General features: G+C 73.3%; 185 protein-coding genes, 5 pseudogenes and 4 CRISPR repeat arrays (2 of these 194 running past the window's edge). Of the genes and pseudogenes, 93 read left to right on the top strand and 97 right to left on the bottom strand.

Annotated elements, in window-relative coordinates; genetic code table 11:
- On the bottom strand, positions 1-426 hold the 5' portion of the coding sequence (locus IF129_RS02810) for a DUF5701 family protein (RefSeq protein ID WP_191207779.1). It extends 258 nt beyond the left edge of the window; the window shows 426 of its 684 coding nt (coding positions 1-426); its start codon is at positions 424-426; its stop codon lies off the left edge, out of view.
- A 108-nt stretch (positions 427-534) separates the two neighbouring features.
- Between IF129_RS02810 and IF129_RS02805 the strand changes: the two genes are divergently transcribed.
- Positions 535-1,191 (top strand): TetR/AcrR family transcriptional regulator, encoded by a 657-nt coding sequence (locus IF129_RS02805; protein WP_191207778.1) that lies wholly within the window; start codon positions 535-537, stop codon positions 1,189-1,191.
- A 7-nt stretch (positions 1,192-1,198) separates the two neighbouring features.
- Here the strand turns inward: IF129_RS02805 and IF129_RS02800 are convergent, their stop codons facing one another.
- Both IF129_RS02800 and IF129_RS02795 read right to left on the bottom strand, forming a co-directional pair.
- Positions 1,199-1,696 carry a cupin domain-containing protein gene (locus IF129_RS02800; RefSeq protein ID WP_191207777.1) on the bottom strand — a complete coding sequence of 166 codons (498 nt, stop codon included), beginning with the start codon at positions 1,694-1,696 and terminating at the stop codon, positions 1,199-1,201.
- 93 nt (positions 1,697-1,789) lie between these two features.
- Entirely contained in the window at positions 1,790-2,593 is an 804-nt protein-coding gene (locus tag IF129_RS02795) for an SDR family oxidoreductase (protein WP_191207776.1), read from the bottom strand.
- Between the two features lie 106 nt (positions 2,594-2,699).
- On the opposite strand from IF129_RS02795, the gene IF129_RS02790 reads away from it, so the two are divergent.
- The 4 genes from IF129_RS02790 (at position 2,700) to IF129_RS02775 (ending at position 8,058) form a co-directional block, all read left to right on the top strand.
- Complete coding sequence (locus IF129_RS02790; protein WP_191207775.1) at positions 2,700-4,334, top strand: alkaline phosphatase D family protein; 1,635 nt, start codon at positions 2,700-2,702, stop codon at positions 4,332-4,334.
- A 166-nt stretch (positions 4,335-4,500) separates the two neighbouring features.
- Positions 4,501-5,874, top strand: coding sequence for a multidrug effflux MFS transporter (locus tag IF129_RS02785; protein ID WP_191207774.1), 1,374 nt, complete (start codon positions 4,501-4,503; stop codon positions 5,872-5,874).
- Entirely contained in the window at positions 5,856-6,935 is a 1,080-nt protein-coding gene (locus tag IF129_RS02780; RefSeq protein WP_318153508.1) for a serine hydrolase domain-containing protein, read from the top strand. The genes IF129_RS02785 and IF129_RS02780 overlap by 19 nt, the downstream gene beginning before the upstream one ends.
- Positions 6,936-7,017: 82 nt before the next feature.
- Positions 7,018-8,058, top strand: a complete 1,041-nt coding sequence (locus tag IF129_RS02775) for a small ribosomal subunit Rsm22 family protein (protein WP_191207772.1) — start codon at positions 7,018-7,020, stop codon at positions 8,056-8,058.
- A gap of 99 nt (positions 8,059-8,157) precedes the next feature.
- On the opposite strand, the gene ddaH is transcribed toward IF129_RS02775, so the two are convergent.
- Both ddaH and IF129_RS02765 read right to left on the bottom strand, forming a co-directional pair.
- Positions 8,158-8,967, bottom strand: a complete 810-nt coding sequence (gene ddaH / locus IF129_RS02770; RefSeq protein WP_345602219.1) for a dimethylargininase — start codon at positions 8,965-8,967, stop codon at positions 8,158-8,160.
- Between the two features lie 84 nt (positions 8,968-9,051).
- Complete coding sequence (locus IF129_RS02765; RefSeq protein ID WP_191207771.1) at positions 9,052-9,228, bottom strand: DUF6243 family protein; 177 nt, start codon at positions 9,226-9,228, stop codon at positions 9,052-9,054.
- Between the two features lie 150 nt (positions 9,229-9,378).
- Between IF129_RS02765 and IF129_RS02760 the strand changes: the two genes are divergently transcribed.
- The gene (locus IF129_RS02760) at positions 9,379-9,990 is read left to right on the top strand and encodes a TetR/AcrR family transcriptional regulator (protein WP_191207770.1); all 612 of its coding nucleotides are present in this window, start codon (positions 9,379-9,381) and stop codon (positions 9,988-9,990) included.
- A gap of 118 nt (positions 9,991-10,108) precedes the next feature.
- The gene (locus IF129_RS02755; protein ID WP_191207769.1) at positions 10,109-10,852 is read left to right on the top strand and encodes a bifunctional DNA primase/polymerase; all 744 of its coding nucleotides are present in this window, start codon (positions 10,109-10,111) and stop codon (positions 10,850-10,852) included.
- 12 nt (positions 10,853-10,864) lie between these two features.
- Here the strand turns inward: IF129_RS02755 and IF129_RS02750 are convergent, their stop codons facing one another.
- From IF129_RS02750 to map, 3 genes are all read right to left on the bottom strand, one after another.
- Positions 10,865-11,887 (bottom strand): TerC family protein, encoded by a 1,023-nt coding sequence (locus IF129_RS02750; protein WP_191207768.1) that lies wholly within the window; start codon positions 11,885-11,887, stop codon positions 10,865-10,867.
- A 130-nt stretch (positions 11,888-12,017) separates the two neighbouring features.
- The gene (locus IF129_RS02745) at positions 12,018-12,998 is read right to left on the bottom strand and encodes a hypothetical protein (RefSeq protein ID WP_191207767.1); all 981 of its coding nucleotides are present in this window, start codon (positions 12,996-12,998) and stop codon (positions 12,018-12,020) included.
- A 114-nt stretch (positions 12,999-13,112) separates the two neighbouring features.
- Positions 13,113-13,970 carry a type I methionyl aminopeptidase gene (map, locus tag IF129_RS02740; protein WP_191207766.1) on the bottom strand — a complete coding sequence of 286 codons (858 nt, stop codon included), beginning with the start codon at positions 13,968-13,970 and terminating at the stop codon, positions 13,113-13,115.
- A gap of 75 nt (positions 13,971-14,045) precedes the next feature.
- Between map and IF129_RS02735 the strand changes: the two genes are divergently transcribed.
- Complete coding sequence (locus IF129_RS02735) at positions 14,046-14,309, top strand: hypothetical protein (RefSeq protein ID WP_191207765.1); 264 nt, start codon at positions 14,046-14,048, stop codon at positions 14,307-14,309.
- 18 nt (positions 14,310-14,327) lie between these two features.
- Here the strand turns inward: IF129_RS02735 and IF129_RS02730 are convergent, their stop codons facing one another.
- Positions 14,328-15,599 carry an MFS transporter gene (locus tag IF129_RS02730; protein WP_318153506.1) on the bottom strand — a complete coding sequence of 424 codons (1,272 nt, stop codon included), beginning with the start codon at positions 15,597-15,599 and terminating at the stop codon, positions 14,328-14,330.
- A 112-nt stretch (positions 15,600-15,711) separates the two neighbouring features.
- Here IF129_RS02730 and npdG point away from each other — a divergent pair, with 112 nt between their 5' ends.
- Genes npdG through IF129_RS02715 form a run of 3 tightly spaced genes read left to right on the top strand, consistent with a single transcriptional unit; the run spans position 15,712 to position 20,077 of the window.
- Positions 15,712-16,401 carry an NADPH-dependent F420 reductase gene (npdG, locus tag IF129_RS02725; RefSeq protein WP_191207763.1) on the top strand — a complete coding sequence of 230 codons (690 nt, stop codon included), beginning with the start codon at positions 15,712-15,714 and terminating at the stop codon, positions 16,399-16,401.
- Positions 16,402-16,452: 51 nt separating this feature from the next.
- Positions 16,453-16,671, top strand: coding sequence for a hypothetical protein (locus tag IF129_RS02720; RefSeq protein ID WP_381480250.1), 219 nt, complete (start codon positions 16,453-16,455; stop codon positions 16,669-16,671).
- A gap of 46 nt (positions 16,672-16,717) precedes the next feature.
- Entirely contained in the window at positions 16,718-20,077 is a 3,360-nt protein-coding gene (locus IF129_RS02715; protein WP_318153505.1) for a BTAD domain-containing putative transcriptional regulator, read from the top strand.
- 57 nt (positions 20,078-20,134) lie between these two features.
- On the opposite strand, the gene IF129_RS02710 is transcribed toward IF129_RS02715, so the two are convergent.
- The 3 genes from IF129_RS02710 to panB all read right to left on the bottom strand — a co-directional run bounded on the left by IF129_RS02710 (position 20,135) and on the right by panB (position 23,013).
- Positions 20,135-20,968 carry an ABC transporter permease gene (locus tag IF129_RS02710; protein WP_191207761.1) on the bottom strand — a complete coding sequence of 278 codons (834 nt, stop codon included), beginning with the start codon at positions 20,966-20,968 and terminating at the stop codon, positions 20,135-20,137.
- Complete coding sequence (locus tag IF129_RS02705) at positions 20,965-21,975, bottom strand: ATP-binding cassette domain-containing protein (protein ID WP_191207760.1); 1,011 nt, start codon at positions 21,973-21,975, stop codon at positions 20,965-20,967. Before IF129_RS02705 ends, IF129_RS02710 begins: the two co-directional genes overlap by 4 nt.
- A 174-nt stretch (positions 21,976-22,149) precedes the next feature.
- On the bottom strand, positions 22,150-23,013 hold the full coding sequence (panB, locus tag IF129_RS02700; RefSeq protein WP_191207759.1) for a 3-methyl-2-oxobutanoate hydroxymethyltransferase: 864 nt from the start codon (positions 23,011-23,013) through the stop codon (positions 22,150-22,152).
- 414 nt (positions 23,014-23,427) lie between these two features.
- On the opposite strand from panB, the gene IF129_RS02695 reads away from it, so the two are divergent.
- Both IF129_RS02695 and IF129_RS02690 read left to right on the top strand, forming a co-directional pair.
- Positions 23,428-24,465: an endonuclease/exonuclease/phosphatase family protein gene (locus IF129_RS02695; RefSeq protein WP_191207758.1), complete on the top strand. Its 1,038-nt coding sequence runs from the start codon at positions 23,428-23,430 to the stop codon at positions 24,463-24,465.
- A 107-nt stretch (positions 24,466-24,572) separates the two neighbouring features.
- Positions 24,573-25,787: an MFS transporter gene (locus IF129_RS02690; RefSeq protein WP_191207757.1), complete on the top strand. Its 1,215-nt coding sequence runs from the start codon at positions 24,573-24,575 to the stop codon at positions 25,785-25,787.
- Positions 25,788-25,801: 14 nt separating this feature from the next.
- Here the strand turns inward: IF129_RS02690 and IF129_RS02685 are convergent, their stop codons facing one another.
- Together IF129_RS02685 and IF129_RS02680 are read right to left on the bottom strand one after the other, a co-directional pair.
- Positions 25,802-27,568 (bottom strand): NAD+ synthase, encoded by a 1,767-nt coding sequence (locus tag IF129_RS02685; RefSeq protein WP_191207756.1) that lies wholly within the window; start codon positions 27,566-27,568, stop codon positions 25,802-25,804.
- Positions 27,569-27,637: 69 nt separating this feature from the next.
- Positions 27,638-29,032, bottom strand: coding sequence for an FAD-binding oxidoreductase (locus IF129_RS02680; RefSeq protein WP_191208239.1), 1,395 nt, complete (start codon positions 29,030-29,032; stop codon positions 27,638-27,640).
- Between the two features lie 283 nt (positions 29,033-29,315).
- Here IF129_RS02680 and glnA (IF129_RS02675) point away from each other — a divergent pair, with 283 nt between their 5' ends.
- A complete protein-coding gene (glnA, locus tag IF129_RS02675; RefSeq protein ID WP_191207755.1) occupies positions 29,316-30,677 on the top strand; it encodes a type I glutamate--ammonia ligase in 1,362 nt (453 codons plus the stop codon).
- A gap of 14 nt (positions 30,678-30,691) precedes the next feature.
- Positions 30,692-33,763 carry a bifunctional [glutamine synthetase] adenylyltransferase/[glutamine synthetase]-adenylyl-L-tyrosine phosphorylase gene (locus IF129_RS02670; protein ID WP_191207754.1) on the top strand — a complete coding sequence of 1,024 codons (3,072 nt, stop codon included), beginning with the start codon at positions 30,692-30,694 and terminating at the stop codon, positions 33,761-33,763.
- Here the strand turns inward: IF129_RS02670 and IF129_RS02665 are convergent.
- The 3 genes from IF129_RS02665 to IF129_RS02655 form a co-directional block, all read right to left on the bottom strand.
- The gene (locus IF129_RS02665; protein WP_191207753.1) at positions 33,733-34,830 is read right to left on the bottom strand and encodes a phosphatase PAP2 family protein; all 1,098 of its coding nucleotides are present in this window, start codon (positions 34,828-34,830) and stop codon (positions 33,733-33,735) included. The genes IF129_RS02670 and IF129_RS02665 overlap by 31 nt on opposite strands.
- A 100-nt stretch (positions 34,831-34,930) precedes the next feature.
- On the bottom strand, positions 34,931-35,968 hold the full coding sequence (locus IF129_RS02660; protein ID WP_191207752.1) for a LacI family DNA-binding transcriptional regulator: 1,038 nt from the start codon (positions 35,966-35,968) through the stop codon (positions 34,931-34,933).
- Positions 35,969-36,051: 83 nt separating this feature from the next.
- The gene (locus IF129_RS02655) at positions 36,052-37,350 is read right to left on the bottom strand and encodes an extracellular solute-binding protein (protein ID WP_191207751.1); all 1,299 of its coding nucleotides are present in this window, start codon (positions 37,348-37,350) and stop codon (positions 36,052-36,054) included.
- A 228-nt stretch (positions 37,351-37,578) separates the two neighbouring features.
- Here IF129_RS02655 and IF129_RS02650 point away from each other — a divergent pair, with 228 nt between their 5' ends.
- The 6 genes from IF129_RS02650 to IF129_RS02625 all read left to right on the top strand — a co-directional run bounded on the left by IF129_RS02650 (position 37,579) and on the right by IF129_RS02625 (position 44,743).
- Complete coding sequence (locus IF129_RS02650; protein ID WP_191207750.1) at positions 37,579-38,862, top strand: extracellular solute-binding protein; 1,284 nt, start codon at positions 37,579-37,581, stop codon at positions 38,860-38,862.
- A gap of 50 nt (positions 38,863-38,912) precedes the next feature.
- Positions 38,913-39,926 (top strand): carbohydrate ABC transporter permease, encoded by a 1,014-nt coding sequence (locus tag IF129_RS02645; RefSeq protein ID WP_191207749.1) that lies wholly within the window; start codon positions 38,913-38,915, stop codon positions 39,924-39,926.
- A gap of 5 nt (positions 39,927-39,931) precedes the next feature.
- Complete coding sequence (locus tag IF129_RS02640) at positions 39,932-40,870, top strand: sugar ABC transporter permease (protein WP_191208238.1); 939 nt, start codon at positions 39,932-39,934, stop codon at positions 40,868-40,870.
- Positions 40,871-40,928: 58 nt separating this feature from the next.
- The gene (locus IF129_RS02635; protein ID WP_191207748.1) at positions 40,929-42,548 is read left to right on the top strand and encodes a glycoside hydrolase family 13 protein; all 1,620 of its coding nucleotides are present in this window, start codon (positions 40,929-40,931) and stop codon (positions 42,546-42,548) included.
- The gene (locus IF129_RS02630) at positions 42,545-43,573 is read left to right on the top strand and encodes a LacI family DNA-binding transcriptional regulator (RefSeq protein WP_191207747.1); all 1,029 of its coding nucleotides are present in this window, start codon (positions 42,545-42,547) and stop codon (positions 43,571-43,573) included. Before IF129_RS02635 ends, IF129_RS02630 begins: the two co-directional genes overlap by 4 nt.
- Before the next feature lie 156 nt (positions 43,574-43,729).
- Positions 43,730-44,743 carry a helix-turn-helix domain-containing protein gene (locus IF129_RS02625; RefSeq protein WP_191207746.1) on the top strand — a complete coding sequence of 338 codons (1,014 nt, stop codon included), beginning with the start codon at positions 43,730-43,732 and terminating at the stop codon, positions 44,741-44,743.
- Between the two features lie 69 nt (positions 44,744-44,812).
- Here IF129_RS02625 and IF129_RS26105 read toward each other — a convergent pair whose 3' ends face one another.
- Both IF129_RS26105 and IF129_RS27045 read right to left on the bottom strand, forming a co-directional pair.
- Entirely contained in the window at positions 44,813-45,394 is a 582-nt protein-coding gene (locus IF129_RS26105) for a peptidoglycan-binding protein (RefSeq protein ID WP_398848371.1), read from the bottom strand.
- Positions 45,395-45,451: 57 nt separating this feature from the next.
- Positions 45,452-45,709: pseudogene (locus IF129_RS27045) on the bottom strand (peptidoglycan-binding domain-containing protein); the annotation flags it as partial.
- 532 nt (positions 45,710-46,241) lie between these two features.
- Here IF129_RS27045 and IF129_RS26860 point away from each other — a divergent pair.
- From IF129_RS26860 to IF129_RS02600, 4 genes are all read left to right on the top strand, one after another.
- Positions 46,242-48,425, top strand: coding sequence for a D-Ala-D-Ala carboxypeptidase family metallohydrolase (locus IF129_RS26860; protein ID WP_318153503.1), 2,184 nt, complete (start codon positions 46,242-46,244; stop codon positions 48,423-48,425).
- Positions 48,426-48,487: 62 nt separating this feature from the next.
- On the top strand, positions 48,488-52,132 hold the full coding sequence (locus tag IF129_RS26855; protein ID WP_191207744.1) for a LamG domain-containing protein: 3,645 nt from the start codon (positions 48,488-48,490) through the stop codon (positions 52,130-52,132).
- Positions 52,133-52,278: 146 nt separating this feature from the next.
- Positions 52,279-59,196 (top strand): RHS repeat-associated core domain-containing protein, encoded by a 6,918-nt coding sequence (locus IF129_RS02605; protein WP_191207743.1) that lies wholly within the window; start codon positions 52,279-52,281, stop codon positions 59,194-59,196.
- Positions 59,197-59,211: 15 nt separating this feature from the next.
- A complete protein-coding gene (locus IF129_RS02600; RefSeq protein ID WP_191207742.1) occupies positions 59,212-59,832 on the top strand; it encodes a hypothetical protein in 621 nt (206 codons plus the stop codon).
- A gap of 77 nt (positions 59,833-59,909) precedes the next feature.
- Here IF129_RS02600 and IF129_RS02595 read toward each other — a convergent pair whose 3' ends face one another.
- Entirely contained in the window at positions 59,910-60,887 is a 978-nt protein-coding gene (locus IF129_RS02595) for a fibronectin type III domain-containing protein (protein WP_318153502.1), read from the bottom strand.
- A gap of 232 nt (positions 60,888-61,119) precedes the next feature.
- On the opposite strand from IF129_RS02595, the gene IF129_RS02590 reads away from it, so the two are divergent.
- Genes IF129_RS02590 through IF129_RS02580 form a run of 3 tightly spaced genes read left to right on the top strand, consistent with a single transcriptional unit; the run spans position 61,120 to position 65,552 of the window.
- A complete protein-coding gene (locus IF129_RS02590; RefSeq protein ID WP_191207740.1) occupies positions 61,120-63,060 on the top strand; it encodes an ABC transporter ATP-binding protein in 1,941 nt (646 codons plus the stop codon).
- Between the two features lie 4 nt (positions 63,061-63,064).
- Positions 63,065-64,807, top strand: a complete 1,743-nt coding sequence (locus IF129_RS02585) for an ABC transporter ATP-binding protein (RefSeq protein ID WP_191207739.1) — start codon at positions 63,065-63,067, stop codon at positions 64,805-64,807.
- A 28-nt stretch (positions 64,808-64,835) separates the two neighbouring features.
- Entirely contained in the window at positions 64,836-65,552 is a 717-nt protein-coding gene (locus IF129_RS02580) for a TetR/AcrR family transcriptional regulator (protein WP_224754212.1), read from the top strand.
- Positions 65,553-65,580: 28 nt separating this feature from the next.
- On the opposite strand, the gene IF129_RS02575 is transcribed toward IF129_RS02580, so the two are convergent.
- The 4 genes from IF129_RS02575 to IF129_RS02560 all read right to left on the bottom strand — a co-directional run bounded on the left by IF129_RS02575 (position 65,581) and on the right by IF129_RS02560 (position 70,480).
- The gene (locus IF129_RS02575; RefSeq protein ID WP_191207738.1) at positions 65,581-66,237 is read right to left on the bottom strand and encodes a LuxR C-terminal-related transcriptional regulator; all 657 of its coding nucleotides are present in this window, start codon (positions 66,235-66,237) and stop codon (positions 65,581-65,583) included.
- A 218-nt stretch (positions 66,238-66,455) separates the two neighbouring features.
- A complete protein-coding gene (locus IF129_RS02570; RefSeq protein WP_191207737.1) occupies positions 66,456-66,950 on the bottom strand; it encodes a hypothetical protein in 495 nt (164 codons plus the stop codon).
- 416 nt (positions 66,951-67,366) lie between these two features.
- Positions 67,367-69,010 carry a phosphoglucomutase (alpha-D-glucose-1,6-bisphosphate-dependent) gene (gene pgm / locus IF129_RS02565; protein ID WP_191207736.1) on the bottom strand — a complete coding sequence of 548 codons (1,644 nt, stop codon included), beginning with the start codon at positions 69,008-69,010 and terminating at the stop codon, positions 67,367-67,369.
- Between the two features lie 186 nt (positions 69,011-69,196).
- On the bottom strand, positions 69,197-70,480 hold the full coding sequence (locus IF129_RS02560) for a M64 family metallopeptidase (RefSeq protein WP_191207735.1): 1,284 nt from the start codon (positions 70,478-70,480) through the stop codon (positions 69,197-69,199).
- A 470-nt stretch (positions 70,481-70,950) separates the two neighbouring features.
- Between IF129_RS02560 and IF129_RS02555 the strand changes: the two genes are divergently transcribed.
- The 5 genes from IF129_RS02555 (at position 70,951) to IF129_RS02535 (ending at position 76,398) form a co-directional block, all read left to right on the top strand.
- Positions 70,951-71,937, top strand: coding sequence for an aspartyl/asparaginyl beta-hydroxylase domain-containing protein (locus IF129_RS02555; protein ID WP_318153501.1), 987 nt, complete (start codon positions 70,951-70,953; stop codon positions 71,935-71,937).
- Between the two features lie 330 nt (positions 71,938-72,267).
- Complete coding sequence (locus IF129_RS02550) at positions 72,268-73,422, top strand: cytochrome P450 (protein ID WP_191207733.1); 1,155 nt, start codon at positions 72,268-72,270, stop codon at positions 73,420-73,422.
- Positions 73,419-74,108, top strand: coding sequence for a class I SAM-dependent methyltransferase (locus IF129_RS02545; RefSeq protein WP_318153500.1), 690 nt, complete (start codon positions 73,419-73,421; stop codon positions 74,106-74,108). Before IF129_RS02550 ends, IF129_RS02545 begins: the two co-directional genes overlap by 4 nt.
- A gap of 95 nt (positions 74,109-74,203) precedes the next feature.
- Positions 74,204-75,766 carry a prenyltransferase/squalene oxidase repeat-containing protein gene (locus tag IF129_RS02540; protein WP_191207732.1) on the top strand — a complete coding sequence of 521 codons (1,563 nt, stop codon included), beginning with the start codon at positions 74,204-74,206 and terminating at the stop codon, positions 75,764-75,766.
- Entirely contained in the window at positions 75,760-76,398 is a 639-nt protein-coding gene (locus IF129_RS02535) for an HAD family hydrolase (RefSeq protein WP_191207731.1), read from the top strand. The genes IF129_RS02540 and IF129_RS02535 overlap by 7 nt, the downstream gene beginning before the upstream one ends.
- 27 nt (positions 76,399-76,425) lie before the next feature.
- Here the strand turns inward: IF129_RS02535 and IF129_RS02530 are convergent, their stop codons facing one another.
- Entirely contained in the window at positions 76,426-77,685 is a 1,260-nt protein-coding gene (locus IF129_RS02530; protein ID WP_224754211.1) for an MFS transporter, read from the bottom strand.
- 109 nt (positions 77,686-77,794) lie between these two features.
- Here IF129_RS02530 and IF129_RS02525 point away from each other — a divergent pair, with 109 nt between their 5' ends.
- Positions 77,795-78,823, top strand: coding sequence for an ArsR/SmtB family transcription factor (locus IF129_RS02525; RefSeq protein ID WP_191207729.1), 1,029 nt, complete (start codon positions 77,795-77,797; stop codon positions 78,821-78,823).
- A 64-nt stretch (positions 78,824-78,887) separates the two neighbouring features.
- Here IF129_RS02525 and IF129_RS02520 read toward each other — a convergent pair whose 3' ends face one another.
- Positions 78,888-80,354 carry a helix-turn-helix domain-containing protein gene (locus IF129_RS02520; RefSeq protein ID WP_191207728.1) on the bottom strand — a complete coding sequence of 489 codons (1,467 nt, stop codon included), beginning with the start codon at positions 80,352-80,354 and terminating at the stop codon, positions 78,888-78,890.
- Between the two features lie 148 nt (positions 80,355-80,502).
- Between IF129_RS02520 and IF129_RS26660 the strand changes: the two genes are divergently transcribed.
- Positions 80,503-81,297: an ANTAR domain-containing protein gene (locus IF129_RS26660; protein ID WP_191207727.1), complete on the top strand. Its 795-nt coding sequence runs from the start codon at positions 80,503-80,505 to the stop codon at positions 81,295-81,297.
- Positions 81,298-81,441: 144 nt separating this feature from the next.
- On the opposite strand, the gene IF129_RS02510 is transcribed toward IF129_RS26660, so the two are convergent.
- Both IF129_RS02510 and IF129_RS02505 read right to left on the bottom strand, forming a co-directional pair.
- Entirely contained in the window at positions 81,442-82,284 is an 843-nt protein-coding gene (locus IF129_RS02510) for a dioxygenase family protein (protein WP_191207726.1), read from the bottom strand.
- 39 nt (positions 82,285-82,323) lie between these two features.
- The gene (locus IF129_RS02505; RefSeq protein ID WP_191207725.1) at positions 82,324-83,202 is read right to left on the bottom strand and encodes a helix-turn-helix transcriptional regulator; all 879 of its coding nucleotides are present in this window, start codon (positions 83,200-83,202) and stop codon (positions 82,324-82,326) included.
- A gap of 259 nt (positions 83,203-83,461) precedes the next feature.
- Between IF129_RS02505 and IF129_RS02500 the strand changes: the two genes are divergently transcribed.
- Positions 83,462-84,127, top strand: a complete 666-nt coding sequence (locus IF129_RS02500) for an adenosylcobinamide amidohydrolase (protein ID WP_191207724.1) — start codon at positions 83,462-83,464, stop codon at positions 84,125-84,127.
- A 40-nt stretch (positions 84,128-84,167) separates the two neighbouring features.
- On the opposite strand, the gene IF129_RS02495 is transcribed toward IF129_RS02500, so the two are convergent.
- Together IF129_RS02495 and IF129_RS27145 are read right to left on the bottom strand one after the other, a co-directional pair.
- Complete coding sequence (locus IF129_RS02495) at positions 84,168-84,614, bottom strand: hypothetical protein (protein WP_191207723.1); 447 nt, start codon at positions 84,612-84,614, stop codon at positions 84,168-84,170.
- On the bottom strand, positions 84,611-84,841 hold the full coding sequence (locus tag IF129_RS27145) for a DUF7848 domain-containing protein (RefSeq protein ID WP_450162837.1): 231 nt from the start codon (positions 84,839-84,841) through the stop codon (positions 84,611-84,613). Before IF129_RS27145 ends, IF129_RS02495 begins: the two co-directional genes overlap by 4 nt.
- A gap of 439 nt (positions 84,842-85,280) precedes the next feature.
- On the opposite strand from IF129_RS27145, the gene IF129_RS02490 reads away from it, so the two are divergent.
- From IF129_RS02490 to IF129_RS02475, 4 genes are all read left to right on the top strand, one after another.
- Positions 85,281-86,102, top strand: a complete 822-nt coding sequence (locus IF129_RS02490; RefSeq protein WP_191207722.1) for a helix-turn-helix domain-containing protein — start codon at positions 85,281-85,283, stop codon at positions 86,100-86,102.
- Positions 86,099-86,308 carry a DUF397 domain-containing protein gene (locus IF129_RS02485; protein ID WP_191207721.1) on the top strand — a complete coding sequence of 70 codons (210 nt, stop codon included), beginning with the start codon at positions 86,099-86,101 and terminating at the stop codon, positions 86,306-86,308. Before IF129_RS02490 ends, IF129_RS02485 begins: the two co-directional genes overlap by 4 nt.
- Before the next feature lie 19 nt (positions 86,309-86,327).
- Positions 86,328-86,549 carry a DUF397 domain-containing protein gene (locus tag IF129_RS02480; protein WP_191207720.1) on the top strand — a complete coding sequence of 74 codons (222 nt, stop codon included), beginning with the start codon at positions 86,328-86,330 and terminating at the stop codon, positions 86,547-86,549.
- 493 nt (positions 86,550-87,042) lie between these two features.
- Positions 87,043-88,140, top strand: a complete 1,098-nt coding sequence (locus tag IF129_RS02475; RefSeq protein ID WP_191207719.1) for an RICIN domain-containing protein — start codon at positions 87,043-87,045, stop codon at positions 88,138-88,140.
- Positions 88,141-88,220: 80 nt separating this feature from the next.
- Positions 88,221-88,737: direct repeats of the CRISPR family, unit length 29 nt; unit sequence GGGACCATCCCCGCGCGTGCGGGGAGCAG.
- Between the two features lie 494 nt (positions 88,738-89,231).
- Here IF129_RS02475 and IF129_RS02470 read toward each other — a convergent pair.
- The 3 genes from IF129_RS02470 to IF129_RS02460 all read right to left on the bottom strand — a co-directional run bounded on the left by IF129_RS02470 (position 89,232) and on the right by IF129_RS02460 (position 91,759).
- Complete coding sequence (locus IF129_RS02470; protein ID WP_191207718.1) at positions 89,232-89,759, bottom strand: hypothetical protein; 528 nt, start codon at positions 89,757-89,759, stop codon at positions 89,232-89,234.
- A 62-nt stretch (positions 89,760-89,821) separates the two neighbouring features.
- A complete protein-coding gene (locus IF129_RS02465; RefSeq protein ID WP_191207717.1) occupies positions 89,822-90,730 on the bottom strand; it encodes a hypothetical protein in 909 nt (302 codons plus the stop codon).
- 81 nt (positions 90,731-90,811) lie between these two features.
- Positions 90,812-91,759: an ArsR/SmtB family transcription factor gene (locus tag IF129_RS02460; RefSeq protein ID WP_191207716.1), complete on the bottom strand. Its 948-nt coding sequence runs from the start codon at positions 91,757-91,759 to the stop codon at positions 90,812-90,814.
- Positions 91,760-91,953: 194 nt separating this feature from the next.
- Positions 91,954-92,531: direct repeats of the CRISPR family, unit length 29 nt; unit sequence GGGACCATCCCCGCGCGTGCGGGGAGCAG.
- Between the two features lie 523 nt (positions 92,532-93,054).
- Between IF129_RS02460 and IF129_RS02455 the strand changes: the two genes are divergently transcribed.
- Together IF129_RS02455 and IF129_RS26655 are read left to right on the top strand one after the other, a co-directional pair.
- Positions 93,055-93,942: an antibiotic ABC transporter ATP-binding protein gene (locus tag IF129_RS02455; protein ID WP_318153499.1), complete on the top strand. Its 888-nt coding sequence runs from the start codon at positions 93,055-93,057 to the stop codon at positions 93,940-93,942.
- Positions 93,943-93,986: 44 nt separating this feature from the next.
- Complete coding sequence (locus tag IF129_RS26655; RefSeq protein WP_191207714.1) at positions 93,987-97,976, top strand: caspase family protein; 3,990 nt, start codon at positions 93,987-93,989, stop codon at positions 97,974-97,976.
- Between the two features lie 54 nt (positions 97,977-98,030).
- On the opposite strand, the pseudogene IF129_RS27140 reads toward IF129_RS26655, so the two are convergent.
- Both IF129_RS27140 and IF129_RS27135 read right to left on the bottom strand, forming a co-directional pair.
- Positions 98,031-98,327 (bottom strand): annotated as a pseudogene (locus IF129_RS27140) (hypothetical protein); the annotation flags it as partial.
- Between the two features lie 14 nt (positions 98,328-98,341).
- A pseudogene (locus IF129_RS27135) lies at positions 98,342-98,536 on the bottom strand (transposase); the annotation flags it as partial.
- A gap of 326 nt (positions 98,537-98,862) precedes the next feature.
- Here IF129_RS27135 and IF129_RS02440 point away from each other — a divergent pair.
- Positions 98,863-99,048 carry a hypothetical protein gene (locus IF129_RS02440; RefSeq protein WP_191207712.1) on the top strand — a complete coding sequence of 62 codons (186 nt, stop codon included), beginning with the start codon at positions 98,863-98,865 and terminating at the stop codon, positions 99,046-99,048.
- Between the two features lie 43 nt (positions 99,049-99,091).
- On the opposite strand, the gene IF129_RS02435 is transcribed toward IF129_RS02440, so the two are convergent.
- On the bottom strand, positions 99,092-99,586 hold the full coding sequence (locus IF129_RS02435; RefSeq protein ID WP_191207711.1) for a hypothetical protein: 495 nt from the start codon (positions 99,584-99,586) through the stop codon (positions 99,092-99,094).
- A 378-nt stretch (positions 99,587-99,964) separates the two neighbouring features.
- On the opposite strand from IF129_RS02435, the gene IF129_RS02430 reads away from it, so the two are divergent.
- From IF129_RS02430 to IF129_RS02345, 18 genes are all read left to right on the top strand, one after another.
- Positions 99,965-100,801: a hypothetical protein gene (locus IF129_RS02430; protein ID WP_191207710.1), complete on the top strand. Its 837-nt coding sequence runs from the start codon at positions 99,965-99,967 to the stop codon at positions 100,799-100,801.
- Positions 100,783-101,919 carry a cyclophane-forming radical SAM/SPASM peptide maturase GrrM/OscB gene (gene grrM / locus IF129_RS02425; RefSeq protein ID WP_191207709.1) on the top strand — a complete coding sequence of 379 codons (1,137 nt, stop codon included), beginning with the start codon at positions 100,783-100,785 and terminating at the stop codon, positions 101,917-101,919. The genes IF129_RS02430 and grrM overlap by 19 nt, the downstream gene beginning before the upstream one ends.
- Positions 101,916-103,397 (top strand): asparagine synthase-related protein, encoded by a 1,482-nt coding sequence (locus IF129_RS02420; protein WP_191207708.1) that lies wholly within the window; start codon positions 101,916-101,918, stop codon positions 103,395-103,397. The genes grrM and IF129_RS02420 overlap by 4 nt, the downstream gene beginning before the upstream one ends.
- Positions 103,394-104,149 carry a hypothetical protein gene (locus IF129_RS02415; RefSeq protein WP_191207707.1) on the top strand — a complete coding sequence of 252 codons (756 nt, stop codon included), beginning with the start codon at positions 103,394-103,396 and terminating at the stop codon, positions 104,147-104,149. The genes IF129_RS02420 and IF129_RS02415 overlap by 4 nt, the downstream gene beginning before the upstream one ends.
- 3 nt (positions 104,150-104,152) lie before the next feature.
- Entirely contained in the window at positions 104,153-105,787 is a 1,635-nt protein-coding gene (locus tag IF129_RS02410) for a glycosyltransferase family 4 protein (RefSeq protein WP_191207706.1), read from the top strand.
- Between the two features lie 482 nt (positions 105,788-106,269).
- Positions 106,270-107,275: a CRISPR direct-repeat array (repeat unit 29 nt; unit sequence GGGACCATCCCCGCGCGTGCGGGGAGCAG).
- A 285-nt stretch (positions 107,276-107,560) separates the two neighbouring features.
- Positions 107,561-110,455 carry a CRISPR-associated helicase Cas3' gene (gene cas3, locus IF129_RS02405; RefSeq protein ID WP_425579815.1) on the top strand — a complete coding sequence of 965 codons (2,895 nt, stop codon included), beginning with the start codon at positions 107,561-107,563 and terminating at the stop codon, positions 110,453-110,455.
- Positions 110,448-112,133 (top strand): type I-E CRISPR-associated protein Cse1/CasA, encoded by a 1,686-nt coding sequence (gene casA / locus IF129_RS02400; RefSeq protein WP_191207705.1) that lies wholly within the window; start codon positions 110,448-110,450, stop codon positions 112,131-112,133. Before cas3 ends, casA begins: the two co-directional genes overlap by 8 nt.
- Before the next feature lie 11 nt (positions 112,134-112,144).
- Positions 112,145-112,807, top strand: a complete 663-nt coding sequence (casB, locus tag IF129_RS02395) for a type I-E CRISPR-associated protein Cse2/CasB (protein ID WP_191207704.1) — start codon at positions 112,145-112,147, stop codon at positions 112,805-112,807.
- Positions 112,808-112,835: 28 nt separating this feature from the next.
- Positions 112,836-114,029 (top strand): type I-E CRISPR-associated protein Cas7/Cse4/CasC, encoded by a 1,194-nt coding sequence (cas7e, locus tag IF129_RS02390; RefSeq protein ID WP_191207703.1) that lies wholly within the window; start codon positions 112,836-112,838, stop codon positions 114,027-114,029.
- The gene (gene cas5e, locus IF129_RS02385) at positions 114,026-114,742 is read left to right on the top strand and encodes a type I-E CRISPR-associated protein Cas5/CasD (RefSeq protein ID WP_191207702.1); all 717 of its coding nucleotides are present in this window, start codon (positions 114,026-114,028) and stop codon (positions 114,740-114,742) included. Before cas7e ends, cas5e begins: the two co-directional genes overlap by 4 nt.
- Positions 114,742-115,533: a type I-E CRISPR-associated protein Cas6/Cse3/CasE gene (cas6e, locus tag IF129_RS02380; protein WP_191207701.1), complete on the top strand. Its 792-nt coding sequence runs from the start codon at positions 114,742-114,744 to the stop codon at positions 115,531-115,533. The genes cas5e and cas6e overlap by 1 nt, the downstream gene beginning before the upstream one ends.
- 4 nt (positions 115,534-115,537) lie before the next feature.
- Positions 115,538-116,512 carry a type I-E CRISPR-associated endonuclease Cas1e gene (gene cas1e, locus IF129_RS02375; RefSeq protein ID WP_191207700.1) on the top strand — a complete coding sequence of 325 codons (975 nt, stop codon included), beginning with the start codon at positions 115,538-115,540 and terminating at the stop codon, positions 116,510-116,512.
- Positions 116,509-116,865, top strand: a complete 357-nt coding sequence (gene cas2e, locus IF129_RS02370; protein ID WP_191207699.1) for a type I-E CRISPR-associated endoribonuclease Cas2e — start codon at positions 116,509-116,511, stop codon at positions 116,863-116,865. The genes cas1e and cas2e overlap by 4 nt, the downstream gene beginning before the upstream one ends.
- An 89-nt stretch (positions 116,866-116,954) precedes the next feature.
- Positions 116,955-117,898: a CRISPR direct-repeat array (repeat unit 29 nt; unit sequence CTGCTCCCCGCGCACGCGGGGATGGTCCC).
- 322 nt (positions 117,899-118,220) lie between these two features.
- Positions 118,221-120,047, top strand: coding sequence for a glycoside hydrolase family 15 protein (locus IF129_RS02365; RefSeq protein WP_191207698.1), 1,827 nt, complete (start codon positions 118,221-118,223; stop codon positions 120,045-120,047).
- 397 nt (positions 120,048-120,444) lie between these two features.
- Positions 120,445-122,154: a carbohydrate-binding module family 20 domain-containing protein gene (locus tag IF129_RS02360; RefSeq protein WP_191207697.1), complete on the top strand. Its 1,710-nt coding sequence runs from the start codon at positions 120,445-120,447 to the stop codon at positions 122,152-122,154.
- Positions 122,155-122,405: 251 nt separating this feature from the next.
- Positions 122,406-127,715 (top strand): pullulanase-type alpha-1,6-glucosidase, encoded by a 5,310-nt coding sequence (pulA, locus tag IF129_RS02355; RefSeq protein WP_191208234.1) that lies wholly within the window; start codon positions 122,406-122,408, stop codon positions 127,713-127,715.
- Between the two features lie 122 nt (positions 127,716-127,837).
- Entirely contained in the window at positions 127,838-129,835 is a 1,998-nt protein-coding gene (locus IF129_RS02350) for a hypothetical protein (protein ID WP_224754207.1), read from the top strand.
- A gap of 233 nt (positions 129,836-130,068) precedes the next feature.
- Positions 130,069-131,085, top strand: coding sequence for a LysR family transcriptional regulator (locus tag IF129_RS02345; RefSeq protein WP_191207696.1), 1,017 nt, complete (start codon positions 130,069-130,071; stop codon positions 131,083-131,085).
- Here IF129_RS02345 and IF129_RS02340 read toward each other — a convergent pair.
- Positions 131,068-132,069 (bottom strand): LysR family transcriptional regulator, encoded by a 1,002-nt coding sequence (locus IF129_RS02340; RefSeq protein WP_191207695.1) that lies wholly within the window; start codon positions 132,067-132,069, stop codon positions 131,068-131,070. The genes IF129_RS02345 and IF129_RS02340 overlap by 18 nt on opposite strands.
- 133 nt (positions 132,070-132,202) lie before the next feature.
- Between IF129_RS02340 and IF129_RS02335 the strand changes: the two genes are divergently transcribed.
- Entirely contained in the window at positions 132,203-133,186 is a 984-nt protein-coding gene (locus IF129_RS02335; RefSeq protein ID WP_191207694.1) for a trypsin-like serine protease, read from the top strand.
- 563 nt (positions 133,187-133,749) lie between these two features.
- Here the strand turns inward: IF129_RS02335 and IF129_RS02330 are convergent.
- On the bottom strand, positions 133,750-134,346 hold the full coding sequence (locus tag IF129_RS02330) for a PadR family transcriptional regulator (RefSeq protein ID WP_191207693.1): 597 nt from the start codon (positions 134,344-134,346) through the stop codon (positions 133,750-133,752).
- Between the two features lie 171 nt (positions 134,347-134,517).
- Between IF129_RS02330 and IF129_RS02325 the strand changes: the two genes are divergently transcribed.
- Together IF129_RS02325 and IF129_RS02320 are read left to right on the top strand one after the other, a co-directional pair.
- Positions 134,518-134,907, top strand: a complete 390-nt coding sequence (locus IF129_RS02325; RefSeq protein ID WP_191208232.1) for a nuclear transport factor 2 family protein — start codon at positions 134,518-134,520, stop codon at positions 134,905-134,907.
- Between the two features lie 63 nt (positions 134,908-134,970).
- A complete protein-coding gene (locus IF129_RS02320; protein WP_191207692.1) occupies positions 134,971-135,090 on the top strand; it encodes a VOC family protein in 120 nt (39 codons plus the stop codon).
- A 24-nt stretch (positions 135,091-135,114) separates the two neighbouring features.
- On the opposite strand, the gene IF129_RS02315 is transcribed toward IF129_RS02320, so the two are convergent.
- From IF129_RS02315 to IF129_RS02265, 11 genes are all read right to left on the bottom strand, one after another.
- Positions 135,115-135,639 carry a COG4315 family predicted lipoprotein gene (locus tag IF129_RS02315; protein ID WP_191207691.1) on the bottom strand — a complete coding sequence of 175 codons (525 nt, stop codon included), beginning with the start codon at positions 135,637-135,639 and terminating at the stop codon, positions 135,115-135,117.
- 162 nt (positions 135,640-135,801) lie between these two features.
- A complete protein-coding gene (locus tag IF129_RS02310) occupies positions 135,802-136,491 on the bottom strand; it encodes a TetR/AcrR family transcriptional regulator (protein WP_191207690.1) in 690 nt (229 codons plus the stop codon).
- Between the two features lie 74 nt (positions 136,492-136,565).
- Positions 136,566-137,540 carry a ribose-phosphate diphosphokinase gene (locus tag IF129_RS02305; protein WP_191207689.1) on the bottom strand — a complete coding sequence of 325 codons (975 nt, stop codon included), beginning with the start codon at positions 137,538-137,540 and terminating at the stop codon, positions 136,566-136,568.
- A gap of 44 nt (positions 137,541-137,584) precedes the next feature.
- Positions 137,585-138,670 (bottom strand): alkene reductase, encoded by a 1,086-nt coding sequence (locus IF129_RS02300; protein WP_191207688.1) that lies wholly within the window; start codon positions 138,668-138,670, stop codon positions 137,585-137,587.
- Positions 138,671-138,717: 47 nt separating this feature from the next.
- Positions 138,718-139,671 carry a pseudouridine-5'-phosphate glycosidase gene (locus IF129_RS02295; protein ID WP_191207687.1) on the bottom strand — a complete coding sequence of 318 codons (954 nt, stop codon included), beginning with the start codon at positions 139,669-139,671 and terminating at the stop codon, positions 138,718-138,720.
- A gap of 11 nt (positions 139,672-139,682) precedes the next feature.
- Positions 139,683-139,913, bottom strand: a complete 231-nt coding sequence (locus IF129_RS02290; RefSeq protein ID WP_191207686.1) for a tautomerase family protein — start codon at positions 139,911-139,913, stop codon at positions 139,683-139,685.
- A 95-nt stretch (positions 139,914-140,008) separates the two neighbouring features.
- Positions 140,009-143,863, bottom strand: coding sequence for a non-ribosomal peptide synthetase family protein (locus tag IF129_RS02285; protein WP_191207685.1), 3,855 nt, complete (start codon positions 143,861-143,863; stop codon positions 140,009-140,011).
- Positions 143,829-144,890, bottom strand: coding sequence for an EamA family transporter (locus IF129_RS02280; RefSeq protein ID WP_191207684.1), 1,062 nt, complete (start codon positions 144,888-144,890; stop codon positions 143,829-143,831). Before IF129_RS02280 ends, IF129_RS02285 begins: the two co-directional genes overlap by 35 nt.
- Complete coding sequence (gene upp / locus IF129_RS02275) at positions 144,887-145,549, bottom strand: uracil phosphoribosyltransferase (protein WP_191207683.1); 663 nt, start codon at positions 145,547-145,549, stop codon at positions 144,887-144,889. Before upp ends, IF129_RS02280 begins: the two co-directional genes overlap by 4 nt.
- A gap of 86 nt (positions 145,550-145,635) precedes the next feature.
- Positions 145,636-146,319 (bottom strand): phosphoribosylanthranilate isomerase, encoded by a 684-nt coding sequence (locus IF129_RS02270; RefSeq protein ID WP_318153498.1) that lies wholly within the window; start codon positions 146,317-146,319, stop codon positions 145,636-145,638.
- Positions 146,320-146,483: 164 nt separating this feature from the next.
- Entirely contained in the window at positions 146,484-147,134 is a 651-nt protein-coding gene (locus IF129_RS02265) for a nitroreductase family protein (protein ID WP_191207682.1), read from the bottom strand.
- 196 nt (positions 147,135-147,330) lie between these two features.
- Between IF129_RS02265 and IF129_RS02260 the strand changes: the two genes are divergently transcribed.
- On the top strand, positions 147,331-147,861 hold the full coding sequence (locus tag IF129_RS02260) for a hypothetical protein (protein WP_191207681.1): 531 nt from the start codon (positions 147,331-147,333) through the stop codon (positions 147,859-147,861).
- 185 nt (positions 147,862-148,046) lie between these two features.
- Here the strand turns inward: IF129_RS02260 and IF129_RS02255 are convergent, their stop codons facing one another.
- Complete coding sequence (locus IF129_RS02255; protein WP_318153497.1) at positions 148,047-149,996, bottom strand: hypothetical protein; 1,950 nt, start codon at positions 149,994-149,996, stop codon at positions 148,047-148,049.
- Between the two features lie 263 nt (positions 149,997-150,259).
- Entirely contained in the window at positions 150,260-151,279 is a 1,020-nt protein-coding gene (gene glnII, locus IF129_RS02250) for a glutamine synthetase (RefSeq protein WP_191207680.1), read from the bottom strand.
- 198 nt (positions 151,280-151,477) lie between these two features.
- Here glnII and IF129_RS02245 point away from each other — a divergent pair, with 198 nt between their 5' ends.
- A complete protein-coding gene (locus IF129_RS02245; RefSeq protein ID WP_191207679.1) occupies positions 151,478-151,864 on the top strand; it encodes a 5-carboxymethyl-2-hydroxymuconate Delta-isomerase in 387 nt (128 codons plus the stop codon).
- A complete protein-coding gene (locus IF129_RS02240) occupies positions 151,861-152,739 on the top strand; it encodes a Gfo/Idh/MocA family protein (RefSeq protein WP_191207678.1) in 879 nt (292 codons plus the stop codon). The genes IF129_RS02245 and IF129_RS02240 overlap by 4 nt, the downstream gene beginning before the upstream one ends.
- A gap of 42 nt (positions 152,740-152,781) precedes the next feature.
- Here the strand turns inward: IF129_RS02240 and IF129_RS02235 are convergent, their stop codons facing one another.
- Both IF129_RS02235 and IF129_RS02230 read right to left on the bottom strand, forming a co-directional pair.
- Positions 152,782-153,849 carry a S66 family peptidase gene (locus IF129_RS02235; protein WP_191207677.1) on the bottom strand — a complete coding sequence of 356 codons (1,068 nt, stop codon included), beginning with the start codon at positions 153,847-153,849 and terminating at the stop codon, positions 152,782-152,784.
- Between the two features lie 94 nt (positions 153,850-153,943).
- Entirely contained in the window at positions 153,944-155,509 is a 1,566-nt protein-coding gene (locus tag IF129_RS02230) for a regulator (RefSeq protein WP_191207676.1), read from the bottom strand.
- A 299-nt stretch (positions 155,510-155,808) separates the two neighbouring features.
- Here IF129_RS02230 and lipB point away from each other — a divergent pair, with 299 nt between their 5' ends.
- The 4 genes from lipB (at position 155,809) to IF129_RS02210 (ending at position 158,837) form a co-directional block, all read left to right on the top strand.
- A complete protein-coding gene (lipB, locus tag IF129_RS02225; RefSeq protein ID WP_191207675.1) occupies positions 155,809-156,600 on the top strand; it encodes a lipoyl(octanoyl) transferase LipB in 792 nt (263 codons plus the stop codon).
- 137 nt (positions 156,601-156,737) lie between these two features.
- A complete protein-coding gene (lipA, locus tag IF129_RS02220) occupies positions 156,738-157,682 on the top strand; it encodes a lipoyl synthase (protein WP_191207674.1) in 945 nt (314 codons plus the stop codon).
- 221 nt (positions 157,683-157,903) lie between these two features.
- On the top strand, positions 157,904-158,128 hold the full coding sequence (locus IF129_RS02215; RefSeq protein ID WP_191207673.1) for an SCO2195 family GlnR-regulated protein: 225 nt from the start codon (positions 157,904-157,906) through the stop codon (positions 158,126-158,128).
- Positions 158,129-158,138: 10 nt separating this feature from the next.
- Entirely contained in the window at positions 158,139-158,837 is a 699-nt protein-coding gene (locus tag IF129_RS02210; RefSeq protein WP_191207672.1) for a DUF4191 domain-containing protein, read from the top strand.
- A gap of 116 nt (positions 158,838-158,953) precedes the next feature.
- Here the strand turns inward: IF129_RS02210 and IF129_RS02205 are convergent, their stop codons facing one another.
- Positions 158,954-159,424 (bottom strand): RDD family protein, encoded by a 471-nt coding sequence (locus tag IF129_RS02205; RefSeq protein WP_191207671.1) that lies wholly within the window; start codon positions 159,422-159,424, stop codon positions 158,954-158,956.
- Between the two features lie 256 nt (positions 159,425-159,680).
- Here IF129_RS02205 and glnA (IF129_RS02200) point away from each other — a divergent pair, with 256 nt between their 5' ends.
- Positions 159,681-161,096 carry a type I glutamate--ammonia ligase gene (glnA, locus tag IF129_RS02200; RefSeq protein ID WP_191207670.1) on the top strand — a complete coding sequence of 472 codons (1,416 nt, stop codon included), beginning with the start codon at positions 159,681-159,683 and terminating at the stop codon, positions 161,094-161,096.
- Between the two features lie 242 nt (positions 161,097-161,338).
- Here glnA (IF129_RS02200) and IF129_RS02195 read toward each other — a convergent pair.
- Positions 161,339-162,230, bottom strand: a pseudogene (locus IF129_RS02195) (IS5 family transposase).
- A 36-nt stretch (positions 162,231-162,266) separates the two neighbouring features.
- On the opposite strand from IF129_RS02195, the gene IF129_RS02190 reads away from it, so the two are divergent.
- Positions 162,267-162,896 carry a class I SAM-dependent methyltransferase gene (locus tag IF129_RS02190; protein ID WP_191207669.1) on the top strand — a complete coding sequence of 210 codons (630 nt, stop codon included), beginning with the start codon at positions 162,267-162,269 and terminating at the stop codon, positions 162,894-162,896.
- A gap of 850 nt (positions 162,897-163,746) precedes the next feature.
- On the opposite strand, the gene IF129_RS02185 is transcribed toward IF129_RS02190, so the two are convergent.
- The 4 genes and pseudogenes from IF129_RS02185 to IF129_RS02170 all read right to left on the bottom strand — a co-directional run bounded on the left by IF129_RS02185 (position 163,747) and on the right by IF129_RS02170 (position 166,951).
- Positions 163,747-164,277, bottom strand: a complete 531-nt coding sequence (locus tag IF129_RS02185) for an NUDIX domain-containing protein (RefSeq protein WP_191207668.1) — start codon at positions 164,275-164,277, stop codon at positions 163,747-163,749.
- 1 nt (position 164,278) lies between these two features.
- Positions 164,279-164,912, bottom strand: a pseudogene (locus IF129_RS02180) (tetratricopeptide repeat protein); the annotation flags it as partial.
- A gap of 3 nt (positions 164,913-164,915) precedes the next feature.
- Complete coding sequence (locus IF129_RS02175) at positions 164,916-165,749, bottom strand: cupin-like domain-containing protein (protein ID WP_191207667.1); 834 nt, start codon at positions 165,747-165,749, stop codon at positions 164,916-164,918.
- Positions 165,750-166,420: 671 nt separating this feature from the next.
- Positions 166,421-166,951 carry a TerD family protein gene (locus IF129_RS02170; RefSeq protein ID WP_191207666.1) on the bottom strand — a complete coding sequence of 177 codons (531 nt, stop codon included), beginning with the start codon at positions 166,949-166,951 and terminating at the stop codon, positions 166,421-166,423.
- A 364-nt stretch (positions 166,952-167,315) separates the two neighbouring features.
- On the opposite strand from IF129_RS02170, the gene helR reads away from it, so the two are divergent.
- Positions 167,316-169,475 carry an RNA polymerase recycling motor ATPase HelR gene (gene helR, locus IF129_RS02165; protein WP_191207665.1) on the top strand — a complete coding sequence of 720 codons (2,160 nt, stop codon included), beginning with the start codon at positions 167,316-167,318 and terminating at the stop codon, positions 169,473-169,475.
- Positions 169,476-169,537: 62 nt separating this feature from the next.
- Positions 169,538-170,734, top strand: coding sequence for a cation:proton antiporter (locus IF129_RS02160; RefSeq protein ID WP_191207664.1), 1,197 nt, complete (start codon positions 169,538-169,540; stop codon positions 170,732-170,734).
- A gap of 73 nt (positions 170,735-170,807) precedes the next feature.
- Here the strand turns inward: IF129_RS02160 and IF129_RS02155 are convergent, their stop codons facing one another.
- Genes IF129_RS02155 through IF129_RS02145 form a run of 3 tightly spaced genes read right to left on the bottom strand, consistent with a single transcriptional unit; the run spans position 170,808 to position 174,309 of the window.
- A complete protein-coding gene (locus IF129_RS02155) occupies positions 170,808-172,580 on the bottom strand; it encodes a choline/carnitine O-acyltransferase (protein WP_224754205.1) in 1,773 nt (590 codons plus the stop codon).
- A complete protein-coding gene (locus IF129_RS02150) occupies positions 172,577-173,401 on the bottom strand; it encodes a class I SAM-dependent methyltransferase (protein WP_191207663.1) in 825 nt (274 codons plus the stop codon). The genes IF129_RS02155 and IF129_RS02150 overlap by 4 nt, the downstream gene beginning before the upstream one ends.
- 29 nt (positions 173,402-173,430) lie before the next feature.
- Positions 173,431-174,309 carry a HalD/BesD family halogenase gene (locus tag IF129_RS02145; protein ID WP_191207662.1) on the bottom strand — a complete coding sequence of 293 codons (879 nt, stop codon included), beginning with the start codon at positions 174,307-174,309 and terminating at the stop codon, positions 173,431-173,433.
- Positions 174,310-174,596: 287 nt separating this feature from the next.
- Here IF129_RS02145 and IF129_RS02140 point away from each other — a divergent pair, with 287 nt between their 5' ends.
- The 3 genes from IF129_RS02140 (at position 174,597) to IF129_RS02130 (ending at position 176,946) form a co-directional block, all read left to right on the top strand.
- Positions 174,597-175,595: a sigma-70 family RNA polymerase sigma factor gene (locus IF129_RS02140; RefSeq protein WP_224754204.1), complete on the top strand. Its 999-nt coding sequence runs from the start codon at positions 174,597-174,599 to the stop codon at positions 175,593-175,595.
- A 58-nt stretch (positions 175,596-175,653) separates the two neighbouring features.
- On the top strand, positions 175,654-176,028 hold the full coding sequence (locus IF129_RS02135; RefSeq protein WP_191207660.1) for a hypothetical protein: 375 nt from the start codon (positions 175,654-175,656) through the stop codon (positions 176,026-176,028).
- A gap of 153 nt (positions 176,029-176,181) precedes the next feature.
- A complete protein-coding gene (locus tag IF129_RS02130) occupies positions 176,182-176,946 on the top strand; it encodes an alpha/beta fold hydrolase (RefSeq protein WP_191207659.1) in 765 nt (254 codons plus the stop codon).
- A 32-nt stretch (positions 176,947-176,978) separates the two neighbouring features.
- Here IF129_RS02130 and IF129_RS02125 read toward each other — a convergent pair whose 3' ends face one another.
- Genes IF129_RS02125 through IF129_RS02115 form a run of 3 tightly spaced genes read right to left on the bottom strand, consistent with a single transcriptional unit; the run spans position 176,979 to position 180,398 of the window.
- Entirely contained in the window at positions 176,979-177,722 is a 744-nt protein-coding gene (locus IF129_RS02125; protein WP_191207658.1) for a succinate dehydrogenase/fumarate reductase iron-sulfur subunit, read from the bottom strand.
- Positions 177,719-179,692: a fumarate reductase/succinate dehydrogenase flavoprotein subunit gene (locus IF129_RS02120; RefSeq protein WP_191207657.1), complete on the bottom strand. Its 1,974-nt coding sequence runs from the start codon at positions 179,690-179,692 to the stop codon at positions 177,719-177,721. The genes IF129_RS02125 and IF129_RS02120 overlap by 4 nt, the downstream gene beginning before the upstream one ends.
- A gap of 1 nt (position 179,693) precedes the next feature.
- Positions 179,694-180,398, bottom strand: a complete 705-nt coding sequence (locus tag IF129_RS02115) for a succinate dehydrogenase cytochrome b subunit (protein WP_191207656.1) — start codon at positions 180,396-180,398, stop codon at positions 179,694-179,696.
- Positions 180,399-180,493: 95 nt separating this feature from the next.
- Here IF129_RS02115 and IF129_RS02110 point away from each other — a divergent pair, with 95 nt between their 5' ends.
- The gene (locus IF129_RS02110) at positions 180,494-181,435 is read left to right on the top strand and encodes a LysR family transcriptional regulator (RefSeq protein WP_191207655.1); all 942 of its coding nucleotides are present in this window, start codon (positions 180,494-180,496) and stop codon (positions 181,433-181,435) included.
- On the opposite strand, the gene IF129_RS02105 is transcribed toward IF129_RS02110, so the two are convergent.
- Both IF129_RS02105 and IF129_RS02100 read right to left on the bottom strand, forming a co-directional pair.
- On the bottom strand, positions 181,368-182,090 hold the full coding sequence (locus tag IF129_RS02105) for a CPBP family intramembrane glutamic endopeptidase (RefSeq protein ID WP_191207654.1): 723 nt from the start codon (positions 182,088-182,090) through the stop codon (positions 181,368-181,370). The two genes, IF129_RS02110 and IF129_RS02105, sit on opposite strands and share 68 nt — an antisense overlap.
- Before the next feature lie 184 nt (positions 182,091-182,274).
- On the bottom strand, positions 182,275-182,718 hold the full coding sequence (locus IF129_RS02100) for an SPW repeat protein (protein WP_191207653.1): 444 nt from the start codon (positions 182,716-182,718) through the stop codon (positions 182,275-182,277).
- Positions 182,719-182,880: 162 nt separating this feature from the next.
- On the opposite strand from IF129_RS02100, the gene IF129_RS02095 reads away from it, so the two are divergent.
- On the top strand, positions 182,881-183,246 hold the full coding sequence (locus IF129_RS02095; protein ID WP_191207652.1) for an ArsC/Spx/MgsR family protein: 366 nt from the start codon (positions 182,881-182,883) through the stop codon (positions 183,244-183,246).
- 12 nt (positions 183,247-183,258) lie between these two features.
- On the opposite strand, the gene IF129_RS02090 is transcribed toward IF129_RS02095, so the two are convergent.
- The 13 genes from IF129_RS02090 to IF129_RS02030 all read right to left on the bottom strand — a co-directional run bounded on the left by IF129_RS02090 (position 183,259) and on the right by IF129_RS02030 (position 197,258).
- Complete coding sequence (locus IF129_RS02090) at positions 183,259-184,374, bottom strand: YeiH family protein (RefSeq protein ID WP_191207651.1); 1,116 nt, start codon at positions 184,372-184,374, stop codon at positions 183,259-183,261.
- The gene (locus IF129_RS02085) at positions 184,374-184,949 is read right to left on the bottom strand and encodes a cysteine dioxygenase family protein (protein WP_191207650.1); all 576 of its coding nucleotides are present in this window, start codon (positions 184,947-184,949) and stop codon (positions 184,374-184,376) included. Before IF129_RS02085 ends, IF129_RS02090 begins: the two co-directional genes overlap by 1 nt.
- 86 nt (positions 184,950-185,035) lie before the next feature.
- A complete protein-coding gene (locus IF129_RS02080; protein ID WP_191207649.1) occupies positions 185,036-185,941 on the bottom strand; it encodes a LysR family transcriptional regulator in 906 nt (301 codons plus the stop codon).
- 80 nt (positions 185,942-186,021) lie between these two features.
- Positions 186,022-187,548, bottom strand: a complete 1,527-nt coding sequence (locus IF129_RS02075) for an ABC transporter ATP-binding protein (protein WP_191207648.1) — start codon at positions 187,546-187,548, stop codon at positions 186,022-186,024.
- The gene (locus IF129_RS02070) at positions 187,545-188,330 is read right to left on the bottom strand and encodes an ABC transporter permease subunit (RefSeq protein WP_191207647.1); all 786 of its coding nucleotides are present in this window, start codon (positions 188,328-188,330) and stop codon (positions 187,545-187,547) included. The genes IF129_RS02075 and IF129_RS02070 overlap by 4 nt, the downstream gene beginning before the upstream one ends.
- Positions 188,327-189,280: an ABC transporter permease gene (locus IF129_RS02065; RefSeq protein ID WP_191207646.1), complete on the bottom strand. Its 954-nt coding sequence runs from the start codon at positions 189,278-189,280 to the stop codon at positions 188,327-188,329. The genes IF129_RS02070 and IF129_RS02065 overlap by 4 nt, the downstream gene beginning before the upstream one ends.
- Complete coding sequence (locus tag IF129_RS02060; protein ID WP_191207645.1) at positions 189,277-190,881, bottom strand: ABC transporter substrate-binding protein; 1,605 nt, start codon at positions 190,879-190,881, stop codon at positions 189,277-189,279. The genes IF129_RS02065 and IF129_RS02060 overlap by 4 nt, the downstream gene beginning before the upstream one ends.
- A 65-nt stretch (positions 190,882-190,946) precedes the next feature.
- The gene (locus IF129_RS02055) at positions 190,947-191,750 is read right to left on the bottom strand and encodes a class I SAM-dependent methyltransferase (RefSeq protein WP_191207644.1); all 804 of its coding nucleotides are present in this window, start codon (positions 191,748-191,750) and stop codon (positions 190,947-190,949) included.
- 10 nt (positions 191,751-191,760) lie between these two features.
- Positions 191,761-193,020 (bottom strand): MFS transporter, encoded by a 1,260-nt coding sequence (locus tag IF129_RS02050; protein WP_191207643.1) that lies wholly within the window; start codon positions 193,018-193,020, stop codon positions 191,761-191,763.
- Complete coding sequence (locus IF129_RS02045; RefSeq protein WP_191207642.1) at positions 193,017-194,078, bottom strand: mandelate racemase/muconate lactonizing enzyme family protein; 1,062 nt, start codon at positions 194,076-194,078, stop codon at positions 193,017-193,019. Before IF129_RS02045 ends, IF129_RS02050 begins: the two co-directional genes overlap by 4 nt.
- Positions 194,075-195,172: a PLP-dependent cysteine synthase family protein gene (locus tag IF129_RS02040; protein WP_191207641.1), complete on the bottom strand. Its 1,098-nt coding sequence runs from the start codon at positions 195,170-195,172 to the stop codon at positions 194,075-194,077. The genes IF129_RS02045 and IF129_RS02040 overlap by 4 nt, the downstream gene beginning before the upstream one ends.
- Positions 195,169-196,005 (bottom strand): Rossmann-like domain-containing protein, encoded by an 837-nt coding sequence (locus IF129_RS02035; RefSeq protein WP_191207640.1) that lies wholly within the window; start codon positions 196,003-196,005, stop codon positions 195,169-195,171. Before IF129_RS02035 ends, IF129_RS02040 begins: the two co-directional genes overlap by 4 nt.
- Complete coding sequence (locus tag IF129_RS02030; RefSeq protein ID WP_191207639.1) at positions 196,002-197,258, bottom strand: ATP-grasp domain-containing protein; 1,257 nt, start codon at positions 197,256-197,258, stop codon at positions 196,002-196,004. The genes IF129_RS02035 and IF129_RS02030 overlap by 4 nt, the downstream gene beginning before the upstream one ends.
- Before the next feature lie 184 nt (positions 197,259-197,442).
- On the opposite strand from IF129_RS02030, the gene IF129_RS02025 reads away from it, so the two are divergent.
- Positions 197,443-197,997 (top strand): GNAT family N-acetyltransferase, encoded by a 555-nt coding sequence (locus tag IF129_RS02025; RefSeq protein ID WP_191207638.1) that lies wholly within the window; start codon positions 197,443-197,445, stop codon positions 197,995-197,997.
- An 86-nt stretch (positions 197,998-198,083) separates the two neighbouring features.
- Here the strand turns inward: IF129_RS02025 and IF129_RS02020 are convergent, their stop codons facing one another.
- From IF129_RS02020 to IF129_RS02010, 3 genes are all read right to left on the bottom strand, one after another.
- A complete protein-coding gene (locus tag IF129_RS02020) occupies positions 198,084-199,115 on the bottom strand; it encodes a phosphatidylinositol-specific phospholipase C domain-containing protein (protein WP_191208228.1) in 1,032 nt (343 codons plus the stop codon).
- Positions 199,116-199,259: 144 nt separating this feature from the next.
- On the bottom strand, positions 199,260-200,762 hold the full coding sequence (locus tag IF129_RS02015) for an FAD-dependent oxidoreductase (protein WP_191208227.1): 1,503 nt from the start codon (positions 200,760-200,762) through the stop codon (positions 199,260-199,262).
- 73 nt (positions 200,763-200,835) lie between these two features.
- The gene (locus IF129_RS02010) at positions 200,836-201,357 is read right to left on the bottom strand and encodes a DUF4240 domain-containing protein (RefSeq protein WP_191208226.1); all 522 of its coding nucleotides are present in this window, start codon (positions 201,355-201,357) and stop codon (positions 200,836-200,838) included.
- 155 nt (positions 201,358-201,512) lie between these two features.
- Here IF129_RS02010 and IF129_RS02005 point away from each other — a divergent pair, with 155 nt between their 5' ends.
- On the top strand, positions 201,513-202,511 hold the full coding sequence (locus tag IF129_RS02005; RefSeq protein ID WP_191207637.1) for an SDR family oxidoreductase: 999 nt from the start codon (positions 201,513-201,515) through the stop codon (positions 202,509-202,511).
- On the opposite strand, the gene IF129_RS02000 is transcribed toward IF129_RS02005, so the two are convergent.
- Positions 202,512-203,558, bottom strand: coding sequence for a helix-turn-helix transcriptional regulator (locus tag IF129_RS02000; protein ID WP_191207636.1), 1,047 nt, complete (start codon positions 203,556-203,558; stop codon positions 202,512-202,514).
- 140 nt (positions 203,559-203,698) lie between these two features.
- On the opposite strand from IF129_RS02000, the gene IF129_RS01995 reads away from it, so the two are divergent.
- On the top strand, positions 203,699-205,219 hold the full coding sequence (locus tag IF129_RS01995; protein WP_191207635.1) for a sodium-dependent transporter: 1,521 nt from the start codon (positions 203,699-203,701) through the stop codon (positions 205,217-205,219).
- Entirely contained in the window at positions 205,219-205,356 is a 138-nt protein-coding gene (locus tag IF129_RS01990; protein ID WP_191207634.1) for a methionine/alanine import family NSS transporter small subunit, read from the top strand. Before IF129_RS01995 ends, IF129_RS01990 begins: the two co-directional genes overlap by 1 nt.
- 56 nt (positions 205,357-205,412) lie before the next feature.
- Here IF129_RS01990 and aceE read toward each other — a convergent pair whose 3' ends face one another.
- Entirely contained in the window at positions 205,413-208,109 is a 2,697-nt protein-coding gene (aceE, locus tag IF129_RS01985) for a pyruvate dehydrogenase (acetyl-transferring), homodimeric type (RefSeq protein WP_191207633.1), read from the bottom strand.
- Between the two features lie 269 nt (positions 208,110-208,378).
- Here aceE and IF129_RS01980 point away from each other — a divergent pair, with 269 nt between their 5' ends.
- From IF129_RS01980 to IF129_RS01970, 3 genes are all read left to right on the top strand, one after another.
- The gene (locus IF129_RS01980) at positions 208,379-208,804 is read left to right on the top strand and encodes a helix-turn-helix domain-containing protein (RefSeq protein ID WP_191207632.1); all 426 of its coding nucleotides are present in this window, start codon (positions 208,379-208,381) and stop codon (positions 208,802-208,804) included.
- 5 nt (positions 208,805-208,809) lie between these two features.
- On the top strand, positions 208,810-209,226 hold the full coding sequence (locus IF129_RS01975; RefSeq protein WP_191207631.1) for a VOC family protein: 417 nt from the start codon (positions 208,810-208,812) through the stop codon (positions 209,224-209,226).
- Positions 209,227-209,440: 214 nt separating this feature from the next.
- On the top strand, positions 209,441-211,834 hold the full coding sequence (locus IF129_RS01970; protein WP_191207630.1) for an ATP-binding cassette domain-containing protein: 2,394 nt from the start codon (positions 209,441-209,443) through the stop codon (positions 211,832-211,834).
- A gap of 29 nt (positions 211,835-211,863) precedes the next feature.
- Here IF129_RS01970 and IF129_RS01965 read toward each other — a convergent pair whose 3' ends face one another.
- Positions 211,864-212,502 carry a GntR family transcriptional regulator gene (locus tag IF129_RS01965; protein WP_191207629.1) on the bottom strand — a complete coding sequence of 213 codons (639 nt, stop codon included), beginning with the start codon at positions 212,500-212,502 and terminating at the stop codon, positions 211,864-211,866.
- Between the two features lie 103 nt (positions 212,503-212,605).
- On the opposite strand from IF129_RS01965, the gene IF129_RS01960 reads away from it, so the two are divergent.
- Positions 212,606-213,130 carry a GNAT family N-acetyltransferase gene (locus IF129_RS01960; protein ID WP_318153495.1) on the top strand — a complete coding sequence of 175 codons (525 nt, stop codon included), beginning with the start codon at positions 212,606-212,608 and terminating at the stop codon, positions 213,128-213,130.
- Entirely contained in the window at positions 213,127-213,885 is a 759-nt protein-coding gene (locus tag IF129_RS01955) for a sulfite exporter TauE/SafE family protein (protein WP_191207627.1), read from the top strand. The genes IF129_RS01960 and IF129_RS01955 overlap by 4 nt, the downstream gene beginning before the upstream one ends.
- Positions 213,886-213,891: 6 nt before the next feature.
- Here IF129_RS01955 and IF129_RS01950 read toward each other — a convergent pair whose 3' ends face one another.
- Both IF129_RS01950 and IF129_RS01945 read right to left on the bottom strand, forming a co-directional pair.
- A complete protein-coding gene (locus tag IF129_RS01950) occupies positions 213,892-214,836 on the bottom strand; it encodes a helix-turn-helix domain-containing protein (protein WP_191207626.1) in 945 nt (314 codons plus the stop codon).
- A gap of 88 nt (positions 214,837-214,924) precedes the next feature.
- Positions 214,925-216,127, bottom strand: coding sequence for a S1 family peptidase (locus IF129_RS01945; RefSeq protein ID WP_224754201.1), 1,203 nt, complete (start codon positions 216,125-216,127; stop codon positions 214,925-214,927).
- Between the two features lie 464 nt (positions 216,128-216,591).
- Here IF129_RS01945 and IF129_RS01940 point away from each other — a divergent pair, with 464 nt between their 5' ends.
- Complete coding sequence (locus IF129_RS01940) at positions 216,592-217,584, top strand: alpha/beta fold hydrolase (RefSeq protein WP_191207625.1); 993 nt, start codon at positions 216,592-216,594, stop codon at positions 217,582-217,584.
- Between the two features lie 60 nt (positions 217,585-217,644).
- Here the strand turns inward: IF129_RS01940 and sucB are convergent, their stop codons facing one another.
- The 4 genes from sucB to IF129_RS01920 form a co-directional block, all read right to left on the bottom strand.
- Positions 217,645-219,417: a 2-oxoglutarate dehydrogenase, E2 component, dihydrolipoamide succinyltransferase gene (sucB, locus tag IF129_RS01935; RefSeq protein WP_191207624.1), complete on the bottom strand. Its 1,773-nt coding sequence runs from the start codon at positions 219,415-219,417 to the stop codon at positions 217,645-217,647.
- A 51-nt stretch (positions 219,418-219,468) separates the two neighbouring features.
- Positions 219,469-220,857 carry a dihydrolipoyl dehydrogenase gene (lpdA, locus tag IF129_RS01930; RefSeq protein WP_191207623.1) on the bottom strand — a complete coding sequence of 463 codons (1,389 nt, stop codon included), beginning with the start codon at positions 220,855-220,857 and terminating at the stop codon, positions 219,469-219,471.
- A 422-nt stretch (positions 220,858-221,279) separates the two neighbouring features.
- Positions 221,280-222,896, bottom strand: coding sequence for a leucyl aminopeptidase (locus IF129_RS01925; RefSeq protein WP_191207622.1), 1,617 nt, complete (start codon positions 222,894-222,896; stop codon positions 221,280-221,282).
- A 147-nt stretch (positions 222,897-223,043) separates the two neighbouring features.
- Positions 223,044-223,853, bottom strand: a complete 810-nt coding sequence (locus tag IF129_RS01920) for an adenosylcobinamide-GDP ribazoletransferase (protein WP_191207621.1) — start codon at positions 223,851-223,853, stop codon at positions 223,044-223,046.
- 43 nt (positions 223,854-223,896) lie between these two features.
- On the opposite strand from IF129_RS01920, the gene IF129_RS01915 reads away from it, so the two are divergent.
- Positions 223,897-224,637 carry a hypothetical protein gene (locus IF129_RS01915; protein ID WP_191207620.1) on the top strand — a complete coding sequence of 247 codons (741 nt, stop codon included), beginning with the start codon at positions 223,897-223,899 and terminating at the stop codon, positions 224,635-224,637.
- Positions 224,638-224,681: 44 nt separating this feature from the next.
- On the opposite strand, the gene cobT is transcribed toward IF129_RS01915, so the two are convergent.
- Together cobT and IF129_RS01905 are read right to left on the bottom strand one after the other, a co-directional pair.
- Positions 224,682-225,791: a nicotinate-nucleotide--dimethylbenzimidazole phosphoribosyltransferase gene (cobT, locus tag IF129_RS01910; protein ID WP_191207619.1), complete on the bottom strand. Its 1,110-nt coding sequence runs from the start codon at positions 225,789-225,791 to the stop codon at positions 224,682-224,684.
- Positions 225,792-225,845: 54 nt separating this feature from the next.
- Positions 225,846-227,051, bottom strand: a complete 1,206-nt coding sequence (locus IF129_RS01905) for a bifunctional adenosylcobinamide kinase/adenosylcobinamide-phosphate guanylyltransferase (RefSeq protein ID WP_191207618.1) — start codon at positions 227,049-227,051, stop codon at positions 225,846-225,848.
- Positions 227,052-227,203: 152 nt separating this feature from the next.
- Here IF129_RS01905 and IF129_RS01900 point away from each other — a divergent pair, with 152 nt between their 5' ends.
- A complete protein-coding gene (locus IF129_RS01900; RefSeq protein ID WP_191207617.1) occupies positions 227,204-227,413 on the top strand; it encodes a hypothetical protein in 210 nt (69 codons plus the stop codon).
- A 51-nt stretch (positions 227,414-227,464) separates the two neighbouring features.
- Here IF129_RS01900 and IF129_RS01895 read toward each other — a convergent pair whose 3' ends face one another.
- The 3 genes from IF129_RS01895 to IF129_RS01885 all read right to left on the bottom strand — a co-directional run bounded on the left by IF129_RS01895 (position 227,465) and on the right by IF129_RS01885 (position 229,857).
- Positions 227,465-228,580: a S1C family serine protease gene (locus tag IF129_RS01895; protein WP_191207616.1), complete on the bottom strand. Its 1,116-nt coding sequence runs from the start codon at positions 228,578-228,580 to the stop codon at positions 227,465-227,467.
- 178 nt (positions 228,581-228,758) lie between these two features.
- Complete coding sequence (gene pspAA / locus IF129_RS01890) at positions 228,759-229,040, bottom strand: PspA-associated protein PspAA (RefSeq protein WP_191207615.1); 282 nt, start codon at positions 229,038-229,040, stop codon at positions 228,759-228,761.
- 31 nt (positions 229,041-229,071) lie between these two features.
- Entirely contained in the window at positions 229,072-229,857 is a 786-nt protein-coding gene (locus IF129_RS01885; protein WP_191208224.1) for a PspA/IM30 family protein, read from the bottom strand.
- A gap of 295 nt (positions 229,858-230,152) precedes the next feature.
- Here IF129_RS01885 and IF129_RS01880 point away from each other — a divergent pair, with 295 nt between their 5' ends.
- Positions 230,153-230,686, top strand: the 5' portion of a protein-coding gene (locus IF129_RS01880; RefSeq protein ID WP_318153492.1) for a DUF3043 domain-containing protein. It continues 66 nt past the right edge of the window; only the first 534 of its 600 coding nucleotides appear in the window; its start codon is at positions 230,153-230,155; its stop codon lies beyond the right edge, outside the window.

Here is a 230,686-nt window from a genome sequence, read left to right as displayed (position 1 = left end):
CACCCAGTGGATGCCTTCAGTGAGCAGCAGCGGGGTGCGGTGGTGCTCGGTCAGGGCGGGGAGGGCCTCCTCCGGGCTCCAGTTGGCCAGGTGGTCGCCCCGGTCGACGCCGCTGACGAGGTACAGGGGGCTCTCGGGCAGGTTGATCCCGCTGGGCGTGAAGCGGTCGACGTCGGGCATGTCGGTCACGACGAAGCCGGGCTTGCCGCTGTGGCGCAGCAGGGGCGCGAGGACGGAGGCGGGCGCGCGCTCGGGGTGGACGGCCAGCAGGGTGCCCCCTCCGCCGTCCGCGTGCCGTTCGGCGAAGGCGCGGACTTCCGCGGCGGGGAGCGCGGCGCGGGTGTGGACGCCCAGGGCGATCAGGTGGTCCGCCTGGGTGCGCAGGGGCGGCAGGGGGGTCGGGGTGGCGGTCCGCGGGTCGGGCAACGGGGGCTCCTCCAGATATGCCGCTCACGTAAATTTACGTCGAGTGTAAAAATAGCTCCGTCCCTTAGGGGTGTCAACGTAAATTTACTACCGGTGTAAGATTCGCCCATGAGTGACGACAGTGCGGGCACGTCGCCTCGGCCGACCGGACTGCGGGAGGCCAAGAAGCAGGAGACCCGGCAGCACATCTCCGACCAGGCCACCCGGCTCTTCCTCGCCCAGGGGTTCGACGCCACGACGATCGCCGAGATCGCCGACGCCGCCCGCGTCTCCAAGAAGACGGTCACCAACTACTTCGCGCGCAAGGAGGACCTGGCCCTCGACCGGCAGGACGCCTTCGTCGCGACCCTGGCCTCGGCCGTCGCGGCGCGCAGGCCCGGGGAGTCGGCGCTGGGCGCGTTGCGCCGCGCCTTCGAGGGGTCCCTGGCCGCGCACGATCCGGTCACGGGCTTCACGGGGGCGGAGTTCGCCCGCATGGCCGCCGAGAGCCCCACTCTCACGCACTGCGTGCGGGGCCTGCACGACCGCAGGGAGGAGGCGCTGGCCGAGGCGCTGGCCGAAGCCGGCGGGGCGCCGGGTGGCGACGCCACCGCCCGCACCGTCGCGGGACTGCTCGGCGCCGTGCACCGCGTCCTCTTCGGGCGCATCCAGCACCTCACTCTCGCGGGGTACGCGGCGTGGGAGATCGAGCGGCTCGTCGCGCCCGAGGGGGCCCGCGCCTTCGACCTGCTCGAACCGTCCCTCGGGCGGCTCTACGTCGCCTGAGCCGGGCTCATCCGGCCTCGGGCAGGGCGGTGCCGCACCGGGCGCAGAAGCGGGCGTCGGTCTCGGCGGCCGGACGGCCGCACGCGTCGCACAGCAGGTGGTGCAGGCACGGCGGTTCGCCGCCCTCGCTCCGTGTCCGGACGGTGAGGCCGGAGCGCCGCCGGTGGGTCGTGAGGTACGTCAGCCCGTCCTCGTCCGCCGCCAGCGAGCGCCGGGCGCCGCGCGGCAGCCAGACGACCGAGCCCGCCCGGAGCCGCTGCGCCACGCCGTCGAGCTCCAGTCGGCCGCTGCCGCCGGTGACGTAGAGGATCACGTCCACCTCGGGTTCGACGGACGCGCCGACCCGGCTGCCGGGCGGCAGCCGTACGAGGTTCGCGTCGAGTTGGCGGCCCGGCCGGTCGAGTCGCCACACGGCGCCGCCGCGATGGTCGGGCACGGCGCGCAGGGCGTCCGTCGACCGGACCTGCACGCCCGGTGCCGTGCTCCGTGGTGCGTCGTCGTGCATGGGCTCTCCGCGATGAAAGGGCGGTCGTGGGCGCGCGGCAGCCTGCCGCGGGCCCCGGGGCGGCCTCCATTGTCCGCCAGTCGCGCGGGAGGTTCAGCCGCGGCCGATGTAGGGCATGGTCGTGGCGAGGACGGTGGCGAACTGGATGTTGGCCTCCAGCGGCAGTTCGGCCATGTGCAGGACGGTCCGGGCGACGTCGGCGGCGTCCATGGTCGGTTCGGCGGCCGTCGTGCCGTCGGCCTGGAGGATGCCGGTGCGCATGCGGGCCGTGAGCTCGGTGGCCGCGTTGCCGACGTCGATCTGGCCGCAGGCGATGCGGTGCGGTCGCCCGTCCAGGGACAGCGACTTCGTGAGTCCCGTCACGGCGTGCTTGGTCGTGGTGTAGGCGAGGGAGTGCGGGCGCGGGGCGTGGGCCGAGACGGACCCGTTGTTGACGATGCGGCCGCCCTGCGGCGTCTGGTCCTTCATGGCGCGGAAGGCCGCGCGGGCGCACAGGAAGGCGCCGGTGAGGTTGACGTCGACGACGGACTGCCAGTCGGCGTACGTGAGTTCGTCGGGCGGCACGGCGGGGCCGAAGGTGCCGGCGTTGTTGAACAGCAGGTCCACGCGGCCGAAGCGGTCGAGGGCGGTGGCGAACAGCGCGGTCACGGAGTCGGGGTCGGTGACGTCCGTGGGCGCGGCGGCGACGCGCCCGGCGGCGTCGGGGGTGAGCAGCGCGGCGGTGCTCTCCAGCGCGGCGGGCCGGCGTCCGGCCAGGGTGACCGACCAGCCCGCCTCGGCCAGGGCGAGGGCCACGGCGCGGCCGATGCCGGAGCCCGCACCCGTCACCACGGCGCTGCGCGGCCGTGCGGCGGCGGCCTCCCGCGCTTCGTTCAACGTTTTGTTGATGTCCGTCATGTCCGCAGCGTACGCGAGCCGGATGGTGCCCGACGTCAACCGATGGCCATGTGCTTGTCGCGTACGTGCCAACGGTGCGCCGCTCCGATCCGCTGCACTGCTCCGCATGACGCACTCAGGGAGCGCAGACAGCGAACTCCGTGCCGCAGCCCGCCACGTGGGCCGCCGCCGGTTTCTGACGGTGACCGGCGCGGCCGCCGCCCTCGCCTTCGCCACCAACCTTCCGGACACCGCGCGGGCCGCCACCGACCTGCGCGAGGCGAAGTTCCCCCGGGACCCCTTCACCCTCGGCATCGCCTCCGGCGACCCCCTGCCCGGGTCCGTCGTGCTGTGGACCCGGCTGGCCCCGGACCCCTTCGAGCCCGACAGCGGGATGCCCGCGCGGCCCGTCCCCGTGCACTGGGAGATGGCGTACGACGCGCGGTTCCGCCGCATTGCCCGGCGCGGCACCGCCGTCGCCCACCCCGAGTACCACCACGCCGTGCACGTCGAGCCCCACGGGCTGCGGGCGGGCACCGACTACTACTTCCGCTTCCGCGCGGGAGCCCACCTCAGCCCCGTCGGCCGTACCCGCACCGCCCCGGCGCCGGGCACCGGTCCGGACGCGCTGCGCTTCGCCCTCGCCGCCTGCCAGCGCTACGACCAGGGCTACTGGACCGCCTACCGGCACCTGGCGGCCGAGGAGGACCTCGACGCCGTCATCCACCTCGGCGACTACCTGTACGAGTACGCCGTGGGCGCCGCCGCCGGCGCGCGCGGGTACACCGGCGACCGGCGGCTGCCCGACCACTTCGCCCGGGAGACCGTCACCCTGGAGGACTACCGGCTGCGGTACTCCCTCTACAAGCGCGACGAGGACCTCCGGGCCGCCCACGCCGCCGCGCCCTGGATCGTCACCTGGGACGACCACGAGACGGAGAACAACTACGCCGGGGACATCCCCGAGAACAGCGTGCCGCCCGAGGAGTTCCTCGTGCGCCGGGCCGCCGCCTACCGCGCGTACTGGGAGAACATGCCGCTGCGCCGGCCGCAGCGCCCCCACGGCCCCGACCTCACCCTCTACCGGCGGCTGCGGTTCGGGCGGCTCGCCCAGCTCGACGTCCTCGACACCCGGCAGTACCGCGACGACCAGGCCAACGGGGACGGCTGGAAGGTCCCCACGCCCGCGTCGCAGGACCCCGCGCGCCAGCTCCTCGGAGCCACCCAGGAGCGCTGGCTGGCCGACGGCTGGCGCGCCTCCGACGCCACCTGGAACGTCCTGGCCCAGCAGGTCGTCTTCGCCCGCCGCCGCAACCGCGTCGAGGGCCCCTGGCCGCTGTCCATGGACTCCTGGGACGGCTACCCCGGCGCCCGCGAGCGGGTGCTGCGCGCCGCCGGGTCGGCGCGCCTGCGCAACCTCGCGGTGCTCACCGGCGACGTCCACGTGCACTACGGCCTGGACATCAAGCGGGACTTCGACGACCCGTCGTCCCGCACGGTCGGCGTCGAGGTGGTCACCACGTCCGTCTCCAGCGGCGGCGACGGCCGGGAGCGGCCCGCCAACTGGGAGACGCTCATGGCCGCCAACCCGCACCTGCGGTTCTACGACGGGCGCCGCGGCTACACCCTGCTCACCCTCGACGAGCGTCAACTGCGCGCCGACTACCGCACGGTGTCGCACGTGACGACGCCCGGCGCGCCCGTGACGACGGCCGCGTCGTTCGTCTCGGCGGCGGGCGACCCGGGGCTGCGCCCCGCCTGACGCCGGTTCGGCGCTCGTCCCGGCCACCCCGCGCGCGGGGTGACCGGGACGCCGGGAGAACGCGACGTCCGGGCCCGGTGTGATCGGTCGCATGCCCCGGACGGCTGGGGTCGGGGCGGTGCGCCTGGGAGAATGTGTGCGCCGTCAACAAAACCTGGAGAGGTGCATGTCCGACCCCGGCCCGTGCAGTCCGGCCGCCCCGCCGTCCGTCGCCCCCGCGACGACCCCCTCCGTCCCTCCCGCCACCTCCGCGACGGACGCCTCCGGGCGGCCCGTCGTCCCCGCGCAGGCCGCCCCCGCGCGCGCCGGAGCGGTCCCCAAGGAGCCGCAGCTCACCCGCGCCCAGCGGGCGGGGCTGCTGCTCACGCTGGTCCTCGGCAGCCTCACCGCCCTGCCCGCCCTCACCATGGACCTCTACCTGCCGGCGCTCCCGCAGGTGGCCGACGCCCTGGGCACCGAGGCGGCCCAGGCCCAGCTGACCCTCACCACCTGCCTGCTGGGCCTGGCCCTCGGCCAGATCGTCGTCGGCCCGATGAGCGACCAGTTCGGGCGCCGCAGGCCGCTGCTGGTCGGCATGGCCTGCTACGTCGCCGCGAGCGCCGCCTGCGCCCTCGCGTCGGGCGTCGAGATGCTCACGGTCTTCCGGCTGGTGCAGGGCCTCACCGGCGCGGCGGGCATCGTCATCGCCCGCGCCGTCGTCCGCGACCTGTTCGACGGCCTGGCCATGGCCCGGTTCTTCTCCACCCTCATGCTGATCTCCGGTGCCGCCCCCGTCCTGGCCCCCGTCCTCGGCGGCCAGCTGCTGCGGGTCACCGACTGGCGCGGCACGTTCGTCGCGCTGGCCGCCGTCGGCCTGGTGCTGACCCTCGTCACCGCGCGGTACCTCCCGGAGACGCTCGCCCCCGCCGACCGGCACCGGGGCGGGCTGCCCACCGCGCTGCGCGCCATGCGCGGGCTGCTCGCCGACCGCGCGTTCGTGGGCTACCTCATCGCCGGCTCGCTCGGTTTCGCCGCGCTGTTCGCGTACATCGCGGCCTCGCCGTTCGTCGTCCAGGAGATCTACGGGGCCTCCCCGCAGACGTTCAGCCTGCTGTTCATGGTGAACTCCATCGGTCTGATCTCGCTCGGCCAGCTCAACGGCAAGGTCCTCGTGGGCCGCTGCGACCTGGACCGGGTCCTGCTCGTCGGGCTCGGTATCACCGGCGCGGCCGCCGTCGCCCTGCTGCTGATGACCTCCGGCGTGTTCGGGGAGCCGGGCCTGATCGGCGTCGCGGCGGGACTGTTCGTCCTGATGTCCGGCATGGGCCTGGTCCTGCCCAACGCCAACTCGCAGGGGCTCATGCGGGCCGGGCACGCGGCCGGCTCCGCCTCCGCCCTGCTGGGCACGACGCCGTTCCTCGTCGGCGCCGTCGCCTCGCCGCTCGTCGGCATCGCGGGGGAGCACACGGCGGTGCCGATGGCCGTCGTGCAGGTGGCGGCCCTGGCCCTGGCCACCGCCGGTTTCGTGGGGATGTGCCGCCCGTGGCGCCGCCGGGGCTGACGCCCGGCTCCGCGCGGCAGGCCGGTCTGGACGCCGGTGAACTGGCCGCCCTGGTGCGCCACGTGGACGCCCTGCCGTCCCGTGGCTGGTGCGGGGCGGCCGTGGTGGCGGCCGGGCGCGGCCCGTACCTCGCGGTGGAGCACGCGACGGGATGGGCCCTGCGCTGGGACGCCGCCGGGACGCCCGCCGCCGCCCCGCTGCCCGCCCGCGTGGACACCCCGTTCGACCTGGCCTCCCTCACCAAGCTCGTCACCGCCGTCGTCGCCGTGCGGCGGATGGAGCTCGGCGCCTTCCGCCTGGACGACCCCGTGGCCGCGCACGTCCCCGAGTTCGGCGCGGCGGGCAAGGACCGCGTCACCGTGCGGCAGCTCCTCACCCACACCTCCGGCCTGCGCCCCGAGCTGCCGTTCCACGAGGGGCACGGGTGGGAGCTGCTGTGGGCGGAGCCGCCCACCGCCACCGGCCCCTGCTACTCCGACCTCAACCTCCTCGCCCTCCAGGCCGTGCTGGAACGCACCGCGGGCCGCACGCTCGACGTCCTCGTCCGCGAGCACGTGAGCGGCCCGCTCGGTCTGCCCGGGCTGCGGTACGGGCCGGTCGCCGGGGCCGCCGCCACGGAGGACCAGCGGCGGCCGGTGGCCAAGTCCGACCGGGGGCTGCTGCGCGGCGTCGTCCACGACGAGAACGCCCACGCGCTCGGCGGCGTCGCCGGGCACGCCGGCCTCTTCGCCACCGCCCGCGACCTGGCGGTCCTGTGCCGCGCGCTGCTGGCCGGAGGCACGCTCGGCGGCGTCCGGCTGCTCGCGCCGGAGTCGGTGGCCCTGCTGCTGGACGCGCCCGGCCTGGGGTTCGCCGTCGACCAGCCCTGGTTCATGGGCGAGCTGGCCGGGCGGGGCGCCGCCGGACACACCGGCTTCACCGGCACGAGCCTGGTGCTGGACCGGGCGACGGACACCTTCCTCGTCCTCCTCGCGACCACCGTCCACCCGCTCCGGCCCGCGCGCCCGGACAGCACGCCCCGCGCCACCGCCGCCACCCACCTGGCCCGCGCGGTGCGCTGACCCGACGCGGACGGTCGCGGTGAGCCGGGCCCCGGCGGCGACCGGTGCGCCGCCCGCCGCCCGTCCGGCCTACCCTGGCACCGTGCACGAGCAGAACCTCCGCGCCGCCCTGGACGCCCTCCTGGACGGCCTGCCGCCCCGGGAGGCCACGGCGGCCGTCGAACGGCTCATCGCCAGCTACCGGGGCGCCACCCAGACCCACGCCCCGGTCCTGCGCGACGCCGTCGACGCCGCCGCCTACGCCGCCTACCGGATGCCCGCGACCTACGGCGCCGCCTCGGCGGCGCTCGCGGCGCTGGCCGCCCGGCTGCCGGGGTGGTCCCCGGCCACCCACACCGACCTGGGCGGCGGGACGGGCGCCGCGACCTGGGCCGTCGCCGGGACGTGGCCGCAGGGCTGCGCGAGCACGGTGCTGGACTGGGCCGAACCGGCCCTGGCCCTGGGCGCGGAGCTGGCCCGCGCCGCGCTGCCGGACGTGAGCTGGCGGCGGGCCCGGCTGGCGGGCGGGGAGGAGCCGCCGCCGGCGGACCTCGTCACCGTCTCCTACGTCCTCGGGGAGCTGACGGAGGCGGACCGGGCCGAGGTCGTCGCGGCGGCGGCGCGCTCCGGCCGGGCGGTCGTCCTCGTGGAGCCGGGCACCCCGGAGGGCTACCTGCGCGTCCGCGCCGCCCGCGACGACCTCCTCGCGGCGGGGCTGACGGTCCTCGCGCCCTGCCCGCACGACGCCCGGTGCCCCGTCGAGCCCGGCCGCGACTGGTGCCACTTCGCCGCCCGCGTCAGCCGCTCGTCCCTGCACCGCAGGGTCAAGGGCGCGACGCTGCCCTACGAGGACGAGAAGTACAGCTACGTGGCCGCCGTCCGCCCGGAGCTCACGCTGTCGAGGGAGGCGCCGTCAGGGGACGCGCCGTCAGGGGACGTGCCGCCGGGGGACGTGCCGCCGGGGGAGGCGGTGGCGTCCCGCGTCGTGCGCAGGCCGCAGATCCGCAAGGGCCAGGTCCTGCTGGACCTGTGCACGCCCGAGGGGGAGCTGACGCGCACCACGGTCACCAAGCGCCACCGCGACGCCTACCGGCGGGCCCGCGACACCGACTGGGGCGATCCCTGGCCCGCGTCGGAGGACTGAGCGGGGGCCGCACGCGGAGGCCCGGCGCCGGACGGCGCGCCGGGCCCCGGTGGGTGCGGAGGTGGTGCCGCCGTCAGGCCGGCGGCGGTACCGCGTCCGTCAGGCCCGTAGTTCGGCGGTGCAGCACTTGACGCTGCCGCCGCCCTTGAGCAGCTCGGTCAGGTCGACGGGGACGGGCTCGTAGCCGCGCTCGCGCAGCGGGTCGAAGAGCCCGGTGGCGGCCTGGGGCAGCAGGACGTGGTGGCCGTCGCTCACCGCGTTGAGGCCCAGGGCCAGCGCGTCGGCCTCCGAGGCCAGGATCGCGTCGGGGAAGAGCCCCGCGAGGACGGCCCGGCTGCCGGGTGAGAACGCGGGCGGGTAGTACATCACCTCGCTGTCGGAGCCGTCGTCCAGCACGCACAGCGCGGTGTCCAGGTGGTAGTAGCGCGGGTCGACCAGGTCGAGGCCGATGACCGGGCGGCCGAAGAACTCCTGCGCCTCCGGGTGGGAGAGCGGGCTGCTGCGGAACCCGCGCCCGGCGAGCAGCCAGGACGCGGTCACGGCGAAGTCGCCCTCGCCCTCGTTGACGTGGTCCGGCTCGCGGATCTCCCCGAAGCCGTGGGCCCGGTACCACGCGCGGTGGGCGGCGGCCTCCGCCACCCGCTCGGGGTGGGCGAACCGGGCGCCGAGCACCCGTCCGTCGACGACGGTGGCGCCGTTGGCGGCGTAGACCATGTCGGGCAGTCCCGGGTCGGGCGCCAGTTCCTCGACGGTGTGGCCGAGGGCCCGGTAGCGGTCCCGCAGGACCTCCCACTGCGCGACGGCGAGCGGGAGGTCCACGGGCTTGCCGGGGTCCATCCAGGGGTTGATGGAGTACGTGACACGGAAGTGTGCCGGTGGGCACATCAGGTAGCGCCGGGCTGCGTACAAGGGAGCTCCTCACGGGGTCGCCGTGGACTGGTGACCACATGGTCCACCGTGGGGAACGAGAACGCATTGATCCTTCCGGATGATTTACCCGCGTCCCTCCCGCAGTCTGCGTACCAGCTCCCGCCGGGCGGCCATGACGTCCTGGGGGCCGCCCCGCCCGGCGCCCGCGCCTTTGCCTCCGGCGCCCGAGAGCGCCTTGCGGGACAGGTGGTTCCGGCGGCCTCCGACGCCGAGCAGGTCCTTGCCGCGTGCAGAGCTCATGGGGCGACTCCTTCCTTCGGGTGCGTTCGTCGCCGCGTGGCCGCGCCACCGGTCCGGGGAGGGCCGGTGCGGCGACCCGTCCACCATGCAACGAGACGGTTCGTCTCGTCAAGACGGTTCGTCTCGTCTTTGGGCTGCTACCGTGCCCCCATGCCCCGGACACCCGCCCGCACCCCCGACGCCGGCCGCCGCAGCGAACGGTCCCGGCGCGCCATCCTCGACGCCAGCCTGGCCCTCGTCGGCGAGGTCGGCTACCACAGGCTGACCATCGAGGCCATCGCCGCCCGGGCCGGCGTCGGCAAGCAGACCATCTACCGCTGGTGGCCCTCCAAGGCCGCCGTCCTGCTCGACGCCTTCACCGCCCGCACCGAGGACCCGGAGTACGCGGCGGGCCTGCCCGACACCGGGGACCTCGCCGCCGATCTCAAGCTCGTCCTGCGCGCGACCGTCGACGAGTTCGACGACCCCGCCTTCGAGGCGCCCTACCGGGCCCTGGCCGTGGCCGGCGCCCTGGACCCGGACCTCTCCCGGCAGTTCACCGAGCGCCTGAACGAACCCGGGCTGGCGGCCTACCGGGACCGGCTCCGCTCCGCCCGGGAGGCCGGCCAGATCGCCCCCGGCACCGACCTCGACGTCGCCGTCGAGCTGCTGACCGGGCCCTTCTTCGCCCGCTGGCTCTCCCGCTCCGGCGGCCTCACCCACGCCTTCACCGACGCCCTGGTCGACACCGTCCTGGCCGGTCTGCGCCCCCGCGACTCCTGACCGCGCCGAGGGGGCACCGGGCCGGATTCCCGGACATGGCCCCACGTTCCGTATCCTCGGAGGATTCAGCGGACCATCAGGACGCGATGCGGGCGCCCCGGGCAGCGAGGGAGAGCGGATGGAACGGGAAGGCCGGGAAGGCAGGGTCTCCTGGTGGCTGCGGCGCCGGGCGCGCAACGCCGTCACGCGGGCGGAGCAGGAGGCGCGGGCGCGGGAGGACCTGCTGCTCGCGGCCGCCGCCGCCGGATTCCCGCTCGCCCTGGCCGCCCACCCCGAGGGGTACGGCTGCTCCTGCGAGCGCATCGGCTGCCCCACCCCGGCCCGGCACCCGCTGTCCTTCGCCTGGCGGACCCAGGCGAGCAGCGACCCGGACACCGTCCTGGGCTGGGCCCGCAGCCGCCCGGAGGCCAACTTCGTCACGGCCACCGGCATCGTCCACGACGTGCTCGACGTGCCCTACGAACCCGGTCTCGCCGCCCTGGAGCGGCTGGAGAGCGAGGGCGTGGAGACGGGACCGGTGGCCGTCCTCGGCGAGGAGCGGCTGCTCTTCTTCACCACCACCCGCACCCCCGACGACGAGGACGAGTGGTGGCCCTGCGAGCTGGACTGCCACCCGGAGACGATGGACGAGCACCCCGGCCTGCGCTGGCACTGCCGGGGCAGCTACGTCCTCGTCCCCCCGGCCCGGCTGCCGGGCGTCCACCGGCCGGAGGTCGCGTGGGTGCGGGCGCCGGAGCGCCCGCTGCCCGACCCCCTGTCGCTGCTGGAGGCCCTGACCGACGCGTGCGCCGCCTACGCGGGCTCCGACGCGGCCCAGGACCACCCGGACTTCCACGGCTCCGCCGCCTGGCCCGCCCGCTGACCGGCGGCGCCGTCAGCGGGCGCCGTCCTCCCGCTCGGACGCGGCGGCCTTCGGGGGGTGGGCGCGCAGCGAGCCGGCGTGCGCCGTGGCCGTCGGGTCGCGCCGGGTCTTCAGCAGGCTGGCCACGGTGACGACCGCCAGCACCCCGCCGATCACGATGAGGCTGAGCGGCGTGGAGATCTCGGGGACGCTCTCGCTGAGGTCGACGTGCGCCCAGTGCAGGATGAGCTTGACGCCGATGAAGGCGAGGATCAGGGCCAGTCCGGCCGAGAGGTAGACCAGCCGGTCCAGCAGGCCCTTGACGAGGAAGAACAGCGCGCGCAGACCGAGCAGGGCGAAGGCGTTCGCGGCGAAGACGATGTAGGGCTCCTGCGTGACGCCGAACACCGCCGGGATGGAGTCGAGCGCGAAGAGCAGGTCGATGCTGCCGATGGCGAGCAGGACGATGAACAGCGGGGTGACCATCCGGCGCCCCTCGACGCGCGTGGTGAGCCGGCCGCCCACGTAGTCGGGGGTGATCGGCAGGAACCGGCGGGCGGCCCTGACCATGACGTTGTCGTCGACGTCCGGGTCCTCGTCGCGGTGCCGGAACAACTGGACGGCCGTGTAGATCAGCAACAGCCCGAACAGCAGGAACATGAACGAGAACAGCGCCAGCAGGGTCGCGCCGAGTGCGATGAAGACCGCCCGCATGGCGAGGGCCAGCACGATGCCGAAGGTGAGCACCTTGTGCTGGTGCTCCTCCGGAACGGCGAAGGTCGTCATGATGATGACGAAGACGAACAGGTTGTCGACCGACAGGCTCTTCTCGACGATGTACCCGGCGAAGTACTCGGTGCCGAAGTCCCCGCCGTACCGCAGGGCGAACCAGACCCCGAAGGCCACGGCGACCAGCACGTAGAACACCGACCACGCGGTGGCCTCGCCGAAGCCGACCCGGTGCGGGCGCGCCGCGGCCAGGATCAGGTCCACGGCGAGGAGCACCAGGATCAGGCCGACGGTGACCGTCCAGGTGAGTGTGCTGATGTCCAGCACCGGTCCTCCCTTTTCCTTCGATGAGCGGAACGCTGATCCTGGTACCCCGGCGCGGCGGCGCCAAGCGGGCTCGCTGCGGTGCGCCCCCCCCGTCGCCCCGTGGCCCGTCGTCCCGGCCGCGCGGACGGCCTCAGGCGCCCTCGGCGGAGACCAGCGCGGACCGCTGCCCCAGGAAGTCGACGCGCGCCCCGGGGAGCGGCTCCTCGGGCACGGTGACGAGCTGCTGGTAGAGGTAGGACTGCGTGAGCGACCGCTTCGCCTCCCCCTTGAGCAGCGGCTCCACCAGCGGGTCGACGGTCGGCGTGTAGCCGTCGGCCACCGTCTGCTTGGTGTGCTGGTGCACGGTGAAGAACACCACCGCGCCGCCGCCCTCGGTGTACAGGCCCGTCACCGGGTACCGCTCGGGATCGGCGGGGCTGTCGTCCCACTCGTTGCGGGCGGCCGGACGGTTCGCCGCCTCGGCCCGCGTCTCGCGCCGCTCGGTCGTCGACGGCCCGGGCGCGAAGACCGCGCCCTTTCCGGTCCGCAGGAAGTCCGTGTACTTCTCGCCGAGCTCGGCGGGCTGCACGAACAGGTCGTCCTCCGCGTCCGCCCGCAGCGGCTCGGCGTAGCCGTCCTCGTCCCGTGCGAACGCGGGGACGTCCTCGGGGGCCAGCACCGTGAGGTAGGACGCCTTCCAGTCGGCGTCGACACCGCCGCGCGAGAACATGACCAGCCAGTGCGCCTCGGTGTCACCGACCCGGCCGGGCGCGGAGGCCAGGAAGTACTTGGGCCAGCCCGCCTGCCGGGGGATGTGGAACTCGGCCTCACCCAGCTCCAGCGGCTCGAACTCCGCGTCGCCCTCGGGGCTCACGGCCTTCCGCGCGGTCAGCGAGGCCCGCTCCATGTCGCCGAGGGAGCCGCTCTGGACGGTGGTGGCCAGGTCGGCGTCGAACGCGGCGTGCGCCTCGTTCGTCACCCGGACGTAGCGCTCCAGCGCCTTCCCGGCCTCGGCCTCCGTCGTCGCCGCGACGATCGCCGTCTCGCCGTGGACCGTCATGCAGCCGGTCAGTCCCGCCACCATGCCCGCCAGCGCCGCCGTGACCGCCGCCGCACGCACCCACGCCCTCATGCCCGTGCCCTCCCCGAGACCCCGGCTTCCGTCGGTTCCGTCCGCCGCACGGCGGCACCCTACCCGTCCGTCGCTCCCGCGCCGGGCGGGGGCGGCCCTGCCACGGGGCGCGGCTCAGGGCAGCGTCAGGATCTCCGCGCCCGTCGGCGTCACGACGAGGGTGTGCTCGAACTGCGCGGTGCGCCTGCGGTCCTTGGTGACGACCGTCCAGCCGTCCTCCCACATGTCCCACTCGTGGGTGCCGAGCGTCAGCATCGGCTCGATGGTGAACGTCATGCCGGGCTGCATCACGGTCGTCGCCCGGGGGTCGTCGTAGTGCGGGATGATCAGCCCGGAGTGGAACGCGCTGTTGATGCCGTGGCCGGTGAAGTCGCGCACGACGCCGTAGCCGAACCGCTGGGCGTAGGACTCGATGACGCGGCCGATGATGTTGATCTGCCGGCCCGGACGCACGGCCTTGATCGCCCGGTTCAGGGCCTCCTCGGTGCGTTCGACCAGGAGCCGCGAGACCTCGTCGACCTCTCCGCACAGGTAGGTCCGGTTGTTGTCGCCGTGCACCCCGCCGATGTAGGCGGTCACGTCCAGGTTGACGATGTCGCCGTCGCGCAGCACGGTCGAGTCGGGGATGCCGTGGCAGATGACCTCGTTGACCGACGTGCACAGCGACTTGGGGAAGGCCCGGTAGCCCAGCGTCGAGGGGTAGGCGCCGTGGTCGCACAGGTAGGTGTGCACGACCTCGTCCAGCGCGTCCGTCGTGACGCCCGGCGCGATGTGCTCCGCCGCCGCCTCCAGGGCGCCGGCCGCGATGCGTCCGGCCACCCGCATGCGCTCGATCGTTTCGGCGTCCTGCACCTCCGGCCCGGTGTACGGCGTCGGCGCCTCCTTGCCCACGTACTCGGGGCGCGCGATGGAGGCCGGGACGACACGCCTCGGGGACAGGGTGCCGGGAACGAGCAGAGACTGGCTGGACATGGGGGCGAGTCTAGGGGTTTCGTCCGGGCGGTGACCGACGTGGTGGGGCGGGCGCGGGTGGGGCAGCATGCCGGTATGGCTCTCTTCAAGCGCAGGACCCCGGGCAAACCGGGCGAATGGTACTACTGCCTCAAGCACGGCACGGTCGAGGAAGGCCCGCAGTGCGGTGCCGCCGACCGCTTCGGCCCCTATCCCAGCCGGACGGAGGCCGCCCACGCGATGGACACGGCGCGGGAGCGGAACGAGGAGTGGCGCACCGACCCCGCCTGGAACGACGACCCCGACGACGACCCCGACGACGGCCCCGATGACGGCCCCGACGCCCGTCCCGGCCGCTGACGCCCCGACGCCCCGCCGTCACGCCCCCGCGGCCCGCTCCTCCCGGACGGCCCGGGCGTACCGGTCGGTCCTGGCGTCGTAGCCCAGCAGCCTCGGCAGGCACAGCACGAGCAGGCCCACCGCCCCGACGCACAACAGCCCGCCCGCCCACACCGAGGCGCGCACCGACGTCAGGTCCGCCATCGTGCCCGCCCGTACCTGCCCGAGCTGCGGCCCCCCGGCGTACGACAGCAGCTCGATGCCCGCCAGCCGTCCGCGCAGCGCGTCCGGGACGGACTGGTCCCACAGCGTGTGCCGGAAGACGCCGCTGACCATGTCGAAGCCCCCCGCGACGGCGAGCAGCAGCAGGACCGGCCACAGCAGACCGGAGCCCGCAGCCCAGCCGGCCCCGGCGGTGGCGGCCCCCGTGCCCAGCGCCGCCCAGACCACCGCGCGCCCGTGCCGGTGCACCCGCGCCGTCCAGCCGCTGGTCAGACTGACGACGGCCGAGCCGGCCGGCAGGGCCGCGTACATCAGCCCGAGGGCCCACGTCGCTCCGAGATCCTCGGCGAGGAACGGGAAGAGCGCCATCGGGAAGGCGAAGAACGTCACGGCCAGGTCGACGAGGTAGGTGCCGAGCAGCTCCTTGCGCCGCCACGCGTACCCGGCGCCCTCGGCGATGCCGCGCGGCGAGACCCGCCGGGCGCCCGGCCGCGCCGGGGACGGGGAGAGCCGCCGGGCCAGGAGCAGGGCGAGGCCGCAGCCCAGCAGGTTCACCGCGTAGGCCGTGCCGATGTCGGCCCACGCCACGACCAGCCCGGCCAGCGACGGGCCGAGCACCGCTCCGAGCTGCCAGCGCAGCGCGCTCCACGCGGCTGCGGCCGACAGCTGGCCGTGCGCGACGACGCGGGGCACCAGCGCGCTCATGGCGGGCTGCTGGAGGCCCGTCAGCGCGCTGGAGAGCGCCGCCGCCGCGTACAGCGGCCACACCAGCGGCACCGGCAGCACCGCGTTGACGACGAGCAGCCCCGCCACGCAGGCCAGCCCCGCCTCCGCCCACAGGACGAGCCGCCGCTGGTCGACGGCGTCGGCCAGCGCGCCGCCGACCAGCCCGAACAGGGCGAGCGGCACGAGCTGGACGACGCCGATGAGGCCGACGGCCAGCGGCGACCCGGTGAGCTGGGCGAGCTGGAAGGGCAGGGTGACGGCGGTGAAGCCCCTGCCCAGGGTGGCGACGGCACCGGCCCACCACAGGGCCCGGAAGTCGGGCGACGTGCGCCAGGGGGCGAGGTCGGGCAGGAGGGCGGGCACGACCGGCCATGTTCGCGCCCGGCAGCGGCGTCCGGCAACCGGATTACGGCGCGGCCCGGCGGGCCCCGGGGGGTTCGCCGTCCCGCCGCACCGGGCCTGGCAGGATCGGGGCATGACTGCACCTGCACCCAAGAAGGACCCGTGGGACCTCCCGGACGTCAGCGGGCTCACCGTCGGCGTGCTCGGGGGCACCGGAGACCAAGGACGCGGCCTGGCCTACCGGCTGGCGAAGGCCGGGCAGAAGGTGGTGATCGGCTCCCGCGCGGCCGACCGCGCCCGCGGTGCGGCCGAGGAGATCGGGCACGGCGTCGAGGGCGCCGACAACGCCGAGTGCGCCCGGCGCGGTGACGTGGTGATCGTGGCCGTCCCCTGGGACGGCCACGCGGCGACCCTGGAGGGCCTGCGCGAGGAGCTGGCCGGGAAGCTCGTCGTGGACTGCGTCAATCCGCTGGGCTTCGACAAGAAGGGCGCCTACGCACTCGTGCCCGAGGAGGGCAGCGCCGCCGAGCAGGCCGCCGCACTGCTGCCGGACTCCCGGGTGACGGCCGCGTTCCACCACCTGTCGGCCGTGCTGCTGCGCGACCCGGCGATCGAGCGGATCGAGACGGACGTCATGGTGCTCGGCGAGGTCCGCGCGGACTGCGAGATCGTGCAGGCCCTGGCCGGCCGCGTCCCCGGCATGCGCGGCGTCTTCGCCGGCCGGCTGCGCAACGCCCACCAGGTCGAGTCCCTGGTGGCGAACCTGATCTCCGTCAACCGCCGCTACAAGGCCCACGCGGGCCTGCGCCTCACCGACCTCTGACGGCCCGGGGGCATGGGGGACAATGGGAGCCGTAGGCGCAAGACCGACCGCGTGAACCTGGAGCCCCACCCCATGCCCCGCATCGCCCTGTACGCCGTGCTCGTCTGTGTGCTCACCACGGTGGCCGCGGTGCTGTCGTTCGTCAACGGCAGCTTCCTCGGGGTGGTGTGGCTCCTGATGGCCGGCGTCTCCTCCAACATGGCCTACTTCTACTGGCGCAAGGCCCGCATGGACCGCGAGGCGGCGGGTGAGCGCCCCCGGGACGCCTGAGGGCCCGGGGTGCGCGGTGCCGCGCTCCGGAGGGGACAATGGCGCCGTGTATCGGTACGGGGTTCTGGGCGCGGTACGGGTCGAGCGGGACGACGGGTCCGCCGTCGCGGTGGGCGGGTCCCGGCTGCGGGCGCTGCTGACGGCACTGGCCGTCCGCCCCGGGCACGTCGTCGGGCTGCCGGCGCTCACCGGCGCGGTGTGGCCCGGGGGCGACGCCCCGGCCGACCCGCAGGCCGCGTTGCAGGCTCTGGTCGGGCGGCTGCGCCGCACGCTCGGCCGGGACGCCGTCGAGCTGGCGGACGGCGGGTACCGGCTGGCCGCCCGCCCCGACGACGTCGACCTCCACCGTTTCGAGCGGCTGACCGCGCAGGGGATCGCCGCGCTGGACGCCGGCCGTCCGGTCGCCGCCGTGTCCGTGCTGGACGAGGCGCTGGCGCTGTGGCGCGGCCCCGCCCTGGCCGACCTGTCCGACGCGGCCGACCGGACGGGTGTCGACCCGGCGGCCCGCCGCGCCGAGGCCCGCCGCACGGAGGCGCGCCGGGCGCGCGCCGAAGCCGTCCTGGCGACGGGCGGGGCCGCGCAGGCGCTGCCGGAGCTGGCGCAGCTGTGCGCGGAGCACCCCCTGGACGAACGGTCCCAGCTCCTGCGGCTGCGGGCGCTGCGCGACGCGGGGCGTCCGGCGGAGGCGCTGGCCGACTACGAGGGGGTCCGCGCGCGGCTGGCCGCGCGGCTGGGGACCGACCCCGGCCCCGGGCTGCGGGCCCTGCACGCCGAGCTCCTCACCCGGACGACCGCCCCGACCGCCCCGCCTCCCGAGCCGCCCGCCGCCCCGGCGTTCCCGCCGGGGAGTCTGCGGCCCCGGCTGACCTCGTTCGTCGGCCGTGAGGAGGAGCTGGCCGCCCTGCGCGCCGAGCTGCCCCGCCACCGCCTGGTGACCCTGCTGGGGACCGGCGGCTGCGGCAAGACCCGGCTGGCGCAGGAGGCGGCCGACGCCCTGGCCGACCACTACCCCGACGGCGTCCGGCTCGCGGAGCTGGCCTCCGTCCGCGACCCCGCGACGGTGCCGGAGGCCGTGCTGACCGCACTCGGCGGGCGCGAGACGGTGCTCGGGACCTCCGAGAGCCTGCGCGCGGCCACCCGCGCCGGGGCTCCGGCCGCCGACCCGCTCGACCGGCTGGCCGAGCACTGCGCGCCGCGTCGCATGCTCCTGCTCCTGGACAACTGCGAGCACGTGATCGACGCCGCCGCCCGACTCGCCGAGCGGCTCGCCCTCTCCTGCCCGCACGTCACGGTGCTGGCCACGAGCCGGGAGCCGCTGGGGGTGGGAGGTGAGTCGGTGGTCGTCGTCGACCCGCTGCCGCAGGCCATGGCCCTGCGCCTGCTCCAGGACCGGGGCGCGGCGACGCGCGCCGGCTTCTCCACCGCCGAGGACCCGACGGCCTGCGCCGACCTGTGCCGAAGGCTGGACGGCCTGCCGCTGGCCATCGAGCTGGCGGCGGCCCGGCTGCGTTCCCTGACCCCGCGCCAGCTCGTGGACCGGCTGGGGGACCGGTTCCGGCTGCTGACCGGCGGGAGCCGCACCGCCCTGCCCCGGCAGCAGACGCTGCGCGCCGTCGTGGACTGGTCGTGGGACCTGCTGGACGGGCCCGAGCGCGCCGTCCTGCGCCGTCTCGCCGTGTGCTCGGGCGGCTGCGCACCGGAGCAGGCCGAGGAGGTGTGCGCGGGGGCGGGCGTGGCCGCCCGCGACGTCGTCCCGCTCCTCGGCTCCCTCGTCGACAAGTCGCTGGTCGTCGCGGACACCACGCCGGACGGGATGCGGTACCGGCTGCTGGAGACGGTCGCCGAGTACGCCGCCGAGCGGCTCGACGAGGCGGGGGAGGGGGCGGACACCCGTCGGCGCCACCTGGCGGCGTACCGCGAACTCGCCCGCACCACCGAGCCGTTGCTCCGCGGTCCCGGTCAGCGGGCGCACCTGGAGCGGCTGGAGCGCGACCACGACAACCTCCGCGCCGCGCTGCGCCGGGCGGTCGACGCCGGGGAGGAGCACGAGGCGCTCGGCCTCCTGCACGGGTTGCAGTGGTTCTGGACCCTGCGCGGCCACACCCGGGACGTCACCACCTGGTCCCGGGAGGTCTGCGGCCTCTTCCCCGACCCGTTCGCGCCTCCCGCCGAACCGGCCGTGCCGGTGTCCGGGCGGGCCACGGCCGTCCCCCCGCCCCTGCCGCCCGACCGGCTCGCCGAGGCCCGGCGCGGTGCGTGGCTCCTCCAGTTGTGCAGCGGCGAACCCGACATGGACCTGCTGTCGGACCCCGCCTACCGGGCCCGGCTGCGCGAGATCACCCGCGTCTACCGGCCCGGCCTGCCGCAGACCTGCCACCCGCCCGGCTACGCCTGGCTGTACGCGCTGATCCTCCTGAGCGAGGGCGAGCTGCTGTTCGGGGCCCTGGACGCCGCGGTCGACGCCGCCCGGGCCGGCGGGGAGGAGTGGGACCTGGCGTTCGCGCTGCACATGCGCACCCGGTTCGCGCTGGAACGTCCCCCCGCCCTGGAGCAGGCGGCCCGCGACGCCGAGGAGGCCCTGGCGATCTTCACCCGGCTCCAGGACGCGTGGGGGGTCGCACAGGCCCTCTCCGGCCACGGGGAGATCGACGAGCGCCGGGGCGACCTCGCGGCGGCGGCCGGGAACTACGAGGCGGCCGTCGCCCTCGCGGAGAAACTGGGCGCCCACAGCGAGGTCCCCCTCCTGCGCGCCCGGCTGGCGGGCGTCCACCTGGAGGCCGACGGGGACCCGGAGCTGGTCGGCCGCGTCCTGCGGGAGGCGTTGCGGGACGGCGAGGGGCAGAGCGAGGACGTGGTCGTCTTCGCCCGGGTGCTGCTGACCATGTGGCACGGGCGGTACGGCCGGACGCGCGAGGCCCGCGAGCAGTTGGACGTCCTGCGGACCCGTTTCCACGAGGGCTCGCCGCCGATGTTCCGGGGCATGATCGACGGGATAGCGGCCTGGCTGCACGTGCTGGAGGGCGCGCACGGGCAGGCCCTCGTCCTGCTGCGGGAGGCCCTCGCCCGCACCGCCGAGGACCGCGTCACCCAGTTGGTCGCCCCGCACCTGACGACGACGCAGCTGGCCACCGCCGCCGAGGCGCTGGCGGGGGCCGGCCGGGCCGAGGACGCCGCACGGGTGCTGGGCGCCTTCGACGCCCGCGACCTGCCGCTGGGCGCGGGCACGCGCAACGTGCGGGACTGCCGGGAACGTGCCGAGACCGCCGTCCGCCCGGTGCTCGGGGACGCCGCGTACGCCCGCGCCCACACCGACGGCGCCCGCCTCGCCCCCGCCGACGTCGCCGTGCTGTGCGCCCCGCGCGACCGGGTGCCCGCCCCGGCCGCGCACCCGCCCCGGCAGACGTGAACCGGCCGGGGCGGGCGTGCGCCCGCCCCGGCCGGCGCGGCCCCCGGGCGCGGGCGCTCAGGTGCGACGGCGGAAGGTGCGCACGGCCAGCGGGGCCGTGACGGCGGTGAGTCCCACGGCCCAGACGAGCGTCCACAGCACGGGCTGTGCCACCGGCCCCTGACCGATCATCAGTCCCCGGGCGGCGTCGGCGGCGTGGGAGAGCGGGTTGACGGAGGCGAACGCCTCCAGCCAGCCCGGCATCGTCTCGACCGGCACGAAGATCGACGACCCGAACTGCAACGGCATCAGTGCCAGGAACGAGGCGCCCTGGATGGCCTGCGCGCTCTTCAGCAGCAGCCCGAGCAGCATGAAGATCCACAGCAGCGAGGTGCCGAACAGCGCGGTCAGCGCGACGGCCGCGCCCAGCTCGGCCCAGCGGCCGTCGACGTCCATTCCGACGGCGAGCCCCACCAGGAGCAGCACGGCGAACGCCACGAGCATGCGCCCCAGCTCGACGACGACCTTCGCCACCAGCACCGAGGAGCGGGCGATGGGCAGGGCCCGGAACCGGTCCATCACGCCGGTGCGCAGGTCCTCGTTGAGGCCGGTGCCGACGGCCATGGCGATGCCGATGCTCGTCATCGCCATCATGCCGGGCATCAGGTAGTCGGTGTAGCGGTCCCGGTCGCCGTCGGCACCGATCGCGCCGCCGAAGACGTACACGAACAGCAGCGTGAAGACGATGGGCATGAGCAGGGCGTCCATCATCGACTGCGGGTCGCCCTTGGCCTGGAGGGCCTGTCGGCGCACCAGGGCGCCGACGTGCCGCAGGTGGTCGCGCGGCGTGGGGGCGCCCACGTCGCGCACGGGGGCCGGGGCGGGGGAGCGGGTCGCGGTCGCGGTGGTCATGCGGCGGCCTCCTCGGTGGCGGGTGCGGTGGTGTCGGCGGGGGCGGTCCGCTCACCGGTGAGGGCGAGGAACACCTCGTCCAGGCTGGGCAGGTGGGTGCCGACGCCGGCCAGCGCGAAGCCGCGCTCGGCGAGCAGGCGGACGACGTCGGTCAGGTGCGCGTCGCTCACGACGGGCACGTGCACCACGCCCTCGGCCACGTCGGCGCGGGGCGCGGCCGGACCGGCGGCCCGCGACTGGGCGAGGGCGCCCAGCAGCCGGTGCAGTTCGCCGGGATCGGCGGGACGGATCTCCAGGGTGCGTCCGCCGACCCGGGCCTTGAGGCCGTCCACCGTGCCCTCGGCGATGACCCTGCCCCGGTCCACGACGGTCAGCGCGCCGGCCAGGTGCTCGGCCTCCTCCATGTACTGGGTGGTCAGCAGGACGGTCGTGCCCTCGCGGGTCAGCCGGCGGACCTCCGCCCACACCTCGTTGCGGGTGCGCGGGTCGAGCCCGGTGGTCGGCTCGTCCAGGAAGAGGACCCGCGGGCGGCCGATCATGGACGCCGCCAGGTCCAGGCGGCGGCGCATGCCGCCCGAGTAGGTGCGCGGGGGGCGGTGGGCCGCCTCCGTCAGGGAGAACCGCTCCAGCAGCGCGTCGGCGCGGGATCGGGCGTCCGCGCGGGAGAGGTCCAGGAGCCGGCCGATGAGGTAGAGGTTCTCCCAGCCGGAGATCTTCTCGTCCACGGAGGCGTACTGCCCGGTCAGCCCGATCGCCCGGCGCAGCGACGCGGGCTGCCGGACGACGTCGAGCCCGGCGACGCTCGCGCGGCCGGCGTCCGGCACGAGGAGTGTGGCCAGGCAGCGCACGAGCGTCGTCTTGCCCGCGCCGTTCGGGCCGAGCACGCCGTGCACCGTGCCCTCCGCCACGGCGAGGTCCACCCCGTCCAGGGCCCGGGTCTCCCCGAAGTGCTTGACCAGGCCGTGGACGTCCACGGCGAGGTCGCTTCCGTTCGTTGTGCGCGTCATGCCGACGACGGTGCCAGCCGCCGCCGACGTCCTACCGACATCCGCCGGTCGCCGCCGACGCCCCGCCGACATCCGCCGCCGCCGCCGACGCGCCGCCGGACCGGGCACGCCACGGCCCGTCGGCGGGCTGGGGGATGGGCCGGGCCGACGGGCCGCGCGGTGTGCCGGGAGAGGTCAGTGGAAGGTGTGCTCCTCCTGCGGGAAGGCGCCCTCCGCGACATCGTCGGCGAACGCCTTCGCGGCGTCGCCGAGGGCCGCGCGCAGCTGCGCGTACTGCTTGACGAAGCGCGGCACCCGGCCGCCGGTGAGGCCCGCCATGTCGGTCCACACCAGCACCTGGGCGTCGCAGGCGCCGCCGGCGCCGATGCCGATGGTGGGGACGTGCAGGGAGCGGGTCACCTCGGCGGCCAGCTCGGCCGGGACCATCTCCAGGACGACGGCGAAGGCGCCGGCGTCCTGCGCGGCCTTGGCGTCGCGCAGCAACCGGTGCGCGTCCTCGTCGCCCCGGCCCTGGACCCGGTAGCCCATGGTGTTCACGGACTGCGGGGTCAGCCCGAGGTGCGACATGACGGGGATGCCGGCGGAGACCAGCAGCTCCGTCTGGGCCAGCGAGCGCTCGCCGCCCTCCAGCTTCACCGCGCCGACGCCGGCGTCCTTGACGAGCCGGGTCGCGCTGCGCAGCGCCTGGGTGGGGCCCTCCTGGTACGAGCCGAACGGCAGGTCGCCGACGACCAGGGCGCGGCGCGTGCCGCGCACGACGGCGGCGGAGAGCATCGCCATCTGGTCCAGCGTGACCGGGACCGTGGTGTCGTAGCCGAGGTGGCAGTTCCCCGCCGAGTCCCCCACGAGGAGGACGGGGATGCCCGACTCGTCAAAGACGGAGGCGGTCACCGCGTCGTAGGCGGTGAGCATCGCCCACTTCTCGCCGCGCTCCTTGGCTGCGGCGAGGTCGCGGACGGTGATGCGCCGGTTCTGGGCCGTACCGTACAGACTCTTCACGGCCTGGCTGCTGTCGGCAGCCGTGTGGGCATGCGTCATGGCATGGGCTCCTGGGGTGTCGTCTCGAAGCGCCCTGACGGCGTCTCCGGATCGCTGTCCATGGTGGCACCCCGGGCGGCTTCGGGGGAAGGGGAGCGGGGCCCGCGTCACACCGGGCCGCAGGTGGCCCGGCGGCGCGGCCGGGTGCGCCGCCAGGCTGTCGCCTCGTGCCCGGGAGCCGTCGAACGGAAGCGCCGCGGTCCGCCTCCGGACCACCGGCGGCCCGCCGTGAGTCGCCTCACCTGGCAGGAAGCGGAACTGAGGGGATGTACGGGATCGTCCTTCCCGCAGTACGGTCGGCCGCGCTCGACCGTACGGGAGTTCCCCTCGGAAGGCCGTGCCCGCCACGGGTTCGTGCTTCGATGACCAGGGGGGGCTCGAGCGGGACTGGACCACCGGCAGTGAGGAACACGCATGGCACGGGCGTACACGGTGCACACGGACGCGGCCGCGGGCGACGAGGAGTCGACCGCCGAACGCCCCGGCGCCGCGGACGGCCGCACCGGCCGGGGCTGGCGTGCTCCCGGGATCTGGCGTCGCGGCATCGTCCTCGCCGTCCTCGCCGTGCTGCTCGGCGCCACCATGGCCCTGCACGCCCGGGTGCCGAACGCGGTCGGCAACCTGGGCAGCCTCGTGGAGACGTTCCTGCCGTGGTTCGGCCTCGGCGTCCCGGTGCTGCTGGTGGGCGCCCTGCTGCGGCGCTCGATGACGGCGCTGGCCGCGTTGCTCGTGCCCGTCGTGGTGTGGGCGGGACTGTTCGGCGGGCTGCTGACGACCAAGGCGGCCGAGGGCGGTGACCTCACGGTCCTCACCCACAACGTCGACGCGGGCAACGCGGACCCGCGCGGCACGGCGGAGGCGCTGGCGGAGTCGGGGGCGGACGTCGTCGCGCTGGAGGAACTGCCCACGCGCTCGACCGAGGTGTACGAGCAGGCCCTGGCCGAGGAGTACCCGCACCGTGCGGTGCTGGGCACCATCGGGGTGTGGAGCAGGTTCCCGCTGCGGGACACGGCTCCCGTCGACATCAAGATCGGCTGGACGCGGGCCCTGCGGACGACGGTGGTCACCCCGCAGGGGCCGGTCGCGGTCTTCGCGGCGCACCTGCCGTCGGTCCGGGTGAAGCTCGACGCCGGTTTCACGGCGGGGCAGCGTGACGACGCGGCCGACCAGCTGGGCCGGGCCATCGCCGACGAGCCGCTGGCGGACGTCGTCCTGCTCGGCGACCTCAACGGCACGATGAACGACCGGGCCCTGGCGTCGGTCACCGCGCAGATGCGCTCCACCCAGGGTGCCGCCGGGGACGGCTTCGGCTTCTCCTGGCCCGCGTCGTTCCCGATGGCGCGGATCGACCAGATCATGGTGCGCGGACTGGAGCCCGTCTCGTCCTGGACGCTGCCCGCGACCGGGAGCGACCACCTGCCGGTGGCCGCGTCGCTCACCCTGTCCGACTGAGGGAGCCCCGGCGGTTTCGTGGTGGCGGCACGGCCGTGCGAGGCTTTGTTCCGGCTAGGAACATAACCTGCCTCCCGACGCCCCGACCGAACCCGAAAGGCCCCCGCATGCCCCTCGCTGTGCTCGCCCTGGCGATCGGCGCCTTCGGCATCGGCATGACCGAGTTCGTGATGATGGGCCTGCTCCCCGACGTCGCCGAGGACCTGGGGACCTCCGTCCCCACCGCCGGGCACCTCGTCTCGGCGTACGCCGTCGGCGTCGTCGTCGGCGCCCCGCTCCTGACGGCGGTCGGCGCCCGGGTGCCGCGCCGCCGCATGCTCGTCGCCCTCATGGCCCTGTTCACCGTGGGGAACCTGGCCTCCGTGCTCGCCCCCGGCTTCGGCACCCTCCTGGCCGGACGACTGCTCGCCGGGCTGCCGCACGGCGCCTTCTTCGGCGTCGGCGCCGTGGTCGCCGCCCGGCTCGTCGCCCCGGACCGGCGGGCCCGCGCCGTCGCCGCGATGTTCCTCGGCCTGACCGTGGCCAACGTCGTCGGCGTCCCCGCCGGGACCGCCCTCGGCCAGCACTTCGGCTGGCGGGCGACCTTCCTCGTCGTCACCGCCGTCGGCGTCGTGGCCATGGCCGCCCTGGCGGCGCTCGTGCCCCGGCTGCCCCGGGAGCCCGGCGCAGGACTGGGCGGCGAACTGCGCGCGCTCGCCGACCGCCAGGTGGTGCTCGGGCTGCTCACCGCCGTCTTCGGCTTCGCGGGCGTCTTCGCCGTCTACAGCTACCTCGCCTCGACGGTCACCGAGGTGACCGGCCTGGCCCAGTCCTCGGTGACGCTCGTCCTCGCCCTCTTCGGGATCGGCATGACGCTCGGCGCCCTCGTCGCCGGGCCGCTCACCGACCGGGCCCTGCGGCCCACGCTCTACGGCTCCCTGGCCGCGCTGGCCCTCGTCCTGCTCGCCTTCCACTTCACGGCCCACGTCCGGTGGGCGGCCCTGGTCACCGTGGTGCTCATCGGCGCCGTGGGCTTCCTGACCACCACACCGCTCCAGTTGCTGGTGATGAACAAGGCGCGGGCGGCGCCCACGCTGGCCTCCGCCTCCAACCACTCGGCGTTCAACCTGGCCAACGCGGGCGGCGCCTGGCTCGGCGGCCTGGCCGTCTCGGCCGGCTGGGGCTGGACCTCGCCGTCCCTGGTGGGCGCCGGGCTGGCCGTGCTGGGCCTGGGGGTCGCCGTCGCCGCCGGACGGCTGGACCGCGATGGTGCCCCACCCCGGCCCGCCTCCCGCGTCGTCTCCCGGGGTGTCCGGCGCACCCGGGACCGCCTGCGCGTCTGAGCCGGGGCGGCGCGTCAGCCGCGCGGCCCGGCGGACTCGCGCCAGCGGTTGGTGATCGGCAGCCGGCGGTCCTTGCCGAAGCCCTTCGGTGAGATCTTCGTGCCCGGCGGGTACTGGCGGCGCTTGTACTCCGCCGTGTCCGTCATCCGCAGCACCCGGGTGACCAGCTCCGCGTCGAAGCCCCGGGCGACGATCTCCTCGGCTCCCAGGTCCCGGTCCACGTACAGCTCCAGAACGGCGTCGAGCACCTCGTATTCCGGCAGCGAGTCGGCGTCCACCTGGCCGGGCCGCAGCTCGGCGCTGGGCGGCTTGGTGATCGAGCTCTCCGGGATCGGCGGGGTCTCGCCGCGCTCGGCCGCCGAGCGGTTCCGCCAGCGCGCCAGCCGGAAGACGGTCGACTTGTAGACGTCCTTGATCGGCCCGTACGCCCCGACGGAGTCCCCGTACAGCGTCGAGTAGCCGCAGGCCAGCTCCGACTTGTTGCCCGGCGCGAGGACGATGTGCCCCTCCTGGTTGGACAGCCCCATCAGCAGCGTGCCGCGCAGCCTGGCCTGGAGGTTCTCCTCGGCCAGCCCGGTCAGCTCGGCCGACGCCATGTAGGCGTCGAACATCGGCTCGATGGACACCGTGCGGAAGTTCAGGCCCGTCAGCCGTGCCAGCTCCGCCGCGTCGTCCCGCGAGTGCTGCGAGGAGTACCGGGAGGGCATCGAGACGCCGTACACGTGCTCGGCGCCGACGGCGTCGCAGGCGATGGCCGCCGTCAGCGCGGAGTCGATGCCGCCGGAGAGGCCGATGAGCACCGAGCGGAAACCGTTCTTCGCGACGTACGCCCGCAGCCCCACCACCAGGGCCGTGTAGATCTCCTCCTCGTCCCCGAGCCGCTCGGCGACCTCGCCGCGCACCGTCGGAGCGTAGCCGGGCAGCGGGTCGGCCGACAGCGTCCGGTGCTCGACGCGCAGCCCGTCGTCCACCGTGCCCGAGGGGGGCTCCGGAGCCGCCGCCGGGAGGTCCAGGTCCAGCAGGACGCAGCCCTCGGCGAACTGCGGCGCCCGCGCCAGCACCTCCCCGTCCGCGCCGACGACCACCGAGTCACCGTCGAAGACCAGCTCGTCCTGCCCGCCGATCATCGCCAGGTACGCCGTCGTGCACCCCGCCTCCTGCGCGCGCTTGCGCACGAGGTCGAGGCGGGTGTCGTCCTTGTCCCGCTCGTAGGGCGAGGCGTTGACGGACAGCAGCAGCCCGGCACCCGCGCTGCGCGCCGCCGGGACCCGGCCGCCGTCCTGCCACAGGTCCTCGCAGATGGCCAGCGCGACGTCCACGCCGTGGACGCGCACGACCGGCAGGGTGTCGCCGGGCACGAAGTACCGGAACTCGTCGAACACGCCGTAGTTCGGCAGGTGGTGCTTGGCGAACGTCAGCGCCACCCCGCCCCGGTGCAGCACCGCCGCCGCGTTCCGCGGCGCACCGGCCGGCTGCCCGTAGCGGGCGCTGTGGTGCTCGGCGCGGTCCAGGTAGCCGACGACGACGGGCACCTCGCCCATCCCCTCCTCGGCCAGCCGTGCGGCCAGCGCGGAGACCGCCGCGCGGCTGGCGTCGACGAACGACGCGCGCAGCGCCAGGTCCTCGACGGGGTAGCCGGTCAGCATCATCTCGGGGAACGCGACGAGGTGCGCCCCCTGGTCCGCGGCGTGGCGCGTCCACTGCACGACCGCCTCGGCGTTGCGGGTGATGTCCCCGACGGTGGAGTCGATCTGGTTCAGGGCGAGTCGAATCTGAGGCACGACCCCCACATTACCGTCACTTTGACGCGATGTCTCCCGTGCGACCGCGGAGCCCCCGGGACCCCCGCGTCAGCTGCCGAACGTCGCCGGCTCGATGTTGTGGTTGAGCCGGAAGACGTTCTCCGGGTCGTAGCGCGCCTTGACCTCGGCCAGCCTGCGGTGGTTGTCCTCCCCCAGCCCGGCGACGACGCGGTCCTTCCCCTCCTCGCCGATGAAGTTGAGGTACACCGCCCCGCTCGCCCACGGCCGCACGTCCTCACGCACCGCGCGGGCCCACCGCCGGGACCGCTCGTCGTCGGCCGGGTCCTCCCACAGGCAGAAGGGGTGCACGGCCCACCGGGCGTGCCGCCACGGCAGGGGGTGGTCGGCGGTGCTGCGGCCGGCCGCCCCGCCCTGCGGGAACAGCGCGTGCTGGGTCGGCGAGGGGACGAGCATGTCGTCGGCCCGCGCGCAGTAGCGGTCCACGGCCTCGTCCGGGAGCGCGTCCAGGTGCTCGGCCGACCAGTAGTTCCGGTAGCCGGGCGGGTCGTCGAGCATGGACTCCAGGTCCGCGTCGGACATCTCCGCGACCATCCGCCCCTCCGGGCGCAGCCCGAGCAGCGGAGCCGCCGCCTCCCGGGCCGCCGCCTCGCGGCCGGTGTAGACGACCAGGACGGCGCACGCGAGCCGGTCCACGAGCCCGTCGGGGACGAACGGCTCCGGGGGCGCGGTGAGGTAGATGACCCCGCCGCAGACGTCGTCGGGCGCGGTCTCCATCAGGTCGCGGTAGGTGCGGACCACCTCCGGGCCCCGCTCCGGGCCCCACAGCAGCAGCATCACCGTCACCACCGGCAGCGGGTGCAGCCGCAGGGTGAAGGAGGTCGCCACCCCGAAGTTGCCGCCTCCGCCGTGCAGCGCCCAGAACAGCTCGGGGTGCTCGTCCTCGCTGGCCGTCAGCCGCTCCCCGTCGGCCGTCACCAGGTCCACCGACAGCAGGTTGTCGCTGGCCAGCCCGAACTTCCGGTCCAGCCAGCCGGTGCCGCCGCCCAGCAGGAAGCCGCCCACGCCCGTCGTGGAGACCCGGCCGCCCGTCGTCGCGAGGTCGTAGGGCTCGGCCGCCCGGTCCAGGTGCCCCATCGTCGCCCCGCCGCCGACGCGGGCGGTGCGGGCCCCGGGGTCGACGGTGACGTCGTGCATGGGCCGCAGGTCGATCACGAGTCCGCCGTCCACCAGCGCCTTGCCCGCCACGCCGTGCCCGCCGCCGCGTACCGCGATCCGCAGGCCGAGTCGCCGGCCGAAGCGGAGGGCCTCGGCGACGTCGGCCGGTGTCGCGCACCGGGCGATGAGCGCCGGACGGCGGTCGATCATGCCGTTGAACAGCGCTCTGGCCTCGTCGTACGGGGGGTCGTCGGGCACGAGCACGTCACCGGAGAGCGTCGTACGCAGGTCGTCCACGGCCGCGCCCGCCACCACGTCGAGAGCCATCGCTCTCATCTCCCGTCGTCCTCCCGGTCGACGACGAGCCCCGCCGCGACCGGAACGTTCGCTCACCTCCCAGCCTAGAACCGCGGGCCCGGGCGGCAAGCGGGCCACCCGCCCGACGCCCGACCCGTCCGGCCGGGCAGGTCGACCAAGATCGGGCCCGTGGCGCACAATGAGGGGCAGGCCCGGCGGAAACGTGGTGGAAACCGCGCGGTGGCATGCTCGAAGCGCGAATCCGGCCCTGCCCGTGCCGGCAGGGCGGCCTGACCAGCGAGGATGGGTGGATATGGACAAGCAGCAGGAATTCGTGCTCCGGACGCTCGAAGAACGGGACATCCGGTTCGTGCGGCTGTGGTTCACGGACGTGCTCGGCTTCCTGAAGTCCGTCGCCGTCGCCCCCGCCGAGCTGGAGCAGGCGTTCGACGAGGGCATCGGCTTCGACGGCTCCGCCATCGAGGGCTTCGCCCGCGTCTACGAGTCCGACATGATCGCCAAGCCGGCGCCGAGCACGTTCCAGATCCTGCCCTGGCGGGCCGAGGCGCCCGGCACCGCGCGCATGTTCTGCGACATCCTGATGCCCGACGGCTCCCCGTCCTACGCCGACCCCCGCTACGTCCTCAAGCGCATCCTCTCCCGCACCTCCGACCTCGGGTTCACCTTCTACACGCACCCCGAGATCGAGTTCTTCCTCCTCAAGAACAAGCCCGTCGACGGCTCCCGCCCCACCCCGGCGGACTCCTCCGGGTACTTCGACCACACCCCGCAGAACGTCGGCATGGACTTCCGCCGGCAGGCCATCACCATGCTGGAGTCGATGGGCATCTCGGTGGAGTTCTCCCACCACGAGGGCGCGCCCGGCCAGCAGGAGATCGACCTGCGCTACGCCGACGCCCTGGCCACCGCGGACAACATCATGACGTTCCGCCTGGTCATGAAGCAGGTCGCGCTGGAGCAGGGCGTGCAGGCGACGTTCATGCCGAAGCCGTTCTCGGAGTACCCCGGCTCGGGCATGCACACCCACCTCTCCCTCTTCGAGGGGGACCGCAACGCCTTCCACGAGTCGGGCGCCGAGTACCAGCTCTCCAAGGTGGGCCGGTCCTTCATCGCCGGACTGCTGCGGCACGCCGGGGAGATCTCGGCCGTCACCAACCAGTGGGTCAACAGCTACAAGCGCATCTGGGGCGGCACCCAGCGCACGGCCGGCGCCGGCGGCGAGGCGCCGTCCTACATCTGCTGGGGCCACAACAACCGCTCCGCCCTCATCCGGGTGCCGATGTACAAGCCCGGCAAGACCGGCTCGACCCGCATCGAGGTCCGCTCGCTGGACTCCGGCGCCAACCCCTATCTCGCCTACGCGGTGCTCCTGGCCGCCGGGCTCAAGGGCATCGAGGAGGGCTACGAACTGCCCGCCGGCGCCGAGGACGACGTGTGGGCGCTGTCGGACGCCGAGCGCCGCGCGCTCGGCATCAAGCCGCTTCCGCAGAACCTGGGCGAGGCCATCGACCTGATGGAGCAGAGCGAGCTGGTCGCCGAGACGCTCGGCGAGCACGTCTTCGACTTCTTCCTGCGCAACAAGCGCCAGGAGTGGGAGGAGTACCGCTCCGAGGTCACCGCCTTCGAACTGCGCAAGTCCCTGCCGGTCCTGTGAGCGGCGGACGTCCGGTGGGCGCGGGGGCGTCGACGGGGGCCGAGCGGCCGGCCGGGCCGGACGCGGGCGGGCGGCGCCGCAGCGCGTTCGGCCGCCTCCTGCGGTACGGCTTCACCGACCCGGCCGAGGCCGCCCGCCTCCTGGCCGCCCCCGAGCTGGCCCCGCACCGCGACAACACCGTGCTGCTCGACGGGCTCGGCGGGGCCGCCGACCCGGACCAGGCCCTGCGCGGACTGCTGCGGCTGATGGAGGCGCAGCGACTGTGCGGCGGCGAGGACGGCGGCCAGCGGCTGCTGGACACCGTCCTCGCCGCGAAGCCGCTGCGCGACCGGCTGCTCGGGGTGCTCGGAGCCTCCGAGGCCCTGGCCGACCACCTGGTCACCCACGCCACCGACTGGCAGTCCCTGGTCACCTGGGAGACGGCCGACCTGCACCCGGGCGTCGAGGAGTTCGAGGCCGCCCTGGAGGGCGCCGACACCCCCGACGCCCTGCGCGTCGCCTACCGCCGGGCCCTGCTGGGCATCGCCGCCCGCGACGTCTGCGGCACCAGCGACCTCGCCCGGACGGCCGCCGAGCTGGCCGACCTCGCGACCGCCACCCTCCGCGCGGCGCTGGCGATCGCCGAGGCCGCCGCCCCCGAGGACGCCGCCGCCTGCCGGCTGACCGTGATCGGCATGGGCAAGTGCGGCGGCCGGGAGCTGAACTACGTCTCGGACGTGGACGTCATCTTCGTCGCCGAGCTGCCGCAGGGCGCCCCCGAGGACGCCGACGAGCCGGGAGCGCTCCGGGCGGCGACGCGGCTCGCGGCACACCTGGTGCGGATCTGCGCCGACACCACGGCCGAGGGCACCATCTGGCCCGTGGACGCCAACCTCCGCCCGGAGGGCCGCAACGGCCCGCTCGTCCGCACCCTCGCCAGCCACCTGGCCTACTACCAGCGCTGGGCCAAGACCTGGGAGTTCCAGGCGCTGCTGAAGGCCCGCTTCGTGGCCGGCGACGCGGAGCTGGGCCGGGCGTACTGCGAGGCGGTCTCCCCCCTGGTGTGGCAGGCATCCGAGCGGGACAACTTCGTCACCGACGTCCAGCAGATGCGCCGCCGCGTGATCGCCGGCATCCCGGCCGCCCACGTCGAGCGGGAGCTGAAGCTGGGCCCCGGCGGGCTGCGCGACGTCGAGTTCGCCGTGCAGCTCCTCCAGCTCGTGCACGGCCGCAGCGACCCGGAGCTGCGCAGTCCGACCACCCTGGAGGCCCTGCGGGCGCTGGCCGCCGGGGGCTACGTCGGCCGCCGGGACGCCGCCGACCTCGACGCCGCCTACCGCTTCCTGCGCACCGTCGAGCACCACATCCAGCTGCACCGGATGCGGCGCACCCACCTCATGCCCGAGGACGACGCGGCCCTGCGCCGCCTGGGCCGGGTCCTGGGCTTCCGGGCCGAGCCGGTCACCGAGCTGCACCAGGCGTGGAAGCGGCACGCCGCCGCCGTGCGGCGGCTGCACGAGAAGCTCTTCTACCGCCCACTGCTGGACGCCGTCGCCCAGCTCGCGCCGGGCGAGACGCGGTTGCGGACGCAGGCCGCGCGGGAGCGCCTGGAGGCACTGGGCTACGCCGACCCGGCCGGGGCACTGCGGCACCTGGAGGCGCTGGCCTCCGGCGTCAGCCGCAAGTCCGCCATCCAGCGCACGCTGCTGCCCGTGCTGCTGGGCTGGTTCGCCGACTCCGCCGACCCGGACGCCGGGCTCCTCGGCTTCCGGCAGGTCTCCGACGCACTCGGCAAGACCCCCTGGTACCTGCGGCTGCTGCGCGACGAGGGGGCGGCCGCCGAGAACCTCGCCCGGGTGCTCTCCGCCGGACGGCTCGCCCCGGACCTGCTGATGCGGGCGCCCGAGGCCGTCGCCCTGCTGGGCAGCGCGGAGGAGCTGGCGCCGCGCGGCCGGGAGGCGCTCACGCAGGAGGTGCTGGCCGCCGTCGGGCGCGCGGACACCGCCGAGCAGGCCGTCGCCGCCGCGCGGGGGGTGCGCCGCCGGGAGCTGTTCCGGACGGCCGCCGCCGACATCATCGGCGCCTACGGCACCGAGGACTCCCCGGCCCACGTCGACCCGGCCCCGGCCGTCGACCGGGTCGGCCGCGCCGTCTCCGACCTCAACGCCGCCACCGTCGCCGGGGCCCTGCGCGCCGCGACGCGGGCCCGCTGGGGGGACACGCTGCCGACCCGGTTCGCCGTGATCGGCATGGGCCGCTTCGGCGGCCTGGAGCAGGGGTACGGCTCCGACGCCGACGTCGTCTTCGTGCACGAGCCCCGGGAGGGCGTCGGCGAGCGCGAGGCCGCCGAGGCCGCCCTGGCCGTGGCGGGTGAGATGCGGCGCCTCCTGCAGCTGCCCACCACCGATCCGCCGCTGCTCATCGACGCCGACCTGCGCCCCGAGGGCAAGTCCGGCCCGCTGGTGCGCAGCCTCGCCTCCTACGAGGCGTACTACCGGCGCTGGTCACTGGCGTGGGAGAGCCAGGCGCTGCTGCGCGCCGAGCCCGTCGCGGGCGACGCGGAGCTGGGCCGCCGCTTCGTCGCGCTGATCGACCCGCTGCGCTATCCGGAGGGCGGGCCGTCCGCCGAGGCGGTACGGGAGATCCGGCGGCTGAAGGCGCGCATGGAGTCCGAGCGGCTGCCGCGCGGCGCCGACCCGACGACCCACGCCAAGCTGGGGCGCGGCGGCCTGTCCGACGTCGAGTGGACGGTGCAGCTGATCCAGCTCCGGCACGCGCACGAGGTGCCCGACCTGCGGACGACCCGGACGCGCGACGCCCTGGCCGCCGCCCGCGCCGCCGACCTGCTGGACGGGGACGACGCCGACGTCCTGGACGAGGCGTGGCTGCTGGCCACCCGGGTGCGCAACGCGGTGATGCTCGTGCGCGGCCGGCCCGGCGACACCTTCCCGTCCGAGCCGCGCGAGCTGGCGGCCGTCGGCCGGTACCTGGGGTACGAGCCGGGGCACGTCGGGGAGCTGCTGGAGGACTACCGGCGCACGACGCGGCGCGCCCGGGCCGTCGTGGAGCGGCTGTTCTACGAGGACGAGGAGCGCGCGGGCGCCTGACCGCCCGGCCCCGGACGGACCGGGGCCGGGGCGGGCTCCTCCGGGCCCGGGCGCCCCCCGCTCCGCTCCGCGCGGACGGGGGCCTGCGGCACGGCGGCCGGGGGGACGTCCTGCCGCCGGTCGTCGGGGCCCGCCGGAACGGCCGGTTCCGACGCCGCCGGGGCGCTCGCGGGGACGGGGGCGCCGGCTTCGGGGCCCCGCGCCGGGAGGACGCCGCCGGCGTCGGGCCGACCGCGCCGCGCGGCCTGCGCGGGCAGCCGGTGCGGCAGCCGTCCGGACCACAGCCAGGCCACGGCGAACCCGAAGGCCAGGCACAGCAGGCCGCCCACCGCGTCCAGCCAGAAGTGGTTGGCGGTCGCGACGATCACCACGAGCGTCAGGACGGGGTAGAGGACGCCCAGCGCCTTCACCCACAGGGGCCGGGCGAGCAGCACGATGAGCACACCGCACCAGGCGGACCAGCCGATGTGCATCGAGGGCATCGCGGCGTACTGGTTGGAGACGTTGGCCATGTTGCCCGAGGCCATCGAACCCCAGGTGTCGTGCACGATGACCGTGTCGATGAAGTCACCGCCCGTCATGAGCCGGGGCGGTGCGAGCGGGTACAGATAGTAACCGAGCAGGGCGACGCCCGTCGTGGCGAACAGCGCGGTGCGGGCGGCCGCGTAGCGGCCGGGCTGGAACCGGTAGAGCCACACCAGTACACCGATCGTCACGACGAAGTGCAGGGTGGCGTAGTAGTAGTTCATCGAGACGATGAGCCACGTCACGCTGTTGATCGCGTGGTTCCAGCTCTCCTCGAAGGCCAGTCCGAGGCCGGACTCCAGGTCCCAGACCCAGTGCGCGTTCTTCATGGCGACCGTCTCGTGCTCGGGCACCGCGTTGCGGATCATCGAGTACACGAAGTAGCTGACGCCGATGAGGCCGAGCTCGACCCAGATGACCGGGCGCCGGGGGGAACGCCGTCCACGCGCCCACCGGGACCTCGACGACGCTCCGTTGTCAGCCAGCGGACTCGCCGTCGCCACCCCGTCGTCACCCTCGTGTCGCGTTGTCGGTACCCCCATGAGAGGTCAGTCTGCCAGACGGGCCGGTACCGCCGATCATCCTCCGGTCGGGTTCCGGCCGACCCCCGTCATCCGAGAGGTCTACACCGCTCCCAGTGTCTCAGCCCGTCCCCGCGCGCGCAGTCGCGGGCGCCGCCGCCGTGGAGCCGCGGACCACCAGTTCGGGCAGGAACACGAACTCCCCGTGCGGTGCGGGGGTGCCGCCGATCTCCTCCAGGAGCGCGCGGACGGCCGCCTGCCCCATGGCGTTGACCGGCTGCCGGATCGTCGTCAGCGGGGGATCGGTGAAGGCGATCAGCGGGGAGTCGTCGAAGCCGATGACGGAGACGTCGCCGGGCACGGTGAGCCCGTGCTGCCGGACGGCCCGGATCGCGCCGAGGGCCATCATGTCGCTGGCGCAGACCACGCCGGTGCAGCCCCGCTCCAGCAGCGCGCCCGTCGCCGCCTGCCCGCCCTCCAGTGTGTACAGCGAGTGCTGGACGAGCGCCTCGGCGTCCGGTCCGCTCAGCCCGAGCTGCTCCTCCACGGCGTGCAGGAAGCCCTCGATCTTGCGCTGGACGGGGACGAACCGGGCCGGGCCGAGCGCCAGCCCCACGCGTTCGTGGCCGAGCGAGACGAGGTGGGTGACCGCGAGCCGCATCGCCGCCCGGTCGTCGGGGGAGATGAACGCCGCCCGGACCTTCGGCGAGAAACCGTTGATCAGGACGTACGGGACGCCCTGGCCGCGCAGCTTCTCGTAGCGCTGCATGTCGGCCGTGGTGTCCGCGTGCAGCCCCGAGACGTAGATGATCCCCGCCACACCGCGTTCGACGAGCATCTCGGTCAGCTCGTCCTCGGTGGAGCCGCCGGGCGTCTGGGTGGCGAGGACCGGGGTGTAGCCCTGGCGGGTCAGCGCCTGGGCGATGACCTGCGCGAAGGCGGGGAATATGGGATTCTCCAGCTCCGGCGTGATCAGCCCGACGAGCCCGGCGCTGCGCTGCCGCAGCCGGGCCGGGCGCTCGTACCCCAGGAGGTCGAGCGCCGTCAGGACGGATTCGCGGGTGGCAGCGGCGACTCCCGGCTTGCCGTTCAGGACCCGGCTGACCGTCGCCTCGCTGACCCCCGCCTGGGCTGCGATGTCAGCTAGCCGTGCGGTCACAGCAACGGACTGTACCGGCCGGACCGCGTCGCGCGCACCGCCCCGTCCCGCCGGGGCGGGGGAGGCGCGGGCGGGGCGCGGGCTCAGCGGGCGACGGGCCAGTCCGGCAGGACGGAGGTGCTCCAGGTCTCGGCGGTCTCCGCGAGGGCCTCCTCGGGCGGCTGCGTGCCCCGCAGGATCGCCTCCCACCGGGGCTCGAACGTCGCGAGCAGCTCGGCGCCCTCGGGTACCGACAGCCGGGGCACGCAGGTGGTGCTGGCGAAGTAGAAGGAGTTGCGGATCGGGTCGGACAGCACCTGGCGGGTGTAGGCGGCCTTGCGCGTCGGCAGCAGGCTCAGCTTCAGCGCGAGCTCCTCCTGCTGCTCGGCGGCCGTCATGAAGCCGACGAACAGCCGCGCGGCCTCCGGGTGCTCCGTGCCGGCGGAGACGACGAGGTTGTGGCCGCCGGTGGGGGAGCCGCGCTCGCCCGTCGAGCCGGCCGGGACGGGCGCGATGCCCAGGTTCTCGCGGTCGTCGAAGGCCGCGCCCTCGAATATGCCGGTCGTCGCCCAGGGACCGTCGAAGATCATCGCGACCTCGCCGCGCTGGAAGGCCGACTGCATCGCCCCGTAGGCGTCCTCGGCCGGGGGCTTGCGGGCGGCGCCGGAGTCGACGAGGTCGGCGGCGGTGGAGGCGGCCCGCACGGAGGCGTCGTCCGCGACGGTGATGCGTGCCAGCTCCGGGTCGAGGAGGTCGGAGCCCTCGCCGTAGAGGAAGGGCAGCGCGTAGTACGGGTCGGTGTTGAGGGCGATGCCGTCGACACCCGTCGTCTCCTTGATCGTCAGCGCCGCGTCCCGCAGCGACTCCCAGGTGTCGGGGGGACGGGTGAGGCCCGCCTCGTCGAAGAGCTCCTTGTTGTACAGGAGCGCGAGGGGGTCGGTGACCTGGGGCGCGCCGTAGGTGCGTCCGTCGAAGGTGACCGAGGCCGTGGTGGTCTCCAGGAAGCCCTCCGGCTCCGGGACGGCCGCGGTGCCGGTGAGGTCGGCCAGCAGTCCGTCCTGCACGAATCCGGCCATCCAGCCGACGTCCGCCCGCAGCACGTCCGGCACCCCGCTCCCGTCCCGCACGGCGTCCCGGTACTGCTGCTGGGCCTCGAAGAAGTCGACGTTCACGTAGTCGACGTCGATCTTCGGGTGCTCCTTCTCGAACTCCGCGACGAGCCGGTGCACGGCGGGCGCCTCGGTCGGCCCCGAGGTGTCCCACCAGGTGACCGAGCCTGTGACGTCCGCCGGATCGCCGTCGTCCGCCGGCCCGCAGCCGGTCGCCGCGAGCGTCAGCGCCAGGGCCGTGACCCCCGCCGCGGCCGCCCGTGAGCGGATTCCGTGACCTCTTCGTCGCCTCATCGATATCTCCCCTTTGCCCGATCGCCCGCTGGGTCCGGAGGAACCTAGCAGCCCTGCAACTCCTTGCGTAAGTGGCTGAAACATGAGTTGCAGAAATTTGCCGCAAGGTCTTTCGGAAAGTTTTCGGCGCTGTTACGTTCCTGGTCAGCCCGGCGCCGCCGAGAGCGGCCGAGAGGAAGCGGTCAGGGCTCCCTCGCGCGGGCCCACCACCCTTGGAGGACTTTCATCATGCGGCGTGGCATAGGAACCACCGCACTCGTGGCGGCGCTGGCTCTTGCGGCAACGGCTTGCGGAAGCGGCGACGGCGGAAGCGGCGACGGCAGCGGGAGCGGCACCGGCTCGGGCGAGCTCTCGGGCACCGTCACCTTCTGGGACACCTCGAACGAGGCCGAGAAGGCCGTGTTCAAGGCGATCGCCGAGGACTTCGAGAAGAAGCACCCCAAGGTGGACGTCACGTACGTGAACATCGGCTTCGACGACGCCCAGAACAAGTTCAAGAACGCCGCCAACGCCGGCGAGGCGCCCGAGGTCATGAGAACCGAGGTCGCCTGGGTCTCGGACTTCGCCAGCCTCCAGCTCATCGAGCCGCTGGACGACGTCGTCGAGGACCAGGACGACTACCTGCCGCAGCCCTGGGGCTCGACCCAGTACGACGGCACCACCTACGCCCTGCCCCAGGTGACCGACACCCTCGCCCTCTTCTACAACAAGGCCCTGCTGGAGAAGGCGGGCGTCGAGGTGCCCACCTCCGTCGAGGAGTTGAAGGACTCGGCGGACGCCATCAAGGAGGAGGCCGGCGTCACGCCGCTCTACCTGCGCGGTGACGACTCCTACTGGTTCCTGCCCTACATCTACGGCGAGGGCGGCGACCTGGTGGACGCCGAGGCCAAGGAGGTGACGGTCGACGGCCCCGCCGGAGTCGCCGCCTTCGAGACCATCAAGGAGCTGCTCGACGAGGGCGTCGCCGAGACCGACCTCACCGACGGCTACGCCAACCAGGAGAAGGCCTTCAACAACGGCGACGTCGCCATGATGGTCAACGGCCCCTGGGCCATCGCCGGCACCCTCGCGGGCGACCAGTTCAAGGACGCCCCGGACAACCTCGGCGTCGCCCCCGTCCTGGCCGGCAGCGAGGGCCAGGGCGCCCCGCAGGGCGGCTGGAACCTGTCCGTCTACGCGGGCACCGACCCCGACAACATGGACGCGGCCAAGGAGTTCGCCAGGTACATGTCCTCCGCCGAGGTGCAGCAGCGCACCACCGAGGAGCTGAGCCTCCTGCCGACCCGCGGCTCCGTCTACGAGGAGGAGTCGGTCAAGGACAACCAGATGGTGCAGTTCTTCAAGCCGGCCGTCGACAAGGCCGTCCAGCGCGCCTGGATCCCCGAGGCCGCCTCCCTCTTCGATCCGCTGAACAAGGAACTGGCCAAGGTCGTCAAGGACGCGGCCACCCCGCAGGAGGCCGCCGACTCGACGGCCGACCAGTACCGCGACCTGCTCGAAGGCTGGAAGTAGGCGCCGGGCCGGGCCGGGTCGGGACGCAACGGAAGGGCTGACGAAGGACCATGGCTGTCGACACCGGTCAGCCGGTGACGGAGGCCGCGGGCGGTGGCACCACCGCCCGCGGCCCTCGGCGCGGGCACGACGAGAGGACACCGGGACGCATGCGGCGTGCGCTGTCCAAGCACTGGTACGCGTGGACGATGATCGCCCCGGTCGTCATCGTGATCGGCGTGATCATCGGATACCCGCTCGCGCGGGGCGTCTACCTCTCGATGACGAACGCCGACGAGCGCAACGTGGAGCGCACCATCGGCGCCCGCACGCTGGAGGCGACCTACGAGTTCGTCGGCTTCGACAACTACGTCGAGGTGCTGACGGGCGACGCGTTCTGGGGCCGGATGGGCTGGACGATCCTGTGGACGGTCTCCTGCGTCACCCTCACCTTCGCCATCGGCCTGGCCCTGGCCAACATGCTCAACCGCAAGGTCAGGGCCCGCGCGCTCTACCGCGTCCTGCTGATCCTGCCGTGGGGCGTGCCCGCCTTCGTCTCGATCTTCGCCTGGCGGCTCCTCTTCAACGACGACGGCGTCTTCAACGGCGTCCTGACCGGCGGCGGCGTCGAGGGCGTCACCTGGCTGGAGGACCCGACCTGGGCCAAGATCGCCGTCATCGCGGTGAACGTCTGGCTCGGCGTCCCCTTCATGCTCGTCGCCACCCTCGGCGCGCTCCAGTCCATCCCCGGCGAGCTGTACGAGGCCGCCGAGATGGACGGCGCCGGACCCTGGCAGCGGTTCACCAACATCACACTGCCCAGCATCCGCACGGTCAGTTCCACGGTGATCCTGCTGAGCACCATCTGGACGTTCAACATGTTCCCTGTGATCTTCCTGCTCACCCAGGGCGGGCCCTACGGCTCCTCCGAGATCCTCGTGACCGAGGCGTTCAACCTCGCCTTCGTCCGCAGCCCGCGGGACTTCGCCGGCTCCGCCACCTGGGGCGTGCTCATCCTGCTGATCCTCATGATCTTCGCGGTGTTCTACCGCCGTTCGCTCCGCAAGCAGGGAGAGGTGTGGTGACCGAGATGCCGAACCACGCGACCGACACGGGACCGGCGACTCCGGCCGAGGCCACGACGCCCGGCCGCGCCGTCCCCGCCACGCCGCCCCCGGGACCCGGGGGGAAGCGCGTCCGCAAGCGGGGCGAACGCGGCCCGCTCGCCTCGCTCGCCCTGCACCTGGGGCTGCTCGCCGCCGTCGTCGTCGCCGTCTTCCCGCCGTTCTGGCTGCTGGTGACGTCGTTCAAGCCGCGCAACGAGGCCTTCGGACTGGACCTGGTCAAGGACTTCACCACCGAGAACTACACGCACGTCCTGGGTGAGACGGCGTTCCTCACCTGGTTCGGCAACTCCGTGCTCGTCGTCGTGCTGACCGTCGCCTTGGGCGTGTTCATCGCCTCGACCACCGGCTACGCGCTCAGCCGCTTCAAGTTCCCCGGCATGCGACCGCTGCTGTGGACGCTGCTCATCACCCAGATGTTCCCGGTGGCCGTGCTGATCGTGCCGCTGTACAACCTGATGGCCAAGTTCCAGCTGCTCAACCAGCCCATCGGCCTGGTCATCACCTACCTCACGATCGCCGTGCCGTTCTGCGCCTGGATGATGAAGGGCTTCTTCGACACCATCCCGATCTCCATCGACGAGTCGGGGCGCGTGGACGGCCTGAGCCCGTTCGGCACGTTCTGGCGGCTCGTGATGCCGCTGGCCAAGCCCGGCATCGCCGTCACCGGCTTCTACAGCTTCGTCACCGCCTGGGCCGAGGTCGCCTACGCCTCCGCGTTCATGACCGGCGAGGACGAACTGACCCTCGCACGCGGCCTCCAGACCTTCGTCAACCAGTACACCCAGGACTGGGGCTCCATGACGGCCGCCGCCGTGCTCATCGCGGTGCCCGCCGCCCTCGTCTTCGGGTTCGCCCAGCGCTACCTGATCTCGGGCATGACCGCCGGCGCCGTCAAGTCCTGACGCGTCCGGTGCCCTCGACGCGCCTCACCCCCACCCGTTCACGACACCCAGGGATGACATGACCCAGCACCTCGCCGCACCTGAGACCGGCACGGCCGCCGACCGCGACCGCCGCCCCGGCTGGTGGCGCGACGCCGTCATCTACCAGGTCTATCCGCGCTCCTTCGCCGACGGCAACGGGGACGGCATGGGCGACCTGCCCGGCATCCGCCGTCGGCTGCCCCACCTCGCCGAACTCGGCGTCGACGCCGTCTGGCTGAGCCCCTTCTACGCCTCGCCGCAGGCCGACGCCGGCTACGACGTGGCCGACTACCGCGCCATCGACCCGATGTTCGGCGACCTGCACGACGCCGACGCGCTCATCCGCGACGCCCACACCCTCGGGCTGCGCGTCATCGTCGACCTCGTGCCCAACCACTCCTCCGACCAGCACGACTGGTTCCAGCGCGCCCTGCGCGAGGGCCCCGGCTCCCCGCTGCGCGACCGGTACCACTTCCGCCCCGGCAAGGGCGAGGACGGCGCACAGCCCCCCAACGACTGGGAGTCCATCTTCGGCGGGCCCGCCTGGACCCGCACGAAGAACCCCGACGGGACGCCCGGCGACTGGTACCTGCACCTCTTCGCCCCCGAGCAGCCCGACTTCGACTGGGACCACCCCGCCGTGCGCGACGAGTTCCGCTCGGTGCTGCGCTTCTGGCTGGACATGGGCGTCGACGGCTTCCGCATCGACGTCGCGCACGGCATGGTCAAGGCCCCCGGCCTGCCGGACATGGGCCACGGCGAGCAGCTCAGGCTGCTGGGCAACCAGGTGCTGCCCTTCTTCGACCAGGACGGCGTCCACGAGATCTACCGCTCCTGGCGGCTCATCCTGGAGGAGTACGGCGGCGACCGCATCGGCGTCGCCGAGGCCTGGACGCCCAGCGCCGACCGCACCGCGCTCTACCTGCGCCCCGACGAGCTCCACCAGGCGTTCAACTTCCACTACCTGAACGCCTCCTGGGACGTCGCGGAGCTGCGCGGCGTCATCGACGAGTCGCTGGACTCCCTGCGTCCCGTGGGCGCCGCCACCACCTGGGTGCTGTCCAACCACGACGTCGTGCGGCACCGCACCCGCCTGGGCGGCGGCCTCCCCCGCGCCCGCGCCGCGAGCCTGCTCATGCTGGCCCTGCCCGGCTCGGCCTACGTCTACCAGGGCGAGGAGCTGGGGCTGCCGGAGGTCACCGACCTGCCCGACGAGGTGCGCCAGGACCCGTCGTTCTTCAAGTCCAACGGCCAGGACGGCCTGCGCGACGGCTGCCGCGTCCCGATCCCGTGGACGCGCACCGGTCCCTCCCTCGGCTTCGGCGACGACGGCAGCTGGCTGCCCCAGCCCGCCGAGTGGGCCGCCCTCAGCGTCGAGGCCCAGACCGGCGACCCGGACTCCACCCTGGAGCTGTACCGCACGGCCCTGCGCATCCGCCGCGAGCACCCCGACCTCGGCGCGGGCGACGCCGTCACCTGGCTCGACGCCCCCGCCGGCGTCCTGGCCTTCCGGCGCGGCGCCTTCGTCTGCACGGTCAACACGACGACCGCGCCGGTGACGCTGGCCGAGATCCCCGGCCGCGTCCTGCTGGCCAGCGGCCCCTACGCCGACGACGGCGTCCTGCCGGGCGACACCACGCTGTGGTGGAGCGCATGAGTGTCATCGAGCCGGGCGCGGCCGTCGCGCCCGCCCGGCTCGCCGACATCGCGGCCCAGGCCCGGGTCAGCGAGGCGACGGTCAGCCGCGTCCTCAACGGCAAGGCGGGGGTGGCCCCGGCCACCCGCCAGCGGGTGCTGGCCGCGCTGGACGTCCTCGGCTACGAGCGGCCCGTGCGGCTGCGGCAGCGCAGCGCGGGCCTGGTCGGTCTCGTCATCCCGGAGCTGACCAACCCGATCTTCCCGGCCTTCGCCCAGGTCATCGAGCAGGCCCTGGCCGGGTACGGCTACACGCCGGTGCTCGGCACGCAGATGCCCGGCGGCGTCACCGAGGACGAACTCGTCGACCAGCTCGTCGAACGCGGCGTCACCGGCATCATCTTCATGTCCGGCCTGCACGCCGACCTCTCCGCCTCGCCCGACCGCTACGCGCGGCTCGCCGGGCGGGGCGTGCCGTTCGTCTGCATCAACGGGTACAACGAGCGCATCAAGGCGCCCTTCGTCTCCCCGGACGACGGCGCCGCCGCCCGCATGGCCGTGCGCCACCTGGCCGAACTCGGCCACCGGCGCGTCGGCCTGGCCGTCGGACCCACGCGTTTCGTTCCCTCGCTGCGCAAGACGGACGCCTTCACGGCCGCCGCCGCCGAGGCCGGCCTGCACGGCCGCGTCGAGCACACCCTCTTCACCGTCGAGGGCGGGCACGCGGCCGCCGGTGCCCTGCTGGAGGCGGGCTGCACCGGCATCGTCTGCGGCAGCGACATGATGGCCCTCGGCGCGGTGCGGGCCGCCCGCGAACGCGGCCTGGACGTCCCCGGCGAGGTGTCGGTGATCGGCTACGACGACTCGGAGCTGATCGCCTTCACCGACCCGCCGCTGACCACCGTCCGCCAGCCCGTCCGCGCGATGGCCCACGCGGCCGTGCAGTCGCTCCTGGAGGAGATCGGCGGGGACCCGGTGCCGCGCACCGAGTTCGTCTTCCAGCCCGAACTCGTCGTCCGCGCCTCCACCTCCCTCGCCCCCTCCTGACCCCGCCGCGCCCCGGCCCCCGGACCGCGGACCCCGTCCGACGTCCGGGGGTTGTTCGCCCGATCGCCCTCGTGGCTAGGATGAGACCTGTCTGACCAGTGGCTTGGCAGGCCGTTGCGATGGTGCTGTGCCGGGTGGGGACCGCGGAGGGGGATCATGGGCACGGAGCGCCGACGTGCGCGTACGGGGATACCGGAGCTGTCGGGAGAGCTGCGGAGACTACGCGGGGAGAGCGGTCTCACGCTCGCCGCGCTGGCCCGCCGCACCAGTTACAGCAAGTCCTCCTGGGAGCGCTACCTCAACGCCAAGGCATTGCCGCCCGAGCAGGCCGTCATCGCCTTCGCCCGCGCCACCGGCGCCAGTCCGCACGCGCTGCTGGCGCTGCGCGGTCTGGCGGAGCGGTCCGAGGAGGAGCCGGACACCGGGGAGGACGAGGCTCCGCAGGACGTCCGGGACGGGGAGCAGCCCGCGTCGGCCGACGACGTGGGCGGCGCTCCCGCGGACGCGTCACCCGACGAGGCGCCGCCGCCCGCCGACGTCCCGGAGCGGGACCACGTGGCGCGGACCGCGCCCCCGCCGGCGGCCACCGGCGTCACCGGTCCGATGGCCCGGCTGCGCCGACGACCCCGGGCCGTCCTGATCGCGGCCGTCGCCGGGGTCGCCGCCCTCAGTTTCACCGCCGGGCTGCTCCTGGGCCGGCTGCCCGGCGGCTCGGAGGCCACCGGCACGTCCGGGACGGTCGACGCGGTCGGGGCGATCGGCGCGTCCGAGGAGGGCAGCCCCCAACTGCCGGGCTGCACCGACTTCGAGTGCCGGGCGCAGGACCCGCAGCGGCTGGGCTGTCACATCGGCGTCTGGACGGCGGCCCTCACCGTCGTGGAGGGGGCGCACGTCGAACTGCGCTACAGCCCCGCCTGCCGCGCCGCCTGGTCCCGGGTCACCGAGGCCGAGGTCGGGGACGTCGCCCGGGTCGAGGGGGAGGACGGTGTCGCCCAGGAGCGGGCGATCCGGTACGACGGGGACACCTACTCACCGATGGTCGAGGCCCCCTTCCCCGGTGCGGTGCGGGCCTGCGCGCTGCTGCTGGACGGGCGGGAGGTCTGCACGGACCGGGGCGGGAACTCCCCGCTGCCGGTCGAGCCCGAGGACGAGTCCGTGCGCGACGGCTGATCCCGACCCGCCGTGCGGACGCCCCCCTCCGGCGTCCGCACGGCGGTCGAGCCCCGGCGGATCAGCGGATCAGCCGTGGTAGGTGGCGTCCCAGTGGCTGCCCTCACGGGCGTAGACGTCGCCGGTGCCCGCCCGGTACAGCGCCGCTCCGTCGGACCGCCGACCCAGGTAGGTGAAGGTGTTGGTGATGTAGGAGCTGACGCAGGAGTACGGCGCGAAGTCGATCTTGTAGCCGTTCCAGTGGCTGTAGGTGCCGCTCGCGTGGCCGGTCTCGGTGCCGCCCGTGATGTGCACCGAGCAGCCGCTCGCCCGCTTGAGCGCGATGACGCCCTCGGCGCTGGTGCGGCGCAGCTGGTCGAACGAGGTGCAGGTGCGGGTGTGGCGGTCCGAGCAGTTGCCCGAGGAGGACCAGGCGATTCCCGCCGAGGTGAACATCGAGGCGGCCTGGCTGTGCGTCAGCTTCTCGTCCGAGCCGCCGGAGCCGCCGCCCGAGACCAGGGCACGCCAGGTGTTCGGGCCGATGATCCCGTCCACGGACAGGCCCTCGGCGTTCTGGAAGTCCCGGGTGGCGGCGTCCGTGCCGGGGCCGAAGTCGCCGTCCACCGCGAGACCGTGGCCGTGGCTGTTGAGCAGGACCTGGGCCGCCTTCACGGCGCTGCCGTCGCTGCCGCCGGACACCGTGACGACCAGCTCGGGCCAGGTGGCCGGCCCGACGTACCCGTCGGCGGTGAGCCCCCGGGCGCTCTGGAACTCCTCGACCTTGGCCGTCGTGGCGGGGCCGAAGTCGCCGTCCGCCGTGGTGCCGTGGCCGTGCGCGGTGAGCAGGTGCTGGACGGCGGTCACGCGCGGGCCGCTGCTGCCGCCGCCGACCACGGGCCAGTCGGCGGCCTGCGCGGCGGGAGCGGAGAGCAACGTCGCGAGGACGGCGGTCAGTACCGCCGCGACGACGGCGGGGAGGCGTCTCATGCGCACTTCTTTCTCTGCGTTTTTTTCGAACGCCGCTCAGTCTCGACGACCCGCGCCCGAGCCCCGCCGTCCCCATGCCAACGCGGGAAATCGGGGGACGGAAACTTCCCTCCCCAGCCGCTGACCTGCGAAGACGATGCCCGGCGCGGGACGCGGCCGGGACGCGGGACGCCGTCGGCCGGGACACCGGCGAGTGGTCCGCCGCCGGGACGCGGGCAACGGCCGGTCGGGGGGCGCCCGATGGGCCGCCTGAGGGTCGTTCGACCGTCACCGCACCGTGAGAACCCCCTGTACGTTCCTCTCGCCGCGCCCACTCCTCGCCCTCCCCCCCCACGCGAACGACGTGGACCCGTGGTGCCACCCGCCCCGTCACCGGCCGATCGCGCCGGCTTCCCGCGGCCCCACGCGGCCCGAGGGGTGGACCGACCGCACTCATCCGCCTGCCCGCGCCCGGGCACGGTCCGGCGTGCGCGGGGCCCGCCCCCGTCCGCGACGGAACCGGCTCACCGAACCAGGGAGTTGCTGACCTTCCATGGCACACAGACCAGCCCCGAGCCGCAGGCTCGGACGGGCAGCGGCGGCGCTGCTGTCGGTGGTGGTCCTCGCGGTGGCCGTGCCGTCGGGCACCGCCGCGACCCCACCGGTCGCCCCCGCCGACGCCTGCTACACGTGGGACCGGACCCTGAGCCAGGGGATGACGGGGGAGGACGTCACCGAACTCCAGGTCCGCGTGGCGGGCTACCCGGGATACGGCAAGACCCTCACCGTCGACGGTGAGTTCGGCCCCGCGACCGAAGCGGCCGTCAGACGCTTCCAGGCCGCCTACGGGCTCGACGCGGACGGCATCGCCGGTGCGCAGACCTTCGCCCGGATCTACGACCTCCAGAGCGCCGACTGCTCCCCGGCGCACTTCACCTTCGACGAGCTCAACGGCTGCAACGCCGACTACAGCGGCGGTGCCGTCGCCGCCGCCGAGGCCCGCGAGAACACCCGGCGCGTCATGTGGAAGCTGGAGGCGCTGCGGCACGCCCTCGGCGACCAACCCGTCACCGTGACCGGCGGGTTCCGCTCCACGGCGTGCAACACCGACCAGGGCGGCGCCGCCGACAGCCGCCACCTGTACGGCGACGCGGCCGACCTGGCCGCCCAGCCGCACGCGCTGTGCACCCTGGCCGAGCAGGCCCGCCACCACGGCTTCACCGGCGTCGTCGGCCCCGAGGACGCCGCGGGGGACAGCGGGCACACCGCGCGCCTGCACCTCGACGGCCGGGCCGAACGCACCTGGTCCGCACCGGTCTGCGCCACCACGGACTTCGACGGCGACGGCGTGCAGGACACCGCGATCGCCGACCCGGAGGCCGAGGTCTCCGGCGCACAGGGCGCCGGGCTCGTCCGGATCGTGCACGGTGACGGAGCCACCGCCGAGCTCTCCCGCGCCACCCCGGGCGTCCCCGGGGGCGCGCGGCCGGGCGAGGGCTACGGCAGCGCGCTCGCGGTGTACGACGAGAACCAGGACGGCTACGACGACCTCGTGATCGGCGTCCCCCACGCGGACGTCGCGGGCCAGGCCGACGCCGGCGTCGTGCACGTCGTGTACGGCGGCGCCGACGGCCTGGGCTCGGGCGGGGCCGCGCGCGAGCTCGTCCAGGGCCAGGGCGGCGGCAGCATCGGCGCCTCGGGGGCCGAGGCGGGCGACTGGTTCGGCCACGCGCTCGCCGCCGGGGAGACCGCCCAGGGCGAGCCCTACCTGCTGATCGGCGTGCCGGGCGAGGACCTCGGCTCCGTGCGGGACGCCGGCTCCGTCCACTACCTGCGCGGCAACGTGAACGTGGCGGTGCACCAGGACAAGCCCGGCGTCGCCGGGGTCGTCGAGCCGGACGACCGGTTCGGCTACGCGGTGGCCGCGACCGGCCACCACCTCGCGATCGGCGCGCCCGGCGAGGCCATCGGGACGGCCGCGTTCTCCGGCGGCACGCAGGTCCTCAGCCACACGCTCAGCGGGCACGGCATCCCGACCCCGCTGACCGGTCTCGACCAGGACAGCGAGGGCGTCGGCGGCGTCGCCGAGCCCGGGGACCGCTTCGGGGCGGCGCTGGCGATGACCGCGTACCGGCCCGAGGGGGAGACCGGCCCGAGCCACTCGGTGATCGCCGTGGGAGTGCCCGGGGAGAACATCGCCGGGGCCGAAGCGGCGGGCCGGGTCGTGCTGCTGGAGGTCACGGCCTCCGGAGCCGTCTCGCAGCGCGGCGAGCTCAGCCAGGACGCCGCGGACGTCATCGGGGACAGCGAGGCGGGCGACCAGTTCGGCCAGCACCTGTCCCTGGTGAACCTCGCACCGCACGCCCCCGCGAACGCCGAGAGCGTGACGGTGGCGGTCGGCGTCCCCGGTGAGGACCTGGCGGGCATCCGGGACACCGGCGCCGTCCAGGTCTTCACCCTGGCCGGCACACCGGGCGCGACCGACCGGTGGATCCAGGCCGGCCGGATGGGGCTGCCGGGACCGTACGGCCTGCGGGAGTACGTCGGCTCCAGCCTGTCCGCCACGACCGGCCACCTTCACATCGCCACGCCCTACGGCGCGGCCGAGCGGCACGGCGTGCACGCCCTGCCGTGGGGCAACGTCCTCGCGGGCGGGAGCGAGGCGGCCGTCAGTTGGAAGCCCGGCGAGGGCGGTCTGCCCGCCGAGCGGCGGGCGTTCGGCGCGGTGGTGCGCTGATGACCGGCGGACACCCCCGAGACCCCCGAGACGACACCGCGACGACCCCGGGAAGCACCCCAGTGACCAGACAGCGCCCCACGGGCCGCCGGCGCGGGCGGTTCGGCTCCACGACGCGCACCGCGCTGACGGCCGCCACCGCCCTCGCCGTCCTCGGCACCGGCATGACCACGCTGCCCACCGGACCGCCCGCCGCCCCGACCGCGTCCGACTCGGCCTCGGCGGCCGAGCGCGAGGCCCGCGCCGAGGCGACGCGGAGCGGGGAACGCGTGCAGGTGACGGAGTTGAACGAGGAGCGCCGCACGGTCTTCGCCAACCCCGACGGCACCTTCACCGCCGTCGAGTACACCGAGCCCGTCCGGACGGTGCGGGACGGCGCCTGGGTCGACGTCGACGCGACGCTGACCCGGCGCGAGGACGGCGGCTGGTCGCCGAAGGCGTCCACCGTGGAACTGGAGTTCTCCGGCGGCGGCGACGGTCCGTTCGCCCGGATGCGTACGGCCGGACGGGAGTTCTCCCTCACGTGGCCCGGCGGGGAACTGCCCGAGCCGCGTGTCGAGGGGGACAGCGCCACCTACGAGGAGGTGCTGCCCGGCGTCGACCTCGTGGCCCGGGCCGAGACCGACGGCCTGGGGCACCTGCTCGTCGTCAAGTCCGCCGAGGCCGCCGCCCAGCCGGAGCTGAAGCGGATCGAGATGGGACTCGGCACCCGGGGGCTGAGCGTCGAGGAGGACGCGTCCGGTGCCCTGCGCGTGGTGGACTCCGCCGTCGGCGGCACCGTCTTCGAGGCCGGCGCGCCGGTGATGTGGGACGCCGCCGCGCCGCACGGCCCCGACACCACGACCGGTTCCGACGCCACCCCGGCGTCCGCCACCCCGGCGTCCGCCACCGTGACGCCGGCCTCCCTGCGGTCCGGCACCGACGACGCCGCCACCGACGCCGCCGCCGAGGACGCCGCCCTGCGCGGCCCCGGCGACGGCGGGCGGACGGCACCGGTGGACATCGAGGTCACCGACGAGGCGCTGGCCCTCGTCCCCGACCGGGACCTGCTCACCGGCGAGGACACCGTCTTCCCCGTCGTCATCGACCCCATCCAGAAGACCGTGAACCGCTCGGCCTGGACGAACGTGATGTCGGGCAAGCCGTCCGCGCAGAGCTGGAAGTACTCCGGCGACCAGGGCGTCGGCCGCTGCCCGACCAACTACAACCCGGTGGGCTGCAACGGGATCGGTGTGCGCCGGGCGCTGTTCACCCTGCCGGTGTCCGGCTTCCGGGGCAAGCAGATCCTGGGGGCCACCTTCTCGGCCCGCGTGGCCCACGTGTACTGGGCCGACGCGAAAGCCGAACCGATCCGCCTCTACCGGATCGGCGGGAAGAACTACAAGGTCACCTCGGGCAGCGACTGGTCCAACACCAAGGACGACTGGGCCGACTACCTCGCGACGGTGGACCGGAAGATCTCGCCGACGTCCTGCTCCAGCCAGGCCAACCTGCACTTCGAGGGCGGCGAGCTGACCACCGAGGTGCAGGCCGCCGCCGACGGCGACTGGTCCTCCCTCTCCCTCGGCCTGCGCACCACGGACGAGGGCCGCTACGAGGAGTGGAAACGCGTCTGCGGCAACGCCTACCTGTCCGTGCGGTACAACACTGCGCCCGAGCAGGTCGACCACACGCTGATGTCCTCCGACCCCGGCGGCGCCTGCGTCTGGGGCGCGGACCGGCCCTACGTCGAGCGGCCCCCCGTCCTGCGCGCCGAGGCCCGCGACCCCGACCACACCTCGTCCCGCACCGACAAGGTCAAGATGCGGTTCAAGGTGACCTGGCAGAACGCCTCGGGCGTCGATGAGACGTACACGTACGACACGCCGTACAAGGCCCCCAACCCCGGCACGACCTTCTCCCACGAGGTGCGGGAGACGATCCCGGAGAACACCGTCGTGTACTGGTCCGCACGGGCCTACGACGGCGACGCGTGGGGCCCGTGGAGCTACGACAGCACCCCGCAGCGCTGCGAGTTCGTCTACGACACCACCCGGCCCGGCGCACCCGACGTCGACTCCGAGCAGTACCCGGACGACGGGATCTGGCACCACGGCGTCGGCACGCCCGGCACCTTCACCTTCACCCCCAACCCCGACGACGCCGGCCCCGGCAGCGACGTCGTGGAGTACCGCTACGCCTTCGACGGCGAGCCCATGCAGGCCCTCGCCCCCGAACAGCCCGGCGGCCCGGCCTCGGTGACCCGCACCCCGCAGACGGCGGGTCGGCACTGGGTGACGGTGGAGGCGTACGACAAGGCGAACAACTCCAGCACCCGGGCGCAGCACGAGTTCCTCGTCACCGACGGCGAACCGGCCGCCGGGCAGTGGAACCTGGCCGACACCCCGGGCGCACCGGACGCACACGACGAGTCCGGCCGCCACCCGGCGACCGCCGGCGCGGGCGTCACCTTCGGGGTCCCGGGCCCCGGCAGCCACGCCGACTACGCCGCACGCCTGGACGGCACCGGCGACGCCTACCTGGACGCCGGGGACACCGTCGTCGACACCGCCGAGGGCTTCACCGTCAGCGCCTGGGTCCGCCCGGCCTCCCTCGACCGGGACATGACGGTCGTCAGCCAGGACGGCACCGGCGAACCCGGCTTCGTCCTCGGCTACGACGCGGCGGCCGGGAGCTGGACGTTCTCCACCCCCGTCTCCGACGTCGACTCCCTCGGCCGCTGGGAGGTCACCGCCGGCGTCACCCCCGTCGTGGACGCCTGGACGCTGCTGACCGGCGTCTACGACGCCCAGGCCACCGGCGGGCCCACGCTGCGGCTGTACGTGAACGAGCAGGCCCAGGGCAGCGCCACGCGGCACTCGCCCTGGACGTCCTACGGCCCGCTGCAGATCGGCCGCTCCCTGGACCGCACCGGCTACCGCGACCACTTCCACGGCGACCTGGCCGAGGTGCGGGCCTTCACCCGCGTCCTGCCCGCCGCGCAGGTGGCGGAGCTGATCACCGTCAAGGCCCAGCGCGCGGGCTACTGGATGCTGGACGACGCGGCCGACGGCACGTCAGCCAACGTCCACGACGGCGGTCAGCCGCTGGAACTGGCCGGGAACGCGGCGATCTACCGGCCCACCGACCCGCTCTTCGACGAGGCGGCGCTCGTCGGCGACGGGCACCTGGAGCTGGACGGCTCCGGAGGCCACGCGGCCACCGCCACCCCGCCCGTGGGCGGCGACGCCAGCTTCACCGTCGCCGTCCGGGCCCAGCCCACCACGCTGGACCCGCAGCGGTCCCAGACCGTCCTGTCGCTGCCGGGCGCCGCGGCCGACCGGTTCGCGGTGCGGTACCAGGCCACGACCGGCCAGTGGGAGCTGGAGGTGGCCGAGGAGGACACGGCCGCAGCGGCGACCGTGACCGTCACCGACGACCAGCAACTGCCCACCACCGGCGGCTCCGGCCACCACCTGGCCGTCGTCTACGACGCGTTCGCCAACGAACTGCGGCTCTACGTCCAGGGACAGCTCGCCGACACGGCCATCGCCACCGACACCACGCTGTGGCAGGCCACCGGCGGACTCCAGGTCGGCCGCTCCGCACACGACGGCGGCAGCGAGCACTTCGCGGGAGCCCTGGACGAGGTCCGGGTCTACGCGGGCGCCGCCGACCCCGTCGCCGTCCGGCACATGGCGTCCCTGACCGCCACGCCGGACCTCTGACGCGGCACGGGCGCCGCCGGGACCGGAAGCCACCGGTCCCGGCGCGCGCCCGCACCCGCGCCCTCGCCTCCGTACCGCCCCGCACCGGCAACCCAGGGAGTGGAGACCCAGTGAAGTCCCTCAGAGGACGCTTGCCCGACCGGCGCGTGCCACGCCGCGCGAAGGTCCCGATCGCCGTCGGGCTGAGCCTGGCCGTGGCCACCGGCCTCGTACAGTTCGTCGCCTTCGACGACACCGGCGACGGCCGACCCGACGTCCAGAGCTCCGGCGACCCCGCCGAGGGGAGGAACGCCGAGCCGAAGCCCCGCGCCTCCGACCCGGCGCGGGACGCCGCCGTCACGACCCTGGACGGCGCCGAGTGGCCGCGCGCCGAGAGCGCCACGGTGCCCGTCGGTGCGGAGCCCGGTTCCGGTGAGGCCACCGTGATCGGCGGCCTGCCCGTCACCGTCACGGCCGCCGACGCCGCCGCCACCGACCCCGCCCAGGTCACCGTCTCCTCGCTCGGCCGCGAACGCGCCGCCGAGACGGGCAGCGCGGCCCTGCTCAAGGTCGCCCGCGCCGACGGCGAGGCCGATCCGGCGTCCGTGGAACTGACTCTGGACTACGGCGAGTTCGCCGAAGCCTACGGCGGCGGCTACGGCGCCCGGCTGCGCCTCGTCGAGCTCCCCGAGTGCGCCACGCACGCCACCCCCGGCAGCGCGGAGTGCCCGGAGCTGCCCGAACCGCTGCCCACGCGCAACGACGTCGAGGACCACACCCTGACCGCCACCGTGGCGGCCCACGGCGCCCGGGACGGCCTCTCCACCCAGGCCGGGGAACCCGTGCGGCTGCTCGCCGTCAGCGCGGGCGACTCCTCCGCCCAGGGCGACTACAAGGCCACCAAGCTCTCGCCCTCGGCGGAGTGGTCGGTGGCCAAGTCCTCCGGCGGGTTCTCCTGGAGCTACCCGTTCCGGACGGTCCCGACGCCGGGCGGGCTGAAGCCGAGCATCGGGCTCAGCTACTCCTCGCAGGCCGTGGACGGCCAGACCTCGGTCACCAACAACCAGGGCTCCTGGATCGGCGAGGGCTTCTCCTTCGAGCCGGGCTACATCGAGCGCCGCTACAAGCCCTGCGCCGACGACGGGCACGACACCTCCGCCGAGCAGTGCTGGGCCTTCGACAACGCCACCATGATGCTCGACGGCGCCTCCGGCGAGCTGATCAAGGACGACGACACCGGCGAGTGGCACCTCACCGGTGAGAACGGCGCCCGGATCGAGAAGCTCACCGGCGCCTCCAACGGCGACGACAACGGTGAGCACTGGAAGGTCACCACCACCGACGGCACCGAGTACTACTTCGGGCTCAACCGCCGCCCCGGCTGGTCCTCCGGCGACGAGCAGACCCACTCCACCTGGACCACGCCCGTCTTCGGCGACGACTCCGGCGAGCCCTGCTACGACGCCACCTTCGCCGACGCCCACTGCCAGCAGGGCTGGCGCTGGAACCTGGACTACGTCAAGGACACCCACGGCAACGTGATGTCCTACCTGTACGGCAAGGAGACCAACCACTACGCGCTGAACGGCAAGACGGACGTCGACGGGACGGCCTACACCCGCGGCGGCTACCTCAAGCGCGTCGACTACGGGCAGCGCGACGGGAAGGTCTTCAGCACCGACCCCGCCGCCCGCGTCGTCTTCACCACCGCCGAACGCTGCCTGCCCACCAAGGACTTCGACTGCGCGGCGGGCAAGTTCACCGAGGCCAACGCCGCGCACTGGCCCGACACCCCCGTCGACCGGTACTGCAAGGCCGGCACGAAGTGCGACGTCAGCCAGGCCGCCGCCACCTTCTGGACGCGCAAGCGGCTCACCGGCATCACCACCCAGATGCACACCGGCGGCGGCTCCTACCAGGACGTGGACGCCTGGACGTTCACCCACCTGTTCACCGACAACGGCGACGACTCCAAGACGCTGTGGCTCTCGACGATCGACCACGAGGGCAAGGTCGGCGGCAGCGCCGAGCTGCCGGCCCTGGAGCTCCAGGGCGAACAGCTCGTCAACCGCGTGGACAAGAACGGCGACAACATCGCCCCCTTCCACCGCTTCCGCCTCAGCTCCGTCCTCACCGAGACCGGCACCCAGCTCGACGTCAACTACGCGCCCACCGAGTGCACCGCCGGCGCACTGCCCGAGCCCGGTGAGCAGACCAAGCGCTGCTACCCCGTGCGCTGGGCCCCGCCCGGCCACATCGACCCGATCACCGACTGGTTCCACAAGTACGTCGTCGCCGAGATCATCCAGACCGACCGCACCGGCGGCGCCCGCGACCTCGTCACCCGCTACGACTACCAGGGCCCGGCCGGCTGGCGGCACGGCGAGAAGGACGGCATCACCGACGAGGAGATGCTGACCTGGGACCAGTGGCAGGGCTACGGCAAGGTCACCGTCACCAGCGGCGACGGCCAGACCATGCCCACCCGGATCGACTACACCTTCCTCCAGGGCCTGGACGGCGACAAGAAGCCCGGCGGCGGCACCCGCACCGAAACCGTCACCGACTCCACCGGCACGAGCCACACCGGGCACAAGGAGTACACCGGCTTCGAACTGGAAGCGGCCACCTACGACGGCGACGCGGTCCTCGCCAAGACCATCAGCGAACCGTGGAAGCACGTCACCGCGACCCAGACCAAGCCCTGGAAGACGACGAAGGCCACCCTGGTCCGTCCGCGGACGTCGCGCGGCTTCAAGGCCCTCTCCGACGGCAGCTGGCGCGAGACGAAGTCCACGACGACGTTCGACACCTCCGTCCGCAGCGGCCGTGCGACCAGGATCGAGGAACTCGGCGACCTCTCCACGACCGAGGACGACACCTGCACCCGCCTGTGGTACGCGGACAACCCCGGCCGGAACATGTACGAGGTCCCCTCGCGCAGCGAGAAGGTGGCCGTCGCCTGCTCGGCCACCCCGGACCGCACGACGGACGTCCTCGCCGACGAGCGCACCGCCTACGACGGCGGCGCCTTCGGTGACGCCCCCACGAAGGGCGACCCCACCACCACCGAGCGGATGACGTCCCACGACGGCACCACCGCCACCTACCAGACCACCGGCACCACCGCCTACGACGCCTTCGGCCGCCCCACCTCCCAGACCGACGCGGGCGGCGCGACCACCACCACCGCCTACACCGACACGCACGGCCTCATCGCGAAGACCGAGGTCACCAACGCGCTCGGGCACGTCACCACCACCGACTACGCCCCCGCCTGGGGCCAGTCCCGTGGCCAGACCGACCCCAACGGGCAGCGCACCGACCTCGCGTACGACCCGCTCGGCCGCCTCGTCTCGGTGTGGATGCCGGACCGGGCCACGAGCCAGTCGCCGAGCATCAAGCACTCCTACGCCATCAGCCGGGACAAGCCCGTCGCCGTCAAGACCGAGAAGCTGGAGGTCGGCGGGACCTACGGCGTCGAGTACCAGCTCTACGACGGCCTCCTGCGCCCCCGGCAGAAGCAGACCGAGGGCCCGGGCGGCACCCGCATGGTCGCCGACACCCACTACGACGGCACCGGAAAGGTCTGGAAGACCACCGCCACCTACAACGCCGCAGGCGCGCCCTCGTCGGACCTGCTGCTCGTCTCCGACGGCGAGGTCGGCGCCCAGACGCTCTACACGTACGACGGCCTGGGTCGGCCCACGCGGCAGACGTTCGCCGTCGCCGGGGTGGAGCAGTGGAGCTCCACCACCGACTACGACGGCCAGTACACCCACGTCGACCCGCCCGAGGGCGGCGTGCCGACCACGACCGTCACCAACGCCGCGGGCCAGACCACCGAGGTGTGGCACTGGGACGGCCCCACCCCGAACCCCGGCGGCGGCGCCGGACCGGGCAACGGCTACGACACCACGGCCTACACCTTCACCCCGGCCGGGCGACTGGAGACCGTCACCGACTCCCAGGGCAACACCTGGCGCTACGCCTACGACCAGCTGGGCCGCCAGGTCGAGAACATCGACCCGGACGCGGGCACGTCCACGATGGTCTACGACGAGCTCGACCAGCTCATCTCGAGCACCGACGCCCGAGGCGAGAAGACCTCCACCGTCTACGACGCACTCGGCCGCCCCACCACCACCTGGCAGGGCGACCCGGAGACCGGCACCAAACTCACCGAGACCCGCTACGACCGCGAGGGCTGGCTCGGTAAGGTCTATGCCTCCCTGCGCTACGTCGAGGGTGGCAGTGAATACTTCGGCACCGTCGTCCAGTCCATGGACGACTACTACCGCCCGCTGAAGACCGCCTACCGGGTGCCCGACTCCGAAGGCGCCCTCGCGGGCGTCTACACCTTCACCCAGAGCTACAACCGCGACGGCACCCTCCAGAGCACCGGAATGCCCGCCGCCGGAGGACTGGGAGCGGAGTCCCTCGCCTACGACTACGACGAACTCCAGCGCGCCACCGGCCTGTCGGGCAACGACACGCCCTACGTCAAGGAGACGACGTACTCGCCCACCAGCCTGATCCAGCAGCTCGCCCTGACCATGGACAGCGGCGAGACGCTGTGGCAGACCTACGACTACGAGAAGGGCACCGACCGCCTCACCAGCTCGGTCCTCGACGCCTCCACGCAGCAGACCCCGCTCCGTTCGGCGGACTACTCCTACGACGCGGCGGGCAACATCCTGTCCATCGCGGACCGCGCGGGCGCCGCCCCCGACGTCCAGTGCTTCGCCTACGACACCGGCCGACGCCTCTCCGAGGCGTGGACCCCGGCGGCCGACGCGCAGACGGCCACCGGTTCCGGCACCGTCAGCGGCCAGCTGGCCGGCAGTAGCCCGTCCGCCTGTGACGCCGCCCCCGGCGCCGCACCCCTCGGCGGCCCGGCACCCTACTGGTCGTCCTACACGGTCGACTCCATCGGCAACCGCACCCAGGAGGTCCGGCACGACACCGGCCTCGACCCGGCCCAGGACACCACCCGCACCTACACCTACGGCGAGGGCGACGCCGGTCCCCACGCGGTCACCAAGGTCGTCGAGGACGGCCCCACGGTGGACCAGCAGTCCACCTACGTCTACGACGTGAACGGCAACACCACCCAGCGCGTCATCGGCGGCGACACCCAGACCCTGGAGTGGAACGCCGAGGGCAAGCTGACCAGGACCACCGAGGCGAGCGGCGACGAGGCGAGCTACGTCTACAACGCCGACGGCGACCGCGTCCTGCGGCGCGATGCCACGTCCACCACGCTCTACCTGCCCGGCATGGAGCTGCGGCTCGCCAACGGCTCGACCACGGTCAAGGCCACCCGGTACTACGCGTTCGCGGGCCAGACCATCGCCGTCCGCACCGACGACGGCACGCTCTCCTACCTCGCCGACGACCATCAGGGCACCGCCCAGCTGGCCGTCGACGCCGCGACCGGCCAGGTCTCCCAGCGCCGCTTCAACCCCTACGGCCAGGACCGGGGTTCCCCCACCGGCCAGTGGCCCGGGGAGAAGGGCTACGTCGGCGGCACGATCGACCGCCAGACCGGACTCACCCACATCGGAGCACGCCAGTACGACTCCGAACTGGGCAAGTTCATCTCGGTCGACCCGATCATCGACTACACCGACCCCGAGCAGATCAACGGCTACGCCTACGCCAACAACAGCCCGGTCACCAACTCCGACCCGTCGGGTCTGCTGTGGATCGGCATCGGCGGCGGCCACCCGGTGGCATCCGTCGACTACTGGAGGAACTACGGCGGCTCCAACGATTCCTCGGGGATTCCCGAAGCCAAGGCCGATGTCAGTCGGGCGCAGAACAACTACAACGCCGCCCGGCAGCAGACCGTCGACGCCGCCAAGGAACTCGTCGAGATCGCCAAGGACATCCTCGGCATCAACGCGGCGATGGACTGCTTCTCCAGCGGCGACCTGGCGGCCTGCGGCGAGACCGCGCTCAACATCGCCGGCACCTTCGTCGGCGGCCTGGCGGGCAAGATCCTCGCCAAGTACGGCGCACCCTGGCAGTGGGCGAAGGGCGCCCGCATGGTCAAGCGTGTCTGGGGTCTGCTGGGCGATCTCACCTCGGGTGTCAAGGGGATGTGGAAGCACTCCAAGACGCTCAGCAAGGCCAAGGACAAACTCGCCGCAGCCAAGAAGAAGGCGCGCAAGAACCGCTCGGAAGGAAGCGACGAGCCAGCAGGCGCGGACCGCCCGTCGAGAGCGGAGAGTCCGGACGGTCCGGATGGCGGTAGCTGCCTTATCAACAGCTTCGTCCCCGGCACCCGGGTCCTCATGGCCAGCGGAACCACGCAGCCGATCGAGGACGTGAAGCTGGGCGACAAGGTGATGGCCACCGACCCGGAGACGGGCGCGACCGAAGTTGAGACGGTCACGGCGGAGATCACCGGAACGGGAGCCAAGAACCTCGTCAAGGTCACCCTCGACCTCGACGGTGGCCAGGGCGAGGAGACGGCCTCCGTCACTGCGACAGACGGCCACCCGTTCTGGGTTCCCGAACTGGCGGCTTGGCTTGACGCCACCGACCTCCGAGCCGGTCAGCGGCTTCGCACCAGCGCGGGCACGCACGTCCAGATCGCCTCGGTTGAGCGCTGGACCCAGCAGGCCACGGTCCACAACCTCAGCGTCAGCGACCTTCACACGTACTACGCCCTGGCCGGGCCCCAGCCGGTTCTCGTCCACAACTGCAAACCCAACAAGTGGACGCCCGACGAGAACTACTCGCCGGATGCCATCGAGAATCGCAGAACCGAGTGGGCCCAGCAAGCACGTCTCACCAAGAAGCACGACAGACTTGCACGTGCTGTCGCCTCCGACCCGTCCTACCCGCAGCGCGTGACGAGTGCAGGGCCGGACTTCTGGCGGAACGAGGGAAACGTGCGCAACTGGAAAGACTGGAAGAACTCACCGATCTTTGACGGGGAGGCCATGGGTATGCCTGGCCAAACCCGTGTCATGGTCCACCATAAGAGAGGAGAGATAGCGTGGTTCCCGCTCGACAAGAACGGCGTGCACGACTACAACAATCCGGTCTTCTATAAGTACGCTCGACGCTGGTAACGGGAAGGGATTGGAGTGTACGGAAAGAGCGACGTGGCCTCGGAACTGGTCAAGGGACTGTCCGCCGCAGGGCTCGACCTCGTAGAGGTCGTGGGGGAAGTCGATGATCTCCTCCCCGCGCTGGTGGCGCGGTACGTGACCCAGCTCTTTCCTGAAGACGGGCGGCAGGACGTCCTTCTCCGCCACGGCACCCCCCATCTCACAGCGAGGTTGAATGAGGAATGGGAGCGCACTGCGGTCGCAAGCGGCCTGTTCGGCGACGGGAGGAGTGGCGAACGCACCTTTCTCGTGGGGATCGAGATGAAGGCCGGCACGGCGGACGAAGAGGACATCCCGGCGTACCGGTGGGCCCGCGTGACCCTTTCCGAGGGATGGGACATCGCCGGTGCCGGGTGCGCGTCGGGCGTGCTCGGCACCGGGCGGAACAATCCCACGTTCGCGATGGCCTCAGTGCGCGGGGACGTTCTCATGGTCGCCGGGTACTGGCAGGTGGGCGTCGGCTTCGCGGTGATCTCGCAGCCCGAACACGTCTCGAGGCTGCGAGATCACGCCCGGCGGATCGCGGCGTTCCCACATGTCGAGCCCGCCACGCGTGAATGGGCGGACAGGTGGCTGACCGCCCACCCTCAAAATTGACCGTCGGAGCAGCGATCTGCGGTTCGGTCAGCAGCGCGGAGACCCGCTCATGCGCCGCTGACCGAAGTCGCTGAACCCTATTCGTGGGGGTGCTTTTCCGCAGCCGTCGTGGCGGTGTGCGGCGGGGTGAAGGCGCCCCAGTGGCCGTCGGGGAGCTTGGCGCGGACCGTGACGGTGTGCCGGGTCCCCGGGGTGCCGTCGACGGGGAGTCGGTGGGTGACGCGTTCCTCGGCCTCGTCGGTGTCCCAGACGAGCGTCGCGGCGAACTCCCCGTCGAGGTGGATCTCGTACGTGGTGGCCCGCACTCCGGTGTCCGGCGGGGCCCAGGACAGCTCCAGGTGCTTCCCGTCGTCGGCCGCCTCCACCCGGAGGCCGGTCGGCGCGGTGTTCTCGCCGCCGCCGTCCCCCTTGTCGGTCGTGAGTGTGGCCGTGTCGCTGGTGGGGGAGAGGTTGCCCGCCGCGTCCTTGGCCCGGACGGTGAACCGGTAGGTCGTGCCGGGGCGCAGGCCGGTGATGAGGGTGGTGGTGGAGCCGTCGGTCACGCTGTGGATCGCGGTGCCGCCCTGGAGGACGTCGTAGGACGTCACGCCGGTGTCGTCGGACGCCTCCCGCCAGGTGAGCGTGGCCGCCCGGGAGCCGTCGGCCCGTGCCCGCAGGTCCTCCGGCCGCGTCGGGGGCTTCTCGTCCGGCTGGTCGGAGAGCGTCGTGACGGTGACCTCCCGGCTGAACGGTGAGAGGTTGCCGTCCCCGTCCTCGGCCCGGACGGTGAAGGTGTACGCGGAGGAGGGCCGCAGCCCGTCGACGTCCACCATGTACGTCTCGCCGGACACCTCCGCGACGCGCTCGCCGTCGCGGTGGACCTCGTAGGCGCTGACGTCCTCCCCGGCGTCCGCCCGGTTCCACATGACGTGCACGGACGTGGCCGTTCCGGCGTGGACGGTCAGACCGGACGGTGCCTCGGGGCCGTTCGCCCCCTCCTGCGCGCCGGCCGCGCACGCGGTCAGCGACAGCGTGGCGGCGAGTGTCAGGGCGGCCCAGGGGGCGATCCGTCGCACAGTGGCCTCCGCTCGCCGGTACGGGTCTGGACATCTATCGCACGGGTGACTCCCCCGGGCAAGACCCGTGCTGCCACAGCCGGTTGCATCCGGAAGCCACCCTCGCGGAACGCTGGTCCGCGTCGAGACTATTGGACAACGTCCAATTAGGTTAGCCTTGCCTTCGTTGAGTCGGTGGGGATGTTGGCGCGGGAAACGTCCGGCGCGCTCCGCCACGGAGGAGAGGACACGCATGACGCCGGACACCACCGGAGGCACGGCCACCGTGGAGGACACGGCAGCCGTCCGCGGCGCACCCGCCCAGCCGAGCGCCGGACCGCCGACGCCACGGGGCCGGGCGGAGGACGGCGCACCCACCGGCGCACAACCCACCGGGGACGGCGCGGCGCTGCGTCTGCTGATCGCTCCCGTTCGCGGTCGCCTCGTCGCGGGTGCGGTGTGCCAGGCGCTCGGTTCCGTGGCCGCGGTGATCCCCTACATCTGCATCGGCGAACTCGCCCTGGCCCTGCTGGACCCACCGGTGGACCGCCGGCGGGTGTGGGCGGTGGTCACCGTCGCGGCGCTGGCCCTGGTCGCGCGGTTCGTGCTGATCGGGGCGGCCGGCGCGATCAGCCACATCGCCGACGCCGATCTGAGCCACCACCTGCGCACCCGGCTGGCGGGGCACCTCGGCCGACTGCCGCTCGGTTGGTTCGGCCGACGTGCCAGCGGCCGGGTCAAGACCGCCGTGCAGGACGAGGTCTCCGCCCTGCACACCCTCGTGGCCCACGCGGCCAACGACTTCGCCGGTGCCGCCGTCACGCCCGTCGCGACCCTCGCCTACCTGTTCTGGGTGGACTGGCGGCTGGCCCTGGTCAGCATGGTGCCCCTGGTTCTCTTCGCTGCGGCGTACGCCCGGATCACCCAGGGCTACGGGGAGCAGATGCGGGGCTACGTGGGCGCGCTGGGCCGCATCAACGCCGCAGCGGTCGAGTTCGTCCGTGGGATCGCGGTGGTCAAGGCGTTCGGGCAGGGACGCCGGGCCCACGCCCGGTTCCTGCGGGAGGCGGACGCCTTCGCCGAGGCGTTCCACGACTGGACCAAGCCCATGCTGCGGCCGTTCGCACTCGCCATGGCCGCCGTGTCCGGCCCGACCATGCTGCTCGTACTGCTCGGTACGGGCATCGGGTTCGTCGAGGCGGGCTGGTGCGAGCCGGTTGATCTCGTGCCGTTCCTCGTCCTGGGCATCGGCCTGGCCGGACCTCTGCTGAACCTGGAGCACTCGGCGACCTCCCTGCAACTGGCGCGCGCCGCGGCCGGGAGCCTCGCGGGTCTGCTGAACACCCCGACGGTCCCTGAGCCCGGCACCCCGAGGAGCCCCGACGGGCACCGGGTGGAGCTGCGCGGGGTGACCTTCGGCTACGACGGCCGCACGCCGGTCCTGCGCGGCGTCGACGCCGTGCTCGAACCGGGCACGGTGACCGCGCTCGTCGGCGCGTCCGGGTCGGGGAAATCGACGCTGGCCGGGTTGCTGCCCCGATTCGCCGACCCGGACGCCGGGGCGGTGCTGATCGGTGGCGCCGACGTACGGGACATTCCGTCCGATGTGCTCTACGGGCAGGTCGGGTTCGTGCTCCAGGACGTCGGACTGCCCCGCGTGAGCCTGCACGACAACATCGCGCTCGCACGGCCCGGGGCCGACCGCGCGCAGGTCGTGGAAGCGGCGAGGGCCGCCCATGTCCATTCCGTGATCGAAGCCCTCCCACGGGGCTACGACTCGGTCTACGGCGAGGACGCCCACCTCTCCGGTGGGCAGGCGCAGCGCGTCACCATCGCCCGTGCCCTGCTCGCCGACACGCCCGTGCTGGTCCTGGACGAGGCCACCTCGTGGGCCGACCCCGAGTCGGAGGCGGCGATCCAGGACGCCCTGTCCCGGCTGGCCGTCGGACGCACGGTCCTGGTGATCGCGCACCGACTGTCCTCGATCACCGGCGTGGACCAGATCCTGGTCCTGGACGACGGACGGGTCGTCGAACGCGGCCGGCACGCCGAGCTGCTCGCGGCGGGCGGGCGCTACGCCCGGCTGTGGGCCGCCCGGTCGGTCGCCCTGCCCGCGACGGCGGATCCCGACCCGCTCCCGTCCCGCCCCCACGCCGCCGACCCCGGCCCCGACGCCACCGCCCCCAAGGAGTAACCCCGTGATCCGCGAACTCGGACGGCTGCTGGGGACGGAACACCGTCCGGCCTACCGCCTCTACCTCACCGCACTCGTCCTCTACGGCGTGTTGCAGGGCCTCGCCTATATCCTGCTCGTCCCGGTCCTGCGTGATCTCCTGCGCGGCGACGTGGCGGCCGCGACCCGCTGGTTCGGCGCCCTCGCGGCGGCCGTCGTGGCGAGTTGGCTGGTGTCCTACGCCGGCCAGCAGCTCGGCTTCCGGCTCGGCCACCTGCTCTCCCGCACCCTGCACCACCGGCTCGGGGACCACCTCGCCCAACTGCCGATCGGCTGGTTCGGCGGGGACCGCGTCGGCCGCGTCGGTCAACTGGCCAGCAAGGGCGTCGTCGACATCATGGGACTGCCCGCCCACCTCCTCCAGCCGCTGCTCTCCGCCGCCGTGACGCCGGTGACCGTGGTGACCGGGCTGCTCGTGCTCGACTGGCGGTTGGGGCTGTGCGCCCTCGCCGCGGTCCCCCTGGTGTTCGCGGTCTACCGGTGGGCGGCGGGCCGCGCCGCCACCGTCGACGAGGAACTGCACCACCGCAGCGCGGAGGCGGGCGACCGGATCGTGGAGTTCGCCCGACTCCAGCCCGTGCTGCGCGCCGCGGGCCGCACCGGCGACGGCTACGTCCAGCTCGCCGACGCCCTCTCCGCCCAGCACGCCGTGGGCCGTCGGCAGGTGCGCCGCGCCCTTCCGGCGCTGGGCGGGACGGCCCTCACGGTGCAGCTGGTCTTCACGGCGCTGCTCGTGGCCGGAGCGTCCCTGGCCCTGACCGAGCCGGACCGCATTCCCGAGCTCGTGGCCCTGCTCACGCTGCTCGCCCGCTTCGCCGAGCCGCTGGCCGCGTCGGCCGAGTACGGCGCGCAGATCCGTACGGCCCGCAACAGCCTGGCCCGCATCAACGAGGTCCTGGCCACGCCGCCGCTGCCGGAGCCCACGCGTCCGGCCGACCTGGACGGGTCGCGGGTCGAGGTGGACCGGCTCACCTTCTCCCACGTCGACGGCGGTCCCCCGGCCCTGCGGGAGATCACCTTCACCGCGGAGCCGGGCACCACCACGGCGATCGTCGGCCCGTCCGGCGCGGGCAAGACGACGCTGCTGTGGCTCCTGGCCCGCTTCCTGGACGCCGAGCCCGGCGCGGGCACCATCCGTGTGGGCGGCGCCGACCTGCGGGACCTGACCGGCGAGCAGCGGGCCGACCTGATCACCCCGGTGCTCCAGGACGTGTACCTCTTCGACGGCGGCATCGCCGACAACATCCGGCTCGCCCGCCCGGACGCCGACCCGGCCGAGGTGGTCGAGGCCGCCCGGCTGGCCCGGGTCGACGAGATCGTCGAGCGCCTGCCGGATGGTTGGGACACCCAGGTCGGCGAGGGCGGTTCGGCGCTCTCCGGCGGCGAGCGGCAGCGCGTCTCCCTCGCACGGGCCCTGCTCAAGAAGTCCCCGATCGTGCTGCTCGACGAGGCCACCGCCGCCGTCGACCCCGAGAACGAGGCCGCCATCACCGAGGCGCTCGCCTCGCTGGCCAGGACGCGCACGGTGCTGGTCGTCGCGCACCGGCTCACCACGGTCACCGGCGCGGACCAGATCCTCGTCCTGGATGGAGGACGGATCGTGGAGCGCGGCACGCACCCCGAGCTCGTGGCCGCCGACGGCCGGTACGCGGCCTTCTGGCACGGGCGGCGACGGGCCGGCGGCTGGCGCCTGCGGCCCGTCGGCTGACCGGCCGGGGTGTGAGACGGTGGCGGGCATGGCAGCGAGGCCCGGTGGACCGGGACGTGGAGAGCGGACCGTCCCCCCGAAGCGACGCAGACCGTCGATCACCCCTGACCGGGTGGTCGACGCCGCGCTGGAACTCACCCGGGAGCACGGGCTGGACGGCTGGACCATCCGTCAGCTGGCGACGGTGTTGGGCACCTGGCCCAACACCGTCGCCCACCACGTCGGGGACCGCGAGGATGTCGTCGCCGCCGTGGTGCAGCGCGTCGTGGCCACGATGCCGAACCCGTCGCCCGAGCTGGGCTGGCAGGAGTGGTTCCGGGAACTGCTCCTGTCCGGCCGGGACGTCATCGGCCGGTACCCGGGCGTCGCCCGTCGCCTGGCCCGGGACGGAGCGACCGTGCCCGCAGCCCTGCCGATCATGGACCGGGGCATCGGCCTGCTGGTGTCCGCCGGCTTCGGCGACCGAGCCCCCTTGGCCTACGGCGTCCTGCTGAACAGCGCCGTGCTGCTCATCGCGCTGGACGACGACCGCCGGCTCGTCGGACCCTCGGCGGGCGAGGCGGCGACCGCGCTGATGGAGATGGCGGCGCCCGCCGGGGCGGGAACCGGATGGGCCTCCCTGCAACCGTGGCTCCGGGCGTCGGCCACGGACTCCGGGGCCGTGGCCGACGCCCTCTACCGCTACACCATCGAGTCCGTGCTCGCCGGCCTCCAGGCGGACCTGGAAACCATGCGGCCGCACTGACGGGTTGACTGCGTCCGGGCACGCGCCTTCACAGGTCGTCCAGGGCGATCAGGCCGTCCTGGACGGCGCGCGCGACGAGGTGGGCCTTGGTGCGGGCCGGGCGCCCCGCGTCGCCGTACTTGTCGCGTATGCGGTCCAGGTAGGTGTTCACCGTCCGGACGGAGATCCCGAGGTCGGCGGCGACGGCCGACTTGGAGTCCGAGCGGAACCACGTCAGCAGGACGTCCCTCTCGCGCGGGGCGAGCTGCGGCCGGTCCGGTCGGTTGGCTCCGCCGAGGAGGGTGGCGAGGGCGGGGGAGGTGTAGCCGGTGCCCCGGGCCGCCGCGAGGGTGGCCGCCACCAGGTGCTGGGCACCCTCGGCCTTGGTGATCAGGGTGTGGGCGCCGAGGTCGAGGCAGGTGACCGCCGCCGTCCGGCTCTCGCCCGGGGCGTGGACGAGCACCCGACGCCCCTGGGCGACGAGCGTCCGCAGCTCCTCGTAGGCGCGGCGCCCCGGGGACAGGTGCAGGTCCAGCACGACGACGTCCGCATCCCGGCCCGGCCCGGCGAGCGCGGTGGCGAGGTCACGTCCCGTGGCGCACACCGTGATGGGCTCGCCGGAGGCGGCGTACCAGGCTTCGAGGCCCGCGAGGACGACGGGGTGGGCGTCGAGCAGGGCGACCCGCACCGTGCCCTTCGACGTCACGACGGGTCGTCACCTCACTGCTGCCGATCCTCGTTTCGGCCAACCTACCGCGACCGCGCGGACCGGGGGAGGGCCGGGCCGAGAGGGGTGGGAGTGTCCGACCCGGTGGCTACCGTTCAGCCATCTGCCGGCCGAACGCGAGTAGTCGGCCGGGTCGCCGCCCGGCGGGCGGTGCGCCGCGCCGTGGTGGCGGCGCGGCGCACGTCGGGCAGCGGGGGTCAGCCCACCAGGAGGTAGCTGGTGCCCCAGCCGGTCGGGTTGCAGTTGCCCCGGTAGCGCCGGTCGGTGTCGGTGTAGGAGAAGCCGGACGGGATGGTGCAGGCCCAGATCCCGGTGCGGGGTTCGGCCAGCAGGTAGCTGGTGCCGTAGTCGGTGGCGTTGCAGTTGCCCCGGTAGCGGCGGTCGGTGTCGGTGTAGGTGTAGCCGGACGGGACGGTGCACGCCCAGATGCCGTCGGCCGGGTCGACGACGTAGTAGCTGGTGCCCCAGCCGGAGGGGTTGCAGGTGCCCCGGAAGCGGCGGTCGGTGTCGCTGTAGGTCTTCCCGGACGGGACGGTGCACGCCCAGAATCCGGAGGCAGCCGTTGCGCTCTCCTGTGCCGACGGCGCGCTGGAGGGCGCGGCGGCTGCGGGCGCGGCGGCCAGGCCGCCGAGGGCGAGCGCTGCCGCGCCGGTCGCCGCGGTGATGGCCGTACGGATTCTCGATCGCTTCATGTGACGGACTCCTTGGGCAGGCGCAGCACGCGGCGGACCGGCCGGTCGGTGCGCCGTTCCTCCGCCGACTGCGACGGTCATCGGGCACCGGTCATGCTCACATCATGATCAGCGCCGGGCAACGGACTTCGGACCCCTGGCGTCGCACTCCGGTCAACTTCGGTGAAGGCGCGGTGTGGACGACCGGCGTCACGTGAAGAAGGAGTGAAACCGGAATATGCCTGCGGAACGAGCCGAACCGAGCCGTGCGTCCGGCCCCAGGGGGGGCACACGTCCCGGCGGTTCGGGGCCGCGAATCTGGCCGAAAAGGCGCGGTACCGCTCCGTGCCCTGTTGACCGGCGGACACCACCGCCGACCCCGTCCCGCCACCACGACGGCGGCGGAGGCGGTGGCCGGGGCGGTGGCCGGGTGGCGGTCAGCCGGTGGTCAGGGCGGTGGTGACGAGGGCGCGGGCCTCGTCCTGGACGCGGGCCAGGTGGTCTGGGCCGCGGAAGGACTCGGCGTACACCTTGTAGACGTCCTCGGTGCCCGAGGGCCGGGCGGCGAACCAGGCGTCGGCGGTGCACACCTTGATGCCGCCCAGGGGCGCGTCGTTGCCCGGCGCGTGGCTGAGGACGGAGGTGATCGGGTCGCCCGCGAGGGTGTCGGCGGTGACCTGGCCGGGGGACAGGCGACCGAGGGCCGCCTTCTGCTCGCGGGTCGCGGGGGCGTCGACGCGGGCGTAGGCCGGTGCGCCGAAGCGTTCGGTGAGGTCGACGTACTGCTCGCTGGGCGTGCGTCCGGTGACGGCGAGCATCTCGGCGGCCAGCAGGGCGAGGACGATGCCGTCCTTGTCGGTCGTCCACACCGAGCCGTCGCGGCGCAGGAACGAGGCGCCGGCCGACTCCTCGCCGCCGAAGCCGAGTGTGCCGGAGGCCAGGCCGTCCACGAACCACTTGAAGCCGACGGGGACTTCGACCAGCTCCCGGCCGAGGTCCGCCGCGACCCGGTCGATCATGCCGGAGGACACCAGCGTCTTGCCGACGCCCGCCCCGGCGGGCCAGCCCTCCCGGTGCCGGAAGAGGTAGGCGATGGCGGCGGCCAGGTAGTGGTTCGGGTTCATCAGGCCGCCGTCGGGGGTGACGATGCCGTGCCGGTCGGCGTCCGCGTCGTTGCCGGTCGCGATCTGGTAGGCGTCGCGCGCCGCGATCAGGGAGGCCATCGCGTGGGGGGAGGAGCAGTCCATGCGGATCTTCCCGTCCCAGTCCAGCGTCATGAAGCGCCAGGTGGGGTCGGTGTGCGGGTTGACGACGGTGAGGTCGAGCCGGTGCTCCTCCGCGATGCGGCCCCAGTAGGCGACCGAGGCGCCGCCGAGGGGGTCGGCGCCGATCCGCACGCCCGCCGCGCGGACGGCGTCCAGGTCGAGGACGGAGGGCAGGTCGCGCACGTAGGAGCCGAGGAAGTCGTACCGGCCGGTGGTCGGTGCGGCCAGCGCGCGGGCCAGGGGCAGCCGCCGCACCTCCTTCAGTCCGCCCGCGACGATCTCGTTCGCGCGCTCCTGAATCCAGCCGGTGGCCTGGGACCCGGCGGGCCCGCCGTGCGGCGGGTTGTACTTGAACCCGCCGTCGGAGGGCGGGTTGTGCGAGGGGGTGACGACGACGCCGTCCGCCCGTCCGGAGGCGCGGCCCCGATTGTGGGTGAGGACGGCGTGCGAGAGCGCCGGGGTGGGCGTGTACCCGTCGGCCTCGTCGACGAGCAGTGTCACGTCGTTGGCGGCGAACACCTCGGCCGCCGTGACGCGGGCCGGCTCGGACAGGGCGTGGGTGTCGGCGGCCAGGAACAGCGGCCCGTCGGTGCCCTGCCGGGCCCGGTACTCGCAGATGGCCTGGCTGGTGGCGGCGATGTGGTCCTCGTTGAACGAGCCGGTGAGGGCCGACCCCCGGTGCCCGGAGGTGCCGAAGGCGACGCGCTGCGCCGGGTCGGCCGGGTCGGGACGCACCGCGTAGTAGGCGGTCACGAGCCGGGCGACGTCGATCAGGTCCTCGGGCCGGGCCGGCCGTCCGGCGTGCTCGTCGGGCATCGGTCACTCCTCCGCGTCGTCGGGGGTGCGGCGCGTCCGTGGCGGTCCGCGCGGGGGCCGCGTCGGGCGTTCCCCGAGCATGATCCCCCCTCGTCCCGCCGCGCACCACGCCGCCCCGCGCCGGTCGGGCCCCGCGCGTGGCGTGCGCGGGGCCCGGGGCCGGGGGTGGCGGCGGGCCAGATCCCCTTAGGGGGTGTCGTAGCCGAGGGTGTAGGCGCCCGATCCCGAGGCGGCGCTCAGGCGGTAGGCGTAGTGGCCCCGGGCGCCGGTGTGCCGGAGGCTGCCGTCGGCGTCGCCGGTGGCGACCGTCCGCCAGGCCCGGCCGTCCCAGTGCAGGAGGGCGAGGGTGAAGCGGGCGCCGTCGGGGGCGTCCAGGCAGGCGCGGTGGGTGCCGGCTGCGGCGTGGAAGGAGCCGCCGCCGGGCTGGTGGGCCGAGCCCCCGGCGGGGAGGCTGCCGGTGCGGGTGTTCTCGTGGCCGGTGCAGGCCGTGCCGGGGCCGTCGCTGATCTCGGCGCTGATGGCGCGGTCCATGACGTCGAGGCCGACGAGGTTGAAGGGCTTGTTGATGTTGCGCATCAGCGAGTCCTGCGACGGCCGGTAGATGCCGTTCTCGTACTGGTGGCCGCCTTCGAAGGCGCCGATCACGCCGCCGTCCGGGGTGGAACGTCCGTGGTAGGCGGCCCACTTGGCGCCGTTCGGGTCGGTGGTGACGTTGGGCTCGGAGGGCTCGCCGCCGCTGTGGGTGGTGCCGGGCGTCCAGTACTCGTCGGCCAGGCCGCCGACGGAGTGGCCCAGTTCGTGGATGGCGATGCGCCCGGCCTGGTCGTTGCCGCCCGCGACGGTGGCCAGGCTCGGGTAGCCGGCACCGCCGTACTTGGTGGTGTTGCCGACGGCGAGGATCGCGTCGGCGTCGGGGGCCTGGGCGGCGTAGGACTGGGCCTTGGACTCGTTCAGGCACAGCAGCCGTTCGATGCCGCCGCAGAAGAAGTGCATGTCGAGCGCGGTGTCCCGGTAGACGCCGCGCCGCGGGTCGTGGTCGACGCCCGACTCGGCGGAGACGACGTTCACCAGCCAGACGTTGACGCCGTCGCGGTACCGGTCCCAGGGGGCGGTGGCCGCGATCTCGGCCCACTTCTCCTCCGCGTGGCGCCGCAGGGTGGCGGACTCGGCGGCGGTGTAGCCGTCGCCGACGATCACCATGTCGAACCGGCTCTCGGAGGGGCCGGTCTGGCGGATGGGCACCACCTCGGCGGCGGCTGCCGCCTCCCGGTCCCGGGCGCTCGGCGCCTGCTCGGGCTGCCGGGGTATCTCGACGCGGGTGATCGAGCCGTCGGGGGAGAACACCTCCCGCCACTCGGTGTGGGGCGGCGGACCGGCGTTCGCCGGGGTGGCGGGCAGGGCCGCGAGTCCGCAGCCGAACACGGCCGCGAGGGCGGTCAGGGACAGGAGCACGGGACGGCGTCGACGCATGGGCGTCTCCTCGTGGGGGTGGGTGCGGCGCCGGGCACGGCGGCTGGGCCGGGCGGGGCGCACGACGCTTAAGCGGGGGGTTAAGTACACGCGTGTGAGCAGTTAAGTTAACGCTCTGACGAGGCCCTGACAACCCGTCAAGGCGAACGCGAAGGGCGCGACCCCCATACCCCGGTATCACGCCAGGTGGGGTGACTTTCCGGCCTTTCGGCTCTTCTGCGCCTCTTCGCGGGGGCGCAAGTCCTCCCCGGCCGGACCTGCTGCGCCCCCGCGCGCGGCGGGGGGAGATGACGCAGCTCAGGAGCTGTGTCGGTCGCGCGCAGGACGGTTCGGATACCGGGAGAGGGCCAGCGTCTGCCACGCGAATAACAACATTCCGGGCAAAGGTCAAGACGGCATACCCACTTGCGCGTGGCATACCCGCCCATGAATGCTCCATCAGGTCCGGCGAACATCCGGAGGGGGAACACGTGAGCGTGTCGAACGACCCGATCGCAGACTTACCCGAAGCCGCGAAACTGCGGCAGACCTTCGACCCCGAACAGCTGCAAGCCGATGTGGACCGACTCGGCGCACGGACCTGGGGCACCCAGCGATCCCTGGTGGACGGGGACGGGTTGACCCCGTCCGAGCAGACCGACTGGCGTTGCCTCGCCCTGCGCGCCCCCGGTGGGGACCCCGACCGCACCGACCCGGGCGGCCCCGGCCTCCAGGGGTTCGCCGACACCCCGTGGGCCGCGCACGCGCCGTACCTCACCGAGGTCCTCGCGTCGCTGCCCGCCGAACTGCGCAGCGCCCGTCTGATGTCCCTGGCCCCGGGCGTCACCGTCCCCGAGCACCGCGACACCCCGACCGGCCTGCCGTACGGGTTCGTGCGGGTGCACGTGCCGATCCGCACCAACCCGGGCGCCGTCCTGACCATCGACGGAGTGCAGCACCGCTGGCAGCCCGGAACGTTGTGGTACGGGGACTTCAGCCGCCCGCACAGCGTCTCCAACACCGGGGAGCGGGCGCGGATCCACCTGGTGGTCGACTGCCTGGTCAGCCCCGAACTGTTCGCCCTGTTCCCCGAGGCGTTCCGCCGACGCGTCCCCGTGAGCGAGGTCGCCTTCAGCCGCCCCGAGGTTCCGCTCCAGGCGTTCGAACCGGCCGACTTCCGCTGTGAGGTCCCGGTACCTCCCTTCGCCCTGCGCCTGGACGACCAGGCCGCCGAATCAGCCGAACCGGACCTGCCCGCGCGCGTGATCGACGACGCGGGGACGCTCGTCCTCCAGATCACCGACGGCCCGGCCATCGCCCTCGTCCACGTCGGCGGCGGCGAGTTCCGCTTCCAGGGATGGACCGAGGAACGCGGGGTCCGGCTCGACCTCTTCGGGGACACCCCGCGCGTCGACTTCTTCACGCGCTGCGGACGCCGCAGACGGCACGTCGCCCGCAAGGCCGTACTCGCGCGCTGACGCCCCCGGCCGTCCCTGATCCCCACCCCGCTTCCCCCACCCGGTGCGCCAGGCCGTCCGCGCACCCCTCCGATCGCGTGGGAGACCCGCGCCGCCGAGCGCGGTGCCACCCGCGCCCACCCCCCACCGCCGCCCCCGGGCGGCCCGTCACGAGGAGGTCCACCATGCGCTACCTGCACTGAACACCCCGTCGGACGTAGCGGCCCCGGAGCCCCGAAGAGAGGGGGAGACGCCATGCGCTACCTCCACTGATCCACCAGTGGTCAGCGGGTGCCCCCGACGCAACCCGGGGGCACCCGCTGCCCGTCACGCACGGCAGAGAGGCACGTGATGCACCTGTTCCGCCCGCTGGACGACGCCACCATCCGCGACCCGCACCCCATGTACCACCGCCTGCGCTCGGCCGATCCGGTGCACTGGTACGAGCCGCTGGGCGCCTGGGTCGTCAGCGGATACGAGGACTGCCTGCTCGCGCTGCGCCGCACCGAGACGTTCTCCTCCGACCTGCGGGCGGCCGGTATCGACGTCCCGGACAACCTGCTCAGCATCCAGACCCTGGACCCGCCGGAGCACGGCGCCGTCCACCGCGTCCTCATGGACGCCTACCGCCACCAGGACTTCGCGGCGATCCGGGCCCGCCTGGAGGACCGGGCGGAGCGGCTGCTGCACGCACTGCGGGAGCGCGGCGGCGGCGAACTGGTCACGGACTACACCGCGCCGCTGGCCTTCACGGCCGTCGCCGAACTCTTCGGTGTGCCCGACGCCGACGAGAAGAACATCGTCGCCTGGTCGGAGGCCATCGTCGCGGCCATGGACTCCGGCCTCACCCCGGAGGCCGCCGCACCGGGCACCGCGGCCCGCGACCACCTCAGCGCCCAGATCTCCGACTGGCTCGACCAGCGCCCGCAGGGCGGACTGCTCGGCGACCTCCTCCGCGCACGGACCGACACGGGGATCTCCCGCGACATGATCCTCAACACCCTGCGCGCCACGCTGCACGCGGGCTACGCCCCCAGCAGCAGGTTCGTCGCGGCCTCCGTCCTCTCCCTGCTGCGCACTCCGGACCGGTGGCGGGAACTCCGCACCACCGGGGTGAGCGAGGCGGCGATCCGGGAACTGCTGCGCCACTCCGGCCCGGTGCAGGCGGTCTCCCGCGTCTGCGCCGCCGACCACGAACTCGGCGGCCGCACGATCCGGCGGGGGCAGGACGTCATCGTGCTCGTCGCCGCCGCCAACCGCGACCCCCGGCGGTTCCCCGACCCGGACGCCCTGGACTTCACCCGGGACCCGAACCACAACCTGGGCTTCGGGTGGGGCGCGCACGCCTGCGCCGGTGCGTCCCTGGCCCGCCTCACCTGCGCCGTGGCCCTGACCGCACTGCTGCGCCACGCCCCCGAGCTGCGCCTGGCCGGGGAGCCGGTCCACTGGCGCCACGCGACCCTGCGGGGGCTGCGGGAGCTTCCGGTGAGCGGGGTGCCCGCGTGAGCCCCCTGGGACGCGGCACCGCTTCCGACGGAGGCCCCGTCGCTCCGGACGGAAGCCCCGTCGGCCTCTACCGCGCCTTCCCGGCCGGCCGGGAACCGGAGGTCATCCACGGCGCCGTGCCACGCGGCGCCCCGATCCTCGAACTCGGCTGCGGCGCGGGCCGGATCACCCACGAGCTGACCGCACTCGGCCACCACGTGGTCGCGGTGGACCAGAGCGCCGCGATGCTGGCCCACGTCCGCACCGCGACCCGTGTGCACGCGGACATCGAGACACTGGCGCTGCCCGACCGCTTCCCCGCCGTGGTGCTCGCCGGATATCTGGTGAACACGATCGTCCCCGGCCAGCGGGACGCCTTCCTGGACACCTGCCACCGCCACGTCACCGACGACGGGCTCGTCCTCGTCCAGCGCACCTCGCCCACCTGGGCCGCCGCCCTGGAAGCCGGCCACACCGTGCGCTCCGGCCCGATGGTCGTCACCATCACCGAGGCCCGCCTCGAAGGCGGCGTGCTCCACGCGGCCCAGGAGTGCCGGCACGGCGACACCACCTGGACGCACGCCTGGACCGACGTCGTCCACGCCGACGAGGAGTTCGAGAAGATCGCCGAGGCCGCCGGATTCACCCTGGCCCGCTGGCTCGACCGGGACCGGGAATGGGCCGTCCTGCGCCCCCTGCCCCACTGAGCGCCCTCGCGCCGCACGCCTACGCCGCAGGATCGGGGATTGGTCGCGCGAACGGGTGGGAATGCCACCCGGAGACTCGTGGGGAGGGCGGAGATGTGCCGCACGTCGGTTCGCCGGTGACCGGCGCGTCGGCGCGCTCGGCCGGGCGCACGGACATCTCCGCGACGGCGGGACGCTGCCTGGACAGGGCGACGAGGTTCGCCGTCGACGGCCAGGGCGGGGACGGGGCCTGGCGTGTGCCGTCCGAGCCGCGCGTCCTGGAGAACGCCGTCGTCGCGTGTTCCCTGGCCGGGGTCCGGCACGCGCAGGCGGCCCGTGCGCGTGCCGTGCGCTGGCTGGCCCGGGCGCGGCCCCAGGAGCACGACCCCTTCACGCGGGCCGTGGACGAGTGGCTCGTCGCGGTGGTCGCCACCGGGGGCGGTGCCGCCTTCACGGACCTGGCCGCGAAGGACGGTCCGCAGGCCAGGCGCACCCTCTACCTGCACGCGCTCGCCTGCGCGGCGGCCTCGCCCGGGGCCGACGCGCGCCGCCTGCTCGACCAGGTCGCCCGGGCGCTGGCGGCGGGGGGCGGGGCGCGCCGCAAACCCTGGCAGCGGGCCCTGCTGCTGGCCTTCGACACCATCGCCCGCACCGCTCTCGGCCTACCGGTCCCGGTCGGCCACGTCGAGGAGTTCGAGCGGGCGCAGAGTCCGGACGGCTCCTTCTACGGCATGCCGCTGGTCACCGGCATGCTGCACCTCGCCCTGACCCGGGCGACCCCCGGGCACCGGGTGACCCTGCGGGCCCGCGAGAGCCTGCTGGCCGATCAGCGTCCGGACGGTACCTGGCGCTTCCTGGTCAGCGAGGTCTGGGACACCGGCCTGCTGGTCCGCTGCCTGCGCGGCGACCGCCACTTCGACCGCGCAGCCCTGCCCCCCGCCCTGGCCTTCCTCGCCCGGGCCCAGAACCCGGACGGCGGCTGGCCCTGCACGGCGGTGCTCGACTCGGACAACGACACCACCGGCAACACCCTCCTCGCGCTGGCCGGCACCCCGCAGGCCGGGCGGGTCCGCACGGCTGCCACCCGCTACGCGCGCCGCCACCAGACCCGCGACGGACTGTGGAACACCTGGCTCACGCACGACGACACCCCCGCTCCGGACGTCGTCGCCCACATGGTCGCCGGCATCGGGGCCGCCGCCCTGCCCGGCCTCGATCTCGCCCGGGCCCGTACCTGGCTCACCGCCCACGGTGCCGACGGGCACTGGCCCAGCGACTGGTACATCCCCCCGGCCTACGGCGCGGCCGAGATCAGCACCACCGCACACCCCCACGCCCCGCACCGCCCCACCGTCGACGCCCTCCTCGCCGCCCAGCGCGACGACGGCGGTTGGCCGCGCATCGACGGCGAACCGTACTCCAGTCCGACCGCCACCGGTCTGGCCCTCACCGCCCTGGCCACCCACGGCAGCAGCCTCCCGGACGTCGGTGGCGCCATCGGACAAGCCCTGCGCTTCCTCGTCGAGACCCAGACCGACGACGGCACCTGGACCGACCGGCCCGTCATGTCCGGCCCACGGCCCCTGCTGACGGCCACCGGCACCCAGATCCACGCCCTGGCGGCCCGCGGACTGCGCGACGCCCTGGCCCTCATACGTCAGGAGCACCCGCCGTGCTGACCGACCACGCCCCCGCCGGCCTCCGCGTCGGCCTCGTCCCCGCCCGGCGTCCGGCCGCCGCGATCTTCGACTTCGACGGCACCCTGGTCGACACCGGAACCCTCAACACCGACGCCGTCCGCGCCTCCTTCGACGACCTCGCCCTCACCGTCCCCGAACCCTGGCTGCGCCAGGCGCCGCTGGCCGACCTCGGCGCCCTGCGTGCACGCCTGCGCGCCGACCTGGGCCTGGACCTGCCGTGCACGGATCGGGAGTTCGTCGCCCGCACCCGCGCCCACTGGCTCACCGGCAGCGTCCGTGCGCGGCCCGTGCCGCCCGTGGCCGCCGCCGCCCGCCACCTGGCAGCCACCGTCCCCATCGCCGTCGCCTCGGCCAACGACGGCCAGGTCGTCCGCGCGGGCCTCGCCGCCGTGGGCCTGGCCGACGTCTTCAACGTCGTCGTCGCCCGCGAACACGTCGCCCACCTCAAGCCCGCCCCCGACGCCTACCTCCTGGCCGCCGCGCGGCTGCACACCGACCCCCACCGCTGCCTGGCCTTCGAGAACACCTGCGCCGGAGTGGCCGCCGCCCACGCGGCCGGCATGCCCGTCATCGACGTCCGCCAGGACACCTGGACGGTCCGGCATCCCTGAACTCCCGCAGGGACACGGTCGCGCGGGTCAGGAGCGCCCGGCGCCGCGACCGCGCAGCGACGCGCCGCACCAGGCCAGGGTCAGCAGGCCGAGGGAGCCCACGAGCACGATCACCACGTGCGGCGGCAGGAACTCCGCGACCGCGCCGGCGGCGGCGAACCCCAGCCCCTGAGTGATCATCAGCCCCGCCAGCGTGATGGTCAGCGCCCGGCCGCGCAGCGCCTCGGGCGTCGCGTCGATCACCCGCTGGTCCAGCCCCATCGCGTACGTGAAGCCCAGACCGCACACCGTCAGCAAGGCGACCGACGCCCACAGGCCGGGGCGGAACGCGAAACCGAGGAGGGGCACGAACATCAACGCGGCGGTCGGCAGCATCATCCGCACCCGGGTCCCCGCGCTCAGCAGGGTCCCCGCGAGCAGCTCGCCGACCACCGAACCCGCCGGCGCGGCGCACAGCAGCAGCCCCACCGCGGCCGAGCCGCCGCCCAGTTCGTCCGCGTACGGGGAGGCCAGGGCCTCGGGCGCGACGGCGAACGCCGGCGGCAGCCAGGTGAGCAGCAGCAGCGGACGGAGCCCGGGAACCGCCAGCACCTGCCGCACACCCGACAGGGAGGCGCGGGCCACCGAACCGCGCGCGTCGCCCTCCGGCTGCCGGGCCGGACGACGCCGCACCCCGAACCGCAGCAGCAGGACCGCCAGCCCGAACGTCACCGCCGCCGCCAGCAGGGCCTGCGAGGACGTCATCACCAGCAGCAGCAACCCGCCGACCGCGAAGCCGATGATCTGGGTGCTCTGCGAGACCAGCCGCAGCAGGGACCGGCCGAGCGCGTATCCGGAGCCGGACAGCAGATCCGGCAGACTCGCCGCACGGGCGCCCTGGAACACCGGCGCGACGGTGCCGAGCACCAGCAGCAGGGCGAGCAGGACGGGAATCGGCATCCCCGGCACCGCCATGACGCCGACCACCGCGCAACTGACCGCCTGGCAGACCACCATGACGTCCCGGGCGGGACGCCGGTCCGCCACCGCCGACAACAGGGTCGCCCCGAAGACGTAGGGGGCGAAGCCCAGCGCGAACGTCAACGAGGACAGCAGCGGCGACCGCGTCCGCTCGTAGACCATGATCGCGAGCGTGATCTGCGCGACGACGTTCCCCAGCGTCGCGATGACCTGTGCGAGGAAGACCATGCGGAACTCGCGCACCGCGAGGACCGACCGGTACGTCGCCGGCACGACGGGGGCGGGCGCGAGGGGAGCGGAGGCGGCGGGATCGCTCTGCTGAGACATGGGACGCAGCATCCTGACCACCCCGGTGCGGGTTCAATGGATTCGGACACAGCCGAAACCACCGGCCCCTCGCGGCCCGTGAGCCACCCGGAAGGAGGCGGGAGCGGTCATGGCGGTGCAGTTGCTCGTGGAGACGGCCGACCTCCTGAAGTGCCGCTTCGCGCGCTCCCCCCTGTGGGAGACCGTCGCCGCCGTACGCACCCTCGCCGACCCCCGCCGCCAGACCTACCACCAGCCCTGGCTGAGGAGACTGCGGCCCGAACTCGACGAGGAACAACTCGCCCCGCTGCTGGCCCTCCTGCCCCACGCCGGATACACACCGGACTTCCTCACCCCGCCCCCGGACGGCCCCCTCGCGGAGATCGAGGACGAACTCGCCCGGGTCGCGCGGACCCCCCTCACCCACGTGCGCCGGGAACTCCACCGCTGCCTGCACGGCCCCGAACGCGCCACGCCTCCCCTCCCCGACGTCGCCGAGCGCCTCCTCGCCGACCCCGCCCGCACCCTGGACGGGCTCGTCACGCTGATCCGCAGCTGCTGGAACTGGCTCATCGCCCCGCAGTGGCCCCAGCTCCGGGACCTGCTCGACGCGGACATCGCCGTCAGGTCCCGTCAGCTGGCCGAGGGCGGACTCCTGCGCACGCTCACCGACCTCCACCCCACCCTCACCTGGCACGAACTCGGCGCACTCCACATCGCCGCCCCCCACCGGGCCCGGCACCCCCTCGGCGGCCAGGGCCTCCTGCTCCTGCCGAGCGCCTTCGTGTGGCCGGCGCTCACGGTCGTCGTCGAAGCACCCTGGCAGCCGACCCTCATCTACCCCGCACGCGGCATCGGCGACCTCTGGCACGCCGCGCCCCACCCCCCGGCCCCGCGAAGTCTCCAGCGCCTCATCGGACGCACCCGCGCCACCGTGCTGACCAGCCTGCACCAGCCCGCCTCGACCAGCTCCCTGGCCCGCGACCTCGGCCTCAGCCCCGCCACCGTCTCCGAGCACCTCACCGCGCTCCACGACGCCGACCTCGTCACGCGCTACCGCGTGGGCCGCACCGTCTACTACGTCGCCTCCGCCCTGGGCACGGCACTGACCGGTCACCCGCCCACGCCACCGGCGCCACCGCCGGACCAGCACGGCTGACGCCGCCGACGGCAACCCGCCCCGGGGTCCGCCCAACCCGGGGTCCGCCCACCCCGGGGGCCGCTCAGAACGGACGGGCCGGGGCCGGGCCGAGAGTCGTCGTGCCGGGCGCGGAGCGGTGGCCGAGGCCGGTGCGGTACGCGTCCAGCGCCGCCTCCGCCCGGCCCGTGCGCCGCAGCAGGTCGCCCAGCAGCCGGCAGACGTCCGCCAGGTCCCCGGCCGCCCCCGCCCGCTCCAGCAGCCCCATCGCCGTGACGTAGTGCCGCTCGGCGGCCTCCACGTCGTCCCGCCCCTCCGCCACCAGGCCCAGCAGCCGGTGCGCGCCCGCCCCGTGCACGGCGCCGCGCTCCGGGCCGAGCCCCGACAGCAGCTCCCGCAGCAGGTCCTCGGCCTCCGCGTCCTTGCCCCGGCGGTGCAGCACGTCGGCCAGCTCCACACCCACCTGGTGCGCGAAGAGCGGGGCCCGCCGCGAGGCCAGCATGTCCCGCGCCGTGCGGTAGGCGTCCTCCGCCCGCGCCAGATCACCGGACTGCGCGAAGACGTACCCGCGCATCCAGTGGCAGTGCGCCAGCTCGGTGCGGATCTGCAACTGCTGGTAGGCGTCCGCCGCCTTCACCAGCGCCGCGTCGGCCTCCGCCGCCCGGCCCTCGGCGAGCAGCGTCCGCGCCACACCCCGGTGCATCTGCGCCACCAGCGCCGGATCGGACACCTCCGGGGCCAGCGCCAGCGCCAGCTCCGCCGCCTGCGCGGCCCGCGCGTGCGCCCCCAGGTCCATGTACGGCGCGATGATCGCCGTGTACAGCAGCACCAGCGCCTCCGGGTCGCGCAGCCCCGCCGCGTTCAGCTCGTCCAGCGCCGTCTCCAACAGATAGCAGGCGTAGCGCAGTTCACCGGCCAGCAGATGCGTCAGCGCCCGCCCGCGCAGCGCCGGGACGCGGCGCGGCAGCGTCGCCCCCACCTCCGCCAGCAGCCTCTCGGCCGCCTCGAAGAGGCCGCGCGCCGCCGCCAGGTCACCGCCCTCCACCGCGCACTGCCCGCGCCCCACCAGCGCGGCGGCCCGCTCGGCCGTCAGCCCGTGCCGCCCGGCGTCCTTCTCCACCGCCGCGTAGCGCGCCGCCGCCTCCGCCGGGTCGGCCGTCGCCAGGCACCGCTGCGCCTCGGTGAGCCGCAGCCGCAGGTCGGTGGCCAGGTGGGCCGGACGCCCGCTGGTCAGCTCGTCCGGCGTGGTGCCCAGCCGCTCGGCGATGTGCCGCAGCGCCCGCTCGGACGGCTGTGCCTTGCCCGCCTCGACGGTCGAGATGTACGCCGCCGTGTACGCGGGCTCCGCGACCTCCCGCTGCGTCAGCCCCCGGGCCGTCCGCAGCCGGTGCACCCGCCGCCCCAGCGCCCCCGGCGCGTCGCCGTCGCCGTCGCCGGACCCGTTCCGGGCCACGGACCCGTTCCGGGCCACGGACCCGTTCCCGCCCGCCGAACCGTCGACGGCTCGCCGTCCCCCTCGGCCCACCGGGCCGGACGTTCGCGTCTCTGCCATGGGCTTACGGTAGACAGCCGGTCAACCCCGCCCCACCCCGGGTGAACCGGCGCCCGCGTCAGCCGGGCACCGCGCGGCCCTCCCCTCAGGAGTGGTACGGACCACACACACCGGAAGGCGCCCGCCGACCTGCAGTAGGTTGGCATCCATGTCCCCGCGTGTTCCGCCCCCGGCAGATTTCGAGGCCGTCTTCCACGCCTCGGTGTCACCGCTGCTCGTCCTCGACACCGAACTGGTGATCACGGACGTCAACCACGCGTACGCGACCGTGACCATGCGCGAGCGCGAGGAACTGATCGGCGTGCCGCTGTTCAAGGCGTTCCCGGCCAACCCCCACGACCCGGAGGCGGACGGCATCCCCAACTTCCTGGAGTCCTTCCGCCACGTCATGGACGAGCGGCGCCCGCACACGATGGACGTCCAGAAGTACGACATCCCGCACCAGGCCAGCCCCGGCGGCTTCCGGGAGAAGTTCTGGAGCCCGGTCAACAGCCCGCTCCTCGCCCCGGACGGCGAACTCGTCGGATTCCTGAACAGCGCCGAGGACGTCACCCTCTTCCACCAGGAGCTGCGGCGCGTCGGCCGTGCCTACCGGCGCACCGACACCCCCACCGCCCGCACCCACACCAAGGTCGCCCAGCGCGCCTACGCCCACCACCTCGCCCGGCGGACGCAGGACGCGGCCGACGCCCGCCGCGAGATCGCGGAGCTGAGGGCGGAGGTCGACCAGCTCCGCGACGCCCTGCACTCCCGCGCCACCATCGACCAGGCCATGGGCATCGTCCAGGCCGAACGCCGCTGCGCCCCCGAGGACGCCTTCCAGATCCTCGTCACCCTCTCCCAGCGCACCAACACCAAGCTGCGCGACGTCGCCGCCGCCCTCGTCCGCAGCGCCGAGACGGACCCGCCCGGCCCGCTCGTGCCGCACTCCGGGAACGGCTGACCCGCCCGGCCCCTCCCCGGGCGGCTCAGCCGCGCGGCCGGCCCCTCCCGGGGCGGCGCGCACCCGGAAGCGGCCCACCTCCGGCCTGAGAGAGGTGGGACGCCCCGGGACCGGCGCCGTTCGCCCGGCGCCGGTCGCCTCAGCTCACCCCGCGCGCCACAGGGCGGGCACGTTCGGCGGCTCCCAGCCGGCCTGCGCCGTGTGCGCCTGGAGGCAGACATACCCGGAGCCGCCGTAGGTCACCCGGTCGCCCGACCGGTAGGCCGAGCCCGCCTTCCAGGTGCCGCCGGGCGGGTCCGTGGGCGGATCGGTGGGCGGGTCGCTCGGGTCCTGCGGCACGTTGAGCACGAAGTCGAAGTCCGCCTCGCGCCCCCCGCCCACACTGCGCACCGCCATCAGCAGCCTGGGGTCGTACAGCGAGTCCGTGTTGTTGCGCGGCTCGCCGGGGAAGTACAGCTGCGTCGTCAGGATCGGACGGCCCGGCGCCTGCACCTTCACGTGGATGTGGCGGGTGCGCCCCGGATACAGGCCCGGCACGATCGTCGTCAGGCTGAACCGGCCCTGGGCGTCGGAGAACTGGTGCCCCCGGAAGCGGAAGCCGACGTTGTCGTACCCGCCGTTGTTGTCCGCCTGCCAGAAGTCCAGCAGCGCCCCGGACACCGGCCGGCAGGCCAGCCCGAACACGTACCCCGTCACCGTCAGCCGCGTGCCCGGCGTGCCCGCGTCCACCAGCGACGTCCGGCGCGGCGAGTTGGGCTTGAAGTACGGCCCCTCCATCTGCGGCGGCGTCGGGTCGTCCCCGTCGTCGCACATCGGCGTCAGCTCGGGGGTGCCGTCCGTCCGCGTGGTCAGCGTCCTGGCCAGCGCCGGCCCGCCCGCCAGCACCGCCGGCGCGGCCACGCCCACCGCCAGCGCCGCGCGCAGCACCGTCTTCCGGCTCGGGTGACGGGCACCCGTCCGCTGCTCGCCGCGGTCTTCGTCGTCCATGTCAGCTCCTTGTGGGGGGCGTCGGGGTCGGCAACGAAGCTACGCAGACCGCCCCGGCGGGGCGATGGACTCGATCCGGTGGTCGTGGTGCAAATCGGCGCCCCGCCGGAAGTCACCCGGGCTGATCCCCGTCTCCCGCCGGAAGAACCGGCAGAAGTACGCCGCGTCCGCCAGCCCCACGCGTGCCGCCACCTGCCGCACGGTCAGGTCCGTGCGGGCCAGCAGCCGCTTCGCCTCGTGCACGCGCGCCTCCCGCACCAGAGCGCCCGGCGTCCGGCCCGTCGCCGCCTTCACCGCCTCCGCCAGGTAGCCGGACGTGACGCCGATCCGGTCCGCGCACACCCGCACCGACCACAGCTCCGGCTCCCCCCGCCCCACCAGCCGCACGAACTCCGCCGCCACCCCGCCCGGCCGCCCGGACCCCGCCCGATCCGCCCCGGCGGCGGCCAGCCGCCCCACCCGCGTCACCAGGACGTGCAGCAACGCCCCGAGCACGCTCGCGAAGCCCTCCGCACCACCCCGGTACTCCGCGTCCAGCTCGGCCAGCAGCCGCCCGGTGCGTGCGTGCTCCGCCGCGTCCAGCGCCAGCCAGGGCCGCTCACCGGCCCGCCGCAGCACCTCCCGGTCGCCGGGGTGGTCCAGCAGGAAGTCCTCGGTGAACAGCACCACCGAACCTTCCAGCCCCACCACGTCCTCCCAGTGGTGCAGCTGCCCCGGCACGATCACCCCCAGGTGCGGCGGGCGCAGCTCCCACGGCGTCAGGTCGATGACGTGCCGCCCCGAGCCCCCGGTGACGTGGATGATCTCGTAGAACGTGTGCCGGTGCGGGAACTCCGCCCGCGACATCGGGCCGATGGAGTCGAACGTGCCCATCGCGAACGGCAGGACGTTCGGCATCGGCACCGCAAGCCGGTGCATCGGGAACGCCTGCTCCTCCTCACTCCCGCCACCGGGTAACACCGTCGTCCCGCGCACGCGCACGCCCTCTCCGCCTCAGGCCCCCGCTTTGAGGTCCAGACCAATCCTCGCCACGGTGCCACGCCCCACCCCGCCACCACACCCCCACGACGCGTCCGTCCCCACCCGACCCGGTCCCGCCACCCCGGGCCGGGCGTCCTACGATCGATCGGCCCGCCGCCCTCCCACCGCGCCCCGCCGCCCCCCCCAGGAGCCCGCCATGACGTCCTCACCCGCCGCGCCCACGCTCAGGCCGGTGCGCGGCGCACGCGAGGAGGACGGCCGGCGCCTCCCCCACCTGGCCTGGCGACTCGCCCCCGGCAGCCGGGTGTGCTCCTCCGCCGTCCTCGGCGGCGGCCTCGGCGCGCGCGACTGGGTCCTCAACGCCCAGGTCCCGCCCGGCTACCGGCGCACCGACCCGGCCGCCCACCTCGCCGACATCGCCGCCCGCGCCGGACTGCACGGCACCGGCGCCGCCCTCATGACCGCCGCCGACGTCGACGCCGCCACCGAGGCGCACGACGACGGCGTGCACGCCGTCGTCACCACCGGCCTCGGCGTCCGCACCTGGGCCGCCTCCCCGGCCGCCGGACGCATCGGCGCCCCGGCGGCCGGAACCGTCAACATCGTCGTCGTGCTGCCCGTGCCGCTCGGCGACGCCGCACTCGTCAACGCCGTCGCCACCGCCACCGAGGCCAAGGTGCAGGCCCTCCTGGACGCGGGCGCCGACTGCTCCGGCACCCCGTCCGACGCCGTCTGCGTCGTCGCCGCACCCGCCGCCCCCGGCCGCACGCCCGAACCTTTCGCCGGACCCCGCTCCCGCTGGGGCGCCCGCCTGGCCCGCGCCGTCCACACCGCCGTCCTCGCCGGAGCCGCCCCGGCGTGACGCCGCGCCGCCCGCAGCCCGGGGCCGCCACGCCCGGCCGCTACGGCACCCGCACCCCCGCCCCCGCCACCGGGGCCCCGACGACGGACGGACCCCACGGCTGGAACGCGTCCACCGGGATCGGCTGGGCGGAGAGGGAATAGAGCAACTCCGCGTCCCGCGCCGTGACTCCGACGTTCCGCCCCGACCGCAGCGACGCCAACTGCTCCTCCTGGAGCCCGTCATCCGCCAGCCACGCCCGGAACGCACCGCCGGGGTCCGGGCTCCCGTCCAGCACCGGACGCAGCACGGCGGTGGGGAGGGGACCCCGACCGGGCGCCGGGTCGAGCGCGTCGGCCAGCCGCGCCGCCTGCCCCCGCAGCCACCGCACCGCCAGCCGTGGAGTCCACGCCCGGTGGCGGCCGAGCACGATCTCGTGCCCGGCCCCCGCCGCGAGCGGATGCGCCGACACCGAGCAGAGGTACCCGTCCACCGCCACCCCGCTCACCGCCACGCCCCCGGAACGGCCCGATAGGGACGACTGACCAATTCCCGGTATGAATAATGCTCGGGGTGTGCGGAGAGGTGCCGCACAATCCATTGTCGTGCCCCCGACGGGTCCGTTCCGGGCCGCCCGCATTCCCCGCACACCGCGCACTGCGCGGCGAACATGACGTCCTCCGCGTCCGGTTCCTCGTCCGGCGCGATGCGGAACTCCCGAAACCGGTACGACACCCGTGACGCGCCCCTTCCCAGCCCGCCCAAGTGCGCCTCGATTTCCCGACTGAGCCGCTGGAGCCGGCCGCCCAGGCCGTCCGCCGCCGTCACCGGCCCGACCCCGCCCGCACGACCGCCACCAGCGCCTTCACCGTCTCGGGACGGCAACGCCCCAGCTCCACCAACGGCCGGGGCGGCACGCTCGCACACGAGGCCACGTCCAAGCCCAGGGACGGCAGCACGATTCCCGCAGCCCTCAACGCGGAATCCAGCTCCCCACACACCCGTTCGGCCCGCTCGACTTCATCCACCGGTTCCCGTCCCATCCGCCGTGCTTTCACGTTTCGCACTCACAGCATTACCGAACGGCGTAGGCTCGAAAAGCGGGGGCCTGATGACTAACTGTCAGTCATCCACGGCGGTTATGACCACCGAACAGTCATGAGGGGAACACACCATGGCAGTTGAAATCGAAGGACCGGACCCTTCGTCGTCCATGCTCGCCTTCTTCGGCTCCGAGCTCCGCCGACTCCGCACCGAAGCGGGCCTCTCCCAGGGCGAGACCGCGAAGCGCGCCCACACCACCCAGTCGATGATCAGCAAACTGGAGGCCGCCCAGCGCGTACCGTCCGAGGAACTGACGCGCGACCTCGACACCGCCCTCAACACCGACGGCCACCTCACCCGCCTCCACCCCCTCGTCCTCCGCTACGCCTACCCGCAGTGGTTCCTCCCGTACGTCGAACTGGAGCGGGAGGCGAAGTCGATCAAAACGTTCGAGAGTCAGGTCGTCCCCGGACTGCTCCAGGCCGAGGACTACGCACGACCGCTGCTGGCAAGTGGCCGCCCGGACAACCTAAACGCCCTCGTCGCGGCACGCCTGAGCCGTCAGCCGATCCTGGAGGACGACGATCGACCCCGCGCCTGGTTCGTCCTCGACGAACAGGTCCTCCGGCGTCCCATCGGCGGCCATCAGGTCATGGTGAGGCAACTTGAACGGCTGCTCACGGCGGGGGAGGAACCGAGGACAGTCATCCAGGTGGTGCCCGAACGTGTGACCGCGCACCCAGGAGTAGAAGGAGCCTTCACGGTGCTCAGCCTGGATGAGGCTCCGGACGTTCTCTACGTTGACGGCTTCTCGCAAGGTCGAATTGGGCTGGAAGCGCACGAACTCTCGCACGCCCGCCACGCCTATGATCTGCTCAGGGCCCAGGCCCTGTCGCACGAGGATTCTGCCGAGCTGATCCGTACTTACATCGTGAGGTACCGAACCAGATGAACACTGCGAAGGAACTGGCTGTCAGCTGGCGTAAGAGCAGCTACAGCAGCAGCAATGGTGGGAACTGCCTGGAGGTCGGTGTGGGCATCCCGGGAGTCATCCCCGTCCGTGACAGCAAGGACCCGAACGGCCCAGCGCTGTCGTTCACGGCCGGCGACTGGTCCGCCTTCGTCGCGGGGGTGTCGTCCGACCAGCTCAAGCCCTAATGATCGCGAAGGGATTCTGATGCCCATTACGTGGAGGAAGAGCAGCTACAGCAGCAGCAACGGGGGAGAGTGCCTGGAGGTCGGCGTAAGCGTTCCCGGCGTCATACCGGTCCGGGACAGCAAGACCCCCAACGGCCCGGTGCTGGTGTTCACCCCTGCCGACTGGTCCGCCTTCGTGACCGGCCTGACCTCCGAGCCTTCGAAACACTCATTGGAGTATCCGGGTCGACCCGGGCGCTGAAGCGCCTCAGCGCGCCGCTGTTGCCCGGCGGGTGCTGACACCGACTTCCCGACGTCGGTGAGAACCACCCCCTCCAGGTCGGCCGTCTCTCAAGGTCGGCCTGGAGAGTCCCTTTGCGTGCGCGCAACAGCGGTGACCGAGCGTTCGTCAACCAGAAACTCCGGTACAAGGACATCGGCTTCCTTGGCGGGCCAAGTCGGCAGGGCTCCTTCTGGCGCCAAGGTCATCGCAGCCGGTGGGACGGCCTGGCTGGGCCCGGCTGGATCGACGACCGGTGGCGGAACTCATGCGCGTGCTTGCGAGTCTGAAGGAGGTCCCCGGGAGCGCCGGTCGACGGAGTGTCCCGCAATCCGGCTCCACCGCAATCGGGGCACCTCAGACCAGTCCCGTCAAGGTATCGGTTTCCGCCTGCGGCCGGAATTCGCCCTCTGTCGCCGACCGTGGACGGTGTGTAGTTTCCCCGTGTCACAGTGCACGAGGAGGGGAACTGACGATGCCTGCGGTGACTCCGGAACTGGGCTACTCGTACCGGCTGAAGAACAAGCGCACGGGGCTGTACCTGACGAGTGCGGACTTCAGCCCGAGCAGCTACGCGACGATCTACCGGTCCGTCGCGAGCGGTCAGGGCCGGCTGGCTCAGACCTGGAACGTGCTGAGTCTGGACAACGGCGAGTACCTGATCGAACAGAAGGTCGGCGGAACCATTCTGACTGCGGACAACTACTCAAGCGGCACCGTGCGGGTCAACCTCGACAACCCGCAGAACACCTCGAACGTCGCCGTCCGCAACAGTCAGATCTGGATTCTGCGTCCGGAAGGTACCGGATACACGCTCAGCAACAAGAACGGCGGCCTCTTCCTCACCCCCGACGGCTTCGGCAACGGCAACGGTCAGGTCAACAAGTACTACCGGGTGTCCGGCAAGGACGGGGAGTCCCAGATCTGGGAGCTGGAACGCGAGGCCACCTACGACCGGATCACCAAGGCGGAAGTCGGCCCGACGAACAAGGCCGCCAACCCTGTCCCGGCGCCCACCGGGTACGCCAGGCCCAACCCCGACACGACTCCTGAGGTCCTCATCGGCACGACCGTCCTCCCCTCCCCCCTGGTCACCGACCACGCTCTGGGACAGGCCCGCAAGGCCCGGGAGAGCCCCTTCTACCTCCTCAAGAGGTACGGCTTCTACAAGGTCGTCTACTCCTACGACCACAGCGGCCAGATCGCCAAGACGGAGACCCAGAGCACGACCGTGGGCATGTCCACCACCAACGCCCGTGAGGTGGAGTCCACCACCGGAATTTCCGTCACCGCCGAAACCTCGATGGAGTACAAGGGCTTCTCCGCCTCCCTCAGTACCACCGTCAGCTATCAACTGCGGACCAGGGTCGCTACCGAGACCACCAAATCCAGCAGCACCACGGTCACGGTGGAGCGTTCCTACCCGGCCAACGGCAAGCGCTTGGCCCAGAGCATCTGGTTCCGTGCCGACCGCTACGTGCTGGAACGCACCGACGGCAGCAAGGTCATGGAGTGGCAGACCACCACCGACCAGGACACGGTCGACAGCGTCTACCCTCCCGCCACCGGCTGACAGCGGCACCAACCCGCTGAGACACCGGCCGTGAGAGCCGCAGACAGCACCACCCACCGGCGACATCGTCGGGTACTGCGGGGACCACCCCCGCGCGTGCGGGGAGCAGGGTCCGGGCGTGCCCCACACGACGACTCGGCGGGACCATCCCCGCGCGTGCGGGGAGCAGCCGGCGCAGGACTACATCGACTCCGACTGGGCGGGACCATCCCCGCGCGTGCGGGGAGCAGCCGCGTCTCGTGGTCGGTGAGCTGGTCCCCCGAGGACCATCCCCGCGCGTGCGGGGAGCAGAGGGACTCGCGTGCGACGACAACGAGCCGCGAGGGACCATCCCCGCGCGTGCGGGGAGCAGGCGTCGCCAGGGTCGAGAATGCGAAACGGCAGGGGACCATCCCCGCGCGTGCGGGGAGCAGACACCCTCTCTCCCCGGTACGCCGAGTGCTCACGGGACCATCCCCGCGCGTGCGGGGAGCAGCCGCAGGTCGTCCCCGACGGAGTCGACCCCTCGGGACCGTCCCCGCGCGTGCGGGGAGCAGAACACGCCCGCCAGCCCGTCCAGTTGTCGGGTGGGACCATCCCCGCGCGTGCGGGGAGCAGACTGCGTGACCTGCGGGTTTATGGTGTGCGACGCGAGTTTTCCATGACTTTCGCTGAGTCCGGCAAATCGCTCATAAGGTACTCGCTTTGTGGTCGGTGCGGGGTGCGGTGGCAGCTCAAAGGGGTCATCGTAGCGTTCGGGGTGACGTTCCTGCGGGCGCTCCGACGAAGTCGGTGGTCACCGCAGTTGGCCCCCGAACCGGGTGCGTCCGCCACCGTTTCCGTGTGCCTATGTGTCGAAGAGCATGTTGCGCGGCGGACGTTGTGGACCTCGACGTGGCCTGCCCGGCTCCGTGCCGGTCGATGGTGGAACGAACGCGTCACCGGTTGGCCGCGACTCTGCACGCTGCCAGTCGTCGCGACGGCGGTTCACGCCGGTCGCCGCGCCGGCCTCCTGCGCCTGCCGTCGTGGCACCGGAACGTGCCGCAGGGGAGCGGTGTGGCACCGGCGTGCAACGCCGATGCCACATGCTCGCCCCCCTCACCGGGTCAGGTCAGTTGATGAAGCCCCCGGACCAGCACGCGCCGTCTCCGACCCACTGGTGGGAGGAGATGGAGTCGTCCATGTCGGCGTACCAGAGGCCGCCGCCGTTGCCGTCTCCGCGACTGAAGTTGTTGTCCGTGAGCTTGTCGGCGTAGAGCTCGTTTCGCTTCAGGCAGCCGTAGCCGCTGCTCGTGAAGTCGTAGTTGTAGGCGTCGTAGAAGGCCACCGTGTCGTAGGCGTCCTGGACGCCGGTGTTGAGCACTGACGACGCCGCGTTGTTGTCCGAACCCCGGAACCCTCCGGCGCTGTTGCCCCAGTTCGAGTCGTTCCCCGGGCTGGAACCGAGGAGGCCGGAGCAGTCGTTCCCGCTGTAGGCCCGGACGTTTCCGTCGTTGGCGTACTTCCAGTACTCACTGTCGCAGCCGGCGCCCTGGGTGTCCCTCTCTCCGGCCGCAGCCGAGGACGCCGGGAGCAGAGGGCCGAGTGCGGTGGCGAAGGCCAGTCCGACGACGGCGAGGACGGGACGGGTTCTGCGCATGGTGATCTCCTTCTCCGTACCCGCGGACGGTCGCCGCGGGGGTTCGTGGGGGTGCGGCGAGGTCATGCCTGGGAAGAGATGACCTGCTTCGCCTGTTTCAGGGCCGCGAGCCGCATGTGATGGTGTGTGGTCAGCTCCTCGGCGTACTGCTGAGCCACGGGCGCCCGGTACTCGTCGTGCAGGGCGCGCGCGGTGTGGGCCAGCCCGGTGTCTCGGGCACAGGTGGCCTCCGCGACGGCGAGTCCGACCTCGACATCGTGTGCGTCCCGGGCGCTGAGGCCCTCGGTGAGCGTGGGGAGCTGAGCGCGGATGTGCGGGGGCTCGGCGTAGTCGTGCCCGGCCGCGCGCATGCAGCGGGCCCATGCCTCGACGGCGTCGGTGAAGCGTTCGTCCTGCACGAGGTCCGGCAGGTAGAGAGGCGCGAGGTTGCCGTGGACCTTGTCGACGCGGAACCACGTCTCCCGGTGGCCGTACAGCTCCTCCTGAGCCGTGGCGCGGCAACCGCCTCGTGCGGTTCTGATGGTGCCACCTCCGGGCAGCTCCACGGAGAGCATCCCCTCGGACGGGCGGCCCCCCAGGGCGGCGGTGTATGCCCGGAGCCGGTCCTCGGAGAGGGAGGCCCGGTACGTCAGGTTGGGGTTGTCCTTGCGGGCGGTGAGGACCTTCCGGCGAAGTTCGCCGCCGTAGCCGTGCTCGCGGGCCCACTCCACGTCGTCCAGGACGTAGCCGCCACCTCCGCCCGTTTCCGCGTCGGCGGGCTCGCTCGGCGTGTACCGGAAGCCGTGTTCGGCCATGCAGCGTGCGACAAGCAGTTCCTCGGCACGGTCCAGTCGGCTCTTCTCCCGGCCCGTCAGTTCGCGTCCGGGAGGCGCCTCCCTGGTAGCGGGGTCGCCGCCGTCACCGCACCCGGCGAGTGCCGCGCAGACGAGAGCGATCGTCGTGCCCAGAGCGGCGATGGTCGTTCCCCGCATGAGACCCCCTCCTGGTTCGTCCGAGACGACGCTACGAACGCGGGAGCCGCCGCCGAACCCTTTGCGTTGTGGCGCAAAGGTTCAGCGGCCGTGCACCAGAGCCGTACCGAGCGACGTGCGGACGTGCAGCACGTGCATCCCACGTCGGTCGGATGCGACGAGCCCGGCGCGCCGCAGGGCACCGGTGTGGCGGCTGACCGAGGACGGGGAGGTGTGGGCCCGCGTGGCGAGCACCGTGGTCGTCGCGGGCTCGTCCAGCAGACGCAGGAGCGCCGCGCGCGTGGCGCCGAGAAGTTCGGCGAGCGGGTCGTCCCGCCGGGAGGTGGTGCCGCACCGTTCGGGCACCCAGACGGGGCCCCGTGTGACGGGGTAGACCAGAACAGGCGTGAGGTCGGGGTCCGCCAAGGTGATCGGGTAGTAGTTGATGAAGAAACTGGGGACGAGGCAGAGCCCGCGTCCGTCGAGACGAATCTCCTTCGGGAAGGGGTAGTCGGCCTCCAGAACCGGGGGACGCCAGCGGAGGCGGGGCCCCAGCCGACCGAGCACGGCTTCGGTGCCGTCGCCCAGCGCGCGTTCCGTATGGCGCGTCGTCTCGCGGTCGATATGCGCCGCGACGGTCGTCCGGTAGGGCGCCAGGGCGACGGCGTGGTATCGGCGGAGCGCGACCCCGAGACGGCGCAGCGCTCGCGAGCGTCCGGCGGAGATGTCATCGAGCCAAGCGGGCGGATCGGTGCGTCCGTCAGCCAGGAGGGTGATCTCCTCTCGGAGTTGGCTCCGAGAGGTGGACAACACCTCCTCAACCCCGGCCCCGAAGTCACTGACCGGCCCGGCTGGCGTCAGAAAGTCCGGAAAGTAAGCGCTGATCGGGGAGAGGGCCGTCAGCAGATGAACGTCCTGACCGAGCCTCGCCTCGGCCAGCGCACGCCGCGTGACCCGCTGCCAGGGACCGAAGAAGGTGCTGGGCGAGACGAGATGGTGCAGGCTGAGCACGGTTTCCCACATGGCGTCGGGCCCGGTGGCGATGCGCAAGCGGCCGAGGTCGACATCGGTGAAGTGGATGCGGAGCACGGCCCTCCCCCGGTCCGGGCTGAACGCCCGCCTACACCGAACACAGTCTCTCTTCCCGTCGGGGCCGCCGACCACGCCCTCGGCAGCCCGCGCCCACCACAGGAGGAGGCAGCGTGGCGTACGAGTACGCCACGCTGCCCGTGGCGGGACCAACCCCGACCACCCCCGCGCGTGCGGGGAGCAGGCCCGGCTGCGGCAGCTACGCCACGAGAACCACGGACCATCCCCGCGCGTGCGGGGAGCAGGCCCGGCTGCGGCAGCTACGCCACGAGAACCACGGACCATCCCCGCGCGTGCGGGGAGCAGCGAATCCGGACGACGGCGGCAAGCTGGTAGCCAGGACCATCCCCGCGCGTGCGGGGAGCAGACGCCGACACGTCGCCGGACGGGCTGCGGGCGCGGACCATCCCCGCGCGTGCGGGGAGCAGCGAAAAGCGAGCGGCCCGGCAAGGTTCAGGTGGGGACCATCCCCGCGCGTGCGGGGAGCAGGCCGAATGCTGGGGCGCGAACTGCTGTCACCCGGGACCATCCCCGCGCGTGCGGGGAGCAGCGGGTCTCGTTGGCGAAGCGGGCCCAGTCGTCGGGACCATCCCCGCGCGTGCGGGGAGCAGAAGAGGTTCACCACCCGGTACTGGAAGCTGCCGGGACCATCCCCGCGCGTGCGGGGAGCAGCGGGCCTGCGCCGCGACCATCCGCTCCGAGGCGGGACCATCCCCGCGCGTGCGGGGAGCAGACTGCGTGACCTGCGGGTTTATAGCGTGCGACGCGAGTTTTCCATGACTTTCACCGAATCCGGCAAATCGCTCATAAGGTGCTCGCTTTGTGGTCGGCGTGGGGTGCGGTGGCAGCTCAAAAGGGCCATCGTAGCGTTTGCGGCAACGTCCCTGCGGGCGCTCCGATGAAGTCTGTCGCCGCTGCCGTCAGCCCGCTCAAACGGGGCGTCCAGTCTGCGTCGGTCAGGACGTTCGAGAGCCATCGTTCCCAGGCTGTTCCAGGCCGGGGATTGTGCACGACTGCTGCTGGCAAGTGGACATCTGTACGAACTTGATGGCCTGGTGGCTCCTGAGGCGACGGCCGATGCCTGTGGACCTCGTCGCTCCAGCGCATGAGGGCTCCGTCAACCTGATCGGTGTCTACGTAAAGGGGCCCATCAACGGGAGCGTGATTTCGCGGATCGGCCGGTCGAGTCTGTGGCGGGGCGCCTACGCTGAATGCTTAGGGATCGTGCTCGGGGAAGGGCCGATGTGGGGCGTGTTGTGCTGGTGCACGGAATTGCTCAACAGTTCGAGGGGCCGGAGCTGCTGTCGTTGCGGCTGGGGGCCGCGCTCCGTGACGGTGTCAGGCTGGCGTCGGGCATGGCGCTCCAGCCGGACGATGTGGCGTGTGCGTTCTACGGGGACGTCTTCGTCGAGCCGGGTAGCCGGTCGGGTGATCTGCCGCCGTGGGATGAGCACGATGTGGTGGACGGTTTGGAGGCGGACCTCCTTGCTGCGTGGTGGCGGCGGGCGGCCGAACTGGATGACGGGGTGTCTCCTCCTGATGAGGAGGGGACGCGGGGGCCGGCCGGGTTCGCCGTGTCTCGGCTGCTGCTGTCCCGGTGGGTGCGCGGGGCACTGAACGCCCTGTCGGAGGTGCGTTTCTTCCAGCCGGTGTCGAAGCGGATGCTGGTGGCGGAGTTGAAGCAGGTGCGCCGCTACATGGACGAGCCCCAGGTTCGGCGGGCGGCCCGTGCTGCGGTGGGGGATCAGATCGGTGCGGACACGCGGGTGCTGGTGGCGAATTCGTTGGGGTCGGTGGTCGCCTACGAGACGTTGTGCGAGAACCCCGGGTGGCCGGTGACGGATCTCGTGACGGTGGGGTCGCCGCTTGGACTGCCGGTGGTCTTCCGTCGCTTGAGCCCGTTGCCGGTGGAGGGGCGTGGGGCGTGGCCCGGTGGTGTGGTGCGCTGGACGAACGTGGCCGATCCCGGTGACGTCGTCGCTCTGGTGGGCTCGCTGGCCTCGCGTTTCGTGTCCGGCCCCGCAGGTTTGGTGGAGGATCGGACGATCACCAACGGCGTACGGATGCACGACTTCCAGCGCTACCTGACCGCCCCGAAGACCGCGACCGCCGTCGCCGCCGGTCTCCAGGCGGCGCCGGCATGACGACCACCACAGCGGCCGGACAAGCCTTACCCGGGCGGCGGTACTTGATCGCGGCTGGCGTCGGCCGCTTCCACAACCCGGGCCTGGACGCTCTGCCCGGCGTCGAAACGGATGTGCGGCGGGTCCGAGCCCTGCTGGAGCCGATGGGGTACGAGTCCGTCCTCACCCGGCTCGCCCACGATCCGGCCCGGGACGACCTCGTGGAAGGCATCGAGGACTGGGCCCTGGGGACCTGCCTGGAGCCGGAGGATGTGGTGGTGGTGTACTTCGCCGGGCACGGCGTCTGCGAGGAGGACCGCCACTACCTGCTGTGCACCGACAGCAGGCCAGGCCGCACCTCGAGAGCGCTGGCGGCCGAAGATCTGGCCCGCCCGCTGGTGATGAGCAAGGTCGGCCACCTGCTGGTCATGCTGGACACCTGCTACGCCGGAGCCGGGACCGCGGACATCAGCCGGCTCGCCCTCGGTCTGGCGGACCTGCACCGCGGGCGGGCCAATCGCTGGCACCTGGCCGCGGCCCGTGCCAAGGAACGCGCCAAGGAGAACGTCTTCGTCGACGCCCTCGGGGACGTCTTCGCTCACCGCCGTCATGGCGCCAGCCAGCAGTTTATGAGCGTGCGCGAGGTCACCGAACGCGTCAACGCCCACTTCAAGGTCCACCGCCCCCGCCAGCAGGCCCGGCTGACCACGACCGAAACTGACGGCCAGGACCCCTTCTTCCCCAGCCCTCTCTTTCTGCCCGGTTTACCGGCCGACGGCATCGACCTCGCCAGCATCGCCGGGCTGCGCCGCCGCCACAGCGGGCACTTCGGCCCGCGCAGCCGCGGTGTGGAACACGCCGGCGAACGCGGCGACTACTTCACCGGTCGCGCCCGCGCCCTGCACGAACTCACGGCGTTCCTCAACTCCCCCAGCCGTGATCACGACCGCAAAGCGCGTGTCATCACCGGAGACCCCGGCTCGGGCAAGTCCGCCCTGCTGGGTCGTCTCCTGACGCTCACCGACCCCGATACCCCGGAATCCGGAACAAGACAGGCGGGTGCCGAGCCTTCGTCAGTCGTCTCCCGGCTGGTGATCGTCCTGCACGCGCGCCGGGTCACGCTGGACGACCTGGTGGCCGACCTGGCCTCGGCCCTGCGCCTGCCCGCTCCGGCCGACCGCGACGACGTCCTGGCTGCGATGGCCGACAGGACTACACCGGTGGCTGTCGTCGTGGACTCCCTCGACGAGGCCGGAACCGCCGGCGACACGAGGGAGGGCAACCGCATCGCCCGCGAACTCCTCCACCCCCTCTCGTTCCTGCCCCCGGTACGGCTCGTCGTCGGAACCCGTCGCCCCCAGGTTCCCTCCCTCGGCCATGCCATCCAGGTCATCGATCTCGACAAACCCGCCTACATCAGCCGAAACGACATCGCTGCCTACGCCCGCGTCCTCCTCGAAGACACCCAGGACCCGGACAGCCGCTCTCCCTACCGCCATCGGCCGGACTTGGCCGCCACCATCGCCGATGGCATCGCCGCACGCGCACGGTTCTCCTACCTAGTGGCCCGGATGACCGCCCGCGCCCTCGTCCACGGCCAGATCCACATCGACACCACCCAGCCGGAATGGCGCGAACGCCTGCCCAGCGACGCAAGGGAGGCCTTCGCTGCCTACCTCGACCGCTTCGGCGACGACAGTCCCAAGGTGGAACGGCTCCTGCGCCCGCTGGCCTATGCGCAGGGTGCCGGCCTGCCCTGGTCCACGATCTGGGGACCGCTTGCCGAGGCCCTGTCCGGTCGGCCCTGCCCCCAGGACGACCTGGACTGGCTACACCGCCATGCCGGGGCCTACATCATCGAAACCCCCACGCCGGACGGGTCCGCCTATCGCCTCTTTCACGAGACCATGGCCGAACACCTGCGCCGTACCAGCCACGAACACGACGACCACGCCACCATTGCACGCACTCTCACCACCCTGGTCCACCATGATCCGGCCACCGGCGTGAACGACTGGCACGCAGCCCACCCCTACGTCCGCCAGCACGCGGCCTCGCACGCCGCGGCAGGAGGCACCCTCCCCACCCTCCTGAACGACCCCGAATACCTCGTCCACGCGCACCCCGCTGCCCTACTCCGTGCCCTGGACACCACCACCGGTAGAGCCGACCGCACCACCGCAGCCGTCTACCGCGCCTCCGCAGCCGTCCACGCCCCACTCGCCCCATCCGCCCGCCGCGACGTCCTCGCCATCGACGCCGCCCGCTACCAGCAACCCGACCTCGCCACGAGCCTCGCCCGCACTCGTCCCTGGACACCCCGCTGGGCCACCGGCACCCTCGTCCACCCCTCTCACCGCGCCACCCTGACCGGCCACACCAACCCAGTGAACGCGGTGGCCGTGACAAGACTCGACGGCCGCCCCCACGCCGCCACCACCAGCCGGGACAAGACGGTGCGGGTGTGGGACCTGACCACCGGCACCGAGCGCACCACCCTCACCGGCCACACCGACGGAGTGAACGCGGTGGCGGTGACAAATCTCGACGGCCGCCCCCACGCCGTCACGACCAGCAACGACGGGACGGTGCGGGTGTGGGACCTGATCACCGGCACCGAACACGCCACCCTCACCGGCCACACCGACGGAGTGAACGCGGTGGCGGTGACAAGACTCGACGGCCGCCCCCACGCCGTCACGACCAGCCGGGATGAGACGGTGCGGGTGTGGGACCTGATCACCGGCACCGAGCGTGCCATCCTCACCGGCCACACTGACCCGGTGAGAGGAGTGGCGGTGGCGGAGATCGACGGCCGCCCCCACGCCGTCACGACCAGCAACGACGGGACGGTGCGGGTGTGGGACCTGATCACCGGCACTGAACACGCCACCCTCACCGGCCACACCGACGGAGTGAACGCGGTGGCGGTGACGAATCTCGACGGCCGCCCCCACGCCGTCACGACCAGCAACGACGAGACGGTGCGGGTGTGGGACCTGACCACCGGCACTGAACACGCCACCCTCACCGGCCACACCCACGGAGTGAACGCGGTGGCGGTGACAAATCTCAACGACCGCCCCCACGCCATCACCACCAGCCACGACAAGACCGTGCGGGTGTGGGACCTCACCACCGGCACCGAGCGCACGGCCCTCACCGGCCACACCAACTGGGTCAACGCGGTCGCGGTGACGGAGATCGACGGCCACCCCCACACCATCACCACCAGCAACGACAAGACGGTACGGGTGTGGGACCTGACCACCGGCACTGAACACGCCACCCTCACCGGCCACACCCACTGGGTCAACGCGGTGGCGGTGACAGATCTCAACGACCGCCCCCACGCCATCACCACCAGCCACGACAGGACCGTGCGGGTGTGGGACCTCACCACCGGCACCGAGCGCACGGCCCTCACCGGCCACACCAGCTGGGTCAACGCGGTGGCGGTGACGAATCTCGACGACCGCCCCCACGCCATCACCACCAGCCGGGATGAGACGGTGCGGGTGTGGGACCTGACCACCGGCACTGAACACGCCATCCTGACCGGCCACACCGACGGGGTGAGAGGAGTGGCGGTGACGGAGATCGACGGTCACCCCCACGCCATCACCACCAGCGCAGATGAAACGGTGCGGGTGTGGGACCTCACCACCGGCACCGAGCGCACGGCCCTCACCGGCCACACCAGCTGGGTCAACGGGGTCGCGGTGGCGGAGATCGACGGCCGCCCCCACGCCGTCACTACCAGCAACGACGAGACGGTGCGGGTGTGGGACCTGACCACCGGCACCGAACACGCCACCCTCACCGGCCACACCGACGGGGTGAACGGGGTGGCGGTGACGGAGCTTGACGGCCGCCCCCACGCCGTCACCGCCAGTTTCGACAAAACGGTGCGGGTGTGGGACCTGCTTTCAAACCGCGTTGTCGCAGTGCTTTCTCAACCTCTGGCGGTCTGCGCAGGCGCGGCACATCGCGGTGACATCATTCTCGGCATGGCCAACGAAGTCGTGGTGCTCCAGCGCAACACTGGTAAGTAATGATGGCAATCCGCCGGACTCGGTGGCACCACGTTCAGGTTGAAGCCGCACGAACTCCGCGGCCCGGAAGCACTCCCCGATCACCCTACGAGCGCCGGCCACCTCGGCCAGATCGGGTGGCTTGACGCCGACGGGCGCGTGGCCGAGGTAGTAGGCGATCTCGCAGGGGTCGGCAAGACCGCAGCGGGCCATCACCCAGCGGTGATGGGTGGGCGGATCGGGGCCGAAGACGAGGTTGGCGGGCAGGCCTGCGGCCAGGCAGCGGCGGACGATGTCCCGGGCCAGCTCTCCCTTGGTCGCAAAGCCACGTTCGTCGGGGATCTTGGCTGCCCGGCAGCGGAAGCGGTCGGAGGGTCGAAGACCCCGGCCTTCTGCCAGCGGTCCAGCCGCCCCCAGCGCGTCTGCCCTGAGCCGAACCCGATCCTCAGAGGCAGCAGTTGCCAGGCGATGTCGTTGTTCAGCATGTACAGGACGCCCTGGAGACACAGCCGGTCCGGTACCGGCCGTGGCCCGACGACCGCTCGGGCCTGGGCGGCAGCAACGGCTCGATCAGAGCCCACAAGTCGTCGTCCACGATCCACGGCCGGGTAGTCACACCATCTCGAACGCCCAATCGTCACAGCGGTCACGCCCCGACCAGGATTCCTCGGCAAGATCGTGTTACGGGCTCTTTGGGTGATCTTCCTTTTCGCTGCTCAGAACTGATGAACAAGTTCAGTAACTGCACACGACACCGGATCCACCTTCGAGCATCGTGCGCACGAAGAATCAAGCCACACGGCTTCGGGGAAATATGGAATTATTGCTTCCGCTAGGGGCCGTTGCTAGGGTGTGCCCACGCACTGTGTTCTCAGTGAATACAGGATCTTGAAGGAGCGTGTACACCATGATCAATCACGCCGCCGAAGAGGATCACGCACTTCTGGAGATGCTCGGACGCGCCGATTCGCCGGTCGCGCTCTCGTCCACCGGCGAAGTCCGATCGATGGAGAACCGAATTCAGTCGGCCCGGGAAACCGTCGGCGGGACCAGCGAGGGGTCCTGCTACTCCCACAGCACGTGGGGAAACTGAACCGGCACCCGTGAGCGGTTCCAAGGGCCGGAAGCGCCAGCGGTCATCGCTGTTGGTTCCGGCCCGCAATCGCCGCGAAATACCCGAAGATGAACAGACTGACATCCACCGGTCCGGAGTTGTTCGTCGCGCCGTCATGGATGAGGTTCTGCGGGTTGCAAAAGTAGCCCTGGCCGGGCTCGATTCGGACCTGAAGCACTGGATAGAGCGGGAATCTTCCGAGGAACTCGTCTTTCATTCGCTCGACCGTCACCGAGCCCGGTTCGCCGAGCTCCCCGGCGATCTGCGCAGCGGAACGATCGACGACGAGCAGATACCGCTCCGCCGTTCCGAGATTCACGCCGAGCACTCCGAAGGCGCGATTCCTCTCGTGGCGAAACGAATTCCCTTTCAGCCATTCGTTGTCGATGTGCAGTCCGACGTGGGCCCCCGAACCGTAGTCATACGCAGTACCGCGACTGCACGTCGCCACCAGGTGGATCGCTTCGCGCTCCCTGTGCAGGCAGCGGAGAACGCCCTGCTCCTCGATGAGAGCCACGCACTCCTCTGCGGCGGCCCTCGTGATCCGTCCCGGCACCTGTGTCGTTCCACCGGCTGCACGCAGGGAACGAACCAGCTCTCGTCGGTGCCGGCCGGCGAACGCCTCTCCGAGATGGAACATCCCTACGATGCGGGAAAGATCTTCCCCGTCACTCATGTCTCTTCTGCTCCAGCGCCCGCACGCCTCTCCTGCGGGAGGATCCCAGGGAGAACGCGGATGGAACACCCGTCGCCCGTGCGCGGAGACGTCCGCCAGGTACGACCCGCGGCTAGACAGTGTCACTGGGGCGTCGGGGGTGTCACGTAACCAGCTGATCAATTCCACGTCCCCCGGAAATTCCAATTCCACACTGGCCGCCTTCAGGATGGAGTGTGAATGAGTAGCGGCATCCTACCCATCGGATCGGCACTCCTCAAGGGCGGGGATGTCGTACTGCACAACCTCGCCGACCTGACACTGGAATGCACACCGGGCATCTACCAGGGCGGCCCGCCAGGCGGGCCACCGGCCTATTTTCCTCACGCGGACTGGCGGCGAACCCGTTCCGTGACACCGAGCCCGGTGGCGACGCAGCAGCCTGCCTCACCGCTCAGCCGTGCAGTGACGACGGTATGCGTGGGGCCCGATGCCGTCGAGCTCGCTCGTCGCCGACTTCTACCGGCCCTCTCCGGCGGTGCGGTCGAGGAGCGACGGGCGGCGCTCGAGCATGTTCGCACCAGTATCGAGAATCTCCTCAGCCGGAATTACGGCATAAGATGCCGTGAGCGCGGCCCGGCTGACTGTGTCGTCAACCGACCGGGGCTCATCTCCACAGCGTTCGACTTCGACAGCGGTCACTTCGTCGGTCTCCATATCGACAATCATCAGAGGTTCCCCGTGCACCGCCGGGATTCCTCTCAGATTCTTTTCGCGGTGAACATCGGATTCAGTCACAGATATCTCATCTTCGCGCCGTGGACGGTGCGGGGGATGTTGTCTCGCCTGGGGAAGCCGACTGAAAGCCGGTCTGAGGATACCGACTCGGTATCCCTGAAGGAGGAGTACCTCTCCGCGTTTCCGCGCGAGCCGTTGTTCAGGATACGGCTCGAGCCCGGAGACGCGTACCTGTGCGCCCCTCAGAATCTGATCCACGACGGGGCGACCAACGACTCCGGATCGGCGGATGTCGCTCTGCTCATGTCAGGAGACTACGCATGGAGTCAATCGCGGTGAACACCAGAGGCGGAGTTCAGCACGTGGTCCTTCAGGCCACACCATTCTGCAACATCGCCTGCACCTACTGCTACCTACCCGACCGGAGCCGGTTCGAGGTCATGCGACTGGAAGTGGTCGACGCCGTGGCTGAGTTGCTGGCGTCCGCCGAGTCCGACGCCGAGGTGCTCGAAGTTCGATGGCACGCGGGCGAACCCCTCACCGCAGGGCCTTCCTTCTACGCGGAGGCGGTCGCGCTGATGGCTTCGCGTCTGTCCGGCCGCTACGAGGTCAGGCACAGCGTGCAGACGAACGCCATCCTCGTCGACCGGGATTGGTGCCGACTCTTCAAGAACCATTCGTTCCGGGTCGGCGTGAGCATCGACGGCCCGGAGGAGATCAACGACGCTCACAGGCTCACCCGGCGCGGGGAGGGAAGCTTCCGGAAGGCCATGCGTGGGGTTGCCCGCCTGCGCGAGGAAGGGGTCCCCTTCGACACCATCTCCGTGGTGACCCCCGCCACGCTGGGGAGACAGGAGCGCTTTCTCGACTTCTTGGAGAATCTGGCTCCGCGGTCCGTCGGCTTCAACGTGGAGGAAACCGAAGGCAGCCACCAGTCCGCGTCACTGGCTTCCGCCGACTTCGAGCCTGCTTGGCAGGGCTTCCTCGAGCGCCTCGTCGGCTGGGAGAAGCGCACCGGTATCCCCGTAAGGGAGTTCGACCGAATCCGCCGGTCGATCGCCGGCAGCGGTTTCGGTGCGGTGAACGAGCAGGCGCGTCCCTTCGGGTTCATCAACGTCGACGTTGACGGCAATCTCTACACGTTCTCACCGGAGCTCGTCGGGCTCACGCATTCAGCGTACGGATCCTTCGCCATCGGGGATGTCTGGACGCCCTGGCCGTCTCTGCACGCCAGTGCGAGCCTGAAGGCTCAGGCCACATCGATCGCCGACGGCGTCGAGGGTTGCAGAAGGAGATGCGAGTACTTCTCAGTGTGTGGTGGCGGCGCACCGGCCAACAAGCTTTTCGAGAACGGCACGTTCGATTCGGATGAGACCGCCATGTGCCGCTGCACGGTGAAGGACGTGACCGACGTCGTGGTCCGTGACATCGAAGCGTCGACAGGACATGGCGAATGATCGATATCACGGTCCGGGGTGAATGTGGATGGCCGGCCGAGCGCTTGACGAGGTCCCTTGAGGCCGGGGCACCTCACGAGATTCTGGACGCGCCCGGCCAGTTCGTCATCGTCGCGGACGAGCCGCGGAGGACGACGATCGTCACCTCGCGCGGGGGCGTGCAGCTCTACTTCTACGCGCGCAATTCGAACGGCCTCGTGCACGGCGCGACAGTCGGCGAAGTCTGGGCCCGATCCGGTGAGCCCTGGCGATGGAACTACCGGGCACTCGGTGATCTTCTCACGCTCAGCCATGTGGTCGGTGAGGACACCGTGGTAGAGGACGTCCGGCGGACTCCGCCGGGTTCCGTGATGACCGTCGACGGCGGTGAGGTGACGTTGATCCGTGAAGGTCGTCCGCGGGACGGAATCCGCTTCTCAGTCGCTGCTCTGCGTGACGCGCTGGAGTCTGAGGTGATGCGGGCCTGGCGTGGCGGTGGCGACGTGCTGTGCCTCACGGGCGGCCTGGATTCCCGACTGCTGCTGTCGGTTCTGCTGCGGAACGGAGTGCGCCCTCCTGCACTCGTATGTGGCCAACCGCACTCCGACGACATGCTGATCGCCCGGAAGATCGCCGGACAGTTCGGTCTCGACCTGGTGACATGCGAGGTCACCGCATCGGACTTCCTCTGTGAGGCCGACCGGATCGTCCATCAGACGAACGGCGTCCTGCCGGTCAGTCACTGGCCCGGGGTGCTGTTCGCGCGGTACGCGCAGGGAGGTCGGCTGTTCCTCGGGTTCAACGGTGAGGCGGCCAGGAACTACTACGATGAGATCACTTCACGCTTTCCCTCGCGGCTGCTGCCTTCGCATGGCCGATACGCGCTGCGGCGATGGCAGCTGCGCCATGGCCTCGCCCTGACCGAACGTGATTCCAAGGCTCTTCATCCCGAACTCCGAGCAGTGCTCGGGGAATCAGGCTGGCGCGATCGGCTGGAACGCCTGCTGGACGCCCGCAAGACGCTCGGACCGGGGCTCGACCAGGCGTTCGTCAGCGAGCGGACGCCGAACAAGTCCGGCACCGACCTGGCCGCCGTCTCGGGCTTCGCCCAGTGGGCCGTCCCCTTCTGTTCCGACGCGTGGTCCGACATCGCGCTAGCGGCACCGTGGCACCGCAGAGTCAAGGGGCGGATACACCGCCAGCTCATCGGCCGGCTGGAACCGGTGCTGCTGCGGTTCCCCACGGAGGGCGTCCGCCGTCCTCGGCGCCTCTGGTCCGTCGCGGACGGTTCGGGAGGTGCGCACCGTCACTTCTTCGATCAGGCGGAGTACCGTGATCCACGCTTGACCGCGTTCATGCGGGCAGAGGCGGGACGGCTGGACGATCTCGTCGATTGGAGCGCTCTCGACTCGAGTACTCCTGCGCTGCGGACTCGGTTGCTGTTCTCCCTGGCGAGTGTCGGAGCGTTCCGGCGCCTGACGAAGGGGCTCCCGCGTTGATCGTCGTCAAGCAGTACGGAGAGCGGAGGACGGGCACCAATCTGCTCCGGATGCTGCTCTCTGACGAGTGTTCCGATCTCCTGGTGCTGATGCACGCCCTCGGCGACAAACACAGCCCACCGGCCCCCTTCGCGCACATCTGGTCGCAGACCCGCGGCCACCCCGACGCCGCACACGAGTTTCTACTCCGCACGACGACCGTGTGCCCGTCCGACACGACCGACCCACGTAGTCCGGAGCAGAGGACGTTCATCAGACGGTGGGCTTCACCGGTCGCTGACGCCTACGCGTCGGGGAGGCTGTACGCGGTCGTTTCCGTCAAAGCCCCCCGTGCATGGCTCACCAGCCTCTGGCGCTTCGAGGTGCGGATGCTACGACGAACGCCCACCGCGCCGACCGAGGCGATCGCACGGTACAACCGGAACTACCGGAGCTGGCTCGCGCTGGAAGACCTGGGCCTGCACGTGCTCGTGGTCAGGTGCGAGGACCTGGTTCACGACAGCGGTCGGACCCTGCGGCGGCTGAGGACGGACATCGGGCTCGGCCGCGACCGCCGGCCGGCCCGTCTGCCCGCCCATCCCGTTCGGCCCAGCCCGTGGGACCACTGTGCGCCGGCCCTCGAAACGGTCGGGCCACCGGACGACGGACCGCCGGCCGTGGGCCGGGATCACGTGCTGGCCATGGAGGCCGCCCTGGAACAGGTGGACGGTGGGCTGATGCGCAGACTGGGTTACGAAGCGGAGGAGCTTTAGCCAGTGTCATACGGACTCGTCTTCCTCGGTCTGCCGCCCCACTACGAGCGGCTCAAGGACGTGGACCCCGGCTTGCCCATCGGCGGTGCACAGGTCGCCGAGCACGCGATGCTGCAGAGCCTCCTGCGGTACTCCGTCGCCGAGCCGTTCATCGTCGTGCCGAACCCGACCCTGGCCCGGCGCGAAGCGCGAGCCCTGTTGTCCGCCTACGACAACCACGAACGGGCGCTGCTGGCCTTCCCCGAGGAGCTCGCGATACCAGACGGTGTACGGGTCGTGGTCTTTCAGGCGATCACTCGACTTGCCGAAGGCGCAGTGTTTCGCCGTCGATGGGGTGAGCACGGGTGGCCGCTGGTAGGACTCAGCCACGCGCTCAACGGGGCCGACGCCCTTCAGACGGCGATGCTGTCCACCGTGAGACCGGACTTGTTCGGTGCTTCCGACACACTGATCTGCACGAGCAGGGGCGCCGTCGAGGCATGGCGTCGACTCCGGGCGAGGGTGTCCGACTCGATCGCCGGGGACCCTTCATGCCCGGCGGGTCCGAAGGTGCCCGAAGAACGCCGGGGCGTCGAACCGTTCCTGATTCCGCTCGGCGTCGAACTCGGCGAGCTGAGCCCCGTGGATCCTGTTGCGGCACGCCGGAGTCTCGGCATCCCGGACGGCGCCACCGTCTTCCTGTGCTTCGGACGCCTCGCGTCGAGATCGAAGATGGACCCGAACACCCCGCTCCTGTCCTTCCTCAAAGCCTTCGACCGTCATCCGTCCAGAGTGCTGGTGATCGCCGGCGATTCGACGGGCGGAGAAGCCGACCGGCTGAACGCCCGGGTGAGAGCGCTCGGCCTCGAACACCGTGTCCTTCTCGTCGAGAATCCGTCCCGGCGGACCAAAGGGCTCCTGCATTCGGCCGCGGATGTCTTCCTCCAGCTCGGCGACAACTCCCAGGAAACCTTCGGGCTGGCAGTCATCGAGGCGATGGCCTACGGCCTGCCCGTCATCGCATCCGACTGGAGTGGCTACCGGGATACCGTGGTGGACGGTGTGACCGGCCGGCTGATCCCCACGTCGTGGAGGTCCGACGGTTACCTCGGAGATACAGCCGGGTTCGTTCCCGAATGGGACCTTGGCGGCGCACTGGCGACCGAAGTCGCGGTCGACTTCGAACTCCTGACCACTGCCTTACGGGACATGGCAGACGACCCGCCGCAACGTAGAGGCATGGGAGAAGAGGGCCGCCAGCGTGCAAGACGGAAGTACGCCTGGCCGGTGATCGTTCCCCGGATCGACGCCCTGCTCGGTGGACTGGCCAGCCCGGGAACGACCGTGCAGAGCAGGAGGGCACCATGCTGGCCGCCGAAGACGGACGAGGTATTCGGCCACTACGCGACGGCCTCTCCGGGGCTTTCAGGCCAACTTCGTTGCACGGACGACACGGCGCTGCTTGACGCTGTGCGGCGAATCGTCCCGGAGGTGGTCGACGACACCGGAATGGCCCCCGGGGCGGTACGTAGCGTCGAGAGCCTTATGGAGACGATGGCCAGCAGAGGTCTGCGGAGGTACGAAGCCCGACAACTGCTCCTTCGAGGGATCAAGTACGGAACGCTGGCACCTGTGCCGCCTTCGACCGGGCATATATGACGTGGCACGCCGGGAGCGCGGGTTCCACTTCAACGTGCGCTTCCCTCCAACCTGTGCGGCTCACGGGCCTCGACCCCTGATGTTGGACACGCGAGACGCTGGATTCTGAGGATCTGACAACGGGCGTCTCGTGGTCATGAAGAGCTACCTGCCGCAGTTCAAGGCGGACGCGGCCGCGCTGTAGGAGTCGCGGGCCCGAGGTGACGATCAGGTCGGTCGCCGCCGATCTGGGGATCAACCCGGAGACGCCTCGGAACTGGGTCGGGCGGCTGACGCGAGCCGACCCCGGGGCCGCCGGACGGAGGCGCTGGCCGGGCCGCTCACACCGCTGGAAGCCGGGAACGCAGGTCTGCGCAAAGGGTCCGCGAGCTGTAGGAGGAACGCGAGGTCCTGCGGAGGCGGCGACGTGTTTCGCCGGCGAGACGTGCTGGTGAACCCCCTCCAGTTCGTCGTCGACCTGTCGCCGCAGGCGGACACCATCCGGGACCATCCCCGCGCGTGCGGGGAGCAGGGCGATCAGGGCCCGGAGGATGACGTCGTCCCAGGACCATCCCCGCGCGTGCGGGGAGCAGCTCCAGGGTGTACTCCACGGCCTTCTTCTTCTGGGACCATCCCCGCGCGTGCGGGGAGCAGCCTGCACCACGGCCGGGTCGGTGGGCATGCCGGGGACCATCCCCGCGCGTGCGGGGAGCAGGAGCCGTCCTCGGTGGTCTCGATCACCCACCAGGGACCATCCCCGCGCGTGCGGGGAGCAGCCCGCACCGGCGACCTCGGCGGAGGTGGAGCTGGGACCATCCCCGCGCGTGCGGGGAGCAGGACGAGCCGGCCGACGTCGCCGACTTCGATGCGGGACCATCCCCGCGCGTGCGGGGAGCAGTCGGTGGTTTTGCCCATGCTGCGAGGGGCAATGGGACCATCCCCGCGCGTGCGGGGAGCAGGGCCAGCGACATCACCGCCGAGCCCTCGACGCTCGGACCATCCCCGCGCGTGCGGGGAGCAGGCCGCCGAGCAGCGTCGCGGAGTGGAGTACGAGGGACCATCCCCGCGCGTGCGGGGAGCAGGCGGCCAGGGCTGACACTTAGTCTGCGGGTCGGGGACCATCCCCGCGCGTGCGGGGAGCAGTGCTGGAGGTCGGCGAGTAGGCCGGGAAGCACGGGACCATCCCCGCGCGTGCGGGGAGCAGGATGAAGGAGAACGGTAGTGCGTCGCCGACCCGGGACCATCCCCGCGCGTGCGGGGAGCAGCCGCCGAGCGGGGTGATGGCGTACGTCCACGAGGGACCATCCCCGCGCGTGCGGGGAGCAGCCCACCGGCGACCTCGGCGTCACCGGCAGCGCGGGACCATCCCCGCGCGTGCGGGGAGCAGTCCTTGCTCGAACCCCTTGCCGGGGCGGCGCCGGGACCATCCCCGCGCGTGCGGGGAGCAGGACTGCCCCCTGGGTGAGCAGGTCGCCGACTGGGGACCATCCCCGCGCGTGCGGGGAGCAGACTGCGTGACCTGCGGGTTTATGGCGTGCGGTGCGAGTTTTCCATGACTTTCGCGGATTCCGGCAAATCGTGCATAGGGTGCTCACTTCGCAGGTCGGTGTCCAGGGCTGCGGCAGCTCAAAGCGGTCATCGTAACGGTTGGGTCGGGCTCCCGGTGGCCACTCCGGTGAGGTCGAAAGCGGCGGCGTCGCGATTCCTTCAATCGGCTGACGCACGCTGTGCGTTGCGTGTATTCCTATGCCCATGCACGTTGGGGGGAGGGCCCGGGAGGGCCTCCGGAGCAGGTTGAACGGGCCCGTCCTGTCGGTGTGGGCCAAGCACGATCGGGATTTCGGCGGCTGGTTGCCGCTGTGGCGTCACATGGAGGACAGCGCCGCCGTCGCCGGGCTGGTGTGGGACGAGTGGCTGCCGCTGAGTGTGCGGCGGCTGGTCGCGGACGCCCTTCCGGAGGGGGAGGCGGACGCGCGGCGGCTGGCCGTGTGGCTGGCGGGCGTGCACGACATCGGGAAGGCGACGCCTGCGTTCGCCTGTCAGGTCGATGAGCTGGCGGACCGGATGCGGGACGCCGGCCTGGAGATGCGGTCGCGGAAGGCGATGGGGCCGGATCGGGCGATGGCGCCCCACGGGCTGGCCGGGCAGGTGCTGCTGGGGGAGTGGCTGGAGGAGCGGCACGGCTGGACGGTGAGGCAGGCGGGCCAGTTCGCGGTGGCCGTCGGCGGGCATCACGGTGTGCCGCCGGAGCATGCGCAGATCAGGGACCTGGACGGGCACGGCCAGTTGCTGCGTTCCTCCGGCCCGAGCCGGGACCTGTGGCGGCGGGTCCAGGGCGAGCTGCTGGACGCCTGCACCGAGGAGTACGGCGTCCGCGAGCGGTTGGCAGCGTGGCGGGCCGTGCGGCTGCCGCAGCCGGTGCAGGTGCTGCTGACGGCGGTGGTCATCGTCGCCGACTGGATCGCCAGCAATCCGGACCTCTTCCCCTACTTCCCCGAGGACAGGCCCCGCAGTGGCGCGGAGCGGGTGGCCGCCGCCTGGCGGGGGCTGGATCTCCCGGCGCCGTGGACGGCGACCGAACCGACGCAGGACACCGAGCGGTTGTTCGCCTCCCGGTTCGACCTGCCGCCGGGGGCGAGCGTCCGGCCGGTGCAGGAGGCGGCGGTCGACGTCGCGCGGTCGATGGAGACGCCGGGCCTGCTGATCGTCGAGGCGCCGATGGGGGAGGGGAAGACGGAGGCGGCCCTGGCCGTCGCGGAGATCTTCGCGGCCCGGTCCGGCGCGGGCGGCGTGTTCTTCGCGCTGCCGACGATGGCGACGGGCAACGCGATGTTCCCGCGTCTGCTGGACTGGCTGGAGCGGCTGCCCGGCGCGGACGACGGGGGCCGCCGCGCCGTCCATCTCGCGCACTCGAAGGCGGCCCTGAACGAGGGCTTCGCCGATCTGATGCGGCGGGGCGGGCGCGTCGCCGCCGTCGATATGGACGCGCCGTCGTCGGCCCCGCACCGCCGGGCCGACGGCGGCGGACCGGCGCCCGGTGAGCTGGTCGCGCACACGTGGCTGCGGGGGCGGAAGAAGGCCGTGCTGGCGTCCTTCGTCGCGGGCACCATCGACCAGCTCCTCTTCGCCGGGCTCAAGAGCCGGCACCTGGCGCTGCGGCACCTCGCCGTCGCGGGCAAGGTGGTCGTGATCGACGAGGCGCACGCCTACGACGCGTACATGAACGTCTACCTCGATCGGGTGTTGTCCTGGCTGGGGGCCTACGGGGTGCCGGTCGTCGTGCTGTCCGCGACGCTTCCCGCCGCCCGGCGCCGCGCGCTGACGGAAGCCTACGCCGGGACGCCGGGCCGGGGCGCCGGTGGTGACGAGCGTTTCGCGGAGGTCGGTGAGGAGAGCGCGTATCCGCTGCTGACGGCGGTGAGTCCGGGTGGGACGCCCGTGCTGCGGCGGCCCGCGTCGTCCGGCCGTGGCACGGACGTCGCCCTGGAGCCGCTGGACGACGATCTCGACGTCCTCACCGACCGCCTCGGGCGGGAGTTGGCGGGCGGCGGTTGCGCGCTGGTCGTCCGCAACACGGTCCGGAGGGTGCTGGAGACGGCGCGCGCGTTACGGGTCCGCTTCGGCGAGGACGCCGTGACGGTGGCCCACTCCTCCTTCCTGGACCTGGACCGCGCCGCCAACGACGCGGACCTGCTGCGGCGGTTCGGTCCTCCGGAGAAGTTCGAGGGCCGCCCCGCCGGGCCGCACGTCGTGGTCGCGAGCCAGGTCGCCGAGCAGTCCCTGGACGTCGACTTCGACCTGCTGGTCAGCGACCTGTGCCCGGTGGACCTCCTGCTGCAACGGGCGGGCCGGCTGCACCGGCATCCGCGCGGCGCGGGCCAGCGCGACCGGCCGCCGGGCCTGCGCACCGCCCGCTGCCTGGTGACGGGCGTCGACTGGGCGACGGCGGTCCCGACCCCGGTGCGGGGCTCGGTCGCGGTGTACGGGGCGTACGCGCTGCTGCGGTCGGCCGCCGCCCTGCGGCCCCACCTGAACGGTGACGCGCGACGTCCGGTGCGGCTGCCGTCGGACATCAGCCCGCTGGTGCAGGCGGCCTACGGGGAGAAGCCCGACATCCCCGAGGGCTGGGCCGACGCCCTGGAGGAGGCGTTCACGCGCTTTGAGCGCCACCGGGCGGACCAGGCCGAGCGCGCCGCGACCTTCGGGCTCGGTCCGGTGGGCAGGCCCGGCAGGCCGCTGTTCGGCTGGCTCGCGGCCGGGGTCGGCGAGGTCGACGACACCCCGGCGGGCCGGGCCCAGGTGCGGGACAGCCGGGAGAGCCTGGAGGTCGTCGTCGTGCGGCGACGGGAGGACGGCGGCCTGACGACCGTGCCCTGGCTGCCGCCCGACGGGCACGGCCGGGAACGGGCGGGCCTCGCCCTGCCCGTGGACCAGGTGCCGACGGCCTTCGCGGCGCGCGCGGTGGCCGCGTCCGGGCTGCGGCTGCCGATGCGGTTCTCCGCGCCCGAGGTGATGGACCGGGCCATCGCCGAGCTGGAGGAGCGGTGCGTGGACGCCTGGCAGACCAAGGAGAGCCACTGGCTCGCCGGGCAGCTCGTCCTGGAACTCGACGAGGACTGTCAGACCCGGCTGGCAGGCTTCACACTCAGCTACAGCCGCTCGCAGGGCCTTGAGGTGACCCGTGCCTGAATCCCACGACGTCGGCCGCGACGCAGCGCCGTCGTTCGACCTGACGACCCGCCCCTGGGTGGAGGTGTTACGCCTCGACGGCACGCAGGACGCGCTGTCGCTGCGGGAGGTCTTCGCCCAGGCCGCGCGGTTACGCCGCCTCGTCGGGGACCTGCCCACGCAGGAGTTCGCCCTGCTGCGTCTGCTGCTGGCCGTGGCGCACGACGCCCTGGAGGGCCCGCGGGACATCGAGGACTGGTCCGACCTGTGGTCCGACCCGGAATGCTTCGCTCCGGTCGGGGCGTACCTCGACGCCCACCGCGACCGCTTCGACCTCCTCCACACCGAGACCCCCTTCTTCCAGACGGCCCGCCTGCGCACCGAGAAGGACGAGGTCTTCCCCCTCAACCGCGTCGTCGCCGACGTCCCCAACGGCGAGCCGTTCTTCTCCGCCCGGCTGCCCACCGTGGAGCGGCTCTCCTTCGCCGAGGCCGCCCGCTGGGTCGTCCACGCCCACGCCTACGACACCTCCGGGATCAAGACCGGCGTGGCCGGTGACGACCGCGTGAAGGGCGGCAAGGTCTACCCGCTGGGCGTCGGCTGGGCCGGCCAGCTCGGCGGCGTCTTCGCCGAGGGGCGCGACCTGCGCGAGACGCTGCTGCTCAACCTCGTCGCCGCCGACACGACCGAACTCACCGTCCGGCCCGGCGACCTGCCCGCCTGGCGCCGCCCACCGAACGGGCCCGGCGGCGCCGAACGCGCCCCCACCGGCCTGCGCGACCTCTACACCTGGCAGACGCGGCGGCTGCGGCTGCACCACGACGCCGACGGCGTGCACGGCGTCGTCCTCGGCTACGGCGATCCGCTGAGCCCGCGCAACCAGCACGTGCGCGAGCCCATGACCGCGTGGCGGCGCAGCCCCGCGCAGGAGAAGAAGCTCGGCGCGTCCCCGATCTACCTGCCGCGCGAGCACGATCCGGCCCGCGCGGCGTGGCGGGGCCTGGAGGCGCTGATCGCCGACCGGAGCGAAAGCTCCCAGGGCGCCGAGGCCGCCCCCTACCTGCGGCCGCGGATCTTCGACTGGGTGGCCCGGCTGGCGACCGAGGGCCACCTCGAACGCGGCCACCTCGTGCGGGCCCGCACGGTCGGCGTCGTCTACGGCACCCAGCAGTCCGTCGTCGACGAGGTCGTCGACGACCACGTGGCGATGTCCGTCGTCCTCCTCCACCAGCGCGACCGCGCCTGCGCCCAGCAGGCGATGGGCGCCGTCCGGGACGCCGACCGGGCTGTCCTGGCCCTCGGCGACCTCGCGACGAACCTGGCCCGCGCCTGCGGCCGGGACACCGAGGGCCCGCGCGCCACCGCCCGGGATCGTGCCTTCGGCGAGCTGGAGCGGCCCTACCGCTTGTGGCTCGCGGGCCTCACCGGCCACGCCGACCCCGAGGAGCAGCGCGGCCACTGGCGGCGGGAGGTCCACTGCATCGTCGGACGCCTCGGCGACCTGCTGATCGCCGAGGCCGGGGACACGGCGTGGCAGGGACGGACCGTCGAGCTGAAGAAGCGCACCGAGTGGCTCAACTCCGCCCTCGCACGGCTGTGGTTCCGCCGCGCCCTGGACGAGTGCCTGGGCCACCCCCACCTCCCCGCCGACCAACGGCCGCCGGGCGCCGAGGCCGCCCCGGCACCCACCACGTCCTGAAGGCGCCCCGCATGACGACCGTCACCGCCCCCGCTTCCCTCCCCGTCCGCCGACGCGTGGCCGAGCTGACCGGCCGCCACGTCGCCGCCCTGCAACAGGGCTACCTCGCCGACCGGCCGAAGGCCGTGGCCGCCGTGGCCCGGCTGCGTCGCGGCGCCGGACGCCCCGCCGGGGACGTCCCCGACCTGTGGGACCTCGTCGACACCGGCCCCCTGCACGACACCGACGACGGCGCCCGCCCGCTGCGCGAGGCCGAACTCGTGCGGGCCGAGGGGGCCGTGCACGTGGCGCTCACGCTGTGGGCCGTCCACCAGCAGTCCCGCAACACCGGCATGCATCGCCGGGACACGCGCGAGGACCGCCGGGGCCTGGGCGCGGCCATCCGCTCCACGATGCAGCACGGGGAGATCGACGAACCGCTGCGCAAGCGCCTCGTGCGGGCCGGGACCGCCCCCGACCTGACCGGCCTCGCCCAGCGCCTGCGGGACATCGTCACCCTCCTGCGCTCCCACGGCGCGCAACTGGACTACGCCCTCCTCGCCGGGCAGCTCTACGCCTGGCAGTGGCCCGGCGGACCGGCCACCGTGCGGGCCGAGTGGGGCCGCTCCTTCCACGCCTGGCGCGGCGACCACGCACCGGACGGCTCGCAGCCCGACACCCCCGACGCCCCCTGACACCAGCACCACACGACAAGGACGCCTCGTGAACCGCATCTTCCTCGACGTGCACGCCCTCCAGACCGTGCCGCCCAGCAACCTGAACCGCGACGACACCGGCGCGCCGAAGTCCGCGATCTACGGCGGAGTGCCGAGGGCCCGGGTGTCCAGCCAGGCGTGGAAGCGTGCCACCCGGGAGTTCTTCGGGAACGAGCACCTGCTGGACCCGAGCGAGCTCGGCGTGCGCACGAAGAAGGTCGTGGAGCTCCTCGCGTCCCGCATCGGCGACGTCGAGGAATCCCTGGCCGGGGAGCGGGCGCGGGAACTGGCGGCGGAGGTGATCCAGTCCGCCGGGCTGAAGATCGAGGTGCCCAAGCGCAAGGCCAACGCCGAGAAGGACGGGGAGCCGGCCCCCGTCGCCCAGTCCAAGTACCTCCTCTTCCTCAGCTCCCGGCAGCTCGACGGCCTCGCCCGGCTCGCCGTCGAAGGCGCGGACGACATCAAGGCGTTCCTCAAGGAGAGGGACAACAAGGGCCGCGCCAAGGCACTCGCGGACACGCGGCACTCCGTCGACATCGCCCTCTTCGGCCGCATGGTCGCCGACGTCGCCGACATCAACGTCGACGCGGCCGTCCAGGTCGCCCACGCGCTCAGCGTCCACCGGGTGGAGAACGAGTCCGACTACTACACCGCCGTGGACGACGAGAACTCCGACGCCGAGCCCGGCGCCGGAATGATCGGCACCGTCGACTTCAACTCCGCCACCCTCTACCGCTACGCGGCGCTCAACGTCCACCGGCTCGCCGCCAACCTCGGCGCGGGCCTGCGCGACGACGAGCCGCGCACCGAACCCGTGCGCCGCGCCGTCGAAGCCTTCGTGCACGGCTTCCTCGCCTCGCTGCCCCAGGGGAAGATCAACACCTTCGGCCACCACACCCTGCCCGACGCCGTCGTCGTCACGCTGCGCACCACCCGCCCCATGAGCTACGTCGCGGCCTTCGAGGAGCCCGTGCGCGGCGACCAGGGCGGCCACGTCCGCGAAGCCTGTGACCGGCTGGCCGGCCACATCCCCGACGTCGAGCGCGCCTACGGCGACCAGGCGTCCACCCTCACCTGGGTGCTGCGCGTCGGCCCGAACACGGCGAAGCTCGCCGACGTCGGCACCGAGGTGGACAACCTCGGCACCCTCGTCTCCTCCGTCGGTCGCTCCGTCGCCGAACGCCTGGACACGCCCGCATGAGCGTGCTGACCCTGCGGCTCGCCGGGCCCCTCCAAAGCTGGGGGGCCACGGCCCGGTTCGCCCGCCGCACCACCGAGTCCGCCCCCACCAAGAGCGGCGTCATCGGACTCCTCGCGGCGGCGGCCGGCGTCGACCGGCAGGACGAGGACGGGCTGCGGCCCCTGGCCGCCCTCCGCTTCGGCGTCCGCATCGACCAACCAGGCACCCGCATCCGGGACTTCCACTCCGCCCACCACGGCGACACCGGCAAGTCCATGCCCCTGTCCGAGCGCTTCTACCTGGCCGACGCCGTGTTCGTCGCCGCCGTCGAAGGCGAACGGCCGCTCCTCGACCGGCTCCACGCCGCCCTGCGCGACCCCGTCCACACACCGTTCCTCGGACGGCGCTCCTGCCCGCCCGCACACCCCGTGGAGCTGCGCGTCCGCGAGGACGCCGACCTCCACCGGGCCCTGGCCACCGAGCCGTGGCAGGCCGCCCCCTGGTACCGGCGGCGGCACCGGGAGGCCACCGTCCGGCTCGACGTCCTGCGGGAGACGTCCGGGGGAGCGGAGGGCGAGCCGGGCGACGTCCAGCGCGACCAGCCCCTCAGCTTCTCCCCGGCGCAGCGCCGCCACGCCCTGCGCACCGTCGTGACGACCACGGTGGACGTCCCCCACCCCGGCGCCGCGCCGCCGCACGACCCGTTCGACGCCCTGGAAACAGAAAGCCCCTGATGTACCTGACCCGCTTCCGCGTGAACACCGCGCGACCCGGCGCCCGTCGGCTCCTCGGCTCACCCCAGCGCCTGCACGCCGCCGTCATGTCGTCCTTCCCCTGCCTGCTGCCGTCCGACGCGCAGGGCGCCACCGCCCCGTCCGGCGGCCCGCGCGTGCTGTGGCGCCTCGACCACCGGGCACGGGCCGAGGTGCTGCTCTACCTCGTCAGCCCCGACCGCCCCGACCTGACCCACCTCGTCGAGCAGGCCGGATGGCCCGCGCTCGCCGACCCGGAGACGCCCGGCTGGGAGACCCGCCCCTACACGCCCTTCCTCGACCGCCTCACCACCGGCGACCGCTGGTCGTTCCGTCTCACCGCCAACCCCGTCCACACCATCCGCCGCACGGAGGGCGAGCCTAGGAAGCTCACCGCCCACCTCACCCCCGTCCACCAGATGGGGTGGCTGCTGAAGCGCCAGAAGGACGCCGGATTCCAGATCGTCGAGAAGCCCGACGCCGACCGCCTCCTGCCCGGCGGCACCACGTACAAGACCAAGACCGAACACCACGGCGACCGGTACGAACTCACCGTCGGCGACCAACGGTCCCGCGCCTTCGACAAACCCGGCCGCTCCGCCCCCTCCGGCCGCAAGCCCCGACCCGTCACCCTCGTCACCGTCACCTTCGAGGGCCGGCTGGACGTCACCGACCCCCAGCTGCTGCGCCGCACCCTCACCCAGGGCCTCGGACGCGCCAAGGCGTACGGCTGCGGCCTCCTGACCCTCGCACCCCTCGCCCGGACGGCATGAGGCCATGACGACCGTCTCCCGCCGCCCGGCCCTCACCCCGCGCCACCTCACCCGGGTCGGCGACCGCACCTCGTTCGTCTACCTGGAACGCTGCGTCGTCCACCGCGACGCCAACGCCATCACCGCCGAGGACGCCGACGGCACCACCCACATCCCGTCCGCCACCATCGGCACCCTCCTCCTCGGCCCCGGCACCCGCGTCACGCACCAGGCGATGAGCGTCCTCGGCGAGACGGGCGCCGCCGTCTGCTGGGTCGGCGAACAAGGCGCGCGCTACTACGCGAGCGGCCGCGCCCTCACCCGCTCCTCGGCCCTCATGGAGGCCCAGGCCCGCCAATGGGCCAACCCCCGGAGCCGACTCGCCGTCGCCCGCTCCATGTACCGGCTGCGCTTCCCCGACGAGGACCCCACCGGCTCCACCCGCCAGGAACTCCTCGGCCGGGAAGGGCGGCGCCTCAAGGACCACTACAAGGCCGAGGCCCGACGCACCGGCGTGCCGTGGCGCGGACGCCGCTACACCCCCGGCGACTTCGCCAGCGGCGACGCCGTCAACCAGGCCATCACCGCGGCGGCGCAGTCCATGTACGGCATCGCGCACGCCGTCGTCACGTCGCTCGGGTGCAGCCCGGCGCTCGGCTTCATCCACTCCGGCCACGAGCTGTCCTTCGTGCTCGACATCGCCGACCTCTACAAGACCGATGTCGGTATCCCGCTCGCCTTCGACGTCGCCGCCGAAGGCGACGAGGACGTCGCCTCACGCACGCGCCGCGCCCTGCGCGACCGCATCGCCCAGACCGGGCTGCTGGACCGCTGCGTCGACGACATCAAGCACCTCCTCCTGCCCGACGCCGCACCCGCCGGAGGCACCGGCGATGACACGGACGTCGTCCGGCTCCACAGCGACGGCGGCCAGGAGGTCGCCGCCGGACGGAACTACGGAGGCGGGGACGACGATGTCCCGGAGGCGATGACCTGGTGACCGTGATCGTCCTGACCAACTGCCCCGTCGGCCTGCGCGGATTCCTCACGCGCTGGCTCCTCGAGATCTCCGCCGGAGTCTTCATCGGCAACCCCTCCGCCCGCGTCCGGGACGTGCTGTGGAACGAGGTCCAGCAGTACGCCGGACAAGGCCGCGCGCTGCTCGCCCACACCACGGACAACGAGCAGGGCTTCACCTTCCGCACCCACGACCACGCCTGGCACCCCGTCGACCACGAGGGCGTCACCCTCATCCACCGCCCGAAAACCAAACCCCTCGACCCCGCACCGACCACCACCCCACGGCGCGGCTGGAGCAACGCCTCCAAACGCCGCCGCTTCGGCAACCGATGACAACAATGCACGCTATGGGTGAAATGCCGGACTCAACGAAAGTCATAAAAAACCGCGCTCCGCCCGGGTAAACCCCCAGGTCACGCAGCCTGCTCCCCGCGCACGCGGGGATGGTCCCACGTCGGGCTGGCGTGCCCGGCTGAACTGCACCTGCTCCCCGCGCACGCGGGGATGGTCCCGTCGAGTCGGGCGGGGAGTGGACCACCGACGGCTGCTCCCCGCGCACGCGGGGATGGTCCCGGCGTCTGGCTGGAGGACTTCACCCACGAGTTCTGCTCCCCGCGCACGCGGGGATGGTCCCCTCCAGGCCCTCTACGGCAATGGCGGAAGTGGCTGCTCCCCGCGCACGCGGGGATGGTCCCGGGGCGGTGACAGTAATCCGCCGCTCGCCATTCTGCTCCCCGCGCACGCGGGGATGGTCCCTCCATGCCTGGCGTTCGCCGGGCCGATTCGAGCTGCTCCCCGCGCACGCGGGGATGGTCCCTCCTCGATCGCTTTCTTGATCATGCTCAAGGACTGCTCCCCGCGCACGCGGGGATGGTCCCCAGTCGTGTCTTCCGTCTTGGCTTCGTGCACGCTGCTCCCCGCGCACGCGGGGATGGTCCCACCGGCCGCGCGGTGCGGGTCAGGGTGGTGATCTGCTCCCCGCGCACGCGGGGATGGTCCCGGACTTTCCGACACAGAGCACACGGTGACCATCTGCTCCCCGCGCACGCGGGGATGGTCCCCTCATGATCCTGCACCGCCAGCGCTCCGCTGCCTGCTCCCCGCGCACGCGGGGATGGTCCCTGGGTCCCGGAGGGGACAAGGAGCACGCCGCGCTGCTCCCCGCGCACGCGGGGATGGTCCCAGGGCCATCGCGCCGACGGTGTCCTCCAGGGACTGGTCCCCGCGCACGCGGGGGTGGTCCCCAGGTCGGGTTCATCGGGCGGGCGGAGACCGACTGCTCCCCGCACGTGCGGGGATGGTCCCCAGGTGGCCGGCGGCGGGTTCTCAGAGGCGCACTGCTCCCCGCATGCGCGGGGATGGTCCCTGAGCGTGCACCACGGCGACAGGCTCGTGGTGTTGCTCCCGGCGCAAACGGGATGGCCCTCCGGCACCCGCTGTGAAGCGACCCGATGTTCCCGGCTCCCCGCACGCGGGGATGGCCCCTCCGCCCGGTGGTCGGGGGCTCGCCTCGGTCGCTGCTCCCCGCGCATGCGGGGATCCCTCCTTGCTTCGGTGCGGGTGTCGGTGGTGCTTGCCTGCCCGGCCGCCGCCCTCGCCTCGGTGGGCGTCCGCCGGGTGGGGGGAATTCGGCGGCGGCGCCCGCGGGGTCGTGGACCGGGCGTCGGGGGGCCGTCAGGGTGCGTGGGGTGACCTCCACCGCGATCGCCGACTACGGGATGCTCGCCGACGGCAGCTCCGCCGCTCTCGTCGACCGGCGGGGCTCCGTGGACTGGCTGTGCCTGCCGCGTTTCGACAGCCCCGCCCTGTTCGCCCGGCTGCTGGGCGAGGACGCGGGGCACTGGTCGGTGACGCCGACGGGCGGCTTCGACGTGCGGCGGCGGTACGTGCCGGGGACGCTGGTCCTGGAGACGACGTTCACGACGGCCGGGGGCACCGCGTGTCTGCGGGACGCGCTGGCGGTGCCGGAGGGGCAGCGGGGGCACGACCTCGGGATGCGTCCGCCGCACGAGCTGCTGCGCGAGGTCGAGGGGCTGGACGGGGAGGTGGAGTTCGACGTCGAGTTCGTGCCCCGGCCGGAGTACGGGCTGGTGCGGCCGTTGCTGCGGGTGGACGGGCGCGGGGCGCGGACGTTCGGCGGCCCGAATCCGTGCTCGCTGCGGTCGCCGGTGGCGCTGCGGGACGGCGGCGGCGCGGCGCGAGCGCGGGTGCGCGTTCGGGCGGGCGAGCGGACGGGGTTCGCGTTGTTGTGGGCGCCGCCGGAGGAGGTGCCGCCGGAGCCGACGGCGCCGGAGGCGGTGGGGGAGCGGATCGCGGACACGGTGGAGGCGTGGCGTTCGTGGGAGGCGGATCACGACATCTACCACGGCCCGCACCGCGACACCGTGCGGTTGTCGGCGCGGGTGCTGAAGGGGTTGACGTACCGGCCGACGGGGGCGGTCGTGGCCGCGCCGACGACGTCGCTGCCCGAGGCGGTGGGCGGGGAGCGGAACTGGGACTACCGGTACGCCTGGATCAGGGACGCGAGCCTCACTCTGGAGGCGCTGTATCTGGGGTCCTGCCCCGACGAGGCCGTGGACTTCGTGTCCTTCATGACGAGCGCGGCCGGCGGTGGTGCCGACGCGGGCTCCTCGTTGCAGATCATGTACGGGGTGGGCGGGGAGCACGACCTGTCCGAGCGTGAGCTCGGCCATCTGCCGGGTTGGCGGGGTTCGCGGCCGGTGCGGGTGGGGAACGACGCGTGGGGCCAGACGCAGCTGGACGTCTACGGGGAGTTGCTCAACGCCCTGTACCTGTACCGGGATCGGCTCGGGGAGCTGCATCCGGAGGTGCAGCGGTTCGCGGCCGGGCTGGCGGACGCGGCGGCGCGGCGGTGGGAGGAGCCGGACGCCGGGATGTGGGAGATGCGGGGGCCCGCGCTGCACCACGTGTCGTCGAAGGTGCTGTGCTGGGTGGCGCTGGACCGGGCGGTGCGGCTCGCGCCGCAGCTGGGTGGGTACGCGCGGACGGCCGTCTGGGGCGCGGCGCGGGACCGGGTCCACACGGCGGTGCTGGAGCGGGGGTGGAGCGAGCGGCGGCGGGCGTTCACGCAGTCCTTCGACTCCGAGGAGCTGGACGCGGCCGTGCTGCTGATGCCGCTGTACGGGTTCCTGCCGCCGACGGACGCGCGGGTGCGGTCCACGGTGGAGGCGGTGGCGCGGGGGCTGACGGAGGACGGGCTGGTGCTGCGGTACCGCGTCGCCGACGCGGGGAACGCGGACGGACTCGCCGGTGGGGAGGGGACGTTCGCGCTGTGCTCGTTCTGGCTCGTCTCCGCGCTGGCGATGGCGGGGGAGCCGGACCGCGCGCAGGCGTTGTTCGACCGGGTCGCGGGGTGCGCGAACGATCTGGGGCTGCTGGCGGAGGAGATCGATCCGCGCACGGGTGAGCTGTTGGGGAACTTCCCGCAGGCGTTCAGCCATGTCGGGTTGATCAACGCGGCGGCGGCCATCGACCGTGCGCGCGGCGTGCTGTAGCGCGCGGCGTGCCGGCGTGCGCGGCGTGCCGGCGTGCGCGGCGTGCCCGAGGTACGCGGGTCGGTCGGGTCCGTGGGTGTCCCCGGCCCGGGGGCCGGGCGCGTGGGGTCCGGCTCGGACCCCCGGTCCTCCACGAGCCGGGGACGGCCCGAAGGTAGCAGCTTGCAAGAGTTTGCAGTAGATGTTGCGGGCAGATGACCCCTTCGTTACCGGGGTTGGTCCGATCTCTTGACCGCGGTGGAGGGGTCTTCTACGGTCATGGCCCGGAAGAGCTTCCACAGTCTTTCAATGATTTGCAGCGGCTTCCCCACAAGCCGCACCCCCCACCAGCCTTACGGGCGCGGCGCGTTGCCCTGCGAAGGCCCCGCAGCAAGCTTCCCCTCAGGCAGGAGGAATCGTGGCCCGTAGAACCACGGCCGCGTCGCTCGCCCTCGTGGCGGGCGCCGCAGGCGCGCTCGTATCGTTGCCCGCTCCCCAGGTCCAGGCGGCGCCGCCCGGTGCCAAGGACGTCACGGCGGTGATGTTCTCCTGGACGTTCGACTCCATAGCCCGCGCCTGCACCGACGACCTGGGTCCCGCCGGGTACGGCTACGTCCAGGTCTCGCCGCCGCAGGAGCACATCCAGGGCCCGCAGTGGTGGACGTCCTACCAGCCGGTCAGCTACAGGATCGCCGGACGTCTCGGCAACCGCGACCAGTTCCGCGCCATGGTCGACACCTGCAACGCGGCGGGGGTGAAGGTCGTCGCGGACGCCGTCATCAACCACATGAGCGCCGGGAGCGGCACCGGCACCGGCGGTTCGCCGTACACGAAGTACGACTACCCGCGGGCCCCCTACAGTGACGGGGACTTCAACGACTGCCGCGACGACTCGATCGACTACCGCAACCGCTACCAGGTGCAGAACTGCGAGCTGGTGGGCCTGTCGGACCTGCGGACGGGCAAGGAGTACGTGCGCCAGCGCATCGCCGACTACCTCAACGACCTGCTGTCGCTGGGCGTGGACGGCTTCCGGGTCGACGCGGTCAAGCACATACCGGCCGACGACCTGAAGGCGATCAAGGCCAAGCTCTCCGACCCGAACGTGTACTGGAAGCAGGAGGCCATCCACGGCGCCGGCGAGGCCGTCGACCCGGCGGAGTACCTCGGCACGGGCGACGTCCAGGAGTTCCGGTACGCGCGCGACCTCAAGCGCGTGTTCCAGTCCGAGCGCCTCGCCTACCTGAGGAACTTCGGGGAGGGTTGGGGGTACATGAACGGCGGGCGGTCCGCCGTGTTCGTGGCCAACCACGACACCGAGCGCGTCGGCGACACCCTCACCTACAAGAACGGCGCCGACTACACGCTCGCCCACGTCTTCATGCTGGCCTGGCCGTACGGCTCGCCGGACGTGCACTCGGGCTACGCGTTCTCCGCCAAGGACGACGGCCCGCCCGGGGGCGGCACGGTGAACGCCTGCTACACCGACGGGTGGAAGTGCCAGCACGACTGGCGCGAGATCTCCTCGATGGTGGCGCTGCGCAACACCGCCGGGGGGCGGGGCGTCACGAACTGGTGGGACAACGGCAACGACGCCATCGCCTTCGGGCGGGGTGACGCCGCCTACGTCGCCATCAACCACGAAGGATCCGCGCTGACCCGCACCTTCCAGTCGTCGCTGCCCTCCGGCGACTACTGCGACGTGCAGAGCGGCGACACCGTGAGGGTCGACGGCTCCGGCCGGTTCACCGCGACGCTCGACCCGAACACCGCCCTCGCCCTGCACACCGGCGCCCGCACCTGCGGCGGCGACGGCGGCACCGGGACGCCGGACGGCAGCGGGGCCTCGTTCTCCGTCGACGCCACCACGCAGTGGGGGCAGGACATCCACGTCGCCGGGGACTGCGCCGCGCTCGGCGGCTGGAACACCGCCGCCGCGCCGAAGCTCGACCCGGCCGCCTACCCGGTGTGGAAGCTCGACGTCGACCTGCCCGCCGGGACGACCTGCGCCTACAAGTACATCCGCAGGGACTCCGGTGGCGGGGTGACGTGGGAGAGCGGCGGCAACCGCTCCCTCACCGTGCCTGCCGACGGCCGCGTCACGCTCGACGACGCCTGGCGCGCCTGACCGCCCCTCGACGCGCGTCGGACGGCGCCGCCCGGCGCCCGATCCGGTAGACGCGCCCCCGGCCCGGTAGAACCGCCGCCCGGCCCCCGCGACCCGTCCCCGCCGACGGGAGCCGGGCGGCACCCCTGCCCCGACGACCGATCCCCCGATCCGCCCCGACCGTCCCGCGAGGAGAGCGACCCTTGAACGGTTTCTCCGCACGTCGCAGAGGCACGGCCGCCGCCCTGGTGGCCGGCCTGCTCACGACGCTCATGTCCGCCTGCGCCCCCGACGAGGACGCCTCGGCGCCACCACCCCCGTCGGAGGAGAAGCTCGCCGCCGAACCGACGCGGCACGAACTGACCCGCGAGCAGTTCTACTTCGTCCTGCCCGACCGCTTCGCCAACGGCGACCGGGGCAACGACGAGGGCGGCCTGACGGGCGGGCGGCTGGAGACCGGGTTCGACCCCGAGGACAAGGGCTTCTACCAGGGCGGGGACCTCAAGGGCCTGATCGACCGGCTCGACTACATCAAGGGCCTGGGCACGACGGCGATCTGGATGGCGCCGCTGTTCACGAACAAGCCCGTCCAGGGCGAGGGCGAGAACGCCTCGGCCGGGTACCACGGCTACTGGATCACCGACTTCACCCGGATCGACCCGCACTTCGGGAGCAACAAGGACCTCAAGGCGCTGACGAAGGCCGCCCACGACAAGGGCATGAAGGTCTTCTTCGACGTCATCACCAACCACACCGCCGACGTCATCTCCTACGAGGAGGACTCCTACCACTACCTGTCCCAGGGCGCCTTCCCCTACCTGACGAAGGACGGCGAGCCGTTCGACGACGCCGCGCACGCGGACGGCGGGCCCTTCCCCGCCGTGAACGGGGAGTCCTTCCCCCGCACGCCCGTCGTGGCCGAGGAGGAGCAGGACGTCAAGGTCCCCGGCTGGCTCAACGACCCGACGATGTACCACAACCGGGGCGACTCGACGTTCGCCGGGGAGTCCTCCGAGCAGGGCGACTTCGCGGGCCTGGACGACCTGTGGACCGAACGGCCCGAGGTCGTCGAGGGGATGGAGAAGATCTACCAGCGGTGGGTCAGGGACTTCGGCATCGACGGCTTCCGCATCGACACGGTCAAGCACGTCAACATGGAGTTCTGGACGCAGTGGGCCACGGCCCTGGACGCCTACGCGGCCCAGCGCGGCAACGACGACTTCTTCATGTTCGGCGAGGTCTACTCCGCCGACCCGGCCGTCACCTCCCGCTACGTGACGCGGGGCGGGCTCGACTCCACCCTCGACTTCCCCTTCCAGGACGCCGCCCGGGGCTTCGCCTCGCGCGGCGGCGACGCGAGCCGGCTCAGCGACCTTTTCGCGCAGGACTACCGCTACACCACGGGTGAGTCCAACGCCTACGAGCAGGTCACCTTCCTCGGCAACCACGACATGGGCCGCATCGGCTCCTTCCTCACCCAGGACAACCCCGAGGCGGACGACGCCGAGCTGCTGCGCCGGGCCACCCTCGCCCACGAGCTGATGTTCCTCAGCCGGGGCAACCCCGTCGTCTACTCCGGGGACGAGCAGGGCTTCACCGGCCCCGGCGGCGACAAGGACGCCCGCCAGCCCCTCTTCGCCTCCCGCACCCCCGACTACCTCGACGCGGAGACCAACCGGCAGATCGGCAGCCCCGAGCGCACCCACGCGCAGGACGCCTACGACACCGGGCACCCGCTCTACCGGTCCATCGCCGACCTGGCGGAGCTGACGACGCGGCACCCGGCGCTGCGCGACGGCACCCAGACCGAGCGGTACGCCGACGAGGGCGCCGGCGTCTACGCCACCTCCCGGTTCAGCGCGGGCGAGGACCCCACCGAGTACCTCGTCACGCTCAACAACGCGCAGGAGCCGCGCACCGTGCGGGTGCCCGTCGGCACCGACGGCGCCCGCTTCGCGCCGCTGTACGGCGAGGGCGAGGACGTCACCGCGCGGGACGGGGCCGTCGAGGTCACCGTCCCGGCCCTGTCCGCCGTCGTCCACCGCGCCGACCGGCCCCTGCCCGCCCCGGAGGGCGAGCCCGGCATCACGCTGACCGCCCCCGCCGAGGGCGCGACCGGCACCGTCGAGCTGCGGGCGGACGTCGAGGGCGGCGGGCTGCGGCACGTCGTGTTCTCCGCGCAGGTCGGCGACGGCCGCTGGCGGACCCTCGGCACGGCCGACCACGCGCCGTTCGCCGTCACCCAGCACCTGGGCGAGGACGTGGCGCCCGGCACCCCGCTGCGCTACCGGGCCGTCGTCGTCGACCACGCGGGCCGCACGGCGTCCGCCGGGGCCGACAGCGTCTCCGGCACACCCCCGGCGCCCGAGGTGCCCTCGGCCGTCGAGCGGGACCGGGCCGTCGTCCACTACCAGCGCCCCGAGGGCGACTACGACGGCTGGCGGCTCGTCGCCGGGGACCGCACCGCCGCCTTCACCGGCCGCGACGCCTTCGGCGCCTTCGCCTGGATCGAGCCCGCCGAGGGCGAGGAGAGCGGCACGCTGAGCTTCACGATCGAGAAGGACGGCGCCGCCGACGGGGCCACCCGCACGATCGACCTGGCCCGCTCCGGCGAGGTGTGGGTCGAGCAGGGCGGCGAGGACACCGCCCACGAACGCCCCGAGGGCGTCTACCCGCCGCAGGACGAGAACACCGCCGTCCTCCACTACCACCGCCCCGACGGCGACTACGACGGCTGGGGCCTGCACACCTGGACGGGCGCGGCCGAGCCCACGGACTGGGCGAAGCCGCTCGCACCCGTCCGCAGCGACGCCTTCGGCGCCACGTTCGAGGTGCCGCTCGCCGACGGCGCCACGTCCCTGAGCTACATCATCCACAAGGGTGACGAGAAGGACGAGGCCGCCGACCAGGCCCTGGACTTCGCCACCCACGGCCGCGAGGTGTGGAAGCTCAGCGCCACCCCCGGCTACCTGCTGCCCACCACCGGCAGCGCCCCCGACCTGGACCTGGGCCGGGCCGAGGCGCAGTGGATCGACCGGGACACCGTCGCCTGGAACACCGGCCACGACGCGGCCACCACCCAGCTCCTGCACGACCGCGAGGGCCGCATCGCCCTCGCCGAGAACGGCACCCTCACCCACGAGGGCCGCTGGCTGCGCCTGACCCCCGTCGACGGCGGGCTCACCGAGGAGCAGCGGGCGGAGTTCCCGCACCTGGCCGACCACACCGCCTACCGCGTCGACCCGCGCGACCGCGACCGGGTGCGCGAGGCCCTGCGCGGCCAGGTCGTCGCCACCCAGCGGGCCGCGAACGGCGCCCTGCTCGCCGCGACCGGCGTGCAGCTCCCCGGCGTGCTCGACGACGTCTACGGCGAGCGCGCGGCCGACGCCGCCCTCGGGCCCGTCTTCGACGCCAAGGGGCGTCCCACCCTGTCGGTGTGGGCGCCCACGGCGCAGAACGTCGCGCTCGACCTGGACGGCCGCACCGTCCCGATGCGCCGCGACGACACCACCGGCGTGTGGAGCGCGCGCGGCAACCGCGGCTGGGAGGGCAAGCCCTACCGGTTCCACGTCACGGTCTGGGCGCCCGAGGCGGGCGAGGTCGTCACCAACAAGGTCACCGACCCGTACGCCACGGCGCTCACCACGGACTCCGAGCGCAGCCTCGTCGTCGACCTGGACGACCCGGAGCTCGCCCCGCGCGGCTGGGACACGCTGGACAAGCCCGAGCCGGTCGCCCTGCGCGACGCGCGGATCCAGGAGCTGCACGTGCGGGACTTCTCCGTCGCCGACCCGACCTCGCAGCACCCGGGCACCTACCGGGCGTTCACGGACAAGGACAGCGACGGCATGACGCACCTGCGGGAGCTCGCCGACGCCGGGACGACCCACGTCCACCTGCTGCCGACCTACGACATCGCCACCACCCCCGAGCGCCCCGCCGACCAGGCCGTGCCCGACTGCGACCTGGCCGCCCTGCCCGCCGACTCCGAGCGGCAGCAGGAGTGCGTGGGCGAGGTGCGGGACGAGGACGTCTACAACTGGGGCTACGACCCGCTGCACTACACCGTCCCCGAGGGCTCCTACGCCACCGACCCCGAGGGGCCGGGCCGCACCCGCGAGTACCGGGAGATGGTGCGCGGCCTGAACGAGGAGGGGCTGGGCGTCGTCCTGGACGTCGTCTACAACCACACCTTCGCGGCCGGGCAGGACGAGAAGTCCGTCCTGGACCGCATCGTGCCGGGCTACTACCACCGGCTCCTGGCCGACGGCACCGTCGCGACCTCCACCTGCTGCGCCAACACCGCGCCCGAGCACACCATGATGGGCAAGCTCACGGTCGACTCGATCGTCACCTGGGCCCGGCAGTACAAGGTCGACGGCTTCCGCTTCGACCTCATGGGCCACCACCCGAAGGAGAACATCCTCGCCGTCCGGGCCGCACTGGACGAACTGACGCCGGAGAAGGACGGCGTCGACGGCGAGAGCATCATCCTCTACGGCGAGGGCTGGAACTTCGGGGAGGTCGCCGACGACGCCCGCTTCGTCCAGGCCACGCAGCAGAACATGGCCGGGACCGGCATCGCCACCTTCTCCGACCGGGCCCGCGACGCCGTGCGCGGCGGCGGCCCCTTCGACGCGGACCCCGGCGTGCAGGGCTTCGCCTCCGGCCTCTACACCGACCCGAACGACTCGGAGGCGAACGGCTCGCGGGCCGAGCAGAAGGCACGGCTGCTCCAGTACCAGGACCTCATCAAGGTCGGCCTCACCGGCAACCTCGCCGACTACCGGTTCACCGACAGCTCCGGCCGCGCGGTGACCGGTGCCGAGGTCGACTACAACGGCTCGCCCGCCGGGTACGCCGACGCCCCCGGCGACGCGCTCGCCTACGCCGACGCCCACGACAACGAGACGCTCTACGACGCGCTCACCTTCAAACTGCCCACCGACACCTCCGCCGCCGACCGGGCGCGCATGCAGGTCCTCGCCATGGCGACGGCCGCGCTCTCCCAGGGCCCGGCGCTCAGCCAGGCCGGCAGCGACCTGCTGCGCAGCAAGTCCCTGGACCGCAACAGCTACAACTCCGGCGACTGGTTCAACGTCATCAACTGGGACTGCTCGGCCGGCAACGGCTTCGCCCGGGGCCTGCCCCCGGCCTGGGACAACGAGGACAAGTGGCCCTTCGCCCGGCCGCTGCTGACCCTCCCGCAGGCGAACCCCGGCTGCGCGGAGATCGAGGGCGCCTCGGCCGCCTACCGAGACCTGCTGACGATCCGCTCCTCCGAGGACGCCTTCTCCCTGACCGACGCGGCCGAGGTGCAGCGCGCGCTGTCCTTCCCGCTCTCGGGCCAGGGGGAGACGCCGGGCGTCATCACGATGCGGCTCGACGACCTCGTCGTCGTCTTCAACGCGACGCCGCAGAGCCAGGAGCAGCGGCTCACGGACACCGCGGGGAAGCAGTACGCGCTACACGAGGCGCAGGCCACCGGCTCCGACGAGACCGTGCGGTCGGCGTCCCACGCGCGGGACACCGGCACCTTCACCGTCCCCGCCCGCACCGTCGCGGTCTTCCAGACCACCTGACCCGCGCCCCCGACCGGCGGCCCGCCCCCCACCCCGGGGGCGGGCCGTCGCCGTCCCCCGGGGGCGGGGTTGGTCACGCCGATGCCTGGACGCACGGCCGGCGGCGTGGGACAAGGGAGCGCATGAGAATGCGCCGGGGTGCGTCGGTGGTGGTCGGGCTCGTCCTCGCCGCGGGGCTGCTCGCGCCCGGAGCGGCGGCACGTCCCGCCGAGGCCGAGGCCGAGGCCGCGCCGCGCGGCTGCGACCCGCTGGATCCGGCCGCGTGCGTGCTGCCCTTCCCCAGCGACTGGCACACCGTGCCCGACGCCTCCACCGACACCGGACGCCGGGTGGCCTTCGTCGCCGACGCGCTGCCCGCCAACGTGCGCGGTACGCACGTCGACCCGGCGGAGTGGAACCGCAACGACGGCTTCTCACCCGGCTCCATGGTCCTCGCGCAGGTACCCGGCCTGGACCTGGGCCGGACGGGCGCCGCACCCGTCACCGACATCGGCGCCTCCCTCGACCGGGACGCGCCCATCGTGCTGCTCGACCTCGACACCGGGCAGCGGCACCCCTACTGGGCCGAACTCGACGCGAACGCCGACGACCCCGCGCGGCGCGCCCTCATCGTCCGCCCCGCCCGCAACCTCGCCGAGGGCCACCACTACGCCGTCGTCCTGCGCGACCTGCGCGACGCCGACGGGACGCCCCTCCCCGCCCCGGACGCCTACCGGAAGGTCGCCGGGAAGCCCCTGCACCCCGGTGACCCGCTGTACGAGCGGCAGCGGCAGCTGCGGCCCGCCCTGAGAGGGCTGGCCCGCGCCGGGATCGATCCGCGCGGCGCGTACCTCGTCTGGGACTTCACCGTGGCGAGCGAGCGCGGACTGAGCGAGCGGATGCTGCACCTGCGCGACGAGTCCTTCCGCGAACTGGGCGACGAGGCGCCCGAGTTCCTGGTCACCGAGGTCCGCGAGCACGGCGGCGACGACGCCGTCGCCCGCTCGGTGCGCGGCGTGTTCAACGTGCCGTCCTACCTCGACCGGCCGGGCGGACCGCCCGGCTCCGGGATGCGGTACGGGCCCGACGGGCTGCCGCAGCGGGCCGAGGGCAACGTGCAGGTCGCCGCGTTCCGGTGCGAGATCCCGCGCAGCGCCCTCACCCGGCCCGCCTGGCCCGGCCTCTACGGGCACGGCCTCTTCGGCCGGGAGGCCGAGGTCGGCTCCGGCGCCGTGACGGCCTTCGCCGCCGAGCACCACTTCGTCCTGTGCGCGACGAAGTGGCAGGGCATGGCCGACGAGGACGTCGCACACGTCGCCCGCACCCTGACCGACCTCAGCGACTTCCACACCGTCCCCGACCGGCTCCAGCAGGGTGTGCTCAACACCCTGTGGCTCGGCCGCCTCATGACCCACCCCGACGGGCTGGCCGCCGACCCGGCCTTCGCGGGCACCCGGGGCCGCTCCGTCCTCAGCCGCCACGCACCGCTCGGCTTCTACGGCAACAGCCAGGGCGCCATCATGGGCGGCATGGTCACCGCCCTCTCCACGGAGGTGCGGCGGTCCGCGCTCGGCGTCCCGGGCATGAACTACAGCACCCTGCTCAACCGCAGCACCGGCTTCGCGCCCTTCCAGCGCCTGCTGGACACCACCTACCCCGACACGCTGGATCAGCAGATCGGGTTCGCGCTGCTCCAGATGCTCTGGGACCGGGGCGAGGCCAACGGGTACGCCCACCACATGACGGACGACCCGCTGCCCGGCACCCCGCGCCACCAGGTGCTGTTGCACGTGGCGTTCGGCGACCACCTGGTGACGCCGCACGCCGCCGAGGTGCAGGCCCGCACCGTCGGCGCCCGCGTGCACACCCCGGCCGTGGCCGAGGGCCGCAGCCCGGACGCCGACCCGTACTGGGGCATCCGTCCGCTGCGCCGCCTGGACCGGGGCTCGGGGCTGGTCGTGTGGGACAGCGGCAGCCCCCACCAGCCGCTGACCAACACCCCGCCCGACACCGGCCACGACCCGCACGGCGACCCCCGCCACGACGCTGCCGCCCGCCTCCAGATGGCCTGGTTCCTCAAGACCGGCCTCCTCGTCGACGTCTGCGGCAACCGCCCCTGCCGCGCCCGGCCCCGCGACTGACGGCGGGCCGTCGGGGCTCGGGCGCCTCCACCGAAACCTCCGCACGACGGCACCGCTCTCCGGCCGCTCGCTCCCCGTGCGGGCACGTTCCCGGGCCGTCGGCGGGCCGCGCCGTGGAGGTCCCCCCACCCCACGACGCGCCGAACCCGGCTCTCCCGCGGGTCCTCCGGTCGCCTTCGACACGACGCGACCGGAGGGGTTCCCCCGCGAACCGGCGGCGTCATAATCGGGCGATGGACCTGGAGGTGCGGCATCTGCGGTGCCTGGCCGCCGTGGAGGAGGCGGGAAGCGTGACCGGGGCGGCCCGGCGGTTGGGACTCTCCCAGCCCGCGCTGACCGCCCAACTGCGGCGGATCGAGGAGACCGTCGGAGGTGAGGTCTTCGCCCGCGCCCGTCACGGGGTGCGGCTCACCGCGCTCGGGGAGGTGCTGCTGCCCCACGTGCGGGACGTGCTCGGCGCCCTGGAGGACGTGGAACGGGCCGTCCACGCCCACCGGGCGCCCCCGGACCGGACCGTGCTGCGCATGGGGGTGCGGTCGACACCCCTGGCGTCGCGCCTGTGCGACGTCGCGGCGCGGGCCTTCCCCGGACGCATCGCCGACCTGTCGGTCGTGGACCGGCAGGCCGTCGCCATGGAGGTGCTCGCCCGGGGCGAGCTGGACCTGGTGCTCCACGTGGACTTCCCCGGGCGCGAGGCCGCCCCACCGCCGGGTGTGCGCGTGCTCCCGGTGGGGAGCGAGCCGGTGTTCGTGGCGCTGCCGCCCGGTCACCCCACGACGCGCCGGTCCGCGCTCGACCTCGCCGATCTGGAGGGGCTCGGCTGGCTGCTGGTCGTCAACGGTGATGACGAGTTCGATCACCACCTGCTGGAGCAGTGCCGCCTCGCCGGGCTCGGCTCCGTGGTGATCCGTGCGACCGACCCCCTGCTGGTCGCCCAGCTGATCCGGCGGGGGGATCCAGTGGTGATGGCGGTGCAGGCCCTGGACACCGGTGTCGCTCCGCCCGGACCGGTGCGCGAGCTGCGCGGGGCCCCGGTCCGCGTCCGTCACCTGCTGTTGTGGGCGGAGGGCGGCCCGGTCGACGACGCCCTGGCCGAACGGGTGCGTGCGGGCCTGGTCGATGCCTACCGCGCGCTGGTCGGCACGCACGGCCACATACCCGGCTGGTGGGAGCGCAACCCCGGCTGGCTCGGCTCCGCGCCGGCGTGCGACACCGGGTCGGGGAAGGTGCCCCTACGCGCCGTGCGGTGAGGTGGTCTCCATGGCGCGCGGTGTGGTCCGCCAGTCGGGGTGCCGTTCCAGCCACGCCCGGTAGCGCGGCGTGCGCTCGACGATGTCGTGCTGGGCCCGCACCAGCCGTTCCCACAGGCCCTGCACCCGGTCGCCCGCCAGCGGGCCCAGCGGGTGCCAGTACAGCGCGGTCGTCATCCGCAGGGGCGTGCCCCTCAGCGCGAGACAGACCAGCCCCTCACGGGGCCGGGCGCTCGGGGCGAACGGCATCACGGCCCGGCCCATCTCCACCAGTTGCAGCCCCTCGGTGTGGTCGCAGGCGCGCAGGGTGGGCCGGTACCCGGTGTCCCGGCAGCTCCGCACGAGGTGGTCGGTGAGCTCGTGGTGCGGCCCCGGATCGACACACCAGGTCTCCTCCGCCAGTTCGGCCAGGTGGACCTCCCGTCGCCCGGCCAGCCGGTGATCCGCGGACACACCGACGAACACGGGCTCCCGCGCGACCACGCTGCGGCGCGTCCCTTCCGGTGAGACGGCCCGCTCCGCGCGTCGCGGGTCCGGGAAGCAGGTCAGCAGAGCCGCTTCGGACCGACGTCCGGCCAGCAGCTCCAGCGGTCGCCCCGGATGGGCGCCGGTGCTGATCTCGACGTCGCACCCGGTGACGTCGGGCACCGCAACCGAGAGGTGCGCGACGAGCGTGCCCGGGGTGCAGTGCACGCGCACGACCGGGGGCAGGACGCCGGCATGGTGGCGGGTCGTGGCCGCCGTCATCCGGTCCACCGCGTTCATGACCGTGCCCGCGTGCGCCGCCACCACCTCACCCAGCGGTGTGGGCCGGGCTCCGTGCACGTCGCGGTGGAACAGCCGCCCGCCGACGGCCCGCTCGGCACGGCGCAGGTTCTCGCTGACCGAGGGCTGCGTCATCCCCAGTTCCCGGGCCGCCGAGGTCAGGGTCCCCTGGTCGGCGATGGCCCTGACCACGCGGAGATGCCGCAACTCCAGCTCCATAGGGGGACCTTATGTGAGGTTGGGATTATCCGGGAGGTCACCGGATTCCCATAGTGAGTTCATGTCCGGTCGGCGGTACCCCCCACCCACCGGACGGCACGTTCCGTTCACCTCTGTGCGAAGGAACCACGCTATGAGACCCCGTACCCTCCTGCGCGGCGCGCTGAGCGCACTGCTGCTGGCCGCCGCTCTCGCGGCACCGGCCACCGCGCACGCCGCACCGTCGCCCCCCGTCGGGGGAGCCCCCAAGCCCATCGTGGGCGGCGGTCAGGCGACCGAGTCCTACCCGTTCATGACGTCCCTCCAGGTCAACGGGCGTCACGGTTGCGGCGGATCGCTGGTCGACGACGAGTGGGTCGTGACCGCGGCCCACTGCGTCACCGACCAGGGCGGTGGGACCATGCCGGCCTCCCGCTTCCAGCTGCGCATCGGCTCCCACGACAACTCCAGCGGCGGGACGACCGTCTCCGTCTCCCGGATCGTCAAGCACCCCTCGTACCACGGCCTTCCGGGCAACCACGACATCGCGCTGATGCGGCTCAGCAGGGCGGTGTCGAACCAACCGGTCGCCCTGGCCACCTCCTCCCCGGCCGCGCGGACCGAGACCCGGCTGCTGGGCTGGGGGCAGACCTGTCCGCAGCAGGGCTGCCAGCAGACCCCGCCCCGGATGCTCAAGCAACTCGACACCCGGATCAACCCGGACCACATGTGCGCGGCGGGCTTCAACCCCGGCAACGAGCTGTGCGTCTACGGCACCACGCGCGACACGGCGTGCTACGGCGACTCCGGCGGTCCGGCACTGGTCCGGGCGGACGGCCGCTGGGAACTCGTCGGGGCGACCAGCCGCGCGGGCCAGAACGGTTCGACGTGCGGAACGGGTGACGCCACGATCTACACCGACGTCACCGCGTTCCGGTCCTGGATAGGCCAGCACGTCGGCGGCACCGGGCCGGGCCCGGACCCCGAGCCGTGCGACGCCCGGGCGTGGAGTCCGCAGGAGTACTACGCGCCGGGCAGCACGGTCTCCTACCAGGGCGGGCTGTGGCGCAGCGCCTACTGGAACTACGGCCAGGTCCCCGGACAGAGCTACGCCTGGCAGCGCGCCGGGGACTGCTGACCCCGGCCGGGGGCGCCCGGCCCGGCGCCCCCGGCCGGTGAACGGCCGGGTGGGCGGGGAGTTCGAAGCCCGCTCACCCGGTCCGCGCCGTGGAGCGGCCGGGTGGCGGTCAGGGGTGGCCCGTCCGGGCGCGGCACGGATACGGGTGGGCGGGAGCCGATGGGGAGGCTTCCGCCCACCCTCTTCGCGCGATCCGGCACGGGCCCGATCCCGCGGCGGCGCGCCCGCGCCTCGCGCAGCCCGTGCACCCGCAGCCGCTGACGGCACGTCGGGTGGCCGCAGGCGATCTCGCGCACGACGCTGCCGCTCTCCGGCCGTTCGATCTCCAGTCGGCAGGAGTGGCCGATCACCGGTGTCGCGGTCCGTCCGGTACCGACCCCGCCGGTCACGAAGTTCACCCTCCCCGCGACGCGCGACCCCAGCCGTGCCATGTCGCCTCCGCGTCCCGTTCCCGTGTCACGCCGCGCACGGGACTCCGGGGGAGACTTCCCTCCCGGCCCGGCGGCGAACCCGGCGTGCGGGGGACGGCCGCAGACGGGCCGGGCCGGACCGGGCCGGTTCCGTCACTCCGGTGGGGCGGTGTGCTCCGGTGCGCGGGCGGCGGTGCCGGTGCGGCGTTCCAGGACGCGGAGCGCGGTCTCGCCCCAGCGGATGTTCTCCCGCTCGAACGCCATGCCGCGCAGCAGCGTCAGGTACGGCCCCACCCGCTCGGCCTGCGCGTAGTACTCGTCCTCCGTGCGTCCGCTCAGGAGGCGCTCCCTGAGCCGCTCGTACCGGGCGAGCTTGGCCGCGGCCCACTCCAGGCGTGCGGTGAGCGCCGTCCGCACGGCCTCGACGTCGCCGACGTCGGCGCACTGCACCTTGACGAGCAGTTCGTCGCGGACCGTGGTCGGCCTGCCCGGCGGCTCGGCCACGAAGGCGCGCACGGCGGACCGGCCGGTCTCGGTCAGCGAGAAGAGCCGCTTGTCGGGGCGCCGCTCCTGCCGGACGACCCGCGCGGTGATCAGCCCCTCGCGTTCCATGCGGTCCAGCTCCCGGTAGAGCTGCTGGGGGGTGGCCCTCCAGAAGTTCGCGACGGAGGCGTCGAAGCTCTTGGCGAGGTCGTACCCGGACGCCTCTCCGTCGAGGAGCGCGGCCATCACAGCGTTGCGCAGTGCCATGGGGTCACGCTAGCGCATCGTTGAGTAGTCAACGAAGTGACCATCCCCGTCGCGCTCCGCGCGTCCCTCGCGTCCTCCACGCCCCCGCCTGTGCGCGGGGGATGGACAGCCGACGCCGCCCGGTCATAGTCTCCGATGCACCTAGACAACTAATTGATCAGGAGTGATGTGGTGCATCCCTTCCGCAAGGCCGTCGAGGACCGCGACGCGGCCGCCGTCGAGGCGCTGCTCGCCGAGGACGTCGTCTTCGTCAGCCCCGTCGCCTTCAAGCCCTACCCGGGCAAGGCGATCACCGCCGCCATCCTCCGTGGGGTGATGCGCGTCTTCGAGGACTTCACCTACGTCCGCGAGATCACGCAACCGGGCTCCCGCGACCACGCGTTCGTCTTCACCGCCACCGTCAACGGGCGGCAGATCCAGGGCTGCGACCTCCTCCATCTCGACGAGGAGGGAAGGATCGACGAGTTCACCGTCATGGTCCGGCCGCTCTCCGCCGCCACGGCACTCGCCGAGGCGATGGGCGCCCAGTTCGACCGGATCGCCGCCGAAGCGTCCGCCTGAGGGGCCCCCACGCACCGACGGGATCGGAGCTCCCCGTGCGGCTCTGCGGGGGCGGATCCTCCGGTGGCCGAGGTGGAGCGGCCGGTCTCCCTCGGTGCGCGCCGCGTCGACTCCGCGCGGGACGGGCGGCCCCGGGTGACCCTCCTCGACCCGGAGGGCGACGGGTTTCCGCGTCCTGGGTGAGCGCGGGAGCTGAGCGGGCGGGGGCTAGTAGGGGCCCGGCTCGTCGGTCGCCTCGTCGGCGGGTCGCTCGTCCTCGATCGGCTCGCCGTCCGGGCCGACGACGTACCACAGCCCGCCGAAGTCGTCGATGGCCTGGCCGCCGACGTCGCCCGGCTCGGTGTCGGGCTCGTAGTAGTACAGGGGGTGGTCGTTGTAGGTGACGCCGGTGGTGCCGTCGGCGCGTTCCATCGTGCCCAGCAGGTCGGCGTCCACCCGGTCGCCCGCGTCCGGTGCGCCGTCCGTGGTCAGTGGGGGCCAGACCTCGGCGCAGGCGTCGGCGCAGGTGGACGCGCCGGGGGAGTCGGCCTCGAACAGGTACAGCGCGTACCCGTCCTCGCCCACCAGGATGTCGCCGTACGGGCTGGACTCCACCGCGACGGTCGCGGGCCCGGTGGCGTCCCCGGGGCTCGGGGGCCCCTGGTCGCCGCCGTCGTCACCGCAGCCGCCCAGGAGCAGCGCGGCGGTCGCCGCACCCGCCGTCACGGCCCTTCCGTACGTCCGTCGCCGCATGTCCGTGAACCTCCGTCGGTCGGTCGGACGGCCGGGGCGCACCCCGCCGTCGGAGCCGGGTTCACTCTTCCGCAGCCGACGGAGCGGGCGGGGCAGGACACGGCGGCCCGGCGCGCACGCCGTCCGGACGGCGGACACCGGTGCGCGGGGGTCGGCGGCGGTTCAGGCGACGAGCGCGACGAGCCGGGACACCAGCTCCGCGAAGGGGCTGTCCGGCGGCTCCTGGGCGATGACGTGCCGCACCAGTGCGGCCGTCTCCTCGTCCGTGGTGGCGGTGACGGCCGCCAACGCCAGGAAGTCGTGGACGAGTTGGCGTTCCAGCTCGGCGCGGGGGACGGCCCGGTCCGCCAGCCAGGTCAACGCCGTGGTCTCGGCGACGCCGACCCAGGAACGGATGACGAGGGCCAGCCGGGGGCCGGGGGCGCCGACCCCGAGGTGGGCGAGCAGCTCCTCGTAGGCGCGCTGGCGCACGTGGTCGATCATGGCGTTGGCGTGGGCCGGGCCGATGGCCATGCCGCCGCGCAGCAGGGCGGAGAAGCCGGGGCCGTTCTTCGCGACGAAGTCGAAGTAACGGCCCATCACGCGCAGCAGCCGGGCGCCGAGCGGCCCTTCGTGCGGCTCCTGGAAGTGGTCGACCAGCTCCTCGGCCGCCACGCGCACCGCCGCTTCGTAGAGGCTGTGCTTGCCGGGGAAGTAGTGGTAGACCAGCGGGCGCGAGATGCCGGCCGCCGACGCGATGTCGTCGATGGACACCTCCTCGGGTGAGCGTTCACTGAACAGCTCCAGCGCCACCGCGATGAGCTGCTGCCGCCGCTCCTCCACACCCATCCTGCGTCGTACCCCGGTAGCCATGGGGTCACCCTAACGAGACGGCGGCGAGCGCGACACCGCCCCCGGAGCCGTCCGGCCGGGGGCGGTGGCCGGTCTCAGAGGTCGCCCACGAGGGCGGCGACCGACCCGTGCTCGAAGATCTCCCGCACCGCGTGGGCGAGCAGCGGGGCCACCGACAGCACGGTGATCTTGTCCAGCTCCACCTCGCCCGGGGTGGGGAGTGTGTCGGTGAAGACGAACTCGCTGACCCGGGAGTTCTTCAGCCGGTCCAGGGCCGGCCCGGACAGGATGCCGTGCGTCGCGGCGACGATGACGCGTTCGGCGCCGTGCGCGTACAGGGCGTCGGCCGCCGCGCAGATGGTCCCGGCGGTGTCGATCATGTCGTCGACCAGCACGCAGACCCGTCCCGCCACCTCGCCGACGACCTCGTGGACCGTCGCCCGGTTGGGGACGAGGGGGTCGCGGCGCTTGTGGACGATGGCGAGCGGCGCGTGCAGCCGGTCGCACCAGTGGTCGGCGACGCGGACCCGGCCCGCGTCCGGTGAGACGACGGTGAGCCGGTCGGCGTCGACGCGCCCGCGCACGTGGTCGGCGAGGACGGGCAGGGCGAACAGGTGGTCGACCGGGCCGTCGAAGAAGCCGACGATCTGGTCGGTGTGCAGGTCCACCGTCACGATGCGGTCGGCGCCGGCCGAGCTGAGCAGGTCGGCCATGAGCCGGGCCGAGATCGGCTCCCGCCCCAGGTGCTTCTTGTCCTGCCGGGCGTAGCCGTAGAACGGCACGAGGACGGTGATGCTCCGCGCCGAGGCCCGCTTCAACGCGTCGATCATGATCAGCTGTTCCATGATCCACTTGTTGATGGGGGCGGTGTGGCTCTGGAGGAGGAAGCAGTCGGCGCCGCGCACCGACTCCTCGTAGCGCACGTAGATCTCGCCGTTGGCGAAGTCGACGGCCTTGGTGGGCACCAGGCCGGTGCCGAGGTGGGCCGCGACGTTCTCGGCCAGCTCCGGGTGCGAACGCCCGGAGAAGAGGAGGAGTTTGCGCTCCTCGCGCTGCACGGTCCCGCTCATGTGGTCTGTCCTGCCCTTCCGGTGGTCCGAAGCCTGCCGCACGCTCACGCGAGGGTCGGGTAGTCGGTGTAGCCCCGGTGGTCGCCGCCGTAGAAGGTGCCCTCGTCCAGGGTGTTGTACGGGCCTCCGGCGCGGATGCGCGCGGGCAGGTCCGGGTTGGCCAGGAACAGGGCGCCCAGGGCGACGGCGTCGGCCAGCCCCTCCTCCAGCGCCTCGGCGGCCACCTCGGGGGTGACGGCGCCGGCCTGCGCGTCCCGGTGCGGGTTGAGGACGAGCGCGCCCTGCCACACCTCGCGCACCGTCCGCGTCACCGGGCGGCACTGGGCCTCCATGACGTGGAGGAAGGCCAGCGGTGGCAGCGCCGGCAGCAGCGCGCCGTACAGCTCGTCGGTGTCGCCCTCGACGATGTCGTTGTACGGGTTGGCCGGGGAGACGCGCAGGCCGACGCGGTCGGCGCCGATCGCCTCGGCGGCGGCCTCGGCCACCTCGACGGTGAGCCGGATGCGCCCGGCGAGGTCGCCGCCGTAGCCGTCGGTGCGGTGGTTGGTGTTGTCGGAGAGGAACTGGTGCAGCAGGAAGCCGTTTCCCGCGTGCAGCTCGACCCCGTCGAACCCGGCGTCCACCGCCCGGCGGGAGGCGTCGGCGAAGTCCGCGACGGTGGCGGCGATCTCCTCGACCGTCAGCTCGTGCGGCACCTCGTAGTCCGTCATCCCCTGCGGCGTGAAGCACTGCCCGCCGGCGGCCAGCGGCGAGGGCGCGACGGACCGGTGGGCGCTCGGGTAGAGGGACGGGTGGCCGATGCGCCCGGAGTGCATCAGCTGCACGACGATGCGGCCCCCGGCGGCGTGGACGGCGTCGGTGACCTGCCGCCAGGACGCGGTCTGCTCGTCGGTGTGCAGGCCGGGGGTGTTGAGGAAGCCCTGGCCGACCTGGCTGGGCTGCACGCCCTCGGTGACGATGAGCCCGGCCTGCGCCCGCTGGGCGTAGTACTCGGCCATCAGGGGCGTGGCGAGGCCGTCCACGGTCGCCCGGTTGCGGGTCATGGGCGCCATGACGAGCCGGTTGCGCAGGGCGATCTTGCCCAGGGTCAGCGGCGCGAACAGCGCGGCGTGCGGTGGGGTGGTGGTCATGCGGACCGTCCTTCGGTGGGTGGGTCGGGTGGTGGGTGGTGCCGGTGTCAGGAGGGCCGCGCGCGGCGCAGCCGGGCATGGGCGGCGGCGAGCCGCCCGCCGACCTCCGCCGTACTGATCAGCACGGCCATGTTGGCCTCGGCCGTCCGGCCGTCGGTGGCCCGGTCGACGGCGCGCATCAGGTACTTGGTGATCGCCTGGCCGGAGACGCCGTCGCGCTCGGCGGCCGCCAGCGCGTCCGCGATGGCCGCCTCCGTCTCGGCGCGGTCCACCGCGTCCTCGGCGCGCGGCGGCGTCGTCACCAGCACGCCGCCGGGGGCGCCCGCCGCCCAGTGGTTCTCCACGACGCGCGCGACCACGTCCGCGTCGTCGATCCGGTGCGGGCTGCGGATGCCGCTGGAGACGCAGTAGAAGGCCGGGAAGTCGTCGGAGCGGTAGGAGATCACCGGGACGCACTGCGTCTCCAGGTACTCCATCGTCAGCCGCAGGTCGAGGATCATCTTCGCCCCGGCGCACACCACGGCCACCTTGGAGCGGGTGAACTGGATGAGGTCGGAGGAGACGTCCATCGACGCCTCGGCGCCCCGGTGGACGCCGCCGATGCCGGCCGACGAGAAGAACGGGATACCGGCCAGCTCGGCCGCGACGACCGAGGAGGCGACCGTCGTCGCGCCCGTCCCGCCGCGCGCGAGGACGACCGGCAGGTCCCGGCTGCTGACCTTCGGGATGCCGGACGCCTGCGCGAAGCGCTCGATCCGCTCCTCGCTCATGCCGACGACGACGCGGCCCTCGTCGACGCAGATCGTCGCCGGGACCGCGCCGCCCGCCCGGACGGCGTCCTCGACCTTCTTCGCGGTCGCCGCGTTGTCCGGGTAGGCCAGGCCGTGGGTGATGACGTTGGACTCCAGGGCGACGACCGGCTCCCCGGCGTGCAGGGCCTCCCGCACCTCCTCGCCGTACTCCAGCGGGATCGTGGTGCGCGGGGCGGTGTGTTCGGGCATCGGGTGTCGCCTCAGTTTCCGTAGTCGGGGGTCTTGATGAGCAGGTCGGGACGGGCGCTGATCTCCGGCGCGTCGACCCTCTCCGGCCACTGCGCCGGGTCGACGGCCTCCAGGGCGACGGAGACGACGTTCTCCGGCACCTCGAAGTGCTCGACGACGAGGCGGGTGACGGCGTCCGCCAGCCGCTGCTTCTGCTCGGGTGTGAACTCGCGGGGGTAGTGCTTGAGGCTCACGTGGGGCATGACTGCTGCTCCTGAGGTGGATCGGACGCGCCCGGTGCCCGGCCGCGCGGGGCGGGGCACCGGACGCGTGGCGTACGGGTGCGGCGGGCGCGGGCTCAGCCGCCGATGCGCTCGCGGATCGCCGACGCCAGCTCGCCGACGCCCTGTTCCTTGAGCACGCTGTAGTGGTCGCCGTCGAGGTCGACGATGGTGGGCCGGGGCCCGTCGCCGTCGATGGTGCCGTCCTCGATGAACGAGTACTCGTCCCCGGTGGCGCGGAAGATCGTCACCGGGGCGCGCAGCCTGCGCTCGGCCATCTCCTCGAAGGTGTACTCGAACTGGTAGGTCTCGCCGACGATGCGGGTGATCCGCCGGATCGTCTGCTCGTCCAGCGCGGGCACGACCTCCCGGATGAAGTCCACGAAGCTGTCCTCGTCACGCGACCTGGCGAGACAGCGCTCCAGGTCCTCACCGCCGAGCGAGGCGACGAAGACGGAGAACAGGATCGCCACGTAGGCCGGGTTGTCGAACGAGGACTGCCGGCCGAACATGTCGCCGTCCGCCCACCGGATGCTCGGGTTGCCCGGGCAGATCAGCAGGACGGTCTCCACCTCCTTGCCCAACTGCTCCAGCTGCCAGGCCGTCTCGAACGCCACCCGGGCGCCGAAGGAGTAGCCCCACAGGGTGTAGGGGCCCTCCGGCTGCACGGACAGGATCTCCGAGACGTCGGCCGAGGCCATCTCCCGGATCGTCCGGTAGGGCACCTCGCCGGCGTTGATGCCGTACGCCTGGACGCCGTAGAACGGCCGTCCGCCACCGGCCTCGCCGCCCAGCAGCCGCAGGTTCATCGGATACCCGCCGAGCCCCGGCCAGCAGAAGACGGGCCGCTTCGCCGCGCCGCCCTCCGGCTTACGGGAACCCTCCGCGGGGCGGCCGTTGAGCAGCAGCAGCCGCGAGGACGACTCCTCCGTGTCGTTCTCGACGCGGGCCGCCAGCTCGCCCAGCTTCGGGCACTGGAAGACGCTCTGCATCGGCAGCCGCGTCCCGAACTCGCGGTTCACCTTGTTGATCAGCGACACCGCGATGAGGGAGTTGCCGCCGGAGGCGAAGAAGTCGTCCTCCACCGAGACGTGGTCGTACTTCAGGGCCCTGCCCCACTCCTTGGCCAGCCAGCGCTCCGCCCGCGTGGCCGGGGCCACGTACGGCGTGGTGACCTCGGCGGAGGTGACCGCGTCGGAGGCGGCCAGCGCCTTGGAGTCGACCTTGCCGTTCGCCGTCAGCGGCAGCTCGGACAGGACGAGCACCTGGTTGGGCAGCATGTAGTCGGGCAGGATACCGGCCAGCTCGTCCTTGATCATCTCGGCCGGGCCCTTCATGTGGACCGCGTCCTCGTGCATGCCCTCGCTGGCCAGCTGCTCCTCGCTGACCCGGCCGCCGACGAAGAAGTACAGCGGGCCGGTGTCGAAGCCGCTGCCGGTGAGGACGTCGTCCATCCGCCGTGCGGCCGGCAGCGGGTTGCCCGTCTTGGAGCTGTAGCCCGCCGACATGAGGCCCAGGCCGAGCCCGGACGCCTGGAGGTGGTGCAGCTTGACCCCCAGGCTCACGTACTCCAGCCACGGCTCCGGCGCCCGGCTCACGGCCGTGATGCCGAAGCCGGCCCGGTCGTAGACGGCCTGGTTGATCGCGATGACGTGCCGGGACCGGACCAGCTCGTCCGAGATCCGCTCCAACGCGCCGTCCGCGTAGTGGTACTGGCCCTCGGGGAGCCCGGCGACGCGGTCGCCGTGCGCCTGGACGAACACCTCCGTCGGGTCCACCTGGGGCCGCCCGTCGGCGGCGCTGATCTCGAAGGTGCCGAGGTAGTAGTCCTCGGCCGCCACGTCCAGCCGCTCGCGCACCGACTCCCGGTACTCCAGCGGACGGATGTCGAGCCCGTACTCCGGCAGCACCTCCTCGAAGAGCCCGACCATGTGCCCGGCCTCGAACTCCAGCACCTCGCGGATGTTGTTCTTGTACACCGGCTCGATCGCGCTGCGCTTGCCGGAGAAGTGCACCACCAGCCGCCCGGGCGCCACCTCGGGCGTGCCGGGTATCGCCACCAGCGTGTGGTCGGCCGGGTGGTAGTAGTAGACGCCCGCCTCGACGCCGCACTCCAGCCCGCCGGTCTCCAGGTACATCTGGGTGGCGTACAGGGCGCCGGGGGAGGCGTGCGCGTACTTCGGCAGCAGCCGCTCGTCACTGTGGAACTGGCCGAACCAGCGCAGGGCCGTGCCCAGCTCCGGAAGCGTCAGCTCCTCCAGCGGGCGGGAGCGCGCCGCCCCGCCGCGCGGGGCCAGCAGCCGCAGCAGGTCCTCCCGCGTGACGTCGCCGCCCTCGTAGAAGCGGTACGTCTTGCGGGCGAACGCGCGGCGCCGCTGCTCGGCCGGCTCCGCGCGGCCCGGCAGCGCCAGCACCGGGCGCCCCCCGGCGTCCTCGCGCAGCCCGGCGCCCGACAGCTGCGCCTTGACCTGGAGCTTGCTCGACTTGGACATGTGGTGGCCGCCCTGGACGCCCTGGTCCATCAGGGCGGCCTCCTTCGGGTTCAGCTCCACGCAGGCGACCAGGCGCTGGAACCCGGTGCGCGCGTCGTCGGTCACCAGGGCCGCCGCCCGGCGCACCCAGGTGTGCTCCTCGATCGCGAGGGCGATCTCCTCCAGCTCCACCCGGTAGCCGCGCAGCTTGACCTGGTTGTCGGCCCGGCCCGCGAACTGGATGGTGCCGTCCGGGTTCCACGAGGCCAGGTCCCCGGTGCGGTAGAGCCGCTCGGTGGGCACGAACGGGGACGCCACGAAGCGTTCCCGCGTCTGCTCGGGCTTGTGCAGGTACCCCCGGGCGAGCTGGACGCCGCCGATGTACAGCTCGCCGGTCTCCCCGATGCCCGCCGGGGCCATGTTCGCGTCGAGGATGTAGCACTGCGTGCTGTCCACCGGTATGCCGATGGGCACCGAGCCGGCGCCCTCCTCCAGCACCTCCGGGTCCGCCAGGTACGCCGTCGCGTTGATGGTGCACTCGGTCGGACCGTAGAGGTTGACCAGCGACGCCTCCGGCAGCTGCTCGGCGAACTGCCGCGCGAGCTGGTTGGACAGCGCCTCACCGCCGGAGAAGACCCGCCGGAGGCTGGTGCACGCGGGCAGCGCCTCGGTGTCCAGCAGCGCCTGGAGCAGGGTGGGGACGCACTGGAGCGTCGTCACCTCGTGCTTGGCGATGGTCGTGACCAGCGCCTCCGGGTCGCGGTAGATGCCGGGCGTGCCCATGACCACGCGGCTGCCCGTCGCGGGGGCGAGGATCTCCCACTGGGCCGCGTCGAACGACATCGGGGTCTTCTGCAGCACCGTCGTCTCCGGGCCCAGGTGACCGCTCGTCAGCAGCCACCGCATCTGCGCCACGATGCTGTTGTGCTCGATCATCACGCCCTTGGGCTTACCGGTGCTGCCCGAGGTGTAGATGACGTAGGCGAGCGTGCTCGGGCACGGCGCCGGCGGCTGCGGTCCGGTGAACTCCTCGGCCTCCGCCACCGTGACGATCCGGGTGCCCTGCGGGGCGAGCGCCCGCAGCCGCGGGACGAGGCCCTCCTCCGTCACCACGATCCGGGTCCGGCTGTCCTCGATCATGTACCGCAGCCGGTCCTCCGGGTACTCCGGGGACAGCGGCAGGTAGGCCGCCCCGGAGCCGAGGATGCCCCACACGCCCGTCATCAGCTCCACCGACGGGTCCACGAACAGGCCGACGCAGTCGTCGGGCCGGGCGCCGAGGTGGTGGAGGTAGGCCGCCAGCCGGCCGCTCGTCCGGGACAGCTCCTGGTAGCTGAGCGTCCGGTCGTGCGCCACCACGGCGATGTCGTCCGGCCGCGCCTCCGCCTGCTGGTTCAGCAGGCTCGGCAGGCAGGTGACGAGGCGTCTACAGAGAATGCGTGCGTAGTTTTCTGTCTCCACGGAGATCCCCCTGATCGGCTGATGGACGGTGGTGCGGGGTGACGGACGGCCGCGTCGCCTCACCCGAGGCGTCCTGCGGCCCGTCCGCAGGCGCCTCCCGGGGCGCGTCCGCGGGCGCCTCCTGCGGCGCGGGCGGGGGTGTCCCGCCCGCCCGGGTGCCGCCCCGGCGGGACGGCCTCGGCTGCGCCATGACCACGGCCGCGACGACGGCCGCCGCACCGGCGAGCTGGGCCGCCGACAGGGACTCGCCGAGGAAGACGTAGCCGAGGACCGTCGCCGCGAGCGGACTGGCGAAGGCGAGGAAGGAGACGGCCAGGGCCGGCAGCCGCTCGATGCCGCGGAACCAGACCGCGTAGGCGATCAGGGCGCCGATGACGCTCAGGTACAGGAAGCCGGTGACGTTCTCGCCCGTGACCTCGGAGGGCAGCCCCTCGGCCAGCAGCGCCACGGGCAGCAGCACGAGACCGCCGAACGTCAGCTGCCACCCGGTGAACGTCAGCAGACCGACGCCCTCGGGCCGGCCCCAGCGTTTGGTGAACACGATGCCCGCCGCCATGCACAGCGCGCCGCCCAGCCCGGCCGCGACGCCGACGGCGTCCAGCGCCGCCTGTGGCTGGAGCACCAGCAGCGCCACACCGAGGGCGCCCAGCGCGCACGAGGCGACCTGGACCGCCCTGATCCGCTGCCGCAACAGGCCGACGCCGAGCAGCAGCACGATCATGGGCTGCACGGACATCACCAGCGCGGCCACCCCGCCCGGCAGGTGGTACGCGGCGACGAACAGCAGGTAGAAGAACGCGCCGATGTTCAGCACGCCGAGGACCAGCGCCCGCCACCACCACGCCCCGCGCGGCAGCGTGCGCCCGAAGGCCACCAGCACCAGCCCGGCGGGCAGCGCCCGGATCATCGCCGCCAGCAGCGGCCGGTCGGGCGGCAGCAGCTCCGTCGTCACCAGGTACGTGCTGCCCCACACGGCCGGAGCCAGCGCGGTCAGCGCGGAGTCCCCGATGACGCGGTGACCGCTCATCGCGCACCCGAGTCGACGGTGCCGAAGTAGCGGTCGCCGAAGTCACCGATGCCCGGGATCATGAAGGCGTGCTCGTTGAGCCGCTCCTCGACCGAGGACGTCACCAGCCGCAGCCGGGGATGGGCCTCCATGACCCTCTCCAGCCCCTCCGGCGAGGTGAGGAAGTTGACGAAGACGATGTTCTCCTCCCGCACGCCCGCCTTCGTCAGGACGTCGATCGCCGCGAGCGCCGAGCCGCCGGTGGCCAGCATCGGCTCCAGCAGCAGCACGTGCCGCTCGGCGATGTCGTCGGGCAGGTGGGAGTAGTACAGGTGCGGCAGCTTGGTCTGCTTGTCCCGCTGGATCAGCACCTTGCCGATGCGGACGCCCGGCAGGACGTCGCGCACCTCCGCCTCCATGCTCTCCCCGGCCCGGATGACCGGCACCGCGCAGAGCTTCGCGGCGCACCGCAGTCCGCGGTACGTCTCGCCCACCGGGGTGGTGACGTCGTGCTCCTCGAAGGGCAGCAGGTCCAGGGCCGACTCCACGAGCATCCGGATGATGCGGCGCGCATGGAAGACGAAGTCCTCGCGGCGCGCCTCGCGGTCCCGGATGACCGTGTGCAGGGCGCGGAGCTGGTCGGTCTGGGGCAGTAGGTGAACGTTGGCGTGCGTCGTCATGATCGGTCCCTCCCCGAGGTGTGACGATCGTCGGTACGGGGGCCGGGGCGCGGCCGAGCCGGCCTGCGCCCCGGAGCCCGGGGGCGTCAGTCGAGCTCGGCGAAGGCGCGGCGCGACTCGCTGACGAACCGCCGCACCTTGGCGCGGTCCTTGCGGCCGTCCGCGCCCTCCAGCCCGGTGTGCGCGTCCACGGCGGCCGGCCGCACCTGGCGGATCGCCTCCGCCACGTTGTCCGGGTTCAGGCCGCCGGCCATCATCAGCGGCTTGGGGGAGCGGCGTACCAGCTCGGCACTGACCGACCAGTCGTGCGTCAGCCCGGTCGCGCCCTTGGCGCCGGTGGCCGGGTTGAAGGTGTCGGTGATGAACATGTCGACACAGTCGGCGACCTCGTCCACGAGCTTCAGCAGCTCGTCGGCGTTGTCCTCCTTGACCACCAGGCTCTTGAGCACGTACAGGTCGGGCCGGGCCGCCTTCAGCGCCCGCAGCTCCGCCGTCTCCACGTCTCCGTGCAACTGCACCGCCTTGACGCCGAGTTCGGAGCAGAAGGCGGCGACCTCGTCCGCCTTCGTCAGGTAGCTGATCAGCACGCCGGCGTGCGGGGGCCGCAGGCCGGAGATGATGTCGGTGGCGGCGGCCTCGGATATGTCGTCCTTGCCGGACGGCAGCCGCAGCGGGAAGCCCAGCCAGTCCGTCTTCTCCTCGACCAGCATGGCCGCCTCGGCAGCATCGATGACGCCTGCTACTTGCACCAGGTTTTTCACGGACAACACGCCTCTCTCATCCGATACTTGCGGATCTTCCGGGGTTCGGGTGGTTCTTCGTCCGGTGGTACGTCGGGGCCCGTGGGAGCCCTGACGGCTCGCGGATCGCAGCGGGGACGTGTGGGGCCGTGTGCGCCGTGGACCGCGGTCGGTGGGGTGGTTGCCGTCGGCGCTCATCCGCCGTAGCGGTCGTGGAAGACCTTCCGCTCCCGTGGCCGGCGCCCGGGGTGGACCCGTTCCTCGGCCGGGTGGCCCACCGCCAGCACCAGGGCGACGGCCAGGTCGTCCCGGTCGTCGACGCCGATGACCTTCTTGACCTCCTGCTCGTCCCAGCCGTTCATCGGCGAGGTGCCCAGACCGGCCTCGGCGGCGGCGAGCATGAAGAACGACGCGGCGATCATGGCGTCCTTGACCGCGTACTCCCGCAGCAGCCCGCGCTCGGCCAGATCCCGCTGGAACGCCTGCCCGCCCTCCTGGAACGAGGCGATGAACGCCTCGTTCCAGGCCCCGCGCTCGCGCGCCTGCGCGTAGATGTCGTCGAGATCGCCCTCCCAGGCCGCGCTCTCGGCGACGAACACCAGGGTGACCGGCGCCTCCCTCGGCTGCGGCTGCCCGCCGGTCGCCGCGACGAGCCCGTCCCGCACCTGCGGATCGGAGACCACGACGATGGACCGGCTCTGGTAGTTCCAGCTCGACGGCGCCTCCAGCGCGAGGTCGAGCAACTCGCCCAACTGCTCCGGCGGGACGGGCCGGGAGGAGTAGTGACGCAAGCTACGGCGGGCCCGGATGGCATCGGAGACCGAGGGGGGAACCGGAGCGTTCATGGGGAGCGGCGCACCTTTCACGTCGAGACAAAGCACCGCCATCCTGGGCAGGCCGGATGGTGCCCTGGTCGAGACGCGATGGACCCGCGTGAGGCGCAACGTTTCTCCTCCCCGCGACCCTCCCCGACGGCGCCGGCCACTAGGCTGCGCAAGTCCTCTCCGGGAGATCACGTCGTCCGTCCACAGGAGGCACGGCATGCGGCTGGTCAGCGAGTACACGGTGCGTGCGCGTCCCGACCGGGGTGTCATCGAGGTGTACGACGCCGACGCCTTCCTCGGTGACGACGAGGCGCTGAAACTCTCCCGGAGCCGGGTGGTCGCCGGAAACGGGTACCACCTCTACCTCCGCAGCCTCCAGCCCGACATCCCGGTCCGCGTCACCGTCCGGCTCTGGGACGGTCCCCGGCCGAGCCCGGCCGCGTGTGAAGGCAGCACCCCGGTGACCCTGGAGTCCGCGACCGGTGAACTCGTCGTCAACCGGTTCACCCTCGGACCGGCCGGTGGCATGAGGCTCCCGCGTCCCGGCGTGTACGAGGGCCACGCCTCGTGGACCGGGCGGCGTGCCACGGCCGACCACTACAACCGGTGCCTCGCGCAAGGAGCCGCGGAGCACTGGTCCCCGGACCGTATCGGCCGGGCATGGGCGGACTGTCCGGTGGTGGAGAGCTACGTCCTCGATCTCTGGTACGTGCGGGAACCGGAGCCGCCGGAGGGGGAGGAGGACTGATCCGCGCCGGTGTGCCGAGCGTCGGACGCCCACGGCCGGACGGGCTCGTCCGCGCCGCACGCCGTGCTGCGTCCCGGAGCCGCCGGAGGTGGCGGACGTGGGGGACGTGTCGGACGCCCGTCGCGGGGAGGGGCGACGGGCGTCCGGGCGGCCCTACGGCCGGGTGGGTGCGGCGGGTGGCGGCGTCAGGGCGCCTCACCGGCCAGGGGCTTGAGTTCTCCGCCGCCCTCCAGCGACGCGGTGACGTCCGCCTTGGCGCCCTGCGTGGCCTCGGCGGCCAGCAGCCGGCCCTCGGCGCTGGCCTCGACGTCCCCCGAGGCCGTGATCGAGGTGACCTCGGAGCTGCCCGCCGCCAGCAGGTACCAGGTGCCGCCCGCGGCCTTCCACAGCACGCCGCTGAGCACCCGCGGCTCGCGGGGGCCGCACGCCGGACGGTCCTCGACCCGCACCGTCACGGCGCCGGGCGTGGCCGGGTCGTCGGCGGGCGGCAGGAACTGCACCGACGCCCGCGAACCCGTGCCGCGCCAGGTCTCCGCGCGGGCGCAGACCCAGCGGCCGGTGCCGTTGTCCTCGGGCAGCTCCTGGGTCGCGAAGGCCCAGGTGTTGACCGTGCGCACCCCGGCGGTGGCCACCGAGGACAGCTGGCACGCCGTGCGGGCGAGCGCCGCCTCCGCGTCGGCACTCAGCGGGTCCTTCGGCGCCGCGCCCGGCTCCCCGTAGGTGAGGTGCGCCGGGGTGATCTCGCCGAGGTCCGTCACCAGGTACGGGTCCTCGCGTCCGGCCGAGGAGACGCGCAGCGCGGACCAGGCCGTGCACGTCTGCTGCCCCAGCGGAGGGCTGGTCACGGGCTCGGTGACGCCGTCGGCGCGGCGCTTGACGGGGGTGCCGGTGTCGCCCGGGTTGAGCAGGTCGGTGACCGCCAGCCCGGTCACCCAGGGGGCCATGAGGTAGCGCGCGTTGCCGTCGCTGCGGGTCAGCAGGACGGCGCCGGCCGACGCGTCCGAGGCCGCGTCCGTGCGGGCGAAGTCCAGCGCCACCGGGCCCTCCGTCCCGTCCCGTGGCTCGGCGTACCGGACGACCCGCAGTCCGTCGTGCAGCAGCACCACCGAGGCGCCGTCCACCACGCCCGCGTAGAGCAGCTGCGGGGGGCCGGCCGCCGGGCCTGGGGCCGTGCCCGGCGTCGCCGTCACCGCCACCCCCTCGCCCGGCCGCGCCCACACCGCGAGGGCCCGCCGCAGCAGCTCCCGGTCCTCGGCCAGCTCGCCCCGGGTCGGCCAGACCGCGTGGTCGGAGCGGGAGGCGTCCCGCCAGGCGGCGGGTTCGACGCGGGTGAGCTTCGCCGGATCCAGCGCGAGCTCCGCCGAGAGGTTCCGCGCGTAGAGGGGGGCCGCCGCGCCGTCCCGCCCCCAGCCGTCCCCGGGGACGCCGAGCAGGATGCCGCACACCCCGAGCGCCACGGCCGCCACGAGGGCCGCCCGGCCGTGCTGGCGCCGCCGCATCAGGTCCGTGGGCCGCGCCTGGAGCGAACAGGCGTCGAACTCGGGGGACTCCAGCAGCGGACGGTCCCGGCTGCCGGCCGGTACCCGCACGCCGTTCGCCTCGGTCAGCGCCTCCTCGGGCGCGGCGACCCCCGCCGCGTCCAGGAGCCGGACCACGTCCCCGTCGCCGAGCCCTTCCAGACCCCGCAGCACGAAGGCCGCACGGCCCGGCCCGCTGACGGCCGAGAGGGCCTGTTCGAGCGCCACCTCGTCCGCGCCGCCCGCCCCGGGGAACAGCCGCAGACCCGCCACCTGCGGAAGCAGGGGACGCCTCCGGGGCAGCCAGCCCAGTTCCCACCGGCCCAGCCGGGGCGGGCGCGGCGCCGCCAGCGCACCGCGCACCACGCGCATCCGCAGGTAGGCGTACTCGGTGTCGACGCCCCCGGCGGACGCGGAAGCCGGGCCGGACCCGCGCTGCGCGGGCAGCGGCGGCTTCTCCTTGGCCACCCTGCCGCGCGGCAGGGCGCTCTGCGCCAGGGCGTGCGCGGTCAGCGATCTGCGGTGCCGACCGAGCGCGGGGGGCAGCAGCAGATAGCCGAGGCGCACCAGCCGCGGGTAGTGCTCGACGAGCGCCGCCTCGGCCCGCTCGACATCCACGGGACCGGCGGACGGGGACGGGGAAGAGGTCGCATCCTTCAGAGCCACGTTCAGCTGAACGAGCGAACTCCGCGTCGGTCACGGATGCCACCGCCGGGCGGGGTCGGGCCGGCTTCGGGACCTCGGTGACAAAAACCCGCACGGGCGGGGGGAGAAACGTCCCGCCCGTGCCATGATGCCGGACCACGGCACGGTGGCGCCGGGTCCCTCCCCAGCTCGGCGCCGCACCGCCGCACCCCGGCGCGGCCGTGGCCGCGTGCGGCTCAGACGAGGTCCAGCGCCTCCAGCTCCGCGCAGCACGTCTCCACCAGCAGCCGCGTGACGACGTACGGGTCGATGTTGGCGTTCGGGCGGCGGTCCTCGATGTAGCCCTTCTTGTCCACCTCGACCTGCCACGGGATGCGCACCGAGGCGCCCCGGTCGGAGACGCCGTAGCTGTACTCGTTCCAGGGGGCCGTCTCGTGGGCACCGGTCAGCCGCGCCTCGACGCCCGCGCCGTACCGTCGGATGTGCTCGGCGGGCTTGTCGCCCTTGCCCAGGGCCTCGCAGGCGGCGACGATCGCGTCGTAGCCCTCGCGCATGGCCCGGGTGGAGAAGTTGGTGTGCGCGCCGGCGCCGTTCCAGTCGCCCTTGGCCGGCTTGGGGTCGAGCGTCGCGGAGACACCGTGCTCCTCGGCCGTGCGGTACAGCAGCCAGCGGGCGACCCACAGCTGGTCGGAGACCTCCAGCGGCGCGAGCGGGCCGACCTGGAACTCCCACTGCCCCGGCATCACCTCGGCGTTGATGCCGCTGATGCCGAGCCCCGCGGCCAGGCAGTTGTCGAGGTGCCGCTCGACGATCTCGCGGCCGAAGATCTCGTCCGCGCCGACCCCGCAGTAGTAGCCGCCCTGCGGGGCGGGGAACCCGCCCTCGGGGAAGCCGAGCGGGCGGGCGCCGTCGAAGAAGGTGTACTCCTGCTCGATGCCGAAGACGGGCTCCTGCGCGGCGTACTTCTCGGCCGGCGGGCGCAGCAGGGCCCGGGTGTTCGAGGCGTGCGGCCGGTCGTCGGTCGTGAAGACCTCGCACAGCACGAGCCGGTGCGCCCCGCCGCGGAGCGGGTCCGGATAGGAGGCGACGGGCTTGAGCACGAGATCGGACGCGTGCCCCTCCGCCTGGCCGGTGCTGGAGCCGTCGAAGCCCCACACGGGCGGCTCGGCGCCGTCGGCGAGGATCTTCGTCTTGGACCGCAGCTTGGCGGTCGGCTCGGTGCCGTCGATCCAGATGTACTCGGCCTTGTAGCTCACGTGGCGGTGTCCTTCGGCAGCTCGGTGCGGATGTCGCGCTGCCGTCACTGTCGGCGCGGGCGGTTTCCCGGCAGTTGCCCGGCCGTTAAACGGCGGTGACATCGCTCTCCGGGACACCACGAGCGGGACTGGAGGTCCGGAGGGGGGACGCCCCCGTAGTCTGGGCCTGTACCGCGCATCCCATGGGAGGTCTCCACCGTGCCGCAGATCACCGTCGACTACGCGGCGCCGCTCGCCGCCGCCTTCGACCGCGCCGCGTTCGGCAAGGAGCTGCACGCCGTCACCGAGGGCGCCATCGGCGCTTCGGTCGCCGCCTGCAAGACGCGCTTCCGCCGCATCGAGGAGTGCGTCATCGCCGACGGGGACGGGGAGGTCGACATGGTCCACATTGAGGTCGCCGTCCTGTCCGGCCGTACCCAGGAGGCGAAGACGGAGCTGGCCCGCTCGGTCATGGACCTGGCCCGTCGGCGGATCGGCCCCGCCGCGGGCCGCCGTCTGGACCTCTCCGTCCACATCACCGACATGGACCGGCAGGCGTACGTCGCCCACCAGGAGGACGCCCGCGAGAAGGGGGTGCTCGCGTGAGGTTCGGCCTCCTGGGCACCGGGCCGTGGGCCGAGCGCACCCACGCCCTCGCCCTCGCCGCCCACCCGCACGCCGAGCTGGCCGGGGTGTGGGGGCGGCGTCCCGAGGCCGCCGCCGCGCTCGCCGAACGCCACGGCACGCGCGCCCACACCGACGTCGACGACCTGTTCGCCGACTGCGACGCCGTCGCCGTCGCCCTGCCGCCCGACGTCCAGGCGGGGCTCGCCGTGCGCGCCGCGGCGGCGGGCAAGCACCTGCTGCTCGACAAGCCGCTGGCCACCACCGTGCCCGGGGCCCGGCAGGTCGCCGACGCCGTCCGCCGGGCCGGGGTGCGCTCCGTCGTCTTCTTCACCCTCCGCTTCGCTCCGACCTCCGCCCGCTGGATAGCCGAACAGCGTGTCACCGGCGACTGGTTCACCGGCCGCGCCGACTGGTACTCACCCGTCTTCGGGGGCGCCGACAGCCCCTACACCGCCTCGCCCTGGCGGCGCGAGAAGGGCGCGCTGTGGGACGTCGGCCCGCACGCCCTGTCCGTGCTGACCGCCGTGCTCGGCGACGTCGACCCGGACGACCCGGACGCCGTCACCGCAGCGCGCGGCCCCGGCGACACCGTCCACCTGGCGCTGCGCCACACCGGCGGGGCCTCCAGCACCGTGACCGTCACCCACTCGGTGCCCCCGGCCGCCGCCGGGGTCGTCGCCGAACTGCGGGGGACCTCCGGCGTCGTCTGCCTGCCGGAGCGGGAGGAGCCCGCCCCCGTCGCCTTCGCCGCGGCGGTGGACGCGCTCCTCGCGGAGGAGCCGCACCCCTGCGACGCCGCGTACGCGCTGCGCGTCACGGAGATCCTGGCCGCCGCGGAAGCCCGGCTGCGGTGAGCGCCGGGCCCGGCGGGCGGGGCGGCGCCGGGCCCGCCGGGTTCAGTACGTCACGGTGATCCGCCGGGCCGGGCCGTCCACCCGGATCGTCCCGCCGTGGGGCAGCACCTGCTGCGGGTCCGTGTGGCCGAAGTCCACGTCGAAGACCGCCATCGTCTCCGGCGCGTACTCCCGCAGGGCCCGCAGCACCGCGGCCCGCTGCTCGGCGCGGTAGCGGGCGCGGGCCCCGTCGTCCCGCCGGTCGAACACGGACGTCGTGCGGGCCCGGGCCATCAGCAGGGCGGGGAAGCGACGCAGCAGCCCGCGCTCACCCATCGCGCGCAGTGTCCGGTAGACCTCCTCGGCGCGCGGCAGCTCCTCCGAGGTCTCCAGGAACAGCACCCGGCCGTCGTAGTGCTCCGCCGGCTCCGTCTCCCGGTCGGCCATCAGCAGCCACGCCAGGATCTCCAGGCAGCCGCCCCAGCCCCGGCCCTCCACCACACGGTGCGGCTCGTGCCACCACCAGCCGTCGCACGGGTCCATGCGCGGCTCGGCCGCGAACGTCGCGGGGTCGTCCCACGGCGTGTTCACGTCCCCGTACACCGGCGACTCCCGCAGCTCGAACGGGCCCGAGGTGAACAGCGCCGCCCGCAGCGAACGGCTCGTCAGCCCGCTCATCCGCCCCGGCCGTCCGAACTCCACCATCACGCTGCCGCCGTGGTAGCCGACGACGCCCGCCGACCGGCTGAGCCACGCCAGCAGGTTCGTGTTGTCGCTGTACCCGAGGAACGGCTTCGGGTGCGCCCGTACCAACGCGGCGTCCAGGTGCGGCAGGACGGTGATCTGGTCGTCACCCCCGATGGTGGCGATCAGCGCCTTCACCGTCGGGTCCGTGAACGCCGCGTGCAGCTCCGCCGCCCGCTCGGCGGGCCCGAGCCCCGCCGCCCGGCTGCCCGGGTACTCGACGACGTCGAGCCCGAACTCCTCGCGCAGCCGCCGCAGCCCGAGCTCGTAGGGCAGCGGGAACGTTTCTCCGAGCCCGCCGGAGGGCGAGACCACCGCGACGCGGTCCCCGGGCCGGGGCTTGGGCGGATACACCGGCTCCGTCGCCGGTTCCACTGAGGCAACCATTCCCGCACGCTAGCCGCCGGGCCCGCACGGCGTCACCCGGATAGCGCCCGCCGGGCATGGCCTGCCTCCGCTATCCGGGTGACGGGTGCGAGCGTCAGCCGAAGGCCGCGACGCGTTCGCGGTACCCGCGTGCGGCAGCCGTGTCCCGGTAGGGCTCCAGCCGGCGCTCGAAGTCCCGCACGTACTCGTGGGCCCGCATCGAGCGCAGCTCGAACGCGCCGCCCGCCGCCTCCGCCGCCAGCTCGCACGCCCCGTCGATCTCGCCCAGCCCCAGGCGGGCCGTCGCCAGCACGAGCCGACTGAGCACCGTCCCGCGCCCCGGCCCGCCACCGCGCAGCCGCAGCGCCCGCTCGGAATGCTGCGCGGCCGTCCGGTACTGCTGGAGGTCCCGGTGGCAGTGACCCGACTCGTCGGCGAAGCGGGCCTCGTCGAACGCCCGCGCCCACTGCCCCTCCCCCTCGTCCCGGTCCCGCCCCATCGTCTCCAGAGCGCGTTCCGCGCGGGTCAGCGCCGCCGCGGCCGAGCGTGCCTCGCCCAGCAGGGCGTGCCCGCGCGCCTCCACCGCGTGCAGCAGACCCTGCACGGCGGCCGGCCCGCCCGGACCCACCCCCTGCTGCGCCACCCGCGCCAGCTGCACCGCCTCCCGGCCGTGCCCCAGGTAGACCGCCTGCGCGCTCATCGTCGCCAGCACGTACGCGCCGTACGGCCGGTCCCCGGCCGCCTGCGAGAGCCGCAGGGCCTGCACGTAGTACCGCTGTGCCAGCCCGTGCGCGGCGACGTCGTACGCCGTCCACCCCGCGAGCCGCGTCAGGTCGGCCGCCGCCGCGAACAGCCGTCGGCCGAGCGCGTCCCCGAAGGTGCCGCGCAGCATCGGCTCGGCCTCGTGCTCCAGGTACCGCACCAGCGCCTGCCGGGCGTGGCCGCCGCCGTGCGCCTCGTCCAGCGCGTGGAACAGGTCCGCGACGGAGCGCAGCGCCGTCACATCGCCGGCGGTGACCCGCTGCCCCGGGCAGCGTTCCACCAGCTCCGGCCGCTCCGGCCGCTCCGTGCGCGGCGCCCGGCCGCCCGGCGGCACGCCGCCGAGCGGTCCGCCGCCGGACAGCCCAACGCCGGGCCCGCCGGCGAGCGGTCCGACCCGGCTGCCCTGCACCGGGACGCGGGCGGGGGGCGGTTGCGGCGCGGGCTCTCCGCGTCCCACCCGGTCGTCGGGGCGGCCGATCAGCCAGTCCCGGCTGGGCACGACGAGGCCGGCGGGGGTGAACGCGATCTTCCGCAGTTCGCGGTGGCTGCCGGCGTCCTTGCGCCACAGGCCGCTCACGATGTCCACGGCCTCCGCGCTCGTCGCGGCGAACTCGAGCCCGGCGTAGACCGGGGCGCACGGATCGAGGCCGAGGTCCTGGGCGGACAGGCGACGGCCCAGCCGTCGGGTGAAGACCTCGGCGATCAGGGCGGGTGTGGTGCCGCGTGGTTGCTGGCCGCGCAGCCACCGGGTGACGGACGTCTTGTCGTAGCGCAGGTCGAGCCCGTGTTCCAGGCCCAGCTGGTCCACGCGCCGGGCGAGGCCCGCGTTGGAGAATCCCGCCTCGGCGATGAGTGCGGCGAGCTGCCGGTTGTGGGTGCGCTGCGGGGACGGTCGGGTCCCGGGTGGTTCCGTTGGCATCGGCTGTGCGGTCTCCTGCCCCTCGGACGGTGGGGACGCCTGGGCGCCCTGCGGAACGGGCGTGAACTTAGCCCTCTGAGCAGGGCATATGCAGAGTGACCCCCGGTATTCATCCGTACGTGTGAGGCAGGAACGGTTCCGTACGGCGCGGCCACCGCCGTACCCCGTTCGGGTGCCGCCGTAGAGTGAGGGGGCGGGTGCGTCGGCGCCGCCGGACGAGAACGTCCTGTGAAAGGGCGCGAACGTCGAGAACGGCGAGAACGGCGCGAACGTCGAGAACGTCGAGAAGAGGAGCGGCCGTGAGTGAGCTGGCCTACGTCCACCTGGGCTTCGGCGCGGACGCCGTGGACTACCGCGAGGCGTGGGAGCGGCAGCGGGAGGTGCACGCCGCGCGGTTCGCGGACGAGATCCCCGACACGTGCCTGCTGCTGGAGCACCGACCCGTCTACACCGCAGGGCGCCGCACCCTGGAGAGCGAGCGCCCGCTGGACGGCACTCCGGTCGTCGACGTGGACCGCGGCGGCAAGATCACCTGGCACGGTCCCGGCCAGCTCGTCGGCTACCCGATCCTGAAGCTCCCGCGCCCGGTCGACGTCGTCGCGCACGTGCGCCGCCTGGAGGAGGCGCTGATCCGCACCTGCGCCGAGTTCGGCCTGGAGACCTCCCGGCTGGAGGGCCGCAGCGGCGTCTGGGTCCTCGGCGCGCCGACGGGGGAGGGCGAGGGCGGCCCGTCACTGGGCGGCCTCGCGCTGGACTTCGACCCCCGCCTCCAGGACGAGGAGTACGACACCCGTCTCATGGGTCCGGAGTACGCGCCCTCCAACGCCGGCCAGCGCGGCGAGGACCGCAAGCTCGCCGCCATCGGCATCCGCGTCGCCAAGGGCGTCACCATGCACGGCTTCTCCCTGAACTGTGATTCCGACAACACCTCCTTCGACCGCATCGTGCCCTGCGGCATCCGGGACGCGGGCGTCACCTCGCTCTCCGGGGAGCTCGGCCGCCCGGTGAGCGTCACCGAGGTGCTGCCGGTCGTCGAGAAGCACCTGCGGGTCGTCCTGGAGGAGTCCGTGCCGCTGCCGCGCGCGGTCTGATCGCACGGACGTTCTACCGGCGGGTAGCCGCCGTGTCGTGCCGTCCTGCGATCACCTGGCCGGACGTGGTGGGAGGACCACCGAAGACGGGGCGTACCCTGGGACGCGCCGAGGAATCGAAACCTGAGGAGCCGGACGTGTCCGCTGTCGCACCCGACGGTCGCAAGATGCTCCGACTGGAGGTCCGCAACAGCCAGACCCCCATCGAGCGCAAGCCCGAGTGGATCAAGACCCGGGCCAAGATGGGGCCGGAGTACAACGCCCTTCAGTCCCTGGTGAAGCGGGAGGGGCTGCACACGGTCTGCCAGGAGGCGGGCTGCCCCAACATCTTCGAGTGCTGGGAGGACCGCGAGGCGACGTTCCTCATCGGCGGTGAGCAGTGCACCCGGCGCTGCGACTTCTGCCAGATCGACACCGGCAAGCCGGCCGAGCTGGACCGCGACGAGCCGCGTCGCGTCGCCGAGTCCGTCCAGCAGATGGAGCTGCGGTACGCCACCATCACCGGCGTCGCCCGCGACGACCTGGAGGACGGCGGATCCTGGCTCTACGCCGAAACGGTCCGCCAGATCCACGCCCTCATGCCCGGCACGGGCGTCGAGCTGCTCATCCCCGACTTCAACGCCGTGCCCGAGCAGCTGGCGGAGGTCTTCTCCTCCCGCCCCGAGGTGCTGGCCCACAACGTCGAGACCGTGCCGCGCATCTTCAAGCGCATCCGCCCGGCCTTCCGCTACGAGCGGTCGCTGGAGGTCATCACCCGCGCCCGCGAGGACGGCCTCGTCACCAAGTCGAACCTCATCCTCGGCATGGGCGAGACCCGCGAAGAGGTCAGCCAGGCCCTGCGCGACCTGCACGACGCGGGCTGCGAGCTCATCACGATCACGCAGTACCTGCGCCCCACGCCGCGCCACCACCCCGTCGAGCGCTGGGTCAAGCCGCACGAGTTCGTGGAGCTCCAGGAGGAGGCGGAGGAGATGGGCTACGCCGGCGTCATGTCCGGCCCCCTGGTCCGCTCGTCCTACCGCGCCGGCCGCCTCTACCAGCAGGCGATCGACCGCCGCGCGGAGGCGTCCTCCGCCGCCTGACGGCCGGTGGCCCGGCGCCTGACGGCCGGTGGCCCGGCGCCGGGCCACCGCGCCCGCCCGAGTCGGCCGACCAGCCATGCGCGCGGGCCGTCGGGGTGCGGCCCCCTGCGGGAAAACCGTTCGTCCGTTTTGACCGTCCGGTCATACGGTGGTAACACCGTTCGGTGATGCTGTTGTCACGTACCGCGTATGCCGACGCCACTCCTCGTGGAGGAACAGTCATGCCGCCCCGCCCCGTTCGCGACGACGTCACGGTGACCCCCGGCCGTCCCGGCCTCTCCACGGCGCTGCTGGCCCTGGAGTCCGTCCTGCTGCGCGGCGGCCACGCCACGGCCCGCCGCAACGCCTGGACCTCCGTCCTGGAGGACCGCCGCCGGGCCCGGGACCGCAGGGAGGCCGCCCACGTCCTGGAGGCCGCAGCGGAAGGCACTTCCGAGGCCACGTAAACTTCCCCCTATGGCGAGGAAGGAACAATCCGAGACCCCAGGGCGACTCAAGCAGATCGGCCTGACCTACACGATGACCCGGCGGGCTGATCGCTGGATCGGGTTCATCCTGCTGGGCGTGGGGCTGATCACCTTCGGCGTCGTCCTCGCGATCGGCTTCCTGATCGGGCACCCGATCTACCTGGGCATCCTCGGATTCCTGCTGGCCTTCCTCGCGGTGGCGATCGTCTTCGGGCGCCGCGCCGAGCGGGCGGCCTTCGGACAGATGGAGGGCCAGCCCGGAGCGGCGGCGGCGGTACTGGACAACATCGGGCGGGGGTGGAACGTCACCCCGGCCGTCGCGATCAACCGCAGCCAGGACGTCGTCCACCGGGCGGTCGGCCGCCCCGGCGTCGTCCTCGTGGCCGAGGGCAACCCGAACCGGCTGCGGAACCTGCTGGGGTCCGAGAAGCGGAAGATGGCGCGCCTGCTGGGCGACGTCCCCGTGCACCAGATCATCGTCGGCAACGGCGAGGGCGAGGTGCCGCTCAAGAAGCTGCGCACGACGATCGTCAAGAAGCCGCGCGTCCTCGCGGGCTCACAGGTGACGGAGGTCAACGACCGGCTCCGGGCCGTCGGGGACCTGATGAGCAATATGCCGATTCCCAAAGGCCCCATGCCGAAGGGTATGCGGATGCCGAAGGGACCCAGCGGCGGCGGCCGCCGCTGAACCGCACCGACGGACCCGAACCAACGGCCGTGGGGCCCGACCGGAACCTCCGGCGGGCCCCACGGCCGTTCCGCGCCGTGCGCGCACCGGGCCCCGGCGCGCGCCCGGCGCCCGTCTCACATGCGGACCTGCACCGCGTGCGCCAGCCGGTCGTGCAGCCCCCGCGCGTCGCGGTCCCACACCACCGCCGGGATGAACAGGAGCAGCAGGGCCGTCCGCAGCGCCGCCCTGGGGAACGTCAGCCGCCCGCCCTGCACCGAGACCACCCGCAGGCCCAGCAGCCGCTTGCCCGGAGTGAAGCCCAGCGTGCCCACCAGCAGCAGCGACATCACCCCGAAGACGAGCAGCGCCCAGTTGCCCGCGCTCGACATGCCGTCGCCGGACAGCAGCCCGTACCCGATCAGCAGGCACAGCATCCAGTCGATGAAGACGGCGCCGATCCGGCGCCCGGTGGGCGCGACCGACCCGGGCCCCTCCCGGGGCAGCCCCAGCCGCTCACCGCGGTAGCCGAAGTCCGCGCCCAGCAAGTCCTCGGCCGCGGCCTGCGGGCCGGACAGCCATGATCCGATTGCCTGCCTTTTGTCCACCCGACCACGGTAACCCGGACGGCCCAGGCACCCGACGGCGACCGGGCGGACCCCGGAGGTATACGACGCGGCGGACCCCGCGAGCCTCAAGCGCCGCACCAGCCGAAACCGGAGCGACCCGGTTAACATCGGCGAAACAATCGGGTCATGCTGGAGAAATCCCGCATGCCTAGGGTCGAGCCCAGCGGACCACCGCACTGGGCTGCGACCTTAAGCTGCAATCCCGTCCCGTCGAGGCGGGACTAGGAGGACTTGGATGTTCCAGAACGCCGACGAAGCGAAGAAGTTCATCTCGGACAACGACGTGAAATTCGTCGACGTCCGCTTCTGCGACCTTCCCGGGATCATGCAGCACTTCACGGTGCCGGCCGCCACGTTCGACCCGGCCGAGAACCTGATGTTCGACGGCTCCTCGATCCGCGGCTTCCAGGCCATCCACGAGTCGGACATGGCGCTCGTCGCCGACCTGTCCACCGCCCGCCTGGACCCGTTCCGCAAGGACGCCACCCTCAACGTCAACTTCTTCATCCACGACCCGATCACCGGCGAGCAGTACAGCCGTGACCCGCGGAACGTGGCGAAGAAGGCCGAGGCCTACCTCGCATCCTCCGGCATCGCCGACACCGCCTTCTTCGGCCCCGAGGCGGAGTTCTACGTCTTCGACGACGTCCGCTTCGAGACCAAGGCCAACGCCGGCTACTACCACATCGACTCCGTGGCCGGCGCCTGGAACACCGGCGCGATCGAGGACGGCGGCAACCGCGGGTACAAGGTCCGCTACAAGGGCGGCTACTTCCCGGCCCCGCCGGTCGACCACTTCGCCGACCTGCGCGCCGAGATCTCCCTGGAGCTGGCCAAGGCCGGCCTGGAGGTCGAGCGCCAGCACCACGAGGTGGGCACCGCCGGTCAGGCCGAGATCAACTACAAGTTCAACACGCTCCTCGCCGCCGCCGACGACCTGATGCTCTTCAAGTACATCGTGAAGAACGTCGCCTGGCGCAACAACAAGACCGCCACCTTCATGCCCAAGCCGATCTTCGGCGACAACGGCTCCGGCATGCACGTCCACCAGTCCCTGTGGAGCGGCGGCGAGCCCCTCTTCTACGACGAGCAGGGCTACGCGGGCCTCTCGGACACCGCCCGCTACTACATCGGCGGCATCCTCAAGCACGCCCCCTCGCTGCTGGCCTTCACCAACCCGACGGTGAACTCCTACCACCGCCTGGTGCCCGGCTTCGAGGCGCCGGTCAACCTGGTCTACTCGCAGCGCAACCGCTCCGCCGCGATGCGTATCCCGATCACCGGCTCGAACCCGAAGGCCAAGCGCGTCGAGTTCCGCGCCCCGGACCCGTCCTCCAACCCGTACCTGGCCTTCGCCGCCCTCCTGATGGCCGGCCTGGACGGCGTGAAGAACAAGATCGAGCCGGCCGAGCCGATCGACAAGGACCTCTACGAGCTCGCCCCCGAGGAGCACGCGGGCGTCCCGCAGGTGCCCACCTCCCTCCCGGCCGTCCTCGACGCCCTGGAGGAGGACAACGAGTACCTGCAGGCCGGCGGCGTCTTCACGAGCGACCTCATCGAGACCTGGATCGACTACAAGCGCACCAACGAGATCGCCCCGATGCAGCTCCGCCCGCACCCCCACGAGTTCGAGCTCTACTTCGACATCTAAAGAGCCCCGCCGGGTGACTTGGGCGAAAGCCCTGGGAACGGCCTGTGACCTGTGGAAACTCTCCTCGGTAGTTCTCACCGTCACCGCTTGATTTCCACCCTCTTGTGCACGGAGTGCGCACGCCCGGCCAGTGTTCTGATCTGATGTCAGAAGCATCAGTGAGGGCCGCTACCTCATGGTGGGGTAGCGGCCCTCGCCAGCTCATCCAGGCTTCTCGCGCGGCGGCATCCTTCTTTCGTCTCCTAGGGCCTGTCTGACGAATGATCCGTGGACTCGCGGAGCCAGCGGATCAAGGAAGCCAGGACAACTCCGGCACGGTAGCGGTCGCCGAGCTTGTCGAACCGGGTCGCGATCGCGCGGAACTGCTTGAGGCGGGCGAAGCATCGTTCGACGACGTTGCGGTCGCGGTAGGTGACCTTGTCGAAGGCCGGCGGTCGGCCGCCGAGGGCTCCGCGTCGGTGCCGGTTCGCCGCCTGGTCGCGGCGCTCGGGGATCGTGGCAGCGATGCCCCGGCGCCTCAGCAGATGGCGGATGGCCCTGCTGGAATACGCCTTGTCACCCAGCACGCGGTCCGGTGTCGTGCGCGGGCGGCCCGTGCCGAGGCGCGGGGTGCGGATGCCGTCGAGGACCTGGCCGAACGCCGTCGCGTCGTTGACGTTGCCGGGCGTGAGCACAATCGACAGGGGCAGGCCCCGGCCATCGACGGCGAGATGGACTTTGGTGGTCAGTCCGCCTCGGGAGCGTCCGAGGGCCTGGCGCGCCTGCGAGCGCCCCGGATCTTCCAGTTCGTCGCCGTTCGCATCCCCCTTTTGCGGGCGCCGACTGCGTGCTGGTGGAGTCGACGGAGACGGTCCATTCCACCCGGACCACCGCGTCATCGCGGACCTGAACGTGCTTCAGCAACCGTGCCCAGGTGCCGTCCGCCTCCCAGCGGGCGAACCGCTCGTAGGCGGTCTGCCACGGCCCGACCCGGTCGGGAAGATCCCGCCACGGAGCGCCGGTCCGCAGCCGCCACAGCACCCCGTTGACCACCTGCCGGTGATCACGCCACGGACGGCCCCGTCCGTCCACCTGAGGCAGAAGGGGCTCTATCCGCCTCCATGCCGCATCCGTCAACTCACCTCGACCTGCCACAAGATCAATTATCAGACCGGCTATAGGGTCCTGCCCGTGGCGAATCATCAGGACGAGACCAGGACGGCCTACGACGGTGTCGTCGAGCTGTACGCATCGCTGTTCGCGAACCGGCTGGAGACACAGCCTTTCTCCCGGGCCATGATCGGCACCTTCGCCGAACTGGTGCGCGCGACGGGCAAGCTGCGGACAGCGGACGTCGGGTGCGGGCCCGGACATCTGACAGCCATGCTCCACGAACTCGGCCTGGACGCCTTCGGACTCGACCTTGCCCCCGGCATGGTCGACCACGCCCGGCAGGCCCATCCGGCGCTCCGCTTCCAAGAGGCGCGGATGGAGTCCCTGCCGATCGAGGACGCCGCGCTCGGCGGCGTACTGGCCCACTACTCAATGATTCACACCCCTCCGGGAGAACTACCGGAGCTGCTCGCCGAACAGGTACGCGTCCTGGCACGGGACGGTCTGATCCTGGTCTCCTTCTTCGGGACTGACGGACAAGAACCGGTCCGGTTCGACCACAAGGTGGCGCCCGCCTACAGCTGGCCGGTGGATCGCCTCGCCGAACTGCTGGGCGATGCTGGGCTCGATCCCTTCGCCCGGCTGCTCCACGATCCAGCCTCTGATCGGGGCTTCCTCGACGCCCATCTACTGGCCCGCCGTTCGTAGCCACTGCCCAGTCCCCCCAGCCGATCGGCGTACCTCCGGATTGCCAGCTCAGCCGAATCTCGCTGATCAGACCGGAATTGTCAGACACCCCCTAGTGGTCGGCCAGGTCGGTGACCCGCGGGAATTTTCCCTCCGGGGGCGCTGAACCGGCCTTTTTCTGATGGCTGGCGATGGGGCCGATGGTCCTGATCGGGTGTCCTGCGGACTGTGTGCGGACACTTGGGGGTCTCCGATGTGATCACTGGCTGGGACTGACTGTCCCGCCGCATGGGCGTTGTCGTTAACCGCTCGTGGCCTCGGGAAGGGGTTGGAGCGCCTGGACGATCTTTGCGGCATGTTCCATCGCGACCGTCGCCCTTTGTCCGGTCGGAGTGCCGCCCTGATATGCGGAGTTGCGAGCCTGGCGTCGTCGCCTGCGGGGGAAGCGCGAGCAGGGGGCCGCCGCCGTTACATGGCAAACGCCTTCCGAGCTGCGCGAGCCCCCACCAGTCCTTGTTCGCAAGCTGACTCGGGAGCGGCTCACCGTCGCAACCCATCGGTGCGGCCGATCCCATGACTGGTCGTCGCTGCCGAGGATGGGCGGGGCGAAGCTGCTCATCCAGCCCCTGGCCATCCACATTCAAGGGCAGTCCCCCAGGGAAACGCAACGACTACGACATGATGAATGAGATGCGACATTGGGCGAATTGCTCGCAATGCCCCTTGGGCTCTCGCATGGGGGCGGTGGTGTCGGCCACGGGGTGGGGATGCCCCTGGCGACTGGTTCGGTCATCATGCGGTCGATCTCGGTTGCCGATTTCGAGTGGTGAAGGGTCTGCCCGAGCAACCGGTGGGGCCGCAGCTGGCGCCTCTATCGCCAGCCGTCGAGGGAGACGTCCGGACCTCCGGTGAGATATCGGTGGAGGGCGCTGGCGGTGGTGTCGACGAAGGCTTCGGGAATGGCGTCGGCGTCGACCCAGCGGACTTGGGCGTGCTTGCGGGGTTCGCGGTTCTCGGGTTCGCCGGACCATTCGTGGGCGGCGAAGACGACCGTGAGGAAGCCGTTGGGGGCTTCGACGCCCCAGGCGCGGTGGATGATGTGGGCGACCTTGAGGGACTCGGGCTTCACGGTGAGGCCCGCCTCCTCGTGGAGTTCGCGGACTGCCGTTTCGGTGATGGGCTCGCCCGGTTCGCTCTTGCCGACGGGGAGGTCCCACATGCCTTGGGCGAACTTGGCGTTTTCACTGCGCTGGAGGAGGACGATGCGGTTGGTGGCCTTGTCGTGGACGATGACGGCGGCGACCAGCAGGGTCATCGATTCGAGCGCCGGCCCGAGGGCCTTCGGCTGGTCGTCGGTCTGCTGGGTCACGTTGTTCCCTTCGTCGGGCGGGTTGTTGGGCATGTTAGGCGAGGGCCTCGCGGGCGCGACGGGCGAGATCGGCGGCGCCGGGAACGCGGCCGTGCTGGTAGATCGCAAGGGTGGAGCGGATCGAGGTGATCGCCTTCCGGGTCCGGTCGGAGGTCATGCCCTCCATGAGGACCAGGGCCTGGGTCCAGGCGGCGACGGCTTCGTCGGCACGGGCCTGGGCGGCGAGGCTGTCCCCGAGGGCGGCGTGGGTGAAGGCGTGGACGCCTGTACTTCTCGGGGCTCCCAGCGGGTGAGGGCGTCCCGGTGCTGCCGTTCGGTGCCGATGTGGTCCGCGAGGTCCGTCAGCGTGCGGGCGGTGCGGCTGGCCACGGTGCCGGCAGTGGGGCCGCCGACGCGTGAGTAGCTGGGCTGGGTGCCGTCGTCTCGTAGGGGGCGTCTTCGGCAGCGAGGAGGGCTTCTGCGGCCGACGGGTTCTCGTCCACGGCGGCGTAGGCGCGGGCGTGGGTGATGTGGAGGAGGGCCTCGGTCTGGCCGTCGACGTGGCCGAGACCTGTGTGTAGAGCGCCTTCGACGAGGTCGACGCAGTGGTGGGACTGCTTGAGGCTCAGCGACTGGTGTGCGAGCGCACGCATCATCCAGGCAGCGTGGCCGTGGGGGTCGGCTTCGCACCCCTACCCCTGGTCAACGTCCTCAAGGAAAAAGCGGATGACGGGGTCCTCACCGCCGCCGGACCGGAGAAAGGTCTCGAACCGCTCCTCGTGCACCCGATGGGTGAAGTTCCAGGTGAGGGAGACGCTGTCATCGAGCGCGATGGCCGTGTGATACCAGCCCTGGGGGATGAAGACGGCGTCTCCCGGCGAGAGGACCTCGTCGAGCGTGGGCACCGCCTGTTTCCAGCGGGGGAACCTGCTCTCGTCGGGGTGGTCGAGATCCACGGTGCCGCCCTCCGAGTCCGTCAGGAACTCGCCGGTCTCCGGGCCGTACATGATGAAGCGCTTCCTGCCGGTCACCTGACACAGGCACGCGTCGCTGGCCCAGGGGTCGACGTGCAGGCGCGTCCGCCCGCCCTGGCCGCAGACGAACATGCCCCGCGCTGGGAAGCGGTCACGGGAGGCGTTCACGGGCCCGGCGGCCGGCGGGAGCAGATAGTCCCCCTCGGGCAGCCAGGACGGCATCGACCAGTCGTCCGCGAGTTCCGCGAACGCGTCATCGGCGACGATCATCTGATCATGGCTCTGCTGGGTGAACCAGCGCAGATAGGGCGGTATCCCGGCGTCCCCCTGACCGGTGTGCTCGTCGACGTAGTCGCCGAAGGTGGCCACTTCCTCGAGGGTGAAGAGCGTGTCGAAAAGTGAGACCTCGGCGTCGCGGAAGCGCTCCTTGAGATCCTGTAGGTCCCAGGGAGGGGGAACCCTCCAGTCGTTCAGAGCTCTCCTCACCACGACCGGCCGGCCGGGCTCCAGGTGGTTCCGCAGAAAATCCTCCGCGCTGAGCGCTTCGACCACGTGCGCGTGTGCCATGAGAGTGCTCCGTCCGTGTTCTGGGCCCGGTTCCCGTGAGTGGAGCGTGCTTGACGTGTGCCGGCTGCGGCACGGCCCACCGGCGGAATTCTACGAGCGATCTCGCTTCCGCCGCGTAGCCGACCGGGCCGTCTCTCCTCCCTGAGGCAACCTGCCCGGTCGGGCACGTCCATCGGTCAGGCCCTTTCCCGAGGAAGGTGTCCGCAAGGCGGTCGCCGCCCTCGGCCCGGACCACGACGAGGCCCGCTTCGGGAGCATCGACCTGATCCACGACAGCGAGCGGCCGACACCGCTGTTCGCCTGACGGCCTCGCACCCGAGGCTCGGTGGTGCTCGCCGGACGGCAACACATCACCGGGCAGCACCACTCAGCGTTCAGCGGCGGCGTGCCGCTACGAGCGGAGCCGAAGCACCCTGATCGGGATCGGAGGTGTTGACGGTGCGCCTCCCGCCTCACGTTCGTTACTGCGGCGGAAGGTTGTGGTGCGGCGGAGACGGACGACGTGCCGCTGATGTCGGTTCGCCGTCGTGTGGCCTGAGTGGTCCGCTCCCGTCCGTCGGCCGTGTCGTTCCTTGTCGGAAGGCACGGCCGACGGCCGCTTCCGGCAGCATCCGGGCTGACGGTGGGCGAGAGAGAGGGTGCCCTCCCCGTTGCCGTCAGGTGGGTTGGGTGCCCATGAGTCGGGTGAAGGACTGGGGGTCGGTGTCGAAGCCGCGCACGGCCTCGCGCCGCGTCCAGGGGCCGCCGGAGTCGCGGACGAACTCCACCAGCGTCGCGGCGGTCGCGTCGGGGACGTCGGTGAAGTCGTGGTTCTGCAGTTCGGTGTAGCCCTCGCTGACGGTGCACCGGGGGCGGGCGATGTCGGCGAACGTCACCCGGCCGCCGCCCTGCTGGATGGCGACGCCGACGACCACGCGTCCGTACCGGGAGGAGAGGCGGTCCAGCTCCAGGGTCATCGACTCGTCGACGCCGAAGCCGCGGCCGTTGCGGCTGTCCCTGCCGAGGGTGATGGTGCCGTCGGGGGAGCGGCTGTCGAAGTGCGCCAGGTAGGCGGGCGTCCCGTGGAGGTCGTCCGTGCCGTAGACGGCGGCGATGATGTCGAGGTCGTGGTCGGGGGCGTCGGCGGCGCTCGGATCCCACTTGAGCGCCACCTCGACCTTGCCCAGCCCCTTGTTGGGATTGCTCACCGGATTCCCCTCTCGTACGGTCCAGGGTCAACTGCACCAGGACACAGGCGTATTGGCCATGGTGTCACGTCGCGGTGACGCGAAGTGGGGACCGGGCGGTGACCGGGGTGGTGGCTGGGGTGGCGACTGGAGTGCGGGGAGAAAGACGAAAGGCAAGGAGGTCGCACGCTCCTTGCCACTCTCAACGTATAGCGCACCGGGGGGCTTGCGGCAAGGCCCCGTCGGTGGCGCAGAATCCTCGGCCTGGACCGGACGGCGTGGTGCGGCCCACGGGGGCGCGGGGGCGCCGGGCGCACCACGCCGGTCCTCCGGGCCCGGCCGCGCGCGACCGGCGCGGGCGCACACCCCGAGCGGAGCTGATGACGTGAACACCTTGACCAGCAGTGCCTTCGACCTGCCGGATCACCGCGCGGCCAAGGCCGCCCCGGAACTGATCGCCGACGACGAGCGGCACTTCGCGGCCCTGGCGGCGTGCCTGTCGGAGTCGGTCGCCGAGGTGTCCGCCCGGCTGGACGTCGCGCGCCGGGCGCCGGGCGGGGCCGGGCGGCAGGCGATGGACCGGGACGCGGAGGTGCACCGGCTGACCGGTCGGCTGGGTGCGCTGCGCCGTTTCGGCCGGGACCTGTGCCTCGGACGCATGGTGGGCGCCGACGGCGGTGAGCCGGTGTACGTCGGACGGGTCGGGCTCACCGACGGCGCGGGACGCCGGTTGCTGCTCGACTGGCGTTCACCGGCCGCCGAGCCCTTCTTCGGAGCCACCCACGCCGACCCGATGGGGCTGGCCGCCCGCCGCCGCTACCGCTGGACGGGGGGACGGGTCAGCGACTACTGGGACGAGGTGTTCACCTCGGAGGGGCTGGCCGGGCACGCCGCGCTGGACGACCAGTCGGCGTTCGTCGCGAGCCTGGGCGCGCACCGCTCGGCGCGGATGCGGGACGTGCTGGGCACGATCCAGGCGGATCAGGACGCCGTCATCCGGGCCGGTTCCCGGGGCGCGCTCGTCGTCGACGGGGGCCCGGGCACGGGCAAGACGGTCGTCGCCCTGCACCGCGCCGCCTACCTGCTGCACTCCGACCCGCGTCTGGGCCACCGCAGGGGCGGAGTGCTGTTCGTCGGCCCGCACGAGCCGTATCTGGGGTACGTGGCCGACGTGCTGCCGAGCCTCGGGGAGGAGGGGGTGCGGACGTGCACGCTGCGGCACCTGGTCCCCGAGGGCGCCACGGCGGTCGCCGAGGCCGATCCGGAGGTGGCGCGGCTGAAGTCCTCGGCCCGCCTGGTCGGGGCGGTCGAGGCCGCCGTCGGCTTCTACGAGGAGCCGCCCGCCGAGGTGACGACGGTGGCGACGGAGCTGGGTGACGTGCGGCTGGGGCCCGGGGAGTGGGCGCGGGCCTTCGCGGCGGTGGAGCCGGGGACGCCGCACAACGAGGCGCACGGGCCGATCCTGGACGAGCTGCTCGCGGTCGTGGTGGAGGAGCGGGCCGACGGCGTTCCGGACGACGTCCCGGCCGAGGTGCTGCGCCGTTCGCTGCGGCGCGGCCGGGAGTTGCTGACGGCCCTCCACCGTGCGTGGCCGCTGATCGAGGCGGCCGACCTCGTCGGGGACCTGTGGTCGGTGCCCGCCTACCTGCGCCGGTGCGCGCCCTGGCTCGACCCGGCGGAGGTCCGGGCGTTGCGGCGGGCCGACGCGCAGGCGTGGACCGTCTCCGACCTGCCGTTCCTGGACGCCGCCCGGCAGCGGCTGGGCGACCCGGAGGCGTCGCGGCGCGACCGGCGGCAGGCGGCGGCCCGGGCCGCCGAACGCGCGCGGATGTCCGCCGTCGTCGACACGCTGCTGGCGAGCGACGACGACGGCGAGGGCGTCGTGACGATGCTGCACGGCGCGGACCTGCGCGCCGCGCTGGCCGACGGCGGCGAAGCGCCCGGCGTCGAACCGGACCTGCTCGCCGGGCCGTTCGCGCACGTCGTCGTGGACGAGGCGCAGGAGCTGACGGACGCGGAGTGGCGGATGCTGCTCCTGCGGTGTCCGTCGCGCAGCTTCACCGTCGTGGGGGACCGGGCGCAGGCGCGGCGGGGCTTCCCGGAGTCGTGGCGGGAGCGGTTGGGGCGGCTCGGGTTCGACCGGATCGAGGTGGCGTCGCTGAGCGTCAACTACCGGACGCCCAAGGAGGTCATGGCCGAGGCCGAGCCCGTGATCCGGGCGGTGTCGCCGGACGCCAACGTGCCCACGTCCGTGCGGGGAAGCGGGGTGCCGGTGGTCTACGGGGACGTGGCGGAGTTGGGGCCGCTGCTGGCGGACTGGCTCGCCGAGCACGTCGAGGGGACCGCGTGCGTCATCGGCGACCCGACGTTCCGGGCGACGCCCCGGGTGCGGTCGCTGACGCCGGAGCTGGCGAAGGGGTTGGAGTTCGACCTGGTGGTCCTCGTGGAACCGGAGGCGTTCGGGGCGGGTGTGGCGGGGGCGGTCGACCGCTACGTCGCCATGACGCGGGCCACGCGGCGGCTCGTCGTCCTCTCCGGCTCCTGAAACCCGTCTGCCGCTCGGTGGCAGCTACCGGCATCATCAGGTGATTCCTGGACAATGCGGGCATGGAGCATCCGGAGACCCTGATCCTGATCATGGCGGCGGCGGTCCTGGCGCCCCTGCTGGCCTACCGGCTCGGCCGCCGGGTCCGCGTGCCGCTGGTCATCTTCGAGATCGGACTGGGCGTGCTGATCGGCCCGGCCGTCCTGGGCTGGGCCCACTCGAGCCGGGTGCTGGACACCTTGGCCGACCTGGGGTTGGCCATGCTCATCTTCCTCGCGGGCTACGAGCTGGGCCTGGACGAGGTGCGGGGCGGCACGATGCGGCGCTCGGCGGGAGCCTGGCTCCTCGCGCTGGGCCTGGGCCTCGGGATCGCCCTGCTGCTCACGGGGGCGGACATCGACAAGTCCTTCGTGCTCGGTACCGCGCTGACCAGCACCGCGCTGGGAACGATCCTGCCGATCCTGCGGGACGTGGGGGAGCTGGACGGCCGGTTCGGCAGGGTCGTCCTCGCCTTCGGGGCGGTCGGGGAGTTCGGGCCGATCATCGCCATCGCGCTGCTCCTGAGCGGGCGTCAGCCGGTGGAGTCGGCGGCGCTGCTGGTGGTCTTCGCCGTGATCACGGCGGTCGCGGTGCTGTGGGCGATGCGGCCCCGGCGCCCGTGGTTCGCGGATCTCGTGGCGAGGACGCTGCACACGAGCGGGCAGTTCGCGGTGCGCTTCGTCATGCTGCTGCTGTTCTCGATGCTGGCCCTCTCGGCGGCGTTCGGTCTGGACGCCCTGCTGGGGGCGTTCGCGGCGGGCCTGCTGACGCGGCTGGTCCTGGCCGCCGTGCCCGGGAGCAGCGAGGAGGTGCTGGGCAAGGTGGAGGCGATGGGCTTCGGTTTCCTGGTGCCGCTGTTCTTCGTCGTCACCGGCATCGAGTTCGACCTCGACGCGCTGTTGTCCGGTGGCCGGGCGCTGCTCCTGGTGCCGACGTTCCTCCTGCTCTTCCTCGTGGTGCGCGGCCTTCCGGTGCTCTGGGCGGCGCCGCGCGACCTCACCGTTCCCGAGCGCGGGGCGCTGATGCTGCACGCTTCGACGTGCCTGCCGCTGGTGGTCGCCATCACCACCATCGGGCTCGACGACGACCGCATCGGGACGGACGAGGCGGCGGCGCTGGTGGGCGCGGCCATGGTGTCGGTCCTGGTCTTCCCGCTCCTCGCGCTGCGGCTGCGCCGACGGGCCGAGGGGCCGGGCGGGGCGGAGAACGAGGCCTGGTGACGGCCCGGAAGCGGCCGGTCGACCGCCCGCAGTGGAGCGGCCGACCGGGGGCGACGGGGGATCGGGGACGGGGTCAGGACGGGGTGAGCAGCGCCCGGAGCTGGGCGACGGCCTCCCGCAGGGCGTCGGCGAAGGTCTCCATCGCGGCGGCGACCGGCCGGGGCGTGCTCAGGTAGACGTGGAAACGGTCGGGGAGCAGCACGTACGCCACGCCGATGCACTGCGGGCTCGTCGAACCGAAGCCGAAGTACTGGATGTGGGTGGAGGGGGCGGAGCTGGTGCTCAGGTGGTCGGCGCGCATCGTCAGCCAGCCGGGGGAGCGGAACAGGGCGGGCTGGGGGCCGCCCCGGCGGCGCTGGATCAGCTCCAGCTCCCACAGGTGCTGCTCGGGGGCCTGGCCGGTCTGGCACTGCCGGGCCCGGGTCACGTGGGCCGCGGCGGCCGCGTGGAAGGCGGCGCGACGGGTCTCCGCGTCGGCCCCCGGGTCCTCCATCGCGCTCACGAACGCCTGCATCTGAGGGGTGACGACGCGCATCGCCTCGGTGCGCCCGTACCGGTACTGGCGGGTCGCGATCGACTCGTACGTCGCGCCCAGGTGCCCCTTCGCGCGCTGGTGCGCGAGCTGGTAGGCGCACTGGACGAAGGCGTCGGGGGAGACGCCGAGGGCCTTGGCGGCGGCGCTGCCGAAGTCGTCGAACGCGACGGTGGCGGTGGCCGTGGCGGCGCCGTGCTCGGCGAAGGAGGCAGCGGCCTCGGTGACGCGGGCGCGCAGCGCCGCGTCCAGGGTGAAGTCGAGCGGACGCACGGCGGGCAGGCCCTGTGAGCGGGCCCCCGACGCGCGGGCCCGCTCCTCGGCGGGGCTCTCCAGCAGGGCGTCGACGAAGCCGAGGACGGTCGTGCCGTCCAGCTCGCAGTGCTCGACGTTGATGCCCGCGCGGCCGTCGGCGAACACCACCAGGGACACGGCCTTGTCGAACCAGCGGTTGCCCCGGTCGCCGTGCAGCAGCTCGTCGCAGGCGGCTTTGGTCCCGTCGGGGGCGACGTCCTCCAGGCAGAGGCAGAACAGGGCGGTCTCGATGTCCTCCAGTGCCTCGGCGTTGCCCGGGTCGAGGGCCTGGAGGGAGGTCCGCGCGCTCGCCCACTCGGCGCGCGCCAGCGTGGTGAGATGGCCGACGGGGAAGGGCTCGGGGGCGGTGGCCGTCCGCATCACGTGCCGCAGGCCCGCTTCGAGGTCCGCCAGGTCGTGCGGGACGCCGTCGGGGCCGAGGACGTCCATGCGCACCAGATGGCCCCGGTGCAGCACGACGATGTGGCGGGCGTCGGACGGTCCCGGCCACGCCTCGCTCCACGGGGCGCGGACGGTGTCCTGCTCGGCGCCGGGGATGCGGGTGGTGGAGAACAGGTAGGCGCTCTGGACCATGGACTGCGGCACGCCGCGCTGCGTCGCGGGCGGCACGAGGTCCTCGTCGAGCCGCCGCTTGTGGTCCAGGGCGGCGGCGACAAGACCGGCGGCGCGCGGCACCTGGGCCGCTTCGGCGTCCTCGAACAGGAAGAAGAAGTTGGCGTTCAGCGCGATCCGGTCCCGGCGGCCGAGGTAGCGGTAGGGCCAGAACGTGTCGAGCCAGCTGTGCACGCCCTCGCTCGCGTCGTACGCGCTCAGGGCGGCGTGCAGCTCGGGGCCGGGGCCGCCCGGCCCCCGGAAGGCCGCCACCTCCGCCTCGGTGGCGGCCTGTCCCTCGTCGGTCAGCAGCGGCGCGCACCAGGTGAGGAACCGCTCGCAGCTCTCCTCCAGGGTGGGCAGGGGCACGCGGGGCAGTTCGGCCTCGCGGGCGAAGATGCTCTTCAAGGACGCTCTCGTTTCGGTTCGTCGGGACGGGAGAGGAAAAGCTGTGCGGCGAACCAGCCGTCCGCTTCGAGGTCGCCGGGCGCCACGCCGGCGGCCGCCATGCCGGCCAGCACGCGCTCCTGCTCCTGCGCGGAGGCGAAGCGCCGCTGCGGGAAGAGGCCCTCGACGCGGGTGGTGCGGTAGCCGAGCGCGGCCAGGGCCCGCGCGATGGGGTCGAAGGGGAACATCCGCAGCACGAAGTGGGCCATCCACGGGCGGCGCCCGCCCTGCGCGCGGACGACGCGCGTCAGGGTGCGCTCGGTGACGTAGCCGAGGCAGCCGGTGGAGACGACCAGGTCGGTGCCCGCGAGGAGCTCCCGCTGCGCGGCCGTGGGCTCCTCCCGCTCCAGGTCGGCGTGGACGGCGTCGTCGAGGTGACCGGCCCGCACCGCGTAGGACAGGGCCTCGGCGGAGGTGTCCAGCCCGACGACCCGGACCGGGGCCGGGTGCCGGGAGCGCGCCCGCGCGCGGTCCTCGGCCAGCAGGTCGGCGCGGGTGCGCCGGTCCTCGCCACCGGGGGCGTAGTGCTCGTACAGCGCCTCCATCGTCGTGTCCTGCTTCAGCAGCGCGGCGTTGATGCCGTACGAGCAGCCGACGTCCAGCACCTGCGGCACCGCGACGCCGTGGGTGTCGCGGTACTCCCGGACCAGCTTCGCGAAGTAGGGCTTGGCGTGCTGCGGGACGGTGTAGCCGAGCGGGCGGAGTGCGGTGAAGTAGGGGCGCGGGTCGGGCTGGGTGTAGATGTGGTCGAGCGAGACTTTGCCGGTCGCGTCGAAACGCACAGGGACGGCCTCCGAGGGTGCGGTGGGTGTCAGTCGAGCAGCCGGTCGCCCCGGACGGCGCGGCCCTCGGCCGCCAGGTGTGCGGGCAGGACGCGACCGAAGAGCTGCCGGGTGCGGGCGACGCTGCCGATCACCCCGGGTCGCTCGCTGTAGGCGAAGATGGCCGAGTGCCGGGCGGTGTCGCCGCCCACGGGACTGACCCGGTGGAGCGCGTAGCGCCCCTGGAAGAGCTGGAGGTCCCCCGGGTGCAGCGGGAGTCGGCGGACGAGCCGCTCGCCCCGGCCGTCGAGGACGGCGCGCACGTCCTCGAAGCACTCGTCCTCGGCGGACCGGATGCCCGGGCAGTACTCGAAGACGCCGCCCGCCCGCGGCTCCTGGGTCAGCATGCTGACGGTGAACTCGTTGGTGTCGAAGTGCCAGGGGTGCTCCATGCCGGGCGCGACGACGTTGAGGACGAGTCCGGACAGCGGGTCGGCCAGCTCGTGCAGGGCGGGCAGCCCGAAGCAGGCGGCCACGAACCCCTGGAAGGCGGGGTGGGAGTACAGGCGGCTGATGAGGGCGTCGCCGGGCACGCGGTCCCGGGCGACGAAGGCGTTGCCCCGCAGGAACGTGCGGCGGCCGGGGTGCCCCTCGGGCAGTTCGGCGCCGACGTCGACGTTGTAGACGTTGACGGTCTCGACGTCGACGTAGGCCCGAGGGGCCATGGCGGCGCCCTCACGCCGCAGCACTGCGCGCAGGTCGGGGCGGACGAAGTCCGGCAGGACGGTGCAGCCGTCGCGGGCCAGGTCCCGCCGCGCGCGGGCCAGGACCTCCCGGCCCGCGGCGCTCGCGAGGTCCGACAGCGGGTACCGCGCGGTGTCGACGATGCCCTCAAGGGTGTCGGAGGTCGTGCCTTCCAGAGTGCTCATGCGGTCCTCTCCGGGCGTGGGCAGGGCGTCGCGAGCCGTTGGTCCGGCAACTGTACTGAGGGGTAGCGGAGTTGAAGTTCCCACAGGCGGGCCTGCTTGTCTGTGACACGTCACACTGTGCCGACGACTTGCCTCCGCACGGTGAACCCCCCTCGCGGACGCGGGCGCCCGGAGCGGCCGCACGTACCGCCGCCGCCCTTCAGCGCGGGCCGTTGTCACTGCCTTCTGCGAGGATGGCGGGCATCGCGACACCGACCGGGGATTCCGGGCGAGGAGAGGGCGGGACGATGGCGGAGAACCCGACGAAGACCCGGGTCAGCGAGGACTTCCCCCGTCTGGCCGACCCCTTCCGGCGGGAGCTGCTGGCCCACTGCTACCGCATGCTGGGCTCCGTGCACGACGCCGAGGACCTCGTGCAGGAGACCTACCTGCGGGCCTGGCGCGCGTACGACCGCTTCGAGGGCCGCTCCTCGATGCGCACCTGGCTGCACCGGATCGCCACCAATACCTGCCTGGACGCCCTGGAGAGCCGCAGCAGGCGCCCGCTGCCCACCGGCCTCGGCGCGCCCAGTTCCGACCCCTCGGACGAACTGGTCGAGCAGGGCGAGGTGCCGTGGCTGGAACCCGTGCCCGACGCCCTGGTCGGTGCCGACGGCGCCGACCCGGCGGCCGTCGTCACCTCCCGCGAGAGCGTCCGGCTGGCGTTCGTGGCCGCCCTGCAGCACCTGCCCGCCCGGCAGCGGGCCGTCCTGCTGCTGCGGGACGTCCTCAAGTGGCGCGCCGCCGAGGTCGCCGAGCTGCTGGAGACCTCGACGGCGTCGGTGAACAGCGCCCTGCAGCGTGCCCGCGCCCAGCTCAAGCAGATCGCGCCCGCCGAGGACACGGTGACCGAGCCCGGCCACGGGGAGCGCCGCGAACTGCTGGAGCGCTACGTCGCCGCCTTCGAGGTGAAGGACGTCGCGGAGATCGTGCGGCTCCTCAGCCAGGAGGTCGTCTGGGAGATGCCGCCGTTCACCGGCTGGTACCAGGGGCCGGCCGCCGTCGGCGAGCTCATCGGAACCCGCTGCCCGGGCGGCCCCGGCGAGATGCGGCTGATCCCGGCGGGGGCCAACGGCCAGCCCGCCTTCGGCCTCTACATGCGGGCGGAGGACGGCACCTTCCAGCCCTTCCACCTCCAGGTCCTCACGCTCGCGCAGGGCGGCGTCTCGCACGTCGCCGCCTTCTTCGACACGCGGCTGTTCGCCACCTTCGGCCTGCCGGAGTCCCTCCCGGCCGACCGGGGGTGACCCGGCGCGCGGCCCGCGCGACCCACGACCCGCGACACACGACACAGGGAAGGCGACGGTGGACACGAAACTCCTGCGGCTGATCGGGGCCGCCACGACCGCGTACGGCCTGCTGCTCACCGCCCGCCCCCAGCTGCTGGCCCGGTCGGCCGGCCTGGTGGACGAGGCGGGGCGGACGGCGCCGGACACGGCGGTCTCGCTGCGCCCCCTGGTGTGGCGGGACGCCGCGAGCGGCCTGGCCATGCTCACCGCCCGCGACGAGCGGACGCTGCGGACGGCCACGGCCCTGCGCGTCGCCGCGGACTTCGGCGACGCCGCGCTCCTCGGCGCCACCCTCCCGCGCGGGATCAAGCGCTCGGCCGCCGTGGCCGTGTCGGTGGGCTGGGGCTCCCTCACGCTGGCGGCGCTGCTGCGCACCCCCCGCGAGCGCTGAGCCCGCCGCCGACGCGGGCCGCCGCCCGTCCGTCCGGGCCGTCACGATCCGGACCCGTCCGCGGGGCGCCGGGCACCGAATCACCGGTGTGGTCGTTGGTGGATACGCTGCACCGCGCAGCGCGCCCGCCCCGGACAGTTAGGCAGCCCACCGGTGGATCATCCTCGCTACGCGACCTTCGTACGCCCGGCGCGCCCCGGCGCCCTCGTGCTGCTCCTGCACGGAGGGCGGTCGGACGCGCTGGAGCCGCCCCCGCGCTGGAACCTGCCGGGTCTGCGCATGCGGCCCTTCGCCCGGGCCGTCGCCCGCTCCTGCGCGGCCGAACGGCCCGTCGTCGCGCGCGTGCGCTACCGCCACCGGGGCTGGAACGGCGAGCGGGCGGACGCCGCGCGGGACGCCGCGGTGGCGCTGGAGGCCCTCGTGGAGGAGCTCGGGGACGTGCCCGTGGTGCTGGTGGGGCACTCCATGGGCGGCCGGGCGGCGCTGCGGGTCGGCGGCCACCCGCAGGTGCGCGGCGTCGTGGGGCTCGCGCCGTGGTGTCCGGCCGGTGAGCCCGTCGCCCACCTCGCGGGACGCGGCCTGGTGCTGCTGCACGACGAGAGCGACCGCATGACCGACCCCCGGGGCACCTGGAGCCTGGCCTCCCGGGCCCGCGCGGCCGGGGCCCGCGCCTGCGGCGTCGTCCTGGCGGGCAGCGACCACGCGATGCTCCGCCGCGCGGGGGACTGGCACGCCCTGACCGCCGCCGTCACCCGGGGGCTGCTCGACCCCGCCGCCATGCCGCCGAAGGTCGCGGCGGCGCTCGACCCGCCCGCCGGGTCCCCGGCCACGCTGCTCACGCCCCGGGACGTCCTCTCCGGCGCCCCGGCCCCCGCGCCCGCGGGGGGCGTCGGAGGAGGGCGCGGCCGGGAGGCCTGAGGGGCCCCGGAAGCGTCCCGGTGACCGGGCGCTCAGCGGGCCCGGCGGGCCGCCGCGAGGAAGCCGCGGTTCATCGCGGCGATCGAGGGCAGCGGGATGCCCTTGGGGCAGGCCGTCGCGCACGCGCCGGTGTTCGTGCAGCCGCCGAAGCCCTCGTCGTCCATCGTCTCCACCATGGCCAGCACGCGCCGGTCCCCCTCCACCCGCCCCTGCGGGAGCGCGCCGAGGTGCTCGGCCTTGGCCGCGGTGAACAGCATGGCCGAGCCGTTCGGACAGGCGGCCACGCAGGCCCCGCAGCCGATGCACGCGGCGTTCTCGAAGGCCCGCTCGGCGTCCTCCTTGGGCACCGGCATGGCGTGCGCCTCGGGGGCGCTGCCGGTGGGGGCGGTGACGTAGCCGCCGGAGGCGACGATGCGGTCGAGCGCCGAGCGGTCGACCATGAGGTCCTTGACGACGGGGAAGGCCGCCGCCCGCCACGGCTCGACGTCGATGGTGTCGCCGTCGGCGAAGTGCCGCATGTGGAGCTGGCAGGCCGTCGTGCGTTCCGGCCCGTGGGCCTGCCCGTTCACGACCACGCCGCAGGCACCGCAGATGCCCTCCCGGCAGTCGTGGTCGAACGCCACGGGCTCCTCCCCGCGCAGGGTCAGCTCCTCGTTGAGGGTGTCGAGCACTTCGAGGAAGGACATGTCGGGGGAGACGTCGGTGACCTCGTAGCGGGCCATCCGGCCGGGGGCGTCCGGACCGGCCTGTCGCCAGACGCGCAGGGTGAGCCTCATGCGTAGCTCCGTCGGGTGGGGTGGACGTGGTCGAAGGCCAGCTGCTCGCGGTGGAGCACGGGCGGCCGGCCGGGGCCGGCGAACTCCCAGGCGGCGACGTAGGAGAACTCCTCGTCCCGGCGGGCCGCCTCGCCGTCCTCGGTGCGGCTCTCGGTGCGGAAGTGGCCGCCGCAGGACTCGGCGCGGTGCAGGGCGTCCAGGCACATCAGCTCGGCCAGCTCCAGGTGGTCGGCGATGCGTCCGGCCCGCTCCAGCGACTGGTTGACCTCGGTGCCGCTGCCCGGTACCCGCACCCGGTGCCAGAACTCCTCGCGCAGCGCCGGGATGCGGTCCAGGGCCTGCCGCAGCCCGTCCGCGTCCCGGGCCATCCCGCACCGGTCCCACAGCAGGGCGCCGAGCTCGCGGTGGAAGGAGTCGGCGGTGCGGTCGCCGTTGTTGGAGAGCAGCGCGTACTGCCGGTCGGTGACGTCGAACATGGCCTCCCGGACCGCCGGGTGGTCCTCGTCCACCCGCCACGCCGCGCCGCGCGGCAGTCGCGCCAGGTAGTCGCCGAGCACGGGCGGCAGGACGAAGTAGCCGTCGGCCAGCCCCTGCATGAGCGCGGAGGCCCCGAGCCGGTTCGCGCCGTGGTCGGAGAAGTTGGCCTCGCCGACGGCGAAGAGGCCGGGCACGGTGGTCTGGAGGTCGTAGTCCACCCACAGACCGCCCATCGTGTAGTGGATGGCCGGGTAGATGCGCATCGGCACGTCGTACGGGTTCTCGCCGGTGATGCGCTCGTACATCTCGAAGAGGTTCCCGTACCGTTCCTCGATCGCCGCGCGGCCGAGCCGGGCGAGGGCGTCGGCGAAGTCCAGGTACACGCCCTGGCCGCCGGGGCCCACGCCCCGGCCGTCGTCGCACACGTTCTTCGCCGCACGGGAGGCGATGTCGCGCGGGACGAGGTTGCCGAAGGCCGGGTAGAGGCGCTCCAGGTAGTAGTCGCGCTCGGACTCGGGGATCTCGTGCGGCGGGCGGGTGTCGCCCGGCGTCACCGGCACCCAGATGCGGCCGTCGTTGCGCAGGGACTCGCTCATCAGGGTCAGCTTCGCCTGGTGTTCGCCCGAGCGCGGGATGCAGGTGGGGTGGATCTGGGTGAAGCAGGGGTTCGCGAAGAGCGCGCCGCGCCGGTGGGCGCGCCAGACGGCGGTGGCGTTGGAGTTCTTGGCGTTGGTGGAGAGGTAGAAGACGTTGCCGTAGCCGCCGGTGGCGAGGACGACGGCGTCGGCGAGGTAGGTGTCGACGCGTCCGTTCACGAGGTCGCGGGCGATGATGCCGCGCGCCCTGCCGTCGATGACGACGAGGTCCAGCATCTCCGTGCGCGGGTGCATGGTCACGGTGCCGGCCGCGATCTGCCGGGACAGCGCCTGGTAGGCGCCGAGCAGGAGCTGCTGGCCGGTCTGCCCCCGGGCGTAGAAGGTGCGCGAGACCTGCGCGCCGCCGAAGGAGCGGGTGTCGAGGAGCCCGCCGTACTCGCGGGCGAACGGCACGCCCTGGGCGACGCACTGGTCGATGATCTCCGCCGAGACCTGCGCCAGCCGGTAGACGTTGGACTCGCGGGCGCGGAAGTCGCCGCCCTTGACGGTGTCGTGGAAGAGCCGCCGCACGGAGTCGCCGTCGTTGCGGTAGTTCTTGGCGGCGTTGATGCCGCCCTGCGCGGCGATCGAGTGGGCGCGGCGGGGGGAGTCCTGGAAGCAGAACTGCTCGACGCGGTAGCCCTGCTCGGCCAGGGTCGCGCCGGCCGCGCTGCCCGCGAGGCCGGTGCCGACGACGATGACGGTGTGCCGCCGCCGGGCGGCCGGGCTCACCAGCCGTGCCTCGAAACGCCGCCGGTCCCAGCGTTCGGCGAGTGGCCCGTCGGGCACGGCGGTGTCGCGCAGCGGCGTGCCGACACGGTAGGCGGCCCGGTCGGGGGGTGCGGGCGTGGACGTCATCTCAGTTCACCACTCCGGTCATGACGGCGAGGGGGACGGCGAGGAAGCCGGCGGTCAGGGTGAGGGCGAGCGTCTCGGAGGCGACGCGCACGGCGTGCTGGGAGCGGCGGCCGACGGCGCCGAGCGTGCGTCCGGCGCTGAGCAGGCCGTGCCGCACGTGCAGCCCGACGGCGAGCATGGCCACGCAGTAGATGGTGTTGCCGTACCAGGTGCTGAAGGTGGCGACGACGTTCCCGTACGGGTTGCCGGCCTCGCCGCGCGGGTTCACGGTGCCCGTCGTGAGGTCGAGGATGTGCCAGACGACGAACAGCGCGAGGATCACGCCGCCCCAGCGCATCGTGCGGGTGGCGTAGTCGCGGCGGGCGTCCCGGTGCACGTAGGCGACCGGGCGGGCGGCCCGGTCGAGCCGGGTGAGCTGGTACGCCGCCAGCCCGTGCAGCACGACGGACGCGAGCAGGCCCGCGCGGGCGAACCACAGGAACCACTCGTAGCGCAGGAAGGGTTCGCCGAGGGTGCGCAGCCAGTGCGCGTACCCGTTGAAGTCCTCGGGGCCGAAGAAGATCTTGAGGTTGCCCAGCATGTGCACGACCAGATACAGCAGCATCGCCACGCCGGTCACGGCCATGACGGCCTTCTTGCCCACGGTCGTGCGCCAGATCAGCGTCACGGTGGAGGGACGGGTGTCGGTCCTCGTCGCCGGTGCCATGCCGATGACGCTAGAAGCGCCGACCGTGATCCGTCCAAGACATGAAACGGCTCATGACGATAGGCACCTCCTATGAGCGCATCTAGCATGGGCCCATGCAGCTCCAGCAGCTCCGCTACTTCGCCGCCGTGGCCGACACCCGGCACTTCACCCGCGCCGCCCAGCGCGAGCACGTCGCCCAGCCGTCGCTGTCCCAGCAGATCCGCTCACTGGAGCGCGAGCTGGGCACGGAGCTGTTCCACCGGGCGCGCGGGCACGTGAGCCTCACCGACGCGGGGGAGGCGCTGCTGCCCCTGGCCCGCCGCATCCTCGCCGACACCGAGACCGCACGCCGGGAGGTGCAGGAGGTCGCCCTGCTGCGCCGCGGCCGGGTCCGGCTCGGCGCCCCGCCCAGCCTGTGCGCCAGCGTCGTGCCCGACGTGCTGCGCGTCTTCCACGACCGCTACCCGGGCGTGGAACTCCTCGTGCACGAGGGCGGCTCGCGCGATCTGGTCGCCGTCCTGGCCGCCGGGGAGCTGGACCTGGCGCTCGTCATCACCCCCCTGCCCGGCCAGGCGCCCGCGCTCGTCACGGCCGAGCTGCTGCGGGAGGAGTTGGTCGTCGTGTCGGCCCCGACCGGTCCCGCGCCCACGGCCGGGAAGCGGCTCCACGTCGCCGCGTTGCGGGACCGGCCGCTGGTGATGTTCCGGCACGGCTACGACCTGCGCGAGCTGACGCTCTCCGCGTGCCGCGCGGCCGGTTTCGAGCCCCGGTTCAGCGTGGAGGGCGGCGAGATGGACGCCGTGCTCGGCTTCGTCCGGGCCGGCCTCGGGCTCGCCGTCGTGCCGCGCATGGTGGCCGACCGCTCGGGGCTGCGGACGACGCCGCTGGCCCCGCCCGGACTGCACCGCACGATCTCGGTGGCCCACCGCTCGGACGTCTCCCCGCCCCGGGCGGCCCGGGAGCTGCGCCGCATCCTCACCGACCACCTCACCGGGGACGGGACGGAGCCCCCGCGCGTCGCACCGCGTACGCCGCGAGGTACCCGAACGCGTTGAGCGCGGTGTGCGTCAGGGCGGGGGCCAGCAGGCTGCCGCTGCGCCGCCGCAGCAGCCCGAACAGCGCGCCCCCGGCGGCGGTGACCACGACGTTGCCCGCCGCCGTGGCGGCCCGGCCTGGACGCGCGCCACCCCCGGAGGCGCGGGCCAGGGCCGGGTTCGCCTCGACCAGCGCGCCGGACGGCACGACGTGCCACAGCCCGAACAGGGCGGCTGCGACGGCGTCCGCGCCCGCCGCGCCGCACCGCTCGCGCAGCAGGGCGGGCAGCACGGCCCGGAAGCCGGTTTCCTCCAGCAGGACGGTGCCGAGCGGAACGTCGACGAGGGCTTGGCGCAGCGCGCCGGGGAGGGTCCGGGCGGCCCTGCGGTCCGCGAAGAGCGCGCGCGTCGCCGGCAGCGCCGCACCGGCGGCGTACCCGACGCCCACGAGGGCGGCGGGCGCGCCCCCGAGCCGCGCGCCCGCCCGCAGCCGTGACGGTGCGAGACCGAGGTCGTCGCGGCCGAGCCCCGCCGCGCGGGCGACGCCGAGCAACGCGGCCGTCGCCGTGAGGGCGACCCCGGGCCGGGCGCGCCGGGGCGCCCGGACGCCCAGCCATTGGGCCGCGCCGAGGACGCCGAGCGCCGCCCCCACCGCCGCAGTGGTCCGCAGAGCCATGCGGGCCAGCCTACGGGGGCGCACTCCCCGCCCGGGCCGGTCCGGACAGGCGGCGGCGCCGCTCCGCATCGGGCTGGAGAGGGGGAGCGGCGCCGCCGCGGTGGGAAACCTCCCGTCTGCCACAGGGGGATGGGTGGACGTTCACGCGTGGACCGGGCCGCCGCCCCGTGCGGGACGGCTCCGGTCAGCCGTTCGCCCGCTTGACGCGCATCGCCGTCGCGGCGCAGGCCAGACCCAGGAGGAAGGCGACACCGCCGACGATGACCTGGTTCAGGACGACGCCCGCGTCCGGGCTGGTTCCCACCACCCACGGTGAGATGATGAGCCATGCGCCCACCGCGCAGATCGCCCAGCTCAGGCCGTACATCCGGTCCGGCGCCATGGTGAAGCCGAGCGCCATCAGCCCGAGGGCGATACCGATGATGAGGTTGTGGGTCGTCAGCGACGCCTGGTTGCCGGAGAAGTGCACGACCCAGGGGGACACGGCGCAGTACAGACCGAGCAGGAAGACCGGCCCGTCCACCAGCGCCACGTCCCTGCCGCCGAGCACGCGATCGTAGCGTTCCCGCATTTCGGTGGCGTCGGGGTGACCGGCCAGGTCACCCCGCCGGTGTGAGACTGAGGCCATTTCGACTCGCCCCCTTCAGAGCTTGGATACGCAAGCCTTGGCCGCGCTTTCATTGTGCGCCTGACAAGACGAGAACGACACTTTTCCGGCGAAATCGTGACTTACCAGCAGGTAACACCGGGGCGTACGAACCCCGCTGCCCCCGCCGTAGAGTGGGCCCGCATGGAGATCTGGATCAACCCCGCCTGCTCGAAGTGCCGTAGCGCCCTCACCCGGCTCGACGCGGCCGGTGCCGGGTACACGGTCCGCAGGTACCTGGAGGACCCGCCGAGCGAGGCCGAGCTGGAGGCCGTCCTGGCCCGCCTCGGCCTGGAACCGTGGGACGTCACCCGCGTCCAGGAGCCGGTCGCGCGGGAGCTGGGGCTGCGGGACTGGCCGCGCGACGCGGCGACCCGGCCGAAGTGGACGGCGGCGCTCGCCGCCCACCCGCGCCTGATCCAGCGGCCGATCATCACGGCCGACGACGGCACGGCGCTCGTGGCCCGCACCGACGACGCCGTGCGGGAGGCCCTGCGCCGCCGGGCGTGAGCCCCGGCCGCGTCACGCCGTGAGCAGCACGCCCCCGTAGGACAGCCCCGCGACGACGACCCAGGCGGCCGCCCCCAAGGCGGCCATGCGACGTCCCGTCCCGGTCAGCGCGGGCAGGAAGACGCCGCTGCCGAGGCCGAACAGCGCGGCGGCGAGCAGGACCTCGCGGACCGTGGCGGCGCCCTCCAGGAGACCCCCCGGCAGGACGCCGGTGGTGCGCAGGGCGGCGGCGGCGAGGAAACCGGCGACGAACAGCGGCACCGGCGGCGGGCGCCGCACCCCCGCCGCACCGCCGGTGCGGCGGCGCGCCACCAGGCCGGCCAGCACGGCGACCAGCGGGGCGAGCAGGACCACGCGCAGGAGTTTCACCAGCACGGCCTCGCCCAGGGCCGCCGACCCGGCGGTCTGCGCCGTGGCCACGACCTGCCCCACGTCGTGGACGCCGGCCCCCACCCAGCGACCGAACTCCGCGTCGCTCAGGCCCAGCGGCTGGTGCAGCAGCGGCAGGACGGCGATGGCCAGCGTGCCGCACAGCGTCACCAGCGCGACGGAGGCCGCGACATCGCGCTCGTCGCTGCGCCGCACCTCGCTCACGGCCCCGATCGCGGACGCGCCGCAGATCGCGTAGCCGGTCGCGACGAGCAGCGGCTGATCGCCGGTCAGCCCGAGCCTGCGCCCCAGCCACAGGGTGCCGAAGAAGGTCGCGACGACCACGCCGACCACCATCGTGGCCGTCCCCCAGCCCAGGTCCAGCACCTGGCCGAGGCTCAGTTCGAGGCCCAGGAGGACGATGCCGAGCCGCATGAGGCGCCGCCCGGCCAGCGAGAGCCCGGGCCGTCCCCGGCCGCGCGCGAAGCGGCCCGCGCGCGGCAGGTGGGCGACGGCCACGCCCAGGACCATCGCGGCGGTGAGCACGGGCACGGTCGGCACCAGCAGGTGCACGCCGAACGCGGCGCAGACGCCCGCCGCGACGAGGGCGAGCCCCGGCAGCGGCCCGGCGGCGCGCTCCGGTCCGCGCCCCGCGCCCCGCACACCTCGTCCCGCGCCGTGCCCCGCGCCGCGCCGAACGGCCCACCGGACGCCGCGCGGCGCGTCGGCGCGGGCGGCGCGGGCGGCCGGTGCCGCCATCAGCGGTCGGCGGGGACGTCGTAGACGCGCCGGACGCTGGTGCCCAGCCGGGAGATGTCGGCGCCGTAGACGTGCAGGGATATCGCGGTGTCCGCGCACCCGTTCCACACGCGGTGGATGTCGCCGGGAGGGGCGAAGCCGCACACGGCGCCGCGCGGGTTCACCACCTCCTCGGTGGCGACGAGGCGGGCCCGGCCGCCGTTGGTCGTCGCGGGCACGAGCCGGTAGCGGCGTTCCCGCTCCTCGCCCTCGTGGACACCGGTCACGCACCACGAGACGTGGTCGTGCACCGACGTGCGCTGCCCGGGGAGCCACACCAGCGCCACGACGGAGAACCCGCCGCCCGGTTCGGCGTGCAGGAGGTGCTGGCGGTAGTGCTCGGGGTCGCCCTCCCGCTGCTGCGGGGTGAGCAGGTCCGCTGTGCCCAGGTGGGGGCCCAGCCTCTCGCCCACGAGGTAGGCGGTGATGTCGGGCGGCAGGCCCCGGCCGACGACGTCGCGGATCTCGTCGACCAGACCGGTGAGGCGGTCGGTGGTGCGGGTTCCGAAGGCGGTGGAGTCGGTTGAGGGGGTCATGGCGAAAGCGTCCCGCCGCCCTGCCATCACGTCCAACGAGGGTTCTTTCGCCTTCCCCCAACATGTGCTTATGGAACGGGTGGGGGTCAGCAGCCGACCCGGTTCGCCGCCACGGATCTCAGCTCGTCAAGCACGAGCGCCGTGGCCGGCACCTCCAGGTGCTCCCGCAGCACATAAGCGGATATCTGGCGTCGCGACGCCGGGTCCAGTGCCCGCCCGACGACCTTGCGGTGCACCAGGAACGACAGGACGAGCCCCGGCATCATCGCGATGCCCAGCCCCTCGGCGACCAGGCTCTGCACCACCAGGTTGTCGTCCGTGGTGAAGACGATGTCGGGGGCGAAGCCCAACTCGGCGCACTCGTGGAGGAAGTTGGTCCGGCAGCGCAGGCAGCCCGCGATCCAGCGCTCGTCCGCCAGCTCGGCGAGCTTCACCGCCCGGCGGCGGGCCATGGCGTGCCCGGCGGGCAGCAGGACCGTCAGCTGGTCCTCCAGCAGCGGGATCTCCACCAGCTCCGGCGGCACCTCCTCGTGCAGCCCGGGATAGGTGAAGGCCAGCGCGATGTCGCACGCGCCCCGCACCACGCGGTGCAGGGAGTCCGGCGGTTCGCTCTCCTGGAGCTCGACGCGGACGCCGGCGCGGCCCGCCGCCAGCCGCGCCAGCGCCTCCGGGACGAGCGTCGCCCCCGCGCTGGGGAACGCGCACACCCGCACCCGCCCGGTCCGCAGCCCCCGCAGCGCCCGCATCTGCTGGTGGGCGACGGCCATCGTGTCCAGGATGACGCCCGCGTGCCGCGCCAGCGTCTCCCCGGCCTCGGTCAGCCGCATGCGCCGCCCCACCCGGACGAACAGCGGCGCGCCCACGGCCCGTTCGAGCGCCTTGATCTGCTGGGTGATCGCGGGCTGGGTATAGCCGAGCGCCCGGGCCGCGGCCGTGTAGGACCCGGTCCGCACGACCTCGTGGAACGTCTTGATGTGCCGCGATTCGAACATGCCCGAACGATAATCGGGCCCCGTCCCCCACCCCAGAGGGCGTTCCCGACCGCTGGCGCGGAGTCGTTCCGACCCCGTCCTCAGACCCGTGCCCGAGCCGTCAGCAGCGCCGAGGTCTCCGTGAGCGAGACCGTGAACGGGTGCCGGGGCCTGGACAGTACCTCGCGGGTCGGCCCCTGCTCCACGAGCTCGCCGCCGTCCAGGACGACGACGTGCGTCGCCAGGGCCGCCACGTCCAGGTCGTGGGTGATGAGGATCAGACCCATGTCCGGACGCGTGCGCCGCAGCGCGGCGAGCACGTCCAGGAGGGAACGCCGGGTCACCGTGTCGAGACCGGAGGTGATCTCGTCGCAGACGAGGACCTGCGGCCGGGCCAGCACCGCTCGCGCCAGGGCCGCCCGCTGGAGCTCGCCGCCGGAGAGCTCGTCCGGTCCGCGCCGGACCGGTTCCCCGGTCAGGCCGAGACCGGCGAGGGCGTCCAGCGCCTCGGCCCGCGCCCGGTCCGGGGCCACGCCGCGCAGTCGCACCGCCGTGCGGGCCACCTGGTCCACCACCGGTCGGTGCTCGTCGAACGCGGCCCGCGCGTCCTGGAAGACGTACTGGACGGAGGCCAGTTGGCCGCGGCTGCGGGCGCGGAGGCTGCGCGGCAGGGGCACTCCGTCCAGCAGGACGTCACCGTCGTGGTCACGGTGGAGCCCGGCCAGGCAGCGGGCGAGGGTCGTCTTGCCGCTGCCGGAACGGCCGACGACGGCCAGGCACCCGCCCGCGCCGAGGCTGAGGACGTCGGCACGGAGCACGACGGTGCCGCCGTGCCGGGCGGTGAGGTCGCGGACCTGGAGTACGGGGCCGGCCCCTTCGGCCGGCGCCGGGCCGGCGCTCGCCGGGGGCGTGGCGAGGAGCTCGCGGGTCCACGGGTGCCGTGGCGCGTGCCACAGGCGGTCCGCCGGGCCCGACTCCACGACGTTGCCGTCCCGCATGACGAGGACCTCGTCGGCGAGGGCCTGTACGACGTCGAGGTCGTGGCTGAGCAGCAGCACCGCGATGCCCTGCCGGGCGACCTCCGCCAGCTGGTCGACGACACGGCGCTTGGTCAGCGCGTCCTGTCCGGTGGTCGGTTCGTCCGCGACGACGACCCGGGCGCCGACCAGCAGCGCCTGGGCCAGCACGAGCCGCTGCTGCTGCCCGCCGGAGAGCTGGTGCGGGTAGCGCCGCAGCAGAGTCTCGCCGTCGGGGAGCTGGGCGAGGGAGAGCGCGTGCAGCACCCGTTCCCGGGCGGCGGCCCGGCGCTCGGCCCGGGGCATCGCCCGGGTCTGGACCCGGGCGATGTCGTGCAGGAGGGCGCCGGCGCGGCGGGCGGGGTTGAGGACGGCACCCGGGTGCTGGGGCACGTATCCGACGAGCCCGTCCACCGTGCGCACCTCACCGGACACCCGCGCGCCGGCCGGGTACGCGCCGAGCAGCGCGAGCCCCGTGGTGGTCTTGCCGCTGCCGGACGCACCGACGAGTGCGGTGATCCGCCCGGCCACCAGTCGCACGTCCACTCCGTCGACGATCGCCCGACCGCCCGTCTCGACGCGCAGCTTCCTGATCTCGGCGACGACGGTCACACCCGCCTCCTCTTCTCCAGCAGGGCGTCGAAGAGCAGGTTGCCCCCCATGGTCAATGCGACGATCAGCAGTGCGGGCACCACGACGGCCCAGGGCTGCACGAACAGTCCCGTGCGGTTGCGGTCCACCATCACGGCCCAGTCGGAGGCGTCGGGGGCGACGCCGACGCCCAGGAACGCCGCCGTCGCCACGAGGTACAGCACCCCGGTCAGCCGGACGCCCGCGTCGGCGGCGAGCGTCCGGGCGACCGACCTGCCGACGTAGCCGACGGCCATCCGCCACCAGGTCTCGCCCTGCATGCGGAGCGCCTCGACCGCCGGGCGCGACGCCGCCTCCGCGGCCGCCGCCCGGACGATCCGCGCGGCGTCCGGGATGTTGACCAGGGCCACCAGCAGCGCGAGGCCGGTGGCGTCCGGGGTGAGGACCGAGGCCACGAGCAGGATCATCAGCAGCGAGGGAACGGCCAGCAGGACGTCCAGCGGCCGCATCAGCAGCTCCTCCAGCCAGGTCCGGTGGGTCAGCGCGCCGATCAGGCCGAGTGGCAGCGCCACCACGTAGGCGAGCAGCGTCGCGGCGAGGGCGACGAGCACCACCGACCGGCCGCCGAGCAGGATCTCGCGGCCCACGTCGCGGCCGGTGAAGTCGGTGCCGAGCCAGTGCCCGTTCCCGAGCGTGAACGACGCGGCCCGCGGGCCCGGCTCCCCCGCGAAGAGCGGCCCCAGCAGGGCCAGCGCGAGCGGCACGCCCATGACCAGGACGCCGAGTGCGGCGCGGGACCTCATGCGGCCACCCCCGCCCGAGGGGTGAGGCGGTGGGTGACCAGGTCGGCCCCCAGGTTGAGGACGACGGTGGAGAGTCCGAAGACCACCGCGAGGCCCTGCACCACGGGCACGTCACGCTCGGCCACGGCGTTGATCAGTACGGTGCCGAGCCCGGGGATCACGAACAGCGCCTCCACGACGATGACGCCGCCCAGCAGCCAGTCGATCGTGCGGGCCAGTTGCTGGGCGGCGGGCGCCACCGCGTTGGGCAGCGCGTGGGCGTACCGCAGGCGCACGCCCGACAGGCCGTACCGCCGGGCGTGCGCGACGTACGGGGAGTCGAGCGCGTCGATCATGCCGGCGCGCACCAGGCGGGCCAGGGAGCACACCGGCCGCGACAGCAGCACGACGACGGGCAGCACGAGCGCCGCCGGATGGCCCAGGAGGTCCGTGCCGTAGCCCACGGCGGTCGGCGGCAGCCAGCCGAGGCGCAGCGCGAACACGGTGATCAGCAGCACGCCGAAGGCGAACTCCGGCACCGCGTAGACGCCCAGCGTCGTCGAGCTGACCAGCCGGTCGACGAACCGGCCCTCGTGGCGGGCGGCCAGCACCCCGAGGCCCACCCCGGTCGGCACCAGCAGTGCCACCGTCAGGCCGGCGAGGAGCAGCGTCGGTCCGAAACCGTCCGCGAGATACGTGGAGACGGGCCGGTCGGAGACGAGTGAGGTGCCGAAGTCGCCGTGCAGCAGCCCGGCCGCCCAGTCCAGGAGACGTTCGTGCGCGGGACGGTCCAGCTCCATGGCCTCGCGGATGGCGGCGATCCGGTCCGGGTCGGGCTGGTCACCGGCGAGCACCACGGCCGCGTCCCCCGGCAGCGCCTCGGTCAGGGCGAAGACGAGCAGGACGACGGCCGCCGTCTGGCCGAGGCCGAGCAGCAGCCGCCGTACCACCCAGGAGCGGACTCCGCTCACGCGAGCCAGACCTTGTCGAAGCGGGCCCAGTCGAGGGAGTTGGCGGGGGCCTTGGACGCCACGCCCCGGACGGTGCGCGCCGTGCCGATGATCCAGTCGCCGAAGCCCCAGATGAGGAAGCCGCCCTCGGCGTGCAGACGCCGCTGCATGCGCGCGTAGACGGCCGCGCGCTCCTCCTTGTCCTGGGTGGACTGGGCCTGCCGGTAGAGGGCGTCGAAGTCCTCGTGCTGCCATTTGGTGGCGTTGGTCGTGGAGTCGGTGAGCAGACGCTGGGAGATGTGTGCCTCGATGGGCATGGCTCCGGAGCGGTAGGAGGCGAACGTCCCGGAGTCGAGGATGTCCTTCCAGTAGCTGTCCTTGCTGCCCGTCTTGACGGTGATGGTGACACCGGCCTCGGCGGCCTGGTCGCGGAAGATGGTGGCGGCCTCGGTGAACCCCGAGGCGACGGGCGAGGTGTCGAGGGTGACCTTGAGGTTCTCGGCTCCGGCCTCCTTCAGCAGCGCCCGGGCCCGGTCGAGATCCTGCTCGCGCTGGGGCAGGTCGGCCGCGTAGTACTCGTAGCCCTTCCCGAAGAGGTCGTTGCCGACCTCGCCCGCGCCGGAGAGGGCGCCGTCGACCAGTTCCCGGCGGTCGGCGATGAGGAAGAACGCCTCGCGAACCCGCTGGTCGTCGAAGGGCGGCCGGTCGGTCTTCATGACGAACGCCTGCATGGCGCTGTTGCGCAGCCGGACGATCTCGATCCGGCCCTTCCCCTCGTGCGCCCGGGCGGTCGTGGGGTTGAGCTCGTGCGCGTACTCGACCTGGCCGCCCAGCAGGGCGTTGATCCGGGCGGACTCCTCGTTGGCGACGACGATCTCCAACTCGTCGAGGTGCGGTGCCCCCTCCCAGTACGCGTCGTTGCGCGCGAACACGGCGGAGCGGCCGGGTGCGAAGGAGATGAAGCGGAACGGTCCGCTGCCGACGGGCTTCGTGTCGAAGTCCTGCGGGCCCTCGGGAACGATGTAGGCGCCGAAGGCGGCGAGCACGTTGGGGAACTCGGCGGTCGGACGCTTGAGGACGAACTCGACGGTGCGCGCGTCGAGGGCGCGGCTGGCCTCCAGGTCGATGGGTTCCAGCGACGCCTTGGCGCGGAACGCCTGCTCCGGGTCCGCGATGCGGCGGTAGCTGTAGAGGACGTCCTCGGCGGTGACCGGCCGGCCGTCGTGGAACTCCGCCTCGCGGAGCGTGACCGTCCAGCGCTTCAGCCCGGCGTCGGACTCCCACGACGCCGCCAGCCTCGGCTGCGCCGACAGGTCCGGACCGTAGTCGGCGAGCTTGTCGAAGAGCGCCTTGGCCCGCGCCACGTCGGAGAACAGGCTGCTCAGGTGCGGGTCCAGGGTCTCGCCGGCGCCTCCGCCCGCGAAGGCCGCGCGGAGCCGTCCGCCGCGCCGCGGCTTGCCGTCCTCCTCGGCGGCGGCCTCCGAGGACGCGGAGCCGCCGGTGCAGCCGGCGAGCGTCAGGGCGCCGACACCGGCCACCCCTCCGGCGGCGGCGAGGAAGCCGCGGCGGCGCAGCTCCGGGAAGCGGGACGCGACGGGGGCGGAGGCGCGAGTCTTGTGCATGGCGGTGTCCTTGCGGTGCGAGCGGATACAGGGCCGTGGGGGGCGGCGGCGGACGGTGGGCGGGCTCAGAGGCCGTGCTGGAGGCGGGCGACGAGGTGCAGCCGGTCGGCGTCGGCCGTTGACCGGGGGAGGTCCCCCTCGCGCCACGGCGGGTCGGTGCGCGGCCCCGGACCGTCGTGCAGGGCGAGGACCTCGAAGCCGTGGACGGCCAGGAAATGACGCAGCTCCTGCGGGAGGAGCAGGCGCCACGCGGACCGCTGCTCGGTGGGCGGAGAGCCGTCGTCCGCCGTCCATACCCGGGTGCGGCGCAGCAGTTGGGCGCCGCGGTCCACGGACAACGTGGTGGTGGAGCGGTAGCCGACGCCCCGCCAGGTGAAGCGGTGGACCGAGGGGGCGTCGAGGAGCTCGGTACGGCCGAGGAAGAAGGCGCCGTTGCGCATCTCGGCGACCAGCAGACCGCCGGGCCGCAACGCACGGCGGCACGAGCCGAGGAAGCCGTCGAGCTCGTCGTTGGTGTGGCAGTACAGCAGGGCGCTGTCCAGGCACACCACGGCGTCGAAGGTGTCCTGCCCGAGGTCGAACAGGCGCAGGTCGGCGGTGACGTATCCGGGTCCGGGGTGGTGGACGCGGGCGTGGTCGAGCATCGCTTCGGACAGGTCGGCACCGGTGACCGTGCGCCCCGCCCGGTGCAGGTACGCGGCGTCCCGCCCGGTGCCGCACCCGGTGTCCAGGACGCGCGGCCCGGCTCCGTACCGCCGCAGGCAGTCCTCGGCCCAGCGGCCGGCGAGACGTTCGGGGTCGGGGAAGCGGGCCTCGTAGAGCGCCGGGTTGTCGGTCAGCAGGTTGCCGCCGGTCGCGTCGGTGGTCATACGTGTCTCCTCATGCGGTCGCGGCCGCCGGGGCGGGGCGGCCGGGAAGGGCCCGGAGGCGGTGCAGCCAGGCGACGCCGACGGCGGAGGTGAGACCGAAGGCGACGCAGCACGCCCACGGCAGCCAGGGCGCGCTCGCCCGCTCGCCCGCGTCCATGGCCCACCCGACGACGGTGTTGCCCACCGCGGCGGCGATGCCCGAGACCACGTAGAACAGCCCGAAGTAGGTGCCGGTCAGTTCGGGCCTGCCGAAGGCGGGGATCATCTCCATGACGAACGGCTGGGCGACCATGACGCCCGCGTACAGGAGCAGCGCCCCGGCCAGCACGGGCAGCGAGCGCAGGACGGCTTCGCCGACGCCGCCCGGCGCGGTGCCCCCGCCCGTCACGAGCATCGGCGGCAGGAAGGAGAGCGCCATCAGCGCCAGGCCCGCGCTGATCCACCGCGCCCGGCTGCCCCGTTCCTTCAGCCTCCGCGTGATCCGCAGCTGCAGCCACAGGTTGGCGAGCGTGCCGGTCAGGAAGACCAGGCCCGCCGCCCCGTCCCAACCGGTCGCCCTGCGGGCCCCGTCGGGGAGGAGGAGGTACAGCTGGTTCTCCATGGTGAACAGGCCGACCATGGCGAGGGCGAACGCCACGAAGGCCCGGTTGCCGACGACCTCACGCCAGTCGGCCAGGACGCTGTTCCCGCTCGGTACGGCCGCGCGGCGCGGCAGCACCAGGGCCTGGGCGACGGTGAGTACCGCGAAGATGGCCGCGGCGGTGACCGCGGAGGTGCGGAAGTCGACCAGCAGCAGGACGCTGCCGAGCAGCGGGCCGATCAGGGCACCGGTGGTGGCGAACACGTTGAAGAGGGCGAACGCCTCGGCCTTGCGTTCGCCGGCCTCCAGGGCGAGGTAGGCCCGGACGGCCGGGTTGAACAGCGCCCCGGCCAGACCGCTGAGCACCGAGGCGGCGAGCAGGACCGCCAGCCCGTCGCCGAGCGCGAACAACCCGAAGCCGACGGTGCGCAGCGCGCAGCCCGCGATGATCACGCCGCGCGCGCCGAGCCGGTCGGAGGCGGAGCCGCCGATGAGGAACAGGCCCTGCTGGCTCAGGTTGCGGACGCCCAGGACGATGCCGACGACGGCGGCGGACATGCCCAGGTTCTCGGTGAGGTGGACGGCGAGATACGGGATCAGCAGGTAGAAGCCGATGTTCACGCCGAGTTGGTTGACCAGGAGGAGTCGGATGGCGAGCGGGAAGTCGCGCACCTGCTGCCACGTCTTCACGCCCGCCCCGCCCCCTCGTCGGCGCGACGGCGGACCCCGAGACCGGGGCCACCGCTCACCGCGACGGTGCCGTCCGCGCCGCCGATGCCGCTCCACGGGTCGTGGGCCAGGAGCAGATGCCCGTCCAGGTCGGCCCAGCGGGCCCGGTCGGCGAGGTGCACGGCGGGCGCGATGCCGAGGGTGCTCGCGGTCAGGCAGCCGAGCATCAGGTCCGTACCGCTGCCCTGGAGGAGATCGGCGATGCGGAGCGCGGCGAAGACGCCACCGCACTTGGCGAGTTTGACGTTGACGCCCCGCACCCGCCCGGCCAGCCGCCGGGCGTCCTCCAGCCCGACGGCGTCCTCGTCCGCGATCACGGGCAGCGGGGAACGCTCGGCGAGCTTCGCCAGCGCCTCGGGGTCGCCGGGGGCCAGGGGCTGCTCGACGGCCTCGACGCCCAGCTCCGCGAAGCGCGGGATGAAGTCCGCCGCCGTCTCGGCCGTCCATGCGCCATTGGGGTCGAGGAGCAACCGCGCGTGGGGCGCGACGGTGCGCACGGCCCGTACGCGTTCGAGGTCGTCGTACGGGTCGGGGGCGCCCGCTTTGATCTTGAGGACGCTGAACCCGTCGCGTGCGAGGCGGTCGGCCAGGGCCGCGGCCCTGCCCGGCGAGATGATGCCGATGGTGCGCGCGGTCGCGGCGGACGGGGGCTCCGAGGCGCCGAGCAGCCGGTGGGCCGGGACGTCCGCGCGCTTGCCGCAGAGGTCGAGCAGCGCGGCCTCGACCCCGGCCGCCACGGCGGGCGGCAGGTCGGCGGGGGGCCACTCGCCGTCGCGCAGCGCGGCGAGGCAGGTCTCCGGGTCGGGGAAGCGGACCAGCTCCCGGGCCGCTCCGCGCAGCCACCGGGCGATGGCGGCGGCGTCGAGGCCGTAGTAGACGCTGGTGACGATTTCGCCGTGGCCCTGCCGCCCCTCGTGCTCGACGGAGACCCAGACGGCGTCGCGGGCCGCCATCGTGGAGCGGGATATGCGCAGGGGCTCGGTGAGCCGGAGGCGCACGGTGTGCTGGGTGAGCTTCACGTGCGTTCTCCCGAGGGCGGCGGGGCGGCGGCGGGGGCCAGCGGATCGGTGACCGTCCGGCACCTGACCCAGCCGGTCGCCTCCACGGCGCGCGGATGCGGGATCTCGACGGGGCGGGCCGCCGCCGTGCTCAGGTCGAGGCCGTGGGCGTCGGTGAAGTCGTCGTCGTAGACGCTTCCGAGGTAGCGGTGCGGGCCGTCCGGGAAGACGGTCGCGACGACGGCACCGGAGTGGACCCGCGCGGCCCAGGCGGCCACGAGAGCCACGGCACCGGTACTCCAGCCGCCGCTGACGAACGTGGTCCTGGCCAGCCGTCGGCAGGTGTCGGCGGCCTCGGCCGGCCCGACCCAGTGGACCTCGTCGAACGCCTCGTAGGCGACGTTCCGGGGATGGATGCTGCTGCCCAGGCCCCGCATCAGCCGAGGCCGGGCAGGCTGCCCGAAGATCGTCGAGCCGGTGGCGTCCACGCCGATCAACCGCAGGCCGGGCCAGTACCGGCGCAGCGGGGCGACGACGCCCGCGCTGTGGCCGCCGGTCCCCACGCTGCACACCAGCACGTCGAGGTGATCGAGCTGGGCGGCGAGTTCCGCCGCGAGGGAGGCGTATCCGGCGTTGTTGTCCGGGTTGTTGTACTGGTCGGGCCAGTAGGCGTCCGGGAGCCGTGCCAGGAGTTCGCGCAGCCGCGCCAGTCGGGCGGCCTGCCAGCCACCGGGGTCGGCCGGCCGGTCGACCAGCTCCAGTCGCACCCCGTACGCGCGCAGCAACTGCCGCATCGGGGCTTCCAGTTCGGCGTCGCCGACGAGAACGACCGGGTGCCCGAGCGCCTGGCCCGCGAAGGCGAGACCGATGCCGAGGGTGCCGGAGGTGGACTCCACCACGGGTGCGCCGGGCGCCAACTCGCCGCGCTCCCGGGCGCCGAGCAGCATGGCGACGGCCGCCCGCGCCTTCATTCCGCCGACGCCGAGCCCTTCGAGCTTGGCCCAGAAGCCGGGCTGGGGGCAGGGCAGGTCGGCGGTGACGCGGGCGAGCGGCGTCCGGCCGAGCAGGGCGAGCAGCTCCCGGTTCCCGGCGGGGCTGAGTACGGCCGCGGTCATGAGAGCGCTCCGCCGTAGCGGTGCACGGTTCCCGGGCCGCCGTGGAGCCAGAAGAAGGGGTACGGTTCCGCGCACACCGCGCTGACCCCCGCCCCGATGAGGCGCGGCAGCACCGCGCTCCCCGTCTGGGCGAACATCACCAGTGGTTTCCCGTGGCGCAGCGCGTGCTCACGCAGTGGCTCGAAGCTGCCGTTCCCGAGGGTCATGCCGGAGGCGAGGAGGGCGTCGCAGCGGTCCAGTTCCGCCGGGGCGTCCCGGCGCACGGGTTCGCCCCATTCGGTGGTGCCGCCCTTGAGGTCGCAGGGGATGTACCTCAGCCCTCGGGCCCGCAGGGCCTCCAGCAGGGAGTTCACCACCCCGACGACGAGAACGGTGCCTCCCCGCCGCACGTCGAGGAGTTCGACGACGGCCCGCGCGCGGGCCCGGGACTTCTCCAGAGAGGTCCCGGCGGGCAGCGGGTAGTCCCGGGCCCCCTGGGCGGGCTGGTGCGGGAGGGCGTGGGACAGGTAGGCGTCGAGTGCCGCCACGCGCACGGCCGTCAGGTCGTGGTCCAGGAGCCGGGCGACGTCGGCGCCGACGCAGTCCTCGACGGCGTCGGCGGGCAGCTCGCCCGGTTCCACCGCGCAGGACCCGGTCGCCTCGGCCAGCCGAAGGCTCAGGACCTCGTTGCGGTAGCCGCCGCCGCGTCCGTCGTGCCGGACGGACTGGCGTGTGGTGAAGGCGACGGATATGCGCTGAGTCCGCGGGTCGGGCCCCAGGTCACCGCCGCGTACCCGCTGGAGGAGCTCGGCGTAGGAGGAGACGGTGGCCGGCGGGGCGGTGATCCCGGTCATCGGCTCACGACCTTCGGCGACAGTACGGAGAGCAGCGCTTCGGCACGGTCGCGGGCGCCCGTCCCGGCCGCGTCGCCCGCCATGACGTGTCCGAGGTACTCGTTGTTGCTGCCCGCGACCTTCACCGTGCGGCCGGGCTCGGGCGCCTGGAACTCCAGGAGGCCGGGGGCGGCGCGCACCTCGTCCGCGCCGTCGAGGGCTTCCAGCACTCCGGCGGTGTCCGGGACGAGGAAGGCGATGGCGGCGCTGCGCAGACCGGTGTCGCGCCGGCGCAGGTCCGGTTCGCGTCCGAGGGCCACGTCGACGCACGCGGCGGCGAGGTCGACCCCGGTCACGTGACGGACGAGCTCGGTGATGCGGTTCCCGGCCGGACGGGGGTTGACCTCCACGATCCGGGGGCCGTCGGCCGTGAGCTTGATCTCGGTGTGGGACACGCCGTGGTCCAACCCCAGCGCCCGCAGCGCCGCCCGCGCGGTCGCGCAGGCCGCCTCGGCGTCCCCCGGCGTGAGCGCGGCGGGGAACATGTGGCCGGTCTCGATGAAGGCGGGCGCTCCGCCGACGCTCTTGTCCGTCACGCCGACGATGTGCGCCGTCCCACCGGAGGAGACCGTCTCCACGCTGACCTCCGGCCCTTCGAGCAGCTCCTCGAGCAGGACCACCGGGTCGCGCCGCTGACCCCGCGCGTTGAGGGGGAAGTCCGCGAGGGCACGGAAGGCGCGTGCGAGCCCCTCCTCGTCGTCGACACGCCGGACGTACATCCCGGCGCACAGGTCCACCGGCTTGAACACCAGCGGATAGCCGATCCGACGCGCCGCCGCGGCGGTGTCGGCCCAGTCCCGGCAGACGGCGAATCGTGGGCCCGGTACGCCCGCGTCGGCCAGCAGACGGCGCGTCCGGTCCTTGCGGCACGCCGCCTCGATCGCTTCCGGATCGGCTCCGGGCAGCCCGAGCCGGGCGGCGACGCGGGCCGCCGTCGGCAGGTAGTAGTCGCAGGACGTGATGACTCCGTCGAAGCCCAGCGCCCGGTGGGCCCGCTCGACGAACGGCAGCAGGCTCTCGGCGTCGTTGGTGTCGGCCGTCAGCACGTGGCGGGCGCCGAGCAGCGGGTGGGCGGTGCCCTCCGGCGCGGTGCGCAGGTAGTGGTGCAGGTCCCGGGTGAGGAAGGTGAACTCGTGGCCGGCCTCGCGGATCGCGCGTGGCAGCAGCCTGCTCATCGATCCGACCCAGCTTTCGACCACTAGCAGGTGAGCCACGGCTTCCCTTTCTCACAAGGCGGGTGAGGAACTCAAGACGTGCCGCCGCGCACCCCGGGGCGCATGGCGGGTTGATCGAGGCGCACACTATCCATAACGGTTATCGTTGTCACCTGATCGGCCGTCATCTTCTCGCCGCGCGAGACGGCGGCCCCTGCTCCCCTCGACCGAAAGAACAGGCGTGATGTCCGACGCACCGCTCGCCACCCCGTACACCGTCCGCGCCGCCCTGCCCGCCGACGTGGAGGGAGCGCGGCGCCTGATGCTCGACACCTTCTACGAGGAGTTCGGGTACGGCTACGTGCCCGCGTGGCACCGGGACGTCGTCGACCTCGCGGCCACCTACCTGGACGACCCCCGACACCTGCTGCTGGTGGCCGTGTGCGACGGGGAGGTCGTCGCCACCACGGGCGTGCGGTCCGGTGGTCCGAACCATCCGCCGCACCCGCGCTGGCTGGTCGAGCGCTACCCCCCGGTGACGACGGCCCAGATCGTGCGGGTGTACGTGCGGACGGGGCACCGGCGCCACGGACTCGCACGGGAGCTGGTGCGGCGGGCCTGCGACTTCGCCGCCGGGACACCCGGCTACGACAGCATCTACCTGCACACCAACGTCAACGTGGAGGGCGCGGAGGCGTTCTGGCGCAGTGTGGCCAAGGAGGTCTTCGACGCCCGCACCACGGGCGAACACGGCCCCGGCGTCAGCACGGTGCACTTCGAGATCCCCATGCCGCACTGACGGCGCCGGCCGGACGGAGGGCGCCGCGGGTGGAGGAGTACCGCCTCGACCCCGTCGGGCTGCCGCGACGGGCCCGCCGCGCGGAGCTAGCCGCGCGGCAGGACGGTGCCGAGCACCTGGGGCAGGGGCGTCCAGTCGGAGCTGACGACGGAGGCGTGGGCGCGTGCCAGCTCCCGCACGCGCTCCCGCGCCTCGGCCTCCGTCGGGTTGCGGGCGTCGACGGCGGGCGGGACGGCGTGGGCGTCGGTCATGACGAGCAGGTAGCCCCGGTCGGCGTACCAGGCGGTGTCGATCGCACCGGCGGCGTACGCGGCGGCGTCCCCGTCGAACACGACGAACCAGGGACGCAGCCCCGCGTCCGCGTACCGGGCCCTCGGGTCGCCGGACTCCGCCCGCAGGACCGCCGGGAACGCGACGGCCCGTTCGGCCGTCCCGGCCGCCGCCAGGGCCCGCAGGTGCCGGGCGTACTCGACGTCGGTCCACAGCGAGTCGAACGGGTTGCCCCGCTCGACCGTCCCCGGTATGAGGTGGATCAGGAACTTCCCGGCCAGCGCCTCCCGCGTGGGCCAGGCCCCGGCCCGCGCGGCGTCGTCCAGCGTGGCGTGCGCTCCCAGCAGGTCGGCGGGGCGGAACAGGACGTCGCCCAGCTCGCGTTCCACCAGGGCGTCGAACGCGGCGGGGCCGCGTCCGCCGGTGCCGTTGAAGCCGTCCTTCATCTCGATCTTCAGCAGGACCGGGCGGTGGCCGGGGTCGGCGTCGTGCCAGGCGCGCAGGTCCGCGAGGCAGCCGGCGAGGTCCCGGTTCCGGCTCCCGGTCCGCAGTTCGGCGGCGGTGGCGGCGTCGACGCAGTTGTTCTCGTTCCACAGCGGCGCGTTGTGGGCCACCCGCCAGCCGACCCCGAAGCCGTTGGTCCACACGTCGAGTTCGAGCATCGCGGCGCCCGAGTCGAGGGCGTCGGCCAGGTAGGGGTAGCGGCTCTGCGCGTAGGCGTTGTGCACCCCCACGCCGGTGCTCTGGGCGTAGGAGAGGGTGTCGGCGTCGGACGTGCGGGGGTCGGCGTGGGCCGGAACGGCGACGGCGGCGGCCAGGAGGGCCGCCGCGGCCAGGGACGAGGACATGCGCACGGGGGGCCGCCTTCGCTGGTGGGGGAGACCAAGTCAGCGCAAGGCTAAGGCAGTTACCCACCAGTTGGGCAGAGGTCGGATGGCCGGTGGGTGACGCCGGCCCGGACGGGGCGGGTCCGGGCCGGCGCCCCGGCGCGGCTACGCCGCGGCCGCCCCGACCGGGGCGGCCGGGCGGCGGACGCCGAAGTCCCGGCACACGGCGTCGGCCGCCCGGGCGGCCGACCGCAGCGCGCCCTGCGGCGTCCCGACGTCGCGGTGGTCGCCGCACACGTACAGCCCCGTGAGCACCCGGACCGTGCGGTGGGCGTCGTGCGGCGCGGGAACGGCGGGCGCCGCGTGCGCCCGGTGGTAGGCGCCGACCAGCTCCCAGGCGTCCGCGTCCACGCCGTGCAGCGCGCTCAGTTGGCGGCGCGCCGCCTTGTCCAGCACGCCCGGCGGGTCGGCCGCCTCGCGGCCCAGCACCACGGACGTCACCAGGGTGCGGCCGGGGAGCGCGCGGGAGGGGTCGGCGGCGGAGGCCACCACGGAGTGCGCCACGGGGCCGCGCCGGTCGGCGTCGAGGACCAGGGCCCCGCCGCCGGCGGGCGGGGCGGCGTCGGCGGAGTGGTGCAGCACGGTGACGGGGTGGAAGCCCGGCACCCGCAGCCCCGGCAGCAGCCGGGCGGCGTCGGGGGCGCCGGTGGCGATGACGACGGCGCGGCAGCCGAGCGTGCCGTGGTCCGCCGTCTCGACCGCGTTCGCCGAGACGGCGACGGCCCGCACCCCGGTGCGCACGGTGCCGCGCGGCAGCCCGGCCGCCAGCAGCCGGGGGACGGCCGCCGCGCCGCCCGCCGGCAGGCACAGCCCGTGCCGGGCGAACGAGCGCAGCGCCAGGTCGACGACCCGGCTGGACGTGGTGAGCTCCGGGTCGCACAGCAGGGCGCCGACCAGCGGGCGCAGCATGGCCTCGACGACGCGCGCGGGCACGCCGCGCGCGGCCAGGGCCCGCCCGGCGGGCAGGTCGGCGCGGGCCAGGAGCCGGGCGGGCGGTGTGGTGGCCAGTCGGGCGAGCTGGTTCCGCAGCCGGGCGGCGTCCAGCGCACTGGTGAGGGCGCGCGCCGGGTGGCGTGCGCCTCCCGTGCCTCCGAGCCCCGGCGGCGGCACGGCCGTGCCCGGCGCGGGCCGGACGGCGCGGGTCCCGCTGATCCGGGCCGTGCGCTCGGTGCTGCGGATCACGACGCCGGGGGCCAGCGGCCGCAGCGCCAGTGCCTCCAGCCCCGGCGTCCCGGTCAGCTCGGGCCAGTCCGCGCAGAGGAACCGTCCGCCGTGGTCGAGCAGGAAGCCGTCCACCTCGTCGGTCGCCAGCCGGCCGCCGATCCCCGCGGCGGCCTCCAGGACGGTGACGGCGAGCCCGGCTCCCACCAGCCGTCGGGCCGCCGCGAGCCCGGCGAGCCCGGCTCCTATGACGATGACGTCCGCGGCGTCCGCGCCGTCCGTGCGACGTGTGCGTGCAGCGCTGAGCACGTGCCCTCCCCGGGGTCGGGAACCGTAGTGCGGCGGTGTGGCGGTCGCGCTGTCCGGCTCATGCCCCCTGGGGGGCTCCGCCAAAGCTCCAGCGCCGTTCGACCCTACGGACCTACGGGATGCGGCGGACACGCGCATGGACAGGGCACGGGCGCACAGCGGTCGCACGGGCGGGCCGTACCGGCCGGCGGCGCCCGCCCGGGTCGGGGTCTCAGCTGCGGAAGCGCGCCCAGAGCTGGGGGAAGCGCTCCGCCAGGACCCGGTCGTCCTCGAAGTTCAGCGGGGTGCCCTCCGGCTCGCGCGGCGGGTCGGGCAGGCCCAGCTCGGGCACTTCGGTGCCCAGCAGTTCCTCGTACGCCTCGTCGGCCGCGAAGCCCAGCTCCTCGGCGTCGCCGTCGACTTCGGGGTCGAAGTCCCCCAGGAGCTCGGCCAGGGCGTCGGGGTCGCGGTGCAGCGCGCCTTCGAAGACCCTGCGGCCCTGCCCGATCAGCCAGCAGCGGAACGCGTCGAAGACGTCGTCGCTCGCACCGTCCAGCAGGACCCAGGCGGCGCCCCACAGGTCCCACCGGTACGCCCGCCGGTACCGGGCCTCGAAGTGCCGTGCGAAGTCGGTGACGGTCTCCGGGTCGAGCTCCGTCAGCCGCTCGACCAGCAGCTCCGCCTGTTCGTCCGGGTCGCCCTCGGCCGCCGTGCGGGCGCCGTCGATCAGCTCCCAGAACTCGTCCTCGTGCATCGTCACGCGACCAGCATCAGCCCCGCGACGTCCTGCCGCACGCCCAGTCCCCCGGGCGGCCGAAGGTCGGGTGGCAAACACGGGAAACACGACAGTGGATGGCTCCATTCGGTGCGAACGTGTGCGCTGACACCGACGTAAGGAGCGAATCGGGCATGACGGAACACAGCACCCCGGTGCAGCGGAACGCCGACGGACCGACGCCGCCGCAGGACGCCGACGGGCCGCTGCGGGGGCGGGTCGCGCTCGTCGCGGGAGCGACGCGCGGGGCCGGCCGGGCCACCGCGGTCGAGCTGGGCCGGGCCGGGGCCACGGTCTACGCGACCGGCCGCACGACGCGTCGCCACGTGAGCGAGGTCGGACGGGCCACGGAGACGATCGAGGAGACGGCCGAGCTGGTCACCGCCGCCGGCGGCACGGGCATCGCCGTGCCCACCGACCACCTGGACCCCGCACAGGTCGAGGCCGCCGTCGCGCGGATCGAGCGCGAGCAGGGCCGGCTGGACGTCCTCGTCAACGACATCTGGGGCGGCGACCACCTCATCGGCTGGGGGCGGCCGATGTGGGAGCACGACCTGCGCGACGGGCTGCGGGCGCTGCGGCTGGGTGTCGAGACCCACCTCGTCACCAGCCACTACGCGATCCCGCTCCTCATCCGCCGGCCCGGCGGCCTCGTCGTCGAGGTGACGGACGGCACCGCCGAGTACAACCGCCGCTACCGCGAGCCCCTCTACTACGACCTGGCCAAGAGCGCGCCGCTGCGCATCACCCGCGGCCTGGCGCGGGAGCTGCCCGCCCACGGCGCGACGGCCGTGGTGGCCACCCCCGGCTGGCTGCGCTCGGAGGCCATGCTCGACACCCACTTCAAGGTGACCGAGGACGGCTGGCGCGAGGGCACGCGGCAGAACCCGGACTTCGCGGTCTCCGAGACACCGCGCTACCTGGCCCGGGGCCTCGCGGCGCTCGCCGCCGACCCGGAACGGGCCCGCTTCAACGGCCACTCCCTCTCCAGCGCCTCGCTGGCCCGGGAGTACGGCGTGACCGACACCGACGGCTCACAGCCGGACGCGTGGGCCTACCTGCTCGACCTGCACGCCCACGAGGAGGCCGGTGAGGAGGCGGGGCCGCGCCCGGACCCGGAGGAGTACCGCTAGTCAGGGGCCCGCCCGGCGCACGTCGGTGTAGAGCGCCGCCGTGCGCCGGGCGGCCTCCGCGAAACGTTCCCGCAGGACGTCCGGGGCCAGGACCTCCACCTCCGGGCCGAGCGCGAACAGCTCCCCGAACGCCACGTCCAGGGACTCGACCGGCAGCCTCACCGTCACGACGTTCCGCCCGCCCCGCTCCGTGCGCTCCCCGGCGGCGAGTGCCTCGGCGGCCGCCGCCCGGTCGCTGTGCACGGACCGCAGCCGCCGCGCACCGGTCTCCGTCAGGCGCACGACGACCTCCTCGCGCAGCAGCGAGCGGGCGAACGCCGCCGCACGCCGGGCCCAGAACGCGGGCAGCTCGAAGTCCTCCGCCCGGCCGAAGCGCTCCTCCCGCACCGCGACCGAGACCAGCCGGTCCACCCGGTACACGCGGAAGGCCGCCTCCCCGGACGCCTCCCCGCCCCCCTCCCCGGCGGGCTCCGCGTCGGGGGCCGCCACGCGGGCCGCGAGGTACCAGACGCCGGCCTTCAGCACGAGTCCGTACGGCTCCAGCGTCCGGGCCACCGTCGCGTCCCGCCGCCGGTAGCGGACCGTCACCCGCCGGTCGTCCCAGAGGGCGTCGGCCAGCCGGGGGAGCAGCCCGGGCGCCGTCGGCTCCTGCCACCAGCCGGGGGCGTCGAGGTGGAAGCGCTGGGCGACACCGCGCCGGGCGTCGCCCAGGTGCGGGTCGAGCGCGGCGAGCACCTTCAGCTCGGCGGCCGACGCGGCGTCCGCCAGGCCGAGGTCGCGCAGGGCGGTCGGCACGCCGGAGAGGAACAGCGCCTCCGCCTCGTCCCGTCCCAGCCCCGTCAGCCGGGTGCGGTATCCGCCGATCAGGCGGTAGCCGCCCGCCCGGCCCCGGTCGGCGTAGACCGGCACCCCGGCCTCCGAGAGCGCCGCGACGTCCCGGACGACCGTGCGCCGCGACACCTCCAGTTCGGCGGCCAGTTCGGCGGCGGTCATCGCCCGCCGGTTCTGGAGCAGGAGTACCAGTCTGATGAGTCGTGCGGCCCGCATAACCGGGCATTGTGCCGGTCCGTCAGGGGCCGCCGCGCGGGCGGGCGTACGGCACGCGTGTCCGCGGGCGGGGGTCACGGGCCGCTGCTAGCGTGCAAAAGACCCATACCCATGCATTCCGTCACAAGGGGATCTGGATGATGAGCGATCAACCCCGCGAGAGGTGGGGCAGCCGGGCGGGCTTCCTGTTGGCCGCGATCGGCTCGGCGGTCGGCCTGGGCAACATCTGGCGCTTCCCGGCCGAGGCGTACCGCAACGGCGGCGGCGCGTTCATGCTGCCCTACCTGATCGCTCTGGTGACGGCCGGTCTGCCGCTGCTGATCATGGAGTACACCATCGGGCGCCGCTACCGCGGCTCCGCACCGGCGTCCTACCTCCGGCTCGGCCGCCCGGCCCAGTTCATCGGCTGGTGGCAGGTGGCGATCTGCTTCGTCATCGCCACCTACTACGCCCTCATCCTCGCCTGGGCCCTGCGCTACGTCGGCTTCTCCGTGGGGCAGAGCTGGGGGGACGACGCGGAGGGCTTCCTGTTCGGGACCTTCCTCCAGGTGGGTGACACCCCCGGTGAGCTCGGCGGCTACGTGGGCGGGGTCTTCTGGCCGCTCCTGGCCATCTGGGTCACCGTCCTGATCACGCTGGCCCTCGGCATCCGGCACGGGATCGAGACGGCGGCGAAGATCTTCATTCCGCTGCTGATCGTCTTCTTCGTCGTCCTCGTCGTCCGGGCCCTCACCCTGGACGGCGCCGACCTGGGCCTGGACGCCCTGTTCACCCCCGACTGGGACGCGTTGACCGACGGGGACGTGTGGGTGGCGGCCTACGGCCAGATCTTCTTCTCGCTGTCCGTCGGCTTCGGCATCATGATCACCTACGCCTCCTACCTGGGACGGCGCTCGGACCTCAGCGGCTCCGCCCTGGTGGCGGGCTTCGCCAACAGCTCCTTCGAGATCCTCGCCGGCATCGGCGTCTTCGCCACCCTCGGCTTCCTCGCGGCGAGCAGCGGCGGCGCGGTCTTCGAGACCGAGGGCGGTCTCGGGCTCGCCTTCGTCGCCTTCCCCACCATCATCTCGGAGATGCCGTGGGGCGGCTTCTTCGGCGTGCTGTTCTTCCTGTCGCTGGTCGTCGCCGGGTGGACGTCGCTCATCAGCATCATGCAGGTCATCGTCGCGGCCGTGCAGGACCGGCTGCGGGTCAACCGGGTCGTCTCGGTGGCGATGGTGGGCACGCTGGTGGCGCTCGTCTCCCTGCTGCTCTACCCGACCAACGGCGGGCTGTACCTGCTGGACGCCGCCGACCGGTTCATCAACCGGTACGGGATCGCCCTCGCCTCGCTGATCTCCGTCATCGTCGTCGCCTGGCTCCTGCGCAAGCTGCCCGTCCTGCAACGCGACGCCGACGCCACCTCCGCGGTCAAACTGGGCCGCTGGTGGAAGCTGTGCCTGGGCATCATCACGCCGATCGTGCTCGGGCTGATGCTCATCGACTCCTTCGCGCAGGAGATCGACGAGAACTACGGGGACTACCCGAGCAGCTTCCTGGCCTGGGCGGGCTGGGGCGTGGCCGGTGGCGCCCTGCTCATCGGGATCGTCCTGTCCCTGATCCCCTGGCGTCGCGGCGCGGAGGTCCCGCCGGACGCGGACGACGAGAAGAGGAGTGCCTGATGTCCGCCAGCGCCATCGTGATGCTGATCGTGTCGATCGTGGTCGTGTGGGGCGGGCTCGCCCTGGCCATCCTCAAGCTGCGCGGCCACCCGGAGGTGGAGCTGCCGCCCGAGTCCCCGGAGGAGCACTCCATCTGACGCGGCGTGGGGGCCGCGACCGGGCGTCGGTCGCGGCCCCCACGCGTGGCCGTGGATCAGGCCAGGCCGTAGCGTTCGGCGGCCTCGCGGACGGTCTCCTGCTTCACCTCGCCGCGCCGGGCCAGCCGCGCCAGCGCCGCGACGGTGACGGACCGCGCGTCCACGCCGAAGTGCCGGCGGGCGTTCTCCCGCGTGTCGGACAGGCCGAAGCCGTCCGTGCCCAGCGAGGAGTAGTCGCCCGGCACCCACTGGCTGATCTGGTCCGGCACCTGCCGCATCCAGTCGCTGACGGCCAGCACCGGCCCCGGCGCGTCCTGCAGGACCCGCGTGACGTACGGGGTGCGCTCCTCGCCGCGCAGCGCGGCGGCGTCGCACTCCAGCGCGTCGCGGCGCAGCTCGCCCCACGACGTCGCCGACCACACGTCCGCCGCGACGCCCCACTCCTCGGCCAGCAGCCGCTGCGCCTCCAGGACCCAGTGGATCGCCGTGCCGGAGCCGAGCAGCTGCACGCGCGGCACGTCGGCGTCGGGGTTCTCGGGGTTCTGGACGCTTCCCCGGTTGAAGCGGTAGAGCCCCTTGACGATGCCCTCCTCGACCCCCTCGGGCATGGCGGGCTGCTGCTTGGGCTCGTTGTAGACCGTCAGGTAGTAGAAGACGTCCTCGGGGTTCTCCCCGTACATCCGGCGCAGGCCGTCCTTGACGATGACGCCGATCTCGTACGCGAAGGCCGGGTCGTAGTTCAGCGCGGCCGGGTTCGTCGCCGCGATCAGGTGGGAGTGGCCGTCGGCGTGCTGGAGGCCCTCGCCGGTGAGCGTCGTGCGGCCCGCCGTCGCGCCCACCACGAACCCCCGGCCCAGCTGGTCGCCCAGCGCCCAGAACTGGTCGGCCGTGCGCTGCCAGCCGAACATCGAGTAGAAGATGTAGAACGGGATCATCGGCTCGCCGTGGGTGGCGTACGACGTCGCCGCCGCCGTGAAGTCGGCCATGGCGCCGGCCTCGGTGATCCCCTCGTTGAGGATCTGCCCGTCCTTGGCCTCCTTGTAGTACATCAGCTGGTCGCGGTCGACCGGCTCGTACGTCTGGCCCAGCGGGGAGTAGATGCCCGCGGACGGGAAGAGCGCCTCCATGCCGAAGGTGCGCGCCTCGTCCGGGACGATCGGCACCCAGCGTCTGCCGGTCTCCTTGTCCCGCATCAGGTCCTTCACCAGCCGGACGAACGCCATGGTCGTGGCGATCTCCTGGTTGCCGCTGCCCTTGGCGAGCGCGGCGAAGGGGCGGTCGGCCGGGGCCGGCAGCGCCACCGGGTGGACCGTGCGGGCCGGCGCCGGGCCGCCCAGTTCGGCGCGCCGCTCCCGCAGGTAGCGCACCTCGGGGCTGTCGGCGCCCGGGTGCGCGTAGGGCACCAGCTCGTCGTCCAGCTTCGCGTCCGGGATCGGCAGCTCCAGCAGGTCCCGCATGGCGCGGAACTCCTTGCCGGAGAGCTTCTTCATCTGGTGGTTGGCGTTGCGCGACTCGAAGCCGGGGCCCAGCGTCCAGCCCTTGACCGTCTGGGCCAGGACGACGGTCGGCGCGCCCCGGTGCTCCACGGCCGCCCGGTAGGCCGCGTACACCTTGCGCGGCTCGTGGCCCGCGCGGGAGGTGTGGAAGCACTCGGCGATCTTCGCGTCCGACAGCCGCTTCGCCAGCTCGGCGAGGGCCGGGTCGGCGCCGAAGAAGTGCTCGCGGATGTAGCCGGCGTCGCGGGTGGCGTACGTCTGGAACTGCGCGTCCGGCACCTCGCGCAGGCGGCGCAGCAGCGCACCGGTGGTGTCGAGCGCGATGAGCTCGTCCCAGGCCGAGCCCCACAGCGACTTCACGACGTTCCAGCCGGCCGCGCGGAACTGGGCCTCCAGCTCCTGCACGATCTTGAAGTTGGCGCGGACGGGGCCGTCGAGGCGCTGGAGGTTGCAGTTGATGACGAAGGTGAGGTTGTCCAGCTGCTCGCGCGCCGCGAGGGCGAGGGCGGCCGTCGACTCCGGCTCGTCCATCTCGCCGTCGCCGAGGAACGCCCAGACGTGGCTGCGGCTGGTGTCCTTGATCCCCCGGTGCTCCAGGTAGCGGTTGAACCGTGCCTGGTAGACGGCCGAGAGCGGGCCCAGGCCCATCGAGACGGTCGGGAACTCCCACAGCCACGGCAGCCGCCGGGGGTGCGGGTAGGACGGCAGGCCCTTGCCGCCGGCCTCCTGGCGGAAGTGGTCCAGGTTCTCCTCGGTGATCCGGCCCTCCAGGAAGGCGCGGGCGTAGATCCCGGGGGAGGCGTGGCCCTGGATGTACAGCTGGTCACCGGAGCCGTGCCGCTCCGGGTCCTCCTTGCCGCGGAAGAAGTGCTGGAAGCCCGTCTCGTAGAGCCAGGCCGCCGAGGCGTAGGTGGCGATGTGGCCGCCGACGCCGTACCGGCTGCCGCGCGTCACCATGGCGGCGGCGTTCCAGCGGTTCCAGGCCGTGATGCGGGTCTCCATCTCCGGGTCGCCGGGCAGTTCCGGCTCGGCGGCGGTGGGGACGGTGTTGACGTACTCCGTCTCCAGCAGCGACGGCACGGCGAGGCCGCTGTGCCGGGCGTGCTCGACCGTCCGGCGCACCAGGTAGGCGGCGCGCCGCGGACCGGCTTCGGCCGCCACGGCGTCCAGGGACTCCCGCCATTCGGCGGTCTCCTGCGGATCGCGGTCGGGGAGCTGGTCCAGCTCGCTCGCCGGGGTGCGTACGGGACGGGTCATCGTGGGCCGCCTTCCGGGGATGAGGACGGTGGTGGGGCTGAAAGGTGCAGGGCAGGACAGGGGTGAGCCCGCGCCGATGACCATAAGCCTCGATCGATGATCGATCAAAGCCCGGGGTGCGAAAATGTGTTCCACGGGCCAAAATCGGCATTCCGTGCCACGAAACCGGGCACTCGGTGCCCTCGCCCGCCGGGTCCGCGCGGACCGCGCGGTACGCGCGGACCCGGCGTGCCCCGCCGCCCGGCGGGCCGGTGTGGGATCGTGACCGGGTGAACCTGGACGACCTGGTCCGGCTGCGCCGGGCCCGCGACGCGATGGACCGCGACTACGCGGAGCCGCTCGACGTCCCCGCCCTCGCCCGCGTCGCCCTCATGTCACCGGGCCACTTCTCCCGCAGCTTCCGCGCGGCCTTCGGGGAGACGCCGTACGGCTACCTCATGACCCGCCGCATCGAGCGCGCCAAGGCGCTGCTGCGCCGGGGCGACCTGAGCGTGACCGACGTCTGCGTCGCCGTCGGCTGCACCTCGCTGGGCTCCTTCAGCTCGCGGTTCACCGAACTGGTGGGGGAGACCCCGAGCGCCTACCGGGCCCGCGACCACGCCGAGGGCGCCGCCGTCCCGGCCTGCGTCGCCAAGGTCTACACCCGACCGGTCAGGAACGGAGAAGCCCGCACGACGCCCCCGCCCGTAGCGTGACGGGCATGGAGATCAACCTTTCGCAGTGCTTCATCGCCGTCGACGACCACGACAAGGCGCTCGCCTTCTACCGGGACGCCCTCGGGCTGGAGGTCCGGGGCGACGTCGGCTTCGAGGGAATGCGCTGGGTGACCCTCGGCGCCCCCGCGCAGCCCGACGTCAGCATCGTGCTCGAACCGCCGGTGGCCGACCCGAACGCCTCGCCCGACGACCGGCGGGCCATGGCCGAACTCCTGGCCAAGGGCCTCCTGCGCGCCGTCATCTTCGCCACCGACGACTGCGACGCGACGTTCGAACACCTCCGCGCCGCCGGTGCCGACGTGCTCCAGGAACCGGTCGACCAGCCCTACGGCGTCCGCGACTGCGCCTTCCGCGACCCCGCCGGGAACATGGTGCGCTTCAGCCAGGCCGGCCGGCGCTGAACCCGCCCCCGGGCGCCGGAGGTTGACCTTCGGCGCCCGGGGATATCGACCTGCGGCCCGAACGCGGCCCGGCTACCGTGGAGCCGCGCGGCGCACCGCCGCCGCAGCCCCGGGGCCGCGCCCTCCGGCCCCCGCAGACACCCCGTAACCCCACGTACCGCCCGCAGCCGCTCCGGCACACCACCGGGGCCGCACCACCCTGTACGGAGACACGATGAGCAGGTCCACGACGCCGGACACGCCGACACCCCCGGTGCGGGCGGCCGACCGCCACGAACTGATCCGCGTGCAGGGGGTGCGCGAGAACAACCTCAAGGACATCAGCGTCGAGCTCCCCAAACGCCGGCTCACGGTGTTCACCGGCGTCTCCGGCTCGGGCAAGAGCTCGCTGGTCTTCGACACCATCGCCGCCGAGTCCCAGCGGCTGATCAACGAGACCTACAGCGCCTTCGTCCAGGGCTTCATGCCTACCCTCGCCCGCCCCGAGGCCGACGTCCTCGACGGCCTGACCACCGCGATCATCGTCGACCAGCAGCGGATGGGCGCCGACCCCCGTTCCACGGTCGGCACCGCCACCGACGCCAACGCGATGTTGCGCATCCTCTTCAGCCGGCTCGGCCGGCCGCACATCGGCTCGCCCAACGCCTACTCCTTCAACGTCCCCTCCGTGCGGGCGAGCGGAGCCGTCACCGTCGAACGCGGGAACAACGCCAAGGCCGTCAAGCAGACCTTCAGCCGCACCGGCGGCATGTGCCCGCACTGCGAGGGCCGCGGCACCGTCACCGACATCGACCTCGGCCAGCTCTACGACGACTCCAAGTCGATCGCCGAGGGCGCCTTCACCATCCCCGGCTGGAAGTCGGACAGCTGGTGGACCGTGCGGACCTACGCCGAGTCCGGCTTCCTCGACCCGAACAAGCCGATCCGCGAGTTCACCGAGCGCGAGATGCGGGACTTCCTCCACCGGGAGCCCACCAAGGTCAAGGTCGAGGGCGTGAACCTCACCTACGAGGGCCTGCTCCCCAAGCTCCGCAAGTCGATGCTGTCCAAGGACCCGGAGGCGATGCAGCCCCACATCCGCGCCTTCGTCGACCGCGCCGTCACCTTCACCGCCTGTCCCGAGTGCGACGGCACCCGGCTGAGCGAGGGCGCCCGCTCCTCGAAGATCCGGGGCCTCAGCATCGCCGACGCCTGCGCCCTGCAGATCGACGACCTGGCCGACTGGGTGCGCGGCCTCGACGAGCCCTCGGTGGCACCGCTGCTCACCACCCTGCGGCGCACGCTCGACTCCTTCACCGAGATCGGCCTCGGCTACCTCTCCCTCGACCGGCCCTCGGGCACGCTCTCCGGCGGCGAGGCGCAGCGCGTCAAGATGATCCGCCACCTCGGCTCCTCGCTCACCGACGTCACCTACGTCTTCGACGAACCGACCGTCGGCCTCCACCCGCACGACATCCAGCGGATGAACGACCTGCTGCTGCGGCTGCGGGACAAGGGCAACACGGTGCTCGTCGTGGAGCACAAGCCGGAGACGATCGCGATCGCCGACCACGTCGTGGACCTCGGCCCCGGCGCGGGGACCGAGGGCGGCACCGTCTGCTTCGAGGGCACCGTCGAGGGACTGCGCGCCGCAGGCACCCTCACCGGACGCCACCTCGACGACCGGGCCGCCCTCAAGGAGACCGTCCGCACGCCCACCGGCACGCTGCCGATCCGGGGCGCCGACCGGCACAACCTGCGCGACGTGGACGTGGACGTCCCGCTCGGGGTGCTCGTCGTCGTCACCGGCGTCGCCGGCTCGGGCAAGAGCTCCCTCGTACACGGCTCGATCCCCGCCGGCGAGGGCGTCGTCTCGGTCGACCAGAGCCCCATCCGGGGCTCGCGGCGGAGCAACCCGGCGACCTACACCGGGCTGCTCGACCCGATCCGCAAGACCTTCGCCAAGGCCAACGGCGTCAAGCCCGGGCTGTTCAGCGCCAACTCCGAGGGCGCCTGCCCGAACTGCAACGGCGCCGGCGTCGTCTACACCGACCTCGCGATGATGGCCGGGGTGGCGACCACCTGCGAGGAGTGCGAGGGCCGACGCTTCGACGGCTCCGTGCTGGAGTACCACCTCGGCGGACGCGACATCAGCGAGGTGCTCGCGATGTCGGTCGCCGAGGCGGAGGAGTTCTTCGGCACCGGGGAGGCGCGGACGCCGGCCGCCCACAAGATCCTCACCCGGCTCGCCGACGTCGGCCTCGGCTACCTGGGGCTCGGCCAGCCGCTGACCACCCTCTCCGGCGGCGAGCGGCAGCGGCTCAAGCTCGCCTCCCACATGGGCGACCAGGGCGGCGTCTACGTCCTGGACGAGCCGACCACCGGGCTGCACCTGGCCGACGTCGAACAGCTCCTCGGCCTGCTCGACCGGCTCGTCGACGCGGGCAAGTCCGTCATCGTCATCGAACACCACCAGGCCGTCATGGCCCACGCCGACTGGATCATCGACCTCGGCCCCGGCGCGGGCCACGACGGCGGCAAGGTCGTCTTCGAGGGCACCCCCGCCGACCTCGTCGCCGCCCGCTCCACCCTCACCGGCGAGCACCTCGCCGCCTACATCGGCGGCTGACGGGCGAGGTGGGCCCCGGGCCCGCGACGTCAGCGGACGTCGCGACCCGGGGCCGGGGCGCAGCCCAGCACGTGGTCCTTCACCAGCTGCGCGACGTTCGGGTCCGCCCGGCGGAACGCGGCCACCACCGCGTCGTGCTCCTCGGCGTAGGACTGCTGCACCGTGCCCAGCCAGCGGATCGACAGCGCGGTCCACACCTCGATGCCCAGCGACTCCCAGGTGTGCAGCAGCACGCTGTTGCCCGACGCCCGCACCAGCTCCCGGTGGAAGGCGACGGTGTGCCGCACCTGCGCCTCACCGTCGCCCGCCCGGTCCGCCTCGTACAACGCGGCGACGTGCGGCTCCAGGGCCGAGACGTCCCGGGCCAGCCGAGGCGCCGCGAGCTCCGCCGCCATCTGCTCCAGGCCCGCCCGCACGGGGTAGATCTCCTCCAGGTCGGCCGCCGACAGCGCGCGCACCCGCACGCCCTTGTTCGGCGCCGACTCGATCAGCCGCAGCGTCTCCAGCTCGCGCAGCGCCTCCCGCACCGGCGTCTGGCTGACCTCCAGCTCCACCGCGATGCGGCGCTCCACGATCCGCTCGCCCGGCTTCCACCGGCCACTGACGATGCCCTCCACGATGTGCTCGCGGATCTGCTCCCGCAGTGAGTGGACGACGGGCGGTGCCATGGGCGCTCCTAACTGTCGACCTCCGACAATACGGCGCCCACCGCACCGGCTACTCACCGGTCACCTCGGTGCGCCGTGCGGGCGGGCGGTAGGGTCCCTGATCGTGCCGACGATCTCGCCGCTCTCCGGGTCGGACCTCCTCGCCGAGGCCGACACCCTCGCCCGTCTCCTGGTCGACGTGGTCGCCGACGGCGCCTCGGTCGGCTTCCTCGCCCCGCTGCCCCACACCGAGGCGCGGTCCTGGTGGCTCGCGCGGGCCGACGCCGTCACCGCCGGCGCCGCCCTCGTCTGGGTGGCCCGCACGCCGGACGGACGCGCCGTGGGGACCATCACCTTGACCCCCGGGGGCATGCCCAACGGCCGGCACCGCGCCGACGTGGCGAAGCTCATGGTCCACCCCGACGCGCGCGGCCGGGGCGTCGCCCGCGACCTGCTGAGGGCCGCCGAGGACGCCGCCCGCGAGGCCGGGATCACCCTGCTCGTCCTCGACACCGAGACCGGCAGCCCCGCCGAACGCCTCTACCGGGCCGCCGGCTGGACGGAGGCGGGCACCGTGCCCGACTACGCCGCCGACCCCGCCGGCGTCCTGCGGCCGACCACGTACTACTACAAGCGGACGGCGTCGTGAGCGTCCTGGAGCTGACGGCCATCGCGGCCTCCGGCGTCGCGGCCGGCGGGATCAACGCCGTCGTGGGCTCCGGAACCCTCATCACCTTCCCGACGCTCCTCGCGTTCGGGTACCCGCCGGTGCTCGCCAACGTCTCCAACAACGTCGGCCTGGTCCCGGGCGTGCTCAGCGCCGCCTGGGGCTACCGGCGGGAGCTGCGGGGCCAGCGCCGCCGCGTCCTGCGCTTCGGCACGGGCTCCCTGATCGGCGGCCTCATCGGGGCCCTGCTCCTGCTGAAGCTGCCGCCCGAGGCGTTCCAGGCCGTCGTCCCCGTCCTGATCCTGACGGCCTGCGTGCTCGTCGTGCTCCAACCGCGCCTGAACCGCTGGCTGGTCTCGCGCCGCCCGGACGGCGCCGACGCCGACGGCGGCGTGCCCCTGTGGCTCGGCGTCCTCGGCACCGGCGTGTACGGCGGTTACTTCGGCGCCGCCCAGGGCGTGCTCATGATGGGCCTGTTCGGCAGCGTCCTCGACGACGACCTGCAACGGCTGAACGCCGTGAAGAACGTCCTGTCGTCCATCGTGAACGGCGTCGCGGCGGTCGTCTTCATCGCCGTCACGCACATCGACTGGGCGGCCGCCGCGGCCATCGCCGTCGGCGCGACGATCGGCGGCACGCTGGGCGCCCGGTTCGGCCGCCGACTGCCCCCGACGGCCCTGCGCGCGGTCATCATCACCGTCGGCGTCATCGCCTCCGCCGCCCTGATCCTGGGCTAGGCACCTTCACCCCTCGGGGGGCAGGTCCGGCCACTCCCAGAGGAGGCCGTGCACACCGACGGGGCACTTCCCCGGCAGGAGGTGCACGGAGTGCGAGGCATCCAGGGCGACGGGGCGGGTCTCCCGGACCGCCGTGTGGAAGTTCTCCCGGTACGACCGGTAGCAGCGCACCGGCAGCGCCTCGGGACGGAAGCGCACGTGCAGGAGGTACTCGCGGAGGTTGATCCGGGTACCGCGCTCGTAGTGGTCGTCGACCGCGACCTGGGCGTCGCCGAACACCGTGTAGTCGATGAGCGCCGTCTCGTTGCTGGCCAGGACCCGCCCGAAGTGGATCTCGGCGATCAGACACCTCATGTCGCCGTCGAACCGGACCTCACCGAGCCGTCCGCCGCTCACCCGGAGGGTGGGCGGGACCGTCTGTCCGATGACGTGTGCCACGGTCAGCCGGTCCGCCCCCTCACGCACCGCGCGCACGATCTGCGTCACGTGGACCTTGCTCAACCTGCGCCGGGCGTCGATGTCGACCGTCTCGTGGAGGAACAGCGCGTGGAGGTCCGCGTTGAACCGCTCGAAGGCGTCTCCGAGCAGCTGCTCGATCGGGGAGTCCGCGCCGTACAGCCGCCGGGAGGCCCGAACGTCCTGCAGGGTGTGGGGCGTCCGACCGCGCGGGCGCTGTGCGACCAGCAGGGACGTCAGCGCGCCGGGCTGCTGGCCGAGGATGTTCTCCAGCTCCCGCAGCGCGCGCAGCGACTGGGCTCGTTCGGGCAGGCTGCGACCGCGCTGCCAGTGGCTCAGGGTCGCCGGGCTGACGTTGATGCCCTTCGTCGCCAGGTGGTCGCAGACGCGTTCCAGCGTCAGTCCGCGGCTCCGCAACGCGCCGCGGAAGGCGTCCGCGAACGTCGCCCGGCCGGTGGTGGGGCTTGCCGGCCTGCCGTGGGTCTCGGACGTCATGGGCTCCTCCGGGTGGTGCGGTGCGGCGGTGAACGCCGCGAGGGGCGGCCCGCGCACTGCGCGGGCCGCCCCGTTCCGCCGGTGGTGATCAGTGGGTGTTGAGGGTGAGGCCGTAGTAGCTCAGGGCGTCGTCCAGCGGCTGGAAGTACGAGCTGCCCGAAGCGTAGACACCTCCGCTGCACCGCTGGTTGAGCGGGCCGCCGGAGGTCATGCCCTGGGCCTGGTCGCCGGAGATGTAGGCACCGCCGCTGTCGCCGCCCTCGGTGCAGACCGAGGAGCTCGCGAGGCCGGTGACCACCGTGTCGGGGCCGCCCGAGCGGTCGACGTAGGTGACCGTCCGGTTGTAGGAGTCGATCTCCCCACACGTCCAGCCGGTGGTGGCGCCGGACTTGCAGACGGTCGAGCCGACGCTCCCGCGCTGGCTGCCGCGGACGGCCTTGTTCGAGCCGTTGCCCCAGGTGCCCACCTGGGTGGCGATGGAGTCGCCCCGGTCGATCCGGGCGACGCCCATGTCCACGCTGCGGGTGCCGAGGCTGTAGCGCGTGTGGTCGCCGACGGCGAACCGGCCGCCGTCGAAGTACAGGCCCGTGTCCGGGCTGATGCAGTGACCGGCGCTGACCAGGTACTGGTTCCCGGAGCGGTCCCGCGCCCCGTAGCCGACCGAGCACCAGCTGTTGGGGTTGTTGTTCGGGTTCATCTCGCTGCCGGGGTAGACCGTCGTCTGCGCCTCCAGCCGCTCGTCGGTCTCGACGGTGCGCACGGCGTCGCCGAACTTCTCGGCCTTCTTCAGGAACGCCTGCGTGGCCGGGGCGGAGGCGTCGCGCACCTCGATGGTCACGACGTCGTCGGCGAGGTCCACACCGAAGGCGGTGACGCCCGAGGGGGTCCGCTGCGTCGCCGCCTCGTTTAGCGTGCTCATGACATCACGGAGAACGTCGTCGCCGTGCTCGGCTATGCGGCCGTCGAGCCCGGCCTTCTCGACCCGGTCCCGCGCGGCGGCGTCGGCCACGTTGACGACGAGGTCACCCCGTTCGTCGAAGAACGCCCCTTCGCTGTCCAGGCCCTTCGCCTCCAGCGAGTCCAGCGTCCTCTCCTGCTGCGCCTGGTCGTCGAGCAGGGCCACGGCGTCGGCCTCGGTGACGTCGAGCGACGCCGCCAGTGCCGTGATCATTTCCGGCTGGTACCGCTCGGCGTCGCCGGAGCCGTTCGCCTGGGCGGTGACCGGAGCCGTCATCGCGAGCACCGCACCGGCCGCGATACCGGCGACCGCGTACTTCTTGGAAATCCTCAACGCACACTCCTTCAGGTCACGGATCCCGGCCGGCTGGGGGGTTGGGGCATGCCGAGAACGGCACGCGGGGTGGCCGGGGTCCGGCGGAACACCGGTGTGAACGGGTTCCGCGGCTGAGACTCTGCTCGTTGGCGCAGGCGCGCCGCAAGGCTCCTGCGGCGGCCGGTTTTTTACAGACGATCAGCAACCTGTTGACGTCCGAGGACAGCGGGCCGACGTATGGCGGAGCTGAGCCGTCGGCGGAGGCTGTCCGGTGACGCGACGTCAGCACGCACAGAACGTTCCCCTCCGCCCTGGTGTGCCGCAATCCTTGCGGTGCTGCGGCCTGCGAACTGGGGCCCGGTGTGCGCGCCCGGGCGTCGCCTGGACGACCGTTCGCCAGGTCGGCAACGGCGCTCGCGCGGGGCGGACGCCGCACCGCATGATCGGGAGGACAACGGCCACCCGCCGAGCGAGGAGACGCCATGCACCAGCCCCCGCCGTCCGCCGACCCGCGGCACCGCACCGTCGAAGCGCCCGCCGGGCGCCTGCACCTGGTCGAACAGGGCACCGGCCCCCTGGTGCTGCTCGTCCACGGCTTCCCCGAGTCCTGGTACTCCTGGCGTCACCAGCTCCCCGCCCTCGCCGCGGCCGGATACCGGGCCGTGGCGCCCGACGTGCGGGGCTACGGCCGCTCCTCCCGGCCCGCCGAGGTCGACGCCTACCGGATGCGGGAACTGGTCGAGGACAACGTCGCCCTCGTGCGGGCCCTGGGCGAGGAGAGGGCGGTGGTCGTCGGGCACGACTGGGGCTCCACCATCGCCGCGCTCTCCGCCCTGCTCCACCCCGAGGTCTTCCGCGCCGTCGGACTGCTGAGCGTCCCCTACGCGCCGCCGGGCGGGCCCCGCCCCAGCGACGTCTTCACCGGGATGGGCGGGGACGAGGAGGAGTTCTACGTCTCCTACTTCCAGGAGCCCGGCCGGGCCGAGGCGGAGATCGAGCCCGACGTGCGGGGCTGGCTGGCCGGCTTCTACGCGGCCATGTCCGGCGACACGATGCCCGGCGAGGGCGAGCCCGATCCGCACTTCCTGGCCCGCCCCGGCGGCCGGCTGCGCGACCGCTTCCCGCGCGGTGTACGGCCCGCCTGGCTGGGCGAGGACGACCTCGACGTGTACGCCGGGGAGTTCGAGCGCACCGGCATGACCGGGGCCCTCAACCGCTACCGCGCCATGGACCGGGACTGGGCGGACCTCGCTCCCCACCGGGGCGCACCGATCCCGCAGCCGTCCCTGTTCGCCGGTGGCTCCCTGGACGCCTCCACGACCTGGATGGCCGACGCGATCGACGCCTACCCCGTCACGCTCCCCGGCCTGACCTCCTCCCACGTCCTGGACGGCTGCGGGCACTGGATCCAGCAGGAGCGGCCCGAGGAGGTCAACCGGCTGCTGACGGCCTGGCTCGCCTCCCTGCCGGACTGAGCGGTACGACGGCGGCCCGCCCCGAGGTGTTCGGGACGGGCCGCCGGTGGTGCGGGAGGGTCAGAGGCCGAGCTCGCCCTCGAACTCCCCGGCCTCCAGGCGGGCCTTGACGTCCGCCAGGTAGCGGGCCGCGTCGGCACCGTCGACCAGCTGGTGGTCGTAGGAGAGCGTCAGGTAGGCCATGTCGCGGATCGCGATGGTCTCGCCCAGCTCCGGGTGGTTCACGACGACCGGACGGCGCACGGTCGCGCCGATGCCCAGCTCCGCGACCTGCGGGTAGTTCACGATGATCGTGTCGAACAGCGCACCGCGCGAGCCGGTGTTGCTGATCGTGAACGTGCCGCCGGACATGTCGTCCGGGCTCAGGCCGCCGCCGCGCACCTTGCCGGCCAGCTCGGACGTCCGCTTGGCGATGCCCGCCAGGCTCAGGTCGCCCGCGCCCTTGATGACGGGGACCATGAGGCCCTTCTCCGAGTCCACCGCGATCCCGACGTTCTCGACGTCGTGGTACGTGATGGTGCCGTCGTCGTTGATCTTGGCGTTGACGGCCGGGTGGACCTTCAGCGCCTCGGCGGCGGCCTTCACGAAGAAAGGCATCGGCGAGAGCTTCACGCCCTCACGGGCCAGGAAGGACTCCTTCGCCCGGGCGCGGAGCCGCATGATCCGCGTGACGTCGACCTCGACCACGGTGGAGAGCTGCGCCTGGTTGTGCAGCGCCTTCATCATGTTCTCGGCGATGACCTTGCGGATGCGGGACATCTTCACGGTCTGCCCGCGCAGCTCGGACGGCTGGGCCGCCGGGGCCTTCGGCGCGGACGGGGCCGCCGCGGCCGGAGCCTGGGCCTTGGCCGCCTCGGCCGCCGCGAGGACGTCCTGCTTGCGGATCCGGCCGCCGACGCCGCTGCCCTTCACCGTGGACAGGTCCACGTGGTGCTCGCCCGCGAGCTTGCGCACGAGCGGGGTGACGTAGGCGCCGCCGTCACCGGCCGAGGAGGCCGGGGCGGGCTGTGCCGGGGCGGCCGGGGCCTGGGCGGGCTGCGGGGCCGGTGCGGGGGCCTCCTGAGCCGGGGCCGCGGCGGGCTCCGGCCGGGCCTGCGGCGCCGGGGCGGGCTCGGGCTTCGCCTCGGGCTGCGGCTCCGGCTTCGCCTCGGGCTGCGCCGGGGCCGGGGCCTCGGCCTGGGGCTGCGCGGCGGGGGCCGCGCCCTTCTCGCCGATCACGGCGAGCTTGGCGCCGACCTCGGCCGACTCGTCCTCGCCGACCAGGATCTCCAGCAGCGTGCCGGCGGCCGGGGCGGGGATCTCGGTGTCGACCTTGTCGGTCGAGACCTCCAGCAGCGGCTCGTCGGCCTCGACGTCGTCGCCGACCTCCTTCAGCCACCGCGTGACGGTGCCCTCGGTGACGGACTCGCCCAGCGCGGGCAGCACCACGTCGGTGCCGGACGCGCCGCCACCGGCGGGGGCGGCGGCCGGCTCCGGGGCGGGCTGCTCGGCGGCCTGCTGCTGGGCGGGCTCCGGCTCGGGCTGGGCCTGCTGCTGCTCGGGCTGGGCCTGCTCCTGTGCGGGCTGCTCCTGCGCCGGGGCGGAGCCGCCGCCGGAGCCGTCGTCGATGACGGCCAGCTCGGCGCCGACCTCCACCGTCTCGTCCTCGGCGACCTTGATGGAGGACAGCACACCGGCGGCCGGGGCGGGGATCTCGGTGTCGACCTTGTCGGTCGAGACCTCGAGCAGCGGCTCGTCGGCCTCGACGGTCTCACCCTCGGCCTTGAGCCAACGGGTGACGGTGCCCTCGGTGACGCTCTCGCCGAGCGCCGGAAGGGTTACGGAAACCGGCATGGTTTCGGTTGCTCCTAACGAAAGGTACGGATGTGGGTCGCGCCCGACAGGTCAGTCATGGGAGTGCAGCGGCTTCCCGGCCAGCGCCAGGTGCGCCTCGCCGAGGGCCTCGTTCTGCGTGGGGTGGGCGTGGATGAGCTGCGCGACCTCGGCCGGCAGCGCCTCCCAGTTGTAGATCAGCTGGGCCTCGCCCACCTGCTCACCCATCCGGTCGCCGACCATGTGCACGCCGACCACGGCCCCGTCCCGCACCTGGACGAGCTTGATCTCGCCCTGCGTCTTGAGGATCTTGCTCTTGCCGTTGCCCCCGAGGTTGTACTTGAGGGTGACGACGGCGTCGGCGCCGTACTTCTCCTTGGCCTTCGCCTCGGTGAGGCCGACCGAGGCGACCTCGGGGTGGCAGTAGGTGACGCGGGGGACGCCGTCGTAGTCGATCGGCACGACCTTCTGCCCGGCGAGCCGCTCGGCGACGAGGATGCCCTCGGCGAAGCCGACGTGCGCGAGCTGGAGGGTCGGGATGAGGTCACCGACGGCCGAGATCGACGGCACGTTGGTCTGGCAGTACTCGTCGGCCAGGACGTAGCCGCGGTCCATCGCGACCCCGGCCTCCTCGTAGCCCAGGCCCTGCGAGACGGGCCCGCGGCCGATGGCCACGAGCAGCACCTCGGCCTCGAACTCCTTGCCGTTGGCCAGGGTGACCTTGACGCCGCCGTCGGTGTACTCGGCCTTCTCGAAGAACGAGCCGAGCGAGGACTTGATGCCCCGCTTGCGGAAGGCGCGCTCCAGCAGCTTGGAGCTGTTCTCGTCCTCCAGCGGGACGAGGTGCGGCAGGCCCTCGACGACGGTGACCTCCGCGCCGAAGGACTTCCACACCGACGCGAACTCGACGCCGATGACGCCGCCGCCCAGGATGATCGCCGACTTCGGCACCCGGTCCATCACCAGCGCGTGGTCGGAGGAGATGACGCGGTCACCGTCGATGGTGAGCCCCGGCAGCGACTTCGGCGCCGAGCCGGTGGCCAGCAGGATGTGCCGACCCTCGTAGCGCTGGCCGTTCACGTCCACGGAGGTGGGGGAGGACAGCCGCCCCTCGCCCTCCACATAGGTGATCTTGCGGGAGGCGATCAGACCCTGGAGGCCCTTGTAGAGCCCTGAGATCACGCCGTCCTTGTACTTGTGGACACCGGCCATGTCGATGCCCTCGAGCGAGGTCTTCACACCGAACTCGGCGCCTTCGCGAGCCTGGTCGGCCAGCTCGCCGGCGTGCAGCAGCGCCTTGGTGGGGATACATCCGTAGTGCAGGCAGGTGCCGCCGACCTTGTCCTTCTCGATCAGAGCGACGTCGAGACCCAGCTGCGAAGCGCGCAGGGCGGCGGCGTAGCCGCCGCTCCCGCCACCGAGGATCACTAGGTCGAAAACGGTGCTGGCGTCGTTCGCCACGTCACGTCCTCCATGCATGGGTGCGCCGGAGCCGGTCGACTGTGACCGGGCGGCTGTGCGTTCGGCCGCTGTACTGCTTCGGCCCTGTGGGTTGAGCGGGCCCCTGTCCTGCCGAGAACCCATCTTCGCACTTGTCGGGACCGGGCGGGACGCGGGGCCGGTGTGTGAGACGTCGGGAACGTCTCACACCGCCCCCGGCCTGCGCTCCAGCCTCCGTCCACCGGCACATCGGGCGGAGCTGATCGCTGAGGGCGAACACGGGCGCGGCCCGCTCCCCGGCCCGTCCGGCGCGCGGTCGCCCCCGGGCTCCGCACGCCCGGAGCCGGACGCGCGGGGGCCCTCCGCGCGGCTGTGGTGGCCGCGCGGAGGGCCCCCGCGTCACGTCCGGGACGCTCCGCGTCGTGCGGGGTGCGTCCGGCCGGTCAGCCCAGCTCGCCGTCGGCCGTGCGCTCGGCCAGCCGCACCAGCGTCCGGACCGCCGATCCGGTACCGCCCTTGGGCGTGTAGCCGAACGGCCCCGCCTCGTTGAAGGCCGGGCCGGCGATGTCCAGGTGCGCCCACGGCGTGCCGTCGGTGACGAACTCCTGCAGGAACAGGCCCGCCACCAGGCCGCCGCCCATGCGCTCGCCCATGTTGGCGATGTCGGCGACGGAGGAGTCCATGCCCTTGCGCAGCTCGGGCGGCAGGGGCATCTCCCAGGACTGCTCGCCGGCCTGGTCGGCCGTCTCGTGCACCTCGGCGCGGAAGGCGTCGTCGTTGGACATGACGCCGAACGTGCGGTTGCCGAGGGCCAGCACCATCGCGCCGGTCAGCGTCGCCACGTCCACCAGGGCGTCCGGGGACTCCTCGCAGGCGCGGGTCAGGGCGTCGGCCAGGACGAGCCGCCCCTCGGCGTCGGTGTTGAGCACCTCGACCGTCTTGCCGCTGTACATGGTCAGCACGTCGCCCGGGCGCATGGCGTCACCGGAGGGCATGTTCTCCGCGAGCGCCAGCCAGCCGGTGACGTTCACCTTGAGCCCCAGCCGTGCGGCGGCCACGACGGCGGAGAACACGGCGGCGGCGCCGCTCATGTCGCACTTCATCGTCTCGTTGTGACCGGCGGGCTTCAGCGAGATGCCGCCCGAGTCGTAGGTGATGCCCTTGCCGACGAGGGCGAGCGTCTTGGCCGCCTTCGCGTGGGTGTAGCTGAGCCGCACCAGGCGCGGCGGCCTGCCGGAGCCCTGGCCGACGCCCAGGATGCCGCCGTAGCCGCCCTTGGCGAGCGCCTTCTCGTCCAGGACCTCGACCTTCAGGCCGTGCTCCTTGGCGGCGTTCTGCGCGTGCGTGGCGAACGAGGCCGGGTGCAGGTCGTTCGGCGGGGTGTTGATCAGGTCCCGGGCGCGGGCGACCTCCTCCGCGAGCACGGCGGCCCGCTCGACGGCGGCCTTGTGGGCCTTGTCGCGCGGCTTGCCGCCGAGCAGCGTCACCTCGGCCAGCGGGGCGTTCGCCTCGTCCCGCGCGGAGTCCTTGGCCGACTTGCCGCCCTTGCCGGCCTTGGCACCGGACTTCGGGGCCTTCGCCGTGTTCTCGGTGTTCTCGGTGCCCCGGTAGGCGGTGAAGGAGTAGGCGCCCAGCAGCGCGCCCTCGGCGACCGCCGCGACCGCCTCGGCGCCGTCGGTGACGGGCAGGGCGAAGGCGGCTTTGCGCGTCCCGGTGAGCGCCCGGGCGGCGGCACCGGCGGCCCGGCGCAGCGTCTCGGGGGCGTAGCCGTCGCCCTCCACGGCGGGGTCGGCGGGGGCGGAACCGAGGCCCACGGCGAGCACCAGCGGCGCCTTCAGCCCGTCCGGCGCCGGGAGCTTGGTGGTCTCACCCTCGCCGCCGCTCGCGCCGAGCGTCTCCAGGACGGAGGCGAGCCGCCCGTCGAAGGCCTGGTCCACCGTCTCGGCACCCGGGGCGATGACCGGGGTGCCGGAGCCGTCGGCGCTTTTGGCGATACCGATGACGATGGCGTCCACGCGCGTCGTTGCGGCGGACGAGGTACTGAGGGTCAGAGCAGTCACGGTCCTGGCGATCCTGTTCGTCGGAGATTCGTGTGAATTCCCTGGGGGTCGGGTGACGTCGAGCCTACGCCTCACCCCGCCGCGCCGGGCGGGCGGCCGTGAACCGGCCGGGAAGCGCCGCCCTCCGCCCCGCCCCCGGACCCTCCGTCAGCCCAGCGCCAGGGTCAACAGCGCCGCGGTGGCGGCGCATTCGGCCAGCGCGCCGAAGACGTCACCGGTGACCCCGCCCAGCCGCCGTCGGCACCGCCGCAGCAACAGCTCGGCGGCGGCGAGGCCGACGAGCACGGCGGCGGCGCACCGCGACGCGGCCCCGAGCGCGGCGCCGCCGTCCCCGAGGTCGCCGAGCGCGCCGCCCGCGGCGGCCAGCGACGCCACCGCCGCGACGACGAGGGCGGCCCGCGCCCGGGGCACCGTTCCGGCCACCACGGCGCCCAGCCCCTCCGGTCGCGCCCCGGGCACCCCCCGCCGCGCGGCGAGCGTCAGGGCGGCGCGGGCGGCCGTGGCCGCCACGACGTAGCCCCAGGCGCCCGTCGGCCAGCTCCGCGCGTACAGCTCGGCGAGCACGGCGACCTGTCCCAGCAGCACCAGCAGCAGCGTGACGACCCCGAAGGGCCCGATGTCGGACCGCTTCATGACGGCCAGGGCGCCCTCGGCGTCCCGGCCGCTGCCCAGCCCGTCCGCCACGTCGGCCAGTCCGTCCAGGTGCAGCCCCCGCGTCAGCACGGCGGGGACGGCCACGGTGGCCACCGCCGCGGTGAGGGCTCCGGCGCCCAGCCCGAGCAGGGCCGCGCCCACGGCCCCGGCGGCCACGCCCACCACGACCCCGACGACCGGCGCCCACTGCATGCCCGCGCGGGCGGCGGCGCGGTCCCACCGCCGGACGGGGACGGGGAGCACGGTGAGGGTGCCGAAGGCGAATCGGAGTCCGTCCGTGGGACGCGGCGGTGTGTCGTTCATGGTCGGGACAGGCTAGCCGGGCGCGCCGTCGGACCCTGGGCCGATGGGTGAGTGGTGGAGCCGGGACATCGTGGACGCGGGCAAGCTGCCGCTGCTGCTGGCACTCGTCGCCTTCCTCGTGACGTTCCTCGTCACCCGCACGGTGACTCGGCTCATCCGGGCCGGTCACGGGCCCTTCCGCAACGTCGAGTCCGCCGGGGGCGTGCACATCCACCACGTCGTCCCGGGCGTGGTCCTCATGATGGTCGGCGGCTTCGGGGCGATGACCACCGCCCGTGAGCAGGAGATCGCACCGGTGCTCGCCGTGCTGTTCGGGGTGGGGGCCGGGCTCGTCCTGGACGAGTTCGCGCTGATCGTCTACCTGAGCGACGTCTACTGGACGGAGAACGGCCGCAAGAGCGTCGAGGCGGTCGTCCTCACCGCCGCGCTCCTCGGGCTGCTGCTCCTCGGCTACGCACCCTTCGGCACGGAGGAACTGACGCAGGAGCAGCGGGAGAACCGGGCGGAGCTGTTCTCCGTCGTCGGCGTCAACGTCCTGTGCGCGGCGGTCGCGCTGGTCAAGGGCCGGTTCGTGCTGGCGGTGCTGGGCGTGCTGGTCCCCTTCCTCGCGCTCTTCGCCGCGCTCCGCCTGGCCCGCCCCGAGTCGCCGTGGGCGCGGCGCGTGTACCGCCGTCGTCCGCGCGCCCTGGAGCGGGCGCGGCGGCGGGCCGCCCGGCACGACGCCCGGTGGGGCGCGCTCACGCGCCGCCTCCAGAACGCCCTCGGCGGCCGACCGTCCGCCTGACGCCTGACGCCTGACGCCTGACGCCGACGCCCGACGGCGGGGGGTCAGGTCGCGTCGAGCCCGGCGTCCGGCCCGGCGGGGGCGCCCACGGGCGCGTCGGCCGGGGCGTCGACGGGCAGTTCGGCGGCGAGCGCGGCGGCGGCCCGCACGAGCGGGAGCGCGAGCAGCGCCCCGGCGCCCTCGCCGACGGTCACGCCCTGGTCCAGCAGCGGGTCGAGCGCCATGCGGTCCAGGGCTCGGGCCTGGCCGGGCTCACCGCTGCGCTGCCCCGCCAGCCACCAGTCGGTGGCCCGGAACGCGACCCGCTGGGCGACCAGGGCGCAGGCGGCGGAGACGACGCCGTCGAGGATCACCGGCGTGCGGCGGACCGCCGACTGGAGCAGGAAGCCCGTCATCGCCGTGAGGTCCGCGCCGCCCGTGACGGCCAGCAGCCGCAGCGGGTCCCCCAGGGCGGGACGGGCGCGCCGCAGCCCGTCGCGGACGGCGGCGCACTTGCGCATCCACGCCAGGTCGTCGATCCCGGTGCCGCCCCGGCCGGTCACCACCGAGGCGTCCGTCCCGCACAGCGCGGCGACGAGGACGCCGGCGGCGGTCGTGCCGCCGACGCTCAGGTCGCCGAGCACGACGGCGTCGGTACCGGCGTCGGCCTCCTCGTCGGCGACGGCCATCCCCGCCCGGAACGCCCGCTCGGCCTCCTGCGCGGTGAGCGCGTCCTCGACGTCCAGCCGCCCGCTCCCGCGCCGGACCCGGTGGCGGGTCACCTCGGCGGGCAGCTCACCGGGGTCGCAGTCGAGCCCCATGTCGACGACCCGCACCGGCACGTCCGCCAGCCGGGCCAGGATCGCCGCCGCGCCGGTGCCGTCCAGCGCCGCCCGCACCAGCGTGTGGGCGGAGCCCGCCGGCCGGCCGGAGACCCCCAGCTCCGCGACGCCGTGGTCCCCGGCGAACACGACCATGCGGGGCCGCTCGACCGGGGCCACCGGCACCCGGCCCTGGGCCGCCGCGAGCCACACGCCGAGCTCGTCGAGCCGCCCGAGGGCGCCGCGCGGGGGCGCGGTGCGCAGCCGGCGCTCCTCCGCGTCCCGCCGGACGCCGCCGTCGGGCCGTTCGATGAGGTCGCCGAAGTCGTCCAGGTTGAGGCGGTCTTCGCTCATGGGGGCGAGGTTACCCGGCGCGGCGGACGCGTCGGCGGGCCCGGTGCCGGGGCGTCAGTCCGCACCCCGGAGCACGACCGCGTTCCCGGCGACGACGAGCAGGACGTGCTCGCACTCGGCGGCGAACGCGGCGTTCAGACGGCCCAGTTCGTCCCGGTACCGGCGGCCCGAGGCGGTCGCGGGGTGGACGCCCGATCCGACCTCGTTGCTCACGGCGACGACCGTGCGGGACGTCGCCCGCACCGCCCGCGTCAGCGCCTCGGTGCGCTCGGCGAGCCGGCGCGCGCCGCCGTTCTCCCACACGGTGTCGGACCAGGCGTCCACCGCGTCCATCGCGTGCGCCAACCACAGCGACAGGCAGTCGAGGAGCAGCGGCGGCCCGTCCTCGGCGAGCAGGGGCGTGAGGTCCCACGTCTCGACCGTGCGCCAGGACGCCGGGCGCCGCCGCCGGTGGGCGTCGACGCGCGCCGCCCAGTCCTCGTCGCCCTCCCGGGTGCCGCCGGTGGCGACGTAGACGACGTCCGGAGCCGCGGCCAGCCGCCGCTCCGCCTCCAGCGACTTCCCCGAGCGGGCCCCGCCCAGCACGAGCGTGCGGCGCGGCACGTCCGGCACGTCGTGGAAGGCGGCGGCGGCCAGCGTCGTGCCGTCCGGCTCGGCGCGGGTCCCGAGGGCGGCCAGCCGCCGGTGCAGCTCCGCCCCCGGGGGCACGGTGTGGTCCACGTGGACGGCCACGACGTCGGTCGCCGGTCCCACGGCGCCCGAGGCCCGCAGCCGGGCGAGGGCCTCGGGGCGGCCGAGGACGTCCAGCAGCACCAGGTCGTAGGGGGCCGGGGGCGCGCCCCCGCCCGCCGTGGCGGCGCCGGGCGGCAGGTAGAGCAGGCGCCGGCCGTCCGGGCCGGTGACGGCGTAGCCGGTGCCCGGTGTGTCCAGGGCGACGGCCCGCACGCGGTGCCCGCTGATCAGCGCGAGGTCCTGCCCGTCGGGGACGCGCACGGGCGCGGGCAGTCCGGCCGGCACCTCCATCGGGGGCCCGTCCTGCGGGTGGGACAGCAGGACCTGCCGGACGCCGTGCAGCGACCGGCCGGCGCGGGCGGCGGCGAACGCCGGGCCGGGCGTCAGGTCGATGAGCAGCGTGTCGTCCACCAGCACCGCGGTGGCGGCCCGCGCCCGGGGGCCGGTCGAGCTCGCGCACACGGCGCAGGGGCAGTGGGGGCGGGGGAGACCGGCCGGTGCGCCGGTGCCGAGCAGAGTGACGTCCACGCCTCGATCGTCTCGCGTCGGTCCGGGGACGGCACGGGGACCTCCGCCGTCGTCGTGCCGGGTTCGTCCGCCCGGCGGGGACTGCCCGCGTACGCTGCGGGCAGGATGCCCGTGATCTTCCGGCAATCTCCGAGCGCGCCCAGGAGGCGGACATGGCATGGACGTGGCAGTTCGAGACGGTCGACGGCAACCGGGTGGACCCACCGGTCGCCGTCGAGGACTTCTCCACCCAGGGCGACGCCGAGTCCTGGGTGGGAGAGACCTGGAAGGAGCTGCTGGACGGCGGCGTCGACCAGGTCCGGCTCCTGGAGGACGGCACCGAGGTCTACGGCCCCATGAGCCTGCACGCCGCCGCCGAGTAGCCGGGGGCGCCCGTCCGGGCTTCACGCGTCCCCGGCTCCCCGGCGGCGGCCTCACGCCTCCCCGAGGGTCACGGTGGCCCGCTCCCGGGCTCCGCCCCGGCGGACCGTGACGGCCACGCGGTCGCCGGGGCTGTGCCCGGCCAGGGCCTCCGCGAGGCCGACGACGTCGGTGATCTCGTCCTCGTCGACCCGCACGATGAGGTCCCCGGGGCGCAGCCCCGCCGCGTCCGCCGGCCCGTCCCCGGTCACGTCGACGACCGACACGCCCGCGGGCTGGAAGTCGTCACCCAGCACGGTGCGCACGGTGACGCCCAGCGCCGCCCTGTCGGGGTCGACGACCTCGCCGTGCCGGATCATCTGGCCCGCCAGGTCGCGCACCGTCGACGCCGGGATGGCGAAGCCGATCCCCGGCGCCGGAGCCGCGCCGAACTGCGGGTCGCGCGCCGCCAGCGTCGGGATGCCGATGACCCGGCCCGCGAGGTCGACGAGCGCGCCGCCGCTGTTGCCCGGGTTGATCGCGGCGGACGTCTGCACCATGTTCCCGATGGTGGCCCGCCCCTCGCCCTCGCTCACCGAGCGGCCCACCGCCGAGACGATGCCCTGGGTGACGCTGGAGGACAGGCCCAGCGGGTTGCCCATGGCCAGCACGATCTGCCCGACCCGCACCTTCGCCGAGTCCCCGAACACCGCCGGGTGCAGCGCGCGCGGGGGATCGGTCAGCCGGATGACGGCCAGGTCCTGGTCCTCGTAGGCGGCGACCAGCTCCGCCTTCAGCGGACGGCCGCCGGTGGCCAGACCGACCTCGAAGCTCCCGGCGTCCGCCACCACGTGGGCGTTGGTGACGATGTGGCCCTGATCGTCGTAGACCACGCCCGAGCCGAGCTGCTCCTCGGTGGTGATCTGGACGACGGACGGCAGGACGTCCCGCACGACGCGCTGGTAGCGCTCCTGGAGCGCGTCCGGATCCGTCGGGTCCGGCGGGTCCGGGCGTTCCGTGGACGCGCCGGGGGTGGACGGGGCGGGCGCGGGGGCACCGGAGGCACGGCGCGCCGAGGGGTCGCTCCCCTCGACGCCCGCGCAGCCCGCCAGCAGCGCACCCGTGCACAGCGCGGCGGCGCAGCGGACGACGGACCGGCGTGCGGGGGAGCGGACCAGGGCAACCGTCATGAGCGGATTGTCGCCTCGGCGCCCCCTCGCCCGCCCGGAGAGCGCGGCCGAACGGCGGGCCCGCCCCTCTTGCTCGGCCGTGGCCCCCCCGCGCACGCGAGGGCGCCGGGGCCACACCCCGGGAGGGGGTGGCCCCGGCGCCCTCGTCAGGGATGCCGGGTGCGCGCCGGGCGGCACGTCACGGGTTCGGGAACAGCCCGTCCTCGGTGAGCATCGCGCGGACCTCGTCGATCGTCGCCTCGCGTTCGGGGAGGATCAGCTCGGACGGCTCCAGCGCGTCGTCCGGCAGCGGTGTACCGAGCCGGTGGACGGCGTCGAGCAGACCCAGCAGCGTGCGGCGGAACCCCGCCTCGTCGCCGCTGTCGAGCTCCCGCTGCAACTCGTCGTCCAGCTTGTCCAACTCCGCCAGGTGGTTGTCGTCGAGCTTCACCTGGCCTTCCCCCATGATCCGTACGATCACGTCGCGCTCCTTCGTGCGGGGCCCGCGGCCGTCACTGCTTGTCGAACCGGGGGGCGTCCTGCTGGGACTGCCCCTGACCGGTGCCGGGGGCGCCGCCCTCGATGGCCTGCTGGCCACCGCCGGAGCCGCCCGACAGCTCGGCCTTCATCCGCTGGAGCTCCAGCTCCACGTCGGAGCCGCCGGAGATGCGGTCCAGCTCCGCGCTGATGTCGTCCTTGGCGGTGCCCGTCGGGTCGTCCAGCGCGCCCGACGCCAGCAGCTCGTCGATCGCGCCCGCCCGGGCCTGGAGCTGCGCCGTGCGGTCCTCCGCCCGCTGGACGGCCAGCCCGACGTCGCCCATCTCCTCCGAGATGCCGGTGAACGCCTCACCGATCCGCGTCTGCGCCTGGGCCGCCGTGTACGTGGCCTTGATCGTCTCCTTCTTCGTGCGGAAGGCGTCGACCTTCGCCTGGAGCCGCTGCGCCGCCAGGGTGAGCTTCTCCTCCTCGCCCTGCAGGGTCTGGTGCTGCGTCTCCAGGTCCGTGACCTGCTGCTGCAGCGCCGCCCTGCGGGTGAGCGCCTCTCGGGCCAGGTCCTCCCGGCCGAGCGACAGCGCCTTCCTGCTCTGCTCCTCCAGCTTCCCGGACTGCTGGTTCAGCTGGTTGAGCTGCAACTCCAGGCGCTTGCGTGACGTGGCCACGTCGGCCACGCCGCGGCGCACCTTCTGCAGCAGCTCCAACTGCTTCTGGTAGGAGTAGTCGAGCGTCTCGCGCGGGTCCTCGGCCCGGTCCAGGGCCTTGTTGGCCTTCGCGCGGAACAGCATCCCCATCCGCTTCATGACACCGCTCATGGGCCTCGCGCGCCCCCTTCGGACTGTTCGCCTCGGCATCCCTACAGAACCCACAGTACGGGCCCTGCTTCCATTACCGCACCGTGCGCGCCCCGATGCGCTCCTTCTCCGGGACGATCGTGGCGCCGGTGCCTCCCGCCAGGGGTGGAGACGCCCGAAAGGGGGTCGACCGTTGCGGCGGAGGCGAAAGATCCGCCCCGTCGCACCGGGGGAGGGTCACCGTTGCGGGATCGTTCCCCGTGCGGGTGGGGGACACACCCACGCACACCGTAGGCTGGGACACGTGTTCCGAAGCCGTTCCAAGGAAGCTCAGTCCCCGGCCACCGAGCCGGTCGAGGATCTGACCCCGCAGCGCGACCCGCAGGCGCCCAAGGGCCGTCCCACGCCCAAGCGGCGCGAGGCGCAGGCGCAGCGCCGCTCGATCTCCAAGCCGCCGGCCGACCGCAAGGAGGCCGCCAAGCGGGCCCGCGAGGCGCGCCGGGCCGACATGGCCCGGCAGCGCCAGGCGCTCGCCACCGGTGACGAGCGCTACCTCCCGCTGCGTGACCGGGGCCAGCCGCGCCGGTTCGCCCGCGACTTCATCGACTCCAAGTGGCACGTCGCGGAGTTCTTCCTGCCCATCGCCGTGCTCATCCTGATCCTGAGCATCGTGCCCAGCGTCCAGGCGAAGAACATCTCGCTGGTGCTGTGGATGGGCGTCATCGCGATGATCGTCGTCGACTCGGTGCTCACCGCGCGCCGCCTGAAGAAGGCCCTGCGGGAGCGCTTCCCCGACGAGAACCTGCGCGGCGTCACCATGTACGCCATCATGCGCACC

The organism is Streptomyces chumphonensis (assembly GCF_014779715.1).
In the GTDB taxonomy this organism is placed as follows: Bacteria; Actinomycetota; Actinomycetes; order Streptomycetales; family Streptomycetaceae; genus Streptomyces; species Streptomyces chumphonensis.
Note: the sequence above shows the minus strand (reverse complement) of the source record. Positions and strands in the feature narration are given on the sequence as shown.

Coding starts and splice junctions, on each gene's coding strand:
- IF129_RS02805 (WP_191207778.1), top strand. CDS start 535: ATGAGTGACGACAGTGCGGGCACGTCGCCTCGGCCGACCGGACTGCGG.
- IF129_RS02800 (WP_191207777.1), bottom strand. CDS start 1,696: ATGCACGACGACGCACCACGGAGCACGGCACCGGGCGTGCAGGTCCGG.
- IF129_RS02795 (WP_191207776.1), bottom strand. CDS start 2,593: ATGACGGACATCAACAAAACGTTGAACGAAGCGCGGGAGGCCGCCGCC.
- IF129_RS02790 (WP_191207775.1), top strand. CDS start 2,700: ATGACGCACTCAGGGAGCGCAGACAGCGAACTCCGTGCCGCAGCCCGC.
- IF129_RS02785 (WP_191207774.1), top strand. CDS start 4,501: ATGTCCGACCCCGGCCCGTGCAGTCCGGCCGCCCCGCCGTCCGTCGCC.
- IF129_RS02765 (WP_191207771.1), bottom strand. CDS start 9,228: ATGAGCTCTGCACGCGGCAAGGACCTGCTCGGCGTCGGAGGCCGCCGG.
- IF129_RS02760 (WP_191207770.1), top strand. CDS start 9,379: ATGCCCCGGACACCCGCCCGCACCCCCGACGCCGGCCGCCGCAGCGAA.
- IF129_RS02755 (WP_191207769.1), top strand. CDS start 10,109: ATGGAACGGGAAGGCCGGGAAGGCAGGGTCTCCTGGTGGCTGCGGCGC.
- IF129_RS02745 (WP_191207767.1), bottom strand. CDS start 12,998: ATGAGGGCGTGGGTGCGTGCGGCGGCGGTCACGGCGGCGCTGGCGGGC.
- map (WP_191207766.1), bottom strand. CDS start 13,970: ATGTCCAGCCAGTCTCTGCTCGTTCCCGGCACCCTGTCCCCGAGGCGT.
- IF129_RS02735 (WP_191207765.1), top strand. CDS start 14,046: ATGGCTCTCTTCAAGCGCAGGACCCCGGGCAAACCGGGCGAATGGTAC.
- npdG (WP_191207763.1), top strand. CDS start 15,712: ATGACTGCACCTGCACCCAAGAAGGACCCGTGGGACCTCCCGGACGTC.
- IF129_RS02710 (WP_191207761.1), bottom strand. CDS start 20,968: ATGACCACCGCGACCGCGACCCGCTCCCCCGCCCCGGCCCCCGTGCGC.
- IF129_RS02705 (WP_191207760.1), bottom strand. CDS start 21,975: ATGACGCGCACAACGAACGGAAGCGACCTCGCCGTGGACGTCCACGGC.
- panB (WP_191207759.1), bottom strand. CDS start 23,013: ATGACGCATGCCCACACGGCTGCCGACAGCAGCCAGGCCGTGAAGAGT.
- IF129_RS02695 (WP_191207758.1), top strand. CDS start 23,428: ATGGCACGGGCGTACACGGTGCACACGGACGCGGCCGCGGGCGACGAG.
- IF129_RS02690 (WP_191207757.1), top strand. CDS start 24,573: ATGCCCCTCGCTGTGCTCGCCCTGGCGATCGGCGCCTTCGGCATCGGC.
- IF129_RS02680 (WP_191208239.1), bottom strand. CDS start 29,032: ATGGCTCTCGACGTGGTGGCGGGCGCGGCCGTGGACGACCTGCGTACG.
- glnA (WP_191207755.1), top strand. CDS start 29,316: ATGGACAAGCAGCAGGAATTCGTGCTCCGGACGCTCGAAGAACGGGAC.
- IF129_RS02665 (WP_191207753.1), bottom strand. CDS start 34,830: ATGGGGGTACCGACAACGCGACACGAGGGTGACGACGGGGTGGCGACG.
- IF129_RS02655 (WP_191207751.1), bottom strand. CDS start 37,350: ATGAGGCGACGAAGAGGTCACGGAATCCGCTCACGGGCGGCCGCGGCG.
- IF129_RS02650 (WP_191207750.1), top strand. CDS start 37,579: ATGCGGCGTGGCATAGGAACCACCGCACTCGTGGCGGCGCTGGCTCTT.
- IF129_RS02645 (WP_191207749.1), top strand. CDS start 38,913: ATGGCTGTCGACACCGGTCAGCCGGTGACGGAGGCCGCGGGCGGTGGC.
- IF129_RS02640 (WP_191208238.1), top strand. CDS start 39,932: ATGCCGAACCACGCGACCGACACGGGACCGGCGACTCCGGCCGAGGCC.
- IF129_RS02635 (WP_191207748.1), top strand. CDS start 40,929: ATGACCCAGCACCTCGCCGCACCTGAGACCGGCACGGCCGCCGACCGC.
- IF129_RS02630 (WP_191207747.1), top strand. CDS start 42,545: ATGAGTGTCATCGAGCCGGGCGCGGCCGTCGCGCCCGCCCGGCTCGCC.
- IF129_RS02625 (WP_191207746.1), top strand. CDS start 43,730: ATGGGCACGGAGCGCCGACGTGCGCGTACGGGGATACCGGAGCTGTCG.
- IF129_RS26860 (WP_318153503.1), top strand. CDS start 46,242: ATGGCACACAGACCAGCCCCGAGCCGCAGGCTCGGACGGGCAGCGGCG.
- IF129_RS02590 (WP_191207740.1), top strand. CDS start 61,120: ATGACGCCGGACACCACCGGAGGCACGGCCACCGTGGAGGACACGGCA.
- IF129_RS02580 (WP_224754212.1), top strand. CDS start 64,836: ATGGCAGCGAGGCCCGGTGGACCGGGACGTGGAGAGCGGACCGTCCCC.
- IF129_RS02570 (WP_191207737.1), bottom strand. CDS start 66,950: ATGAAGCGATCGAGAATCCGTACGGCCATCACCGCGGCGACCGGCGCG.
- pgm (WP_191207736.1), bottom strand. CDS start 69,010: ATGCCCGACGAGCACGCCGGACGGCCGGCCCGGCCCGAGGACCTGATC.
- IF129_RS02560 (WP_191207735.1), bottom strand. CDS start 70,480: ATGCGTCGACGCCGTCCCGTGCTCCTGTCCCTGACCGCCCTCGCGGCC.
- IF129_RS02550 (WP_191207733.1), top strand. CDS start 72,268: ATGCACCTGTTCCGCCCGCTGGACGACGCCACCATCCGCGACCCGCAC.
- IF129_RS02530 (WP_224754211.1), bottom strand. CDS start 77,685: ATGTCTCAGCAGAGCGATCCCGCCGCCTCCGCTCCCCTCGCGCCCGCC.
- IF129_RS02525 (WP_191207729.1), top strand. CDS start 77,795: ATGGCGGTGCAGTTGCTCGTGGAGACGGCCGACCTCCTGAAGTGCCGC.
- IF129_RS02520 (WP_191207728.1), bottom strand. CDS start 80,354: ATGGCAGAGACGCGAACGTCCGGCCCGGTGGGCCGAGGGGGACGGCGA.
- IF129_RS26660 (WP_191207727.1), top strand. CDS start 80,503: ATGTCCCCGCGTGTTCCGCCCCCGGCAGATTTCGAGGCCGTCTTCCAC.
- IF129_RS02510 (WP_191207726.1), bottom strand. CDS start 82,284: ATGGACGACGAAGACCGCGGCGAGCAGCGGACGGGTGCCCGTCACCCG.
- IF129_RS02505 (WP_191207725.1), bottom strand. CDS start 83,202: ATGCACCGGCTTGCGGTGCCGATGCCGAACGTCCTGCCGTTCGCGATG.
- IF129_RS02500 (WP_191207724.1), top strand. CDS start 83,462: ATGACGTCCTCACCCGCCGCGCCCACGCTCAGGCCGGTGCGCGGCGCA.
- IF129_RS02490 (WP_191207722.1), top strand. CDS start 85,281: ATGGCAGTTGAAATCGAAGGACCGGACCCTTCGTCGTCCATGCTCGCC.
- IF129_RS02485 (WP_191207721.1), top strand. CDS start 86,099: ATGAACACTGCGAAGGAACTGGCTGTCAGCTGGCGTAAGAGCAGCTAC.
- IF129_RS02480 (WP_191207720.1), top strand. CDS start 86,328: ATGCCCATTACGTGGAGGAAGAGCAGCTACAGCAGCAGCAACGGGGGA.
- IF129_RS02475 (WP_191207719.1), top strand. CDS start 87,043: ATGCCTGCGGTGACTCCGGAACTGGGCTACTCGTACCGGCTGAAGAAC.
- IF129_RS02470 (WP_191207718.1), bottom strand. CDS start 89,759: ATGCGCAGAACCCGTCCCGTCCTCGCCGTCGTCGGACTGGCCTTCGCC.
- IF129_RS02465 (WP_191207717.1), bottom strand. CDS start 90,730: ATGCGGGGAACGACCATCGCCGCTCTGGGCACGACGATCGCTCTCGTC.
- IF129_RS02440 (WP_191207712.1), top strand. CDS start 98,863: ATGATCAATCACGCCGCCGAAGAGGATCACGCACTTCTGGAGATGCTC.
- IF129_RS02430 (WP_191207710.1), top strand. CDS start 99,965: ATGAGTAGCGGCATCCTACCCATCGGATCGGCACTCCTCAAGGGCGGG.
- grrM (WP_191207709.1), top strand. CDS start 100,783: ATGGAGTCAATCGCGGTGAACACCAGAGGCGGAGTTCAGCACGTGGTC.
- IF129_RS02420 (WP_191207708.1), top strand. CDS start 101,916: ATGATCGATATCACGGTCCGGGGTGAATGTGGATGGCCGGCCGAGCGC.
- casB (WP_191207704.1), top strand. CDS start 112,145: ATGACGACCGTCACCGCCCCCGCTTCCCTCCCCGTCCGCCGACGCGTG.
- cas5e (WP_191207702.1), top strand. CDS start 114,026: ATGAGCGTGCTGACCCTGCGGCTCGCCGGGCCCCTCCAAAGCTGGGGG.
- cas6e (WP_191207701.1), top strand. CDS start 114,742: ATGTACCTGACCCGCTTCCGCGTGAACACCGCGCGACCCGGCGCCCGT.
- cas1e (WP_191207700.1), top strand. CDS start 115,538: ATGACGACCGTCTCCCGCCGCCCGGCCCTCACCCCGCGCCACCTCACC.
- pulA (WP_191208234.1), top strand. CDS start 122,406: ATGTCCGCCTGCGCCCCCGACGAGGACGCCTCGGCGCCACCACCCCCG.
- IF129_RS02350 (WP_224754207.1), top strand. CDS start 127,838: ATGAGAATGCGCCGGGGTGCGTCGGTGGTGGTCGGGCTCGTCCTCGCC.
- IF129_RS02345 (WP_191207696.1), top strand. CDS start 130,069: ATGGACCTGGAGGTGCGGCATCTGCGGTGCCTGGCCGCCGTGGAGGAG.
- IF129_RS02340 (WP_191207695.1), bottom strand. CDS start 132,069: ATGGAGCTGGAGTTGCGGCATCTCCGCGTGGTCAGGGCCATCGCCGAC.
- IF129_RS02335 (WP_191207694.1), top strand. CDS start 132,203: ATGAGACCCCGTACCCTCCTGCGCGGCGCGCTGAGCGCACTGCTGCTG.
- IF129_RS02330 (WP_191207693.1), bottom strand. CDS start 134,346: ATGGCACTGCGCAACGCTGTGATGGCCGCGCTCCTCGACGGAGAGGCG.
- IF129_RS02315 (WP_191207691.1), bottom strand. CDS start 135,639: ATGCGGCGACGGACGTACGGAAGGGCCGTGACGGCGGGTGCGGCGACC.
- IF129_RS02310 (WP_191207690.1), bottom strand. CDS start 136,491: ATGGCTACCGGGGTACGACGCAGGATGGGTGTGGAGGAGCGGCGGCAG.
- IF129_RS02305 (WP_191207689.1), bottom strand. CDS start 137,540: ATGAGCGGGACCGTGCAGCGCGAGGAGCGCAAACTCCTCCTCTTCTCC.
- IF129_RS02300 (WP_191207688.1), bottom strand. CDS start 138,670: ATGACCACCACCCCACCGCACGCCGCGCTGTTCGCGCCGCTGACCCTG.
- IF129_RS02295 (WP_191207687.1), bottom strand. CDS start 139,671: ATGCCCGAACACACCGCCCCGCGCACCACGATCCCGCTGGAGTACGGC.
- IF129_RS02290 (WP_191207686.1), bottom strand. CDS start 139,913: ATGCCCCACGTGAGCCTCAAGCACTACCCCCGCGAGTTCACACCCGAG.
- IF129_RS02280 (WP_191207684.1), bottom strand. CDS start 144,890: ATGAGCGGTCACCGCGTCATCGGGGACTCCGCGCTGACCGCGCTGGCT.
- upp (WP_191207683.1), bottom strand. CDS start 145,549: ATGACGACGCACGCCAACGTTCACCTACTGCCCCAGACCGACCAGCTC.
- IF129_RS02265 (WP_191207682.1), bottom strand. CDS start 147,134: ATGAACGCTCCGGTTCCCCCCTCGGTCTCCGATGCCATCCGGGCCCGC.
- IF129_RS02260 (WP_191207681.1), top strand. CDS start 147,331: ATGCGGCTGGTCAGCGAGTACACGGTGCGTGCGCGTCCCGACCGGGGT.
- IF129_RS02235 (WP_191207677.1), bottom strand. CDS start 153,849: ATGGTTGCCTCAGTGGAACCGGCGACGGAGCCGGTGTATCCGCCCAAG.
- IF129_RS02230 (WP_191207676.1), bottom strand. CDS start 155,509: ATGCCAACGGAACCACCCGGGACCCGACCGTCCCCGCAGCGCACCCAC.
- IF129_RS02215 (WP_191207673.1), top strand. CDS start 157,904: ATGCCGCCCCGCCCCGTTCGCGACGACGTCACGGTGACCCCCGGCCGT.
- IF129_RS02210 (WP_191207672.1), top strand. CDS start 158,139: ATGGCGAGGAAGGAACAATCCGAGACCCCAGGGCGACTCAAGCAGATC.
- glnA (WP_191207670.1), top strand. CDS start 159,681: ATGTTCCAGAACGCCGACGAAGCGAAGAAGTTCATCTCGGACAACGAC.
- IF129_RS02185 (WP_191207668.1), bottom strand. CDS start 164,277: ATGCCCAACAACCCGCCCGACGAAGGGAACAACGTGACCCAGCAGACC.
- IF129_RS02160 (WP_191207664.1), top strand. CDS start 169,538: ATGGAGCATCCGGAGACCCTGATCCTGATCATGGCGGCGGCGGTCCTG.
- IF129_RS02145 (WP_191207662.1), bottom strand. CDS start 174,309: ATGAGCACTCTGGAAGGCACGACCTCCGACACCCTTGAGGGCATCGTC.
- IF129_RS02140 (WP_224754204.1), top strand. CDS start 174,597: ATGGCGGAGAACCCGACGAAGACCCGGGTCAGCGAGGACTTCCCCCGT.
- IF129_RS02125 (WP_191207658.1), bottom strand. CDS start 177,722: ATGAGGCTCACCCTGCGCGTCTGGCGACAGGCCGGTCCGGACGCCCCC.
- IF129_RS02120 (WP_191207657.1), bottom strand. CDS start 179,692: ATGACGTCCACGCCCGCACCCCCCGACCGGGCCGCCTACCGTGTCGGC.
- IF129_RS02115 (WP_191207656.1), bottom strand. CDS start 180,398: ATGGCACCGGCGACGAGGACCGACACCCGTCCCTCCACCGTGACGCTG.
- IF129_RS02110 (WP_191207655.1), top strand. CDS start 180,494: ATGCAGCTCCAGCAGCTCCGCTACTTCGCCGCCGTGGCCGACACCCGG.
- IF129_RS02105 (WP_191207654.1), bottom strand. CDS start 182,090: ATGGCTCTGCGGACCACTGCGGCGGTGGGGGCGGCGCTCGGCGTCCTC.
- IF129_RS02100 (WP_191207653.1), bottom strand. CDS start 182,718: ATGGCCTCAGTCTCACACCGGCGGGGTGACCTGGCCGGTCACCCCGAC.
- IF129_RS02095 (WP_191207652.1), top strand. CDS start 182,881: ATGGAGATCTGGATCAACCCCGCCTGCTCGAAGTGCCGTAGCGCCCTC.
- IF129_RS02090 (WP_191207651.1), bottom strand. CDS start 184,374: ATGGCGGCACCGGCCGCCCGCGCCGCCCGCGCCGACGCGCCGCGCGGC.
- IF129_RS02085 (WP_191207650.1), bottom strand. CDS start 184,949: ATGACCCCCTCAACCGACTCCACCGCCTTCGGAACCCGCACCACCGAC.
- IF129_RS02080 (WP_191207649.1), bottom strand. CDS start 185,941: ATGTTCGAATCGCGGCACATCAAGACGTTCCACGAGGTCGTGCGGACC.
- IF129_RS02070 (WP_191207647.1), bottom strand. CDS start 188,330: ATGAGGTCCCGCGCCGCACTCGGCGTCCTGGTCATGGGCGTGCCGCTC.
- IF129_RS02060 (WP_191207645.1), bottom strand. CDS start 190,881: ATGCACAAGACTCGCGCCTCCGCCCCCGTCGCGTCCCGCTTCCCGGAG.
- IF129_RS02055 (WP_191207644.1), bottom strand. CDS start 191,750: ATGACCACCGACGCGACCGGCGGCAACCTGCTGACCGACAACCCGGCG.
- IF129_RS02040 (WP_191207641.1), bottom strand. CDS start 195,172: ATGACCGCGGCCGTACTCAGCCCCGCCGGGAACCGGGAGCTGCTCGCC.
- IF129_RS02035 (WP_191207640.1), bottom strand. CDS start 196,005: ATGACCGGGATCACCGCCCCGCCGGCCACCGTCTCCTCCTACGCCGAG.
- IF129_RS02025 (WP_191207638.1), top strand. CDS start 197,443: ATGTCCGACGCACCGCTCGCCACCCCGTACACCGTCCGCGCCGCCCTG.
- IF129_RS02020 (WP_191208228.1), bottom strand. CDS start 199,115: ATGTCCTCGTCCCTGGCCGCGGCGGCCCTCCTGGCCGCCGCCGTCGCC.
- IF129_RS02015 (WP_191208227.1), bottom strand. CDS start 200,762: ATGCGCGTGTCCGCCGCATCCCGTAGGTCCGTAGGGTCGAACGGCGCT.
- IF129_RS02010 (WP_191208226.1), bottom strand. CDS start 201,357: ATGCACGAGGACGAGTTCTGGGAGCTGATCGACGGCGCCCGCACGGCG.
- IF129_RS02005 (WP_191207637.1), top strand. CDS start 201,513: ATGACGGAACACAGCACCCCGGTGCAGCGGAACGCCGACGGACCGACG.
- IF129_RS02000 (WP_191207636.1), bottom strand. CDS start 203,558: ATGCGGGCCGCACGACTCATCAGACTGGTACTCCTGCTCCAGAACCGG.
- IF129_RS01995 (WP_191207635.1), top strand. CDS start 203,699: ATGAGCGATCAACCCCGCGAGAGGTGGGGCAGCCGGGCGGGCTTCCTG.
- IF129_RS01990 (WP_191207634.1), top strand. CDS start 205,219: ATGTCCGCCAGCGCCATCGTGATGCTGATCGTGTCGATCGTGGTCGTG.
- aceE (WP_191207633.1), bottom strand. CDS start 208,109: ATGACCCGTCCCGTACGCACCCCGGCGAGCGAGCTGGACCAGCTCCCC.
- IF129_RS01975 (WP_191207631.1), top strand. CDS start 208,810: ATGGAGATCAACCTTTCGCAGTGCTTCATCGCCGTCGACGACCACGAC.
- IF129_RS01970 (WP_191207630.1), top strand. CDS start 209,441: ATGAGCAGGTCCACGACGCCGGACACGCCGACACCCCCGGTGCGGGCG.
- IF129_RS01965 (WP_191207629.1), bottom strand. CDS start 212,502: ATGGCACCGCCCGTCGTCCACTCACTGCGGGAGCAGATCCGCGAGCAC.
- IF129_RS01950 (WP_191207626.1), bottom strand. CDS start 214,836: ATGACGTCCGAGACCCACGGCAGGCCGGCAAGCCCCACCACCGGCCGG.
- IF129_RS01940 (WP_191207625.1), top strand. CDS start 216,592: ATGCACCAGCCCCCGCCGTCCGCCGACCCGCGGCACCGCACCGTCGAA.
- sucB (WP_191207624.1), bottom strand. CDS start 219,417: ATGCCGGTTTCCGTAACCCTTCCGGCGCTCGGCGAGAGCGTCACCGAG.
- IF129_RS01920 (WP_191207621.1), bottom strand. CDS start 223,853: ATGAACGACACACCGCCGCGTCCCACGGACGGACTCCGATTCGCCTTC.
- IF129_RS01915 (WP_191207620.1), top strand. CDS start 223,897: ATGGGTGAGTGGTGGAGCCGGGACATCGTGGACGCGGGCAAGCTGCCG.
- cobT (WP_191207619.1), bottom strand. CDS start 225,791: ATGAGCGAAGACCGCCTCAACCTGGACGACTTCGGCGACCTCATCGAA.
- IF129_RS01900 (WP_191207617.1), top strand. CDS start 227,204: ATGGCATGGACGTGGCAGTTCGAGACGGTCGACGGCAACCGGGTGGAC.
- IF129_RS01895 (WP_191207616.1), bottom strand. CDS start 228,580: ATGACGGTTGCCCTGGTCCGCTCCCCCGCACGCCGGTCCGTCGTCCGC.
- IF129_RS01885 (WP_191208224.1), bottom strand. CDS start 229,857: ATGAAGCGGATGGGGATGCTGTTCCGCGCGAAGGCCAACAAGGCCCTG.